This window comes from Streptomyces sp. NPDC042201, from assembly GCF_055582185.1.
The window spans coordinates 1-230,686 of the sequence record NZ_JBVJDS010000006.1 but is presented as its reverse complement, the minus strand read 5'-3'; the positions used below and the strand labels follow the sequence as shown (position 1 = coordinate 230,686).

At 70.7% G+C, this 230,686-nt stretch carries 190 protein-coding genes and 6 pseudogenes (1 of these 196 cut by a window edge); 110 read left to right on the top strand and 86 right to left on the bottom strand.

Going from position 1 to position 230,686, the window contains the following annotated elements; genetic code table 11:
• The 11 genes from ACZ6MZ_RS16905 to ACZ6MZ_RS16855 form a co-directional block, all read left to right on the top strand.
• On the top strand, window positions 1-601 hold the 3' portion of the coding sequence (locus ACZ6MZ_RS16905) for a DeoR/GlpR family DNA-binding transcription regulator (protein WP_469352620.1). The gene continues 197 nt to the left of window position 1, outside the view; only the last 601 of its 798 coding nucleotides appear in the window; the start codon falls outside the window, past its left edge; it ends in the stop codon at window positions 599-601.
• A gap of 605 nt (window positions 602-1,206) precedes the next feature.
• Window positions 1,207-2,976 carry an AfsR/SARP family transcriptional regulator gene (locus tag ACZ6MZ_RS16900; RefSeq protein ID WP_469352619.1) on the top strand — a complete coding sequence of 590 codons (1,770 nt, stop codon included), beginning with the start codon at window positions 1,207-1,209 and terminating at the stop codon, window positions 2,974-2,976.
• A 64-nt stretch (window positions 2,977-3,040) separates the two neighbouring features.
• A complete protein-coding gene (locus tag ACZ6MZ_RS16895) occupies window positions 3,041-5,275 on the top strand; it encodes a TOMM precursor leader peptide-binding protein (protein WP_389790275.1) in 2,235 nt (744 codons plus the stop codon).
• Window positions 5,276-5,315: 40 nt separating this feature from the next.
• Window positions 5,316-7,211: a TOMM precursor leader peptide-binding protein gene (locus tag ACZ6MZ_RS16890; RefSeq protein ID WP_469352926.1), complete on the top strand. Its 1,896-nt coding sequence runs from the start codon at window positions 5,316-5,318 to the stop codon at window positions 7,209-7,211.
• A 37-nt stretch (window positions 7,212-7,248) separates the two neighbouring features.
• The gene (locus ACZ6MZ_RS16885; protein ID WP_469352618.1) at window positions 7,249-8,847 is read left to right on the top strand and encodes a nitroreductase family protein; all 1,599 of its coding nucleotides are present in this window, start codon (window positions 7,249-7,251) and stop codon (window positions 8,845-8,847) included.
• Window positions 8,848-8,868: 21 nt separating this feature from the next.
• The gene (locus ACZ6MZ_RS16880) at window positions 8,869-11,679 is read left to right on the top strand and encodes a lantibiotic dehydratase (protein ID WP_469352616.1); all 2,811 of its coding nucleotides are present in this window, start codon (window positions 8,869-8,871) and stop codon (window positions 11,677-11,679) included.
• Window positions 11,667-12,770: a lantibiotic dehydratase C-terminal domain-containing protein gene (locus ACZ6MZ_RS16875; RefSeq protein ID WP_469352614.1), complete on the top strand. Its 1,104-nt coding sequence runs from the start codon at window positions 11,667-11,669 to the stop codon at window positions 12,768-12,770. Before ACZ6MZ_RS16880 ends, ACZ6MZ_RS16875 begins: the two co-directional genes overlap by 13 nt.
• Window positions 12,767-13,879 carry a peptidase M50 gene (locus tag ACZ6MZ_RS16870; RefSeq protein ID WP_469352613.1) on the top strand — a complete coding sequence of 371 codons (1,113 nt, stop codon included), beginning with the start codon at window positions 12,767-12,769 and terminating at the stop codon, window positions 13,877-13,879. The genes ACZ6MZ_RS16875 and ACZ6MZ_RS16870 overlap by 4 nt, the downstream gene beginning before the upstream one ends.
• Before the next feature lie 29 nt (window positions 13,880-13,908).
• Entirely contained in the window at window positions 13,909-14,889 is a 981-nt protein-coding gene (locus tag ACZ6MZ_RS16865; RefSeq protein WP_469352611.1) for an ABC transporter ATP-binding protein, read from the top strand.
• Window positions 14,886-15,641 (top strand): ABC transporter permease, encoded by a 756-nt coding sequence (locus ACZ6MZ_RS16860; protein WP_469352609.1) that lies wholly within the window; start codon window positions 14,886-14,888, stop codon window positions 15,639-15,641. The genes ACZ6MZ_RS16865 and ACZ6MZ_RS16860 overlap by 4 nt, the downstream gene beginning before the upstream one ends.
• A complete protein-coding gene (locus ACZ6MZ_RS16855; RefSeq protein ID WP_469352608.1) occupies window positions 15,638-17,599 on the top strand; it encodes a TOMM precursor leader peptide-binding protein in 1,962 nt (653 codons plus the stop codon). The genes ACZ6MZ_RS16860 and ACZ6MZ_RS16855 overlap by 4 nt, the downstream gene beginning before the upstream one ends.
• A gap of 78 nt (window positions 17,600-17,677) precedes the next feature.
• Here ACZ6MZ_RS16855 and ACZ6MZ_RS16850 read toward each other — a convergent pair whose 3' ends face one another.
• Entirely contained in the window at window positions 17,678-17,854 is a 177-nt protein-coding gene (locus tag ACZ6MZ_RS16850; protein ID WP_066952405.1) for a thiazolylpeptide-type bacteriocin, read from the bottom strand.
• A gap of 168 nt (window positions 17,855-18,022) precedes the next feature.
• On the opposite strand from ACZ6MZ_RS16850, the gene ACZ6MZ_RS16845 reads away from it, so the two are divergent.
• A complete protein-coding gene (locus ACZ6MZ_RS16845) occupies window positions 18,023-19,315 on the top strand; it encodes an amidohydrolase (protein WP_469352606.1) in 1,293 nt (430 codons plus the stop codon).
• Between the two features lie 21 nt (window positions 19,316-19,336).
• On the opposite strand, the gene ACZ6MZ_RS16840 is transcribed toward ACZ6MZ_RS16845, so the two are convergent.
• A complete protein-coding gene (locus ACZ6MZ_RS16840; RefSeq protein WP_469352604.1) occupies window positions 19,337-19,930 on the bottom strand; it encodes a helix-turn-helix domain-containing protein in 594 nt (197 codons plus the stop codon).
• Between the two features lie 48 nt (window positions 19,931-19,978).
• On the opposite strand from ACZ6MZ_RS16840, the gene ACZ6MZ_RS16835 reads away from it, so the two are divergent.
• The 16 genes from ACZ6MZ_RS16835 (at window position 19,979) to ACZ6MZ_RS16760 (ending at window position 30,684) form a co-directional block, all read left to right on the top strand.
• A complete protein-coding gene (locus tag ACZ6MZ_RS16835) occupies window positions 19,979-20,848 on the top strand; it encodes a class I SAM-dependent methyltransferase (RefSeq protein ID WP_469352603.1) in 870 nt (289 codons plus the stop codon).
• A gap of 136 nt (window positions 20,849-20,984) precedes the next feature.
• Window positions 20,985-21,887 (top strand): ATP-grasp domain-containing protein, encoded by a 903-nt coding sequence (locus ACZ6MZ_RS16830; RefSeq protein ID WP_469352600.1) that lies wholly within the window; start codon window positions 20,985-20,987, stop codon window positions 21,885-21,887.
• On the top strand, window positions 21,884-22,690 hold the full coding sequence (locus ACZ6MZ_RS16825) for an ATP-grasp domain-containing protein (RefSeq protein ID WP_469352599.1): 807 nt from the start codon (window positions 21,884-21,886) through the stop codon (window positions 22,688-22,690). The genes ACZ6MZ_RS16830 and ACZ6MZ_RS16825 overlap by 4 nt, the downstream gene beginning before the upstream one ends.
• Before the next feature lie 440 nt (window positions 22,691-23,130).
• Entirely contained in the window at window positions 23,131-24,105 is a 975-nt protein-coding gene (gene ligD, locus ACZ6MZ_RS16820; RefSeq protein ID WP_469352598.1) for a non-homologous end-joining DNA ligase, read from the top strand.
• Between the two features lie 209 nt (window positions 24,106-24,314).
• On the top strand, window positions 24,315-24,761 hold the full coding sequence (locus tag ACZ6MZ_RS16815; protein ID WP_469352596.1) for an Asp23/Gls24 family envelope stress response protein: 447 nt from the start codon (window positions 24,315-24,317) through the stop codon (window positions 24,759-24,761).
• 68 nt (window positions 24,762-24,829) lie between these two features.
• Window positions 24,830-25,288, top strand: a complete 459-nt coding sequence (locus ACZ6MZ_RS16810) for an SRPBCC family protein (protein WP_469352594.1) — start codon at window positions 24,830-24,832, stop codon at window positions 25,286-25,288.
• Between the two features lie 74 nt (window positions 25,289-25,362).
• Window positions 25,363-25,683: a gas vesicle protein GvpO gene (locus tag ACZ6MZ_RS16805; RefSeq protein WP_469352592.1), complete on the top strand. Its 321-nt coding sequence runs from the start codon at window positions 25,363-25,365 to the stop codon at window positions 25,681-25,683.
• Between the two features lie 34 nt (window positions 25,684-25,717).
• Window positions 25,718-26,173 carry a gas vesicle protein GvpJ gene (gvpJ, locus tag ACZ6MZ_RS16800; protein WP_389790247.1) on the top strand — a complete coding sequence of 152 codons (456 nt, stop codon included), beginning with the start codon at window positions 25,718-25,720 and terminating at the stop codon, window positions 26,171-26,173.
• A gap of 3 nt (window positions 26,174-26,176) precedes the next feature.
• Window positions 26,177-26,923, top strand: coding sequence for a GvpL/GvpF family gas vesicle protein (locus tag ACZ6MZ_RS16795; protein ID WP_469352590.1), 747 nt, complete (start codon window positions 26,177-26,179; stop codon window positions 26,921-26,923).
• 1 nt (window position 26,924) lies between these two features.
• Window positions 26,925-27,191 carry a gas vesicle protein GvpG gene (locus tag ACZ6MZ_RS16790; protein WP_389790244.1) on the top strand — a complete coding sequence of 89 codons (267 nt, stop codon included), beginning with the start codon at window positions 26,925-26,927 and terminating at the stop codon, window positions 27,189-27,191.
• Window positions 27,184-28,035, top strand: coding sequence for a histone protein (locus tag ACZ6MZ_RS16785; RefSeq protein WP_389790243.1), 852 nt, complete (start codon window positions 27,184-27,186; stop codon window positions 28,033-28,035). The genes ACZ6MZ_RS16790 and ACZ6MZ_RS16785 overlap by 8 nt, the downstream gene beginning before the upstream one ends.
• Window positions 28,036-28,041: 6 nt before the next feature.
• Window positions 28,042-29,007 (top strand): SRPBCC family protein, encoded by a 966-nt coding sequence (locus tag ACZ6MZ_RS16780; protein ID WP_389790242.1) that lies wholly within the window; start codon window positions 28,042-28,044, stop codon window positions 29,005-29,007.
• 8 nt (window positions 29,008-29,015) lie between these two features.
• A complete protein-coding gene (locus tag ACZ6MZ_RS16775; RefSeq protein ID WP_389790241.1) occupies window positions 29,016-29,375 on the top strand; it encodes a gas vesicle protein in 360 nt (119 codons plus the stop codon).
• The gene (locus ACZ6MZ_RS16770) at window positions 29,372-30,175 is read left to right on the top strand and encodes a GvpL/GvpF family gas vesicle protein (protein WP_469352587.1); all 804 of its coding nucleotides are present in this window, start codon (window positions 29,372-29,374) and stop codon (window positions 30,173-30,175) included. Before ACZ6MZ_RS16775 ends, ACZ6MZ_RS16770 begins: the two co-directional genes overlap by 4 nt.
• A gap of 3 nt (window positions 30,176-30,178) precedes the next feature.
• On the top strand, window positions 30,179-30,409 hold the full coding sequence (locus ACZ6MZ_RS16765) for a gas vesicle protein (protein ID WP_389790237.1): 231 nt from the start codon (window positions 30,179-30,181) through the stop codon (window positions 30,407-30,409).
• The gene (locus tag ACZ6MZ_RS16760; protein WP_389790235.1) at window positions 30,406-30,684 is read left to right on the top strand and encodes a gas vesicle protein K; all 279 of its coding nucleotides are present in this window, start codon (window positions 30,406-30,408) and stop codon (window positions 30,682-30,684) included. Before ACZ6MZ_RS16765 ends, ACZ6MZ_RS16760 begins: the two co-directional genes overlap by 4 nt.
• Before the next feature lie 16 nt (window positions 30,685-30,700).
• Here the strand turns inward: ACZ6MZ_RS16760 and ACZ6MZ_RS16755 are convergent, their stop codons facing one another.
• The gene (locus ACZ6MZ_RS16755; protein WP_469352585.1) at window positions 30,701-31,720 is read right to left on the bottom strand and encodes a cation diffusion facilitator family transporter; all 1,020 of its coding nucleotides are present in this window, start codon (window positions 31,718-31,720) and stop codon (window positions 30,701-30,703) included.
• Window positions 31,721-31,907: 187 nt separating this feature from the next.
• Between ACZ6MZ_RS16755 and ACZ6MZ_RS16750 the strand changes: the two genes are divergently transcribed.
• From ACZ6MZ_RS16750 to ACZ6MZ_RS16705, 10 genes are all read left to right on the top strand, one after another.
• The gene (locus tag ACZ6MZ_RS16750) at window positions 31,908-32,828 is read left to right on the top strand and encodes an AEC family transporter (RefSeq protein ID WP_389790231.1); all 921 of its coding nucleotides are present in this window, start codon (window positions 31,908-31,910) and stop codon (window positions 32,826-32,828) included.
• 107 nt (window positions 32,829-32,935) lie between these two features.
• On the top strand, window positions 32,936-34,687 hold the full coding sequence (locus ACZ6MZ_RS16745) for an MOSC domain-containing protein (protein WP_469352582.1): 1,752 nt from the start codon (window positions 32,936-32,938) through the stop codon (window positions 34,685-34,687).
• Between the two features lie 151 nt (window positions 34,688-34,838).
• Window positions 34,839-36,068 carry a PP2C family protein-serine/threonine phosphatase gene (locus ACZ6MZ_RS16740; protein ID WP_389790227.1) on the top strand — a complete coding sequence of 410 codons (1,230 nt, stop codon included), beginning with the start codon at window positions 34,839-34,841 and terminating at the stop codon, window positions 36,066-36,068.
• Window positions 36,069-36,234: 166 nt separating this feature from the next.
• The gene (locus ACZ6MZ_RS16735; RefSeq protein ID WP_469352579.1) at window positions 36,235-36,738 is read left to right on the top strand and encodes a hypothetical protein; all 504 of its coding nucleotides are present in this window, start codon (window positions 36,235-36,237) and stop codon (window positions 36,736-36,738) included.
• Between the two features lie 72 nt (window positions 36,739-36,810).
• Window positions 36,811-37,137: a nuclear transport factor 2 family protein gene (locus ACZ6MZ_RS16730; RefSeq protein WP_469352578.1), complete on the top strand. Its 327-nt coding sequence runs from the start codon at window positions 36,811-36,813 to the stop codon at window positions 37,135-37,137.
• Window positions 37,134-37,934: a TetR/AcrR family transcriptional regulator gene (locus tag ACZ6MZ_RS16725; protein ID WP_469352576.1), complete on the top strand. Its 801-nt coding sequence runs from the start codon at window positions 37,134-37,136 to the stop codon at window positions 37,932-37,934. The genes ACZ6MZ_RS16730 and ACZ6MZ_RS16725 overlap by 4 nt, the downstream gene beginning before the upstream one ends.
• Before the next feature lie 42 nt (window positions 37,935-37,976).
• Window positions 37,977-40,040, top strand: a complete 2,064-nt coding sequence (locus ACZ6MZ_RS16720) for a transglycosylase domain-containing protein (protein ID WP_469352575.1) — start codon at window positions 37,977-37,979, stop codon at window positions 40,038-40,040.
• Between the two features lie 84 nt (window positions 40,041-40,124).
• Entirely contained in the window at window positions 40,125-41,444 is a 1,320-nt protein-coding gene (locus ACZ6MZ_RS16715; protein WP_469352573.1) for a polysaccharide deacetylase family protein, read from the top strand.
• Between the two features lie 110 nt (window positions 41,445-41,554).
• A complete protein-coding gene (locus tag ACZ6MZ_RS16710; RefSeq protein WP_469352572.1) occupies window positions 41,555-42,778 on the top strand; it encodes an NAD(P)/FAD-dependent oxidoreductase in 1,224 nt (407 codons plus the stop codon).
• A 174-nt stretch (window positions 42,779-42,952) separates the two neighbouring features.
• On the top strand, window positions 42,953-44,062 hold the full coding sequence (locus ACZ6MZ_RS16705) for a PP2C family protein-serine/threonine phosphatase (protein WP_469352570.1): 1,110 nt from the start codon (window positions 42,953-42,955) through the stop codon (window positions 44,060-44,062).
• Window positions 44,063-44,116: 54 nt separating this feature from the next.
• Here the strand turns inward: ACZ6MZ_RS16705 and ACZ6MZ_RS16700 are convergent, their stop codons facing one another.
• From ACZ6MZ_RS16700 to ACZ6MZ_RS16660, 9 genes are all read right to left on the bottom strand, one after another.
• Entirely contained in the window at window positions 44,117-44,458 is a 342-nt protein-coding gene (locus ACZ6MZ_RS16700) for a hypothetical protein (RefSeq protein WP_384189587.1), read from the bottom strand.
• A gap of 35 nt (window positions 44,459-44,493) precedes the next feature.
• Window positions 44,494-46,224: an aa3-type cytochrome oxidase subunit I gene (ctaD, locus tag ACZ6MZ_RS16695; protein WP_389790213.1), complete on the bottom strand. Its 1,731-nt coding sequence runs from the start codon at window positions 46,222-46,224 to the stop codon at window positions 44,494-44,496.
• A gap of 354 nt (window positions 46,225-46,578) precedes the next feature.
• Window positions 46,579-47,511, bottom strand: a complete 933-nt coding sequence (locus tag ACZ6MZ_RS16690; protein WP_469352568.1) for a TauD/TfdA dioxygenase family protein — start codon at window positions 47,509-47,511, stop codon at window positions 46,579-46,581.
• 390 nt (window positions 47,512-47,901) lie between these two features.
• Window positions 47,902-49,788 carry a DUF2264 domain-containing protein gene (locus tag ACZ6MZ_RS16685; protein ID WP_469352566.1) on the bottom strand — a complete coding sequence of 629 codons (1,887 nt, stop codon included), beginning with the start codon at window positions 49,786-49,788 and terminating at the stop codon, window positions 47,902-47,904.
• Window positions 49,785-50,813 carry a hydroxyacid dehydrogenase gene (locus ACZ6MZ_RS16680; protein ID WP_469352564.1) on the bottom strand — a complete coding sequence of 343 codons (1,029 nt, stop codon included), beginning with the start codon at window positions 50,811-50,813 and terminating at the stop codon, window positions 49,785-49,787. Before ACZ6MZ_RS16680 ends, ACZ6MZ_RS16685 begins: the two co-directional genes overlap by 4 nt.
• Window positions 50,814-50,849: 36 nt before the next feature.
• Window positions 50,850-51,734: a carbohydrate ABC transporter permease gene (locus ACZ6MZ_RS16675; RefSeq protein WP_469352563.1), complete on the bottom strand. Its 885-nt coding sequence runs from the start codon at window positions 51,732-51,734 to the stop codon at window positions 50,850-50,852.
• Window positions 51,731-52,708 carry a carbohydrate ABC transporter permease gene (locus tag ACZ6MZ_RS16670; RefSeq protein WP_469352561.1) on the bottom strand — a complete coding sequence of 326 codons (978 nt, stop codon included), beginning with the start codon at window positions 52,706-52,708 and terminating at the stop codon, window positions 51,731-51,733. Before ACZ6MZ_RS16670 ends, ACZ6MZ_RS16675 begins: the two co-directional genes overlap by 4 nt.
• A gap of 42 nt (window positions 52,709-52,750) precedes the next feature.
• Window positions 52,751-54,100 carry an ABC transporter substrate-binding protein gene (locus ACZ6MZ_RS16665; RefSeq protein ID WP_384189600.1) on the bottom strand — a complete coding sequence of 450 codons (1,350 nt, stop codon included), beginning with the start codon at window positions 54,098-54,100 and terminating at the stop codon, window positions 52,751-52,753.
• Between the two features lie 101 nt (window positions 54,101-54,201).
• On the bottom strand, window positions 54,202-55,368 hold the full coding sequence (locus ACZ6MZ_RS16660) for a substrate-binding domain-containing protein (protein ID WP_389790206.1): 1,167 nt from the start codon (window positions 55,366-55,368) through the stop codon (window positions 54,202-54,204).
• A 289-nt stretch (window positions 55,369-55,657) separates the two neighbouring features.
• Here ACZ6MZ_RS16660 and ACZ6MZ_RS16655 point away from each other — a divergent pair, with 289 nt between their 5' ends.
• Window positions 55,658-58,855: an alpha-L-rhamnosidase gene (locus ACZ6MZ_RS16655; protein ID WP_469352559.1), complete on the top strand. Its 3,198-nt coding sequence runs from the start codon at window positions 55,658-55,660 to the stop codon at window positions 58,853-58,855.
• Between the two features lie 148 nt (window positions 58,856-59,003).
• Window positions 59,004-62,330 (top strand): S8 family serine peptidase, encoded by a 3,327-nt coding sequence (locus tag ACZ6MZ_RS16650; protein ID WP_469352557.1) that lies wholly within the window; start codon window positions 59,004-59,006, stop codon window positions 62,328-62,330.
• Window positions 62,331-62,425: 95 nt separating this feature from the next.
• Here the strand turns inward: ACZ6MZ_RS16650 and ACZ6MZ_RS16645 are convergent, their stop codons facing one another.
• Window positions 62,426-62,596, bottom strand: coding sequence for a hydrophobic protein (locus tag ACZ6MZ_RS16645; RefSeq protein ID WP_384189607.1), 171 nt, complete (start codon window positions 62,594-62,596; stop codon window positions 62,426-62,428).
• 224 nt (window positions 62,597-62,820) lie between these two features.
• Between ACZ6MZ_RS16645 and ACZ6MZ_RS16640 the strand changes: the two genes are divergently transcribed.
• Complete coding sequence (locus ACZ6MZ_RS16640; protein ID WP_389790202.1) at window positions 62,821-63,000, top strand: CsbD family protein; 180 nt, start codon at window positions 62,821-62,823, stop codon at window positions 62,998-63,000.
• A 101-nt stretch (window positions 63,001-63,101) separates the two neighbouring features.
• Here the strand turns inward: ACZ6MZ_RS16640 and ACZ6MZ_RS16635 are convergent, their stop codons facing one another.
• The 10 genes from ACZ6MZ_RS16635 to ACZ6MZ_RS16590 all read right to left on the bottom strand — a co-directional run bounded on the left by ACZ6MZ_RS16635 (window position 63,102) and on the right by ACZ6MZ_RS16590 (window position 73,748).
• Window positions 63,102-64,370: an ATP-binding protein gene (locus tag ACZ6MZ_RS16635; protein WP_384180223.1), complete on the bottom strand. Its 1,269-nt coding sequence runs from the start codon at window positions 64,368-64,370 to the stop codon at window positions 63,102-63,104.
• 105 nt (window positions 64,371-64,475) lie between these two features.
• Entirely contained in the window at window positions 64,476-65,009 is a 534-nt protein-coding gene (locus ACZ6MZ_RS16630; RefSeq protein ID WP_469352555.1) for a GNAT family N-acetyltransferase, read from the bottom strand.
• Between the two features lie 116 nt (window positions 65,010-65,125).
• Window positions 65,126-66,463, bottom strand: a complete 1,338-nt coding sequence (locus tag ACZ6MZ_RS16625; protein WP_469352553.1) for an ABC transporter substrate-binding protein — start codon at window positions 66,461-66,463, stop codon at window positions 65,126-65,128.
• 57 nt (window positions 66,464-66,520) lie between these two features.
• Window positions 66,521-67,402: a DUF6807 domain-containing protein gene (locus tag ACZ6MZ_RS16620; RefSeq protein ID WP_469352551.1), complete on the bottom strand. Its 882-nt coding sequence runs from the start codon at window positions 67,400-67,402 to the stop codon at window positions 66,521-66,523.
• Entirely contained in the window at window positions 67,399-68,550 is a 1,152-nt protein-coding gene (locus tag ACZ6MZ_RS16615) for a Gfo/Idh/MocA family protein (protein WP_469352550.1), read from the bottom strand. Before ACZ6MZ_RS16615 ends, ACZ6MZ_RS16620 begins: the two co-directional genes overlap by 4 nt.
• Complete coding sequence (locus tag ACZ6MZ_RS16610; protein WP_469352548.1) at window positions 68,547-69,452, bottom strand: carbohydrate ABC transporter permease; 906 nt, start codon at window positions 69,450-69,452, stop codon at window positions 68,547-68,549. Before ACZ6MZ_RS16610 ends, ACZ6MZ_RS16615 begins: the two co-directional genes overlap by 4 nt.
• Window positions 69,449-70,399 carry a carbohydrate ABC transporter permease gene (locus tag ACZ6MZ_RS16605; protein WP_384327453.1) on the bottom strand — a complete coding sequence of 317 codons (951 nt, stop codon included), beginning with the start codon at window positions 70,397-70,399 and terminating at the stop codon, window positions 69,449-69,451. The genes ACZ6MZ_RS16610 and ACZ6MZ_RS16605 overlap by 4 nt, the downstream gene beginning before the upstream one ends.
• Window positions 70,400-70,477: 78 nt before the next feature.
• Complete coding sequence (gene araD / locus ACZ6MZ_RS16600) at window positions 70,478-72,199, bottom strand: L-arabinonate dehydratase (RefSeq protein WP_469352546.1); 1,722 nt, start codon at window positions 72,197-72,199, stop codon at window positions 70,478-70,480.
• Complete coding sequence (locus tag ACZ6MZ_RS16595) at window positions 72,196-73,107, bottom strand: dihydrodipicolinate synthase family protein (protein ID WP_469352544.1); 912 nt, start codon at window positions 73,105-73,107, stop codon at window positions 72,196-72,198. The genes araD and ACZ6MZ_RS16595 overlap by 4 nt, the downstream gene beginning before the upstream one ends.
• Complete coding sequence (locus ACZ6MZ_RS16590; protein WP_389788772.1) at window positions 73,104-73,748, bottom strand: GntR family transcriptional regulator; 645 nt, start codon at window positions 73,746-73,748, stop codon at window positions 73,104-73,106. The genes ACZ6MZ_RS16595 and ACZ6MZ_RS16590 overlap by 4 nt, the downstream gene beginning before the upstream one ends.
• 440 nt (window positions 73,749-74,188) lie before the next feature.
• On the opposite strand from ACZ6MZ_RS16590, the gene ACZ6MZ_RS16585 reads away from it, so the two are divergent.
• Window positions 74,189-75,535 (top strand): 6-phospho-beta-glucosidase, encoded by a 1,347-nt coding sequence (locus ACZ6MZ_RS16585; RefSeq protein ID WP_469352541.1) that lies wholly within the window; start codon window positions 74,189-74,191, stop codon window positions 75,533-75,535.
• 479 nt (window positions 75,536-76,014) lie between these two features.
• Entirely contained in the window at window positions 76,015-77,205 is a 1,191-nt protein-coding gene (locus ACZ6MZ_RS16580) for a hypothetical protein (RefSeq protein ID WP_469352540.1), read from the top strand.
• A gap of 48 nt (window positions 77,206-77,253) precedes the next feature.
• Here ACZ6MZ_RS16580 and uppS read toward each other — a convergent pair whose 3' ends face one another.
• Window positions 77,254-78,042, bottom strand: coding sequence for a polyprenyl diphosphate synthase (uppS, locus tag ACZ6MZ_RS16575; protein WP_469352538.1), 789 nt, complete (start codon window positions 78,040-78,042; stop codon window positions 77,254-77,256).
• 148 nt (window positions 78,043-78,190) lie between these two features.
• Here uppS and ACZ6MZ_RS16570 point away from each other — a divergent pair, with 148 nt between their 5' ends.
• The gene (locus tag ACZ6MZ_RS16570) at window positions 78,191-79,180 is read left to right on the top strand and encodes a squalene/phytoene synthase family protein (protein WP_469352536.1); all 990 of its coding nucleotides are present in this window, start codon (window positions 78,191-78,193) and stop codon (window positions 79,178-79,180) included.
• Window positions 79,181-79,328: 148 nt separating this feature from the next.
• The gene (locus ACZ6MZ_RS16565; RefSeq protein WP_469352534.1) at window positions 79,329-80,078 is read left to right on the top strand and encodes an SDR family oxidoreductase; all 750 of its coding nucleotides are present in this window, start codon (window positions 79,329-79,331) and stop codon (window positions 80,076-80,078) included.
• 72 nt (window positions 80,079-80,150) lie between these two features.
• On the opposite strand, the gene ACZ6MZ_RS16560 is transcribed toward ACZ6MZ_RS16565, so the two are convergent.
• Window positions 80,151-80,810 carry a TetR/AcrR family transcriptional regulator gene (locus ACZ6MZ_RS16560; RefSeq protein ID WP_469352532.1) on the bottom strand — a complete coding sequence of 220 codons (660 nt, stop codon included), beginning with the start codon at window positions 80,808-80,810 and terminating at the stop codon, window positions 80,151-80,153.
• A gap of 113 nt (window positions 80,811-80,923) precedes the next feature.
• On the opposite strand from ACZ6MZ_RS16560, the gene ACZ6MZ_RS16555 reads away from it, so the two are divergent.
• Window positions 80,924-81,964, top strand: a complete 1,041-nt coding sequence (locus ACZ6MZ_RS16555) for a serine/threonine dehydratase (RefSeq protein WP_469352531.1) — start codon at window positions 80,924-80,926, stop codon at window positions 81,962-81,964.
• 74 nt (window positions 81,965-82,038) lie between these two features.
• Here the strand turns inward: ACZ6MZ_RS16555 and ACZ6MZ_RS16550 are convergent, their stop codons facing one another.
• Window positions 82,039-84,192, bottom strand: coding sequence for an alpha-galactosidase (locus tag ACZ6MZ_RS16550; protein WP_469352529.1), 2,154 nt, complete (start codon window positions 84,190-84,192; stop codon window positions 82,039-82,041).
• Window positions 84,193-84,377: 185 nt separating this feature from the next.
• Here ACZ6MZ_RS16550 and ACZ6MZ_RS16545 point away from each other — a divergent pair, with 185 nt between their 5' ends.
• From ACZ6MZ_RS16545 to ACZ6MZ_RS16515, 7 genes are all read left to right on the top strand, one after another.
• Window positions 84,378-85,601, top strand: a complete 1,224-nt coding sequence (locus tag ACZ6MZ_RS16545) for an ROK family protein (protein WP_384180258.1) — start codon at window positions 84,378-84,380, stop codon at window positions 85,599-85,601.
• Complete coding sequence (locus ACZ6MZ_RS16540; protein WP_469352527.1) at window positions 85,564-86,877, top strand: ABC transporter substrate-binding protein; 1,314 nt, start codon at window positions 85,564-85,566, stop codon at window positions 86,875-86,877. The genes ACZ6MZ_RS16545 and ACZ6MZ_RS16540 overlap by 38 nt, the downstream gene beginning before the upstream one ends.
• 21 nt (window positions 86,878-86,898) lie before the next feature.
• Complete coding sequence (locus ACZ6MZ_RS16535; protein ID WP_469352526.1) at window positions 86,899-87,840, top strand: carbohydrate ABC transporter permease; 942 nt, start codon at window positions 86,899-86,901, stop codon at window positions 87,838-87,840.
• Window positions 87,837-88,763, top strand: a complete 927-nt coding sequence (locus tag ACZ6MZ_RS16530; protein WP_469352524.1) for a carbohydrate ABC transporter permease — start codon at window positions 87,837-87,839, stop codon at window positions 88,761-88,763. Before ACZ6MZ_RS16535 ends, ACZ6MZ_RS16530 begins: the two co-directional genes overlap by 4 nt.
• 77 nt (window positions 88,764-88,840) lie before the next feature.
• Window positions 88,841-90,697, top strand: coding sequence for an alpha-galactosidase D (locus ACZ6MZ_RS16525; protein ID WP_469352522.1), 1,857 nt, complete (start codon window positions 88,841-88,843; stop codon window positions 90,695-90,697).
• 88 nt (window positions 90,698-90,785) lie between these two features.
• A complete protein-coding gene (locus ACZ6MZ_RS16520) occupies window positions 90,786-93,200 on the top strand; it encodes a glycosyl hydrolase family 95 catalytic domain-containing protein (protein ID WP_469352520.1) in 2,415 nt (804 codons plus the stop codon).
• Window positions 93,197-94,444 (top strand): SGNH/GDSL hydrolase family protein, encoded by a 1,248-nt coding sequence (locus ACZ6MZ_RS16515; RefSeq protein WP_469352519.1) that lies wholly within the window; start codon window positions 93,197-93,199, stop codon window positions 94,442-94,444. Before ACZ6MZ_RS16520 ends, ACZ6MZ_RS16515 begins: the two co-directional genes overlap by 4 nt.
• A 45-nt stretch (window positions 94,445-94,489) precedes the next feature.
• Here ACZ6MZ_RS16515 and metX read toward each other — a convergent pair whose 3' ends face one another.
• The 3 genes from metX to ACZ6MZ_RS16500 all read right to left on the bottom strand — a co-directional run bounded on the left by metX (window position 94,490) and on the right by ACZ6MZ_RS16500 (window position 98,431).
• The gene (gene metX / locus ACZ6MZ_RS16510; RefSeq protein WP_469352924.1) at window positions 94,490-95,647 is read right to left on the bottom strand and encodes a homoserine O-acetyltransferase MetX; all 1,158 of its coding nucleotides are present in this window, start codon (window positions 95,645-95,647) and stop codon (window positions 94,490-94,492) included.
• Window positions 95,644-97,005 (bottom strand): bifunctional o-acetylhomoserine/o-acetylserine sulfhydrylase, encoded by a 1,362-nt coding sequence (locus tag ACZ6MZ_RS16505; protein WP_389788740.1) that lies wholly within the window; start codon window positions 97,003-97,005, stop codon window positions 95,644-95,646. Before ACZ6MZ_RS16505 ends, metX begins: the two co-directional genes overlap by 4 nt.
• A gap of 220 nt (window positions 97,006-97,225) precedes the next feature.
• Window positions 97,226-98,431: a S8 family peptidase gene (locus tag ACZ6MZ_RS16500; RefSeq protein WP_469352516.1), complete on the bottom strand. Its 1,206-nt coding sequence runs from the start codon at window positions 98,429-98,431 to the stop codon at window positions 97,226-97,228.
• A 287-nt stretch (window positions 98,432-98,718) separates the two neighbouring features.
• Here ACZ6MZ_RS16500 and ACZ6MZ_RS16495 point away from each other — a divergent pair, with 287 nt between their 5' ends.
• Window positions 98,719-99,099: an MmcQ/YjbR family DNA-binding protein gene (locus tag ACZ6MZ_RS16495; protein ID WP_469352514.1), complete on the top strand. Its 381-nt coding sequence runs from the start codon at window positions 98,719-98,721 to the stop codon at window positions 99,097-99,099.
• A gap of 46 nt (window positions 99,100-99,145) precedes the next feature.
• Here ACZ6MZ_RS16495 and ACZ6MZ_RS16490 read toward each other — a convergent pair whose 3' ends face one another.
• A complete protein-coding gene (locus ACZ6MZ_RS16490; protein ID WP_469352512.1) occupies window positions 99,146-99,511 on the bottom strand; it encodes an STAS domain-containing protein in 366 nt (121 codons plus the stop codon).
• A 196-nt stretch (window positions 99,512-99,707) separates the two neighbouring features.
• Complete coding sequence (locus ACZ6MZ_RS16485) at window positions 99,708-100,604, bottom strand: universal stress protein (RefSeq protein ID WP_469352510.1); 897 nt, start codon at window positions 100,602-100,604, stop codon at window positions 99,708-99,710.
• Between the two features lie 236 nt (window positions 100,605-100,840).
• Here ACZ6MZ_RS16485 and ACZ6MZ_RS16480 point away from each other — a divergent pair, with 236 nt between their 5' ends.
• Window positions 100,841-101,704, top strand: a complete 864-nt coding sequence (locus ACZ6MZ_RS16480; RefSeq protein WP_389788733.1) for a universal stress protein — start codon at window positions 100,841-100,843, stop codon at window positions 101,702-101,704.
• A gap of 123 nt (window positions 101,705-101,827) precedes the next feature.
• Complete coding sequence (locus ACZ6MZ_RS16475) at window positions 101,828-103,546, top strand: sensor histidine kinase (RefSeq protein WP_389788732.1); 1,719 nt, start codon at window positions 101,828-101,830, stop codon at window positions 103,544-103,546.
• A gap of 86 nt (window positions 103,547-103,632) precedes the next feature.
• Here ACZ6MZ_RS16475 and ACZ6MZ_RS16470 read toward each other — a convergent pair whose 3' ends face one another.
• The 3 genes from ACZ6MZ_RS16470 to ACZ6MZ_RS16460 form a co-directional block, all read right to left on the bottom strand.
• Entirely contained in the window at window positions 103,633-104,337 is a 705-nt protein-coding gene (locus ACZ6MZ_RS16470; RefSeq protein WP_469352507.1) for a response regulator, read from the bottom strand.
• 196 nt (window positions 104,338-104,533) lie between these two features.
• Window positions 104,534-105,565: a zinc-binding alcohol dehydrogenase family protein gene (locus ACZ6MZ_RS16465; protein WP_469352505.1), complete on the bottom strand. Its 1,032-nt coding sequence runs from the start codon at window positions 105,563-105,565 to the stop codon at window positions 104,534-104,536.
• 75 nt (window positions 105,566-105,640) lie between these two features.
• Entirely contained in the window at window positions 105,641-107,125 is a 1,485-nt protein-coding gene (locus ACZ6MZ_RS16460) for a peptidoglycan D,D-transpeptidase FtsI family protein (RefSeq protein WP_469352503.1), read from the bottom strand.
• A 258-nt stretch (window positions 107,126-107,383) separates the two neighbouring features.
• Between ACZ6MZ_RS16460 and ACZ6MZ_RS16455 the strand changes: the two genes are divergently transcribed.
• The gene (locus tag ACZ6MZ_RS16455) at window positions 107,384-108,175 is read left to right on the top strand and encodes a hypothetical protein (RefSeq protein ID WP_469352501.1); all 792 of its coding nucleotides are present in this window, start codon (window positions 107,384-107,386) and stop codon (window positions 108,173-108,175) included.
• Here the strand turns inward: ACZ6MZ_RS16455 and ACZ6MZ_RS16450 are convergent.
• From ACZ6MZ_RS16450 to ACZ6MZ_RS16430, 5 genes are all read right to left on the bottom strand, one after another.
• The gene (locus ACZ6MZ_RS16450; protein ID WP_469352499.1) at window positions 108,135-109,583 is read right to left on the bottom strand and encodes an ATP-binding protein; all 1,449 of its coding nucleotides are present in this window, start codon (window positions 109,581-109,583) and stop codon (window positions 108,135-108,137) included. The two genes, ACZ6MZ_RS16455 and ACZ6MZ_RS16450, sit on opposite strands and share 41 nt — an antisense overlap.
• Window positions 109,580-111,238: an NAD(P)/FAD-dependent oxidoreductase gene (locus ACZ6MZ_RS16445; RefSeq protein WP_389788719.1), complete on the bottom strand. Its 1,659-nt coding sequence runs from the start codon at window positions 111,236-111,238 to the stop codon at window positions 109,580-109,582. Before ACZ6MZ_RS16445 ends, ACZ6MZ_RS16450 begins: the two co-directional genes overlap by 4 nt.
• Before the next feature lie 184 nt (window positions 111,239-111,422).
• The gene (locus tag ACZ6MZ_RS16440; protein ID WP_389788717.1) at window positions 111,423-111,704 is read right to left on the bottom strand and encodes a DUF6510 family protein; all 282 of its coding nucleotides are present in this window, start codon (window positions 111,702-111,704) and stop codon (window positions 111,423-111,425) included.
• Window positions 111,705-111,713: 9 nt separating this feature from the next.
• Complete coding sequence (locus ACZ6MZ_RS16435; protein WP_389788715.1) at window positions 111,714-112,472, bottom strand: ferredoxin reductase; 759 nt, start codon at window positions 112,470-112,472, stop codon at window positions 111,714-111,716.
• Complete coding sequence (locus ACZ6MZ_RS16430; RefSeq protein WP_389788712.1) at window positions 112,442-113,038, bottom strand: sulfite oxidase-like oxidoreductase; 597 nt, start codon at window positions 113,036-113,038, stop codon at window positions 112,442-112,444. The genes ACZ6MZ_RS16435 and ACZ6MZ_RS16430 overlap by 31 nt, the downstream gene beginning before the upstream one ends.
• Window positions 113,039-113,419: 381 nt before the next feature.
• On the opposite strand from ACZ6MZ_RS16430, the gene ACZ6MZ_RS16425 reads away from it, so the two are divergent.
• Window positions 113,420-115,765: an FUSC family protein gene (locus tag ACZ6MZ_RS16425; protein WP_469352496.1), complete on the top strand. Its 2,346-nt coding sequence runs from the start codon at window positions 113,420-113,422 to the stop codon at window positions 115,763-115,765.
• Window positions 115,766-115,789: 24 nt separating this feature from the next.
• Here the strand turns inward: ACZ6MZ_RS16425 and ACZ6MZ_RS16420 are convergent, their stop codons facing one another.
• Together ACZ6MZ_RS16420 and ACZ6MZ_RS16415 are read right to left on the bottom strand one after the other, a co-directional pair.
• Window positions 115,790-116,788, bottom strand: coding sequence for a cytochrome d ubiquinol oxidase subunit II (locus ACZ6MZ_RS16420; protein WP_389788708.1), 999 nt, complete (start codon window positions 116,786-116,788; stop codon window positions 115,790-115,792).
• Window positions 116,785-118,152 (bottom strand): cytochrome ubiquinol oxidase subunit I, encoded by a 1,368-nt coding sequence (locus tag ACZ6MZ_RS16415; RefSeq protein WP_469352494.1) that lies wholly within the window; start codon window positions 118,150-118,152, stop codon window positions 116,785-116,787. Before ACZ6MZ_RS16415 ends, ACZ6MZ_RS16420 begins: the two co-directional genes overlap by 4 nt.
• A gap of 703 nt (window positions 118,153-118,855) precedes the next feature.
• On the opposite strand from ACZ6MZ_RS16415, the gene ACZ6MZ_RS16410 reads away from it, so the two are divergent.
• The 7 genes from ACZ6MZ_RS16410 to ACZ6MZ_RS16380 all read left to right on the top strand — a co-directional run bounded on the left by ACZ6MZ_RS16410 (window position 118,856) and on the right by ACZ6MZ_RS16380 (window position 127,128).
• Window positions 118,856-119,686 carry an IPT/TIG domain-containing protein gene (locus tag ACZ6MZ_RS16410; RefSeq protein ID WP_469352491.1) on the top strand — a complete coding sequence of 277 codons (831 nt, stop codon included), beginning with the start codon at window positions 118,856-118,858 and terminating at the stop codon, window positions 119,684-119,686.
• A gap of 446 nt (window positions 119,687-120,132) precedes the next feature.
• Entirely contained in the window at window positions 120,133-122,157 is a 2,025-nt protein-coding gene (locus ACZ6MZ_RS16405) for a glycosyl hydrolase family 28-related protein (RefSeq protein WP_469352489.1), read from the top strand.
• Between the two features lie 95 nt (window positions 122,158-122,252).
• A complete protein-coding gene (locus tag ACZ6MZ_RS16400) occupies window positions 122,253-123,188 on the top strand; it encodes a bifunctional helix-turn-helix transcriptional regulator/GNAT family N-acetyltransferase (RefSeq protein WP_469352487.1) in 936 nt (311 codons plus the stop codon).
• 41 nt (window positions 123,189-123,229) lie between these two features.
• The gene (locus ACZ6MZ_RS16395) at window positions 123,230-123,832 is read left to right on the top strand and encodes a cadmium resistance transporter (protein WP_469352485.1); all 603 of its coding nucleotides are present in this window, start codon (window positions 123,230-123,232) and stop codon (window positions 123,830-123,832) included.
• A gap of 215 nt (window positions 123,833-124,047) precedes the next feature.
• Entirely contained in the window at window positions 124,048-124,956 is a 909-nt protein-coding gene (locus ACZ6MZ_RS16390) for an alpha/beta fold hydrolase (protein ID WP_469352483.1), read from the top strand.
• Window positions 124,957-125,144: 188 nt separating this feature from the next.
• The gene (locus ACZ6MZ_RS16385) at window positions 125,145-126,245 is read left to right on the top strand and encodes a M20 family metallopeptidase (protein ID WP_469352481.1); all 1,101 of its coding nucleotides are present in this window, start codon (window positions 125,145-125,147) and stop codon (window positions 126,243-126,245) included.
• Between the two features lie 307 nt (window positions 126,246-126,552).
• Complete coding sequence (locus ACZ6MZ_RS16380; protein WP_469352479.1) at window positions 126,553-127,128, top strand: restriction endonuclease; 576 nt, start codon at window positions 126,553-126,555, stop codon at window positions 127,126-127,128.
• A 53-nt stretch (window positions 127,129-127,181) separates the two neighbouring features.
• Here the strand turns inward: ACZ6MZ_RS16380 and ACZ6MZ_RS16375 are convergent, their stop codons facing one another.
• Together ACZ6MZ_RS16375 and ACZ6MZ_RS16370 are read right to left on the bottom strand one after the other, a co-directional pair.
• Window positions 127,182-127,694: a hypothetical protein gene (locus ACZ6MZ_RS16375; RefSeq protein ID WP_469352477.1), complete on the bottom strand. Its 513-nt coding sequence runs from the start codon at window positions 127,692-127,694 to the stop codon at window positions 127,182-127,184.
• Between the two features lie 136 nt (window positions 127,695-127,830).
• Entirely contained in the window at window positions 127,831-128,583 is a 753-nt protein-coding gene (locus ACZ6MZ_RS16370) for a hypothetical protein (RefSeq protein WP_469352475.1), read from the bottom strand.
• A 198-nt stretch (window positions 128,584-128,781) separates the two neighbouring features.
• Here ACZ6MZ_RS16370 and ACZ6MZ_RS16365 point away from each other — a divergent pair, with 198 nt between their 5' ends.
• The 4 genes from ACZ6MZ_RS16365 (at window position 128,782) to ACZ6MZ_RS16350 (ending at window position 131,561) form a co-directional block, all read left to right on the top strand.
• Window positions 128,782-129,192: a RidA family protein gene (locus ACZ6MZ_RS16365; protein WP_384180323.1), complete on the top strand. Its 411-nt coding sequence runs from the start codon at window positions 128,782-128,784 to the stop codon at window positions 129,190-129,192.
• Between the two features lie 217 nt (window positions 129,193-129,409).
• Window positions 129,410-130,357 (top strand): DUF5996 family protein, encoded by a 948-nt coding sequence (locus ACZ6MZ_RS16360; RefSeq protein ID WP_389788688.1) that lies wholly within the window; start codon window positions 129,410-129,412, stop codon window positions 130,355-130,357.
• A 188-nt stretch (window positions 130,358-130,545) separates the two neighbouring features.
• Window positions 130,546-131,097 carry a GNAT family N-acetyltransferase gene (locus ACZ6MZ_RS16355; RefSeq protein ID WP_469352472.1) on the top strand — a complete coding sequence of 184 codons (552 nt, stop codon included), beginning with the start codon at window positions 130,546-130,548 and terminating at the stop codon, window positions 131,095-131,097.
• Between the two features lie 86 nt (window positions 131,098-131,183).
• On the top strand, window positions 131,184-131,561 hold the full coding sequence (locus tag ACZ6MZ_RS16350; protein WP_469352471.1) for a VOC family protein: 378 nt from the start codon (window positions 131,184-131,186) through the stop codon (window positions 131,559-131,561).
• A 172-nt stretch (window positions 131,562-131,733) separates the two neighbouring features.
• On the opposite strand, the gene ACZ6MZ_RS16345 is transcribed toward ACZ6MZ_RS16350, so the two are convergent.
• On the bottom strand, window positions 131,734-132,699 hold the full coding sequence (locus ACZ6MZ_RS16345) for a YihY/virulence factor BrkB family protein (protein ID WP_469352470.1): 966 nt from the start codon (window positions 132,697-132,699) through the stop codon (window positions 131,734-131,736).
• 315 nt (window positions 132,700-133,014) lie between these two features.
• Here ACZ6MZ_RS16345 and ACZ6MZ_RS16340 point away from each other — a divergent pair, with 315 nt between their 5' ends.
• On the top strand, window positions 133,015-133,638 hold the full coding sequence (locus ACZ6MZ_RS16340; RefSeq protein WP_469352468.1) for a histidine phosphatase family protein: 624 nt from the start codon (window positions 133,015-133,017) through the stop codon (window positions 133,636-133,638).
• A 277-nt stretch (window positions 133,639-133,915) separates the two neighbouring features.
• Here the strand turns inward: ACZ6MZ_RS16340 and ACZ6MZ_RS16335 are convergent, their stop codons facing one another.
• The 12 genes and pseudogenes from ACZ6MZ_RS16335 to ACZ6MZ_RS16280 form a co-directional block, all read right to left on the bottom strand.
• A complete protein-coding gene (locus ACZ6MZ_RS16335) occupies window positions 133,916-134,440 on the bottom strand; it encodes an AAA family ATPase (RefSeq protein WP_469352466.1) in 525 nt (174 codons plus the stop codon).
• Between the two features lie 186 nt (window positions 134,441-134,626).
• Window positions 134,627-135,961, bottom strand: a complete 1,335-nt coding sequence (locus ACZ6MZ_RS16330) for a beta-ketoacyl synthase N-terminal-like domain-containing protein (RefSeq protein ID WP_389786143.1) — start codon at window positions 135,959-135,961, stop codon at window positions 134,627-134,629.
• 208 nt (window positions 135,962-136,169) lie between these two features.
• A complete protein-coding gene (locus tag ACZ6MZ_RS16325; RefSeq protein ID WP_384180339.1) occupies window positions 136,170-136,379 on the bottom strand; it encodes a DUF5988 family protein in 210 nt (69 codons plus the stop codon).
• Window positions 136,380-136,534: 155 nt separating this feature from the next.
• Window positions 136,535-136,807: a hypothetical protein gene (locus tag ACZ6MZ_RS16320; protein WP_469352463.1), complete on the bottom strand. Its 273-nt coding sequence runs from the start codon at window positions 136,805-136,807 to the stop codon at window positions 136,535-136,537.
• Window positions 136,808-137,926: 1,119 nt separating this feature from the next.
• Window positions 137,927-138,526 carry a hypothetical protein gene (locus ACZ6MZ_RS16315; RefSeq protein ID WP_469352461.1) on the bottom strand — a complete coding sequence of 200 codons (600 nt, stop codon included), beginning with the start codon at window positions 138,524-138,526 and terminating at the stop codon, window positions 137,927-137,929.
• Window positions 138,527-138,819: 293 nt separating this feature from the next.
• Window positions 138,820-139,164, bottom strand: a complete 345-nt coding sequence (locus tag ACZ6MZ_RS16310; RefSeq protein ID WP_469352460.1) for a hypothetical protein — start codon at window positions 139,162-139,164, stop codon at window positions 138,820-138,822.
• 39 nt (window positions 139,165-139,203) lie between these two features.
• Window positions 139,204-140,215, bottom strand: a pseudogene (locus ACZ6MZ_RS16305) (LacI family DNA-binding transcriptional regulator).
• 316 nt (window positions 140,216-140,531) lie between these two features.
• Window positions 140,532-141,797: an MFS transporter gene (locus ACZ6MZ_RS16300; RefSeq protein ID WP_469352458.1), complete on the bottom strand. Its 1,266-nt coding sequence runs from the start codon at window positions 141,795-141,797 to the stop codon at window positions 140,532-140,534.
• A gap of 3 nt (window positions 141,798-141,800) precedes the next feature.
• Window positions 141,801-142,805, bottom strand: a complete 1,005-nt coding sequence (locus ACZ6MZ_RS16295; RefSeq protein WP_469352456.1) for a glycosyltransferase family 2 protein — start codon at window positions 142,803-142,805, stop codon at window positions 141,801-141,803.
• Window positions 142,806-142,864: 59 nt separating this feature from the next.
• Window positions 142,865-144,007: a Gfo/Idh/MocA family protein gene (locus ACZ6MZ_RS16290; RefSeq protein WP_469352454.1), complete on the bottom strand. Its 1,143-nt coding sequence runs from the start codon at window positions 144,005-144,007 to the stop codon at window positions 142,865-142,867.
• Window positions 144,008-144,936: 929 nt separating this feature from the next.
• On the bottom strand, window positions 144,937-145,404 hold the full coding sequence (locus ACZ6MZ_RS16285) for a cytidine/deoxycytidylate deaminase family protein (RefSeq protein ID WP_469352452.1): 468 nt from the start codon (window positions 145,402-145,404) through the stop codon (window positions 144,937-144,939).
• On the bottom strand, window positions 145,404-146,084 hold the full coding sequence (locus ACZ6MZ_RS16280) for a RibD family protein (protein WP_469352450.1): 681 nt from the start codon (window positions 146,082-146,084) through the stop codon (window positions 145,404-145,406). The genes ACZ6MZ_RS16285 and ACZ6MZ_RS16280 overlap by 1 nt, the downstream gene beginning before the upstream one ends.
• A gap of 706 nt (window positions 146,085-146,790) precedes the next feature.
• On the opposite strand from ACZ6MZ_RS16280, the gene ACZ6MZ_RS16275 reads away from it, so the two are divergent.
• The 8 genes from ACZ6MZ_RS16275 (at window position 146,791) to ACZ6MZ_RS16240 (ending at window position 156,087) form a co-directional block, all read left to right on the top strand.
• Window positions 146,791-147,507, top strand: a complete 717-nt coding sequence (locus ACZ6MZ_RS16275; protein ID WP_469352449.1) for a histidine phosphatase family protein — start codon at window positions 146,791-146,793, stop codon at window positions 147,505-147,507.
• A 1,158-nt stretch (window positions 147,508-148,665) separates the two neighbouring features.
• Window positions 148,666-149,334: a GTP cyclohydrolase II gene (locus ACZ6MZ_RS16270; RefSeq protein WP_384180360.1), complete on the top strand. Its 669-nt coding sequence runs from the start codon at window positions 148,666-148,668 to the stop codon at window positions 149,332-149,334.
• On the top strand, window positions 149,331-150,734 hold the full coding sequence (locus tag ACZ6MZ_RS16265) for an FAD-binding oxidoreductase (RefSeq protein ID WP_469352447.1): 1,404 nt from the start codon (window positions 149,331-149,333) through the stop codon (window positions 150,732-150,734). The genes ACZ6MZ_RS16270 and ACZ6MZ_RS16265 overlap by 4 nt, the downstream gene beginning before the upstream one ends.
• Before the next feature lie 227 nt (window positions 150,735-150,961).
• On the top strand, window positions 150,962-152,320 hold the full coding sequence (locus tag ACZ6MZ_RS16260; RefSeq protein ID WP_469352445.1) for a glycosyltransferase: 1,359 nt from the start codon (window positions 150,962-150,964) through the stop codon (window positions 152,318-152,320).
• Window positions 152,317-153,672 (top strand): MFS transporter, encoded by a 1,356-nt coding sequence (locus ACZ6MZ_RS16255; RefSeq protein WP_469352444.1) that lies wholly within the window; start codon window positions 152,317-152,319, stop codon window positions 153,670-153,672. The genes ACZ6MZ_RS16260 and ACZ6MZ_RS16255 overlap by 4 nt, the downstream gene beginning before the upstream one ends.
• Window positions 153,669-154,982, top strand: coding sequence for a glycosyltransferase (locus ACZ6MZ_RS16250; RefSeq protein ID WP_386879306.1), 1,314 nt, complete (start codon window positions 153,669-153,671; stop codon window positions 154,980-154,982). The genes ACZ6MZ_RS16255 and ACZ6MZ_RS16250 overlap by 4 nt, the downstream gene beginning before the upstream one ends.
• Window positions 154,983-155,066: 84 nt before the next feature.
• Window positions 155,067-155,648: a DsbA family protein gene (locus ACZ6MZ_RS16245; protein WP_469352443.1), complete on the top strand. Its 582-nt coding sequence runs from the start codon at window positions 155,067-155,069 to the stop codon at window positions 155,646-155,648.
• Between the two features lie 175 nt (window positions 155,649-155,823).
• Complete coding sequence (locus ACZ6MZ_RS16240; protein ID WP_384180371.1) at window positions 155,824-156,087, top strand: hypothetical protein; 264 nt, start codon at window positions 155,824-155,826, stop codon at window positions 156,085-156,087.
• Window positions 156,088-156,120: 33 nt separating this feature from the next.
• Here ACZ6MZ_RS16240 and ACZ6MZ_RS16235 read toward each other — a convergent pair whose 3' ends face one another.
• The gene (locus ACZ6MZ_RS16235) at window positions 156,121-157,032 is read right to left on the bottom strand and encodes an HpcH/HpaI aldolase/citrate lyase family protein (protein ID WP_469352440.1); all 912 of its coding nucleotides are present in this window, start codon (window positions 157,030-157,032) and stop codon (window positions 156,121-156,123) included.
• Window positions 157,033-157,212: 180 nt separating this feature from the next.
• Between ACZ6MZ_RS16235 and ACZ6MZ_RS16230 the strand changes: the two genes are divergently transcribed.
• Both ACZ6MZ_RS16230 and ACZ6MZ_RS16225 read left to right on the top strand, forming a co-directional pair.
• Window positions 157,213-158,205, top strand: coding sequence for an MBL fold metallo-hydrolase (locus tag ACZ6MZ_RS16230; RefSeq protein ID WP_469352438.1), 993 nt, complete (start codon window positions 157,213-157,215; stop codon window positions 158,203-158,205).
• The gene (locus tag ACZ6MZ_RS16225) at window positions 158,202-159,416 is read left to right on the top strand and encodes a CaiB/BaiF CoA transferase family protein (RefSeq protein WP_469352437.1); all 1,215 of its coding nucleotides are present in this window, start codon (window positions 158,202-158,204) and stop codon (window positions 159,414-159,416) included. Before ACZ6MZ_RS16230 ends, ACZ6MZ_RS16225 begins: the two co-directional genes overlap by 4 nt.
• Window positions 159,417-159,524: 108 nt before the next feature.
• On the opposite strand, the gene ACZ6MZ_RS16220 is transcribed toward ACZ6MZ_RS16225, so the two are convergent.
• Together ACZ6MZ_RS16220 and ACZ6MZ_RS16215 are read right to left on the bottom strand one after the other, a co-directional pair.
• The gene (locus ACZ6MZ_RS16220; protein WP_384180379.1) at window positions 159,525-160,256 is read right to left on the bottom strand and encodes a GntR family transcriptional regulator; all 732 of its coding nucleotides are present in this window, start codon (window positions 160,254-160,256) and stop codon (window positions 159,525-159,527) included.
• A 150-nt stretch (window positions 160,257-160,406) separates the two neighbouring features.
• Window positions 160,407-161,345 (bottom strand): alpha/beta fold hydrolase, encoded by a 939-nt coding sequence (locus tag ACZ6MZ_RS16215; protein ID WP_469352434.1) that lies wholly within the window; start codon window positions 161,343-161,345, stop codon window positions 160,407-160,409.
• A gap of 95 nt (window positions 161,346-161,440) precedes the next feature.
• Here ACZ6MZ_RS16215 and ACZ6MZ_RS16210 point away from each other — a divergent pair, with 95 nt between their 5' ends.
• The 6 genes from ACZ6MZ_RS16210 (at window position 161,441) to ACZ6MZ_RS16185 (ending at window position 168,224) form a co-directional block, all read left to right on the top strand.
• Window positions 161,441-162,304 (top strand): ABC transporter ATP-binding protein, encoded by an 864-nt coding sequence (locus ACZ6MZ_RS16210; RefSeq protein WP_389789234.1) that lies wholly within the window; start codon window positions 161,441-161,443, stop codon window positions 162,302-162,304.
• Window positions 162,305-162,476: 172 nt separating this feature from the next.
• Window positions 162,477-163,526 (top strand): ABC transporter substrate-binding protein, encoded by a 1,050-nt coding sequence (locus ACZ6MZ_RS16205; RefSeq protein ID WP_389789232.1) that lies wholly within the window; start codon window positions 162,477-162,479, stop codon window positions 163,524-163,526.
• 62 nt (window positions 163,527-163,588) lie between these two features.
• Entirely contained in the window at window positions 163,589-164,317 is a 729-nt protein-coding gene (locus ACZ6MZ_RS16200; protein ID WP_384327289.1) for an ABC transporter permease, read from the top strand.
• A complete protein-coding gene (locus ACZ6MZ_RS16195; protein WP_469352433.1) occupies window positions 164,314-165,204 on the top strand; it encodes an ABC transporter permease in 891 nt (296 codons plus the stop codon). Before ACZ6MZ_RS16200 ends, ACZ6MZ_RS16195 begins: the two co-directional genes overlap by 4 nt.
• A gap of 88 nt (window positions 165,205-165,292) precedes the next feature.
• Entirely contained in the window at window positions 165,293-167,050 is a 1,758-nt protein-coding gene (locus tag ACZ6MZ_RS16190; RefSeq protein ID WP_469352432.1) for a CocE/NonD family hydrolase, read from the top strand.
• Window positions 167,051-167,267: 217 nt separating this feature from the next.
• Complete coding sequence (locus tag ACZ6MZ_RS16185; RefSeq protein ID WP_384180393.1) at window positions 167,268-168,224, top strand: hypothetical protein; 957 nt, start codon at window positions 167,268-167,270, stop codon at window positions 168,222-168,224.
• Window positions 168,225-168,364: 140 nt separating this feature from the next.
• Here the strand turns inward: ACZ6MZ_RS16185 and ACZ6MZ_RS16180 are convergent, their stop codons facing one another.
• The 4 genes from ACZ6MZ_RS16180 to ACZ6MZ_RS16165 all read right to left on the bottom strand — a co-directional run bounded on the left by ACZ6MZ_RS16180 (window position 168,365) and on the right by ACZ6MZ_RS16165 (window position 175,054).
• Window positions 168,365-168,805, bottom strand: a complete 441-nt coding sequence (locus ACZ6MZ_RS16180) for a hypothetical protein (protein ID WP_469352429.1) — start codon at window positions 168,803-168,805, stop codon at window positions 168,365-168,367.
• A 137-nt stretch (window positions 168,806-168,942) separates the two neighbouring features.
• Entirely contained in the window at window positions 168,943-170,250 is a 1,308-nt protein-coding gene (locus ACZ6MZ_RS16175) for a hypothetical protein (RefSeq protein WP_469352428.1), read from the bottom strand.
• A complete protein-coding gene (locus tag ACZ6MZ_RS16170; RefSeq protein WP_469352427.1) occupies window positions 170,247-171,401 on the bottom strand; it encodes a hypothetical protein in 1,155 nt (384 codons plus the stop codon). Before ACZ6MZ_RS16170 ends, ACZ6MZ_RS16175 begins: the two co-directional genes overlap by 4 nt.
• A gap of 8 nt (window positions 171,402-171,409) precedes the next feature.
• On the bottom strand, window positions 171,410-175,054 hold the full coding sequence (locus ACZ6MZ_RS16165) for a tetratricopeptide repeat protein (RefSeq protein WP_469352425.1): 3,645 nt from the start codon (window positions 175,052-175,054) through the stop codon (window positions 171,410-171,412).
• A 92-nt stretch (window positions 175,055-175,146) separates the two neighbouring features.
• On the opposite strand from ACZ6MZ_RS16165, the gene ACZ6MZ_RS16160 reads away from it, so the two are divergent.
• On the top strand, window positions 175,147-175,452 hold the full coding sequence (locus ACZ6MZ_RS16160; RefSeq protein WP_469352423.1) for a trypco2 family protein: 306 nt from the start codon (window positions 175,147-175,149) through the stop codon (window positions 175,450-175,452).
• A 50-nt stretch (window positions 175,453-175,502) separates the two neighbouring features.
• On the opposite strand, the gene ACZ6MZ_RS16155 is transcribed toward ACZ6MZ_RS16160, so the two are convergent.
• The 4 genes from ACZ6MZ_RS16155 to ACZ6MZ_RS16140 all read right to left on the bottom strand — a co-directional run bounded on the left by ACZ6MZ_RS16155 (window position 175,503) and on the right by ACZ6MZ_RS16140 (window position 183,501).
• Complete coding sequence (locus ACZ6MZ_RS16155; RefSeq protein WP_389789211.1) at window positions 175,503-175,940, bottom strand: VOC family protein; 438 nt, start codon at window positions 175,938-175,940, stop codon at window positions 175,503-175,505.
• Window positions 175,941-176,118: 178 nt separating this feature from the next.
• On the bottom strand, window positions 176,119-177,255 hold the full coding sequence (locus ACZ6MZ_RS16150; protein ID WP_469352421.1) for an ABC transporter ATP-binding protein: 1,137 nt from the start codon (window positions 177,253-177,255) through the stop codon (window positions 176,119-176,121).
• Window positions 177,252-180,128 carry an FtsX-like permease family protein gene (locus ACZ6MZ_RS16145; RefSeq protein ID WP_469352419.1) on the bottom strand — a complete coding sequence of 959 codons (2,877 nt, stop codon included), beginning with the start codon at window positions 180,126-180,128 and terminating at the stop codon, window positions 177,252-177,254. Before ACZ6MZ_RS16145 ends, ACZ6MZ_RS16150 begins: the two co-directional genes overlap by 4 nt.
• 1 nt (window position 180,129) lies before the next feature.
• Window positions 180,130-183,501 (bottom strand): FtsX-like permease family protein, encoded by a 3,372-nt coding sequence (locus ACZ6MZ_RS16140; protein WP_469352417.1) that lies wholly within the window; start codon window positions 183,499-183,501, stop codon window positions 180,130-180,132.
• Between the two features lie 134 nt (window positions 183,502-183,635).
• On the opposite strand from ACZ6MZ_RS16140, the gene ACZ6MZ_RS16135 reads away from it, so the two are divergent.
• Window positions 183,636-184,364: an ABC transporter ATP-binding protein gene (locus ACZ6MZ_RS16135; RefSeq protein ID WP_389789200.1), complete on the top strand. Its 729-nt coding sequence runs from the start codon at window positions 183,636-183,638 to the stop codon at window positions 184,362-184,364.
• Window positions 184,365-184,476: 112 nt separating this feature from the next.
• Here the strand turns inward: ACZ6MZ_RS16135 and ACZ6MZ_RS16130 are convergent, their stop codons facing one another.
• Window positions 184,477-185,184 carry a hypothetical protein gene (locus ACZ6MZ_RS16130; protein ID WP_469352415.1) on the bottom strand — a complete coding sequence of 236 codons (708 nt, stop codon included), beginning with the start codon at window positions 185,182-185,184 and terminating at the stop codon, window positions 184,477-184,479.
• Window positions 185,185-185,308: 124 nt separating this feature from the next.
• Here ACZ6MZ_RS16130 and ACZ6MZ_RS16125 point away from each other — a divergent pair, with 124 nt between their 5' ends.
• From ACZ6MZ_RS16125 to ACZ6MZ_RS16110, 4 genes are all read left to right on the top strand, one after another.
• Window positions 185,309-186,331 (top strand): hypothetical protein, encoded by a 1,023-nt coding sequence (locus ACZ6MZ_RS16125; RefSeq protein WP_469352414.1) that lies wholly within the window; start codon window positions 185,309-185,311, stop codon window positions 186,329-186,331.
• A 125-nt stretch (window positions 186,332-186,456) separates the two neighbouring features.
• The gene (locus tag ACZ6MZ_RS16120) at window positions 186,457-187,488 is read left to right on the top strand and encodes a C40 family peptidase (protein ID WP_469352412.1); all 1,032 of its coding nucleotides are present in this window, start codon (window positions 186,457-186,459) and stop codon (window positions 187,486-187,488) included.
• A 167-nt stretch (window positions 187,489-187,655) separates the two neighbouring features.
• Complete coding sequence (locus ACZ6MZ_RS16115) at window positions 187,656-188,855, top strand: RICIN domain-containing protein (RefSeq protein ID WP_469352410.1); 1,200 nt, start codon at window positions 187,656-187,658, stop codon at window positions 188,853-188,855.
• 128 nt (window positions 188,856-188,983) lie between these two features.
• Entirely contained in the window at window positions 188,984-189,142 is a 159-nt protein-coding gene (locus tag ACZ6MZ_RS16110; protein WP_389789189.1) for a hypothetical protein, read from the top strand.
• 5 nt (window positions 189,143-189,147) lie between these two features.
• On the opposite strand, the gene ACZ6MZ_RS16105 is transcribed toward ACZ6MZ_RS16110, so the two are convergent.
• Entirely contained in the window at window positions 189,148-189,327 is a 180-nt protein-coding gene (locus ACZ6MZ_RS16105; RefSeq protein ID WP_384328255.1) for a hypothetical protein, read from the bottom strand.
• 188 nt (window positions 189,328-189,515) lie between these two features.
• Here ACZ6MZ_RS16105 and ACZ6MZ_RS16100 point away from each other — a divergent pair, with 188 nt between their 5' ends.
• On the top strand, window positions 189,516-190,373 hold the full coding sequence (locus ACZ6MZ_RS16100; RefSeq protein WP_389789187.1) for a methyltransferase domain-containing protein: 858 nt from the start codon (window positions 189,516-189,518) through the stop codon (window positions 190,371-190,373).
• 110 nt (window positions 190,374-190,483) lie between these two features.
• Here ACZ6MZ_RS16100 and ACZ6MZ_RS16095 read toward each other — a convergent pair.
• Window positions 190,484-190,710, bottom strand: a pseudogene (locus ACZ6MZ_RS16095) (IS5/IS1182 family transposase); the annotation flags it as partial.
• A gap of 168 nt (window positions 190,711-190,878) precedes the next feature.
• On the opposite strand from ACZ6MZ_RS16095, the gene ACZ6MZ_RS16090 reads away from it, so the two are divergent.
• The 7 genes and pseudogenes from ACZ6MZ_RS16090 (at window position 190,879) to ACZ6MZ_RS16060 (ending at window position 200,499) form a co-directional block, all read left to right on the top strand.
• Window positions 190,879-192,618: an AIPR family protein gene (locus ACZ6MZ_RS16090; RefSeq protein ID WP_469352408.1), complete on the top strand. Its 1,740-nt coding sequence runs from the start codon at window positions 190,879-190,881 to the stop codon at window positions 192,616-192,618.
• Between the two features lie 127 nt (window positions 192,619-192,745).
• Window positions 192,746-193,713, top strand: a pseudogene (locus ACZ6MZ_RS16085) (transposase); the annotation flags it as partial.
• Between the two features lie 498 nt (window positions 193,714-194,211).
• Window positions 194,212-196,452, top strand: coding sequence for a telomere-associated protein Tap (tap, locus tag ACZ6MZ_RS16080; protein ID WP_469352922.1), 2,241 nt, complete (start codon window positions 194,212-194,214; stop codon window positions 196,450-196,452).
• Window positions 196,453-196,458: 6 nt separating this feature from the next.
• Window positions 196,459-197,016, top strand: a complete 558-nt coding sequence (gene tpg, locus ACZ6MZ_RS16075; protein ID WP_469352407.1) for a telomere-protecting terminal protein Tpg — start codon at window positions 196,459-196,461, stop codon at window positions 197,014-197,016.
• Between the two features lie 261 nt (window positions 197,017-197,277).
• A complete protein-coding gene (locus ACZ6MZ_RS16070) occupies window positions 197,278-199,371 on the top strand; it encodes a HelD family protein (RefSeq protein ID WP_469352405.1) in 2,094 nt (697 codons plus the stop codon).
• Between the two features lie 233 nt (window positions 199,372-199,604).
• Window positions 199,605-200,015, top strand: a complete 411-nt coding sequence (locus ACZ6MZ_RS16065; RefSeq protein ID WP_469352404.1) for a DDE-type integrase/transposase/recombinase — start codon at window positions 199,605-199,607, stop codon at window positions 200,013-200,015.
• A 34-nt stretch (window positions 200,016-200,049) separates the two neighbouring features.
• Window positions 200,050-200,499 carry a spore-associated protein gene (locus ACZ6MZ_RS16060; protein ID WP_384180427.1) on the top strand — a complete coding sequence of 150 codons (450 nt, stop codon included), beginning with the start codon at window positions 200,050-200,052 and terminating at the stop codon, window positions 200,497-200,499.
• 345 nt (window positions 200,500-200,844) lie between these two features.
• Here the strand turns inward: ACZ6MZ_RS16060 and ACZ6MZ_RS16055 are convergent.
• Window positions 200,845-201,803, bottom strand: a pseudogene (locus ACZ6MZ_RS16055) (Tn3 family transposase); the annotation flags it as partial.
• A gap of 41 nt (window positions 201,804-201,844) precedes the next feature.
• Here ACZ6MZ_RS16055 and ACZ6MZ_RS16050 point away from each other — a divergent pair.
• A complete protein-coding gene (locus ACZ6MZ_RS16050) occupies window positions 201,845-202,243 on the top strand; it encodes an ArsR/SmtB family transcription factor (RefSeq protein WP_384180431.1) in 399 nt (132 codons plus the stop codon).
• Window positions 202,240-202,725: an SRPBCC family protein gene (locus tag ACZ6MZ_RS16045; protein ID WP_469352402.1), complete on the top strand. Its 486-nt coding sequence runs from the start codon at window positions 202,240-202,242 to the stop codon at window positions 202,723-202,725. Before ACZ6MZ_RS16050 ends, ACZ6MZ_RS16045 begins: the two co-directional genes overlap by 4 nt.
• 670 nt (window positions 202,726-203,395) lie before the next feature.
• On the opposite strand, the gene ACZ6MZ_RS16040 is transcribed toward ACZ6MZ_RS16045, so the two are convergent.
• The gene (locus ACZ6MZ_RS16040; RefSeq protein ID WP_469352400.1) at window positions 203,396-204,016 is read right to left on the bottom strand and encodes a hypothetical protein; all 621 of its coding nucleotides are present in this window, start codon (window positions 204,014-204,016) and stop codon (window positions 203,396-203,398) included.
• A gap of 769 nt (window positions 204,017-204,785) precedes the next feature.
• On the opposite strand from ACZ6MZ_RS16040, the gene ACZ6MZ_RS16035 reads away from it, so the two are divergent.
• The 3 genes and pseudogenes from ACZ6MZ_RS16035 to ACZ6MZ_RS16025 all read left to right on the top strand — a co-directional run bounded on the left by ACZ6MZ_RS16035 (window position 204,786) and on the right by ACZ6MZ_RS16025 (window position 208,170).
• A complete protein-coding gene (locus ACZ6MZ_RS16035; RefSeq protein WP_469352399.1) occupies window positions 204,786-205,379 on the top strand; it encodes an NlpC/P60 family protein in 594 nt (197 codons plus the stop codon).
• Between the two features lie 728 nt (window positions 205,380-206,107).
• Window positions 206,108-206,794, top strand: coding sequence for an RICIN domain-containing protein (locus ACZ6MZ_RS16030; RefSeq protein ID WP_469352397.1), 687 nt, complete (start codon window positions 206,108-206,110; stop codon window positions 206,792-206,794).
• A gap of 336 nt (window positions 206,795-207,130) precedes the next feature.
• A pseudogene (locus tag ACZ6MZ_RS16025) lies at window positions 207,131-208,170 on the top strand (IS30 family transposase).
• A 69-nt stretch (window positions 208,171-208,239) separates the two neighbouring features.
• On the opposite strand, the gene ACZ6MZ_RS16020 reads toward ACZ6MZ_RS16025, so the two are convergent.
• Window positions 208,240-209,280 carry a vWA domain-containing protein gene (locus tag ACZ6MZ_RS16020; RefSeq protein WP_384180437.1) on the bottom strand — a complete coding sequence of 347 codons (1,041 nt, stop codon included), beginning with the start codon at window positions 209,278-209,280 and terminating at the stop codon, window positions 208,240-208,242.
• Between the two features lie 322 nt (window positions 209,281-209,602).
• Between ACZ6MZ_RS16020 and ACZ6MZ_RS16015 the strand changes: the two genes are divergently transcribed.
• A protein-coding gene (locus ACZ6MZ_RS16015) for an IS5 family transposase (RefSeq protein ID WP_469352920.1) occupies window positions 209,603-210,402 on the top strand; the annotation gives its coding sequence in 2 pieces (ribosomal slippage) (window positions 209,603-209,951 and window positions 209,951-210,402; 801 coding nt in all).
• Here ACZ6MZ_RS16015 and ACZ6MZ_RS16010 read toward each other — a convergent pair.
• Together ACZ6MZ_RS16010 and ACZ6MZ_RS16005 are read right to left on the bottom strand one after the other, a co-directional pair.
• The gene (locus ACZ6MZ_RS16010) at window positions 210,374-210,709 is read right to left on the bottom strand and encodes an ankyrin repeat domain-containing protein (protein ID WP_383914197.1); all 336 of its coding nucleotides are present in this window, start codon (window positions 210,707-210,709) and stop codon (window positions 210,374-210,376) included. The two genes, ACZ6MZ_RS16015 and ACZ6MZ_RS16010, sit on opposite strands and share 29 nt — an antisense overlap.
• Window positions 210,710-210,796: 87 nt before the next feature.
• Window positions 210,797-210,938 (bottom strand): annotated as a pseudogene (locus tag ACZ6MZ_RS16005) (IS5/IS1182 family transposase); the annotation flags it as partial.
• 316 nt (window positions 210,939-211,254) lie between these two features.
• Between ACZ6MZ_RS16005 and ACZ6MZ_RS16000 the strand changes: the two are divergent.
• Window positions 211,255-211,896: a hypothetical protein gene (locus ACZ6MZ_RS16000; RefSeq protein ID WP_469352395.1), complete on the top strand. Its 642-nt coding sequence runs from the start codon at window positions 211,255-211,257 to the stop codon at window positions 211,894-211,896.
• 71 nt (window positions 211,897-211,967) lie between these two features.
• Here ACZ6MZ_RS16000 and ACZ6MZ_RS15995 read toward each other — a convergent pair whose 3' ends face one another.
• Window positions 211,968-212,942, bottom strand: coding sequence for a glycoside hydrolase family 6 protein (locus ACZ6MZ_RS15995; protein WP_469352393.1), 975 nt, complete (start codon window positions 212,940-212,942; stop codon window positions 211,968-211,970).
• A gap of 420 nt (window positions 212,943-213,362) precedes the next feature.
• On the opposite strand from ACZ6MZ_RS15995, the gene ACZ6MZ_RS15990 reads away from it, so the two are divergent.
• The 3 genes from ACZ6MZ_RS15990 to ACZ6MZ_RS15980 are packed head-to-tail and all read left to right on the top strand — an operon-like array spanning window position 213,363 to window position 214,541.
• A complete protein-coding gene (locus tag ACZ6MZ_RS15990; RefSeq protein ID WP_469352392.1) occupies window positions 213,363-213,671 on the top strand; it encodes a transposase in 309 nt (102 codons plus the stop codon).
• On the top strand, window positions 213,565-214,245 hold the full coding sequence (locus ACZ6MZ_RS15985) for an IS3 family transposase (RefSeq protein WP_469352390.1): 681 nt from the start codon (window positions 213,565-213,567) through the stop codon (window positions 214,243-214,245). The genes ACZ6MZ_RS15990 and ACZ6MZ_RS15985 overlap by 107 nt, the downstream gene beginning before the upstream one ends.
• Window positions 214,242-214,541 (top strand): integrase core domain-containing protein, encoded by a 300-nt coding sequence (locus tag ACZ6MZ_RS15980; protein WP_469352389.1) that lies wholly within the window; start codon window positions 214,242-214,244, stop codon window positions 214,539-214,541. The genes ACZ6MZ_RS15985 and ACZ6MZ_RS15980 overlap by 4 nt, the downstream gene beginning before the upstream one ends.
• Window positions 214,542-214,703: 162 nt before the next feature.
• Here the strand turns inward: ACZ6MZ_RS15980 and ACZ6MZ_RS15975 are convergent, their stop codons facing one another.
• The 10 genes from ACZ6MZ_RS15975 to ACZ6MZ_RS15930 form a co-directional block, all read right to left on the bottom strand.
• A complete protein-coding gene (locus tag ACZ6MZ_RS15975; RefSeq protein ID WP_469352387.1) occupies window positions 214,704-216,389 on the bottom strand; it encodes a glycoside hydrolase family 99 protein in 1,686 nt (561 codons plus the stop codon).
• A gap of 350 nt (window positions 216,390-216,739) precedes the next feature.
• Window positions 216,740-216,946, bottom strand: coding sequence for a hypothetical protein (locus ACZ6MZ_RS15970; protein ID WP_469352386.1), 207 nt, complete (start codon window positions 216,944-216,946; stop codon window positions 216,740-216,742).
• Window positions 216,947-217,371: 425 nt separating this feature from the next.
• Entirely contained in the window at window positions 217,372-218,349 is a 978-nt protein-coding gene (locus ACZ6MZ_RS15965; RefSeq protein WP_469352919.1) for a TniB family NTP-binding protein, read from the bottom strand.
• Between the two features lie 74 nt (window positions 218,350-218,423).
• Window positions 218,424-219,512 (bottom strand): transposase, encoded by a 1,089-nt coding sequence (locus ACZ6MZ_RS15960; protein ID WP_469352384.1) that lies wholly within the window; start codon window positions 219,510-219,512, stop codon window positions 218,424-218,426.
• Window positions 219,513-220,525: 1,013 nt separating this feature from the next.
• Window positions 220,526-221,257 carry a TnsA-like heteromeric transposase endonuclease subunit gene (locus ACZ6MZ_RS15955; RefSeq protein WP_469352382.1) on the bottom strand — a complete coding sequence of 244 codons (732 nt, stop codon included), beginning with the start codon at window positions 221,255-221,257 and terminating at the stop codon, window positions 220,526-220,528.
• A 187-nt stretch (window positions 221,258-221,444) separates the two neighbouring features.
• A complete protein-coding gene (locus ACZ6MZ_RS15950) occupies window positions 221,445-222,842 on the bottom strand; it encodes a TniQ family protein (RefSeq protein ID WP_469352380.1) in 1,398 nt (465 codons plus the stop codon).
• 199 nt (window positions 222,843-223,041) lie between these two features.
• Window positions 223,042-224,784, bottom strand: a complete 1,743-nt coding sequence (locus ACZ6MZ_RS15945; protein ID WP_469352378.1) for a UvrD-helicase domain-containing protein — start codon at window positions 224,782-224,784, stop codon at window positions 223,042-223,044.
• A 2-nt stretch (window positions 224,785-224,786) separates the two neighbouring features.
• Window positions 224,787-226,664 carry an ATP-dependent nuclease gene (locus tag ACZ6MZ_RS15940; protein WP_469352376.1) on the bottom strand — a complete coding sequence of 626 codons (1,878 nt, stop codon included), beginning with the start codon at window positions 226,662-226,664 and terminating at the stop codon, window positions 224,787-224,789.
• A gap of 166 nt (window positions 226,665-226,830) precedes the next feature.
• Window positions 226,831-229,494, bottom strand: coding sequence for a helicase associated domain-containing protein (locus tag ACZ6MZ_RS15935; protein ID WP_469352374.1), 2,664 nt, complete (start codon window positions 229,492-229,494; stop codon window positions 226,831-226,833).
• A 37-nt stretch (window positions 229,495-229,531) separates the two neighbouring features.
• A complete protein-coding gene (locus tag ACZ6MZ_RS15930; RefSeq protein WP_469352373.1) occupies window positions 229,532-230,158 on the bottom strand; it encodes a hypothetical protein in 627 nt (208 codons plus the stop codon).
• Window positions 230,159-230,686 lie beyond the last annotated feature (528 nt).

Genomic DNA, 230,686 nt, shown 5'->3' with positions numbered 1-230,686 from the left:
CGAGGCGTCGCTGCGGCAGCGTACGGGCGATGCCTTCGAGGCCAAACAGGCCATCGCCCGGTGGGCGGCGGCGCAGGTCCGCCCCGGGGAGACGCTGCTGCTGGACGCGGGCTCGACCGTCGGGGCGCTCGCCCATGAGCTGCGCACGGCGAAGGACGTGACCGTGGCGACGACGGGGCTGACCGCTCTGCAGGAGCTGTCGGACGTCGAATCCGTCCATGTCGAGTGTCTCGGCGGCACCTTGCGCCCGCTCAGCCAGGGCTTTGTGGGGCCGCTGACCGAAGCGGCCCTGGAACGGCTGACGTTCGACCGGCTGTTCCTGGGCACGGACGGCGTCTCGCCCGAACACGGCATCTGCGAGGCCGATCTGCGGCAGACCCGGCTGAAGGAGCTGATGGCACGCCGTGCCGACGAGGTGTACGTCCTGGCGCACGCGGCGAAACTGGGCCGCCGGCCCTTCCACACCTGGACGCGGCTCCAGCCGGAGTGGACCCTCGTGACCGACGACGCGGCGGACCCCCGCATCGTCGACGAGCTGCGCTCGCGCGGTATCACCGTCGTCCTGACGAGCCCGGAGCCGCACACGACGACGGCGTCATAAGGCAGTACGACCGGAGGGCCCGCGGAGCACACGTCCGCGGGCCCTCCGGTCGTTCGCGCCCGCGCCGCCGGGCTCGGTGAGGACGTCCGCGAGGGGTGTGCAAGCGACGCAGTGGGTGGCAACTACGGGCAGAGCGGCGCAGCCCGTCACGGGCCGGGCTATTCCTGCTTAATCAAGCGTCTTTTCCGGCTGTCCAGTATCGGTGGAGAATACTCTCCGACCGAAGGGTCGACTTTCCCGTAGCTAGTTACTAGGATGCCCAACAAGTTCTTGGTCCGTGCATTGTTGAAGCTCGTCGACGGCGTATCCATTGCGGCGCTGACGTGCCGGTATCTCCTATTTACTCGGGTGCCCGTAAAGGGCGTTAATTCTTTGCGGCTACCTTCTGAAGTGCTGATGGGCCGTCATATCCAAAAACTGACCGGTCGGTTCGGCCGTGTGTGTACGGGGGAGTAAGAAATTAGTGAGGCCTGCAAGAAGAGGTCTATACCGCAGAAGAATGTCAGCCCTTTCCGTCCGCGGATCTCGTGACGCCATGTCGTGCCCGATATTCGGCACTTTCATGCGTCGTGGGTCCGAGTTCTGATTCGGAGGGCGGGAGCCGCGTGCGTTTCCAGCTTTTGGGTCCTTTGAGTATTGCCGAGGGCCATGACGCTGTCGTCCTCAAACCTTCCAAACCGTCCAGCCTGCTGGCAGCTCTGCTCATTCATCCTGATTCCGTCGTTTCGACCGGCTATCTTCTGCGCGCCCTGTGGGACGAGGACCAGCCGGCCACGGCCAGGGCCGCGCTGCAGAGCTGTGTGCTCAGGCTGCGCCGTCTCTTCACCAAGTACGGGGTCACCGGCAATGCCATCGAGGCGGTGCCCGGTGGCTACCGTATGAACGCCGACGCCGACACGCTCGACCTGGTGCGCTTCCGCGTCCTGGTGCGAGAGGCGCACGCGGCGGGAGACGCCGAGGGTGAGCTGTACCGGCTCAAGGAAGCCCTCACGCTGTGGCAGGGGCCCCTGCTGGCGAACGTGCCGTCCCAGATGCTGCATCGCGACGAGGTGCCCGGCCTGACCGAGGAGCGGCTGCGCACCCTCGAACGGGCCTGTGACATCGAGCTCGCGCTCGGGCGATGTCGTCAGGTACTGGTCGACCTCTGGGAAGCCGCGCGTCAGCATCCCGGCCGTGAGCGGTTCGCGGAGCAGCTCATCGAGGCGCTCTACCGCACCGGCCGGCAGGCGGAGGCGCTCTCCGAGTACCGCTCCGTGAAAGGCAGGTTGAAGGAAGAGCTGGGAATCGATCCCGGCCCGTCCCTGCAACGGCTCGAACTCTCGATCCTCCGCGGCGACGACCTCGGCCCCTCCGCGGTCGACAGGACCGCCCCGCCGGTCGGCCGAGCGGCCCCGGCCCTCACACCGCCGCCCGGGCCGCAGGGCCCCGCCGCCCCCGCTCCGGTGCCGCCCGTGCCGTCGTTCACCGGCCGCTCGGCCGAGCGGGCGGAGATCACCGCCCGTCTCACCTCAGGACCTCCCGGCCCCACCGTCGTCGTCCTCTCCGGAGCCCCGGGCATCGGCAAGACGGCGCTGGCGTTGCAGACCGCCCATGACGCCCAGGACAGCTTCCCCGGCGGTGTGTTCGTCGTCTCCCTGACCCGTCAGGACGGGTCGTCCGTCACCCCGGCCGAGGCGCTGGAGGGCCTGCCCCTGCCGGCAGCCGGCGGCCCCAGGACGCTGCTCGTCCTCGACGATGTGACCAGCGCCGACCAGGTCCGTCCGCTGCTCCCGTCCGTGGCCGGCAGCGCCGCGATCGTCACCAGCAGACGTGGTCTCGCCGGCCTGGTGGCCACCCACGGAGGCAGCGTCTACCGGCTCGGCACCCTGGAGCCGGCGGAATCCCATCAGCTGCTGACCGCCGCTCTCGGTTCCGAGCGGGTGGACGCAGAGCCGGCCGCGGCCCAGGAACTGGCCCGTATCTGCGGCCACTTCCCTCTCACACTGCGGATCGCCGCCGCCCGTCTGCTCACCCGCCCCGGGCTGCGGATCGAGGACTGCGTGGCGTGGCTGGCCGACGACCTGCCGGCCAGGCTCTCCCTCGCCGACGACCCGCGGATGTCCGTACCGCATGTGTTCGGCCGTGCCCTGCACCGCCTGGACCCGCGCTGCCAGCAGGCCTTCCGCCAACTCGGCGAGCACGAAGGACTGCTGCTCCCCTCCCACGCACTCGGCGACTCCGCCGCCGCCAAGGAGGCGCTGGAGCAGCTCGCCGACGCGGGGCTGCTCGAAGAGGGGCCTCCCGGCCCCTACCGCATGCATCACCTGCTCAAAATCTACGCGCGTCGGCAAGCACGCGAATGGAACCAGAGCCAGGCGGCGACCGCGCCCCACTGACGGGCCATGCCCGAACTCGAACGATCCGGCCACCTTGTCCAAAGCATCCAGGGGTGTCATTCACATGGGCTCAGCAACCTACGAAGCCGTTGCCGCGACCTGTCCGCGCATTCGCCGGGACGTGCTCTTCACCGAAACGCCGGAAGGAGTGCTGTTCCACAACGCGGACGGCGGGTTCCAGCTGACCGCCAAGTCCGCCTACCGTTTCGCCACGTTGATCGTGCCGCATCTCACCGGCGCGCACACGGTCTCCGACATCTGCCAGGGCCTCGGCGAGCAGCAGCGCGCCATGGTCGGCGAGCTGGTCAGGAACCTGTACGAGCGGGACTTCGCCCGCGCCGTCCCGCCGGCCGTGACCGACGCGCGGGAGACCCCGCCCGACGTGGCCCGGCGCTTCGCCCCGCAGATCGCCTACGTGGACCACTACGCCGACGACGCCGAGAGCCGCTTCCGGCGCTTCAGCACCGCACGCGTGGCCGTCCTCGGTGACGACCTCGTCGCCCGCTGGTGTGTGCTCAGCCTGATCCGCAACGGCTGCTCCACCATCGGTGTGCAGCCGGGGCTCGCCACGGAAGGCATCGAGGCCGAGGCGCGGGAAGCGGCGTCCGACGGCTGCCCGGTGGAGCTTCTGCCGCTCGGCGCCGACGACCCCCAGCGGCCCCTGGGCTGGGCGGACCTCCAGGCGTACGACATCGTCGTGGCGACCGGCGGACCGGCCGCGCCCCGGCGCCTGTTCCCGCTCCTGCGGGCCGGCGTGCCCGAGGGCCGCACCCTCCTGCCGGCCTGGTCCTACGGACACCACGCCGTCGTAGGACCGCTGATGACCGCCGGCGCCACCGGTTGCTGGGCCTGCGCGGCGCTGCGCATCGGATCCCACGACGAGGCGGCGGCGGCCGCCGACATCTGGAACAGCCTGGCGCTGCCCGGCGCCACCCCGGCGGGCGACCTCCCGAGCCGTCCCCTCGCCGCCATGATCGGCAACCTGCTCGGATACGAGATCTTCCGCATCACCACGGGCGCGCTGCCCGCCGAGACCGCGGGCCAACTGGTCATCCAGGACATGAAGTCCCTCGACGTCACCTCGGAACCCCTGCTGCCGCACCCCCGCTGCCCGTTCTGCGCGAAGGCCGACGACAGCGACGTACAGGCCGCCACCGTGGACCTCACCACGGCCGGCAGCGACACACTGCCGATGCCGACCGTGGCCACGGCCCGGGAGGCCGACGCCCTGGTGGAGGAGCTGAACCGCAAGACGGTCCTGGTCCGGCCGCGGGCCGGCGTCTTCACCCGGTTCGCCGACGAACCGCTCACCCAGATACCGCTCAAGGCCAGCATCGTCGAGTTCGGCACCGGGCACACCGCACAGCGCCGTATCGCCGCCTTCGACGTGCACCATGTCGCGGGTGCCCGGCTGCGCGCGCTGAACGCGGCCGCCAAGGTGTACGCCGAGCATGTCGTGCCCGCCACCGAGGCCCTGACGGGCGATCAGCTCAGCGCCGTACGCACGGGTGTGCGCACCCTGGAGCCCGGCGCGCTGACCATCACGGGAGCCGGCGCCACCGGCGAGCAGGTGACCGCGTGGACGCCGGCCACCTCGCTCCTCACCAAGGAACAGATCCTGGTGCCGTCCGCGGCGGTGCGGACCTTCGGACCGCACAATGCCGAGCGGCTGTTCGAGCCGTCCAGCGCCGGGACCGGCGCGGGAGCGACGATGGCGGACGCGGCCGCCGACGGCCTGCTCTCCGCTCTCGCCCATGACGCGCTGAACAGGGTGCTGCGCGGGGGCACGGCGAGCCGGATTCCGCTCGACGCGCTGACGGACGGCGCGGCGGCCGACGCCGAACTCACCTTCCTCATCCGCTCCGCCGCCGTCCTCGACGTCGACCTCGAACTGCTCGACCTGGGCGAGAGCGGCCGCTCCGGCGTCCATGTGCTGCTCGCCAGGGGCGCCGGCGGCTGGGCCATCGGCAGCCGGACAGGACGGCAGAGCGCCGCTGCCGACGCCGTACGCGATCTGCTCGGGAAGGTGCAGCTCGACCGCGAGGAGACGGCCGCGCTGTACGACACCGGAGACCCGCTCCTGCGCGACCTCGACGCGACGACGATCGACGCGTCCGCTCCGGTGGACACGGCGAGCGCCGGGGCCGACGGGACGACGCCCTGGTCCGAGGTCCTCGACCGGCTCCAGGCGGCGGGCCGCGACGCCCTCGTGGTGCCCACCGGCTCCGCGGACCTGGCGGTCGCCGGCATCAGAACCGCCCGCGTGCTCCTCACCACGGAGGCATCTCGTGGCGCCTAGCACGCTCGACGCACGCCCGGACGACGTCACGGGTCTCCCCCTGGAGGACCTGCTGGGACGCGCCCTGGGCGAGCTCGGCGGACCCGGGGTGAGCGTCACCGCACTCGGCACGCGCGACGCGTTCGCCCCCGGGGATCACACCCGTCCGCCGGAACCGGAGATCCCGGTGCACCTGTACGGACAGCACGCCGTCATCGGTCCGCTGCCCGGCGCCGACGGCGGATCGGCGGGCTGCTCCCACTGTCTGGCCCGCCGCTGGCAGGCCGTACGGTCCGTGGCGCTGCGCGACGCCCTCGAACTGGGCGGCGAGACCAGGGCGGCGGGGGAGTGGCCCTACGCCACACCGTTCGCGGTCGACGCCATCGCCGCGCTCGTCACCGCCCTGCGGCAGCGGCCCCCCGCCGCCGACGGGCCGTTCCCCGAGATCCGGCTCATGGACCTGCGCACGCTGTCGGTCCGCCACTACCCCCTCGTACCCGACCCCGAATGCCCGCGCTGCGCCGCGCCGCGGACCGACACCTCCGAGGCCGCCCGCATCACCCTGCGGCCGGCCCCCAAGCACAAGCCGGGCGCGTTCCGGCTGCGCCCCATCGAGTCGTACGACATCGACGTCGCGGCCTTCGCCAACCCGGTGTGCGGCGCGCTGGGGCCCTCCGTGGTCCACGACGTCTCCTCCACCTCCACCTCCGCGACCATCGGCTGCTTCTCGATGCGCTCCGGTGAGTATCTGCGCGAGACCTTCTGGGGCGGCCACGCCGACTCCTTCGCCACCAGCAACCGCATCGGCGTCCTTGAGGGAATGGAGCGGTACGCCGGAATGCGGGCGCGCTCCCGGATCACCAGCGTCACCGGAACGCTGGACCAGTTCGGCGCCGACGCGGTCGATCCCCGCGAAGTGGGCCTGTACTCCGCGGCCTTCTACCGCGACAACCCCCGGGTGCGCCCGTTCGCCCCCGACCGTGAGATCCCCTGGGTCTGGGGCCACTCCCTGCGCGACGACACGCCGCGTCTGGTGCCGGAAGTGCTGACGTACTATCACGCACCCGGTCTGGAGAACCGGTTCGTGCAGGAGAGCTCCAACGGCTGCGCCTCCGGCGGATGCCTGGAAGAGGCCATCTACTTCGGCCTGATGGAAGTCATCGAGCGCGACGCCTTCCTGCTCACCTGGTACGGACAGCAGCCCCTGCCCGAGATCGACCCGGCCACCAGCACCCGGGCGAGCACCCGGCACATGGTCGACCGGCTGGCGATGTACGGCTACCGGGCCCGGTTCTTCGACACCCGCGTCACCTTCCCGATCCCGGTGGTCACCGCCGTGGCGGAACGCTTCGACGGCGGCCCCGGCCGGATGTGCTTCGGCGCGGGCGCTGGTCTCGACCCCGAATCGGCACTGGACTCGGCGCTCTGCGAGATCGCGACCGACGCCGTGAACCTCCAGGGCCGCACCGAGCGCGACGAACCCCGGCTGCGCGCCATGGCCGGGGACTTCGACCAGGTGACAGCCCTGCACGATCACCCGCTGGTCTACGGCGTACCGGAGATGGGCGAGCACGCCGCCTTCCTCCTCGACGGACGCGGCCCGCTCGGGGACGGCGCCCCGCCCGCCCCGCGCGCCGTCCGTGATCTGCGCTGGCCGGATGCTTCGGGAGCCGCCGCCTCCCAGGATCTCCGCGAGGACCTGCGGCGCTGCGTCGAGGCGGTGACCGGCGCCGGCTTCGATGTCGTGGTCGTGGATCAGACCATGCCCGAGCAGCGCACGCTGGGGCTGCACACCGTCAGCGTCCTCGTCCCCGGACTGCTGCCGATCGACTTCGGCTGGTCCCGGCAACGCGCCCGCACCATGCCCCGGTTGCGCACCGCCCTGCGTACGGCGGGGCTGCGCGACCACGACCTGGGGCCGGACGACATCAACCCGGCACCCCACCCCTTCCCGTAACCCACGTCCAGCAGAGACCAGCAGAGAGGAGGGTCCAGTGGGCTACGCCCATGACTATGCGGAAGCGATCATGCATCGCGGCCGGATCCCGATGGAGCCCGCCGATTTCGTCCCCGACTGGGCGGATCGGCCGAGGAAGGCCAAGTTCTACCCCGGCGTGGAGTCCTTCCCGCTGCCGGACGCGGACGTCCCCGCCGACGCGACCGCCGCGGCCGGCTGTCTGCCCGCCGGGGAAGCCGGGGAGCCGGCCGGGGAGCGGCCGTTCACGCTGGACTCGCTGTCCGGAATGCTGCGCGACTCCTACGGGCTGACGGGCCGCCGGCTCGGCGTCCAGACCAACACCGACCTGGCGGCGCTTCCGCACTACTCCCAGGCCAACTGGTCACGCGGCACCGCCTCCGGCGGAGGGCTGTACCCGGTCAGTGTCTACTGGGTCTCAGGACCCAGCGGGCCGGCCGCCCCGGGCATCCACTACTACTCCGCGCCGCATCACTCCATGCAGCGCCTGCTCGCCGGTGATGTGACCGGCGAGGTACGCGCGGCGCTCGGCGAGGGAGCGGCCGGCACCGACAGCGACCAGTTCCTGGTCCTGGGCATCAAGTACTGGCAGAACGCGTTCAAGTACAACAGCTTCTCCTTCCACGCGGTCAGCATGGATCTCGGCGCGATCCTCCAGACCTGGCGTATCTGGGCCCGCTCGCAGGGGCTGAAGGTCGAACCCGCCCTGTGGTTCGACGAGGCGAGGCTGAGCCGTCTGCTGGGCGTGGACAACGAGGAGGAGGGCATCTTCGCCGTCGTCCCGCTGACCTGGGAGGGCGCGCGGCCCACCGCCGCCGAGCTCCCCGCGCCCCCGGCCATCGCGCACACCGACACCGAGCGCTCCCGCACCGTCCTGCGCTTCGAGACCCTCCAGCGCATCCACGCCGCGACCGCCGAAGCCGCCACCGACCGTCCCGCGCCGGGTGCGCTCGACCCGGCGGCCACCGTTTTGCCGGCCGGTATCGGCTCGCCCGTGACACTGCCCGAGCCGCAGCTGCCGCGGGTGAGCGTGCGCACCGCGCTGCGGGAGCGCCGCAGCAGCTTCGGGCGTTTCGACGCCAGTAGCGCCGTCACCCCCGCGCAGCTGTCCGCCACCCTCGGCGCCTGCGCCGCCGCCTCACTGGGCAGCGACGCCGAGCGGGCCGACGCGCCGGGCCTCGTCACGCTGTACGCCTTCGTCAACCATGTCGAGGGCGTCGAACCGGGCGCGTACGCCTACGACCCCGCCACGCACGCCCTGCGCCTGGTGGTGCCGGGAGCGCCGGGACCGTTCCTCCAGCGCAACTATTTCCTGTCGAACTACAACCTGGAGCAGGCGGGCGCGGTGATCGTCCCCACCATGCGGACCACCGCCGTCCTCGACGCCGTCGGCGACCGCGGATACCGGCTGGTCAACGGCACGATCGGCGCCATCGCCCAGACCTTCTACACCGCGGCCTCCGCCCTCGGGCTCGGCGCGGGCGTCGCCCTGGGCTTCGACAACATCTCGTACATCGAGGAACTCGCCCTCGAGGACAGCGGCGAGGCTCCCCTGCTGATCATGCTGCTGGGCAACGAGCGGCCGCAGCCCGCCGACTTCCGCTACGAGATCGCCTGACCGGGGATGGGGAAAACTGCCATGACACCGGGCACGAGTACGACCACGAGTACGACCACGAGTACGACAGAGACCAGCTGGGAACCGGGCCGCCGGTTCATGCTGCGCGTCGCGGGGCTCCCGGTCGAGTCCGTGCACGCCCTGCGCTGCGGGGACAGCCGCCGCTGGGCGGACGACGTCCTCGCCGCCGAGGAGCGGCTGCGCACCCGCGGAGCCGAACTCAGCGACATCCTGCACGAGGTGGTGAAGTCCACCGATGTCTCCCCGGACGGGGAGGGCGGGACTCAGCGCCGTGAACTGCTCGCCCTGCGCCGCCAGATCTTCAACAACCGGCTGCCCGCCGCGCCCGAGGCCGCGGCGCGGCTGGTCGCGGGGCTCGACCCCCGCGCGGCGGAGCTGACCGCCGACTGGGTACGGGACCGGCAGCACCTGGAGAAGCTGCGCGCCGAGGGAGCGCCGCTGCTCGCCGCCGACTTCGACAGGACCCGGGCCGCGTTGCGCGGCCTGCTGGCCGAGGACCGGCTGCGCTGCGGTCTCCTGCTGGCCTCCCCGACCCTGGAGGGACAGCTCGACGCCTACGTCGGCAAGGCCGCCTCCGGCGTACGGCCCGACAAGCGGATGCGGAAGATCGAACGGTCGGTGCTGTCGTACCTGTACCGGACGGCGTGCAAGACCAGCCCGTTCAGCACCTTCACCGGCGTCGCCACCGGCGTCTTCGGCGAAGGCGGCGGCGCGGGCGAGGGCGACGACGCCACGATCCGGATCGACGAGGAGTGGTCGAGCCATCCGCGGCTCAACGTCGTCGTGCTGGGCCGGCTCGCCGAGCTCGTCCTCGCCGACCCCGCGCGCCGCGGCGACCTGCCCGTGCGGCTGGCCTCGGGCTGGGAGCGCGACGACGACCGGATCCGGTACGTACGCCAGTGGACGACCGCGGGCGACGACTCGGCCGCGGTCACCTTCGACGCGGTCAAGGACCGGCTGTTCTTCCTGCGCCGCAGCGGGACGCTGGACCGGCTGCTCGGTCTCTTCGACGGGCGCGCCGAGCTGCGCTACCACGAGCTGGTGGACTGGCTCCGCACCGAGCACGACGCCGAGCCCGCCCAGTGCGAGACCTATGTGGCGGCGCTGCTCCAGCTCGGCATGGTGCGGGTGCCGTGCCTGGACACCGATGTCCACAGCCCCGAACCGCTGCGTTCCTTCCAGAGCGCCCTGAGCGCCCTCGACCGCCCCTGGGCCGACGCTCTGGCCGCCGCGCTCGACGGTCCGCTGCGCACCATCGACCGCTTCCCGTCGGCGGGCCGCGCCGACCGGGTGGCACTGCTGCGCGAACTGCGCGCCGGACTGCTGGCCGCCCAGGCGCTGCTGAGCACCGGAGAGACAACACTGCCGCAGACGCTGCTGTACGAGGACGTGAGCGCGGGCCGCGACGTGACCTGCGGTCTCGGCGCGTGGACCGAACCGGCCGGCGGCGCGCTGCGCTCCGTCGAGCGGATCCTCCCCGCCTTCGACCTGACGCTTCCCCAGCGCGTCACCTTCAAGGGCTTCTTCCTGGCGCGCTACGGCCGCGGCGGCCGGTGCGACGACCTCCTGGGACTCGTCCACGACTTCCACGAGGACTTCTTCGACCAGTACCTCTCGTTCGCCGGCAAGCGCCGGCCGTTCGACGACCAGGGCGAGTACACACCGGAGGAGAACTGGCTCGGCCTGCCGGGAATCCGCGCCATCGACGCCGCGCGGAGGACGTTCATCTCCCGGATGCGCCAGGCCTGGGCGGAGCGCGGTGACGCGACCGAGATCCATCTCGCGGAGAGCGACCTCGCGCCGGTGGCGGACGAACTCGCCCCGGTCGCGACCGACTTCGCACCGCAGTGCCACCATCTGCAGCTGACCCGCAGGGACGGCGACCCGCTGATCGTGCTCAACCGCTCGTACGGTGGTCTCTCCTTCCCCTTCAGCCGCTTCACCCATGTCTACGACACGGACCCGGACGGCTCACCGGAGACGCCGGAGACACCCGGGGCCTTCTCCCCGGCCCTGCGGGACACCGCCTCGGCCATCACCCCCGAGGGGGCGGTCCTGGCCGAGATCACCGGGGGCGCCGTCACCAGCAACCTCAACCTGCACAGCCCGCTGACCGACTACGAGATCGTCTGCCCCGGCGAATCCAGCACCGTCCCCGAGGAACGGCGCATCCACCTCGACGACCTGTACGTCGAGCACGACGCGGACACGGACCGGCTGGTCCTGCGCTCCGAGCGGCTCGGCCGCGAGGTCGTCCCCGTCTACCTGGGCTATCTCGTGCCGCTCGCCCTGCCCGAGATCCCGCGCACCCTGCTGCTGATGTCCCCGACCTCGATGGCGCCTCTGGACCTGTGGGGAGGCGTCCCGGAGGGCGAGGCGCGGGGCGGAGTGACCTCACGGCCCCGGGTGCTGCACGGCAATGTCGTCCTCAGCCGCCGCAGCTGGGCCACGACGGCCGGCGCCCTGCCCGCCCGCCGGCCCGGCACCGGCGATCAGGACTGGTTCCTCGACTGGCAGCGCTGGCGGCGCGAGCACGAACTGCCCGACCAGGTCTTCGCCACCGTGTCCAGCGGACCCAGGGGCGGCGCCGGAGCCAAGCCCCAGTACGTGGACTTCCACAGCTGTCTCTCCCTCACCGCCCTCGAAGCGCTGCTGACGAACCCGGACGACCGCGTCGTACTGCGGGAGATGCTGCCCGCCGAGGGCGGGCTGCACGTGCGGTCCGGGCGCGGCAGCCATGTCGCCGAGCTGGCCGTGGAGACCTTCACCTCGACCCGACGTACGAAGGGCGCACCGACATGCCAGAACTGACCCCCGGTCCCAGCACCGGGACCGGCGCCGGACCCGAGGCGGCGCGCGCCGCGGGCGACTGGCAGGCCATCCACATCTTCTACGCGGCCAACCCGCAGCCCCTGCTGGTGAACTGCGTCCGGCCACTGGTGGCGGAACTGACCGCCGACTCCCTCCTGGCGGGCCACTTCTTCATCAACTACTGGCTGGAGGGACCGCATGTCCGCCTCCGGCTCAGGCCCGTCGACGCGGACGCCACCGCGGAGGTGCGCCGCCGCGCCGAGGAGGCCATCAGCGGCTTCCTGCGCTCCCGGCCCGCCCTCTACGAGGTCGACTCCGGCTTCCTCAACGAGTTCTACAACACCCTCTTCGAGATCGAGTTCCCCGAGGGCGACCGCGGCGACTTCATGGACGCGGACGGCAGGATGAACCTGCGGCCCAACAACTCCTTCTCCTACGAACCGTACGAGCCCGAGTACGGCAAGTACGGCGGCCCGGCCGGCATCGAGCTCGCCGAGTGGCACTTCGCCCACTCCAGCGACCTGGTCATGGACGCCTTCCGCACCATGAACCTGCATCTGCGCACCGTGCTGCTCGGAACCTCCGCTCAGCTGATGATGGTCATGGCCGGCTGCTTCCTGCCCGACCGGGAAGAACTCGGCGGCTATCTGGACCGCTACTACGAGTTCTGGCACAACGCCTTCCCCGGGACCGGCTTCATCGGCTCGAAGGAGTACGACAAGAACTACGCCGGGATGGCCCCCGGCCTCGGCCGCCGCTTCGAGGGGATCCGGCAGGCCGTCCAGACCGGTGACCTGAGCCGGCTGCCCGCCTTCCTGCGCGGCTGGGCCGAGCACTGCCTCGAACTGCGCGCGCGGGCCGAGGACCTGATCACCCGGGGCGAGCTGGTGTTCCGCTCCTGGGACGGTACGCGCGACGAGCAGGTCACCGACCCCGCCGTGGCGCTGCCGCTGCTGCTGTCCCCGTACATGCATATGACGAACAACCGGCTGCATGTGACGATCCGCGACGAGGCCTACCTCTCGCACGTCCTCGGCAGGGTCCTGCGCGAGGACCCCGCCGGCGCACCCGCCCCGGCGGCGATCCCATGACCGCCACACCCGGGGAACTCCTCTCCCACCGTCCGGCGCTGCGCCCGGACATCCTGCTCAGCCCCGCCCTGCTGCACGGCCCGGCCACCGTGCACCTGATCAAGGAGCCGGACAGCGGAGCGGCCTTCGAGGTCGGCGTGAAGGAGTACTTCCTCATCTCCCGGCTCGACGGCGTCCGCAGCCTGGGAGAGATCGGAGGGGAGTACGCCGAGGCATTCGGGAAGCGTCTCGCCGAGGCGCACTGGCAGCAGCTCCTGAAGCTGCTCGGCACCCGCGGGCTGCTGGCCGGGGCGCCGCCCCGGCCGGCGCCGGCCGCTCCGGCGGGCACCCCGCTCAACGGCACCCTGATGCGGGGCACCCTGCGGCTGGTCGCCGACGCCGACGCCACCACCGGCCGCCTCCACCGGCGGCTGCGCCCCGTCCTGCGAGCCCCGGTACTGCTCCCGCTGACCGGGCTCATGGTGGCGATGGAGGTCCTGCTCGCCGCGAACCTGCCGGAGCTGGGCCGTGACACCTGGTGGCTGGTCCGGCAACCCGTCGCGCTGGTGGCGGTGTTCACCCTGCTGTGGCTGAGTACGGCGCTGCACGAACTGGCCCATGGCGTGAGCGCCCGGCACTACGGGGGCACCGTCAGCGAGATCGGGCTGCGCTGGCGGCTGCCGGCGGCGGTGATGTACTGCACCGTCGACAACTACCGCTATCTGCACACCCGGTGGCACCAGTTCGCCGTCGCGGGCGCCGGCGCCTTCGCCAACCTGCTGTTCCTGCTGCCCTTCCTGGCCTGGTGGGCCGCGCTGCCCGAGGGTGACCCCACCCGCCGGGTGCTGTCCGGTCTGCTGCTCCTCGGCAGCGTCCAGGCACTGGTCAACCTGCTCCCCTTGCCTCCGCTCGACGGGTACACCATGCTCGGCCACGCCCTGCGCGTCTCCCAGCTCGGGCCGGAGAGCGGGCGGTACCTGCGGCTCTGCTTCAGCGACCGGCCGGCCGCCGCCGCGTACCCCCGCCGGGCCCGCGTCCTCTATCTCTGCTACGGGCTGGGATCGACTCTTCTCGTCGTCCTCATCCTCGCGGCCCTGGCAACAGGCCTCTACTTCCACCTAGTTCACTGACCCACAACCCCCGAGGGGCGCAAAACCACATGAGCGAGGCCAGGACCATGGCGTCCGTGCCGCACGAGGCAGCCACCGGCGCAGCGATCGTCGTCGAGGAGATACGCAAACGATACGGGGACCGGCAGGCGGTCGACGGGGTATCACTCCAGGTGAACCGCGGGGAGTTCTTCGGGCTCCTCGGCCCCAACGGCGCGGGCAAGACCACCCTCGTCGAGATCATGGAGGGCCTGCGCCAGGCGGACTCAGGAACCGTGACGGTTCTCGGGCAGGCGCCCTGGCCCCGGAACGTGGCGCTGTTGCCGCGGCTGGGTGTGCAGACCCAGTCCTCCGCCTTCTTCGTACGCCAGACCGCGCGCGAACACCTCCGCACGGTCGCCGCGCTGTACGGGGCGGGCCGCGAGGACGCCGACCGCACTCTCGGCATGGTCGGGCTGGCCGAACAGCGCGACGTCATGGTCGAGAACCTCTCCGGCGGCCAGCGGCAGCGCCTCGCCATCGCCTCGGCGCTCGTCCACGACCCCGAGCTGATCTTCCTGGACGAACCCACCGCCGCCCTGGACCCGCAGGCCCGCCGCGATCTGTGGAAGGTGCTGCGCGAGCTCAAGAGCGAGGGCCGCACCATCGTCTACACCACCCACCATCTGGACGAGGCCGAGGCCCTGTGCGACCGGGTGGCGATCCTGGTCGCCGGCTCCGTCGTCGCCCTGGACTCCCCGCACCACCTGGTCAGCGCCGCCGCGGCGCCGACGCGGGTGATGATCCCCACCGAGCGGATGAGCGAGGCGGACGCGACCGCGATTCCCGGCGTGGACCGGGTCACCGTGCAGGGCGGCTCCCTCGTCCTGGAGACGGCGGTCTCCGGGAAGGTCCTCCAGGCGGTCGACGCGCTCACCGGCCTCGACGGCGTCCAGACCCGCACCGCCACCCTCGAGGACGTCTACCTCGAACTCACCGGCACCCCCATCGCAGCCACTGACGAGACCGACGACACGGAGCAGCAGGGATGAGCGCGTACGCAGCACTGACGGGGGCCGGCTACCGGGCGCAGATCCGGGACAAGGCCACTCTCTTCTTCACCTTCGCCTTCCCGCTGCTCTTCCTGGTCGTCTTCGGGCTGATCTTCCGGGGCCAAGAGGTGGAGGAGACCGGCCGCCCGTACATCTCCTACATCGCGCCGGGCGTCATGTCCTGGGGTGTCGCCAACGCCGCTGTCTTCGGGGTCGCGTTCACCCTGATGCAGTGGCGCCGCGACGACCTGCTGCGGCTGATCCGGATGACCCCCACCCGGCTGCCCTCGGTCCTGGGCTCCCGCTATGTCATCGCCATCGGGGTGGGCGTGGTCCAGGCGGTGGTGTTCGTCGCGGTGGCGATGCTGCCGCTCTTCGGCATGCGGCTGGACGGCCGGTGGCCGCTGGCGCTGCCCGTGCTGGTGCTCGGCATCACCGCGTTCCTCACCATCGGTGTCGTCATCGGCTCCTACGCCGACACCCCCGAGGCGGTCGCCGCCATCGCCAACTTCCTCATGGTGCCGATGGCGTTCCTCTCCGGATCCTTCCTGCCGCTCGACATGATGCCGTCCTGGCTGCAGTCCGTCTCGCGCGTGCTGCCACTGCGCTACCTCAACGACGCGGTGTCCGCGGCCCTCTCCGGCCGGGGCGGTCTCGACGACATCGCCCTGGGCTGCGGGGGGCTGGTCGTGTTCACCGTCATCTTCGGCGCGCTGGCGCTGAAGACCTTCCGCTGGAGCAACTCGACATGACGACGGACACGACCGCCTCGCCGGCCGCGGTACGGGACGGCACACCGCTGGAGACGGCACGGGCACAGCTGCAGCTGGCCCTCGCCGAACGGCTCGCCCCGGCCGGCGGCCCGACGGTGGTGCCGCTGGGCGCCGGCGATGTCCTCGGCCACCGCGGCGACGACCGCTTCGCGGACGTGCGCGCCACCTCCACCGTCCATCTCACCGCCCAGGCGGTGCTGGTGGGCCCCTGGGGCGGCGACGGCAGCGCCCCCGCGTGCGGCCAGTGCCTGGCCATGCGCTGGCAGCGGCTGCGCACCCGCACCGAGCGGGACGCCCTGGAGACCGGAAAGCGGACCCGCGCGGCCGGCGACTGGCCGTGGCTCACCCCGTACGCCCTCGACGCGGTGGACGCCCTCTACCGCGCGGTCGTCCTCTCCGACAGCGTGCTCCCCCCGGGGCCCGGCGCGGCCGACCGGAGCCTGCCGCAGGTGTCCCGGCTCGACCTCGCCACGCTCGAGGTGCGGACGTACCCGCTGTTCACCGATCCGCTCTGCCCGCACTGCGGGCCGCGCGGCGCCGACAGCCCCGACCAGGCACGCCTGGGACTGGTGAGCCGGCCCAAGCCCGCTCCCGACGCCTACCGGCTGCGCGCGGCGTCGTCCTACCCGATGCCGACCCTGGCCCTGGCCAACCCCGTCTCCGGGGTCCTCGGCTCCGGCACCTGGATCAATGTCACCTCGCCCACCACCGCGCCCGTCGCCGGCAGCGTCTTCATGCGCGGATACGCGGGCCTGACCGATGTCACCTGGAGCGGCCAGGCCAACGGCTTCGACGCCAGCCGTGACCTCGCCTATCTGGAAGGCCTGGAACGGTACGCCGGAACCCACCGGCGCACCGGCACCACGCTGCTCACCGCGGCCTACAGCGCCCTCGGCGACGACGCCCTCGACCCCGCCGAGTGCGGCTTCTACGCGCCCGAGACCTACCGCGACGACCCGATGGTCAGCCCCTTCGACCCCGACCGGCCCATCCCCTGGGTCTGGGGATACTCCCTGCGCGACGAACGGCCGGTCCTCGTACCGGCGCGGCTCGTCCACTACAGCGCGGGCCTGGCCTCGGACAACTTCGTCTTCGAATGCTCCAACGGCTGCGCCATCGGCAGCTGCCTGGAGGAGGCGGTCCTCGGCGGTCTGCTCGAACTCATCGAGCGGGACGCCTTCCTGGTCGCCTGGTACGGAGCCACCCCGCTCACCGAGATCGCACTCGACTCGATCGGCGACAGGACGGTCCGCACCATGATCGAGCGGGCCGGTCTGCAGGGCTATGACGTGCATGCCTTCGACAACCGGATCGACCTCGCGGTACCGGTCGTCACCGGCCTGGCCGTACGGCGCGACGGCGGCCCCGGCACCTTCTCCTTCGGCGCGGGCGCGAGCCTGGATCCCGCGGCGGCGCTGGAGGGAGCCCTGTCCGAGGTGCTCACCTACATCCCGCACCTGCCCCGCCAGGTCGAGGAGCGGCGCGGCGAACTGGAGGCCATGGCCGAGGACTTCGGGAAGGTCCTGCATCTGAAGGACCACGCCCAGCTCTACGGTCTGCCGCGCATGGCCGAACACGTCCGTACGTACCTGGAGCCGGCCGCCGTCCGGCCGATGGCGGAGGTCTACCGCAGCTGGGAGGAGCGGGACCGGCCGCGTACCGGCGACCTGCGCGACGATGTGACGCACTGCCGGGACGAGCTGGTACGGGCGGGGCACGATGTCATCGTCGTCGACCAGACCACCCCGGAACAGCACCGCATAGGGCTGCGCACGGTGTCCACGATCGTCCCCGGACTGCTGCCGATCGACTTCGGCTGGACGCGCCAGCGGGCTCCGCACCTGCCACGCCTGCGCACCGCCGCCCACCGGGCGGGGCTGCGCGGCACGGAGCTGACCGAAGCGGAGATCCGCAAGGTGCCGCATCCGTTCCCGTAACCGCCCCGGCACACACAGAACGAGCGGCCCCTGCGCGGAAGGAAGCAGGGGCCGCTCGTCGTGAGCGAAGCGCGAAAATCAGGCGCTGCAGGAGGTGGTGCTGGTGGTGGAGGAACAGGTCGACGTCGAGCTGCAGCTCGTGGAGCCCGCGAGAACGACCTCGCTCGCGTCCGAGTAGTCCGAGATCTCGAAGGTCTCCGACTCGAGCTCCATGATCTCGTCGGCGAGGGAGGCGAGGATGCTCTTGTCAGCCATGGGGACTCCTTGGGGGAAGCCAGGCCACCGGGGGGCTCCCCGGGGGTCCGTCGTCGTGCTGCGCACCATTCCAGCCGACCCCGCTGGCAGATCGGCAGGTCTTCCGCTGACCGCGCTCGTCAGTGGTCTGTTCGTCAGGTGCCTGGCCGGTGGCGCACCATGTACCGCGTGAGCCCCGTCGCGTACACCGCAGAGAACACAGCCGTCCTGGACGGGGTGCGGGAGGTCCTCCGCCCGGCGGTCGCCTTCTACCTGGATCTGCACCGCCACCCCGAACTCTCCGGCGAGGAGCGGCGCACGGCCGCCCGGCTGGGGGAGTGGCTGCGGGACGCGGGGTACGAGGTCACAAGCGACGTCGGCGGCCACGGAGTCGTCGGAGTCCTGCGCAATGGGGACGGGCCGCGCGTCATGATCCGCGCCGAACTCGACGCGCTGCCCCTGCGGGAGCGGACCGGCCTTCCGTACGCGAGTGAGGGCCCGGCCATGCACGCCTGTGGACACGACCTGCACACCGCCGCGGCGGCGGGAGCCGCGTCGCTGCTGGCCCGCGCCAGGGACAGCTGGCGCGGGACCGTGGTGATCGTCGGCCAGCCGGCCGAAGAGACGCTCGCGGGAGCGCGGGCCATGCTGGAGGACGGGCTGTACGAGCGCTTCGGGCGGCCCGACATCGTGCTCGCCCAGCACACCGCCCCGCTGCCGGGAGGCATGGTCGCCCATGCCTACGGCCCGATGCTGGCCGGAAGCGTCAGCTTCGAGGCGGTCATCCACGGCCGGGCCGGCCACGCCGGCACCCCGCAGCTGGCGGTGGACCCGGTGCTCACCGGGGCCGCCGCGGTCCTGCGGCTCCAGGGCGCGGTGTCACGCGAGTCGGCGCCCACCGAGTCCGTCGTGCTCAACGTCGGCTCCTTCCACGCGGGGACCGGCAACAACCTCGTCCCGGACCGGGCGACGCTCGGCATCACCGTCCGCGCCCTGTCGGAGCGCGCGCTCGACCGGCTGGCCGGCGCGGTGGAACGGATCGTCAGGGCCGAATGCGCCGCGTCCGGTTGCCCCCGTGACCCGGAGATCACGGTCGTGTCCCGCTCCCCGGTCACCCACCCCGACCCGGCGGCCACGGCCGCCGTGCGCGAGGCCCATCTGCGCCTCTACGGCCCCGAGCGCGTCGCCGCCTGGCCGCCGGCCATGGCGACCGAGGACTTTCCGCTCTACGGGGACGCGGGAACGTCCCTGCACGGAATGCCCGGCATCCCGCTGTCCTACTGGATGCTCGGCGCGGTGGGCCCCAAGGCGTGGTCGGAGACCCCCGGCACCGCCGAGGAGAAGCTCGCCGCCCTCCCGCCCAACCACTCACCGGAGTTCGCACCGGACGTCCGCACCACGCTTCCCACCGGCATCACGGCGCTGACGAGTGCGGCCCTGTCCTGGCTGAAGACCGGCGCCCCGGCGGCGGACACCGGCTGAAGCCGCCCGACGGCCCCCCGCCTACGGGCCGGGGTGCTTATCGCACGGGTGGAGGTGGGCGCGTTCACCGTCGTGGTCGAGGATGATGAGGATCTCGACCGGGCCGTCGTGGGCTCCGATGGCGTGCGGAACCATGGTGGAGAACTCCGCCGCGCTGCCGGGCTCGACCAGGATGGTCCGTTCCCCCAGTTGCAGGCGAGCGGTTCCCGACAGCACCGTGAACCAGTCCCGGCCGGGATGCACGCCCATCTCACCGATGCCGACCGGCCGCGAAGGCGCGGTGATACGCATCTTGGCGACGGTCACGCCGTGCGGTGCCCGCTCCCTGGTGAGCATCCAGGTGGTCACCCCGCGCACATGGTCGCGTTCCGGCCTGATCACCACGTCGTCGTCATCGACGGACTCCACCAGCTGGTCCAGGGTGGTGCCCAGGGCCCGGGCGATGGGCACCAGCTGATCGAGGGCGATCCGTCGGTGACCGGTCTCGATACGGCTCAGGGTGGAAGGGCTCAAGTAACAGCGGGCGGCGAGGGCATCCAGCGACCAGCCCCGGGCCAGGCGCAGTCCTTTGATCCGCCGGCGGATCAGGCTGTCGAGATCCGGTTCTTGCGTCATAGGCAAGAGCTTATGCCATTCACGCATTGGGCTCGTAGGGTCGCACCCATGGAACTCCGCGATCACTCTCACCACCACCCGCACGGTCCGCACCAGGGGGGCGACTCGGCGGCGATGGCCGAGCTGCTGGACCTGGACGCCGCCGTCCTGCACTCCTATCTGTCCGACGTGACCAGCTGGATTCAGCGGCAGGCCACGGAGGTACCGCTGCGCCGGATCCTGGATCTGGGCGCCGGAACCGGGACCGGGACCATCGCCCTGGCCCGGCGCTTCGGCGCGGCCGACGTGATCGCCGTGGACCGGACCGAGGAGCTGCTGACCCGCGTCCGGGCCAAGGCCGCGGACCTCGGAATCGCGGACCGGGTCCGTACGGTCCGGGCCGACCTGGACGTGGCCTGGCCCGCCGTCGAACCGGTCGACCTGGTGTGGGCGTCCAACTCACTGCACGAAATGGCTGACCCCGACCGGGTGTTCAAGGACGCCTTCGCCACGATCCGCCCCGGTGGCCTGCTGGCCGTGGCCGAGATGGACGCACCGCCCCGGTTCCTGCCCGAGGACATCGGCCTGGGACGCCCCGGCCTCGAATCACGCTGCCACGAGGCATTGGAACAGGAGCGGGCCGACACGCAACCGCACCTCGGTCCTGACTGGGGCCCGCATCTTGAGCGGAGCGGCTTCGCGATCCTCGGCAAGCGGACGTTCACGATCGACCTGAGGCCCCCGCACCCGCCCGCCACCGGCCACTACGCCCACGCGTACCTGCGCCGTATCCGGCCGGTGCTCGAAGGCCGGATGGCCGCCGACGACCTGGCCGCCCTCGACACGCTCCTCGACAGTGACGGACCCGACGGCGTCCTGCACCGCCACGACCTGGTCGTCCGTGGCACCAGAACCGAGTGGGCCGCCCGCCGCCCGTGAGCCGGTCACCGCGCGGCGGGTGACGGGGCGTCGGGGGCGGTGCGGCGGGAGGTGACGCGGGGGCGGATCATGAACCCCGAGGTGTCACAGTCTGCCGGACAGCATCCTCAGACGTCCGGGGTTACGGGGAAGGTCGATGAGACTCTGCTTTCTGGTGGAGGAGCAGTACCGCTACGACGGCATGCCCGTGGAAGTGATCCGCCAACTCGACGCCTGGGGACACCGGGTGGATGTGCTGCGGCCCGGCAGCTCGCTGATACGGGCGTCCGAGGAGATACGGGCGGGCAGCCACGACGCCTGGGTGCTCAAGACGGTGTCCGGGGGGCCGGGACTGACCCTGCTGGAGACCGCCGCGGCGGTCGGGCTGACCACGGTCAATGACGCGCGGTCGATCCGCGGGGTGCGGGACAAGGTGCTGGCGGCGGTCATCGGGCGGAGCGGCGGGCTGCCGGTACCGCTGACATACGCGGCCGCGCGGCCGGAGTCCCTGGCGGAGATCCCGGACGCGGAGTTCCCGCTCGTCGTCAAGCCCGCCGACGGGAGCTCCGGGCGCGCGGTACGGCTGGTGGCCTCGCCGGACCTGCTGGCCGGGATGCGGCACGAACTGGCCGGGGAAGGGATGCTGATAGCCCAGCCGTACGTGCCGAACTCGGGAATCGACCTCAAGATCTACTGCGTGGGCGGCGAGCTGTACGCGACCGAGCGGCGTTCCCCGCTCCACCCGGACCGGCCGGCGCCCGAGCGGCGCGTCCCGCTCTCCGCCGAGGTGGCCCGGATCGCCGCCGAGGTGGGGGCGGTCTACGGGCTGGATCTGTACGGCGTCGACGTACTGCTCGGCCCGGACGGTCCGGTGGTCGTCGATGTGAACGACTTCCCGAGCTTCCGGCAGGTGCCGGACGCGGCGGCGCGGGTGGCGCGCGCCGTCCTGGAGCTGGCCCGTACCGGCGGCGCCGTACCCGGCGCGACGGCCCTCACCCCCGTCCAGGAACCGGTGCGGGTTCCGGCGCAGCTGCCCGCGACGGCGGGTGAGGGCCGATGAGGATCTGTCTGATCACGCCCCGGCCCGACCACCCGCTGCTGGCCGCCACGACCGCCCTGCTGACGCCCCGCCACCACGTGGAGTCGCTGGATCCGGGGGCGGAGGACTGCCTGTCGCGCGAGCCGGCCGGCCCCGGCACGCTCGCCGACGTCTATCTGCTGAAGGCACGGACACCGCGCGCGCTGTCCCTGGCCCGGTCGATCGAGCAACGCGGCGCCCCCGTACTGAACTCGGCCGCGGCGACCGGGCTCTGCCAGGACCGTACGGAAATGGCCGAGCTGGCCCGGCGCGCCGGACTGCCGTTCGCGGAGACCAGGACCGTGGCGGCGCTCCGGCTGCTCGCGGCCGAGGCGGAACCCACCCGCCCGCTGGTGGTCAAGAGCCGGCACAGCCGACGGCACGACCTCGTCGCCCGGGCCGACGACGCCGCGCGCCTGCGCGCCCTGTGCGCCGACTGGCCGGACGAGCCGGTGGTGGTACAGCCCTTCACCGCCAACAGCGGCTGGGACCACAAGCTGTGGGTCGTCGCCGGCCAGGTCTTCGGCGCCCTGCGCCGGTCGGAGCTGGCGGACGGGGGCCGGGGCCCGACGCTGCCGCTCGCCCTCGGTGAACTGCCGGACGGCTGGCTGGACCTGGTGCGCGAGGTCGGCTCCGTCTTCGCGCTGGACGTGTACGGCGTGGACGTGATCGACGCGGGCGACGGCGCCCCGCTGATCGTGGACATCAACGCCTTTCCCGGCATACGGGGCCAGGCGGGCGCCCCGGAGGCACTCGCCGCCCTGGCGCTGCGGGCGGGCGCCTGAGAGCCTGTCGGGTGACCTCTGATCGGGCGGCCACGCCCTAGCACGCACGCTTCCCGCGTTGCCGAAATGTCCTAGTAGCTCCGCTACGAGGACATCCCGGCGCCTTGGAATCGCACGCACCAGACCGCGTCCGCTCCCCGATCGAAGGTCACCCGACAGGCTCTGACGCCGCGGCGGCGGGTGCCCGGAGGTCGGGTGCCACGAGGTCGGGCGCCACGACGGCGGGTGCCACGACGCACCCCCCTCCGGTGCGTCGTGGCTCGCCGGCTGCCGCGGAAACGATCCTCCCCGGCGTGTCCCGCGCGCAACGCCTTTCCGCGCTCGCCGAAGGGCCGTGACGCCGGGCTGCCGGGCCGGCGTCGGCGGGACGGCGCCGGCCGAGAGGGCGATCACCGGCGGCCGATCTGCGGGAGCGTACGGCCCGGGGGATCATCGAAGGCATGGCGCCGACCGCACCGCTTCCCGCCATCAGGCCGATGCTCGCCCTCTCCGGCGCGCTGCCCGGTGAGGGTGAAGAGGAGCACTGGGCCTTCGAGGTCAAGTTCGACGGGGCCCGGTGCGTCACCGCCGCGCCGGGCGACGGGACGGTACGGCTGAGCACACGCGGCGGCAATGACGCGAGCGCGACCTACCCGGAGCTCGCGGCGCTCGGTGAGCAGCTTCGCGGGCGGCCGGCGGTGCTCGACGGCGAGGTCGTGGTCCTGGACGACCAGGGGCGGCCCGATTTCGGGCTGCTGCAGCGGCGGATGGGCGTGGCCGACCCGCGCCGCGCGGCGCACCTGTCGGGGCAGTACCCCGTTCACCTCATGCTGTTCGACGTCATGCACCTGGACGGCCGGTCCCTGCTCGGCTCCTCGTACCGGGAGCGGCGGTCCGTCCTCGCCGGCCTCGGCCTCGGCGGTCCGCACTGGTCGGTGCCGGCGTTCGTCGAGGGGCACGGGCACCAGGCCTGGGAGACCTCGCTGCGGGCCGGCTTCGAGGGCGTCGTCGCGAAACGCCTGTCGTCCCGGTACGCCCCGGGCGTCCGGTCGACGGACTGGCGCAAGACCAAGCACGTCGTGACCCTCGACGTGATCATCGGGGGCTGGTCGGAGGGCCGCGGCGGCATCACCGGCCTTCCCGGCGCGGCCCTGATCGGGGTGGCGGAGCGGGCCGGACTGCGTTTCGTCGGAGCCGTCGGCTCGGGGCTGTCCGACCGCGAGCGGCGTGACCTCGCCCGCTACCTGGCCGTGATTCCCCGTGACACCTCCCCCTTCATCAACCCGGTCGGGGTGCCGGCTCCGCACTGGGTCGAGCCCCGCCTCGTCGCCGAGATCACCCTGTCCGGCTGGACGTCCGGGGGCCATGTCCGGCACCCCGTATGGCACCGGCTGCGCCCCGATCTGACGCGGCTCCACGATCCCCGGCCGCCCTGACGACTGCCCGTCAGGCCGGTCCGTGGCCGGGCACTGCGCTCACCATTCGCGCCGGACTCACCCGAATGGCGCCATGCGAACAAGCCGGGCAGAGTGGGAGGAAGGGGTCGCGGCCGTGAGCGGAAAGCCTTGCGGTCGGCGGCATTTCACTTGCGCCTGCCTCAGCGGAGGCACCGGCGGAAGCTCTCCTTCAGGAAGGGAATTCCCTCATGGCAGCCAACGAACCCGCGATGGCGGGCATGTCCACCGGCAAGGGCGGCGCGGTGAAGGGAAAGACGACCATCGCCGACTCGGTCGTCTCCGCCATCGCCGGTATAGCGACCCGCGAGACGTCCGGTGTGTACGCGATGGGCGGAGGCGCGTCCCGTTCGCTCGGGGCCGTGCGCGAGAAGGTATCCGGTGCGGACGATCCCGGGCGGGGCGTCTCGGTGGAAGTCGGCGAGAGGCAGGCGGCGATCGACCTCGACATCGTCGTCGAGTACGGTACGCCGATCGCCGAAGCCGCCGGGAATATCCGGTCCCATGTCTCTGACTCGGTGGAAAGCATGACGGGGCTGGAAGTCGTGGAGGCCAATGTGAACGTTCTCAACGTCCACGTGCCGGGATCCGAGGACGAGAGTGACGACAGTTCGGCGCACGCGGCACGCGTGCAGTGAGCACGGCTCTCCCCGACCGCCCGACCGCCCGGCGAGTCACGGGCACACGTATGTCCTTGGAGGCACCCATGGCCGTACGGCATCAGCTGATCAGAAGGCCCCCGGCCGCCGTGTGGGCGGTGCTGGAGGACGGCAATCGGTACGCGGACTGGGTGGTGGGCACAGCCCGGTCCCGCCCGGCCGACGGAACATGGCCCGAGCTCGGGTCGACGATCGAATACCAGGTCCGGCTCGGCCCGTGGACGGTCGGCGGGCACACGGTCGTCCGGCGGTACGAACCACCCCACCGGCTCGAACTCGAGGCGTACAGCGGCCCGCTCGGTACGGCCAGGATCGCCATCGAGGTCCAGCCGTGGGGACAGGACACGCTGGTCGTCGTGGACGAGCATCCGCTCCGCGGCCCCGGCGGGGCGGTGCACAACACCGCCGTTGACACGCTGATCCAGATCCGCCACCGCAGCATGCTCGGACGGCTCGCCGCCGTGGTCGGACAGACGACGCGGGACACCGCGGAACGCGGCGAATAAGTCGGCCCCGCGGGCGGCGTACTCGATAGGCCCGCCCAGGATGCGGTGGGCGGGATAGTGATCAGACTTGTCCTATGGCAGAAGAACGTCGAACACGGGCCCGGCCCACGTCCACGGCGACCCGTCGGCGCGCCGCCTCCGAGCAGGGGCCGGAGCACGCCGCTCATGCCGCCCGCGAGCGACTGGCGAGCTTGATCAGCCACCACACGGAGGGCGTGTCAGGGGTGCGGCGCAACGAGGACGGATGGTGCGTCGTCGTGGACGTCCTGGAGGTTCCCCGTATCCCCGACACCACGAGCCTGCTCGCTTCGTACGAGGTGCAGCTGAACCAGGACGGCGAACTCATGGAGTACCGCAGGGTCCGCCGCTACCGAAGAGGCGCCGCCGACGAGTGACCGTGGCGATCCGACCAGCTGAGAGGACGCACCCATGAGAACGACCACCTACTCCGACGAGGTCGCGTACGTACCGCGCGCCGGCACGTTGTACGACGTGCTGGAACTCATCCTGGATCGGGGCATGGTGATCGATGTGTTCATCAGGGTCTCCCTGGTCGGCATCGAGATCCTCAAGATCGACGCCCGCATCGTGGTGGCGAGTGTCGACACCTACCTCCGGTTCGCCGAGGCGTGCAACCGGCTGGACCTGGAGCGCGATTCGCGCAGCACGACGGTCCCCGAGCTGTTCGGTGGCGGCGGCGGGATGGCCAGGTCCGTCGGCAAGCGCAAGGTGAAGCAGGCGGCCGAGTCCGTGGGCAACACGGTGCGCCAGGCCGTCGGCGCCGGGGACGAGGACTCCGACGAGGAAGAGGAAGAGGAGACGCGGCCACGGCGGCGCGCTCCTGCCCGCTCCGCCACCCGCCGCCGCCGTCCCTCGGAGGACTGACCGGTGGCAGACAGCGGTGTGTACGTCTACGCCATCGTCCGGGCGAAGCAGCCGGCTCCGGCGGGAGCCTGCGGAGTGGGGAGCCCGCCCCTGCCGCTGCGCGTGCTCACGCAAGGGCCGCTCGCCGCCGTCGTCAGTGACGTTCCGCCGAAGCTGCGCGCCCGCCGCCGTGACCTCCTCGCGCATCAGGAGCTGCTGCTGCGGCTCACCGAGAGCGGGCCCGTGCTGCCGATGCGGTTCGGCATGGTCGCGCCGGACGAGGCGACGGTCCACGAGCAACTGGCCGCCGCCGAGGGCCGTCACCTGACGGCCTTGGAGCGGCTGGCCGGACGGGTCGAGGTGAACGTCAAGGCGCTCGCGCCGCCCGACGCGCTGGCCGGTCTCGTACGTGAGGACAGGAATATCCAGCAGCTCCGTGAGGCCGCGCGGCGGCATCCGGGATACGAGGCGAATCTGCGTCTGGGCGAGGCGGTGGTGACGGCGCTGTCGCGCCGGGCGGCCGAGGCCGGCCGCCGTGCCGTGCTGGAGCTGACACCCCTGGCCCACGCCGTGGCCGCCGGCCCTGAGGTCTCCGGTTGTGTGCTCAACACGTCATTTCTCGTCGACAGGGCGGCCGGCGACCGGTTCAGGGCGGTGGCGCGGGAGTTCGCCGCACTCCGTCGTGACCACGTGGAACTGCGGGTCGCGGGACCGCTGCCCTGCTACAGCTTTGTCGCGCCCGAGGGCCCTCTCGTGAGAGCGGGAGCCTGACATGGGACTGATCACCGGAATTCTCACCCTGCCGTTGGCGCCGGTCCGCGGGGTGGCCTGGGTGGCGGAGCAACTGCTGGACGCCGCGGACCGCGAGGTGCACGACCCGGCCGTGATCCGCGCCCAACTTGCCTTGCTGAATGAGGAATTCGAAGAGGGAAATCTCAGCCTCGAGGCATTCGAAAAGGAAGAGGAACGGCTACTCGACCGGCTCTACGAGGGTCGGCCGGACCCGGCGAGCGATCGAAGGTGGCACTCTCATGGATGACCAGACCAAGGTAACTCTGGCTGCCGCAGTCGTCGGTGGCTATGTGCTCGGCCGCACGAAGAAGGGCCGGCTCGCGCTGACCGCTGTGACCTATCTGGCGGGCAGGCGCTTCGGCCTCGAACCGCGGCAGCTGGTGGCCGAGGGCGTGCGCCGGCTCGGTGAGGTCCCGCAGGTCGCCGAGCTCCAGCAGCAGCTGAAGTCCGAAGGCCTCGACGCGGCCCGCAACGCGCTGACGGCGGTCGCCAACCGCGGTATGGGCTCCCTCGCCGACGCGATCAGTGACCGCACCCTCAGCCTCGGTGGGAAGAAGGCCGCGCGGGACGAAGGAGAAGAGGGGGACGAAGAGGCGGAGGACGAGTACGAGGACGAGTACGAGGAGGAAGAGCCCGAGGAGGAAGAAGAGGCGGAAGAGGCGGAGGGCGAGTACGAGGAGGAGCCGGAGGACGAGTACCAGGACGAAGAAGAGCCTGAAGAGGAAGAAGAAGAGGAAGAGGAAGAAGAAGAGGAGGAGCCGGAAGAAGAGGAGGCTCCGCCCAGGCGCCGCAGGCCCGCGCCCGGGAAGCGGCAGCCCAGCAGGACGCCGGCGAAGAAGACAGCTCCGGCCAAGAAGGCCGCTCCGGCCAAGAAGTCGGCGCCCGCGAAGAAGTCGGCGCCAGCCAAGAAGTCCGCCCCGGCCAAGAAGGCCGCTCCCGCCAAGAAGTCCGCCGCGAAGAAGACGGCCCCCGCCAGGAAGACGGCGGCGAAGAAGACCTCGCCGGCCAAGAAGACGGCCGCGAAGAAGTCGGCGTCGTCGTCGCAGCGTGCGGCCAAGAGGACATCCAAGCGCGCCGATCGCGGGAGGTAGCCGGTCATGGCCAGGACAGAACAGGACACCCCTGACGCCGGCGATTCAGGTCTCGACCGGCTGCGCGAAGAACTCTCCCGCTACCTGAGCGCCCAAGTGGACCACGTGGTCGAGAAGGCCGGCGAGAAGCTGACCGGGGTCACCGGAAAGCTCACCGACGTCGCGGAGAACGGCGGAATACTGCCCGCGATCGGTTCCAGCATCCTCAAAGGCGAATCCCCCGTGAAGGCCTTCTTCGCCCAGAAGGCGAAGGGGGTGAAGGACAGCGTCGTGGGCAAGGCCAAAGACCTGGTCGGTGGCGGCAAGGGCAAGGGCAAGGCCGGCGACACCAAGGTGACGAGCATCATCGAGGTCCTGGACCTGGGCGTGCCGCTCCGTTTCGCGTACGACCACTGGACGCAGTACGAGAAGTTCGGCAGCTTCACCAAGGGCGTGCGCAATGTGTCGCAGAGCGATGAGGTGACGACGGACTGGAAGGTCAAGGTCGGCCCGTCGACGCGCGGTTTCAAAGCGACCGTTCAGGAACAGGTGCCCGACGAGCGCATCGTATGGACCTCGGAAGGCGCCAAGGGCACGACCCGTGGAGCTGTCAGCTTCCATGAGCTGGGACCGGCCCTGACCCGCATCGTCCTCGTCGTCGAGTACTACCCGTCCGGATTCTTCGAGAAGACCGGCAACCTGTGGCGTGCTCAGGGCCGGCGCCTGCGCCTGGACTTCAAACACTTCCAGCGGTACGTCACGCTCACCGAAGAAGAGCCCGAGGACGCGTGGCGCGGTGAGATCCGGGACGGCGAAGTCGTCCGTACGCACGAAGAGGCCATGGAGGAGGAAGAGGCCGAGCAGGAGGAGGAAGAGGAGGAGGACGGCGAGGTCGCTGACGAGGACGAGGCTGAGGACGGCGAAGAGGACGAAGAGGGCGAGTGGGAGTACGAGGACGAGGATGAACCGGCCGAGGACGAGGAAGAGGAGTGAGCGGTCCAGTGACCGATATTGACTTCAGGCAGGGCGGCGGCGTCGCCCCCGGCCCGAGTACCACCAACCTCGCCGACATTCTTGAACGCGTCCTCGACAAAGGCATCGTGATCGCCGGGGACATCAAGATCGACCTGCTGGACATCGAGCTGCTGACCATCAGGCTGCGTCTGTTCGTCGCGTCCGTGGAGACCGCCAAGAAAGCCGGCATCGACTGGTGGGAGACCGACCCGGCCCTCAGCTCCCGCGCCGCCCGCAGCGCCCTGCAGGACGAGAACCATGAGCTGCGCACGCGCCTGGCGGCCCTCGAATCCGCTCTTGAACAGGCCCCGCCCCCGGCCAGGAGCAAGGAGAGACAAGGGACATGAGCACGCCACTACCCGGCCTCGACGACACCACCGCCACCTATGTCTTCGCCGTCTGCCGCCGTCTCGAACCGGCCGTCCTCACCGCTCTCCCCGGGCTCTCCGGGAACACGCCCGTCCGCACGCTGTCCTTCGGGACGCTCACGGCCGTCGTCCAGCGGGTCGAGGCGGCCCACTTCACCGAAGAAGCCTGGCAGGAACGCCTGTCGGACCAGCACGAACTGGAACGGTGTGCCCGCGCCCACCACGAGGTGGTGTCCGCCGCCGCCACCTGTGGACCCACGGTCCCCCTCGCGCTGGCCACGCTCTACCGGGGCGACGAGCGCGCCCGCCACGCCCTTGACCAGGACGCCGACCGCTTCCACACCGCCCTGCGGCGTATCGAGGGACGCGTCGAGTGGGGAGTGAAGGTGTACGCGCCGACGGCGCCCCGGCAGCCCGTCGCACCGGAGCCCGCGCCGACCGGGCGCAGCCAACCTTCCGCCGGTGCGGGCCGCGCCTATCTGGACCGTAAACGAGACGTCCACCAGCGGCGCGAACAGCGGCACGACGCGGCACTGCGCACCGCCGACACCGTGGACACCGCGCTGCGCGCCCTGGCCGCCGCCTCACGGCGACTGCGCACGCACGCCCAGGAACTGACGGACGGGCGGGGACTCCAGGTTCTCAACGCGGCCTATCTGGTCGCGGCGGACCGTACCGACGAAGTCTCCCGCGCGGTCCGGTCACTGCGCCGGCTGACCGGGGCGCACATCGAGATGTCAGGACCGTGGGTGCCCTACTCCTTCGTCGGCGAGGTGTGACGCGTGACGCAGCACGAACCGGTGCCCTGGAACACCCCGGAGCCGCTGTCAGGTCCCATCGGCGTTCCCCTCGTCGATCTTCTCGACCGTGTCCTGGCGACCGGAGTGGTGGTCAGCGGTGATCTGGTCATCGCCATCGCCGACGTGCCCCTGGTCCGGCTGTCGCTGCACGCCCTGCTGTCCTCGGTCAGTGAACGCGTTCCCGCCCCCTGGGCGGACGGAGGCCCCCTATGACCAGCGCACGGTTCGACGTGGATCGCGAGCAGATGGGGCACGACCTGGTCTCGCTGGTCCTGACGGTGGTGGAACTCCTGCGCCAGCTCATGGAACGGCAGGCGATCCGCCGCGTCGAGCAGGGCGACCTCAGCGACGATCAGGTGGACCGGATCGGTACGACGCTCATGCTGCTCGACGAGCGTATGAAGGAGCTGTGTGACCAGCACGGACTGACGGCCGAAGACCTCAACCTCGACCTCGGCCCGCTGGGAACACTGCTGCCACGCAACTGACGGACAGGTTCTTCGCTCACATCAGATGATGCGCCAGGACGACATGCGGGTCGGGGGCGCCGGGTACCGGGGCAGGATCGGCGTGCACCAGGGCCGCGGCCAGTCTCGGTACGGCGTGCAGCAGCGCGTGTTCGGCGTCCACCGCCACCTGGTGCGCGGCGCGGACGGTCAGCTCCCCGTCGACGACGATGGCGACCTCGGCACGCAGGTGGTGACCGATCCACCGCAGTCTCAGTTCGCTCACCGCCCGTACGCCCGGCACCCGTTCCAGGGCGTGTTCCGCGGTGTCGACGAGGGCGGGGTCGACGGCGTCCATGATCCGGCGGAACACCTCGCGGCAGGCGTCGCGCAGGACGAGCAGGATGGCGGCGGTGATGACCAGACCCACGATCGGGTCGGCGAGCCGCCAGCCGAGCGCGGCGCCGCCCGCGCCCAGCAGGACGGCGAGGGAGGTGAATCCGTCGGTGCGGGCGTGCAGCCCGTCGGCGACCAGCGCGGCGGAGCCGATCTCGCGTCCGACGCGGACGCGGTAGCGGGCCACCCACTCGTTGCCGAGGAAGCCGATCACCGCCGCCGCCGCGACGGCGGGCAGATAGCTGATCTCCCGCGGGTTCAGCAGCCGGTCGAAGGCGGTCCAGGCGGCGAACCCGGCCGAGGCGGTGATGGTGAGCACGATGACGAGGCCCGCCAGGTCCTCGGCCCGCCCGTAGCCATAGGTGAAGCGGCGGTTCGCCGCGCGGCGGCCCAGCACGAACGCGACGCCCAGCGGCAGGGCGGTCAGCGCGTCCGCGGCGTTGTGGACGGTGTCTCCGAGCAGGGCCACCGACCCGGACAGCACCACCACGGCCAACTGCGCCGCCGCCGTCACGCCGAGCACGGCGAGCGAGGTCCACAGCGTCCGCATGCCCTTGGCGGACGCCTCCAGCGCACGGTCGGTCCTGTCGGCAGCCGTGTGCGAGTGCGGTGTCAGCAGGTGTCCCGCGCGGCGCCGCAGCCGTGCCCACCGGTGGGGGTGTCCGTGCTGGTCATGACTCATGGGACCGGCCTTCCGACGCGGGCCAGAGGGGGACAAGTCGATGATGTCATGACGCCCACCGCCGCGTGCGGGACCGGTGCGCGAGATCACGTTGACCTCGGGGGATGTTCCTCGGGAGGGTTGGCTGCATGACACACGGATCCGTACCGCCGACCGGGATTTCCCTTCTCTGTGACCGGGGCGCGCAGTGCGGGGAGTTCTGACCGGATTCGCGGTCATCGCGGTCGTCATCGGGGTCGGTTATCTGATCGGCCGGCGCAGATATCTCGGGGACAACGGACGTGAGGTGCTCACCAAGCTCGCCTTCCACGTGGCCACGCCGGCGCTGCTGTTCACGACGCTCGCGCAGGCCGATCTGTCGGTGGTCCTCTCCAGCCGCCTGCTGATCACGGCGATCAGCACCGCGGCCGCCGCCGGGGTGTTCGTGGCGGTCGCCGTGGTCTGCCGCTGGGGCGTGGGGCGTACCACCATCGGGGCGCTGTGCTCCAGCTATGTCAACGCGGGCAATCTCGGTATCCCCATCGCGGTGTACGTGCTCGGCGACGCCTCCCTCGTCGCTCCGGTCCTGCTGTTCCAGCAGATCGTGGTCACCCCGGTCGCGTTGACGGTGCTCGACCTGTCGGGGCCTGGGGAGAAGCGCCCGGTGTGGCAGCGCCTGACCACACCGCTGCGCAACCCGGTCGCGGCCAGTTCCCTGTGCGGGGTCGCGGTCGCGGCCACGGGGTGGACGGTGCCGGGACCGGTCCTCGATCCGCTGATACTGATCGGGAACATGTCGGTCCCCGCCGTGCTGCTGGCCTTCGGCATCTCGCTGCGCGGCAGCGCTCTGCCGGGCCGTGGCCCCGACCGGCACCCGGTCCTGCTCTCCGCGGCCCTGAAGTCCGCGGGCCAGCCCGTGGTGGCCTGGATGCTGGGGGCCTGGGTCTTCGGGCTGCACGGCGCGGCCCTGCTGGATGTCGTGGTCACCTCGGCCCTGCCCGCCGCCCAGAATCTCTACACGTACGCCTCGCGCTACCGGGTCGCCGAGCGGCTCGCGCGGGAGTCGATCCTGCTGTCCACGATGCTGTCGGTGCCGGTTCTGGTCACGGTGGCGGCGCTGCTCGGGTGACCCCCGGTGCGGCGGCGACCCGCTGCGCGGGCCGGCGCCTTCCGTGCCACCCTGGATGGGAGCATCCGACCTGAGGCGGGGCGAGAACGTTGGCCAAGCTGACCGCAGTGAACGTGGGTCTGCCGCAGGATGTCCCCTGGCGCGGTCGTACGGTGTACACCGGCGTGTGGAAGCAGCCTGTCACCGGGCCCCGGATGGTGCGGCGCCTCAATATCGACGGGGACGGCCAGGGGGATCTGGCGGGGCACGGCGGCGAGTACCGCGCGGTGCTGGTCTACCAGACCGATTCGTACCGCTACTGGGAGAAGGAGCTGGGCCGGGACGATTTCGTGCCCGGGCAGTTCGGGGAGAACTTCACGGTCGACGGCCTGCCGGACGACGAGGTCTGCATCGGTGACCGGTACCGCATCGGCGGCGCCGTGTTCGAGGTGACCCAGCCGCGGGTGACGTGCTACCGGGTGGGCCTGCGGATGGGCGAGCCCCAACTGCCCGCCCTGCTGGTGTCCCACCGGCGTCCGGGTTTCTACCTCCGTGTGCTCGTCGAGGGAGAGGTGGAGGCCGGGCAGGAGATCACGAAGATCTCCTCCGATCCCGTGGGGATGACGGTCGCCGAGATCGACGCGCTGCTCTATCTGCCCGGGCATCCCCGGGACGGGGTCGACCGCGCGCTGAGCATTCCCGCGCTGAGCCCCGGCTGGCGGACCTCCCTGCGGGCCATTCTCGAACAGGCGGATCACGAGCCGTCAGGGACGGCCGGCAACACGGGCCTGACCCCGGCCGCGAGCGGGCCGCCGCCGGCCTGGGCCGGCTTCCGGCCCTTGCGAGTCGCCGGGATCCATGCGGAGAGCCGCAGTGTGTTCTCCCTGTCGCTGGCCGCCGCCGACGGCTCGGCCCTTCCCCCGTGGGAGCCCGGGCAGGCCGTTACATTGCGGCTCCAACCGGAAGGCGGCGCGGCGCCGCTGATCCGCAGCTACTCGCTGTCCGGCCCGCCCGGCGCCGACCGGTACCGGATCAGCGTGAAGCAGGAGCCGCACGGCGCCGCCAGCAGCCACCTCCGTACCCGGGTCGGCGTCGGCGACACCCTTGATGTCGCCGCGCCGCGCGGTTCGTTCTTCCTCCGGGACGGCGAGGAGCCGGTGCTGCTGCTGTCCGCCGGAGTCGGCGCCACGCCCGTCCTGGCCATGCTGTACGCGCTGGCCGACGCGGGGTCCAGGCGGCAGGTGTGGTGGCTGCACGGGGCGCGCGACGGGACGGAGCACCCGTTCGCCGACGAAAGCCGCGCCCTGCTGGACCGGCTGACGGACAGTCACTCCTTCGTCTGTTACAGCCGTCCCGCCGACGACGACCGCGAGGGCGTCGACTACACCGCGAGGGGACGGCTCTCCGCCGGCCTGGTCGGCGGTCTCGGCCTGCCCCGGGACGCCGACGCGTATCTCTGCGGCCCCCCGGACTTCATGAGCGATCTCGCCTCGGTCCTCGATTCGTCCGGGCTGGAGCCTGCCCGGATCCACACGGAGGCCTTCGGCGCGGGCGCCGCTCTGACACCCGGTGTGGTCTCCGGGCCGGCCCGACCGCCCCACCCGCCCGACGGTTCCACCGGTACGGGGCCCGCCGTCTCGTTCGCCCGCAGCGGCCTCACGGTGCGCTGGGATCCGGACCGGGCGAGCCTGCTCGAACTGGCCGAGGCCTGCGACGTACCCACCCGGTGGTCGTGCCGCACAGGGATCTGCCACACCTGCGAGACCGCTCTGCTGTCGGGCGCCGTCGGCTATTCCCCGGACCCGATCGACCAGCCGGCCGACGGCAACGCGCTGATCTGCTGCTCCCGTCCCACGGACAGTGTGGTGCTCGATCTGTGATCCCCGCGCGATCGGGCGCGCGCGGGTTTGAGGTGATTTTCGACTTTTGTCAGCATAATGACTCTATGCAATTGGCTCATGCTGTGCGCGGAAGCAAGGCAGGGGAACCGGCGGGGGACGACAGCAGGCGGCGTCCCGGGCTGAGGTGCCGATGACGGGGCGCCTCGTGGGTGTGGACCGGTCGGAGGGGTTCGGCGAGCGGCTGCTGGGACAACTCCTGGACCGTGCGCACGAGATGCCGCCTCAGCTCATCGCTCCCCTGGTGGCGGAAGAAGTGCGCCTGGTCGGGGGGCGGGATGTATCGATCCTCCTGCAGGACTACGGCCAGCTGCTGCTGGTTCCGCTCGCGGGGGAAGGGCTCGTGGTCGGAAGCCCCGTTTCCATCGACGATTCCCCGGCCGGCGAGTGTTTCCTCCACGCGACCCCGGTCGAGCGTCCGCGGGGCGACGGCGTGCGCTTGTACCTGCCTCTGCTGGACGGCAGTGACGAGGTCGGGGTCATGGCGCTGACGCTGGACACGGTCGATGACGACGACCGCCGGCTGCTGCGACGCCTCGCCGGGCTGGTCGCCGACATGGTGGTCACCAAGAACGGCTACACGGACCAGTTCTTCCAGGCGCGGCGACGGCAGCCGATGAGCGTGGCCGCGGAGATCCAGTGGTCGTTGCTGCCCCCGCTGACGATGGTCACGCCTCAGGTCTCCGTCGCCGGGATCATGGAGCCTGCCTACAACGTCGCCGGCGACAGTCTGGACTACGCCCTCAACGACGAGGTCCTGCATCTCGCCATCATCGACGCCATGGGGCACGGGTTGAACGCCGCCATGCTGGCGACGGCCGCCGTGGGGGCCTACCGGCACGCCCGACGGGCCAACGTGGGGCTCGCCGAGCTGTACGCGTTCATGGACCAGGTCGTCGAGGAGCAATTCACCCCGGAAAGCTTTGTCACGGCGCAGATGATGCGTCTCAATATCGTCAGTGGCCGGCTGGACTGGGTCAACGCCGGCCACCCGGCGCCGCTGCTCATCCGTGATCACCGCGTCATTCAGGCGTTGCAGGGGCCGGGAACGCTGCCGGTCGGTTTCGGTGGTGACACGCCGCAGATCAGCACGCAGCAGCTCCAGCGCGGCGACCGGGTGCTGTTCTACACGGACGGGCTCGTCGAAGAACACGTCTCCGGCGGGGAGCCGTTCGGCGAGGCGCGGCTGACCGACACCATCGAGCGCGTCGGCCCGTCCAGTACGAGCGTGCAGCAGATGGTGCGGGCCCTCTCCCACACGCTGACGCGGGCGAGGAACGGGTCCACGAGCGACGACGCGACGCTCTTCCTGGTCGAGTGGCGCGGAGGCAGTGCCAGCCACCTCGCCAAGCCGGACATCTGACGGGTCCGGGTCCGGGGCCGGAGTCGAGGCCGGGGCCGGGGCTGGGACGCGGGTGGGCGTAGCGGTGCTACGCATGGGGGTAGCGTCGTTAACGTATTGGTGTTAGCGTTGCTCTCGTCGGGTTGCGGAGAACGCCACCCACCGCGTCTGGCGAAGTGAGGTTCCCGTGTCTCATCATTCTCTTCCGGCCCGCGTCCACCGGCTCGCGGCGCCCCGGCCGGCCCCCTCTCCCGATCTGGGCGCCTATCTGGCCTCGGGCGTCGTCACCGGAGCGCTGATGGGCGGCGTGTGGGGCCTGGTCTGGTCCCTGTACCGCGCCGTCACGGCCGACGCGGCCACCACGCCGTGGCTCATATCCGCCGCCCAGGTGTTCACGCACGAAGCCGCCGTGATCGTCGCCTCCGGCCTGCTGGGCGCCGTCGTGACGCTGGGCAGCGCGAGTACGGACCGAGTGCTGCGCCCACTGCGACGCCACTTCCCGAAGGCGATCACGGCCGCGGCCCTCCTTCCCGCCCTGGTGGTGGCCGTGGCCGCGATGGAGACGGCGGCGCGCGTCGTCCCGGTGCGCTCCGCCGGCGAGGAGGCCCTGCGGCTGCTCGTGCCGCTCCTCGCGGTGGCCGGCCTGTTCTCCATACGCGCGAAGGCTTCGCACCGGGGGACGGCGTTGTGACAAGCCACCCCGTCCGCCCGCCTCGTCCGCCCGCCTCGCACCAGTTCACCTCGTACCGAACGGGAGACCACCATGAACAGCTCCGACCTGCCCCCCGCCGTCCGGCGCGCCGTGGACGCCGCCAACTCCGGTGACATCGACGGCTATCTCGACAGTTTCACCGAGGACGGCGCGGTCGACGACTGGGGCCGCACGTTCAAGGGGCGTGCGGCGATCCGCGGATGGAGCGACAAGGAGTTCATCGGCGTGGACGTCAGCCTGGCCCTCACCGGGGTACGCCGGTCGGGCGACACCGTGACGGTGAGCGCGACGGTGGGCGGGAACGGGTTCAACGGGCCGTCCGACTTCGCGTTCACGGTGGACGGCGACCGTATCTCGCTGATGCGGATCACCGGATGACGAGTGGACGGGCACGCATCCTGGAAGTCGCGGCCGATCTGGTCGCACGGTCCCCGAACGGGGACGTCTCCACCCGGGCCGTGTGCGAGGCCGCACAGGTGGGGGCGCCGGCCCTCTACCGGCACTTCGGCGATAAGGAGGGCCTGCTGTCCGCCGTGGTCGACCATGGCTTCGACGCGTACCTGGCGACGAAGCGACAGCGCAGCCCCGGCGCGGACCCCGTCGACGACCTGCGAAACGGCTGGGACAGCCATGTGGACTTCGCCCTGAAGAACCCGAACCTGTACCGGCTGATGCATTCCCCCGCGATGCGCACTCCGCCGGCCGCGGCGCTGGAGTCCCACCGCATACTCACCCGGGACCTGGAACGGGCGGCGGCGCAAGGGCGGTTGCGCCTCGCCCCCGAGCTGGCGGCCCAGATCATCATGTCGGCCAACACCGGCGTGGCACTGATGCTCGTCGCCCGCCCTTCGGCCTTCCCCGACACGAGCACATCGCGGCGCGTGCGGGACGCCGTGCACGCCGTCGCCCTCGTCACCCCGGCCGTGCCCGGCCCGGCCACGGCCCCCGACCTCTCGTGGAGCGACGTGGAAGAGACGCACATGCCGTCCACCGCGGCCCGGCTGCGCGCTCTGCTGAGCCGGTCGCCGGACTCGGTGCTCAGCCCCGCCGAGGCGGAACTGATGAGCGAATGGCTGGACCGGCTCTCCAACGCTCCAAGCCGCACCATAGGCTCCCAAACCTTCCCGCCGGGCGTTGAAACATTCCGCTGGGCCCAACGCGTCAGTGAGGTGTAGGCCAAAGCTCGGAACACCTTCTTGTCAGGAGATCTCGCAGGTATGCAGCACGCACCCCGCCGCGACCGCCGCACGGAGCGGACGACGAGCGGACGCGGAGCCGCCACCCCTTCCCCTCGGCGTGGACGGACCGCTCGTACGAGATTCCTGCGGATCCCGCGGCTACGCCGCCCGGACTACCCACGCGCGAACCGTTCCGGCCCTCGGCGATGGCTGCCGTCCTGGCGCCAGCTGTCCGGCCTGTTACTGATCGGCGCGGCCGGCCTCACCGGGCTGGTGATGTACGCCTACGCGCAGACAGAGATACCGGAACGTCTCAACAGCTTCGCGACCCAGCAGGACAACGTGTACTACTGGGCGGACGGCTCGCAGATGGCGCGTAGCGGCTGGGTCAGCCGGCAGGAGATGCCCCTGTCCAAGGTCCCCGATGACGTCAAGGGCGCGGTACTGGCCGCGGAGAACGCGGGGTTCTACTCCGATCCCGGTGTCTCCGCCTCCGGAATGACCCGTGCGCTGCTGCGGATGGTCGGCGGTGGTGACACCCAGGGCGGCTCCACCATCACCCAGCAGTACGTCAAGAACGCCTATCTCAACCAGGATCAGACCTTCTCCCGGAAGTTCGACGAGCTCCTCCTCGCGGTCAAGGTCGACAACCAGCTCAGCAAGGACCGGATACTGGAGGGCTATCTCAACACCAGCTGGTTCGGCCGGGGGACGTACGGCATCCAACGCGCTGCCCAGGCCTACTACGGGAAGGAAGTCACCGACCTCGACGCCAGTGAGGCCGCGTTTCTGGCGTCGCTCCTCAAGGGAGCCTCGCTGTACGACCCGGCGATCAGCGCGAAAACCCACCAACGGGCGGTGGAGCGGTGGAGCTGGATTCTCGACCGGATGGTCACGACCGGCGTCCTGTCCCCTTCGGAGCGGGCCGCCTATTCGGTCTTCCCCGAGCCGAAGGCCCCACCCCAGGACTCCACGGCGGGCGGACAGCCGGGCTATCTGGTCGCCCTCGCCACGACCTATCTCAAGCAGTCGGGCCGTATCTCCGACGCCGCGTTCGACCTGGGCGGCTATCAGATCTACACCACCTTCGAGAAGCCGCGGACGGCGGCTCTGACCGAGTCGGTGCGCGCAGCCCGCGAGACCTTGGACCCGAAGAACCGGAAGGCCGACCGGCACGCGCGCACCGGCGCCGCGTCCATCGCCCCCGACGGGCGCATACTCGCCGTGTACGGCGGCCCCGACTCTCTCGTGCAGGGCTTCAACGAGTCCAACGCGGTCACGGTCCCCGCGGGGTCGGCGTTCACGCCCTTCGTGTACGCGGCCGCGCTGCGCGACGGCGTCGAACGCAAGCGGGGTGAGCCCCGCACCCCCGTGTCTCCCACCACCGCCTACGACGGTGCCGACGATCTCGCCGTGCGCACCCCCGAAGGCCCCTACTGGGACCGGAACGGCAAGGTGGTCAAGGGGCAGAACGACGGCGACCGCTCCTGGGGGTGGCTCAGCCTGAACGACGCGATGGTCCACTCGGCCAACACCCCCCTGCTGCAGCTCGGGATGGACGTCGGCCTCGACCGCGTGGGCCGCGCCGCCCAGGACGCCGGGATCCTCGCCTCCAGCCTCGGGCCGCGGGTGCCCGCCTTCGCCCTGGGCAACTCCACGCCGAGCGCCATCCGGATGGCCGCCGCGTACGGGACGTTCGCGGCGGGGGGCCTGCACACGGAGCCGTACTCGGTGGCGCGGGTGTCCCGCAACGGAGAGCCGGTGCGGCTGCCACGTCCACGGAGCGACCGGGCCTTCAGCGCCAAGGTGAGCGGGCAGGTCACGGACGCACTCCGAGGCGCCCTTCAGGACGACAGCTCCGGACCCGCGAACGGCCTGGACGCCTGGGCCGCCGGCAAGATCGGCACCACGCAGGACCACACCGCGGGCTGGTTCGCCGGCTACACCGCGCAGGAGGCGACGGCCGTCGTCGTCTACCGCATGGACCTGAAGAACCTCGAACCGCTGCCGCTCACCGGCCTCGGCGGAGCCGACGACGCCGATCTGACGTACCCGGCCCGCATCTGGGCCGACTACCTGAAGACCGTGACGGGTCAGGAGTGAACCGACCGCCGTGCCCGCACCTCTTCTCATCGACGGTGTCTCACCACCGCCGTGTCATCGACTCTTTCAGGAAAGCGATTCCGTATGACCCGCACCACTCGTGCCAGATGGCGAGCGTTCCCGCGCTCCGCCACCCGTGCCCATGTCGCCTTAGGGGCGGTGCTGGCCGTCGTGGCGGCCGCGGCCGCCGTCCCGCTCGTCGACGGCGACGCGGACGCGTCCTCGCCGGCAGCGCGGCCGTCCACGGCCGCCACCGCTCACGGGAGCGCCGGGCCGCGCGCCCGCTCCGGCGCGTCGGCCGGGGCAGGAGCGGACCGTGACGACGAGGACTGGGACGGGAAGGTCAAGGTGCTGGGGGACGGCTCCACCTCCTACACCGGCCCCAAGCCAGGACAGCTGAAGCCCGAGCGTCTCAAACCGGGGCAGAAACCACCCCAGTTCGTGGTGTTCTCCTGGGACGGCGCCCTGGAGGACGAGCAGGGACTGTTCTCCCGCTTCCGCGAGGCGGCGAAGGAGAGCGGCGCGCACATGACCTTCTTCCTCACCGGCATCTATCTGCTGCCCGAGTCCAAGAAGCGGCTCTACAAGCCGCCGCAGCACGGCGCCGGGGCCGCGGCCATCTCGTACCCGACGCCCGAGCACATCCGGATGACCCTGGACCAGCTCCGGAAGGCCTGGACGGAGGGCCACGAGATCGGCTCGCACTTCAACGGCCACTTCTGCGGCGACAAGGGCGGCGGGGACTGGAGCGAGGGGGAGTGGAAGAGCGAGATCGACCAGACGTACTCCTTCATCAAGAAGTGGAAGACGAACACCGGGTTCACCGATCTCGCCCCGCTGCCCTTCGACCCGGAGCGGGAGATCGCGGGCGGCCGCGCGCCCTGCCTGGAGGGACAGAAGACGCTGATACCCGCCGGCAAGCCCTTCGGCTGGCGCTACGACGCGAGTTCGTCCGGGGACTTCCAGATCTGGCCCGCCGAGAAGGACGGCGTCTGGGACTTCCCCCTCCAGCTGCTGCCCTATCCGGGGCGTGATTTCCAGGTGCTCTCCATGGACTTCAACCTCCTCTACAACCAGTCCGGCGACAGCACCCAGGGTGATCCGTCCATGTGGCCCACCTGGCGCGGCGAGACCCGGGACGCCTACATGAACGGCTTCGAGCGGGTCTTCAACGGCAGCCGCGCGCCGCTGTTCATCGGCAACCACTTCGAGGACTGGAACGGCGGCATCTACATGGACGCCGTCGAGGACATGATGCGGGAGGTGTGCCCGCGCGAGGGGGTGCGCTGTGTGTCCTTCCGTGAACTGGCCGACTGGCTCGACGCCCAGGACCCCGGCGTGCTCAGCCAGTTGCGCTCCCTCGACCCCGCCCAGGCCCCGAACTGGCAGTCACTGATCCGCTGAGGCGCGGCCCAGGACACGCCCTGGGCCCGGCGACGGGGACGGCATAGCCTTCGTCCTTGACGCGAGGCCGTGACCCGCTGCCCCGCGACGGCGATCCAACTGGAGCTGGAGTGAGTGAAATCCGTCAAGTGACCGTCGTCGGCGCCTCGGCCGCGGGCGTGAGCACCGCCGAGGGGCTGCGCCGGGCCGGCTACGAGGGGCGGATCACCCTCATCGGCGAGGAAGCCCATCTGCCGTACGACAAGCCGCCGTTGTCCAAGCAGCTGCTGTCGGGCGACTGGGAGCCCGAGCGGCTGCGGCTGCGCGGCGAGGAGGCCCTCGCCGGCCTGCGGCTGGACCTGCGGCTCGGCGTCCCGGCACAGTCCCTGGACGTGGCGGCCCACGAGGTCGTCCTGGCCGACGGCGAGCGGGTCGGCTACGACGCGCTGGTGGTGGCGACGGGCGCCGCCGCCCGTCGGCTGCCCGGTACAGAAGGCGTCTCCGGAGTGCATGTGCTGCGCACCCTGGAGGACGCTCTCGGGCTGCGGGAGGCGTTGCGGGGCGGACCGCGGCTCGTCGTGGTCGGGTCCGGTTTCGTCGGCTGCGAGGCCGCCGCCGTCGCTCGCCGGATGGGCGCCGAGGTGACCATGGTCAGTGATGTCCCCGCGCCCCTGGCCGACGTACTCGGTCCGGAGCTGGGGACGATGCTCGCCGAGGTGCACCGCGAGCAGGGGGTACGCCTGGAGCCGGGCGTGCTCGTCGAGGGGATCCGGTCCGAGGGGGTCCGCGCCACCGGGGTGCGCCTCGCCGACGGTCGGACACTGGAGGCGGACGCGGTGCTGGTCGGAATCGGTGCCCGGCCCAACACCGGCTGGCTGGCGGGCAGCGGTGTCCCGGTGGGGAACGGTGTCGAGTGCGACGCCACGCTGTACGCCGGATCGGATGTGTGGGCGGCCGGCGATGTCGCCGGCTGGCTGCACCCGCGCACCGGCATCCCGACCAGGATCGAGCACCGTACGAACGCCGCCGAGCAGGGGCTTGCGGTCGCCCGCAATATCCTGGCGGGGCCCGGAGCCGCGGTTCCGTTCGACCCTGTCCCGTACGTCTGGTCCGATCAGTACGACCTGAAGGTGCAGATCTTCGGCCGCACGCGGGGCGCCGACCGGATGCGCGTCGTCGAGGGCGGCCTCGCCGAACGCAAGCTGATCGCCCTGTACGGGCTCGGCGGCCAGGTGTGCGGGGCGGTCGCCGTCAACATGGCGCGGGCGGCTCGGGCCCATCGCGCCCTGGTGGCCGAGGGCGCCGACTGGGAGACCGTGGCCGGCGCGGGCCGGGACAGGGAGATGGCGCGGTAACCGGACGCCGACGCGCGGAATTCTTCTCATATGCGCATAATCGGTCACATATGATGTGAATACAGTGATCGCCCTTCGGGGAGGCCGGCTGCGGCCACACGTCGGGGCGCGCGGCCGTGGTCGGCCCTGCCCGGCACCGGCGGGATTTCTGGTGAGGTCCCTAGGAACAGCGACATGGCACGTACACAGTCAAGGCACCACGCGCCGGACGAGCTGGTGACGGGGCCGGGGTCGCAGCTCTCACGAAGGGTCGCCCTGATCGCGGCCATTACTCCCTTCGTGGTCATCGCGACCGACCTGTTGGTCGCGGTCCTGGCCGGACCGGGGCTGCGCTGGCTGTCGATGCTCGCCGCGGCCCCCGCCCTGGCCGCCGCACGCTACGGCCCCCGCAGCGTGATCGCGTTCGGGGCCGTCTCGCTCGCCATCGGAGTGACCCTGGGTATGCGCCCGGGGTCACCGAGCGTCGACGACCAGGCCTTCGTGCTGGCGGCACTAGCTGTGATCACCGTGGCCAGCGCGCTGCTGAGCGCGCTGCGGCAGCGCCGTGAACGGGAGCTGATCGCGGTACGGTCCGTGGCCGAGGCGGCGCAGCAGGCCATTCTCGCGCCCGTGCCCGAACGGGTGGGGTCGTTGCGCATCGCCGTGCGGTACAGCGCGGCGGCCGCCGAGGCCAGCATCGGAGGTGACCTGTACGGCGTCGTCCTGACCCCCTTCGGTCCCCGGGCCATCATGGCCGACGTGCGGGGCAAGGGGCTGCCCGCGGTCAGCACCGCCGCCCTCGTCCTGGGTGTCTTCCGTGAGGCCGCGCACGACGAGCCGGACCTGCTCCGCGTCGTGGACCGGGTGGAGAACAGCCTCCGCCGTAATCTCGGCGGCGACGACTTCGTGACCGCGGTCCTCGTCGGTTTCCCCTCCCCGGACCTGCTCCACATCGCCAACTGCGGTCATGTGCCGCCCCTCCTCGTCCACCGCCAGGTGGTCACCGTCGTGGAGCCCGAGTCGACGGTTCCTCCGCTCGGACTCCTCGAACTCAGTGAGGCCAGGCCCGCGCTGGTGAGCGTCGCTTTCGAGGAGGGCGACCAGCTCCTCCTGTATACGGACGGGGTGACGGAGGCCCGGAACCACCAAGGGGTCTTCTTTCCTCTCCCCGAGCGCCTGCAGCAGCACCTCACGGCGGATTTCACCGGCACGCTCGACGCCCTGCACGCGAGGCTGCTCGATCACAACGGCGGACGCCTCAACGACGACGCCGCGCTGCTGCTGATCCAGCGCGCCGCTCCGTGAGCCCGCGGTCCGGGAGCCCTCTCCGGACGCGGGACCGCGTCGCCGCGCCCGGTGTCATCGGGCGAGCAGCGTGACCGCGGCGCAGGTGCCGCTCGCCGCGCCGACCGCGACGACGGTCGCCGCCACGCAGCGCGTTCTGAGCTGCAGGTAGCGCTCCGTGTACTCCTCGCGCAGCTCGGCGGCCCGGTTGGCGATCCGGACGAGCATCTCCCGGGAGGCGGCCACCCCGTCGGCGGTGTAGACGCGCTCCACCTCCTCACGCTGGGCGGTCGTGAGCCACGGCAACTGCTCGGTGAAGCGGACCGTCCGCCGCCGGACGTCCTCGACTTCGGCGCTCCACAGGAGGTAGCCCTCAAGCCGGACGAGTCCGCGGGCACTGTCCTTGTCGGGCTCCACGCGTTTCTCCTTGCTCTGGGATCCGGAAAGGGGTCTCACTCCTGCTTGTCGCCCGGCGCGACGATCGTGGCGGTGCCGGGACGGTTGAGGGCCTCGTCCAGGGACCGGATGGCCGGGTAGTGCAGGTCGAACGCCGGGGACTCGGAGCGGATCCGCGGCAGGGTGAGGAAGTTGTGCCGCGGCGGCGGGCACGAGGTCGCCCACTCCAGGGAGCGGCCGTAGCCCCACGGGTCGTCGACTTCGATCTTCTTGCCGTATTTGGCGGTCTTCCAGACGTTGTAGAAGAACGGCAGCATCGACAGTCCGAGCAGGAACGAGGCGATGCTGGAGATGGTGTTCAGCGCGGTGAATCCGTCGGTGGCGAGATAGTCCGCATAACGGCGCGGCATGCCCTCCGCGCCCAGCCAGTGCTGCACCAGGAAGGTGCCGTGGAATCCGATGAACAGCGTCCAGAACGTGATTTTTCCGAGCCGCTCGTCCAGCATCTTCCCGGTGAACTTCGGCCACCAGAAATGGAATCCGGCGAACATCGCGAACACCACGGTGCCGAAGACCACGTAGTGGAAGTGCGCGACGACGAAGTACGAGTCGGAGACATGGAAGTCCATCGGCGGGGAGGCCAGAAGGACGCCGGTCAGACCACCGAAGAGGAAGGTGACCAGGAATCCGATCGACCAGAGCATCGGTGTCTCGAAGGACAGCGAACCCTTCCACATGGTGCCGATCCAGTTGAAGAACTTCACCCCGGTCGGTACCGCGATCAGAAACGACATGAAGGAGAAGAACGGCAGGAGCACACCGCCGGTCACAAACATATGGTGCGCCCACACCGTGATCGAAAGACCCGCGATGGCGATGGTCGCCGCCACCAGGCCGATATAGCCGAAGACCGGTTTGCGGCTGAAGACCGGAAAGATCTCGGTGACGATGCCGAAGAAGGGCAACGCGATGATGTACACCTCCGGATGGCCGAAGAACCAGAAGAGGTGCTGCCACAGCAAGGAGCCGCCGTTGGCGGCTTCGAAGACATGCGCACCGAATTTCCGGTCCGCCTCCAGCGCGAGCAGCGCGGCGGCCAGCACGGGGAAGGCGAACAGGACCAGCAAGGCGGTCAGCAGCACGTTCCAGGTGAAGATGGGCATCCGGAACATCGTCATGCCGGGGGCGCGCATACAGACGATCGTGGTGATGAAGTTGACCGAGCCGAGGATCGTACCGAAGCCGGAAAAGGCCAGACCCATGATCCACAGGTCGCCGCCGACCCCCGGTGAGTGGACGCCGTCCGTCAGCGGGGAGTAGGCGAACCAGCCGAAGTCCGCCGCACCCTGCGGGGTGAGAAAGCCGGCGACGACAATGAGAGAGCCGAAGAGATAGAGCCAGTACGCGAAGATATTCAGCCGTGGGAACGCCACATCGGGCGCCCCGATCTGCAGCGGCATGATCCAGTTAGTGAATCCGGCGAACAGCGGCGTCGCGAACATCAGCAGCATGATGGTGCCGTGAATCGTGAACGCCTGGTTGTACTGCTCGTTGGACATGATCTGCGTGCCGGGGCGGGCCAGCTCCGCGCGCATGAAGAGCGCCAGCAGACCGCCCACGATGAAGAACGCGAACGAAGTAGTGAGATAAAGTGTCCCGATCGTCTTATGATCGGTGGTGGTCAGCCACCCCACGACGACTTTGCCCGGCTCCTTGCGCCGTACCGGCAACTCGTTCTCGTACGTGTCGTCGGCCTCGGCCGACTCTTCCGTGCCCGTCGTCGTCACTGCGACGTTCCTCCGGTCAATGGTCGCGTGTGGATTCGGCAAGCAGCATGGCGTTGCTTTCACCGGTGCGGTGCGACCTCTTGCTTTCCGGCGCGTCGCTACGGGACGGTCCTGCTCACCTTCCTCGGCCGTGGTGGGAGGCAGGAATAGCCGGGTGATAGCGAAAAGGGCCGGTCACGGCTGTGGTGTCGCCCGTTCGCCGGCCACCTCCGGCGCCCGGCCGGAACGCCCGCCCACGCGACGGCCGGGGCCTCGCTTTCACCCGATAGAGCGGCTCGCGTGCCCCCGGGCCGTTGACCGTTCCGGCAGGTCGCGGGGGACGGACGCCCATCCCGGGCTGGCCCTTCTCCGCGGTCAGAACGGCCGGTCGCCGACGATGGCGACGCGCTCGGCCACCCGGCGGTGCGTACCGTAGTCGCTGACCGCGTAGTGCTGGGTGGCGCGGTTGTCCCAGAAGGCGATGTCGCCCGCCTCCCAGCGGAACCGCACCTGGAACTCGGGCACATGGGCCTGCTGGAACAGCAGCCGCAGCAGCCGGTCGCTCTCCGCCGGCTCGAACCCCACGATCCGGGTGGTGAAGGAGGCGTTGACGAACAGCATCCGCCGGCCCGTCTCCGGATGACGTCGCACCACCGGGTGCTCGACCGGCGGGAACAGCTCCTGGAACGGGGCCAGCCGGGCGGCGGGGGAGAAGCGGGCGAAGCCCGGGACGAAGTCGTGGACGGCGCGGGCGCCGTCGATACGGTCCTTCACTTCCCGCGGCAGGTTGTCGTACGCCGCCGCCATGTCGGCCCACAGCGTGTCGCCGCCCGCCGGCGGCACCTCGCGCAGTTGCAGCACCGCCCCCAGCGCGGGCCGCTCCCGGAACGTCACGTCCGTGTGCCAGACGTTCTCGTACGTGGGGACCGCGGTGCGGTCGAGGCGGACCACGTCCCGGGCGGCGCCGGTGGCCAGCAGCGGATTGGTCTCCAACTCGCCCCAGTTGCGGGCGAACGCCCGCTGCGCGTCGGAGGACAGGTGCTGCCCCCGGAAGAAGAGCACCTTCCACTCCAGCAGGGCGCGGTTGAGCTCCTCCCGTACGGCGGGCGACAGCGGACCCGACAGGTCCAGGCCACGGATCTCGGCGCCGATGGTGCGGCCCTGCGGGACGACGTCGAAGAGCTCGTACGGACGGTCGGTCCACTCCTCCGGGAGACGGCGCAGCTCGCGGTGGCCCTCGTACAGGCCGTCGGCGGGGATGCGGTGTTCGCGCAGTGCGGAGGGGGTGGGTCCGGCGGTGGTGGTCACGGGTCTCCTCTGGAGTTCGAGCCGACGGGAGGGTACGGGCCGACCTGGGGGAACGGGAACGGGGCGCGGACCGGCCCGGAGAACGCGGAGGGCGCTGATGAGGCGGACCGGCCCGATGCCGGGCCCGGCGTTCCGGGGGTACCGGTGGTCAGCGACAGGAGCGGGCCGGGGGAGAACCCACCCGGCCGCGGCGACGCAGGAAGCTGTGGCCGCGAGGCGCGCACTCACCGTGGGGGCCGCTGTGGCGCGGCTCCGCTGCACGGCAGTTCGAGTACGTTCCCATGCCAGGCACCGTACCGCAGTCGAGGATTGCGGTCCGCCCCGCCCCGGGGCGACAGGGCGCGCCGGAGCGGGGCGGGCGTGACGCGTGGTGCGTGCGATCCGAGGAAATCAGCCGTGGTCGACCGTCAGCGGCTCGAAGGCGATACGGGTGGCCGACCCGTCGTCCGCCCACCTCACCTCGACCGTGTCCCCGTCCACGCGCACCTCGTTCACCGCCCCGGACAGTGGCGTGGCACCGGGCTCGGCGGTGAGCGTGGCGAGGGCGGCGAAGACCGCCGTGCCCTCCACGTGCGCGGTCAGCCGGGGGACGACCGCCCAGCGGGTGAACGCCGTGCCCTGCGGCGCGCGTAGCTCGTCCTGGGTCTGCCAGCCGTGGAGCCCGTGCAGGGCGGACCGTACGGCCTCGTCCGGCCCGGTCGCCCAGCCCGTCTGCCGCACCCGCGCCCCGGGCGGGGCGCCGAGCACGCGGTGCACCCGCAGTTCGTACCGGCCCCGGACCACCGTGACACTCTCCACGCGCAGTCCCGGCACCATGGGAGCGCCCGACGTGAAGACCGGCCGGTGCCAGGAGGCGGCCCAGCCCCAGCCGTCACCGTGTCCGGCGCCCAGCGGGCGGATACGGCGACGGCCGCTGAGGTCCCCCGCGATCTCCACGGCCAGATGATTGTCCGCGACGTTCGCCGGCGCGGTGGGGCCGGTCCGGGTGGAGTAGGCCTCCCGGCCGTAGTGCGGGTCGTCCTGCGCGGCCGACTCGCCCTCGTGCGGGCGGACATGGTCACTGCCGTGATTGTGCAGCCGGACGATCCCGTCCGCCCGGGTGGACTGTACGAGCAGCCCCGGCGCGGGCAGGGCGAGCACCTGGTCGGGCCCCTCGCTGGGCGCGGGCTCCTCGGTGGCCGTCCACAGCGGATGTCCCTCGGGCGCGAGCAGCGCGACGAAGGCCTTGGACGCCCAGTAGGGCGAGGCGGGGCCCGAATAGTGCTGGAGCGTGGCGTCGTGCGGGCCGTGCCAGCCCAGGCTGAGCAGCCCGTCCGTGCCGGTCGCGCCACGGTCGAGGAAGTAGCGCAGCGAGCCGTTCACCAGCCGCCGTGAGGCGCCGGGTGTGAGCGGGGTGTGTCCGGTCATGGCGCCCAGCGCGACCGCCGCGCTCGCCGCGAAGCGGTAGGTCAGCGAGCGGCCGAAGTGGATCGGTGCGCCGTCGGCGCCGAACAGCAGGGAGAAACTCTCCAGATGCTCGCGCAGCCGGGCGCCGTAGTGCGCGGACAGCTCCGGGTCGTCCGCCAGATGGGCGTGCAGGACGGGATAGAGGTGCAGGGCCCAGCCGTTGTAGTGGTCGAAGGCGCGGCCGTCGCCGTCGGCGTACCAGCCCTGCCCGCGGTACCAGCCCTCCAGCAGGTCGAGCCCTCGCTCCTGGGCGCGTGCCGTCTCCGCGTCGCCGCGGCCGACCGACTCCAGGAACCCGGCCACGGAGTAGGGGAACAGATACCAGTTGTTGGGCGCCGGGGTGTGCCGCAGCGAGCCGCGCAGCCACTCCTCGGCGCGGTCCTGAACCCCGGAGTCCAGCCGGTCCCACAGCCACTCCCTGGTCAGCCGCAGTCCGATGGCGACGGACGCGGACTCGACCATGGGCTGGCCCTGCACGTGGTGGTCAAGGATCAGCGGCCAGGACTCGGCGTCGTCCCGTCCCGGTGTCCTGGTGCCGGCCGCGAGGCCGTCCGCGTACCGGTCGAGCCAGCCGTGCGGATCCTCGCCGTCCGCGCCCGCCACCCGGAAGGCGGCGGCGAGGAACGTACGGGCGTAGCCCTCCAGGCCGTCCGAGCGCACCCCCGAGCGGGAGGGCCGTCCCGGCAGGTCGAGCAGGGCGCGGCCCGGGGTGGCCCACTGCCAGGCGGCGTGCAGCAGGCCGTCGGCGGCGGCCTCCCAGTGTGCCCGGGTGTAACCGGTGCGCGGGCTCAGCGCGCGGTCCTCGGCGGGGAGTTCGAGCGGTGATGTCATGCGAGGAATGCCAGCCTTTCGCGTCGTACGGGGTGAGCGAAGCCGTCGCCCGCGGCCCAGCGGGCGACTTCGCCGACCGCCAGGTCGGCCAGCCGTCGCAGCTCATTGCCCTGCGAGCCGGCGAGATGCGGGGTGATCGTTACGTTCTCGCACTCCCACAGCGGATGTCCCGGCGGCAGCGCGTCGGGATCCGTGACATCGAGGACCGCCCGGATCCGGTCCTCGCCGAGTACGGCGGTGAGGGCGTCCTGGTCGACGACGGCGCCGCGCGCGGTGTTGATGAGCACGCTGTCCCGGCGCATCGAGCAGAGCAGTTCGCGGCTGACGAGCCCACGGGTGGCGGGCAGCAGCGGGGTGTGGACGCTCACCACGTCGCTGCGCGCGAACAGTTCGCCGAGCGCGGCCGGGCGGACGCCGAGCGCGGCCGCCTCCTCGTCGGAGACGTACGGATCGTGCAGCAGCACCCGCAGGTCGTACGGGCGCAGCAGTTCGATGACGCGCCGGCCGATCAGCGAGGCGGACAGAATGCCCACGGTGCGGCCGTAGTTGCCCAGCTCGGTGGGGGCGCGCAGCCACTCCTCGCGGCGGCGCGTGGCGCGGTAGTCGCGAGCCCGTTCCAGGACCCGCTTTCCGGAGAGCAGGATCATCGCGACGGTGTACTCCGCCACCGGCAGGGCGTTGGCGGCGGCGGCCGAGGACACCTCGATGCCGCGTTCCCAGCAGGCGTCGGTGATATGGCCGCGGACCGATCCCGCGGTGTGGACGACGGCGCGCAGCCGGGGCGCCGAGTCCAGGACGGCCGTGTCGAGGGGCGGGCAGCCCCAGCCGGTCACGAGGAGTTCCACGTCCGCCAGCGCGGCGCGGGCCCGGTCGGTGGTGAGGTCGTCGAGGACGGGCGGCGGCACGAGGTCGCACACCGCGCCGAGGGCGGTCAGGGCCTCGGGGCCGAGGACGGCGGCGGCCGCATCCGGTTTCATGGCGAGGGCGGCGCGCGGACGGAAGCGTTCGGTCGGTGCGGTGGGCATCCTTCTCCTGGTACGTGGGGACGGGCCGGCGGCCCGCTACTTGACGGCGCCCGCGGTGAGGCCGGACCGCCAGAAGCGCTGGAGCAGCGCGAAGGCGAGGATCAGCGGCAGGATCGCGAGCAGCGAACCCATGATCACCACGGGGTAGTACTCGGGAGAGACGGTGGCGGAGCTGTTCCAGGTGTAGAGACCGAGGCTCACCGGATACAGGTCCTGGTCGGAGAGCATCACCATGGGCAGGAAGAAGTTGTTCCAGATCGTGGTGAGCTGGAAGAGGAAGACCGTGACCAGCCCGGGACCGAGCATCCGCAGGGAGACCCGCACATAGGTGGTCAGTTCACCGGCGCCGTCCACGCGCGCCGCTTCGAGCACCTCGTCGGGCACATATCCCTGGCTGAAGATCCGCCCCAGATAGACGCCGAAGGGGTTGAAGAGCACGGGGATGAAGACCGACCAGAAGGTGTTCACCAGACCCGTGCCCGACGCCATCAGATAGAGGGGCAGTGCGAGGACGGTCTGCGGCACCATCACGGCCGCGAGGACCAGACCGAACAGCTTCTCCTTGTGGCGGAAGCGGTACTTGTCGAAGGCGTAGCCGCAGGCGATGGAGACCAGGGAACCGATCGCGGCGCCGACGACCGCGTACAGCAGACTGTTGCCGTACCACCGTCCGTACAGTCCGCCGTCCATCGCGAACAGGTCCTTGAGATTCTGCACGAAGGACATGTTGCCCAGCGACAGCAGATCGCTGCTGAACAGCGCGTCCCGGTCCTTGGTGGCGGCCAGCACCAGCCAGAGCACCGGCAGCAGGGTGTAGAGCACGGAGATGCACACGACGAGGTTGACGACGGGGCGGCCGAGCAGGCGCGGGCGCGTCGGGGCGCCGGCGCGTTGGGCGCCGGTGGTGCTGATCGCGCTCATCGGGCGGCCTCCTCGGGGGCGTTGGCGCGGTTGGTCCAGCGGGTGACGCCGTAGGAGAGGGCGATCGTGCAGACCAGCAGCACGACCGAGGCGGCCGCGGCCAGACCGTAGTTGTTACGGGTGAAGGCCGCGTCGTAGATGTACATGCTGGGCGAGAAACGTGAGCTGATCATCGGTGTGGACTGGCCGATCAGCATGGGTTCGGTGAAGAGCTGGAGCGAGAAGATGAGGGTGAACATCGCGACCATGACGATCGACGGGCGCACCAGCGGCGTCTTGACCTGCAGGGCGGTACGGACCGGACCGGCGCCGTCGACGACCGACGCCTCGATGACCTCGCGCGGCACGGCCTGCAGCGCCGCGTAGAACACGACCATGTTGTAGCCGAGGTTGCTCCACAGCGCGATGTTCACGAGGGACGGCAGCACGGTGTGCACGCCGAGGAAGTCGATGGTGATGTCGGCCTTGCCGAACAGATCGATCACCGGACTGATGCCGGGCGTGTACAGATACAGCCAGATGAGTGCGGCGATGATGCCGGGCACGGCGTGCGGCAGGAACAGGGCGAGCTGGGCCCACGACCGCAGGCGCACCACTCCGGAGTCGAGCAGCAGCGCCAGCGCGAGGGCGCCGATCACCATCAGCGGTATGTAGACCACGCAGTACAGGACGACGGTGCCGAGCCCGGCGAGGAAGGTCGGGTCGGTCAGGACGGCGGTGTAGCTGCGCAGTCCGGCGAAGACCGTGCGCTCCGGGCCGAAGCCGAGGCCCGGCTGGTCGTCGCTGAAGAAGCTCAGCCACACGGTGGTCGCGACGGGGATCAGGAAGACCGTCACCAGGAGTACGAAGAAGGGGGTCATCAGGACGCCGCACGCGCCGAGTTCACGGCGCCGGGCTGACCTGCGGCCGCCGTGCGCGGGCGCGGCGGTGGCGTCGGCCTTCGGGCGCACGGGGGTGGCGAGGGAATTGCTCATGGGGTGTCACCTGCCTCTCTGCTGCGGGGGTGGGGGCGCGGATCAGCTGCTGCGTTCGGTGGTGGTGAGGCCCAGCGCCCTGAGGTCCGGCATGGTGCCGTTCTGGGCCGCGCGCACCGCCTCGATCAGCGAGCCCTGGCCCCCGCTCGCCCGCGCGAAACCGTCCTGCATGACCTCCCCGGTGGCCGTCATCCGCGGTCCCCAGAGCCAGCCGTCCCGTACCTTGTGCGCCTCCTCCTCGAAGAGGCGGTAGATGTCCTGGCCGCCGTAGTAGGTGCGGTCGAAGGCTTGGCGGCCGACGGCGACCAGGCCGGGCGCGGCCGGATACTGGCTGCTGGTGCCGCTCGCCAGCCGGGCGCGCAGCGCGTCGGGGTGCGAGACCTGCCACTCGATGAACTCCATGGCGGCCTCCGGCCGTGTGCTGTCCTTGGTGACCGCGAAGGTGGAGCCGCCGTGGGTGCCGACGACCGGCCTGTCCGGATCCCACTGGGGCAGTGGCGCGATGGCCCAGGCGCCCTTCTGCCCGGGCCGCGCGTTCATCTGCGCCCCGGCGTCCCAGGCGCCGCTGAGCCGGGTGAGGACCTGGCCGTTGCCGATCTGCGCGTCGCCCTGCCGGCTGTCCACCGGGTTCAAGAAGACCAGGTCCTGGTCGATCAGCCGCTGCCAGTACGCCGCGACGCGCCGGCTCGGCGCGTCGGCGAGCGAGACGTTCCAGGCGCCGCCGGCGGTGTCGAACCACTGGGCGCCGGCCTGCCAGGCGAACGCGGCGAATTGCGGGGCGCCGTCCGTGGGGAAGAGCGCGATGCGCCGCTCGGGGGCCTTGCGGCGCACCGTCCTGGCCACGTCCTCGAACTCTTCCCAGGTGCGGGGTACGCCGAGGCCGTACTGCTCGAAAAGGTCGGTGCGGTAGTGCATCACCATCGGTTCGATGTCCAGCGGCACGCTGAAGGCGCGTTTCTCGAAGGTGGTCAGGCCGAGCGCCTGCGGCAGCAGCTTGGCGCGCAGTCCGTCACTGATCAGCCCGGTGATGTCACGGGCCACGCCGTCGATGGCGAAGCCGGGGAGCTGGGGATATTCGATGGTGGCGACGTCCGGGGCGTTGCCCGCACGGGCGGCGTTGCTGAGCTTCGCGTAACCGCCCTGGCCGCCGGCGGGGATCTGCTGGAATTCGACCTGGACCCGGTCGTGGGTGCGATTGAACGCGTCCACCACCTCCTGGCTGCCCCGCAGGGCTGACCAGAAGGTGATGTGCGTGGTGGTCCTGCTGGTGGTGGTGTTCGTGCTGCGCGATCGTGAGTCCCCGCCGCCACCGGTGCAGGCGCTCAGCGCACCTGTCAGGGGCAGCGCGGCGATCGTGGCGAGCACGGATCGACGGCTTTGTCGACCAGGCATGGGCGCCTCCCGCGGCTCCGGTTCGAGACACGGGGAATCCTGATCGGCTGATCGGAACTGGTCAATAGATCGCTCAGAAGAAAATGAAAGCGGTCAAACGCTCAGTCTTCTGCGGGGGTTGGCCGGGGGATGGACCGGGCGGCCGGCTTCTGCGCGGAGCCGCGTACCTTCAGCGTCGGCAGCAACTCGATCCTGCGCACCGGACCGGCGGCGCCGAGCGGCCGGGCCAGCCGGTACAGGAGCAGTTCGGCCGCCGCCCGCCCGATCTCCGCCTTCGGCGGGGCCACCGCGGTCAGCGGGGTGCCGCCCAGGGCCGCGACCACATCGTCGTACGCCACCACCGAACAGTCCCTGGGCACCCGCACCCCTTGCTCCGCGAGCCGCTGTACCAGCATCAGCGCGTCCACGTCGCCGTGCAGCACGGCGGCCGTGGCCCCGCGTTCCCGCAGGAGCGCGGCGAGATCGAGGGGCGTACGGTCGTGCGGGACACCGGCCAGGTCGGGTCCTGGCGGCCCGGGCACCGCGTCCGGCGAGCTGAGGACCACCGACCAGTCCTCCACCTCGGGCCGGGCGGCGGCGATCTCGGCGAAGGCCGCGCGGATACGGCGCGCCGTGGGGCTGTCGTCGCGAGCGGCCAGCACGATCCGCCGGTGGCCGAGCGCCACCAGATGGTCGACGGCGAGATACGTCCCGTACCAGTGATCGGAACACACCGAGTCCAGGGCGTGCAGCGCGCTGCCGGGCCGGGGCCGCCGCTCCATCAGGACCGTCGGCACGTCCACCTCCGCCAGCCAGCCGTAGTCCGCCTCCTCCGAGACCGCGCTGCGCCACCTCGGGGCGATCAGCAGCCCCCGCGCTCCGGCCGCCAACGCCCCCTCCACCAGGGGTCGTTCCGCGCCGGCCGCCTGTGAGGCGATATGCAGGGCGATCCGCATCCCGGACTCCTCCAGCGCCGTCCGTGCGCCGTGCAGCGTCTCGTAGAGGTACGAGTGCCGCTCCGGCACCACCAGAGCGACCGCGCCGCCGTCCGCGGCCGGCTCCCCGGACCGCGCCGCCGGGACGGCCGCCACCTCCTCGACCGGCCCCACCGGACGGGCCACGCCGTGTCCGCGCCGCAGCCTCCCGGCCCTGGCCAGCTCCTCGACGTCCCGCCGGACCGTGACCACCGAGACCTCCAGCTCGGCGGCGAGCACGCTCACCTTGACCGCACCGCGCGACCGCACGACCGCCAGGATCCGCTGACGCCTGAGTTCGACCGGCTCCCGCATGGTGTCTGATCCCCTCGCTGTACCACTGCGCATTGTTCGTTTGACTGCTTCGTGTGACCGCTCGGTCGCAGCATAGCGATCGGCCGTCGACCGTGGGGGCAATCGGTGATGAAAGGTTTCAATCGACCCTCTGGAAATCGGAAACGGCGTCAACTGCACCGTCGGTGAACCGCACTTGGCGATGTTCTGGCCAACGGAAGACCGCTGCAGAACTCTTGACGCGGCACACGGGCCTCCCTAGTTTCACGTGAGTGAAACGATTCACTGTCGAGTCGCATCGGAGCCGAGTGTGATCAGCAGAAGACGACTGCTCAGCACCACCGCCACCGCCCTGGGGACGGCCGTCGCCGCCGGAGCCGCTCCGGCCGCGCTGGCGGCGCAGGGGCGGCCGGCCGCCCCGAAGGCCGTGCGTATCGGCCGGCCCGCCGTCGAGTACGTCGAGCATCCGCTCGGTCTCGACGTGCCGCGTCCCCGGCTGAGCTGGCCCCTCGTATCCGAGAAGACCGGCCAGGCGCAGAGCGCCTACCAGGTGCGCGTCGCCACGGCCCCCGAGCGCCTCGCCGAGCCCGATGTCTGGGACAGCGGAAAGATCACGTCAGCGGAGTCGGTCCTCGTCCCGTACGCGGGCCCGGCGCTCCTGCCCCGTACCCGCTACCACTGGTCGGTGCGCGTCTGGGACACCGAAGGCGCGGCCTCGGAGTGGAGCGCGCCGTCCTGGTGGGAGACCGGACTCGGCGGCGGCTCGGAGTGGTCGGCGCGCTGGATCGGAGCGCCCGCCGCACTCGTCGGCGCCCCCGCGCTGGACGGCGCCTCGTGGATATGGTTCCCCGAGGGCGACCCTGCCTCGAGCGCCCCGGCGGCGACCCGCTGGTTCCGCGGCCGCGTCGACGTCCCGGCGGGCGTCACCCGCGCGCGCCTGGTCATGACGGCCGACGACGGCTACACCGCGTATCTGAACGGCGATCAGGTCGCGCACGCCGACGCGGACGGCCCCGCCGAGAACTGGAAGCGCCCCGCCCTGGCCGACGTGACCAGTCGGCTGCGACCAGGCGCCAACGTGATCGCCGTCTCCGCCACCAACGCCACGGCCGGGCCCGCGGGGCTGCTCGGCGTGCTGGAGCTCACGACCGCCGACGGCGTGCGGACCGTCGCAACCGACGGCACCTGGAAGGCCGCCGACCAGGAGCCCTCCGGGGACTGGCGGTCCGCCGGCTACGACGACGGCTCATGGCCCGCGGCCACGTCCCTGGCCCGGTGGGGCTCGGGGCCCTGGGGCGAGGTACGGCCCTCGTACGCACCCGCCGCGCAGCTGCGGCACGAATTCCGGCTCGGGAACAAGCCCGTCGCGAGGGCGCGGCTGTACTCCACGGCGCTCGGCCTGTACGAGGCGTACCTCAACGGCGAGCGCGTCGGCGAGGACCGGCTCGCGCCCGGCTGGACCGACTACCACAAGCGGGTTCAGTACCAGACGTACGACGTGACCGGCCTGGTCGGCTCCGGTGCCAACGCGCTCGGGGTCACGCTGGCGGCCGGCTGGTACGCCGGGAACATCGCCTGGTTCGGCCCGCACCAGTACGGCGAACGGCCCGCGCTGCTCGCTCAGTTGGAGGTCACGTACGCCGACGGCTCCACCGAGCGGGTGCTCTCGGGCACCGACTGGCGCGCCGCCACAGGACCGCTCACCAGCGCCGATCTGGTGATGGGGGAGGACTACGACGCCCGGCTGGAGACCGACGGCTGGACCCGCGCCGGGTTCGACGCGAGCGGATGGAGCGCCGCCGAACCCGTCGACGGAGTCACCGCCGCGCTGGTGTCCGAGGTCGACGGCCCCTCGCGGGTGGAGCGTGACCTCCCCGCCCTGACGGTGGCCGAGCCCACGCCCGGCGTCTTCGTCTTCGACCTCGGCCAGAACATGGTCGGCTCCGTCCGCCTGACCGTCTCCGGCGCCGCGGGAACCACGGTGCGGCTGCGCCACGCCGAGGTCCTCAACCCCGACGGCACGATCTACACCACCAATCTGCGCACCGCCCGCGCCACCGACACGTACACCCTCAAGGGCCGCGGCACGGAGACGTACGAACCGCGCTTCACCTTCCACGGCTTCCGCTATGTCGAGGTGACGGGCTACCCCGGCCGGCCGCCGCTCAGCGCCGTCGTGGGACGCGTCATCCACACCTCTGCGCCGTTCACCATGGACTTCCGGACGAATGTCCCGATGCTCAACCAGCTGCACAGCAACATCGTCTGGGGCCAGCGAGGCAACTTCCTGACCGTTCCCACCGACACCCCCGCGCGCGACGAGCGGCTCGGCTGGACCGGCGACATCAATGTCTTCGCGCCCACCGCCGCCTACACCATGGAGTCGGCCCGCTTCCTCACCAAGTGGCTGTGGGACCTGCGCGACGACCAGGCGGACGACGGCGCCTTCACCGATGTGGCGCCGCTCGTCGGCGGGGTCGGCAAGGGCGTGGCGGGCTGGGGGGACGCCGGAGTCACCGTGCCCTGGGCGCTGTACCAGGCGTACGGAGATGTGCGGGTGCTGGAACAGTCCTGGTCCGCGATGCTGAAGTGGCTCGCCTACCTGGAGGGGCACAGCAGCGGCTTCCTGCGCCCCGCCGAGGGCTACGGTGACTGGCTCAACATCCAGGACGAGACCCCCAAGGACGTCATCGGCACCGCCTACTTCGCGCACAGCGCCGACCTGGTCGCGCGGGCCGCCGAGGCGCTGGGCAAGGACCCCGAGCCGTACAGGACGCTGTTCCGCGCGGTCCGCGACGCCTTCCGCGCGGCCTACGTCTCCGCCGGGGGCCGGGTGAAGGGCGACACCCAGACCGCGTACGTACTGGCCCTCTCCATGGACCTGCTGGCCGAGAGCGACCGCAAGCCCGCCGCGGACCGTCTGGTCGAGCTCGTCAGGACCAAGGACTGGCATCTGTCGACGGGCTTCCTCGGCACCCCGCGGCTGCTTCCCGTGCTCACCGCCGCCGGCCACACCGATGTCGCCTACCGGCTGCTGCTTCAGCGGACCTTCCCCAGCTGGGGCTACCAGATCGACCGGGGCGCCACCACGATGTGGGAGCGCTGGGACTCCATCAAACCGGACGGCAGCTTCCAGGACGCCGGTATGAACTCCTTCAACCACTACGCGTACGGCTCGGTGGGGGAGTGGATGTACGCGAACATCGCCGGGATCGCGCCCGGTGGCCCGGGCTTCCGGAAGATCATCGTCCGGCCGCGCCCCGGCGGCGGCGTGACGGAGGCCGAGGGGCGCTTCGACTCGGTCTACGGACCGGTCACCACGCGCTGGAAGGCGGGCTCCGACGGCTTCCAGCTGGACGTTTCCCTGCCCGCCAACACCACTGCGGAGGTGTGGATCCCCGCCGGTGACGCGGTGGACGTCGGCCACGGCAGGGCGCGGTTCCTGCGGAGGGAGGACGGCTGCGCCGTCTTCGCAGCCGGCTCCGGGAGGCACCACTTCTCCAGCTGATCGACCGGAACTCTTCAGCTACGGAATCAAGTTGACGGTGTGTCGGCTCGGCCCCCGACAAGCGCACGGGGCATACTGAGTATGTGCATACTCGGTATGCAATGCCTCGGGGGTTCGACCGACCATGACTTCATCCGTTGGGGGAGAGTTGCTCAGAAACAGACACAAGGCGGGCGCGGCCATGGTGGCCGCGCTGCTCACCGCGGGACTCGTGACAGGAGCCGCCTCCGGGACGGGCGGGGGAGAGATGCCCGCCCCGGAGGCGCGGCAGGCGCAGGGCGGCTCGTCCGTGGTCACCCTGATCACCGGAGACCGCGCCTTCGTGGACGCCCAGGGACGGATCACGCGGGTGCAGCCCGCGAAAGGCCGTGAGGGCATCCGAATAACCGTCAACCGGGTGGCGGGCGACACGTACGCACTGCCGTCCGACGCGTCCCGGCTGGTGGCCCAGGGCCGGGTGGACCGGCGGCTGTTCAATGTCACGGGCCTGATCGAGGCCCGGTACGACGACGCGCACCGGGAGACCCTTCCGCTGATCGTGTCGTACACGAAGGAGAAGGCGCGGGCGAAGCCGGCCATCTCGGCGGCGGACGTCTCGGTACGCCGGAGCCTGCCCGCGGTCGGCGGCGAAGCCGTGACCGCGCCGAAGACGGGTTCGCCCGAGGTGTGGGAGGCGCTCACCGCTCCCGGCGGGCAGCAGCGTGCTGCGCGTACGGTGGCGCCCGGCATCGAGCGTGTCTGGCTGGACGGCAAGCGCCGGGCCAGTCTGGACAAGAGCGTTCCGCAGATCGGCGCGCCGGCGGCCTGGAAGGCCGGGTACGACGGCAAGGACGTGAAGATCGCCGTCCTCGACACCGGGGTGGACGAGACCCACCCCGACCTCAAGGACGCGGAGGTGGCGCAGCAGGACTTCTCAGGCGCGGGCAATGTCGTCGACCACTTCGGCCACGGCACCCATGTCGCGTCGATCGCGGCGGGATCCGGTGCCAAGTCCGGCGGAGCGTACAAGGGCGTCGCGCCCGGTGCGAAGATCCTCGACGGCAAGGTGCTCGACGACTCCGGTTCCGGTGCGGAGTCGGGCATCATCGCGGGGATGCAGTGGGCCGCCGATCAGGGCGCGAAGGTGGCCAACCTCAGCCTCGGCGGTACGGACTCCGTGGAGGTGGATCCGCTGGAGGCCGCTGTCGACCAGCTGTCCGCCGACCGGGGCATCCTGTTCGTCATCGCGGCGGGCAACGACGGCCCCGGAGCCGGCACCGTGGGCTCGCCGGGCAGCGCGGCGGCCGCCCTCACCGTCGGCGCGGTCGACCGCGAGGACAGGATCGCCGACTTCTCCAGCGCGGGTCCGACGGCCGACGGCGCGCTGAAGCCGGACATCACCGCGCCCGGCGTGGACATCGTCGCGGCGAAGGCGGCCCAGGGGCAGATCGGCGACCCCGCGGCCGACGGATATGTGGCGATGTCGGGCACCTCGATGGCGACCCCGCATGTGGCGGGCGCCGCGGCGATCCTCGCCCAGGAACACCCGGACTGGACCGGCGAGCGGATCAAGCAGACGCTGACCGCCTCCGCCGCGCCGGGACCGGGGCTGACCGCCTATCAGCAGGGCACCGGCCGTACCGATCTGGCCAGGGCGATCACCCAGACGGTGGTGAGCGAGCAGACCTCGGTGGGCTTCGGCCGGCAGGAGTGGCCGCACACCGACGACCAGCCGGTGACCAAGAAGATCACCTACCGCAACAGCGGCAAGGAGCCGGTCACCCTCGACCTGGCGCTGGAGACCCTCGGTCCCGACGGGCAGCCCGCCCCGGCCGGCTTCTTCACAGCCGGCGCCGAGCAGGTCACCGTGGCCGCGGGCGGCACCGCGAGCGTCGATCTCACCGCGGACACCCGGATCGGCGGCCTGGACGGCGTGTACTCCGGTGCGATCACCGCCAAGGCGGCCGGCGGCGAGAACGTCCGTACGTCGTTCGGCGCCGTCCGCGAGGTGGAGTCGTACGACCTCACGCTGAAGTTCCTCGACACCCGGGGCAAGCCCGCCCAGGCCGAGACCACCGTCTACGGCCACTCCGGCGACTTCTGGGAGAACCCGTACGACACCGACGGCGACGGTGTCGCCACGATCCGGGTGCCCAAGGGTTCGTATCTGATCGACGCTCCGGTACAGACCCCCAAGGGCGGCGACGCCTTCCCGGACATCGCCCTGATGGTGCAGCCGAAGATCTCGGTCACCAAGGACGCCACGATCACCTTCGACGCCCGGAAGGCGAAGCCGGTCAGCATCACCCCACCCGAATCGGCGAAGCCGGCCGGGACGTACCTGAACTACTCGCTCGAGTCGGCGGACGGCGGCTTCGGCAGCACCTGGTTCCTGGACTCGTTCAAGGGCTTCAGGACCGCACAGGTCGGCGCGGCGCTGCCCGCCAAGCGGTTCAGCACCCAGACGGGCGGCAACTGGCAGAAGGGCAGTACCAACTACAACCTGCTCTACAACCACACCGGGTCGCTCCACACCGGCTTCAGCCATACGGCCACCAGGAGTGAACTGGCACTGGTGAACCTGAAGATCGGCGCCTCGGCCAAGGACCGCGAGGGCATCGTCAACGCGTTCTGGAGCGCGCCGATGTTCGGGGTCGGCACGATCACCGAGCCGTTCGCCCTGCCCGCCACGGCGAAGACGTACGTCACCGCTCCCAAGGGCTTCCTGTGGGAGTTCCACGTCGGTCAGGAGAGCTCGTCGGACGACGGTGGAGGTGTCTTCCTCCAGTCCGATCCGCCCGCGGTGTACGCGGCGAAGAAGACCTACGAGAAGACGTACAACGTCGGGGTCTTCTCTCCGAAGGTGGACAAGAACTACACCGCCCGGCGGTACGGCAACGAGCTGGAGGTCTGTATCCCCGAGTTCACCGACGGGGCCGGACACTTCGGCAGCTCCGACGTGACCGGGCAGCGGACGGTGATCTCCGTCGGCGGCACGAAGGTCCTCGACGAGGAGAGCGGGCTCTGCCAGTTCGTCACCGGGCTGCCGGCCACCTCGGCCGCCTTCCGGATCAGCACGGACGCGTCCCGCTCCACCACGGTGGCGGGCGTCAGCACCCGGATCGCCGCGGCCTGGGCGTTCACCTCGAAGAAGCCCGCCGACGACACGGTCGGGACGCTCCCGCTGTCCACCGTCCGCTTCGCCCCGAAGCTCGACCTGACCAGCACCGCGGCGGCCGGCAAGAAATTCAGGGTTCCGCTGTCCCTCCAGGGCCCGGCCGCGGGCAAGGGGTTCGCGTCGCTCTCCGTCCGGGTCTCCTACGACGGCGGTGTCACCTGGACCAAGGTTCCGGTCGCCACCGCCAAGGACGGCAGGAAGAGCCTGTCCCTGAGCCACCCGAAGAAGGCCACGTCGGTCTCGTTCAAGGCGAAGCTCACGGACAAGGACGGTAATACGTACGACACGACCATCGTGAAGGCGTACCGGCTGAAGTAATTCCCGGCAGCACGACGGGGAATACGCCGTGAAAAGGCGGGTGGGACCGGACTGGCTCCGGTCCCACCCGCCTCAATACCGGTCGAGCGCGGCGCTTACCAGCGGTACCAGCGGCCACGCTTGCCACCACTTGCCGCAGGGCGGACGACGAAGCCCAGCAGCCACACGACCAGAATGATGATCGCGATCCACCACAGCGCCTTGAGTGCGAAGCCCGCACCGAAAAGGATCAGGGCGAGCAGAAGAACGAGAAGCAGGGGAACCATAGTTATCAACCTCCGAACCGTCGTCTGCCCGCAGGTTGTCCGGCTATGCGGGCACTTTTATGTGTTTCTTGTCCTGTTCCCGGGGCATACGGGCTCGCTCATCCGCCGAACGGGTGCGAAACTTCAATAGGAGTGAGACCGCCGACGGTGAATGTTTGGCCGTCGCGTTCCGGGTGAGACGCATAATCGCCCACTGATTTTCCAGCTGTCAGGACGTGATCCATATGACTGACCAGAAGAACGAAAAGGCCAAGGCGAAGGTCGAGCAGGCCAAGGGCAAGGTCGAAGAGACCGCCGGCCGCGCCGTGGGCAATGAGCGGATGACGGCCGAGGGCCGCGCCGAACAGAGCAAGGGCGATGTGCGTCAGGCGAAGGAGAAGGCCAAGGACGCCTTCAAGCACTGACCGTACGATCCCCGTCGGGCCCGGCAGACCTCGGCCTGCCGGGCCCGACGCGGTGTGCCCGCCCCGTCCCAGAAAAAGGTCGGTCGCATTCTTCCCGGGCCTCAGGTGCGGCCGTAGCGGATGGTGTGGTCGGCGAATTCCAGCGCCATGTCGTCGCTGACCGTGGGGCGGGTACGCCGGATGGTTCTGAGGTAGTCCTCGGTGGTGGGGTGGGCCCGCTTCCCGCTGTCGAGGCTGCGCTCGAAGATGGCCTGGGCGACCGTGCGGGCGGCCTGCTTGATGTCGGCGGGGGTGAATCCGTCGCTGACGTCGGCGAGGACCCCGGTGTCGGCCTCGGCCTGGGCCTTGGCGATGTAGCTGGCCCACAGGGCCTTACGGGCCTCGTGGTCGGGCGGCCCGACGGGCAGGACATAGTCGAAGCGGCCGTGGCGCAGGAACGCCGGGTCGAGGGCGGCGACGGTGTTGGTGGCACAGATGAGGAGCCTGCCGTCGCGGTCGCGGAACCGCACGATGGATTTGAGGAGCTCGTTGACCACGCTGACAGAGGCGGGATCGGCCAGATTGCGGGTGCCGGCGACCTCTTCGACCTCATCGATGAAGACCAGTGCGTGGTCGAGCTGGGCGATCTCCTCGAAGCGGCGGCTGAGTCCGTTCGCCAGCCCGTCCTCCAGGGTGAGCCGGGACGGGAAGAGCTCCACGAACGGCCAGCCGAGCCGGCTGGCCACCGCCTTGGCGAAGGTGCTCTTACCGGTCCCCGGCGGACCGAAGAGCACCACGGCCTGGGGCGGCTCGACACCGTGCTGGTCCGCGAGCTCGGGATTGGCCAGCGGCAGCACCAGGCGCCGTTCGATGAGCTGCTTCTCGTCGGCCATCCCGGTCAGCTTCTCCCAGAGCCCGGCCGCCGGCACCATCGCACCCAGCGAGGACAGCACCGCGGAGTCCTGGGCGGTCACGGACTGTGCCTTCTCGTAGTACGTGAGTCCCCGGTGCGGGCGGAACCCCGAGTTGCCGAGCGCGGAGGCGCCCGTCTCCTCCTCCGGCAGCACCGCCGCCACGGCCTTGGCCCCGGCGCCTCGCAGGCGGTGCTCCAGGGCGGAGAGCAGTGTGGTGCCCAGGCCCAGGTTCCGCCAGGCCGGGTGCAGGGCTATCCGCAGTACCCAGGCACGGTCGCCGTCCACCCGGCCCACCGCCGCGCCCACCAGATGACCGTCGGCCACCGCGACGACGCTGGGATGCTGCGCCTGCAGCGCGGCGACGACCTCCGAGAGCCGGAAGACGGCAGGCTCGTCGGTGGTGGCGCTCTCACCGTCGAGCCGCACCACCGCTTCGAGATCGTCCGGGATGAAGTCCCGCACGTGCCACACGGCCATGACCCCGCCCTCACACATCGCGTTCCGGGGCTTCCATCATCGGCCAGGTCCCGCCGGGCCGCCTCTTCTGACCAGGTCCGGCGAGTGTGGGGGCAGCGGCGTGGGCTATGCGTCGAACTCGGTGAGGTCGATCGTGTACACCTGGAGCGGGTAGCCGTGGACCGGATGCGTCGTGGCGTGTCCGGGGACCATGCCGAGCTTGTGCGCGATGTTCTCGGAGGCCTCGTCGCCGGGCCGGATGATGCTGACGACGCGGTCGAGACCACGGTCCTGGAGGGCGAACTCCAATGCGGCGTGAGCGGCTTCCGACGCGTAACCCTGGCCCCAGAAGGACTGGCCGAGCCGCCAGCTGATCTCCACGGCGGGCAGTGTCTCCGGCAGGTACTCGGGCACCGACAGGCCCGTGAAGCCCGCCAGCTCGCCCGAGGCCAGAAGTTCGACGGCGAAGAGGCCGAAGCCTTCCTCGTCCCACTCCTCCTCCCACCCCTCAAGGGCCTCCTCGGTGCGGTGCAGGTCGAGGACCGAGCCGTCGCCGATCCAGTGCATGACCCGGGGGTCGGCGTTGATCTCCGCCATGGGGGCGAGGTCGTCGTCGTGCCAGCGACGAAGGGTGAGGCGGGGAGTGTGGATCTCGGTCATGGCGCCCATCCTGTCGAAGCGAGGGCCACATGGGTAATCGGCGCCCGTCAGAGGGCCGGCGGCGGGGCGCGACCAGGAAGGAAGTCCGCCGCCGGCCCGGTCGGGCGACCGGTGGGTCAGCTCTTGTTCTGCTCCTTCCACTCCGCCTGGGCCGCGTTGAGCTCCTTGGCGACCTTGTCCGCGAACTCCTTCGCCGTCATGTCGCCGAGGAGCACCTTCTGGAAGTTCGGCTCGTTGCCGCTCTTGCTGATGGTGTTCCAGTCGGGCAGGTAGTACGGCAGATTGACGATCTTCGTCGAGCCGTCGCTGAGCGCCTTCATCGCGGCGCCGGTCGGCTCGGCCTGCTGGATCCAGGTGTCGGCGGCGGCGTCGGTGTTGGCGGGTATGGAGCCCGCGGACGCGTTCCACGCGCTGTTCGACTTGTGCGAGGCGGCGAACTCGATGAGCTTCCAGGCGGCCGCCTTGTTCTTGCTGTTCTTGAACAGACCGAGACCGTCGACCGGGTTGGAGACCTGGACGCGCGAGCCGTCCTCCTGTGTCGGGAAGGGAAGACCCTTGAACTTCTCCGGTCCCAGCGCCTTCACATGGTCCTGGTACGAGGCGAGATTGTGGGTCAGCATGCCGATCGAGCCGTTGTCCCACTGGGCGACCATCTTGATGAAGTCGTTGTTGACGTCGGCGGACGGCGTCACCTTCTTGTACAGGGCGGCGTACTTCTCCAGGGCCGCCACGTTCTTCGGGTCGTTGACCGTGGTCTTGTCACCGTTCCAGAAGGACGTGATGCCGGACTGCCCGTACATCGCGTCCATCGCCGGGGCGATGGAGCCCGAGCCGCCGCGAATGGTGTAGCCGAACTCGTTCTTCCCCGCCGCGGTGAGCTTCTCGGCGGCCGCGTAGAACGTCGCCCAGGTGGTGGGCGCCTCCAGACCGGCCCGGGAGAACAGGTCCGTGCGATACCACAGCGTGCCGTTGTTGGTGGAGGTCGGCACCGAGTACATCTCGTCCCCGCGGCCGCCCGCCGCCTTGACGCTCGCCACCAGGGTGGGGACGAGCTTGCCCTTGAGGCTGCTCTCCTCCACACGGTCGCCGACCGGCTCCAGGACGTTCCGGACCACGAGGTTGGAGAGATAGGCGGTGCCGACGCCGCCGACGTCCGGCAGCCCCCCGCCGTCGATCGCCGTGTCGTACTTCGCCTGGACCTGGTCGATCGGAACACCGACGTACTTGACGTCGATGTCCGGGTACGTCTTCTCGAAGTCCTTGATGATCTGCGCCCAGATGTCCCGGCGCTCACCCGTGTTGTTGTCCCAGAGGGTGATCTGTCCCTTGCCGGAGCCCTCGCTGCCGCTCCCGCCGCTTCCGTCGTCACCGCACGCCGTCGCCGTCAGGGCGAGCGCCGCGGTCAGGGAGACGGCTGCGGCCGTCCGCCCTCTGTATGCCTTCGAGATCCTCATGGCCGGCTCTTCTCTCTCGGGGTGGTTCATTGCTGGGGGTTACGTCAGGAGGGATGGTCAGGCGGTGATACGGGACGCGGCCGCGGCCTCGCGGGCGAGCGCGGCCGCCGCCGGGCGGTCGAGCCTGCCGTCCGCGACGACGGTGACCACGCGCCGGGCGAGACGCGCGCCGGCGGGCAGTGGCAGCCGGCGCCGCCAGGCGGGCGACGATCCGACTCCGGGATATCCGGCGGTGCGTACGAACCAGGGATCGTCGCGGGTGTCCTCGTCCGCCCCCGCGAAGATCAGGGTCCAGTCCGGTCCGGTGAGCGCCAGCCAGTCCGCGGTGCGCCCGTGCACCGCGTCCTCGCCCGTCGCGTCCTCGGTGAAGGCGTCCGGCGCCGCGTCCGCCGGGCCCGCCCTGGGCGCACGCCAGAAGAATCCGCCGTACCCCGCGCCAGGACGGCCGTTGGTGGCCGGGCTGCCGAAGGACAGGTCCTCGCCCGATACATTGCTCAGCGCCGACGTGAAGTCGAGGGCCCACGCGTCCCCGGACAGTGCGAGGGCGCGGATCGTGCGCCGCTCGTTGAGCAGTTGGCGTCCTTCCCGCGTCCAGGAGAGTTCCTGCACGCAGCCGTCGTGGTCGCACGGCAGCCAGCCCGTGTGCTCCTGCGTGCCGTGGTTGTCGAGCTCGACGGAGCCCCGGTCGTGCACATAGGTACGTCCGCCCCAGAAGTTGCCGCCCGAGACGTCCGGCACGGCCATGGACACCCCGAGGTGATGCGGATGGTCGGCGGGCCGAAGCTCGGTCACGGTGACACCGCCGAGAGTGCGCACGGGATGCAGATACGGTCGCGGCGAGAGCGTCGCCGGCAGTCGCGGCCGGTACACGTAGTCGGCCACGGGGCGGCCGCCGCGGCACAGCACCCTGATACCGGGGGAATCCGGCGGCCCGCTCATGGCGCGAGCGCCGCGGCCGGGGGTACGGCCCAGCCCGCGCCCAGTTCGGAGAAGGTGGAGAGACTCTCGGCGCTTGCCGCGACCAGGGCGTCGATGCCCCTGACGATCCGGCGCGGCGAGCGCTCGCCCTGCGCGCTGTACCAGGCGTCGGCCGGCAGCGGCTCGGGCAGGGGCCCGGTCCTGACGGCCTCGACGATTCGCATGAAGGCACCCGTGCGCGCGGGCGGTACGAGCAGGCGGGCGCCCTCGCGCCGGTGCGCGACCAGGTTCTCCAGCAGATCGGTACGCGGGTGGACGCTCTGGACCGGACCCCGGTTCGCGCGCTGCACCAGCACCCGGTCCTCCTTGTACCAGAAGGTGATCCGGCCGCTGGCCCCGTGGATCATGACGTACGGCTCCCCGGCCCGCTCCGCGCACAGGGTGACCGCGACCGTGATCCGGGTGCCCCTGGCCGTCTCCAGACGCAGACAACTGGTGTCGTCGGCCTCGATGTCGTTGGCCCTGAACTGCTCCAGCTCCACCCCGGCGAGGTCCTCGGCCAGATCGCTGCCGTCGATGCGCAGCGCGGTGGCCACCGCGTGCGCGAGCGGATTGGTGAGCACCCCGTCCACGACGTCCCGCCCGTTCAGGGTGCGGCGCCCGGCCCAGGGCACACGCTTGTAGTACGCGTCGTCGCGCACCCAGGCCCCGGCGGCGCCGATCCCGCGCAGCGGGCCGATAGCACCCTCCGCGATCAGCTCTCTTATCGCGTCGACGGCATGGGAGCCGAGCGACTGGAAGCCGACCTGACAGGCCGTGCCGAACTCGTCCAGCCCCGAGAGCAGCCGCTCGTACTCCGCGTACGACGCCGTGGTCGGTTTCTCCAGCAGGGTGTGCACGCCATGGGCGGCGGCGGTCAGCGCCAGAGCGGTGTGGGTGTGGATGGGCGTGCAGATGACCGCGATCTGCGCGCCCGTGCGCTCCAGCAGCCCGGCGAAGTCGGCGGACTGCTCGGGGCTGCCGAAGCCGGTCAGCTCCTCGGCGGTCAGCGGCTCCAGCTCGCAGATGCCCACGAGCCGTACCAGCCCGGCCTGTTCGAGACGGTGGATGTTGCGCAGATGCGAGCGGCCATGACCACGCGCACCGGCGAGTACGACGCGCAGGCTCATCCCTTCACCGCCCCCGCGCTGAAGCCGGTGATCAGCCCTTTCTGGATATAGGCGAAGACGATGACGACGGGCACCGCGGAGATCACACCGCCCGCGGCCAGTGCGCCGAAGTCGACACTGTCCGCCCCGATGAGGGTGCTCAGCCCGACCGGGATCGTCTGCTTGTCCTGGTCCATGAGGAACATCAGGGCGAAGAGGAAATGGTTCCAGCTGGCGACGAAGGCGAAGGAGCCGACGGCGATCAGGCCGGGCCGCAGCATGGGCAGCACGATGATGCGGAAGGCCTGTAGCCGCGAGCAGCCGTCCACCCAGGCCGCCTCCTCCAGGGAGTACGGCACATTCTTGATGAAACCGCTGATCAGGATGATCGACAGCGGCAACTGGAAGACCGTCTCGGCGATGACCACGCTCGCCAGGGAGTTGATCATCTGGAGGTTCTTGAAGATCTGGAAGAGCGGCACCAGCATCAGCGCGCCCGGGATGAACTGCGAGCACAGCAGCGCCAGCATGAACCCCTGCTTGATCCGGAAGTTGAAGCGCGCCAGGGCGTAACCGCCGGCGAGCGCGACCCCCGTCGTACAGATCAGGGTGCAGAGACCGACCAGCGCGCTGTTCTGGAAGAAGACGGAGAAACTCCGGTCGTTCCAGACCTTCGCGAAGTGCTCGAGGGTGACCGGCCAGGGCACCAGCGAGTCGGAGCCCGCCGGCCGCACGGCGAACAGCAGCATCCAGTAGAAGGGGACGAGGGTGAAGAGCAGATAGAGGCCGAGGGGCAGATAGATCTGCCAGCGTGGCACCTCGTCGAAGGCGCGCTCGCGTTTCCTCCGCCGTACGGGCGGGAGCTGCGGGGGACCGGTCACGGGCTCGGTGTACGTGCCCTGTTCGGTGAGTGCCGCGGTCACTTGTCGTCGCCTCCGAACTTGCTCAGGCGCAGATAGAGAATCGAGAAGAAGAGGAGGATCGCGAAGGCGACGGTGGTCAGCGCGGTGGCGTAGCCGAAGTCGTGCGCCTCGAACCCGGTGACCGCGACATAGAGCGGCAGTGTGGTGGTGACGCCGGCCGGTCCGCCCTCGGTGAGGGTGAGCAGCAGGTCGACGTTGTTGAACTCCCACACGGCCCGGAGCAGTGTGGAGAGGATGATCGCGTCCTTGAGGTGGGGCAGTGTGATGTGGACGAACTGCCGGAACCTGCTCGCCCCGTCGACCGAGGCCGCCTCGTACAGGTCCCCGGGAATGGACTGGAGATCGGCGAGGATGAGGATCGCGAAGAACGGCACACCGCGCCAGAGTTCGGCCAGTACGGCAGCCCAGAAGACGGTGCCGGTGTCGGAGAGCACCGACGAGCCGTACGTGCCGACGCCCGCGTCGGCGAGATAGCGGCCGATGCCCGTCGACGGGTTGTAGAGCAGCAGCCAGATGGTGGTGGTCAGTACGCCGGAGACGGCCCAGGGCGAGAAGACCAGGGCGCGGGCGACGGCACGGCCCACGAAGGTCTGGTTGACGAGGAGCGCGAGCACCAAACCGAAGGCGAGCTGGAGCGAGACCTCGGTGACGACCCACTTGCCGCTGAAGACGAGGCTGTCCCAGAACAGCGGGTCATCGGTGAAGATCCGTTTGAAGTTGTCGAGGCCCGCGAAGCCGTTGCGCCAGGGCTTGGTGGCGTTGTAGTTCCGCAGGCTGTAGTAGAAGACGCTGAGCATCGGATAGGCGATGAAGCCCAGCATCAGCAGTCCGGCGGGGGCGATCAGCAGATAGGGGAGGCGCCGCGGCGTCGCTCCCGTACGGCGCTTGGGCGCCCTGGGTGCCCGGGGCGGAGCCCCTGATGAGTCCTGCGCCACAGCTGAGGCCATGACTGCTTCTCCGTTCCTTGGGTGAAGCGCTGCACAGTCGGAGTTCGGGGGGAGGGGACAGGAGGGGAGACGCGAATCTCAACCCACGTACGGGTCGGGCACCGTGCCCTGCCTGGCCAGGAAGGCGAAGTCGCAGCCGGTGTCGGCCTGGGTGATCTGCTCGTTGTAGAGGGCGCCGTAACCGCGCTCGTACCGCTCGGGCGGCGGCGTCCACGCGGCCCGCCGCCGCTCCAGTTCCTCGTCCGGCACGTGCAGATGAAGGCTGCGTGCCTCGACGTCCAGGGTGATCGTGTCGCCGGTGCGTACGAGCGCGAGCGGCCCGCCGATGTACGACTCGGGCGCGATGTGCAGGACACACGCGCCGTAACTCGTGCCGCTCATCCGGGCGTCGGAGATCCGGACCATGTCCCGCACCCCCTGCTTGAGCAGGTAGTCCGGGATCGGCAGCATCCCGTACTCGGGCATCCCGGGGCCGCCCTTGGGGCCCGCGTTGCGCAGCACCAGCACATGCTCGGGGGTGATCCCGAGCTCCGGGTCGTTGATGGTCCGCTGCATCGTCCGGTAGTCGTCGAAGACCATGGCGGGACCGGTGTGCTTGAGGAGGCGCGGTTCGGCGGCGACATGCTTGATGACCGCGCCGTCGGGACAGAGATTGCCGCGCAGCACCGCCACCCCGCCCTCCGGCGCGAGGGGATTCCCGCGCGGCCGGATCACCTCCGGATCGTGGACGAGCGCGCCGTCGAGCTGTTCCCGCAGGGTGGCGTGCGCGACGGTCGGCCGGTCCAGATGCAGCACGTCCGTCAACCGCGACAGGAATCCCGGCAGTCCGCCAGCGAAATGGAAGTCCTCCATGAGGTACTGCCCGCCGGGACGGAGGTTCGCCAGGACCGGCACGGTGCGGGCGATCCGGTCGAAGTCGTCGAGGGTGAGCCGTACGCCCGAGCGTCCCGCCATCGCGATCAGATGGATCACCGCGTTCGTGGAGCCGCCCAGCGCGAGAACCGTGGCGACCGCGTCCTCGTACGCCTCCCGCGTCAGGAGCTTCGACAGCCTCAGGTCCTGTTCCACCAGGGCGACGGCGCGTCTGCCCGAAGCGGCGGCCATCCGGTCGTGCCCGGCGTCGACGGCCGGGATCGACGAGGCTCCCGGCATGGTGACCCCCAGCGCCTCCGCGGCGGCGGTGAGCGTGGAGGCGGTGCCCATGGTCATGCAGTGACCGGGCGACCTGGCCAGGCCGTTCTCCAGCTCGGCCAGCTCGGCGTCGCCGATCAGCCCGGCCCGCTTGTCGTCCCAGTACTTCCACATGTCCGTCCCCGAGCCGAGGACCTCGCTCCGCCAGTGCCCCGGCAGCATGGGCCCGGCCGGCACGAAGAGGGCCGGCAGGTCCACGCTCGCCGCGCCCATCAACAGCGCCGGCGTCGTCTTGTCGCAGCCGCCCATCAGCACCGCGCCGTCGACCGGATAGGAGCGCAGCAGCTCCTCCGTCTCCATCGCCAGCATGTTGCGGTAGAGCATCGGGGTCGGCTTCTGGAACGTCTCCGAGAGGGTGGAGACGGGGAACTCCAGCGGGAAACCACCGGCCTGCCACACCCCCCGCTTCACCGCCTGCGCACGTTCCCGCAGATGGACATGGCAGGGATTGATGTCCGACCACGTGTTGAGGATCGCGATGACCGGCTTGCCGAGGTGCTCCTCGGGGAGATAGCCGAGCTGGCGGGTACGGGCGCGGTGGCTGAAGGAGCGCAGCCCGTCGGTCCCGTACCACTGGTGGCTGCGCAGGTCCTCGGGCCGTACGGTCATATCGCCCACTCCGCCACGAGTGCGGCGACGGCCGCGCGCTGTTCCTCGGGCAGTGCGCTGCTCGGCGGGCGGATGTCGCGCAGGCACAGCCCGAGGGCGGCGAGCGCCTCCTTGACCATCGTCACGTTGTCGGCGGACTGCCGGACGGCGCGCAGTTCCTCGAAGGGCCTGATCTGCTCCCAGAGCTTCATGGCGGCCGCGTAGTCCCCGGCGCGCAGCGCGTCCAGCATCCCCAGTGAGACGGCCGGTGCGACATTGACGAGCCCCGAGGTGAACCCGGTGGCTCCGCCGGCGAAGTACGAGGGCGCGTACAGCTCGGCGAGTCCCGCGACCCAGACGAAGCGCTCCAGACCCGCGTCCCGTGCGAAGGCCGCGAAGCGCGCGGCGTCCGGCACGGCGTACTTCGCCCCGATGACATTGGGGCAGAGCTCTCCGAGCCGTGCCAGGCTCTCGCCGCTGAGCTGCGCGTTGCGGATGTACGGGACCACGCCGAGCTCCGGGACCGCGTCGGCGATGGAGCGGTGGTAGTCGATCCAGCCGTCCTGCGACACATAGGGATGGACGGGCTGATGCACCATCACCATCCCGGCGCCGGCCGCGCCGGCGTGCTCGGCCGCGGCCACGGCGGTCGGCACGTCCAGGCCGATCCCGACGAGGATCGCGGCCCGGCCGGCCGCCTCCTCGACGGTCAGCTCCGTGACCGTGCGGCGCTCCTCGGGGGTCAGCGCGTAGTACTCCCCGGTGTTGCCGTTCGGCGTGAGCGTGCGGACGCCGCCGTCGAGCAGCCGGCGCAGCAGGGCGCGGTGAGCGACGGTGTCGAGGGTGTCGTCGGCGGTGAACGGGGTCACGGGGATTGCCACGACATCGGCGAGCGCGTCCCGCAGCGAGGTGAAATCGGGGCTGTTCATATGGGGTCTCCCTCGGGGAACGCCCGCCGCACGAAGTCGGCGATGTGATCGTGCAGGGCCTGGGAGGCGCCGTCGGCGTCACCGGCGAGGGCGAGCCGCAGGATCTCCCGGTGTTCCCCGGCCTCCCGCTTCCACGACGGGACGGCGGACCAGGCGACGGTCGAGACGAGGGCGGCCTGATCGCGCACCTCGTCGAGCATCCGGGCCAGCAGCGGGTTGCCGCAGGGGAGATACAGCGCCCGGTGGAAGTCACGGTTGGCGAGCGAGCGCTCGGCCTGGTCCGCCGCTTCGTCGGCTCTGACCAGGGCTTCCCGTGCGGCGTCCAGCGAGGCGTGGCGGGCGAGGGAGCGCCGCAGTGCCTCCGGTTCCAGCAGCAGCCGTACGTCATAGACCTCGTGGGCCATGGCGGCGTCGACCGTGCGCACGGTGGCGCCCTTGTACTGGCTCATGACGACGAGGCCGGTGCCGGCCAGGGTCTTGAGCGCTTCGCGTACCGGAGTCTTCGACACCCCGAACTGCGCGGCCAGTTCGGTCTCGACCAGGGCCTGTCCCGGGCTGAGACCGCCGGTGAGGATGCCGTGTTTGATCGCCTCCAGTACGTATTGGGTGCGGGAGGGGATCGGACTCGGGGCGAAGGCCATGGGCGCACTCACATCTCGCGTATCGCGTCTCATATATGACGTACGAAGTACGACGCGATGAAGCTAGGACCGCGTTCATGTTTCGTCAATGCTTCGCGCAGAAGTGATGTGGCGTCACGGCTGACCGACATGAAGCGCTTCCATCGATCTCCGCAGGTACGTTGACGTATGGCCCGCGTGGCCTCTAACTTCTATCGGAAAGCGCTTACTGTCGAGCCCTCCTGGAGGTGCCGTCGGGAGCCGATTCCGCCGGCGAGGGCGACCGGCCACGAGCTGCTCCTCCGCGCGGAATGATCGCGGTTGACGAGTAGTGTTCGCGACGTGCCGGCTGGGCGCCGGCGGCGTCCGCGTGTGCCGCGAACGGCGATGGTGACCAACGCCCCTCCGGGCACCGCGACCCGTGCCGCACCGGAGGAGACAGGCGTAAAGGTGGTTCAGGCGTGAAGCTGACAATTCTCGGCGGCGGCGGATTCCGGGTGCCGCTGGTGTACGGAGCGCTGCTCGCCGATCACGCCGAGGGCCGCGTCACCCATGTCACCCTCCACGATCTGGACCCCGCCAGGCTTACGGCCGTCGCGCGCGTACTGGCCGAGCAGTCCGTGGGCATTGCCGACGCGCCGGCCGTGACGCACACCACCGATCTCGACGAGGCGCTGCGCGGCGCCGACTTCGTCTTCTCCGCGATCCGCGTCGGCGGCCTGGCGGGCCGCGCGGCCGACGAGCGCATCGCGCTGGACCAGGGGGTCCTGGGCCAGGAGACGGTCGGCGCCGGCGGCATCGCGTACGGACTGCGCACGGTCCCCGTCGCCGTCGACATCGCGCGACGCGTCGCCCGGCTCGCCCCCGACGCCTGGGTCATCAACTTCACCAATCCGGCGGGCCTGGTCACCGAGGCCATGTCCCGCCACCTCGGCGACCGTGTCATCGGGATCTGCGACTCGCCCGTGGGCCTGGGCAGGCGCGTCGCCCGCGTCCTCGGCGCCGACCCGGACGAGGCGTGGATCGACTACGTCGGCCTCAACCACCTCGGCTGGCTGCGCGGCCTGCGCGTCGCGGGACGCGACGAACTCCCGCGCCTGCTCGCCGACACCGAGGCCCTCGGCTCCTTCGAGGAGGGCAGGCTCTTCGGTCCCGAGTGGCTCCAGTCCCTCGGCGCGATCCCCAACGAGTACCTGCACTACTACTACTTCAACCGGGAAGCGGTACGCGCCTATCGGGACGCCGAGCAGACGCGCGGCGCGTTCCTCCGCGACCAGCAGGCGCGGTTCTACGAGGAGATGGAGCGGACCGGCGCCCCGGCCCTCGCGGCCTGGGACCGTACCCGCGCCGAGCGCGAGGCCACGTACATGGCGGCGAACCGCGAGGCGGCGGGCGTCGGCGAGCGGGACGAATCCGACCTGGAGTCCGGCGGCTACGAGAAGGTGGCCCTCGCCCTGATGCGCGCCATCGCCCGCGACGAACGCGCGACGCTCATCCTCAACGTCCGCAACCGCACCACCTTGCGTGTGCTGGACGAGGAGGCGGTGATCGAGGTCCCCTGCCTCGTGGACGCGAACGGCGCCCACCCCCTGTCCGTCGCCCCCCTGCCGGACCATGCCACCGGCCTGGTGTGCGCGGTCAAGGCCGTCGAGCGCGAGGTCCTGGCCGCCGCCGCGAGCGGCTCGCGCACCACTGCGGCCAAGGCGTTCGCCCTGCACCCTCTTGTCGATTCCGTGACCGTCGCCCGCCGTCTCGTCGACGACTACACGAGCGCGCACCCCGGCCTGGCGTACCTGAACCGGCGGTAGGAGATCAGAAGACGGTCCCGGTGGCGGACAGCAGGGCGATGAGGATCACCACCGCGAGAAACGCCCGGGCGGCGGGGTGGCCGAGGTTCATGGTCCAGTTGGAGCCGCCCGCCCGCTGGTGAGCCTCTCCGCGGGAGCCCCTGCGCGGCGGCCTCGGCGAGCAACGTGCGCATCCTGCCCTGCCATTCCTCGGAGAAGGGCGCCTCGGGCGGGCCGGAGTGCGGATCGCGGCGTACGACGGCGCCGCGGGGCGCCCGGTCGGCTGAGAGCCTGTCGGACGGCCTCTGATCGGGCGGCCCGGGGCGTGCGGGCGGCCCCCGGCTCACTGTTTCGGGTGGTGTTCGCCGGCCCGCCGGAACCCCCGGCCCGTCACGGGGCCAGGACCGTTTCCCCCGCGCACCGCCGCGGCGGGATGTCCGGCCGCATGTGCGGAGGTTCTCCCCGGCCGGTGGACCTGGTCAGCGGGATACGCTGCTGACGTGGTGATCACCAGGGAGGACACGCGAGCGGGTACCGCGCTGCTGCTCGCGGCCGCGCCGGCGGGCAAGGGCTGTCTCATCGACGCGGCATCCGTACTGCCCGCGCTCGCGGCCGTCCCCCCGAGCACCCTCACCGGCACGGCCGCGGCGACCGTGATCGAACTCGCCGACCCGCTCGACCCGCAGACCGTCCTCACCCGTATCCGCGCCGCGGCCGCCACGGCCGGCCCGCTGTCCCTCTACATCACGGGGCAACTGCACCTGGACCACAAGCAGCGCCTGGTCCACCTCGCGCTGGCCCGCACGGCCCCGGCGACGCTGCGTTACACCGGTCTGCCCTGGCACTGGCTGGCCGCCGAGCTCAAACTGCGCCGGCCGGGCACCACCACGGTGGTCGTGGATCTGGTGGCCGACGCGGAAGCCTGGCAGCGACTGGGCGCCGAGGGGATCGGCCTCGGCTACGGCACCCGCCTGTACGGGCGCGTCGCCCCGCCTCCGCCGCGCCGGACGGTCGCCGCCCCCGCGTACTTGGCGGCGTGCGCGGCGATCTGGCGCAGCGGGGCGCGGCCGCCGCTCACCCAGCTCCACGAGCAGGCCGCCGCACGCGCCGGGGTCCAGGACGCGCTGCTGCTGGCCTTCGACGCTCCGCCCGTACACCACCTGCCGTTGGACAACGGTGCCGAGCCGGTACGCCATGACCGGCCGCCGGTCCCACCGCCCGGCCCGCCCGCCGGGGCGGAGGCCGAAGGGCCAGGAGCCGATCCGCATCCGGCGATCCTGGCCGCCGCCCGGGCCGGGCGTCACACGGAGGCGGCGTCGATCGCGGCCCTGTGGGAGAGCACGGCGCTGCGCGCCCACGGCCCGGGCTCGATGGAGGCGATCCACTGGCTGGAAGTACGGGCCGATCTCGCCCGCCTCGCCCAGGACGCGGGCCGCAGCTGTGCATTATGGATGGCGGCAGCCGAGGCCCGCCTCGCCTCGCAGCAGGCCCCGGATCACGAGGACGTCGAGGCCGCGGTCGACCGCGCCCACCACCAGTGGGAGCAGCTCCATGACCCGGCCCTGGCCCGCTCCCTGGCTCCGGCGCTGACCGCGCTGCGCCGCCGGGTGCCGGGCCGCAGGCGCGGCGCGATCGAGGCGATCCAGCGACAGATCGAGAACGTGCACTCGACTTCCGCCCGGCCCGAGTAAGGCGGCTGACCGCACGTCAGGCCCGCCGCCGGAGCGGAGGCGCCCCGGTCAGTGGCCGCCGAAGCGCCGGTCGCGTCTGCTGTACGCGACCGCCGCCGCCCACAGATCGTGTCGGCCGAAATCGGGCCAGAGGGTCTCGGTGAACAGCAGTTCGGCGTAAGCGCTCTGCCAGAGAAGGAAGTTGCTGAGCCGCTGCTCGCCGGACGTCCGGATGAAGAGGTCGACATCGGGCAGATCCGGCCGGTACAGATAGCGGCTGAAGGTCTCCGCGTCGATCAGCGCGGGATCGACGCGGCCCGCCGCGCTGTCCAGCGCCAGATGCCGGGCCGCCCGCCACAGTTCGTCGCGGGCCCCGTAGTTGATCCATACGGTCAGGTCCAGCCGGGAGTTGCCCGCGGTCCGTGCCTGGAACGCGTCGAAGCCGCGGAGCATGTCCGCGCCCAGGCGTCCGCGCTCGCCCGACCAGGTGACGCGCACACCTTGCTGATCCAGCCAGTCGCCGTGGTCCGTCACGAACGCGTTGATCAGCCGCATCACCTCGCCGACCTCCGTCCGCTCCCGGCGCCAGTTCTCGGTGGAGAAGGCGAAGAGCGAGAGATGCCGCAGTCCGAGCTGCAAGGCGCCGTCGACCGTGTCCAGCACGGCCGCCACCCCCGCCCGGTGCCCGTCGGTGCGCGGTAGCCCGCGCCCGGTCGCCCAGCGGCCGTTGCCGTCGAGCACCACGGCGACATGGCCGGGCAGCCGCCCCTCGGGGATCCGCGGCGGCCCGTCGCCCGGGCGCGGTGACGGAGCACTGGACCGCGCCCGGGGGGCAGCGGGAACAGAAGGGATGACCACGAGCTCACCTTTGCCGGCCGGCGCGTCCACGATCGGACACTTCGGATACTCTCCGTGTCTCGATGGTAACAGCAGGTGCTGATGGGGGTCTTGCGGTGCGCGGTTCGCGGACCGGTGACCAACTCCCCCTCCGAGCAAGGGAGATCGAATGAACGGCTGGCAGCGCGGACTGACGGAGGCCGGGGTGGGTGACCCCCGGCTGCGCGCGGAGTACACCCGGCAGGCGCGCGGACTGGCCCGGTACGTTCCCGCCCACTACGCCGCTCTGCGGCTGCTGCTGACCCCGGCGACGGCGGTACACGTGGTGGCCGCCATGTCGTTCATGCACACCTGCGACGAACTGCTGGACCGGGACGACCGGGCCCCGGCCGAGCTGCGGGCCGCCCGCTTCGCGGAGTACGAGACGCGGGTGCGGCGGGCGTTGGAGTCCCCCCGGGCTCCCTCGGGCGGCCTCGCGCCGCTGTGGCACACCGCCCGTACCCACCCGCGGCTGGCCGGCTGCGTGGAGGACTTCCTGCGGGCGGCGCCGACCGACCTGTACTTCGCCGGTTTCGAGCAGGAGTCGGACTTCGCGGCGTACGTGGACGGGTACACGCTGCCCGGCCTGCTGCTGATCGCCGCCGTGCTCGCCGCCCCGGAGGAGTCCCCGGAGCGGCTGCGGGAGAGCGTCCGGCTGCTGGCCGTACCCGTCCAGCGGATCGATTTCCTGACCGACCTGGCCGAGGACCTGCGAGCCGGCCGGGTCTGCCTGCCGCGCGCGGACCTGCGGGCCACGGAGGTACGGCCCGACGATCTGCGGCAAGGACGCGGCACGGCCCAGGTACGGGCACTGCTGGCGCGCACCGCCGCCAAGTGCTGGGCGGATCTCGCGGCGGCGAAGCGGGCCGTGGCCGGCTTCCCGCCGCTGTACGTGCCCATGGTCGCGGCGCAGCTGGACGTCTACGCCCACCTGCTCCAGCTGGCCGAGGTCCGCGGCCCGCGGCTGCTCCGCGCCGGCGTCCGGCCGCGCATTCCGGCGGCGGCCGCCATCCTCCTGCGGCACCGAGGACGGACCCGCACGGAAGCTCCCCCGGCCACCAGCCGTCCGTCCCGCCCGGTCACTCCGGCATCAGCGGGGCGGGACCGCCGTCGAGGGTGACACGCAGCCGTCACCGGCGTGAACGAGGCCGCCGACCTGATGCGCCGCAGCCTGGCCTGCTCGACAACGCGCCGCGCCCGGCCTCCGAAGCGAAGCGGACATATCGCCTTATCGTTCGAGGCAACCGCCCGCCAGCCTGAGGAGAACCATGGGACAGCTCGACGGGAAGACCGCGGTCGTGACCGGTGGCACCACCGGGATCGGCCTGGCCGCGGCCCGGCGGTTCGCCGAGGAAGGGGCGCGGGTGTTCGTGACCGGCCGGCGTCAGGCCAGTATCGACGCCGCGGTGGAGGCGATCGGCGCGAACGCCACCGGCGTCCGGAGCGACGCGTCCGATCCGGCGGATCTCGACCGGCTCTACCGGACGGTGGGGAGCGGCGGGAACGGCATCGATGTCCTGTTCGCCAATGCGGGCGGCGGCGAGCTCGCGCGACTTGAAGACGTCACCGAGAAGCACTTCGACGACACCTTCGGCCTCAACGTGAGAGGCACCCTGTTCACCGTCCAGAAGGCGCTGCCGCTGCTGAACGAGGGGGCCTCCGTCATCCTCAACGCGTCCACCGCCGGGAGCGTGGGCAGTGAGGCATTCGGGGTCTACGGCGCCTCCAAGGCCGCGGTGCGGTCCTTCGCCCGTACCTGGGCCAACGAGCTCAAGGGCCGGGCCATCCGGGTCAACGCCCTCAGCCCCGGTGCCACCGACACCCCAGGAATCACCGGCCTCGCCGCCGACGAGGAGCAGGCCGCCGAGCTCAGGAAAGCGCTGGTCGGCCAGACACCCATGGGCCGCATGGGACGGCCGGAGGAGATCGCCGACGCCGTCCTGTTCCTCGCCTCCGACCAGAGCACCTACGTCACCGGCATCGAACTGTTCGTCGACGGCGGCAGCAACCAGATCTGACGGCGGGCCGCGTGCCCCGGATCTGGCCGGCTTCCCCTTTCGGCGGTACTGCCCGCGCCGTCGGAAAGCCGCTCAGCTGTCGCGTGCGATCGTGCTCGTGGGGACCGCCGCGCGGATCAGCTGGCGCAGCGCGCCGTAGTAGACCTCATGGTCGGACATGCCCGCCAGGACGGCGTCCAGGTGCTCGGTCAGTACGGGAAACCTTGCGGGGTCCAGCGGGGCGAGGGCGGTTCGGGTCGCCGCCGTGGCGGCGCCGGGGTGACGGTGGTCGACGAAGCCCGCGCTGCCGAGCGTGAGCAGATACATCCGCCGGTATGTGGCGACCGCGTCCCGGGGGCTCATCCCCGCCGCGATATTGGCGGCGATCTGCGGCTCGGTGAGCCGCGCCAGCAACTCGCGGCCCAGCCACGGACGGGTGCCGCGCAACGTGGCCAGCCCCGGATGGGCCGTCAGCAGCCGGTACAGCGCGCCGAAGCGTGTCTCGGTGGCCTGGGCCCAGTCCGCGTCCGGCGCGATATCGGGCAGCTGCGCGGCCAGGTGGTCGGCGCACAGATCGAGAAGCCCCGCCAGGTCGCTGCAACGCCGGAAGATCGTGGCGTGCGAGACCCCGAGACGCTCGGCCACCCCCCGGAAACTCAGTGCGGAGGGACCGTCCTCGTCGATGATCGACAAGGCGGTCCCGGCGATACGGCTGGGGGTCGCTCCCTGAAGAGCGTGTGATTGCCGCGGCATGTGATACAGCGTAACGTACGCTGTATCACAAAACCCGCAAACGCTGCGCCCGCCCGGCCGGGCCACCCCGGCAGTCCGCTGCCCCCGCCGGGCGCGCGGCAGAGGAGACCCCTGTGTTCGAGCCGCTCACCTACGACGCCGTCCAGGAAGCCGCCGCCCGCATCGCCGGACGGGTACGGCCGGTGACCGTGGTGCCCGTCGAGCCCGGCGGTGTCGCCACCGACGGGCCGGACGGGCAGCCGGACCCCTGCCAGGTCTGGCTGGTGACGGAGTACATGCAGCACACCGGGTCCTTCAAGGCGCGCGGCGCTATGAACTTCCTCGCTGCCCACCACGAGGCCGGCAGCCTCCCTGAAGCAGGCGTCACCATCGCCTCCGGCGGCAACGCCGGCCTCGCCTGCGCGTGGGCCGCGCGGCAGCACGGTGTGCCGGCCACCGTCTTCCTTCCGGAGCGCGCCCCGGGCGTCAAGGTCGCCAAGCTCCGTGGCTACGGAGCCGACGTACGCCTCATCGGTACCGAGTACGCCGAGGCGCTGGCCGCCTGCCAGGACTTCGCCACCGAGACCGGGGCGCTGGCCAGCCACGCCTACGACCACCCGCTGATCGCCGCCGGTGCGGGCACGCTCATGGACGAGATCCTTCAGCGGATCCCGGACCTGGACACGGTGGTCGTCGCGGTCGGCGGGGGCGGCCTGTTCGCCGGCGTGGCCACGGCCGCCCGCCACCACGGGGTGCACACTGTCGCCGTCGAGCCCGAGGACTGCCGTGCGCTCAACGCCGCCCTGCGGGCCGGGCGGATCGTCGACGTCCCGGTGGACTCGGTCGCCGCCGACTCGCTCGGCGCCCGGCGCACCTCCGCCGTCTCCCTGCACGCCGCCCAGCAGCCCGGAGTCAGCTCCGTGCTGGTGCCCGACTCCCGGATCGTGCACGCCCGCCAGGCCTTGTGGGACGACCGCCGCATAGCGGTCGAGCACGCCGCGGCGACGGCGCTGGCCGCCCTCGCCCCGCAGGAGGACGCTCCCGCGCCCGTCGAGCCCGGCACCCGGGACGACGCGCCGCTACGGAGCTACCGCCCGCGCGGCGGCGAGCGGATCGCCGTGGTGCTGTGCGGTGCCAACACCGACCCGAGCGATCTCGTCGTCCGTACGGGCTGAGGCCGACGGGGCAGGGGTGAACACGAGCGAGGCGTTGCGGCCGCCGAGGCCGAAGGAATCCGCCAGTGCTGCCGTCAGTCTGCCGCGCCGCGGCTGACCAGTGACGAGGGCGCCGATAGCCGGACCAGGTGCACCGCCGTGCTCGCCCAGTCGCCGGGTGGCAGATCCGGCAGGAGTCCGTACGCGGTCAGCACCGTCGCGTGATGGACGGCGCCGGTGCTGGCGTCGCGGTAGCGGGCCGCGGGGTCGAGGCCGGCGAGCCGGACCGGCAGTCGCGGGGCGCCGTGGCGTGGGGTCCTCTGCCAGATCAGCAACAGGGCCTCGCTCCGGTCCGCGGCGGTGTACTGCACCGCGGTCGGCCCGTCCTCGGCGGGGGTACGGAGCCGGTGCAGCGTCCCGTGCTGTACGAGATGACGCACCGTCTTGTACTGGTCCACCAGGGCGCCGCCTTCCGCCAGTTCGCCGTCGGACCAGCGGGTGAGGTCGCCCCCGACGCCCAGCACCCCGGCCATCGCGACATGGAAACGGAAGCGCAGCGGCACGGACCGTCCGGTGTGCTGGTTCGGTACGTCGGTCACCCAGGCCGCCATGGTCCGCGCCGGGTAGATCTGGCTGTAGCCGTGCTGGATGGAGACGCGGTCCGCGGCGTCGGTGTTGTCCGAGGGCCAGGCCTGGTCGGTGCGGGACAGGATGCCCAGGTCGACCCGGCCGCCACCGCCGCTGCACGACTCGATCCGCAGGGCGGGATGGTCGGCGCGCAGCCGGTCGATGACCTCGTAGAGGTGGTGGACGTACGCCGTCCACAGCCGGTCGGCGCCCTCCGCCCGGTCCGGCCAGCCGGCTTCGCTCAGCGCGCGGTTCATGTCCCACTTGAGGAAGTCGATGGCATGCTCGGCCACCAGCCGCGTCAGCCAGCCGTAGGCCCAGTCCGCGACGTCACGGCGGGCGAAGTTGAGGACAAGCTGATGGCGCAGCTCGGTGCGGGCGCGGTGCGGGATGTGGAGCACCCAGTCGGGATGCCGGCGGTACAGATCGCTGTCCGGGTTGACCATCTCGGGTTCCACCCACAGCCCGAAGCGCATACCGAGCCGGTGCACCTCGCGGACCAGCGGTCCGAGCCCGTCCGGGAAGCCCTCCGGGGACACGGTCCAGTCACCGAGGCCCGCCCGCTCGCTGCGGCGCGCGCCGAACCAGCCGTCGTCAACGACATAGAGCTCCACGCCCAGCGCCGCCGCCCGCGCCGCCAGCGCCTTCTGGCCGCTCTCGTCGACCTCGAAACCGGTCGCCTCCCACGAGTTGTACAGCACCGGCCGCACCTCTCCGGGATGCGGCAGAACGTGGGCGAGGGTGTACGCGTGCCAGGCACGGCTCGTCGCGCCGAAACCGCCGTCGGCGTAGAGCCCTGCGTACGTCGGGGTGGTGAAGTCCTCGCCCGGCGCGAGGGGCAGGGCCGTACCGTCATGCCCGGCGCCGCCGGTGAAGCCCGCCCGGCCGTCGGGGCCACGGTGCACCGTGACGCGCCAGCTTCCGCTCCAGGCCAGGGCCGCGCTCCACACCTGGCCGTGGTCCTCGGTCGCCGCGCCCGCGTCCAGCATCACCCACGGATTCGCGTGGTGGCTGGTGACGCCCCGTCGGCTGGTGAGCACCGTTTCCCCGAACGCCGGCCGGTGCCGGTGCAGTTGGGTCTCACTGGCCCACTGTCCCGTGACATGGCTGAGCCGGTAGTCGTCCCGGGGCGGCAGCGTCCACGCGGCGGAGTCGGCCCGCAGGAGGTGTACGGATTCATCGCCGGTGTTGCGCAGGACGGTCCAGCGTTCGATGACGTCGCTGTCGTCGTGGACGCGGTAGTGCAGGGTCGTCAGCAGGGGGTAGTGGCGGTCCCTGAACTCCAGGGCCAGTTCGGTCTGTCCCGGGACCGGCTCGTGGACGCGATGGCCCAGAGGCTGCCACTCGAAGGCGCGGGTGCCATCGGCGAACCGCACCTGCAACGACGGGGGACCGTAGCGTGTGCCGCCGTCGACGGGAAGCTCTTCCCCGGCCGCCGGTCTTCCTTCGAAACTGCTGGCGGCCGGCGCCGGGGGAACGATGAGTTCCTCGGCCTCCTCAAGGGTCAGCCGTGGACCCCACGCGAGGTGACAGGGCGCACCTGTCTCGTCGACGCGGAGCGCGTACGACGTGCGCGGAGTGGAGAGCAGCCAGACCCCGGTGTCCGGGGCGAAGGAGATCACAGGCGTTGATCCTCACGGTCGGTTGGCTCCAGGAGAGCAGTCGGCAGCCAACCGCTCCTTCGATCACCTGTCAACACCGCCCACCCACCTCGCATTTGCACGACGCCTTCGACCCATGACGGGATTTCAGAAGGACCTTGTTTCTTTCATTGACAGAGGAAAAGAACCCCCCTACGTTTCCGGCCATGCGCTCGACACCTCGTCACGAGGCGGTTCCGGCCCCCACCCCGGCTGCTTCCCTCGTCTTCACCACCGTGCTGTCCCACGGCCCGCTGACGCGGGTGGAGATAGCCCGGCGGACCATGCTCTCCTCAGCGGCGGTGACCAAGGCCGTACGTCCGCTCATGGAGGCCGGATATCTGGTCGAAGGCGTGGACGAGGACGCGCGCCCCTCCCTCGGCCGGCCCGCCAACGCCGTACGGGTCGACGGTGGACGGGCGCTGTTCATCGGGGTGAAGGTGACCGGGGACGAGATCATCGCGGTCCTGGCCGATCTGTGCTGCCGTATCCGGGTGGCCCGCCACACGCCGCTGACCGGCCGCGATCCCGGCGCGGTGCTCGCTTCGATCGCGACGCTCGTACAGGAACTGCTCACGGAGGCCGACGGGTTCGGGGTACGGGTCAGCGGGATGGGCCTCGCCGTCTCCGGCGATGTGGACCGCGCCGCCGGCGTGGTGCGCTACTCACCCTTCCTCGACTGGCGGGACGTCCCGCTCGCCGAACTGGCCGGGACCGTCACCGGACTGCCGGTCACGGTCGACAACGACGTACGGGCCCTGACCGTCGCCGAGCAGTGGTTCGGGGCCGGCGTGGGGCTCTCCGACTTCGCTCTGGTGACCGTGGGCGCGGGCATCGGCTGCGGCCTGGTGGTACACGGACGGGTCGTCTCCGGTGCGCACGGCGTGGCCGGTGAGATCGGGCACCTGTCCATCGATCCGCTGGGCCCCGAGTGCTACTGCGGCAACACCGGATGCGTGGAGTCGATCGCCGGTGACGCGGCCATCGTCCGCCGCGTCCGGGAGACCACCGGTCTGCCCGTCGCGGGCGTCGCGCAGGCCCTGGAGCTGGCACACCAGGGTGAGCCCGGCGCCAGGGAGGCGTACACCCGGGCCGGTGAGGCGATCGGCCGCGCCATCGGAGCGGTGGTCAATGTCCTGGGGCCGCAACGGGTGATCATCTCCGGCGAGGGCCTGGCCGCCTACGACCTGTTCGCCGAGCAGATCCGTGACGCGTTCGCCGCGTCCGCCTTCGGCACCGCCGCCCAGTGCGACGTGATGACACGCCCCCTGCCCTTCGAGGAGTGGGCGCGCGGAGCCGCGGCCACCGCGATCCAGTCCTTCATCGGATCAAGCACGAGTTCTAGGAGTAGCGATGACGCTGCAGAGCCGCACCCCCTCGCTCGCCAGTGACCCCGGCCGCCGCAGAGTGGTCAACGGGCTGTTCGGACTCGGCGCCGCCGCGCTGGCCGCACCGCTCCTGACCGCGTGCGGTGGCGGACCGTCGGCCGATCCGAAGACGGTCACGTTCGGATCGAACGGGGCGGACGCCACACCCAAGACCGCCTACGCCGCGCTGACCAAGGCCTTCACCAAGGACAGCGGCCTCACGGTCAAGACGAACACCGTCGACCACGACACCTTCCAGAAGACCATCTCCACCTACCTCCAGGGCACCCCCGACGACGTCTTCACCTGGTTCGCGGGCTACCGCATGCAGTACTTCGCCAAGAAGGGCCTGTGCCATCCCCTCGACGACGTGTGGGAGACCATAGGCTCCGGCTTCAGCGACGCCGCCAAGCAGCTGTCCAGGGGTGAGGACGGGAAGTACTACTTCGTTCCGCTGTACAACTACCCGTGGGCCGTCTTCTACCGCAAGAGCCTGTTCAAGGAGCGCGGGTACGAAATCCCGCGTACCTGGAGCGAGTTCACCGCCCTGGCCAAGCAGATGAAGAAGGACGGGCTCTCCCCGATCGCGTCCGGCTACGGCGGAGGCGACAGCTGGACCGTCCTCGGCGCCTTCGACTACCTGAACCTGCGCTCCAACGGGTACGACTTCCACATGTCGCTCATGCGGGGCGAGGTCTCCTGGACCGACCGTCGTGCCGCCGCCGTCTTCGACCACTGGCGCGAGCTGGCCCCGTACCACCAGCAGGGCGCCGGCGGCCGCTCATGGCAGGACGCCGCGCAGTCGCTGCTCGACAAGAAGTCGGGCATGGCCGTGATCGGCCTCTTCCTCGGCCAGCAGATCACCGACGAGGCGCTGCGCGAGGACATCGACTTCTTCCCCTTCCCCGAGATCGACCCCGCCCACGGCCAGGACACCGTCGAGGCGCCCACCGACGGCTTCATGCTCAGCCGCAAGCCCAGGAACCCGGACGGCGCCAAGCGGTTCCTGGAGTTCCTCGGCAGCGCGGAGGCGGAGCAGCTCTACATGGGCGTCGACCCGAGCAATGTGGCCGCCCACGCACAGGCGGACACCGGCTCCTACAACGCCCTGCAGAAGAAGTCCGCGGCGCTCATCTCCTCGGCGAAGCACCTCACCCAGTTCGGTGACCGTGACAGCGACCCGGGCTTCATCTCCACCGTCGTGCTCCCCGGGCTGACCGAGTGGCTGGGCGACCCCGACAACGGCTCGGCCCTGCTGAAAAAGATCGAGTCCCAGCGCTCGCGCTTCTTCACGGCCTGATCAGGACCGGGAAGGTTCAGCATGTCCTCCGTACGCTCCGCGCCGCCGTCCGCCCGTCGGCCCCGCCCGCCCCGCCGGCTCGGCGCCGGCGACCGGCTCTTCCTCGCGGTCATCGTCGGTATCCCGCTGCTCGCCCTGCTGGCCTTCGTCTGGTTCCCCGCGCTGGCCTCGCTCGGCCTGTCCTTCACCAGCTGGGACGGCATCGACCTGTCCGACATCCACTGGATCGGACTGGACAACTACCACCAGATCTTCACCAACTACCCGCCGTTCTGGCCGGCCGTGCGGCACAACGTGGTCTGGCTGCTGTTCACCGCGCTGCTGCCCACCCCGTTCGGAATCTTCCTCGCCTACCAGCTCGACCGGAAGCTCCGCTTCACCAGGATCTACCAGACCGCGATCTTCCTGCCCATGGTGCTGTCACTCGCGGTGGTCGGCTTCATCTGGGAGATCATCTACAACCCCGACAGCGGTCTCCTCAACGGCGTCCTGAACGCGGCGGCCCCCGGTCAGCACATCGACTGGCTGGGCGACCCGGACCTCAACCTCTGGGCCGTCCTCGTCGCCTCGGCCTGGCGGCACACCGGCTACATCATGATCCTCTACCTGGCCGGACTGAAGGGGTTCGACCCGGCGCTCAAGGAAGCGGCCGCCCTCGACGGAGCCAACGGACGCCAGACCTTCCTGCGGGTCGTCTTCCCCGCCCTCAAGCCGGTCAACATCATCATCCTGGTCGTCACCGTCATGGAATCGCTGCGGGCCTTCGACATCGTGTACGTACTCGGCGGCGGGATCGGCAGCAAACCGGGCATGGAGCTTCTCTCGCTCCTGATCACCGACAACATCATCGGCGAGTCCAGCCACATCGGGTACGGCTCCGCCCTCGCGGTCGTCCTGCTCGTCCTCTCGCTGGCCGCCATCGGGGCCTTCCTCTTCCAGAACTTCCGCAAGGAGGACCAGTGACCGCGACCGCCACACCGCCGGCCGCCGGCTCACGAACCCGCCGCACGGCGCCTGCCGGCGGCAGTCCCCGGGGCCCCGGCCGCCAGACCGGCCGCCACCTGCTCCTCGGAGGAATCGCCCTGCTGTGGCTCGTGCCGCTGCTGTGGGCCGTCTACACCTCGCTGCGGCCCTACGCCGACACCAGCGAACACGGCTACCTCTCCTGGCCCGGCGCCATCAGCCTGGACAACTACGCCGACGCCTGGAACCAGTCCGGGATGCCGCACTTCTTCTGGAACTCCGTCCTCATCACGATCCCCTCGGTCCTGGGGACACTGCTGTTCTCCGCGGCGGTGGCGTTCTTCGTCTCCCGCTTCGACTTCCGCTGGAACATCGTCCTGCTGATGCTCTTCACCGCGGGCAACCTGCTGCCGGCGCAGGTGCTCATCACCCCCCTGTACCGGCTGTACCTGCTGATCCCGCTGCCGGGGTGGATGAGCGACTCGTTCCTGCTCTACAACTCCGTCTGGGGCATCATCGCGATCCACATCGCGTACCAGTGCGGCTTCTGCACCTTCGTACTCAGCAACTACATGCGGACGATCCCCAAGGAGATCACGGAAGCGGCGCTGGTCGACGGCGCCCCCGCGTGGCGCCAGTTCTTCCAGATCGTGCTGCCGCTCTGCCGTCCCGCGTTCGCGGCGCTGGCCACCCTCGAATCCATCTGGATCTACAACGACTTCTTCTGGTCCCTCGCACTGATCGAGACCGGGGACAAGCGCCCGATCACCTCGGCCCTGGCCAATCTCCAGGGCCAGTACTTCACCAACCCCAACCTCATCGCGGCCGGTGCGCTGATGACCGCGATCCCGACGCTGCTCGTGTATTTCGCGCTCCAGCGCCAGTTCATCAGCGGGCTGACCATCGGCTCCGGCAAGGGCTGAGCCGCCGTACGTACGTCCCCGGCCCGTGGTCCACCGCGATACCCCCCCCGTGACCCGACAAACAGGAGGTCCGACCCATGCGGTCATCCTCGTACCCCGCCATGCCCGGAGCTCCCGCCGCCTCCGCCCGCCGCACCATGAGAGCCGTGCTCGTCCTGGCCCTCACCGCCGGTCTGGCGACGGCCGTCCCCGCCGCGGAGGCGGTCGCGCCCGCGCAGTCCACTGCCCCCGCGCAGCCCTCGGCCCAAGTGAAGCCCGCGGACGTCGCCGCGAAGCCGTTCATGGGCTGGACCAGCTGGAGCATGCAGTCCTCGAAGTACCCCGGGCTCAACCCCGACGGCGACTACAGCTACCTCACCGAGGCGAACGTCCTCAAGCAGGCGGACGCCATGGCGTCCAAGCTGAAGCCGTACGGCTACGAGTACGTCAATATCGACGCCGGCTGGTGGCGTACCAACGACTGGACGCCCGAGTTCGACGCGTACGGCCGCCAGACCCCGGACCCGGACCGCTTCCCGCGCGGGATGAAGGCGGTCGCCGACCACATCCATGACAAGGGACTCAAGGCAGGCATCTACCTCCCCGTCGGCCTGGAGAAGGAGGCGTACGGCGAGGGCAAGGTGCCCATCTGGAACACCGAGTCCTGCACCACCGCCGACATCGTCCATCCGGACCTGCGCACCACCAACGGCTGGGACAGCGCCTACAAGATCGACTTCTCTCGCCCGTGCGCCCAGAAGTACATCGACTCGCAGGCCCAGCTGTTCGCCGACTGGGGCTACGACTTCCTCAAGCTCGACGGAGTCGGCCCCGGCTCGTTCAAGAGCGGTGAGAACTACGACAACGTCGCCGACGTCGCCGCCTGGCAGAAGGCCATCAGCACAGCGGGACGTCCGATCCACCTCGAACTCTCCTGGTCGCTCGACATCGGCCACGCGGCCGACTGGAAGCGGTACTCGAACGGCTGGCGGATCGACACCGACGTCGAGTGCTACTGCAACACCCTCGTCAGCTGGGAGAACTCCGTCGACGACCGGTTCGACGACGCCCCGGGGTGGAGCCGCAAGGCGGGCCCCGGCGGCTGGAACGACCTCGATTCCATCAATGTCGGCAACGGACAGATGGACGGCCTCACCAAGGCCGAACGGCAGAGTTACGTGACCCTGTGGGCCATCTCCAAGTCGCCGCTCTTCTCCGGCGACGACCTCACCCGGCTCGACGACTACGGGCTCTCCCTGCTGACCAACCGTGAGGTCATCGCCGTCGACCAGGGCGACACCCCCGTCGCCCGGCCGGTCACCCCCGCCGGCGACCAGCAGGTCTGGGGCGCGAAGAACCCCGACGGCAGCTACACCGTCGCCCTGTTCAACCTCGCGGACTCGCCCGCCGCCGTGACCGCCGACTGGGCATCCTTCGGCTTCACGGGCCGCGCCGGCGTCCGCGACCTGTGGAACCACGAGAACCTCGGCACATACCAGAACAAGGTGACGCAGGCCCTGCCCGCCCACGGCTCACGCCTGTTCACCGTCACGCCCGCCGGGCCTCCGCTCAAGACCACCGGCTACGAGGCCGAGTCGGCGGCCAACACCCTCAGTGGCAACGCCTCGGTGGGCGGCTGCGACGCGTGCTCGGGCGGCCAGAAGGTCGGCAACCTCTACGGCGGCGGCACGCTCCGGTTCAACGGCATCACGGTGAAGAAGGCCGGTATCTACACCGTCAACGTCGCCTACGTCAGCGGTGACGCGCGCTCGGTGGCGGTCTCCGCCAACGGCAACGGCGCCACCAGCCTGACATTTCCCTCGACCGGGGACTGGGGAACCGCGGAGACCGTCAGCGTGCCCGTGACCCTCAAGGCGGGCGCCAACACCGTCACCTTCGACAGCGGTTCCGGGTACGCCCCCGACATCGACAAGATCGCCGTACCGCAGTCCTGACCCCTCCGGTCTTCCCCCCGGCAGTCCTGCCCCCCGCAGCCCTGCCATCCCCGCATTCTGACCACCTGCCCCGGACATGGAGTGCACCGTGGACATCCAGCACACCGACTCACCAGAACGCCGCCCCAGCCGCAGAGGCTTCCTCACCCTCGCCGCCGCGGCGGGAACCGTCACCGCCCTCGGCGCCCTGCCCCCCTTCACCGCCACCGCGGCCCCACGCCGCCCCACCGAATCGCCCATGCTGTCCGCGGCGGCGAAGAACGAACTGTGGTGGCAGGCGCCCGGCTCCGAGAGCTCGATGATCGAGCAGGGACTGCCGATCGGCAACGGACGCCTCGGCGCGCTCGCCAGCAACGACCCCGGCCGCGAACTACTGATGATCACCGACGCGACCCTCTGGACCGGCGGGCTCAACGACACGCTCGACTCCGACGGCCAGTTCCCCTACGCCCGGGACGACTTCGGCTCCTTCACCCTGCTGGCGAAGCTGACCGTGGACATCCCCGGCCATGACCTGTCGGCCGTCTCCGGCTACCGCCGCGCCCTCGACCTCAGCCAGGGCCTGGTCACCACCTCGTACCTCCGCTCGGGCGTCACGTACCAGCGCCAGATCTTCGCCAGCCGGCCCGACGACGCCATCGTCCTGTACTTCTCCCAGAAGGGCGGCGGTCACTACACCGGCACCGTCTCACTCGACGGAACCCACGGCGAGACCACCACCGCGAACCGACCCGGTGGGTACGCGTCCTTCGGCGCCGCGTTCCCCAACGGCCTGCGATACGGAGCAGCCGTCACCGCGTACAGCCGGTCCGGCCGCGTCACCGTCGACGGAACGCGGATCTCCTTCGCCGGCTGCCAGGACCTGACCGTGGTCGTGAGCGGCGGCACCAACTACGCGCCCGACGCCGCCGCCGGCTACCGCGACCCGTCCCTCGACCCGCAGCGGCTGGCCAGGACCAAGGTCCTCGACGCGGCCGGACACCCGGCCGGCACCCTGCTGCGCACCCATGTCGCCGACTACCGCGACGTGTTCGAGCGGATGGACATCTCGCTCGGTACGTCCTCCCCGGCGCAGCGCGGCCTGGACACCTGGGAGCGGTTGCGGGCGCGCGCCAGGGACGGCGAGCCCGACCCCGAAATCGAGGCGGCCTATCTCCAGTACGGCCGCTACCTGATGATCTCCGGATCCCGGGGCAGCCTGCCGCTCAACCTCCAGGGCCTCTGGCTGGACGGCAACGACCCGGACTGGATGGGCGATTACCACACCGACATCAACATCCAGATGAACTACTGGATGGCCGACCGGGCGGGCCTGTCCAGCTGCTTCGACGCCTACGCCGACTACTGCCTGGCGCAGCTGCCGTCCTGGACCGATCTCACCCACCGGCTCTTCAACGACGAGCGCAACCGGTACCGCAACTCCACGGGCAGGATCGCGGGCTGGACCGTGGCCATCTCCACCAACATCCATGGCGGAGGCGGCTGGTGGTGGCACCCCGCGGGCAACGCGTGGCTGTGCCAGTCCCTCTGGGAGCACTACGAGTACACCCAGGAGCGGGAGTACCTGGCCAAGATCTACCCGCTGCTCAAGGGCGCCTGCGAGTTCTGGGAGGCCCGGCTCATCACCACGACCGTCACCGACCCGGCGACCGGGGCCCCGCGCGAGGTACTCGTCGCGGACAGCGACTGGTCGCCCGAGCACGGGCCGCTCGACGCCAAGGGCATCACGTACGCCCAGGAACTGGTGTGGACCCTGTTCGGCTCCTACCGCACCGCGTGCGCCGTGCTGGGCAAGGACCCCGGATACAGCGAGACGATCGACGCCCTCCGGGAGCGCCTCTATCTCCCCGTGGTGAGCCCGAAGACGGGCTGGCTGGAGGAGTGGATGTCTCCCGACAACCTCGGCGAGACCACCCACCGGCATCTCTCGCCCCTCGTCGGGCTCTTCCCCGGGGACCGGATCCGGCCGGACGACTCCACCCCGAAGGACCTGCTCGACGGCGCGACCGCCCTGCTCGCCGCGCGCGGCATGAACAGCTTCGGCTGGGCGAACGCCTGGCGCAGTCTGTGCTGGGCCCGGCTGAAGGACGCCGAGAAGGCATACGAACTCGTCGTCAATAACCTGAAGCCGTCGGCCAACGGCAGCAACGGCACCGCGATGAACCTGTTCGACATCTACGAGGTCGAACAGGGCCGGGGCATCTTTCAGATCGACGCCAACTTCGGCACCCCGGCCGCCATGATCGAGATGCTGGTCTACTCGCGGCCGGGACACATCGAGCTGCTGCCGGCCCTGCCGACGGCCTGGGCGCGGTCCGGCTCGGTGACGGGCGTGGGCGTACGCGGCGGCTTCGTCATTGACCTCGCCTGGCGGGACGGCGCGGTCACCGAGGCGCGGCTGCGCAGCGTCGGGGGCCGCTCCACCACCGTGGTGTTCGCGGGGAAGGCCCGGAAGGTGGACCTCGAGCCGGGCGGCTCCGTCACCCTGCGGGATCTCGGGTGACGGGCGCCCCGGCCCGCTCCCTGCCGGCGTACGCCGTGGCTGTCGTCGCCGCGCTGCTTCTCGCGCTCTGCGCACCCCTGACCACCGCCGCGGCGCACGCGCCGGCGCGGACCGGTACGGCGGAGCCGGCCCGGCACACCGTGGTCACCTGGGGCGCCGCCGCCGACCGCCAGAGCGAGGGGCCGGCCGATCGCAGTTACCGGCTCATCGTGCGGACCAGCGTCGGCGGCAGCGATCTGCGCATACGTCTGTCCAACGCGTTCGGCGACCATCCGGTCACCTTCGCGAGCGCCTACGCGGGGCTGCGCAAGCAGGGCGCGGAGCTCGTCCGCGGCAGCAACCGGCGGCTCGGCTTCGGTGGCGCGGGGTCCGTCACGGTCCCGGCCGGGGAAACCGTCCTGAGCGACCCGTTGCCCGGGAAGCTCGCGGCGCTGAGCGATCTGGTCGTCAGCCTCTATGTGACGGGCGCCCAGGGACCGACGACCGGACACGGCATGGCCATGCAGACGTCGTACGCGGCCGCCGGAGACCACGCGCGTGAGGAGGGAGCGGCCCACTGGACCGACCCGATGGGGTCCTGGTACTGGCTGGACGCGGTCAGCGTGGAGACCGCTTCGGACATCGGCGCCGTGGTCGCGCTCGGCGACTCCATCACCGACGGCTGGCAGTCGGCCACCGACGAGAACCGCCGGTGGCCCGACTACCTCTCCCGCCGCCTCCGGGACGCGAGCGGCAGCACCGTGAAGGGCGTCGCCAATGAGGGCATCTCCGGCAACAAGGTCCTGGCGGACGGCGCGGGGCAGAGCGCGGCATCCCGGCTGCGGCGCGATGTGCTCTCCCAGCCGGGCGTCCGTACGGTGTTCCTCTTCGAGGGCATCAACGACATCAAGGCGCACACCGGGGTCACGGTGGACGACATGATCGCCGGCTACCGGGAGATCATCGACCGGGTGCACGCGGCGGGCGCGTGCGTCGTCGGCGCGACCGTGATGCCGTACAAGGGCTGGTCCGAATACGACGCCGAGGGCGAAGCCGTACGCCAGGGCGTCAACGACTTCATCAGGAACAGCGGCGAGTTCGACGCCGTGACGGACTTCGACAAGACCGTCCGGAGCCCGTACGACCCGGAGCGGATGCTGCCCGTCTTCGACGGCGGCGATCATCTGCATCCGAACGACAAGGGTATGCAGGCGATGGCCGACGCGGTCGATCTGGCAGAGCTGAACTGCGACCGCCAGAGCTGAACTGCGACCGCTCCGACGGATGAGCCGTACCGCGCGGCCGGGCGGTCACGTCAGGGACAGCAGTTCCTCGACCAGGCCGCCCACCTGGCCGGTCTCGATGAGGAAGCCGTCGTGCCCGTACGGCGACTCGATGATTCTGAGCCGGTCGGCGCCGGGGACGGCGGCGGCGAGTTCCGCCTGCTGGGCGAGGGGATAGAGCCGGTCGGAGTCGACGCCCGCGATCAGGGCCGGCATCCGGACGCGCCGCAGGGCCGCGGCCACGCCGCCGCGGTCCCTGCCGACGTCGTGGCCGTTCATCGCCTCGGTGAGCACCACATAGCTGCCCGCGTCGAACCGGCGCACCAGTTTGGCGGCGTGGTGGTCGAGATAGGACTCGACCTGGTAGCGGCCGCCCCGCCAGGGGTGGCCGCCCGGCTGCGGGTGTCCGCCGAACCGGGCGCCGAGTTCCGGCTCGCTGCGGTACGTCACATGGGCGATGCGGCGCGCGATACCCAGCCCCCGGTGCGGTCCGTCGCCGGCCGGCGCGTCGTGGTAGCGGCCCTCCCGCCATGCCGGGTCCGACCGGATCGCCGCTATCTGGACGGCGCCCCAGGCGATCTGTTCCGCGGAGGCGGCCGCGGGACACGCGAGCACCAGCAGCGATCCCGTACGGTCCGGCCGGCTGACGGCCCATTCGAGGGCCCGCATGCCGCCCATGGAACCGCCGATGACCGCTGCCCAGCGCGCGATGCCCAGGGCGTCGGCGAGGGCCGCCTCGGCGGCCACCTGGTCGCGCTGGGTCAGATACGGGAACGAAGAACCCCAGCGGCCCCCGCCCGGCCGCGGCGACGAGGGACCTGTGCTGCCCTGGCAGCCGCCCAGCACGTTCGGGGCGACCACGAACCACCGTGTGGTGTCGAGCGCCCTGCCCGGCCCGACCAGGGCGTCCCACCAGCCCGGAGTGGGATGCCCCGGCCCGGCCGGCCCCGCGACATGGCTGTCTCCCGTCAGCGCGTGCAGGACCAGCACCGCGTTCGAACCGTCGGGGGCGAGCCGCCCCCACGTCTCGTACGCGAGCCGGACGCCGGGCAGCAGCCCGCCGGCCTCCAGGGGAAGCGGAGCGTCGAGCGTCACCCAGGCGCGGCGGCCCGGCGCGTCCCCCTCCTGCCAGCCGCCGGTGGCCGGAGGGAGGGGGAGCGTGTCAGGTTCGGCCGACGTGTTCAGGACGCCGCCTTGGCGGCGCGGAACCCTGCCTCCAGATCGGCCTTGAGGTCGTCGACGCTCTCCAGCCCCACCGAGAGCCGCACCAGGCCGGGCGGGGTGCCCGTCGCGGTCAGCTCTTCTTCGCCGAGCTGGCTGTGGGTGGTCGACGCCGGATGGATGATGAGGCTCCGTACGTCGCCGATGTTGGCGAGGTGGCTGAAGAGTTCGACCCCGTCCACGAACCTCTTGCCCGCCTCGACGCCGTCGCGCAGTTCGAACGCGAGCACGGCTCCGGTACCGCGCGGAAGGTAGCGGCGACCCGCCTCGTACCAGCGGTTGGAGGGCAGCCCCGGGTAGTGGACCGCGGAGACCTCGTCGCGCTGCTCCAGCCACTGGGCGAGGGCCAGGGCGTTGGACGTGTGCCGCTCGATACGCAGGCTGAGCGTCTCCACACCCTGCAGCAGCAGGAACGCCGAGTGCGGCGAGAGCGCGGGGCCGATGTCGCGCAGCAGCTGGACCCGGAGCTTCGCGGCGAAGGCGCCCGGTCCCAGGTCCGGCCAGTAACGCAGCCCGTGATAGCTGGGGTCGGGGGTGTGGAAGTCGGCGAACCGCTCGCTGTGCGCGCCGAAGTCGAAGGTGCCACCGTCGACCACCACGCCGCCGATGGTGGTGCCGTGCCCGCCGAGGAACTTCGTCGCCGAGTGGACCACGATGTCCGCGCCGTGCTCGATGGGGCGGAGCAGATAGGGGGTCGGGACGGTGTTGTCGACGATCAGCGGCAGCCCGGCGTCGTGCGCCGCGTCGGCCACCGCCCGTACATCGAGGACATTGCCGCGCGGATTGCCCAGGGTCTCCGCGAACAGGGCCTTGGTGTTGGGGCGCACGGCGGCGCGCCAGGCGTCGATGTCGTCCGGATCGTCGACGAAGGACACCTCGATGCCGAAGCGGGGGAGGGTGTGACGGAAGAGGTTGTAGGTCCCGCCGTAGAGCGAGGTGCTGGAGACGATGTGGTCCCCGGCGCGGGCCAGCGTGAGGATCGCGAGCGTCTCGGCGGCCTGCCCGGACGCGACCGCGACGGCCGCCGCCCCGCCCTCCAGAGCGGCGATCCGCTGCTCCAGGACGTCCTGCGTGGGGTTGTGGATCCGGGTGTAGATGTTGCCGGGCTCGGCGAGGGAGAACAGGTCCGCCGCGTGCTGGGTGTCCCTGAAGACGAACGACGTCGTCTGGTAGATCGGTACCGCGCGGGCACCGGTCGTGGGATCGGGTGCGGCGCCCGCGTGGATCTGCTTGGTCTCGAAGGACCAGGAGGCGCCGGGTTCCTGCCGGGAGATGTCCTCGGGAGTGTGTCCCGCGGTGATGGAGTCGACGGGCTGGCTCATGCTCTGGCCTCGCACGGGTTCTGTGGCGGAATCGGGGGTACGTGAATGCTTGATTACGGACCGTAGAGGCCATCGCGCGGCCGCCGGAAGCGCGACAGGGGAATGGCCACGAACCTGAAATACCTCGGCAACACAAGGTCCGCCCGGGGGTAAACGCGCGGGCACACAGATGACGCCCGCCGCCTGGCCGGCGGCGGGCGTCATCAAGAGTGACGGCGTGTTACGGGACGATCTTCAGAAGCTTGTTGGGCGAGCCGGAGCCGGGGTTGATCACGACCCCCGACGTGGCACCGTTCACCAGCGCCGTGGCGACCTGGGCCGGGGTCGCGGTGGGGTGGCCGGAGAGATAGACCGCCGCCGCGCCGGCCACGTGCGGTGTGGCCATCGAGGTTCCCGAGATGGTGCTGCTGGCCGTGTCCGAGGTGTTCCAGGCGCTGGTGATGGAGCTGCCGGGAGCGAAGAGGTCCACCCGCGTACCGTAGTTGGAGTAGCTGGCGCGCGCGTCGGTGCTGGTCGTCGCCCCGACGGTGATGGCTTCCGGTACCCGGGCCGGCGAGTAGTTCTGCGCGTTGGCCCCGGAGTTGCCCGCGGCTATCGCGTAGGTCACGCCGCTCCTGATGGAGTTCTGCACGGCCGCGTCCAGCGCGGGGTCGGCGCCGCCGCCCAGGGACACGTTGGCGACGGAGGGCCCGCTGTGGTTCTGCGTCACCCAGTCGATGCCCGCCACCACCTGGGCCGTGGTGCCCGAGCCCGCGTTGTTGAGCACGCGTACGGCCACCACCCTGGCCTTCTTCGCCACGCCGTACGCGGTGCCCGCCGTGTTGGCCGCCACGTGGGTGCCGTGACCGTTGCCGTCCTGCGCGGTGTTGTCGTTGTCGACCGCGTCGTATCCGTAGGAGGCGCGTCCGCCGAAGTCCTGATGGGTGATGCGGACCCCGGTGTCGATGACGTACACGGTGGTTCCGCCACCGGCGCTGTCGGGATAGGTGTACTTCTGGTCCAGCGGCAGCGAGGCCTGGTCAATACGGTCCAGGCCCCACGACGGCGGGTTCGTCTGGGTGGCGAGAGCATGCACCGTACGGTCCTGGAACACCTGCTCGACGGACGGGTCGGCGGCGAGCCTGCGCGCCTGGGCGGGCGAGAGACGGGCGGCGTAACCGTTGAGAGCGGCCGTGTAGGTCCGCTCGATCGTGCCACCGTATTCGGACACCACGCTCCGGCCGGGAGCCGAGGCGGCCTTGAGGCCGGCGGTCTTCTTCAGGGTGACGATGTAGCTGCCCTGCACGGCGTTCTCGGCGCCGGCGCCGATGACCGTGCCGACGGCGGGCGCCGCCTGGGCCGGAAAGGAGACCGCGCCGAGGGCCGCGGCGGCCGCGGCCGCGGTGATCGCCGCGGCGATCCGGGTGGTGGTGAGCGTCGATGCCATGGTGAGGGGTTCTCCTCATCGTGGTGCGCCGGGGTGCATGCGCGGGTGGGGGGCGCGTACGGGAGGTACGCGCAGGCGGCGCGGACGGGTCCGGTGACCGCCTGAGAGAACCCTCGCGGAGGTCTGAGGCCCGGAACAAGGAGTTCTGACGGGCTGTCATGTGTTTGACATGGCCATGCAATGACCTTGTAGTGAAGATCGTGCGTTCACAGGCCCCCGGGCGGGCACAGGCGTGCGGTATTCAGGCCGCCCGACCTCTGAGACGGCCTTTCGGACGGCCGTCTACCATGGCGACCGTGACCGTGATTGATGCCGAGGACGTCCGCCGTATCGCGCTGTCCCTTCCCCAGACGGTGGAGAAGGAGGCGTGGAGCATGCCCACGTTCCGCGTCGCGGGGAAGATGTTCATCACGGTTCCCGACGATCAGTCGTCGTTCGCCGTGCGGTGCCCCAGGCACGAGCGGACCGAGCTGATCGCGGCGGAGCCGGAGAAGTTCTGGGTGCCGCCGCACGAGGCGAGTTCCGCGTGGGTCCGCGTGCGGCTGGGCGCTCTGGAGGACCTGGACGAGCTGCGGGACATCCTCGTGGACTCCTGGAAGCAGGCCGCGCCGGAGCGCCTCGTGGACGCGCTCCCCACCTCGGAGCCGGGTACGGGAGCGGGCGCGTAGAAGCCGGCTGAGCCTCGACGGTCACGCCCCGTGGGGCGCCCGGAAGTCAGCCGGCCGTGTCTCCGGAGTCACGGACCGCGCGCGGCCCGCTGTCGAGCACGTCGAAGAAGCGCAGCAGTCCGGCGAGCCGGAGTGTTCTGTGAACCTGCGGATTGTTGAGGACCAGCGCCAGCCTGCCCCCGCGCTCGCGCACCCGGCTGCGCGCCCGGCACAGGACCGAGAGCCCGCTGCAGTCGATGAAGCTCAGATACTGGAGATCGATCACCACGTCGGGCTCCGGAGCGGCGGTCAGGGAATCGAGGTACGCGGAAATGACCGGCGCGGTCAACAGGTCCATCTCTCCGCGCAGTTCCACGACGGTGGTCCGGCCCACGATTCGCTCGCGCAGGCAGCTGGGCCCCTCGTACGACATGACAATCACCTATGAATTCGGCTGATCCGTTCTGCGGCAAGGACGTTGATCCATCCCTCGGCACGGCCGAGGACAAGGACCATCCAAACCGCTGCCGCGCGTCAGGGGGAGTGCCGACCGGCCCTGTGCGGCGGGGTCGGCCGGCCCGGGCGGGCCGGCCACATGTACTCGGCCCTGATCACTCGGCCCTGATCACTCAGCCCTGTTCCGGGACGATCGCGACCGGGCAGGAGGCACGACGCAGTACCGCGTGATTGACGCGGCCGAGCTGAAGTCCCACCGCTCCCCGCCGCCGTGCGCCGACCACGAGCAGATCAGCGGTGGCCGCCTCGTCGAGGAGCGTCCGGTGCGCCGTGCCCCGTACGACTTTCCGCCGGAGGGCCACCTCGGGATACTCCTCCCGGACGGCGCCCAGGACCCGGTCCACCCACGCGTCCGCCCGCTGCCGGCCGTCCCCCGCCGGGTCTGCGCCGGCCGACGCGGACGGCTTGCTCAGGTGAGCCGTGCGGTGCCAAGCGCGTACGGCGACCAGCTCGCAGCCGCGTGACCGCGCCTCGCGGAAGGCGAAGCGCGCGGCGGCGGCGCTCGCGGCGGAGTCCCCGACGCCGACGACTACGCGCCGGTAGGTGGCCCGCCGGTTCGGCTCCGCGCCGCGCGCCACGACCACCGGGCAGTGGGCCCGGGCGGCGACGGCCAGACTCGCGGATCCCAGGAGCAGGCCCACGATCGAGCCGTGTCCGCGCGGCCCCAGCACGAGGAGGGAGGCCTCGTGCCCTTCTCTCAGGAGCGCCGTCACCGGATCCTCGGGCCACACCTCGGTGGACACTCGCATATCTGCGGCGAGCCGGTGCGCACGGTCCTCGGCGGTGGAGACGAGGTTCTCGGCGCACACCTGCTCAAGGGGGCGGTCCCCGCCGAGTCTCGGCCGTACGCCTTCGTAGTGCTCCCACAGCGAGGCGTGGACGAGCCTCAGTGGCAGGCCGGCGCGTTCCGCCGCCGCCACCGCCCAGTCGACGGCCTGCGGGTTGCCTTCCGATCCGTCCACTCCCACGACCACGGGAAGCTCCATCGCTCCCACTGCCTCTCCGCTCATGGCGATTGTTTGTGTGCGTTCGTATGAGCGCCGGACCTGCGAGTGTGTCCCGCGCTCCCTCCAGTGTGATGGCGGGGCGCGGCCCCGGCAGGGCCAGCAGGTCGGTGCCCGGATACCCGCCCGGTCCGGCCCGTCACCCGAAGGGGCCGAGTGGCTCATGTCGCGCGGCCACCTCGGCGCACACCCTTGAGGTGTGGCTGCGGTTCGGCGGTCACGGCCATGAAGGGAGTACGGACATGAATCCCCTCGTCACCGTGGGCCTGGACGGTACCCCCGAGTCACTGTCCGCCGCCCACTGGGCCGCGCAGGAAGCGCGAGTACGTCACGCGACCCTGCGCCTGCTGCACGCGTGGGTGCTGCTGGCGGCGGAGCCGGCGACGCACCCCTCGGAGGCCGATCAGAACTACTGGGCCGAACGGATCGTGGAAGAGGCACGCTCCGCCGTCGAGAAGCGCTACCCGGACCTGCCCATCTACGAGGACCTGGTGGCCGAGGACCCGGTGACCGCACTGCTGGCAGCCGCCCGGGAGTCGGACATGCTGGTCCTCGGTTCCCGGGACATGGCCCCCATGGCCAGCTACTTCCTCGGCGACGTCGGCCTGCACGTGGTGGCACGGGCCGAGGCCCCCTCGGTCCTCGTACGGGCCAGGGAAGACTCCGCGCCGCTCGCGGACGACGGCGATGTGGTGGTGGCCCTGGGCTTGCGCCGGCCCAGCGACGCTCTGTTCGAGTTCGCCTTCGACAGCGCGGCCCGGCGCGGTGTCACCCTGCGGGCTGTCCACGGCAGAAGCCTCCCGGCCCCCGTGTACACCCGTGGCGGCGTCGATCCCTCCCTGTCCGAGGCGGCGGCCAAGGACGCGCGGCGGGAACTCACCGACGCGCTGCGCCCGTGGCGCGAGAAGTACCCGGACGTGCGCACGGTCGACAGCGTGTGGCTGGAGAGTCCGGCGCGAGCGGTCGTCCGGGGCGCGTCGGGCGCCGGGCTGCTCGTCGTCGGCCGCCGGAAGAACCGGCCCGCGCTGTCGCCCCGGGTCGGCCACGTCTTGTCGGCGGCCGTGCACCACGCACCGTGCCCCGTGGCGGTCGTCCCGCACGAGTGATCCGTACGGGGACAGGCGACCCGTACGGGGGCGCGCTGCCAGGATGCCCCGACACCGTCAGCCGCTACCGTGGAAGTGCGGCCCGGTGGTGGTCTGATGCGCGCGGGCCCCGACGGAGGCACCGTGAGCGACGACGGCGACAAGCGGACCGACGGCACTCCGAGGCGGCAGGATGTCCTGCCCGAGGAGTTGCAGGCCCACCTGGACGCGGTCCAGCACGGCACCCCCGAATCGGTGCAGAGCCTCCTCGAAGCCGTCCTCTCGGTCGGCCGGGAGCTGGACCTGCCCCAGGTGCTGCGCCACATCGTGGAGGCAGCGGTGGTCCTCGTGGACGCGGAGTACGGCGCGCTGGGCGTCATCGGCGAAGGAATGACGCTCTCCCAGTTCCTGACCAGCGGCGTCAGCGAGGAGCGGGCCACCGCCATCGGACACCTGCCCGAGGGCCATGGAATCCTCGGCGAGCTCATCCGCCATCCCGAGCCGCTGCGTCTCCCGGAGCTGGCCGAGCATCCGGCGTCGTACGGGTTTCCCTCGCACCACCCGCCCATGCACTCCTTTCTCGGGGTGCCGATCAGGGTGCGCGACGAGGTGTTCGGCAACCTCTATCTCACCGAGAAACGGGGCGGCGAGGACTTCGACGACGAGGACGAGACCGTCCTGTCCACCCTCGCCGTGGCCGCCGGCGTGGCCATCGAGAACGCACGGCTGTACGAGCAGGCGCGCGACCGGCAGCGCTGGCTGGAGGCCAATGCGGAGATCGTCGCCAGCCTGCTGTCCGGGGCGGGCGAGACCCAGGTGCTACGGCTGGTCGTCGACCACGCACGCCGTATCCTCGGCGCGGACCTGGGGGCTCTGGCGCTTCCCGACGAGGACGGAGCCGTCCTGCGGGTCGCGCTCGCCGCCGGGGTCGACGCCGAGGCGCACCATGGTCTGGTGCTCCCACGGGAGGGCACGTTCGTCGGCGCGGCCCTGTGCGCTCGAAAGCCACTCATCAGTCTCGATGTCCAGCACGACCCGAGAATCACCGCAGGACCCCCGAGGTGGAGCGGTCTGGGGCCCGCCGTCGCGGTACCGATGGTCGCCAGCGACGAGGTGCGCGGCGTGCTGCTGCTGGCCCGGGTCGACCGGAGAGCGCCGTTCACCCAGGCCGAGACGGCTCCGCTGCTGGCGTTCGCCGGGCAGGCGGCGCTCGCCATGGAACTCGCCGAGCGCCGGAGCTCCGCAGAACAGCTCACCCTGCTGGAGGACCGTGACCGGATCGCGCGTGACCTGCACGATCTGGCCATCCAGCGACTGTTCGCGACGGGCATGACCCTACAGAGCACCGTGCGGTTCGTGGAGCATCCGGCGGCGCACGAGCGGCTGCTGCGCGCCGTGGACGACCTCGACGAGACCATCAAAATCATCCGGTCGACGATCTTCGGGCTGCGCGCCCGCGACGCGGGGCGTTCGGGCCACGGGCTGCGGATGCGCACGACCGGGGCGGTGGAGCAGGCCGTACGCCCCCTCGGCTTCACCCCGTCGCTGCGCATGGAGGGACTCATCGACACCGATGTGCCGTCGGTGATCGCCGAACATGTCGTCGCCGCCCTGGGAGAGGCGCTGAGCAATGTCGTACGGCACGCGCGGGCCACCTCGGCGGATGTGTCCCTCGTGGTCCGTGGCGGCAGACTGACGCTGACCGTCTCGGACAACGGGGTCGGTATCGCACCGGGCGGCCGCAGAAGCGGTCTGGACAATCTCGCCGGGCGAGCGGAGAGCCTGGGCGGCGGGATGACGGTCGAAGCGCCCGACCGGGGCGGCACCCGCCTCGAATGGACGGTTCCGGTCAGCCCCGGCTGAACCGGGCCGACCGCGGGCACGGGCCGACCGCGAACACGGGCCGACCGCGGACACCGTTCGGGCACGGTGTCGGCGTCCCGTGGCGCTCAGCGGGATCCGTGGCCGGGGTCACCGAGATGCGGGGCGGCCTGCGTGGCGAGGACAGCGGCCTGGATGCGCCGCTCCACGCCGAGCTTGGCCAGCAGGCGCGAGATGTGGTTCTTGACCGTCTTCTCGGAGAGGTAGAGCCGCTTGCCGATCTGACGGTTGGTCAGTCCCTCCCCGACCAGGGCGAGGACCTCCCGCTCACGGGGAGACAGTCCGGACAGCGTGTCCGGCTCCGGCTCCTCCTCTGCGTCCTCGCCGCGCAGACTGCTCATCAGCCGGGTCGTGGTCGCCGGATCGAGCATGGACTGACCGGACGCGACCGTGCGCACGGCGGCCACCAGATCCGACCCCTTGATCTCCTTCAGTACGTACCCGGCCGCGCCGGCCATGATCGCGTCGAGCAGTGCGTCGTCGTCGTCGAACGAGGTGAGCATCAGGCAGGCCAGAGCGGGCATCCGCGAGCGCAGTTCCCGGCAGACCGTGATCCCGTCGCCGTCCGGCAGTCGTACGTCGAGAATGGCGACGTCCGGCCGCAGAGCCGGGCCACGGGCCAGTGCATGGTCGATCGTGCCCGCGTCACCCACCACCTCGATGTCCGCCTCCGCGTCGAGCAGATCCTGCACCCCACGCCGGACGACCTCATGATCGTCGAGCAGGAACACCCGGATCGGCTTCTGCGGCGAGAAGCCCCGTACCACGTCCATGTCGATCCTCCGCGCTGTCGTGGATCCGCCACCCACCCATCGTGGCCCGGCCCCCGGGGGCACACCAGGGGCCGAATGGACCATGCCCCCGTCCGACCGACGCCTTCCCCGCGGCGGGCCGCAGCCCTGTTCCGGCGCGCCGCTGCCCTGCGCCGCGCGCCGCGGAGACGGGCAGGGGCGCGGTGGGAAGCCGGCATCATCCGGGTACGAGCACCGCGGCGCCGTTCACCCGGTCCGCCGCCAGGTCGGCGAGCGCCCGGTCGGCCCGGCTCAGCGGGTACGGGCTGACCGTGACCCGGATACCGATGCGCGCGGCCAGGGCCAGGAACTCGCGGCCGTCCTCACGGGTGTTGGAGGTGACGCTGCGCAGATTCCGTTCCTGGAAGAGATGGCGCTGGTAGTTCAGCGCGGGAATGTCGGAGAGATGGATACCGGCGATCGACAGCGTGCCCGACCGGTCCAGGGCCTCCAGCGCCACCGGCACCAGATCGCCCACCGGAGCGAACAGGATCGCCGAGTCCAGGGGCTCCGGGGGAGGGTCGTAGGCGTCGCCCGCCGAGGCGGCGCCGAGTTCCATGGCGAGCTCACGCGCCCGCTCCGACCGCGTCAGCACATGGACGGTGGCGCCCTCGGCCAGCGCCACCTGGGCGGCCAGATGGGCCGAGGCGCCGAAGCCGTAGAGTCCCAGCCGCCCGCCCGCCGGCAGCGCGCTGCGGCGCAGCGACCGGTAACCGATGATCCCGGCGCACAGGAGCGGCGCCAGCAGGGCGGCGTCCCGGTCCTCAGGCAGCCGGTACGCGAAAGCCTCCGGAACCACGGCCAGCTCCGCGAAGCCGCCGTCCGCGTCCCACCCCGTGTACGTGGACCGGGGGCAGAGATTCTCCCGCCCCGTCGTGCAGTACCGGCAGGTGCCGCAGGTGCCGCGCAGCCAGGCCCCACCGGCCCGGTCGCCGGTACGGAACAGGGTGACCCCGTCGCCCACGGCGGCCACCCGGCCGACGATCTCGTGCCCGGGAAAGGCCGACGGGCGGTGAGGCGCGAGATCCCCCTCGGCCAGATGCAGATCCGTGCGGCACACACCACAGGCTTCCACCCGCACCAGCAGTTCCCCAGGACCGAGAGCCGGCACCCGCCGGCGGGTGACCACCAAGGGCCCGGTACCCATCGGCCCGGGCGTCTCGACGGCCCAGCCGCTCTGTGTCTCCGTGACCTGGGTGGAGTGCGCCATACGTCCACCCTGCGGCCGGCCGGCAGCCCCGGCAACCCGCCCCGGCCGGACCCCACGGCCGGTCGCGGCCGGCGCTCACACGCCGAGTGCCGCCTTCATGACATTCCGCGCGATCGGGGCGCCGAGCCTGCCGCCGGAGATGTCCGCGCGGGAGATGTCCATGTCGGTCGGGTCGATGAACACCGCGACCGCGACCGAGGCGCCGTCGGCCTTCTCTCCGTAGGAGACGAACCAGCCGTACGGCACTTCCTTGTCGACATCCACGCCACGCTGCGCGGTACCGGTCTTGCCGCCGACCGTGATGCCGTCGATCAGCGCCCGCTGCGCGCTGCCTTTCTCGGCGGTGAACTCCATCATCTCCCGCACCTTCCTGGCGGTGTCTTCGGAGACGGCCCGGCTCTTGAGCCGGGGCTCGTGCTCTTCGATCGAGGAGAGGTCAGGGCCGACCAGCTCGTCGACGATGTAGGGCTGCATCAGCTTGCCGTCGTTGGCGAGGGCGGCGGTCACCATGGCCATCTGCATCGGTGTGCTGGTGAGGCTGCCCTGTCCCATGCCGGTCAGCGCTGTCCCCGGCCTGTCGAGCTTGTCGGGATAGAGGCTCTTGGTCGCGAGCATGTCCCCGAAGTCCTCGGAGTAGACATCGGCGTTGAACCCGAACTTCTCCGCCGTTTCGCGCATCTTGTCCGCGCCCACCTTGGACGCGGCGTCGAGGAAGACGTTGTTGCAGGAGTACTGCATGGCCGTCTTGAGTGAGGCCTTGTCACACACCGCGTCGCCGGCCTCGCTGCTGATCGTGTTCCTGGAGAGCGGCAGGGGGTACGGGGAAGGGGCGCCGGACGAGGCGTTGATGTCGCTGACCACGCCGTGCTCCAGGGCCGCGGCCGCCGTGAGGATCTTGAAGGTGGAGCCGGGCGGATAGGTCTCCCGCAGCGCCCGGTTCGCCAGCGGCTTGCCCTTGTCGGAGTCGAGCGCCTTGAACCTGTCACCCTCCTTGAACGTCATTCCGGCGAAGACGGAAGGGTCGTAGGAGGGGGCGGACGCGAGAGCGAGCACCTTGCCGCTGCGCGGGTCGAGGGCGACGACCGCGCCTCTGGCGCCGAGGTCGGTCAGCCCCTTGTACGCGGCCTCCTGCGCCTTCGGGTCGATCGTGGTGATCACATCGCCGCCGCGCGGCGTCTCGCCGGTGAGGATGTCCCCGGCGCGCTGGAAGGCGAACCGGTCGTCCCGGCCGCTGAGCACGTCGTCGTAGGTCTTCTCCAGCAGTGACATGCCTTGGGCCTGGGAGGCGTACCCGGTGACTGGCGCGTACATCGCGCCCTGCCTGAAGGTCCGCTTGTACGCGAAGTCAGCGCCGGCCACCTCCCGCGAGCCGGTGACCGGCCGGCCCCCCACGATGATGTCGCCGCGCGGCTGGGCGAATTGGGCGATCCGCACCCGCAGATTGTTCTCGTCGTTGGCGAGAGTCTCACTCTGGACGAACTGAACCCAGTTCGCCCGCAGCAAGAGGGCCAGCATCAGCACCCCGCAGAAGACGGCCACATGTCTCAACGGCCTGTTCATCGCTTCCCCGCTCCCCATGCCCGCGCACATGTCCCCATAACGATCTTCGAGTGTGTAAGACGAGGCTCAGCGGGCTTCGGTTGCGGTACGCGTCACCCGCTGGTCTCAACCCCCTTCGGCGGCAGGACCATTGGGCACACCGAAGCCGTTCGCGCGCCCGCGCGCGGTGCTTGTATATTCCGAGCTCGCCCACGTCCGCACCTAGGCCGTGTCCTCGTCAGTGGGCCCCAGTGCCAAGAAGCCACGGAGGAACGAGACATGAGCACCCGTACGGGGGAGTGGGATGACGGGAGATCGTCGCGCAACGGGTGCACCGGGTGTCTCGCGCTGCCCTTCGTCCTGGCTCATCGGGTGTTCCGGCCCGGCCGGCCCGACCGGATCAGAGACAGCGGGATCGAGCGGGCACAGATCGCCCGCACCGCCATCGGCCTCGTGGCCACGCTCTGGATGATCTTCGCTTATCCGCTGCGGGAGTCGGCTGTGGATGTCGTCGGGGGCAAGTTCACCGAGGTCTTCCTCAGCACCGGGATCCTGCTGATCGCGGGCCCCCTCGCCCTGGCCGCGTTCGTGCTGTCCGCCCGCCCGCCGGTCCGGGCGCTCTACCGGCGACGGCTGACCGGGCCGCTGCGCGGTTTCGCCGCACTCTTCGGCTGCGCGGGGCTTCTGTTCCTGGTGACGAGCGGCGCCTTCTCGCAGATCGGCGCCGCCGCGCCGGTGGCCCTGCTCGGCACCCTGCTCGGGCTGTTCGCGGCGCTGTTCGCGCTGCCGTTCGGCATCACGGCGGCGGTGCTCTCGGTGCACTACGTCTTCCGCACGGCCGATGTGCACGAGGTGCTGCCCCCGTTGATATCGCCCCTCCTCGTCTGGTCGATGTTCGCCTTCCAGATCTTCGACAGCCCGCCGGTCGCCGCACCGGCCGCGGTCCGTGCGCTGTTTCTCATCGGCCCCCCGCTGTCCGTCACCCTGCTCTCGGTCTGGGAACTCCGGCGGCTGCGGATGCGCTTCGGTATCACCCTGCGCCGGGCTCTGCTCCGGCATCTGCCGGGGTGATCGGCAGACGTACCTGGAACCGCGTGTGGCCCGGCTGTGTCTCCACCCGGATGTCGCCCCGGTGCTTCCTGACGACGATGCGGTACGAGATGTCCAGGCCGAGGCCGGTGCCGTCGCCCACCGACTTGGTCGTGAAGAAGGGTTCGAAGATCCGCGGCCTGACCTCCGCCGGGATGCCGGTCCCGGTGTCGGCCACCTCCACCAGCAGCCAGTCGCCCTCCCTGCTGGTGCTCAGGGTGAGCGTGCCCTTGCCCGACATGGCGTCCACCGCGTTGTCGATCAGGTTGGTCCACACCTGGTTGAGCTCGGCGCCGAACGCCGGGATCGACGGCAGACCGCGGTCGTACTCCTTGACCACCTTGACCTCCGGGGGGATCTTCGCCCGCAGCATGGTCAGAGTGGCGTCGAGCAGCGCGTGTATATCGACGGTCTGATGCGGTGCCCGGTCCAGCTGGGAGTACTGCTTCGCCGCCCCGACCAGATTGGAGACCCGGGTCGCGGCATCGTCGATCTCGCCCATCAGGAGTTCGGTGTCAATGGCGTACGCGAGCCAGCGCACCGCCGAGTCCAGATGCTCCTCGCCGACCGCCTCGGCGACCGTGGCCAGCCACGGCACACCCACCCCTCCCGACACCAGGACCGGTGTGAGATCCCAGGCGTTCACCACCCCATGGTCATCGAGCCAGTCGCTGAGTTCGTCCTCCGCGTCGGAGGCGGTCAGCGCGGGCAGGGGGGACGCCGCGGCGGCCTGCTTGACCGCCGCGTCCTGCAGCTCCACCAGACCGCGCAGCCGGGTGCCGTCCAGCCGGCCGTCGGCGATCAGGGCGAGCTTGTGGCGCATACCGGCCACCCGCTCGCGCAGCGCCTCGGTGGCTCTCACCGCCGCCGCGGCGGGGTTGTTGAGCTCATGGGTGAGACCGGCGGACAGCGCCCCGAGCGCGACCAGCCGCTCCCGTTCACCCATGATCGTGTCCGCCGCCCGTGTGCCGAAGAACAGACCTTCCAGCAGATGCAGCGCCATCGGGAACCAGGTGCGCACCGCCGTGGCGAACTCGTCGGCCGGCACCACGAAGAACTCCGCGTCGCTGACGGCCCCCATGGTGTTCGGATACACCTGGTCCACGCGGTCGCCCAGATATGCCTGCGTCGACCCGCCGTAGGCGCCGCGCTGATCGGTCCTGGTGACCTCGATGTCGTCGCCGTGCAACCGTCGGCTGAGCGTCACCGCACCACTCAGCAGCACGAAGAAGCAGGTGGCCGGCTCACCCTCGCGGTAGACGGCGCTTCCACCGGCCCGCTGCTCGACCCTGCCCCGCTCCGCCAGCCATGCCAGCTGGCTGTCATCGAGCGCCTCGAACAGGAACAACGTACGTATCTGCGTCGGCGTCAAACGATTCGAAGCGGTCACTGTGACTCCAAGTAGCGGTGGACCAGCGCGATGGCCATGGCGCCGTCGCCGACGGCCGAGGCCACACGTTTGAGAGACGTGGCGCGGACATCGCCGGCCGCGAAGACCCCCGGCACGCTGGACTCCAGGTGGTACGGATCGCGTGGCAGCGGCCAGTTGACCGGCCGCTTTCCGTCGGTGATCAGGTCGGGGCCGGTGAGTACGAACCCGAGCGCGTCGCGCGCGACCACCCCGTCCAGCCATTCCGTACGCGGCTCGGCGCCGATGAAAATGAACAGCCAGGAGGTGGTGACCGTGTCCAGCGCCCCCGACCTGGCGTCCCGCAGCGTCAGCTGCTGCAGGTGACCGTCGCCCTTCCCCTCGACCACTTCGGTCCAGGGATGGACAATGATGTTGTCGATTCCGTTGATCTGCTCGACCAGATAGCTGGACATCGACCGGCCCAGGTCGGCGCCCCTGATCAGCATGTGCACGCGCCCGGCGTAGCGGGAGAAGTACACGGCCGCCTGGCCGGCCGAGTTGGCGCCGCCCACCATGTACACCTCGTCGCCCGAGCAGGTGGGCGCCTCGGTGACGGCGGAGCCGTAGAACACACCGGCGCCCGTGAACTCGACCAGGCTGGCCGCCGCCAGCCTGCGGTACGAGACCCCGGTGGCCAGGACCACCGTATGGGCCGTGATCGCGGCGCCCTCACCGAAGCGCAGCACCCTGCCGGAGCCGACCGCCTCCAGGGCGACGACCTCCCGGGTGCTGAGGATCTCGGCGCCGAACTTCAGCGCCTGGCGGCGGGCCCGGTCGGTCAGCTGTGAGCCGGAGACACCGTCGGGGAACCCGAGATAGTTTTCGATCCGGCTGCTCTGCCCCGCCTGCCCGCCGGTCGCCTCGCGCTCCACCAGGACCGTACGCAGGCCCTCGGACGCGCCGTACACGGCCGCGCCGAGCCCGGCGGGCCCGCCCCCGACCACCGCGAGGTCGTAGAAGTCCGAGGTGGGTACGGTACTCAGCCCGACCCGCGCGGCGAGCTCCCCGTCACCGGGCGCCACCAGAGAGGTGCCGTCGGCGGTGACGACCAGGGGCACGTCGGCCGCGGTGACACCGGCGGCGGTCAGCAGGCGGGCGCCCTCCGGCTCGTCGGCCTGCAGCCACCGGTAGGGCACCAGGTTGCGGGCGAGGAAGTCGCGCACGGCGAAGGACGGAGCCGACCAGCGGTGGCCCACCACCCGGGTCTCCGTGGAGACCGGGTCCGGGGTGGCGACCCAGACGTCCAGCAGCGAGTCGATCACCGGGTAGAGGTGCTCCTCCGGAGGGTTCCACGGCTTGAGGAGATAGTGGTCGAGATCGACGACGTTGATCGCCTCGATGGCGGCGCCGGTATCCGCGTACGCCGTCAGCAGCACCCGCCGGGCGAGCGGGAAGAGGTCCATCGCCTCCTCGAGGAATTCGAGGCCGTTCATCTGCGGCATCCGGTAGTCGGCGAGCATGACCGCGAGCCGTTCACCGCGCAGCTTGATCTCGCGCAGCGCCTCCAGCGCCTCGGCTCCGGAGACGGCGCGGACGACCCGGTACCGGTCGCCGTACCGGCGCCGGATGTCGCGGGCGACCGCCCGGGAAACCGCCGGATCGTCGTCGACAGTCAAGATCGTCGGATTCGCCATGACACCACCATCGCCTGAGGACGAAACAACCCTCCGGGAAGATTCACCCGCTCGGCGGAGGGGAGCGGCGGCCTTTGCCGGCGGGCCGTTCAGCGCTCCCGCCCGGGAGGCCGGCTCCTGCTCCGGAGACCGGCGGATCATGTGGAAGGGGCCTCAGCCCCCCAGTGTACGAGCGCACCGGGAATCACCCGGCGGCCAGCGGGATCTTGAGGGCGGTGGTGCCGCTCAGGTCCAGCCAGACCTCGGAGGGTCCGCGTACCAGGCGGAGTATCACGTGGTCGCAGCGCGGGCAGCGCGCCACCAGCCCGGGCGCGTGCGTGTACACACGCAGCTCCGCCACCGGTCCGGTGAGCCCGCAGGCCGAGCAGGTCCCGGTCGCCGCCGTGATGTCGGTCGCGAAGATCTCACGGAACGAGCCCGCCAGCACGTTGCCGTCCTGGAACTCCGCCGTCTGGATGGGGTCCATGTCAGCCTCCTACGCGGGACCGAAGCGTTCGGTCCTTATCCGGGCGGGATCGTGGCCCTGCGCCACGAGGAGTTCCGCGGCCCGTTCGACGAATCCGGTCGGGCCGCAGACGAAGGACGCCGGCTCGAACTCGGCGGGCCAGCCGAGGGCGGCCAGCTCCCCGGCGGCCAGCCGGCCCGGCCGCCGGTCCGAGGTCTCGGGCGCCGACCGGGTGTACAGGTAGGTCACTTCCAGCCCCGCGTCCCCGGGGCCGGCGCAGTCCAGTTCCGGTACGTAATACCGGCCGCCGGGAGCGCGAACCGAGTACAGCAGGCGGAACGGGACGCGGCTGCCCAGGCTGCGGCGTGTGCGGATCATGGACATCAGCGGGACGACGCCCGAACCGCCTCCCAGCAGCAGTACCGGAGAAGGGTCGGCCGGCTCCCAGACGAAATAGCCGCCCACCGGGCCGCGTAGTTCGAGGGGCTCGCCGACTTCCAGTACGTCGGTGAGATACGGGGACACCTCCCCGTCCGCCAGCCGCTGCACCGTCAGCTCGATGCGGTTGCCGTCCTCTGCGGAGGCCAGCGAGTAGCTCCGCTGGGTGCTGTAGCCGTCCTCCGCCGTCAGGCGTACGTCCACATGCTGGCCCGCGGAATGGCCGGGCCAGGAGGGCACATCGAGGACGAGTGTCCAGGCACTCCCGGTCTCCTCACGCCGCTCCACGAGCGTCGACGCCTGCCAGAGCAGGCGGCCGGTCAGTCGCCTTGATATCGCTGTTCGCGCCACGGGTCACCGTATTCGTGATAGCCGATGGTCTCCCAGAAGCCCAGCTCATCGGTGGACATGAGCTGGATGCCCGCCACCCACTTCGCCGACTTCCACAAGTACAGGTGCGGGACCAGCAGGCGGGCGGGCCCTCCGTGCTCGGCCGGCAGATCCTCACCGTCGTAGCGGTAGGCGATCCACGCCTGGCCGTCGAGCAGATCCTCCAGCGGCAGGTTGGTGGTGTAGCCGCCGAAGCTGTGGACCATGGCGTAGTCGCCGTCGCGGTCGATGCCGGCGAACAGGGTGTCCAGCGACACCCCTTCCCATTCGGTGCCGAGCTTCGACCACTTGGTCACACAGTGGAGGTCGACCGTCGGCCGTTCGCTGGGCAGGTCGAGCAGCTCCTGCCACGACCAGCGGTGCCGGGCCCCCGCAGCCGTGGTGATCGTGAAGCTCCAGGTCTCCGGCAGAACCCGCGGGGTGGGACCGGCGGATAGCACGGGAAAGTCATGTACGAGGTACTGGCCCGGCGGCAGCGTCACCTCCGTCGAGCGACGGCCGTGGAAGCCACGCGACACGATTCCCATGGAATCCCTCCTCGCCGGTCCGCCCTCCGCTTCACAGCGGCCAGGGGTCCTCGGCCGTCCATGTCCGGGCAGCCGCCCGGAGGGGCCGCTCACCTGGGCGAGCCGCTGTGCTCCTGTGTCCCATTGTGGCGGCGCCGGCCGCAAAGCACCTGTCGGCAGCTCTTCTGAGCTGGCGTTCCGGGCGCCCGCTGATCCGCCAGCGGCTTCGGCCCGGCTGGGGAATACTCGACAAGGACCGCACTCATCAACCGTCACCCGCGAGGCCGTTTACCGGCCCGTCACTCCGCGAGGCCGTCCCCCGGCGTCGACAGGGACCTCCCTCCGCAGAACCACCGGTCACAGCTCGGGCGATCCTCTCGTCCGGACAGGAGGACCACGCTCATGACCACTGCACTACGCGCGCTCCGGCCGGCGTGGGCGAGCCGGCTGAATCTGGTGGAGTGGTTCAGGGCGCACGATCGCGGGCTGGCCGCGACCCGCCGCGGCGCACGCACAGCGATCGTCATGCCGGCGGTGTTCGCCTTTTCCAGCGAGGTGATCGGTAACCCGGTGGTGGCGACATTCGCCGCCTTCGGCGCGTTCTCCATGCTGCTCCTGTTCGGCCTCAGCGGGCCGATGAGCTACCGGCTGCGTGCCCAGGCCGCCCTCGCCGCGGTGGGAGCCGTGTTCATCTGCCTCGGCACCGTGGTCTCGCAGGTGACCTGGCTGGCCGCCCTGACCATGGCCGTCGTCGCCTTCGCCGTGCTCTTCTCGGGAGTCGTCAGCTCAGTCCTGGCCGGCGCGACGACCTCGCTGCTGCTGGCGTTCATCCTGCCCGTCGCCACGCCGGCGCCCCTGTCGGCGCTGCCGGAACGCCTGGCCGGCTGGGGCATAGCCGCGGCCGCGTCCCTCGCGGCGGTCGCGCTGCTGTGGCCGCCGCCTGTCCGCGACCCCCTCAGCGAAGCCGCCTCGACCGCGAGCCGGGCGCTCGCCGCACAACTGCGCTCGGACGTGGCCTGGGTTCTCGGCGGCCGGGGCGCGCCGACGTACGACGAGAACCGCGCGACGGCCGAGCAGGGCGCGGCGGCGGTCGCCGAGCTGCGTCGCGGCTTCCTCGCCACCCCCTACCGGCCGACCGGACTGACCACCAGCGCACGCGCCATCGTCCGCCTCGTGGACGAGCTGACCTGGCTCAACGCCATCGTCGTGCAGAGCATGGCGCACCCCGACGGGGGCCCGGTCAGCCGCAGCGCCTGCGCGGTGCGGGCAGCGGTGGCCACCGTACTGGAGCAAGGAGCGGACCTGCTCGATACACGGCGGGGCGATCCCACCACCCTGCGCGCCGGGGTCGCCCATCTGCGTGCGGCACTGAAAGTCATGGTGCGAGAGGCCACCACCAGCCTGCCGGTGTACCGCTCCGCCGTGACACGGGGCCGTGTCGTGCCCGTGGGAGGACAGGACAGCGAGTTCCTCACCTCGCTCGACCCGTCCTTCCGTGCCCAGGAGATGAGCTTCGCGGTCTCACAGATCGCGGCGAACGTGGACCTCGCCGCGGCCGCCGAACGGCGCAGCTGGCCGGACCGGCTGCTCGGCCGCGATCCACGGGGGCTTCCCCCCGGGCTCTCGGCCGCCCACGAGCGCGCCACCGCGCACGTGGAGGCGCACTCGGTCTGGCTGCACAACAGCATACGAGGAGCGATCGGACTCGCACTGGCCGTCACCACGGCCCATCTGACGGGCGTCGACCACTCGTTCTGGGTGGTGCTCGGCACCCTCTCCGTACTGCGCTCCAACGCACTGAACACCGGCCAGAACGCGCTGCGGGGACTGCTCGGCACCGTCGTCGGCTCCGTCATCGGCGGCGCCCTGGTGGTACTCATCGGCACGAACACCGACGTCCTGTGGTTCCTGCTGCCCGTGGCGATCCTGATCGCCGGCATCGCCCCCGCCATCGTGTCCTTCGCCGCCGGGCAGGCCGCGTTCACCCTGACCCTCGTGATCCTCTACAACGTCGTCCAGCCGGCCGGCTGGCACCTGGGCCTGGTGCGGGTGGAGGACATCGCCCTCGGTTGTGCGGTGAGCCTGGTGGTGGGGCTCTTCGTCTGGCCGCGCGGAGCGGCCGCGGCGATGGGCAAGGCGCTTGCCGAGGCGTACCACGACAGCGCCCAATACCTGGCGGGCGCTGTGGAGTTCGCCCTCGGTGGCCGCAACACGGCGTCGGCGGACCCCTCGATGCCGCTCGGCGAAGCCACGCGCGCGGCGGCAGCGGCGAGCCGGCTGGATGACACCTTCCGCAGCTACCTCGCGGAACGCGGCGCGAAACCCCTGCCGCTGGCAGAGATGACCGCCCTGGTGACCGGAGTCGCCGGGCTGCGCCTGGCGGCCGACGCCGTTCTCGATCTGTGGCAGCGCGTCGAGGGCCGCCCGCAGGGAGACCGCGCCGGCGCCCGCAGGGAGCTGCTGGACAGCGTGGACAGCGTCTCCGGCTGGTACGTCGAGCTCGCCTCCAGCCTCGAAGGCCTGCGCGGCGTCCCCGAGCCCCTCCAGCACGACAAGGCAGCCGACGGGCGCCTGGTCGAGACGGTGCGCCAGGACCTGCGTGACGACCGCGGCCGGACCAGCGCCACCGCCGTACGCATCATCTGGACGGGCGACCACTTGGACGCCGTCCGCAGGCTCCAGGCCGGCGTGGCGACAGCGGCCCGAGCGGCCGCGCGCCCGGTACCCCTCATGACGCCGAAGACCTGAACTCCGGCGCGAGGCCCACGTACTTCAGGCCCGCGTCTCCAGCCTTCCGCGGTTCTGCAGGATGTAGAGGGCGGCCAGGGACGGCGCGATGAGGACCGCGGCCGCGCCCGCGACACTCGCCAGCACCCACAACGTGGGCGTCGGCGCGGCCGCTTCGGCGATACGGAGATGAGTGCCCAGCAGGAACGGGTACTGGGCCACGCCCCAGCCGCACACCACCGTCGCCACCGCCAGGGCGGCCAGCATGCGCAGGGCGACGGGTCTCTTGCTCCTCAGCAGCAGAAGGCTGATCGCTCCGCTCAGCGCGGAAATGATGAGCAGCGGGAGGCCACGCTGACTCAACTGGCTGAACAAACGCGGGGAGTCCGCGTGCAGGACGAAGATCCCGGCCAGGCTGACCACGCCGGTGACGGCGCCCGCGAGCAGCGCGCGGTGACGGAACCACGCCTCGAGCGGCGGGCTCTGGTTCTGTCGGGCGGAGACGGTCAGATACACCGCGGCGAGGTACGCGCACACCGATACCGCCAGCACTCCGCCGAGGACGGATGTCGGGTTGTTCCAGCTGCTCACCGGGTCGCCGTTGCCGCCGGCGGGAACCCGCCCGGACGCGATGGCCCCGGCCACGCTGCCGAAGCAGTAGGGGGTGAGGACGGAGGACACCGCGAACGTCGCGCCGTAGATGCGCTGTTCGGGGGTGCGCATGGATGCCTTGCGGAAGGCGAAGCCGGCGCCCCGCAGGACGATTCCCAGCGCGGCGAGGCCCAACGGAATGTAGAGCGTGGTGGTGATGGCCACGAACGCGGTGGGGAAAGCGCTCCACAGCATGACGAGGCAGTAGATCAGCCAGGTGTGGTTGGCCTCCCAGACGGGGCCGATCGACACATCGATCAGATGACGCGGCTTGCTGCCGCGCGCCGCGCCGCCGGCGGTCAGGTCCCAGAAACCGGCGCCGAAGTCGGCCCCGCCGAAGAGCGCGTAGGCGATGACTCCGATGAACAGCAGGACCGCGATGGCATCGCTCATGTCCGCCGGCCCTCTCCCGTGTGAGCGTCGGTCAGCGGCCGGTTGGGACCGTACGGGACGTCAACTTCCTCGTCGCCCCCGTCGCTTCCCTCTCCTCCGGTTCTCCATCGCCGTGTCATGGACCGCAGGGTCAGCACGGCGGCGGTTCCCACCGCGAGGTAGATGGCCAGCGCCGCGGCGAAGAACGGCCAGAGATTTCCCTGGGTCGTCACGGCGTCCTTGGTCAGCAGCAGGCCGACGACGGTCCACGGCTGCCGCCCGACCTCGGTGACCACCCAGCCGCTTTCCAGGCACACCACGGCGACGATTCCGCTCAGGGCGGCGCAGCCCAGGAACCACCGGTTGGTGGGCACTTCCCGTCGGCGCCACCACAGCCACGCGAACCACACGACGAGGAGAAGCAGGAGCGTGGCCGTTCCCACCATGACGTCGAACGCGAGGTGGACGACACTCACCGTCGCGTCCTCGGGGCGTACCGCGGGGGCGATTGCGTCGAGTCCGCGGATCTCCGTGGAGGGACTGAACGCGGCGAGCAGCGAGGCCAGGTCCGGGATCTGGAGGCCGTAGCGCACTTCGCCGTCGATCAGTACTCCGCCGAGCGTCTCGGGAACATGGCTCTCGGTGGTGGGAAGCAGTTCGAGGGCGGCGAACTTCGCCGGTTCGTTCTGGAAGACCTGGCGGGCGACGACGTCACCGACGTAGATCTGGACGGGCAGGGTGACGGCGGCCACGGTGAAGCCGATGAGGAAGCCGAGCCGGTGATAGTGGTCGCGGCGACCCTTCAGCATTCCGACGGCGTAGACACCGGCCACCGTGAAGCCGGCGACGATATAGGCGGCGAGCAGCATGTGGACGCTCTCGAACCAGAAGGCGCCGTTGAAGAACACCTCGGCCGGACGGACCTCCACGACCTGGCCGTCACGCATGGTGATGCCGCCCGGCTGGTTCATCCAGCTGTTCGCCGCGACCACAGCGGCCGTGCCGCCCATGCTCGCCACGACCACGGGTACGCCTGTCCAGAAGTGCACCCAGGGAGGGAGCCGCTTCCAGCCGTAGATATAGATCGAGACGAAGATCGCTTCCAGAAAGAAGAAGATGCCTTCGATCGCGAAGGGGAAGCCGAAGGCGGCGCCGTAGGTACCCATCAACCCCGGCCACAGGATGCCGAGTTCGAAGCTCAGTACGGTGCCGGTCACCGCTCCCACGGCCACCAGGACGGCGGCGACCTTCGACCAGCGCTGCGCGAGCAGCAGGGCCTGCTCGTCGCCGTGCCGCAGACCGCGGTAGTTGGCGATGAGCATGAGAGCGGTGAGTGCCACCCCGAACGGCACGAGAATGATGTGAAAGCCCAGAGTGAAGGCCATTTGCTCCCGGGCGGGCAGCAACTGCGGCGGGTCGCCGGCCGAGGCCACAGCCCGAAGCAGAATCCCGGCAGCGTGAGCGGAGGATGGCATTCCCGCATCCTTCATGTGCCGGTGGGCACGGTGCCCCGGCGACACGGAGCGGCGACGAGCGACACCCGTTCAGGCGATCAGGAACGAGACCCCGTCGTAGTTGAGCTGTTCGGGTGACTTTCCGTCAGCATCGTTGTGGTGGTGTCACTCCCATGGGTTACTGAATGCATCCGAACCGGTGGGTCGCCCATCCCTTTCCCGGGAGCTCGGCAGTCGATCCATCCGTTTGTGCCTTCCCGGTAGGAAGGGCTTCAACGGCTGGGCCGCTGCACCGCGGCGAGCGATCCTGGGAAGTTGGGCGTACCGGCCGACGTGCACTGTGGACGTCGGCCGGTATACGGCCCGCCCTCACCGAGGACGCGATCCCCTCGCGCCCCACCGCGCTTGTGGCGGCAAGTCACTCGACGTATCCGCCGGCGCCCGGCACATCTCAGCCACCCACCCCCGCGTGACGCGGGTGGGCACCGTCTGCCCGGCAGGCGGCGGTCCGGGAGCCGAGCCGGTCAGCTCAAGCTGCCCGCACGGTTGGTGGGTTGAGGGTCGCGATCGGTCGGTTCAGAGGACGGTACCGGTGCTGGTTCGGCGTCCATGTCTCTTCGCAGGAGGTTTCCTCATGTCTGTGCCCGTAGCTTCCACTATCGCGTCCGCGGGTCTGCCGCTGGCGTTCCCCGTGGTGCCGCCGGTGCTCGTTGCCGGCGTGCCTGCCTTCGGTCCCACCTCCGGAGGCAACAAGGTTCTGCTTCTCGGTCTCGGTCTCAGTCCCGCCACCGGTGTTTCCTTCGGTGGCACACCGGCCACGATCGTCTCCCAGGACCTGTTCGGGTTCATCACGGTGGTCACCGCCCCGGCGCACGCGGCGGGAACGGTATCGGTGACGCTCACCACCGCGACCGGTACGAGTAACGCGGTGAGCTACACCTACATCGCCGCCCCGTTGCCCCCGACGGCCGCCAGTATCACCCCGGTGAGCGGCCCGGTCGCGGGCGGCACGCCGTTCACCATCACAGGGACGGGCCTGAGCAACGCCGCCGTGCTCTTCGGCGCGCTGCCTGCCACCGGTGTCGTGGTCAACGTCGCGGGTACGTCGCTGACAGGCGTCACCCCTCCCGGTGTCGCGGGCAACACCACGGTCACCATCATCACGCCGCTCGGCACCGCCAGTGTGCCCGGCGGGTACACATACGTCGCCGCGGCGCCCACCGCGACCGCGATCATCCCCGCCACCGGCCTGGCCGCCGGCGGCACCCCGTTCGTGATCACGGGGTCCGGCCTGAGCGGCGCCACCGTCACGGTCGGCGGCGTCCCGGCCACGGGCGTGGTGGTCGACCCCACCGGGACGGTGCTGTTCGGCATCACCCCGGCCGGAGCCGCCGGGAACGTCCCGGTCGTCGTCACCACCCCGGCCGGCAACGCCGCCGTTCCGGGTGGATACACCTTCGTGTAACCCTCAATGTCACCGCCGCCCGCCCCCGGGCCACCAACCTCCCGGGCTACCCCCACGGTGACATGGTGCCGGCCTCCCGGAATCCCCCGAGAGGCCGGCACCGCTGTGCGAGATTCCGGAAGCCATGAACCCGGCATGATCGGCTCATGGCATGGACACAACCCCAACTCGCCATGGGCGGACACTGACGGACCGACAAACAGCCACCGGGCAGCCCCCGGCGCCGGTGGCGTGCGCGGCCGCTCCGGTGGGGCCGGTCGTAAAGGATCACGACGATGGTCGCAAGAAACTGACGAATGGCTGTAGTTGAGTCGCAGAGATACGAAAACAGCTCGCAGGCATCTTGTGGAACGGGGCGCGCCGGTCCTACTGTCACCTCACCCCCACGGCGTCCGCTCCGCCGAGCGTCCCACGCGTTCCTCCTCCCCAAGAGAATCGAGCTTTAGATGTCGTGGAGCTTCAAAGGTGCCGCGGTGATCGTCGCCACGGCGGTTGGTCTCGGCGTGCTGAGCACCGGAACGGCCCTCGCCCGGCCGGACTCCGGCCGCGCTGCCGCGGGCCCCGTGGTGACGCGCGCCGCGCTCGACCCCTCCCTCGTCGCCGGGCGCGGCGCCGATGTCGGCTTCGCCGAGCAGGAGGCGGAGAACGCCACGACGAACGGCGCCGTCATCGGGCCGGACCGGGCCGCGTACACGCTGCCCTCGGAGGCCTCGGGCCGTACGGCGGTCAAGCTCACGCCCACGGAGTACGTCGAGTTCACGCTGCCCGCCGCGGCCAACGCGATCACCGTGCGCTACAGCATCCCGGACGCGCCCGAGGGCGGCGGCATCACCGCGCCCCTCGATGTCACGGTCAACGGCAAGAGCCGTAAGACCATGACGCTGACCTCGCAGTACGCCTGGCTGTACAACCAGTATCCGTTCTCCAACGACCCGAACGCGGACCTGCTGCACTCCGACTGGTGGATCACCGAGTGCTCCTGTGTCCCGGACGCCACCACGCCGGCCCCGGTGATTGCCAAGCCGTTCCGCCCGAGCCACTTCTACGACGAGCAGCGCCTGCTGCTCGGCAAGACGTACCGCGCGGGTGACACGGTACGGCTGACGGTGCCCGCCGGGAGCAAGGCGGCGTGGACCGTGGTCGACCTGCTCGACTCGCAGCTCGTGGGCGCGCCGCACGTGCGGCTGGTCGCGGCGAACGCGGTGCTGTTCGGCGCGGACCCGACCGGGCGGCATGACTCGGCGGACGCGCTGGACCGGGCCATCGCCTACGCGAAGCGCAAGCACCTCAAGGTCTATATTCCGCCGGGCACTTACCAGGTGAACCGCCACATCATCGTGGACGACGTCACGATCGAGGGCGCGGGCAACTGGTACACGATCATCAAGGGCCGCGAGGTCGCCCTCGCCGAGCCGGCCCCCGACGGCTCCGTACACACCGGTGTCGGCTTCTACGGCAAGGACGCGGCGGACGGCGGCAGTAAGAACGTGCACCTGTCCGGCTTCGCGATCGAGGGCGACGTACGCGAGCGTGTCGACACCGACCAGGTGAACGGCATCGGCGGCGCGATGAGCGACTCGACCATCGACGGGCTGCACATCCGGCACACCAAGGTCGGCCTGTGGTTCGACGGCCCGATGTCGAATGTCCGGGTCGCCAACAGCATCATCGTCGACCAGATCGCGGACGCGCTCAACTTCCATACGGGCGTGACGAATTCGGTCGTGTCGAACAACTTCGTCCGCAACACGGGCGACGACGGACTCGCCATGTGGTCCGAGAAGACCGCCAACGCCAACAACACGTTCGACCACAACACGGTGCAGTCGCCGGTCCTCGCGAACGGCATCGCCCTCTACGGTGGCACGGACAACACCGTCTCGGGCAACCTGGTCGCCGACCCGGTCCGCGAGGGCAGCGCCATCCACGTCGGCGCGCGTTTCGGTGCCGAGGCGTTCGCGGGGAAGCTGCGGATCACCGACAACACCACAGTCCGCGCCGGAACGCTCGAGCTGAACTGGAACATCGGCCTCGGGGCCATCTGGTTCTACGCCCTCGACAAGGACATCGACGCGGACGTCCGGGTGACCGGCGACCACTACCTCGACAGCACGTACAACGCGATCATGCTGGTCAGCGAGTACGCGGTGAAGGATCTGTACGCGATCAACGGCGTCCGTTTCAAGGACGTCAAGGTCGACGGCACGGGTACGTCGGTGGTCAGCGCCCGCGTCGCGGGGTCGGCGTCCTTCGAGAACGTGGACGCGCGCAACGTCGGCGCAGTCGGCGTCAACAACTGCGGCTCCTTCAACTTCACGCCCTCGGGCTCGGAGTTCGCGCTCACCGACCTCGGCTCCAACGACGGGGGCAGGGGCACGGAATCCTGGCTCGCGCCGTGGCTCCTGCCGAACACCATCACCTGTGACGACCGCCCGCCGGTCGTCACGCCCCCGGCGCCGTCCGCCTGGTGACGTAACGTCAGACAGCTGGCCGGAGGACGACCGGCGCCATGACGTCCCGCTCGGGGTCTCTGGTCCCTCATCCATTCTCTGACTAGAGTCAGAGAATGGATGAGGCGCAGATCGACCAGGTGCGGCGGTTCAACCGCACCGTCACCGAACGCGTGGGCGTGCTCCATGACCACTACCTGGGCCTCGACCGGCCCATCGGCGAGGCCCGGCTGCTCTGGGAGATCGGCGAGCAGGGCGAGGACGTGCGGCGGGTGCGCGAGCGCCTCGGGCTCGACTCCGGGTACGTCAGCCGGCTGTTGCGCTCCCTGGAAGCCGACGGCCTGGTGACGGTGGAGCCGCTGCCCGGGGACAGACGGGTGCGCACCGTCCGGCTCACCGACGCGGGCCGCGCGGAGCGCGCCGTGCTCGATGGCCGCAGCGACGAGCTGGCCGGCTCCCTGCTGGAGCCGCTCAATACCGCCCAGCGGGCCCGGCTGGTCGCCGCCATGGCCGAGGTCGACCGGCTGCTGACCGCTGCGACGGTCACGCTGACCGTCATCGACCCGGACCACCCCGACGCCCAGCACTGTCTGCGGTCCTACTCCACCGAGGTGCGGGAGCGCTTCGAGACCGGCTTCGACCCGGCGCGGAGCCTCCTGCCCGACGCGGGCGAACTCCGGCCGCCGCACGGCCTGTTCCTGGTCGCCCGGCTGCACGGCGAGCCCATCGGCTGCGCCGGTCTGAAGCTACCGCCCGGCGCCCCGGCCGAGATCAAGCGCATGTGGGTGGCGCCCCACGCTCGCGGCGTCGGCCTCGGCCGCCGGTTCCTGGCCGAGCTGGAGAAGCGGGCCGTCCGGCGCGGCTGCGACGTACTCCGCCTGGACACCAACAAGGTCCTCAGCGCCGCGATCGGCCTGTACCACTCCTACGGCTTCCAGGAGGTCGCCGCCTTCAACGACGAACCGTACGCGCACCACTGGTTCGAGAAGCGGATCACCCCGGCGTCGCCGGGTGGCGAGCGCGGCCACCGCTCCTCGTACGGCCCCGAGTAGGGTCACCCCGTCGTTGGCGTACGAGCAGAGCGGGCCGGTCAGTGAATCTGGGCATCATCGGGCAGGCGGCCGGGCTGTTCGCCGTCACGAACATCGACGACATCCTGATTCTGGCGCTGTTCTTCGCCCAGGGTGCCGAGCACCGCGGCTCCGCACGCAAGATCGTGCTCGGTCAGTACCTCGGCTTCGCCGCGATCCTGGCCGTCGCCGCGGCCGCCGCGTTCGGCGCCACCTTCCTGCCCGAGTCGGCCGTCCCGTACCTCGGTCTGCTGCCGCTCGCCCTGGGCCTCAAGGCCGCCTGGCAGGCGTGGAGGAACCACCGGGGCAGCGAGGACGACAACGGCGCCGAGGCCAGAGAGGGTGGGCCGAGCCCGCTGGAGGTCGCCGCGGTCACCTTCGCCAACGGCGGCGACAACATCGGCGTCTACGTCCCGGTGTTCGCCACCGCCGGCGTCGGCGGGATGGCCGTGTACGCCGTGGTGTTCCTCGTCCTCGTCGCCGTGTGGTGCTTCGCGGGCCACTTCTTCGCCACCCGCCCGGTCATCGCCAAGGCGCTCAGCCGCTGGGGCCACATCCTGCTCCCGGCCGTCCTGATCGCCATCGGCCTGCTCATCCTCATCGAAGGCGGAGCCTTCGGCCTCTGAGCCGACTTCACCAGCGGTTCATATCATGCTATAGGCAAATAGTGGTGATATCGTCATAAGCTGCGGCGCACGGCCCGGAGGGGCCCACGGGCTCTCGAAGGCGTGGGTGGGACCGAACCGCCCCGAATCCGGCTGACCACGCTCCGTGCGAGCATTGCGCCTCTCAACGCCGATTTCAGCCGATTTCATCTCAGCCGATTTCAATGGAGTGGGCCATGGCGACACAAACGCGTTCTCACCCGCGTGCGGCGGACACCGCCACGCACTTCAGGACCGCGATGATCCAAGGGGTGGAAGTCTTCTATCGTGAGGCCGGCCCTGAGGACGCGCCAGTAGTGGTCCTTCTTCACGGCTTCCCCACCTCGTCGCGGATGTACCGCAATCTGATTCCGTATCTTTCCGACGCTTACCGCGTCATCGCGCCGGACTATCCCGGATTCGGGCACAGCGGAAAGCCGGACCGGTCGGACTTCACCTACAACTTCGACCACATCGCCGACGTGATCGACGGCTTGCTCGACTATCTCGGTGTCAAGCGGTTCGCTGTCTACATGATGGATTTCGGGGGATCGATCGGATGGCGCCTGGCCGTCAAGCACCCGGAACGCATCAGTGCCATCGTCCTCCAGAACGCACCCCTCTACCGCGAGGGAAGCAACCCCGACGGGTTCTGGCACGACCTCATTCCGTACTGGAAGGACGGCACGGCGCAGCACCGCGACGCCGCCCGTTCCTATGTGACACCGGAGTGCACGAAGGATCAGTACCTCGACGGGGTAGCCGATCCTTCACTGATCGACCCGGATTGCTGGCTGACCGACCAGGCACTTCTGGATCGTCCCGGGGTGGACGAGATCATGCTCGACCTCCTGTACGACATCTCCAAGCAGGAAGTCGCCTTCGAGGCGGCCAAGGAATTCCTCCGCACGAATCAGCCCCCCGCGCTGATCGCCACGGGTGCCAATGACGGTGTGTTCCCCGAATCCAACCAGCGTCTTTTCCTGGACGACCTTCCCCATGCGGAATTCCACGCGCTGAACACGGGACACTTCGCGCTGGAGGACAAGAGCGCCGAGATCGGCGATCTGATGCGGGAATTCCTGGACAGGAAGCTCGCTGAGTAACGACTAAGAAACGGACAGCGCCGAGGCGGCCAAGGCTATGCGCCCCCTGCGAGGGAACAGCGCAAGCCGATTACGCGGTCCAGACGTACGGCGGCCAGCAGGTCGTGTTCAGCTCCGTGCTCCAGTCGTCCTCGCCCAGTACGCCGGGGCAGTCCCTTCCGGCACGGCGCGCTGGCTACCCTTGCGAAATGACGATGTACGAGACCGTCCATGTGAGTGTTGACGCGATGATCGAGGACCTCAGGAGGCTCGTCGAAATCGAGTCTCCATCGCGCGATCTCGACGCCTTGAGGGTATCGGCCAATGCTGTCTCCGCTGTCATCGAGAGCCGCCTGGGCGGGCAGGCCATCCTCGTTGAGAGCGAAGCCGGGCCGCACGTCCACTGGTCAGCCGGTGGCGATCCCACCGTGCTGATCCTCGGTCACCATGACACGGTGTTTCCGCTCGGTACCTTTGAACGCCGCCCGTTCATGGTCGAAGACGGGCAGGCAACCGGCCCCGGGGTCTTCGACATGCTGGGCGGTCTAGTACAGGGCGTTCATGGCCTGGCGACGCTCGATGACCGGTCAGGCGTCGAGATCCTGGTGACCGCCGACGAAGAGGTTGGCTCCCGCTCCTCTCGAGCTCTCATCGAAGAACGAGCCCTTGCTTGCGGCGCGGTGCTCGTACTCGAGGGCGCGGCGGATGGCGGAGCCCTGAAGACCGGCCGTAAAGGCTGCGGCACGTTCCAAGTCTCCATCGCGGGCCGGGCGTCGCACGCGGGCCTTGAGCCCGCGGCCGGGGTCAACGCCCTGATCGAAGCAGCACACCAGGTACTGGATATCGCAGCGCTCGGCCGACCCGATATGGGCACGACTGTTACCCCGACCGTGGCGTCCGCAGGAACCCTGGACAACGTCGTTCCCGCACAGGCCACCGTCATCGTCGACGTACGGGTCGAGTCGGCCGACGAGAAGGAACGAATCGAGTCCGCGTTCGCAGCACTGGCCCCGCATCTCGATGGGGCGGAGATCGCGGTTCAGGGAGCTGTCAGCCGGCCCCCAATGCCTGAGTCGGCGTCGGCCGAGCTCTTTGCGGTGGCAAAGCGGCTGCTTCCTGACCTCGAAGGCAAGGCGGTTGGCGGCGGAAGCGACGGCAACTTCACGGCTGCACTCGGGGTGCCCACACTTGATGGCCTGGGAGCAGTCGGGGGCGGCGCCCACGCCGACCACGAGTACCTGGTGATCGAAGCCATGGCCGAGCGGGCGAACCTTGTCGCCGGACTGGTGAAGGCGATTCAAAACGCATAGGCGAACGAGGTCGACCGTCGTACTCACCGCGACGCTCTGCGCAGTCGTGGACGGCAGGAACTGCGGGGATCCCGCACCGCCGACACCCCGGCAAGGCACGTGCGCGCGGCCGCAGCCGCCGTGATGCCGGCACGGACACACGCACAGGCCGCAGGCGAAGTACGCCGGCGATGCCCGCGCACTTCGCCTGCGGCCTCCCCCCTGGCTCAGGCGCAACGAAGCCCCGGGGACTGCACCGGCCGGATGGACCGCCTCCGAGGTGGGGAGCGTAAATCCGCGGACAGTCGAGTCAGGGGAGGGGCAGAACATGGGAACGGTGCTGTTAGCGGTGTCAGCCGCCGTGGCCGGGATGGTCGTCGTCGGGGGATTGGTGCGTGCCGGTCGTCGTGAGGCGGGGGCGGAGCGGGCGCGGCTGGTGGAGCAGGGCCGGGTCCAGGCCCTCCGGTCCATGGAGGCGGTCTGGATGCTGGGACACCGCGAGTTCGAGGAGTACGTCGCGGAGTTGTGCCGCAGGGACGGTTGCACCGAGGTGAAGCGCGTGGGCGGTGCCAACGACCTGGGCGCCGATGTGACGGGACGGCTGCCGGACGGCCGGAAGATCGTGGTGCAGTGCAAGCGGTACGCGAAGCACCGTACGGTGGGCAGCCCGGATCTCCAGAGGTTCAACGGCACCGCCCGCGATGAGCACGGAGCGGACGTTCCCCTCTTCGTGGCCTCGTGCACGTTCACCAAGCAGGCCCGCGCCTTCGCGGCCCGGCACCGCCTGGTGCTCATCGATGTCGACCTGCTCGGGTTCTGGAACAGCGGTACGGCCCTGACGGCGCTTCTCGATCTGGACATCGGCCGGTCCGGAACCAACCGCAGGCTGACCCCGGACACGTGAGCGCCGGCCACGACCGTGTCCTCTCACCGGCCGGCGTCCGGACACGACCCGGATCAGGGCGCCTGCGCCTCCAGGTGGTACGTCGTGTCGACCCAGAAGCCGCTCGTGGACCTGGCCTTGATCTCCAGTACGTACTGGCCCGGAGTGAGCGGCGCGATCCCGCCCCAGATCCCCCAGGCGAAGCGGCGGGTCAGCCCCGTCCGGAACGGCGCGGAAAACTCCTGCAGCGCCAACGGAATGCCGTTGAGCAAGGCCGTGGCCTCCGCCACCGCCAAGGACTGGGGGACCTTCGAGTACGACCTGGTGTGCTGCATGTTGAGAACGGGGAAGAAGACCGGCTGGTCAGAGGGGACCGCACAGCGCCGCACCACGCGGCCGCCGTAGGTGCCGGCGAGGAACCAGAGGTCGTTCGGCTGGTTCCAGGCGGCGTGTTCGCCTGTTACGTCCCTGACCGGGCTGCGGCCCTCAGGGGCGGACAGAGCCCACTTCCACCACCGGCCCGCGAGTACCCCTCCCTCCTTGTCGCTCAGCTTCCACGTGCTGTCGATCGATTCCGTACCGCTCATGACACCCCTCCCGCACACTGCCCCCTGACCTGGGGCCAGTCTTGAACAAGCGGACAGACACTACTCCGCGCGGGTCAAGGACGTGACGCCGGTCGCACCCGTCGGACGGATACCCCAGTGGGGCTGGCGGGAGGGCTCAGTAGGTGCAGTCGTTCCAGTGGGGATCGTCCCAGCGGTCGGCCTCGGCGAGCCCGAGCAGCCGTACGTGATGGAGCAGCTCCTCCGAGGCACCGTGTGCGCGAAGGCGGGCGGGGGCGTGGCGGGCCAGCCAGACCGTCAACTCGGTGCGCATGGCGGCCTCCTCGTCCTCGTCGCGCCAGCTCGTCCAGGGGAGCTGGTCCTCGCCCCGCAGGTCGTACTCCCACTGGGTCACCGCTTCCATCAGGTGCCGGTCGGCCACCGTGTGCGCAGTGGTTTCCCAGGTGTCGAGCCAGGGAGCGAGCGTGGCGGTGGCTTCGGCGCACAGTGCGAGGACCAGGTGCACGGGTACGGCGGGGCCGGGATCGGCCAGGGTGTGGGCCCACCATGCGTGCAGAAATTCCTGGACCGCGGCGGCTTCTTCGGCCGGCCCCTGCTCCCACCGCCCGCGAGCGATTGCCCGCCCGGCTTCCTCGATGTCGAAGTCGTCGACCAGGCCACGGACGAGGGCGGCAGCGAACTGAGGCAGGATCCGGCGTATCACGGAGGGGCTGTCCGCCCAGTCCGACGCCTGCCAGGTCCGGCGCAGAAGGTCGGGATCCAGCTCCACGTCCGGCACCTTCAACAGCGCGAGTTCCTCGGCGCTGCCCCAATGGCACTCGCAGTTGCGTTCGTCGGGGCGGGCGGTCATCCCTCGGAAGGTGGCATCCAGGCGTTCCAGGGCCGCGTCGAGCCGACGCTGTACGGGCATCCGGCCGAAATCCTTCATCAGCGGTGTCCTCGGGGGACTCCGGGCGGTGATGCCACCCGAAGATCACAACCTTACCGGCTCCGCGACGAATGCGGGGGCGCGGCGTGGAGGAGTACGGACACTTCGGATCGGACTGAGTACTGCTCGGTCAGAGAAAATGCGATGCGTGCCGACAGAAAGCCCGTCAAACTCACGGGCATGACTGCGAAGATCACGCGCCTCAACCCGGAGCAGTTGCATGAGACGCCCGGCTATCACCACATCACCGTGGTGGAGGCCGGCCGGACGGCCTACTTGGCCGGGCAGTGCCCGCTCGATCGGAGCGGTTCCCTCATCGGATCCGGATCCCTTGAGGTGCAAATCGACCAGGTCGCGGCGAACGCGCTCACCGCCCTGACAGCGGTGGGTGCCCAGCCGGAACACGTGGTGCGCTCGGTGATCTACGTGCGGAGCGACGACACCGATGTCCTGGGTATCGCATGGCGTCGGCTCACCGACTCAGTCATCGGACCGGCGTTCACCACCGCCAGCACGCTTCTGGGCGTTGCGCAGCTGGGCTTCACAGGACAGCTCGTTGAGGTGGACCTCACCGTGGCGCTACCCGACTGAGCCAAGCCATCAGACGGCGACAGCGGATCGGCGTCCAGAACGACGCCCCGCGCGCTGGGGAGCGGGATCCTCCAGGTGGACGGCGCCGTGGGACAGGACGACCATGGGGGGGACGGCCAGCGGCAACGAAGGCGGCACGTCGCCGTGCGCGCAGGGCGACGTGGCACGGCTGGGGCTAAGGACTCCAACGGGCATCCGAAGCTGTGGAGGAAGAACCATGGTGACGACGAAAACCGGCCGGGGAGCCGAGGCGTGGCCGCGGTTGCGGGTCGCTGACTGGACCGAGACGCGCGACACACTGCACATGTGGACGCAGATCGTCGGGAAGGTCCGGCTGGCACATGCTCCGCTGCTCAATCATTGGTGGCAGGTGACGTTCTACGTCAGCCCACGGGGATTGACCACCTCCACCATCCCCTACGGCGCCGGCGCCTTCGACATGGAGTTCGACTTCATCGACCACACACTGCGCCTGCGCACCAGTGAAGGCGGCGCCCGCAGCATCGGGTTGGAGTCCATGCCGGTGGCCGACTTCCACGCCCGTGTCCTACGGGCCCTGGACGAACTGGATGTCCCCACCACGATCCAGGGACATCCGAATGAGGTCGAGCCGGCGATCCCGTTCGCAGAGGACTTCCAGCACCACACGTACGATCCGCATGCCGCGCACCTGTTCTGGCGCCAGCTTCTCCATGCGAACCGGGCGCTGGGCGAGTTCCGCAGCTACTTCGTCGGCAAGGTCAGTCCGGTCCATTTTTTCTGGGGCTCCATGGACCTGGCCTGCACCCGCTTCTCCGGACGCGGTTCCCCCCGCCACCCCGGAGGCGCGCCGAACTGCGGTGACTGGGTCATGGAGGAGGGCTACTCACGCGAGCTGAGCAGTTGCGGCTTCTGGCCCGGCGGCGGTGACGAGGGGGCCTTCTACGCCTACGCCTACCCTGAACCTGACGGATTCGCCGACAGCCCTGTCACCCCCTCCGAGGCGTTCTACAGCCAGGCGAACGGCCAGTTTCTCCTGCCGTACGAGGCGGTACGCACCGCCGCCGACCCCGATCGAACGCTCTCCGGCTTCCTGCACACCACCTACGAGGCCGCCGCCGTGCGAGGCGGATGGGACCGTACGTCGCTGGAGGAGGATCCGGCCCGCTGGAGCGGGCACCGGTAGAAGCCACCGAAGCCCCCACGGCAGCGTCCGCCACTGTACGACTCACCGCGTCATCCGGCTTCGCGCCCGCAGGAGCAGAGCAACCGTGACGGACCCGCACACCACGTGGGCCCGACGTGTCGTTCGCTCATGGCCCGGCCGGTGGTGGGAAGAAAACCATTCACCACCTCGACCGTAGGATTGATGGAATGGATATTCATCCCGTCTCCTTCGGGCACCCCGACGTCGTCAAGCTCAACGCTCGCGTGCAGCTTGAATACGCTGAGCGATACGGGGACGAGGGCGACGTCACGCCCCTCGACCCGGCTATGTTCGAGCCGCCGCAGGGTCTGTACCTGGTCGTCTACGACGATCAGGGTAGCCCGGTCGCCACCGGCGGCTGGCGCAGCCAGGACGAGAACAACCATGGGTACACGGACGGTGACGCGGAGATCAAGCGCATGTACGTGATCCCGGAGGCGCGCGGCCGCGGCCTGTCCCGGCTGGTGCTGGCCGCCCTGGAGGACGACGCCCGTGCCGCGGGCCGCACCCGTATGGTCCTGGAGACCGGCACCGAACAGCCGGAGGCCATCTCTCTCTACTCATCCAGCGGCTACGAGCCCTGCGTCAAGTTCGGCCATTACCGCTTCCACGAGCTCAGCCGCTGCTACGCCAAGCCGCTGGCCGCCGGGCAGCAGAGCGCGGCTCCCACCGCGATCAGCGAGCGAAAGACAGCGACGGTGGAGAGCTCGCACCGGTAGTACGCATGCCGCAGCAGCCAGGGCGTGTGCCTGCGATCTTGGGTTCGACGGTCGGGTCCGTCCTGGCGGCCATTTAGGATCCGTCCATGATCGCTGACCTGCAGTGTGTGGTGCTGGACTGTTCTGATCCGGCGGAGCTCGCCCGGTTCTACCAGTCGCTACTCGGTGGGACCGTCAATCAGCAGGATCGGCGGTGGGCGCTGAGCGATGGCTGGTCGACACTGCACACGCCGTCCGGTCTCGTCCTCGCCTTTCAGCGGGTGGCGGACTATCGGCCGCCGTTGTGGCCCGACCCTACCCGCCCCCAACAGTTCCATCTGGACTTCGGTGTCGCGGATTTGGACCGAGCCCAAGAGCAGGTGCTGACCCAAGGGGCGACGGTATTGGACGACGGGTCCGACGGACGGAGCTGGCGTATCTACGCCGACCCGGCAGGACACCCGTTCTGCCTGGTCCGGCACTGAGACAAGATCACGGTCGGAGCCAGATGAGGAGGGCTATGGCGGTGACGGTGCCGTCAGCCGTCGGACGGTGAACACCTCCTGCGGCGCCACCGGTACGACCATGCCACGGCGTCCGTGCCCGCCTGCCGCAGCAGCTCGAAGCCGCCCACGCCGGAATCCCCAGGCGCGAGTTTCACGGCCCCGGCCCGGGATCCGGCTTCACGGCCTTGGCGATTCCGGCGCGGGCGGCTTCGAGCTGGGCGGCGAAGGCTATGCCGAGGAACAGCGCGACGCCGGTCAGGTTGGCCCACAGCAGCAACGCGACAAAAGCCGTCAGGGGTCCGTACACGGCGCCGAAGGAGCCGCTCTTGGCGACGTAGAGAGCGAGCAGCCACGTGGCCGCGACCCACAGCACCAGATGGACCGCCGAGCCGAACGCGAGCCAGGTGTAGCCCGGTTGGTCCCGGCGAGGAGCCCAGCGGAAGATCACCGCCGAGGCGATCCAGGCGAGAGCCATACCCACCGGTAGTTGAAGCACGTCCCACCAGCCGTTGGTGTCACGGGACCAGTCGAAGGCCTCCACCACCGACTCTCCCACGGCTTCTCCCGCGACGAGCACCAGAAATCCCAGGACCATGGGCATACCGGCCGCCACGGCGAGCAGCAGGGACCGGCCGTACTTCCTGAGGAACGGCCGGTCGCGTTCGATGCCGTAGATGCGGTTGGCGCCTCGTTCGACCTGCGCCATTGCCGAGGCCAGATTGAGAAGGGCGAAAGCCAGACCCAGCCACATGGCGACGGCGCTCCATGCGCCGGAACCGGCACTGTGCCGTGTCCTGGCCAGAGCGTCCTGGACCAGGTCCGCGCTGGCGCCCGGCACGATCCGGCCGAGGGTCAGCTCGGTGATCCGCCCCAGGCTCTCCGTATGCACGGTGGTGGCCACGCCGACCAAGGCAATGGTGAACGGCACCATACCCAGGACCACTTGGAACCCGAGAGAGCGTGCGCTGGTGAAGCCGTCGGCGTAGCGGAAGCGGGAGAACGCGTCCATGAGCAGGCGGCGACCTCCGTACCGTCGCAGCGCGGCCAGCGCCTCGTCCCCGGAGAGCTCGTCCCCGATCATGTCCCGGGTCTGCGGGACGTGCACAGCGGTTCCCATGACGTGCGTCTCCTCGCGTCGTTCGCCCGGCGGCAGCGCGGCCGCCCGCCGGGAACACGGCCCGCCCTACCTTCTCCCCTGACGCGAGGGATTCAGCCGCCCAGAACCCAAGAGATGGCCTCGCGCTGAGCGGGTCGTGCGTCATGGCCGGCTTTATCAAGCAGTAGTGAAATCCCTTGCCGACGGGTTTGGGGGGCGCCCCGTTCCACAGACCGGGGACGTGGATGAGTTCGGGAGGCACCGGAACCGTACGGCGAACATCAGCGTCCATCCGGGCGTCCGCAAGATCATGAACGCTGATGGAGGACCTCGCGCATGACTGGAACAGCCCCCCGCTACCTCTACCTCGCGCGGCATGGCGAGGCTTCGCCGGACGAGAGCAGCTTGACGGACAACGGCCGCCGTCAGGCGGTACTGCTTGGTGAACGGCTTCAGCGCAGCCCTCTCTCAGCGCTCTATCACGGCCCACTCCCGCGAGCGGAGGAGACCGCACGGCTGATCTGCGACCAACTCGACGACGTTCCCTTGCAGCCTTCGGAACTGACCGGCGACTACATCCCCTACGTGCCGCAAAGAGAAGAGCTGCCTTCGGAGCCGGCCGACGCCATGCTCGGCCGCCTGGCCCAGTTCCCGACCGAGGAGCGCGAAAATGGTCCGGAGCTGGCTCGGAAAGCTCTCGCACGGTTCACTGGACCAGTTGACGGTGACGAACCGCGCCACGAGCTGATCGTCACCCACAACTTCCTCATCGGCTGGCTCGTCCGAGACGCCCTCGACGCACCGAAGTGGCGCTGGATGGGCCTCAACCACGCCAACGCCGCGCTGACCGTCATCCGATACGCGCCCGGCCGACCCGCTTCCGTCCTCTTCTACAACGACATGCGGCACCTTCCCGCAGGGCTTCGCTGGACTGGATTCCCGCCCGAGCTGCACGTCTGAGAGCGGCGATCCACCGACTGCTTCAGCGGACGACACATCGCCGGCTGCTGCTCAAACTCACCGCCAAACGCTGCCCTTGGAAGGGTTCTGGCTCACCTTCTACTCGTCATCTGCCCAGCGCTGGACCACATTGGAAATGGGAATGGGGGTACCGAGTTGCTCCGATCCCGGTTCGCTGACGCCGGGAATGTTCACGTCTTCAGCCTTCAACGCGGTCCGCATCATCCCGGGAGATGGACGACGTGATCTCTCAGCGCTGGGTCGTCGCCCCCCACATCTACCAGGCGGCAGCCTGAAGCACGTGTACGGCGATGTCCTGAACCGACCGGTCATCCGTCGGGATGCGGATGGTGCCCGGTGGGGCCTCCTCGTCCAAATGCCGTGCCATCCGCAGACTCCGCTCGATGTGAGCGGACAGTTGGGATCCGATTTCCCGTTGAGCGAGCCGCTGTCTCACAGTGGTTTCCTCAGCCGTGAGGAGGACGCAGGTAACACTGATCTCGCCGCCGCCCATGGCCCGGCTGATCATCGGCTCTTCCAGGACGCTCACCGTATTGGTGTAGATCAGGCGATGCTGGCCAAGAGCGGTGTAGTTGGACCAGACCGCGGCGATGTTCTGTTCCGTGATCGCTGTACGACGGGGGTCATCGTCGGGGGCCGGATGAATCTGGTCCATGTAGTCCCCCTCGATCAGGCAGTGCGCCGTTCCTTTCCCCTGCAACGCGGCGGATACCTCCCATGCGACAGTCGTCTTCCCGACACCCGCACCACCACCGATGAGCAACAGTTCGTAAGTAGTCATGGCCTGTCAGCCTGGCAGAGCCCGGACTACCACGGCATGTGGTTTGGCCTGGGACGCGGCGCATCCGGCAGGTTTTCGCTGACTGCCTCGCCGGCCCGCGACGCCTCCGAACGCGGCTGGGACCACGAGGTTGAACGTCACCGCTGCACCGTCTCGCTCATGCCGGGGGCCGGTGTTCCGGGTGGTTTATGTGGGGTGGTTGTTGGTGAGGTGGGTGGCGCTTTTGAGTCCTCCGATTTGGTAGTTGAGGGTGAGGGCGTGGTGGAAGGTGAGGGGGCGGGTGTGGGTGCCGGGGATGGGGTCGAAGGGGAGGTTGGTGGCGGGTTGTTGGCAGTTGGTGGTGGGGCAGATTTGTTGTTGTTGCATCATGAGGAGGGTGAGGGCGGTGCTGATGCATCCGGCGGGGGCGCCGTTGTGGCCGAAGGTGCCTTCGTGGGAGGTCATGAGGAGGTTGTGGGGGGTGGGTCCGTAGAGGGTGGTGATGGCGTTGGCTTCGAATTGGGTGACGGTGGGGTTGCCGTCGCTGGCGCCGTGGATGTAGGGGATGTGGGTGATGTCGTGGTTGCGGAGGCAGCGGCGGATGGCGTTGACGAGTTCTTTTCCGGTGTGGTCGCTGGCGAGGGGGTTGGCGAGGCCGTCGCGGGTGGTGGTTTGGTTGAGTACTTGGCCGTAGGGGTGGGCGCCGCGTTGGGTGGCGTGTTGGCGGCTTTCGAGGATGAGGGTGGCTGATCCTTCGCCGTGGTTGATGCAGGTGGCGTGTTGGTCGTAGGGGCGCATGAGGGTGTTGAAGGAGGGGAGGAGGGTGGGCATGTCGGTGGTGCGGATGGTGTTGTAGGTGTGTTGTGCGCCGTGGAGGAGGTTTTGGATGTTTTGGATGAGGTTGATGTTGAAGACGTCGACGCCGGTGACGGCGACGATGTCGGCTTCGCCGTCGCGGATCATGGTGCGGGCGTGGCCGATTTGGAGGGCGGAGGAGGCGCAGCCGCAGGAGAGGGTGTAGCAGGGTCCGTTGGTTTGGGTGAGTGCTCCTTGGACGAGGGCGACGTCGGAGGGGGTGATGGCTTGTTCGGCGGCGACGAAGAGTTCCATGGCTTGGGCGGCGGTGGTGGTGTGGGGGTCGGCGTTGAGTACGGAGAGGTAGCTGTTGATGTTGGCGTCGATTCCGCCGCGTCCGACGAGGATGGCTGCGTGGTTGAGGTCTCCGTTGTGGATGTCGAGTTGGGCGTCGGTGCAGGCTTCGGTGAGGGATACGAGGCCGTAGCGGTGGGCGTTGGTGTAGTGGGCGGAGAAGAAGGGGGGGATGTGGGGGAGGCGTTCGTTGAACATGTCGTCGGTGAGGTTGACGGAGCCGTAGTAGATGCCGTCGTGGTCGAGGCAGGTGGCTCCGCGGGAGGTGATGTCCCATAGGTCGCCGGCGGTGAAGACGGGGTGTTCTTCGCCGGGGAGGCAGAATCCCATGCCGGTGACGATGGCGTCCCGGGGGTGGCTGGTGTTGCCGGGGTCGGTGGCGGGTGTGTTCATGAGGTGCCTGCGAAGGGTGTCGGTGTCGTCACGGTGATCCTCCCGGACCAGTCGGTCACGCCTGTGCGGGGCGCCCGCAAGAGGATGAACGCGGGCTTGTAGCGGGGTCGTTGGGGCGGCCCGCCTGGAGGTGAACGCGGGCTTGCAGCGGGGGCGTTGCGGGCTTGTGCCGGGGTGGGTGGCTGGGCTGGGCTGGGGGGGGGGGGGGCTATTCGGCGATGTAGGTGCGGTAGCTCCACCGGTAGACGGGGCAGAGTTCGCCGTTGAATTCGGCGTATTGGCGGGTGAATTCGAAGTGTTCGTAGCCGTTGCCCCGCAGGATTTTGAGCCGTGTGTCGCAGGGGCCGGGTTGCAGTTTCCAGGTTGCGGGGGTGCCGTCGGGGCCTCCGCGGAGGATTGCGTGTGTCGGTTGGGGCATGGCACTCACCCATCAGTGAACCGAGGGGGAAAGAGGGGGTGCTGCGGGGGCCGGCCTGAACGGGCGCTTCCGTACGGCCCGCTGAGGGGCTGCCGGGCAGCGGGAAGAAAGGGGTCAGCCGGTACGGCCGGTCATACGGCCAGTCATGGGGCCGGTCATACGCCGGGGATATGGCCAGTCATGGGGATGTGGCCACTCATGGGGCCGGGGGTGCGGCCGGGCGTATAGCCGGGGATGCGGCCATGGCCGTGCAGGTGGCCGGGGACGCGGCCAGTCATGGGGCCGGCCATGGGGCTGGTCATACGGCCGGTCATGTAGCCGGTCATACGGCCATGGCCGTGCAGGTGGCCGGGGACGCCGCCAGTCATGGGGCTGGTCATATGGCCGGTCATGCAGCCGGTCATGCGGCCGGGGATGCGGCCGGTCATGGGTCCGGGCGCGTGGCCGGGGCCACGGCCGGGCAGGTGGCCGGGGATGCGGCCGAGTGTGTGGCTGGGGGGCGTCCGGTGGCTGTGGGTGCCGGTGTCGGGGACGCGGGCGGGGCCAGGGGAGACGCGGGCGGGGCCAGGGCGGGTGAGCCGGGGGGCGCGGGTGAGGGGGCGGGTGCGCGGCGGCGTGTGTGCCGTGGTGTTCGTGGTGCTGGTGGCATCGGCCGGTGTGTTCTCGCCGTGGGGTGGGGATGTTCGGGCGGCGGGCGCGGCTACGGACGCGGTGGTGGTGGTGGCCGGCGGTGGGGGTGGGGTGGGGTCGCCGGTTGGGGTTGGGGAGGTGCGGGAAACTCGCATGAGGCCCCCTGGGGTGAGGTTCAGCGGGTCGCATCAGCCGGCGCCGGCAAGCGGCGCCGGCTGATGGATCCAATGCCTCTACGGGGGGCCCATTGCGGCAGATGGCCTGACCGCCGCCCGGGCGCTTCGGCGGTAGGTCGGCTGCCACTCCCCCGGAGAGGATGGGCGACCCACCGGTTTGGATGTATCCAGTTATCCATGAGAGTGAATATGACAGCAACAATCCCGTGACGAATCCACTCGAATGGCTCAACACGTCACGGGCGGCGAAAATGCCGGGCCGGCGGGGTGTCCGGGCGGCGCCGGGTGCTGTCACCTGCCGGGATGCCCGCCGGCGCGGCGGCCCGCCCGGACAGAACCACGACGCGTGCCCCTGGAGGTCCTCGGGGCGCGGTCAGGCCCACCGTACTTGCGAAATACCCCGTTCTGTGCCCATACGTTCCTGGCAGGGGTGAGCAGTCGTCCGTGACGGCGCCCCGCTCCCGCCGCCAACTCCGGTCCCGTAACACCCGTCCCGCGCGGGCCGGGTGGCAGCACCCGGCCCGCAGCACCTGGCCTGTGTCACCCGGTCGCCAGCGCCTGGGCGGCAGCACCCGGCGGGTGTCATCCGGCCGGCAATACCGGGTCCGTGTCAGCCGGATGGTGGCCTTCGGCCTGCCACTCCGAGACGTTCATCACCTGGGCTGCGGTCGCCCGCACGGCCTGGCGGCTTATCCGGCGAAATTCCGCGGCAGCCCGCGTGTGGCCTGCGGAGTGTGCTGGTCAGCCGGACTGAATACGCTGGACAGGTAGCGCTGTTCGCCTTTCGGCCCAGAAACGGTGGACGGCCCAGCCGGCCCCGAGCGCAGCGGTTGTCCAGACGATGACCTCGGCGAGAATGATTGCCGGGGTCACGGTGAGGTGCGGCCGGGGCGGCAGCACGACCATCTGCATGGCAGCGCCTACCGGAACTGTCAGCGCCGCAAGCAAGCCGACCGGTCCGGGCCGTCTGATGGCTGCACCCACTACACCAAGGACCAGTCCGAAGGGGAGGCCTGCCAGCAGCCAGCTGACGATATCGGTGCCGGCTCCCGAGACGAAGGCGTCCGTCGCGTAGTACGCCACCGTGGCAGCGACCAGGGCCAGGGCTCCGGCGAGCGCACCTCGGACCCATGTCCCGGCCGGCCAGCCCATCGCCACCGCCAGTGCGGCCCAGGACCAGCCTGCGTCCATCAGGAGGCTGAGCACCTTGGCGGCCTTGGCCCAGACGGTGCCCGTGAGCGACATTCCGAGCTCCGCATATGGCGACGAAAGCGCGTTGACGAGTGAGGTAGCCGCCCCGAAGCCGGTCCCGGCGGCGAGGCCTCCCGCCATGGTTTTCATACCGTGTGGGTATCCAGTGCGCTGTGATGCCCCTCCGAGCTGTCGCTGACCGCTCGTGGTGGGTGCGGTCCGTTCACGTGACTCCGACCCAATCCGGGTGCTGCCCATGGAGCTGGACCCCTTTTGCCCGTTCGGGTGGACGAAGCCCGAGTGGTCCACGGGGCACGTCCACCGAGCAGGGATCAGAAACAGGTACTTGCGACAAACGGGCCTGCGTCTTTCATGGCACCGTTACCGTCGCGGCGATCGGGCTGTGGCTCAGGCCCCTGACATTGGTTCCCTGTTCACCCTGTTCATCCTGCTTGCAGGGCTTGGGCCCTGCGCTGCAGGTCCGCGGCGATGTCGTCCCACTCCGGGCCGTGCAGCCAGAGGTTCTCGGCCGCTTCCCGTAGCAATGCCGGCTCGTCCGGTCGCTGAAGGAGCACCAGCCGGTAGGCAAGGTTGCGGACCCAGACCGGGAGGAGTCCGTCCACCACGTGTGGGCACAGCTCGTGCACCATGGTGAGGATCTCGTCCGGGTCAGCGAAGGTCAGCTCTTCGGCGAAGTAGTGCTTCCGGTGTTCAAGCGCGCACTCCGGCACAGCTCGGTACTCGTCTCCGAACAGACACCGGGCGTGCTCGGTCAGAGTGCTATGCATGCCCGGGAGCCTACGTCGTCTTGATCCGCCGGACAGCCCTTAGGTGGAGTGGCGTATGACGAGGTGGGGTTGGAGGGTGATGTGGGGTTGGGTGATGGGTTCCTGGCGGAGTTGCGCGATCATGAGGTGTGCCATGTGGTGGCCCATGTTTTCGAGGGGCTGGTGGATGGAGGTGAGTGGGGGGTCGGTGTCGGTGGCGAGGGGGGGAGTCGTCGAAGCCGACTACGGCGACGTCGTGGGGGATACGGCGTCCGGATTCTTTGAGTACGCGTAGGGCGCCGACGGCCATGCTGTCGGAGGCGGTGAAGACGGCGTCGAGTTCGGGTGCGCGGGTGAGGAGTTCGCGCATGGCGTGGGCTCCGGAGGCGGCGGTGAAGTCGCCGTGGGCGGCGAGGTCGGTACGCAGTCCGGTGTCGGTGAGTGCGGTGCGCCAGCCTTCGAGGCGGTCGGTGCCGGCGCGGGTGTCCAGTGGTCCGGTGATGGTGGCTATGCGGCGGCGGCCGCGGCTGGTGAGGTGGTGGACGGCGAGGCGGGCGCCTTGGTGGTTGTCGAGGTCGACGCCGTATTCGGGGTGGAATCCGGTGGGGGCGCCGACCATGACGGTGGGCAGGCCGGCTTCGTGGAGGTGCCGGGGCATGGGGTCGTCTCCGCGCAGGGAGCTGAGGAGTACGCCGTCGACGTGGCGTGCTGTGAGGTAGCTGGTGAGTTGTGCGTGTTCCTGGGGGGAGTGGGCGATGGCGAGGAGGAGTTGCAGGCCGGTGCCGCTGATGCCGGTGTGGACGCCGCGCACGATGGCGGAGAAGTAGGGCTCTTCCCAGAAGACGCGTTCTTGTGAGACGGCTACGACGAAGGCGAGTGTGTCGGTGCGGCGGCGTACGAGGGCGCGGGCGGCGGGGTTGGGTACGTAGCCGAGTTCGGCGACGGCGCGCAGTACCGCCCGGCGGGATTTCTGGCTGACGTTGCCGGTGGCGTTGACGACGCGGGAGGCGGTGCCCCGGCCGACACCCGCGCGGGCTGCCACGGCTTCGAGTGTCGGCCGCCGAACCTGCATGGTCCAAAACCTCCCTCTCCGGACGGTCTCCCGGCCGGATCACGCACAACGTCGTTTCCGCCCACGCACGCGCGACCGTACGCACAGCCGTACACGCACAGCCGTACACGCACAGCCGTACACGCACAGCCGTACACGCACAGCCGTACACGCCCATCCCTACATGCACGGACGGACACGCGCGTCCGTCCGCACGCGTCCGGCCGTGCGTGCGTCGCGCGGGGTGGTCGTGTCCGCGTTTCCGGTCGTGCCCGTGCGGTCGGGTCCGTGCGTGCGGTCGGGTGTGCGTGGCCTGACTAGGTGTCAGTTATTCAGGTTAGCGCCCGGGTTGGGACCGTGCGGGCGGTACAGGCGATGCGGGCTGTGCGGGCGGTACCGGCGGTGTGGGTGTGGGGGGTGGGGGTGGTTGCCAGGTGTTGATGGTTTTGGCGGCGAGGGTCATGGCGAGCATGAGGAGGGCGAGCAGGCCGAGTGCGCGGGGGAGGCCGAGGGTGTGGGAGAGGAGGCCGATGAGGGCGGGGCCGGCGAGTAGTCCGATGTATCCGAAGGCGGCGACGGTGGCGATGGCTTTTCCGGTGTCGGTGGGGACTTGCTCGCCGGCTGCTTTGAACATTTGGGGCATGATGCAGGACAGTCCGAGGCCGAAGACGGTGAGGCCGGTCAGGGCGCCGAGGGGGTGGGCGGTGAGGAGGCCGAGGGTGAGTCCGGTGCCTGATGTGAGGGCGGAGAGGGTGACCAGTTTCATGGGGCCGAGGCGGACGGCTGCCCGGTCGGCGAGGAGGCGGCCGGTGGCCATGGCGGCGGAGAAGAGGAGGTAGCCGGCGGGGGCGAGTGCGGGGGTGAGCAGTACGTGCTCGCGTAGGTAGACGCCGCTCCAGTCGGCGATGGCGCCTTCGGCGAGGAGGCAGGCGAAGCAGCAGGCGCCGAGGAACAGGACGCGGCTGTTGGCCAGGGCCCGCCTGCCCTGTCGTGGTGTGGGTGTGCGGGTGGGCCGGGGGCCGGGTGGGGTGAAGTGGCCGCAGGCCAGGGCGGCGAGTACGAGGAGGGCGCCCAGGGCGGTCAGTCCGGTGTGCGGGGGGATGTCCAGTTCTACGGTGAGGATGCCGAGGCCGGATCCGGCGAGTGCGCCGGCGCTGAAGACGGCGTGGATGGAGGCGATGACGGGGCGTCCGTATGCGCGGTCGACCTGGACGGCCTGGGCGTTCATCGAGACGTTGTAGGCGCCGCCGGCGAGTCCGAAGAAGAGCAGGGCTGCCATGAGGAGGGGCAGGTCGGGGGCGGTGCCGGTGGCGGTCAGGCCGAGGGCGACGGCTATGGAGGCGGCGCGGCTGACGCGGGCGCTGCCCAGGCGGTCCACCAGGGGGCCGATCGCGGTCAGTCCGGCTACGGTGCCGGCCGAGGCGACCAGCAGGGCCAGGCTGAGCTGGACGTCGCTGAGTGCCATCTTGTGCTTGATGTCGGGGATGCGCGCGACCCAGGAGGAGAAGGCGATGCCGTTGATGAAGAAGTATCCCGATACGGCGCGCCGGGCGGTGCGGAGGTGGCGGGTGGGTGGTGCCGGTGAGGGGGGTGTGACGGTCACGGGCTATCGGGCTCCGACAGGTTCGGGGGCTGTCATGTCCAGGATTTCCCTGGCGAGTTCGGGCTGGCCCTCGCGTTCCATGGTGAGGGAGAGCCGCCTGAGGAAGCCGCCTTTGAGGTCGGGTACGTCGGAGAGCTGGATGGTCTGTCGTTGCAGCGAGATGCTCATCGCGTGGAAGAAGCCCGCGGTGTCCACTTCGGCCTTGCGCCGGTAGTAGTCGGCGCCGATGCGGCTGCGGTCGGAGGAGCCGGTGACGTTCTGGGGGATGCGGTAGAGGCTGGGGATGGATCCGATGTAGCCGAGGGCGCCGCCGCCCGCGGCCATCCGGAACCAGGTGTGTCCGTCCTCGGAGCCCCGTACGTCGGGGAAGGGGTGGGCGAGTGCGAGTTCGGTGCGGACGGCGACGGTGGAGGTCAGGGTGGTGTAGCCGGTTTCCACTCCCATGCGTATCCAGGCGTCGCGGCCTTCGACGGGTGCGTCGTGGTGGGATTCGATGATCTCTCTGACCGAGGGGGTCAGCCGGTTCTCCGGCACCGGGGCGCCGGCTTCGTCGATGACGGTGAAGGTCGAGTAGATGAAGTCGACCTCGGGGCGTTCGGTGAGGACGCGGCGGGTCAGTTCGAGGCGGCGGGGGTGTGAGAGGTCGTCGGCGTCCTGGAACAGGACGATCCCGGAGCCCTGTTCGTGGGCCCAGCGGACGCCGATGTTGCGGCAGATGCCCTGCCCGCGGTTCACGTCCTGCTGGAGCAGGACGATCCGCCCGTCCGAGGCGGCGGCCATCTCCCGCAGCCGTTCACGGTCCCGCGGCTGCGGTGAGGCGTCGTCGACGATGACCAGCCGCCAGTCCCGGTCGCTCTGGCCGCGCAGGCTCGCGAGGGTCTCTTCCAGGTACTGGAAGGCTCTGGGGTCGTCACTGTAGTGCGGCATCACGAACGTGGCGGTGGCGGTGGCGGCGGTGGCGGTGGCGGCGGCGGTGGTGGCGGGCGGTGCGGGCGGTGCGGGCGTCACGGTGCTCTTTTCTTCTTCTCTTTCGGAACCGGTGGATCCGCAGGCGGGAGGTCCTGCTGTCACCGGCCGGCCCACGGCATGGGCTCGACGGCGTCGAACGTCGACCGGATGACGGTGCGTGCCGTTGCGTCGGCGGTCCCGGAAACAGCCAGGACGATTTCCAGGACGTGCAGGGCATGCCGCGCGGACAGTCTCGGACTGACCCCCCGGCTGATAGCTGCCGCCATGTCCGCGATGCCGCGGGAGAAGTCCATGTCGTGGGTGTCCTGGTAGCGGAACGGATAGTCGGCGGGGCGGACCAGTGGAATATTTTCCGCCTCGGCCAGGTAGTGGTGCACCGACTCCGATACGTCCGCCCTGCGGCGTACCTTCACTTCCGCGCCGTAGTCCCAGCATTCCGATACCGACAGCACGCCCGCGTCGCCGACGATCTGCAGTGAATGGTTCTCCGGGGCCAGCGTTCCGCATGTGAGGCGGGCGACGACACCAGAATCGAATTCGATGCAGGCACAGGTGAAGTCGGCGGCGAACCCCGTGTCGGGCGTGCCGAGCTTTTCCGGCTGTATCAGCCGGCCGAACGACACCACTTCCGAGACGGGGCCGAAGAACGCGGTCAGCCAGGTCACGTAGTAGCCGGCGTGCTCCAGCGTGGGGCCGACCCGGAATTCGTCCTCGTAGGGCCACGGCGCACCCGAAGGGCTGATCCACGTGCGGTAGGGCATCTGGTGGACCGCGCCGTCGTCGAGTTCCGCGTAGACCAGCCGCGGCCGGCCGATGACCTCGTCCCGCAGCGCCCGCCACACCGTCTGCGCGGTCTCACCGAGCGCGGAGCAGGGCGCGGAGGAGAGGGTGAGGCCCCGTTCCTCGGCGAATTCCACCAGGTCCGTCGCCTGCCGCAGGTCCTCCGCGAAGGGTTTCTCCGAGTAGACGTGCTTTCCCGCCTCCAGGCAGCGGCGGGACACCTCGTAGTGGCTGCCCGGGTTGGTGAGATTGACGACTATCGCCACGGTCCCGTCGGCGAGGAGTTCCTCGACCGAGGAGTACGGATGGACACCGTGAAACCCGGAGAACTTTTTCGACCGTTCACTGTCGCAGTCGTATACGCCACGCAGGGCGAGTTCCGGATGATTCGGAAGAGTCGCCATATAGAAATCGGCAACATATCCGCATCCGATAAAAGCGATACCTGTCGTGCCGGTCATTAATCCGCTCATGTGGAGTTCCCCCCGAGAATTCTTTCGAGCGTCAGACAGTGCAGGTGAAGAAAGGCCTCCCGGACCCTGGAGCGGGCCGGGAAGACGCACCCCGAGATGCGATGAGATCCGATGAGGTGCGGTACGGCGCGGTGCGGGCGGTGCGCTGCCTCCCGGCAGGGAGGGAAGGCTCCGGCCTGCAGGCCCCCACAATTCGAACATGATGTGAAGGTGGATGTGATCACGGCAGGGAGTGCCGGGTCAAGCGTCTGCCGATGGCACGCTTCTCACCCCCGTGTACTGCGTGCTTCTTCGCCCCGTGGCAGCCGGCACCGGTAGATGGAACGGTCTGTGCCGGCCGCTTCTTTATCGAACACGGATGATCGCGCGGGCGTCAAGGCGTATTCGGTCCCGTGGCCGATTGAGCGTGGGGGCTGGGATCGCACGATCATTGCGGTCTGGTGTGTTTTGGTCGGACGGGCCGGACGGCCGGCCCGCTCCGGCCCGCTTCGGTCCGGCCCGGTCTCCGTGTCCGGAGGGTCACCGCTCTGACGTGCGAGGCCTCCGCCGTCCCCGGACCCGGTCACCGGGCACACCGTGCCCCTCCGGTGGCCGGCCGGGCCTGCCCTCCGGGCCCGGCGGAGAGGCCAGGTTGGCGGAAACTCGTCCCCTCACACCGCCCGGAACGACAACCCGGCATCACTCCCGCCCCCGTAAGACCCGCACACGACACAACACCGCACGGGACGGTGCACCAGCCGGCCCCAGCAACGACGCAACGACGCAACGACGCCGCGACGCAGCAGCGTGACGGCGCAGCGACGCAACGGCGCCGTGACGCAGCAGCGTGACGGCGCGATGGGGCCGTGACACGACAGCGTGGCAGTGCGGCAGTTGTGACGGTGCGGTGTTGGTATCCGTCGGGCGGGGGTGCCGGGTCAGCCCATGCCGGGCAGGTGGGCGTTGACGGCCTTCGCGGTCGTGGCGAGTTCGGGCAGTTCGACCACGGTCACGCCGGCTGCCAGGAGCTGTTCGTAGCCGGTGCAGTCGGCGACGAACAGTGAGGGCTCGCGCCAGGCGATGACGACGCGTGGCAGGCCCGCGGTGAGGATGAGCTGTGCGCAGGGGTGCGGGCGTGAGCGGCGCTGGGAGCAGGGCTCCAGTGTGCTGTAGATCGTCGCCGTTCTCAGGCGGGGGTCGCCGGGGGGAAGCTTTCCGAGCGCGGATTCCTCCGCGTGGACGTGCGCGTCGGTCTCGCGGCTGTACCCGTGGGCCAGCTCGGTGCCGTCGGCGTCGACGATCACCGAGCCGACGGAGTACGCGCTCGTGGACGGCGGGCACAGGGCTGCCAGGTCGATCGCCCTGCGCATCCAGTGCAGGTCGCGGCCGTGGGTGGCGTCGCTCATCAGGCACGTTCCTTCGGTGCGTAGCGGAGCAGTACGGTATCGCCGACGGTCCGGGCCTCCAGCAGGCGCATCCGCGCGGCCGGTCCGCCGGGATAGTCGGCGGCGCCGAGGAATTTGCGGGCGTCCGGCTGCCCCACGAGCAGGGGAGCCACGGCGAGTTGGACCTCGTCGGCCAGGTCCTGTGCCATCAGCTGGGTGTGGAGGGTGCCGCCGCCCTCCACCATGAGCCGGCGGACACCGCGCCGGCCGAGTTCGTCGAGGACCTGACCCCAGTCGAGCCCGGGGCCGGTGCTGACCACGTCGGCCAGTCCGCCCAGGGCCGCCCGCACTTTTCCGAGCGCGGCATCGACGGTGAAGACGAGTTTCTCGCCGCCGTGGTGCCAGAACCTGAGGCCGGCGCTCACGTCACCGGAGGCGGTGACGGTGACTTTCAGCGGATGCGCGGGCAGGCCCCGCGCCACCCGGGCCGCCCGGCGTTCCTCGCTGTTCACCAGGAGCCGGGGGTTGTCGCCGCGCAGGGTGGCCGCGCCGATCAGGATCGCGTCGGCCTCCGCACGGACTTCGTCGACGCGGTCGAAGTCCGCGGCGCTGGACAGCAGCAGCCGCTGGTCGCTGGCGTCGTCCAGGTAGCCGTCGACGCTCATCGCGGCGGAAAGCAAAACGTAGGGGCGGGTGGTCATCAGGTCATCCGTTCTGTCAGGACTCATGCGCGAGCACGGCGTTGGAGTGTTCACCCAGGCGCCTTCACACCGCCAAGGAAAACCACCCACCGGAACCCCCTCGGAACCCCCGGAGACCGGAACCCCCGGAGACCGGAACCCCCGGAGACCGGAACTCCCGGGCGGCCGGAACCCACCGGAACCGCCCGGAGACCGGAACTGCCCGGACAGCCAGGCCACCAAGCGGTCAGGCGGCTGGACAACCAGGTGGCCTGGCAGCCTGGTTGCCGGACTGCCGGGGGAGTGGGGGCGGGTGTGCGGGAGCCGGGTTGTCCGGAGCCGGTGATCACGGACCCAGCCCCCGGGGTGTGCCGGTGCGCCGGTGCCGCGTTGGCGGGCAGGCAGGAGGCAGCTCCCGCTGGGGACAACTCCCGCTGTGCGGAAGCCGGTCCATGGCGGCTGGCGCCACTGTATGCGCGTACCGCGGCCCCTGCGCAACCGCGCCCGCATCGCCGACGGTCCACGTTCCCGGCCCCCGCCCGCCGGAACATAACGTTCCCCACCGCAAATAACCACGGTATTCCGGAACCCCGCACCACCGGAAGAGGAAGACCAAATTCCTTTCACCACAGGGCTTCTGTTATTCCGTGCCGCGCTCTTCGCCGCCTTTTGCAGCAAAGTCTGATGTGTTCCGTACAGGCATACAGGAACGTTCTAGTGTGTGCGGATGATCTCGGAAACGAACCCAGAGCGAAGCGCCGCGGACACCGCCGCGCACAGTCTGTCGTCCGGCAGCGGATGGGCGCCGACGGCCCCCCGGTCGGCCTCCACCACGCTGCTGGCACTCCGTCATGGCGAGACCGCGCTGACCCCTGAGAAGCGGTTCTCCGGAAGCGGCGGCACCGACCCCGAGCTCTCCGAGCGGGGCCGCTGGCAAGCGGACCGCGCCGCCGCCTCCACCCTCCTGGCCGGCGCCGGCATTGACGCGGTCGTCTGCTCCCCGCTGCGGCGCTGCCGGCAGACCGCGGCGGCCGTCGCCCGCCGCTTCGGCCTGGACCCCGTGGTCGAGGACGGGCTGCGGGAAGCCGACTTCGGCGACTGGGAAGAGCTGACCTACGAGGAGGTACGCGCCCGCTTCCCCCAGGATCTTCAGGCCTGGCATACCTCACCCCGGACCGCGCCCACCGGGAGCACGGAGAGCTTCGCCGACGTGGCCCGGCGCATAGCCGAAACCAGGGACCGGCTGCTCTCCCGCTACCAGGGACGCACGGTCCTCGCGGTCACCCATGTCACACCGGTCAAGGCACTGATCCAGCTGGCGCTCAACGCCCCGGGGGAGGCGCTGTTCGCGATGGAACTGTCCCCGGCGTCCTTCTCGGGTGTGACATACACCGGCGAGAAGGCGTCCATGCGCCTGTACAACGACACCTCTCATCTGCGCTGATCCACGAAAACCCGTGGATCCGGGCGTAGTTGGGCCCATCGGCCGGCCGGCCCGCCGCACACCACCGGGGGCCGGCGGGCCGGCCGTGACAAGCGCCTGGTCAGGGCGGCCGGACGGCCCGGGCGGACACGCACACGCCGCCCGCGGCCGCCACCACACCGGACGGTGGCCGCCCGGAACGGTGTGATCACCATGTGTTGACGCAGCCATAGGTGCGTGCCAAGGTCTTGGGAGCGCTCCCGAACTGACCGGGGGAGCGCGGGGTACGGCTTGGTGTTTCTTCTGTCCGGGGCGGAAGAACCGTCGTACCGGACCATGAACGGGGGACAACGCACTGCCATGCACTTACGTGACCATGACGATCCATGCCGTCGCCGCAGGCTGCCCGGCCGCGCCGGGCGCAGGCACTCCATTCCCGAACCGCCTTCCCGCCGGGCCCAGTTGTGGCCGTCGCCGGGAAGATGCCGCGCGGACCGTACGGTGAATCAGCCCGCCGCCCCTCCTGACCGCTGACCCCGGCACGTACACGCCGGTCCGCCGGCCCGTACGGGGATCACCCGCGGTTCGCGGTGACACAGGCACACACCCCACCGCACCCCACCGCAAACCCACCGAACCCACCGGGCGCCTGCCGGGCCTGCCGGGACTCACCCGGGCAGGATCTGGTGTGATCCAGGGGGACTTGGCGGGGTCCGGCGGATCCGTTCGCAACCCACTGAGCACACCACGGGGCCCGCGCACCTGCCTGCGCGCCGTACGGGGCTGACGGCGTGCCCGCGAGGCATCACCACGCCTCGTCGTACGCCTCACCACCCGCCTCGCCATGCGCGTCACCCAACCGCCTCGTCGTCTGCCTCACCACCCGCCCCGCCATACGCATCACCCGCACGCCTTGCCGTACGCGTTGTCACCTGACCTGCTTCGTCGTACGCCTGAGCACGCTTTTCCGTCTGCCCCGCCGTCTTTCTCACCCATGCCCTTTTCGCCCTTCACCTTTCACCTTTCGCCTTCACCGCCGGGGCCGGGCCGGAGGCGGAGGGGGTCGCCGGTACGCGTCTGACGCCGGGCGGCCGTCAAAACGGGCCTGGCGTGGGCGGGCGGGGGCGGGCCTGTTCTGTCACGCACCAGACCACACTGCCGTGAGACAAGGAATGACAGATGACTCAGAACACACTGACACCGGACGTGGGCCAGGAGCGGCCGCCGCTGAGTGTCCGTACCACGGTGAACATACCGATCAGGCTCCAGGACGGACGGGAGACGACTCCCCGCGTCAGTTCCTTTGGGGGGCTGCCGTCCAACTGGCCTGTCGACAAGGAGCCGTTGGCCCTGGTGTTCGGTGACCCCGGCGCCGTGCCCCTGGTGCGCCTGCACTCGGAATGCCTCACCGGTGATGTCTTCGGATCGCTGCGCTGCGACTGCGGACCGCAACTCGCCGAGACGCTGAGCCTGTTCGCCGACGAGGGCGGCATCCTCATCTATCTGCGCCAGGAGGGCCGGGGCATCGGGCTGTACAACAAGCTGGACGCCTATGTCCTGCAGGACAGTGGCGTGGACACCTTCGAGGCCAACCGGATGCTGAACCTGCCTGACGACGCGCGGGATTACTGGGTGGCGGCCGCGGCCTTGTCCGCTCTCGGCCACCGCGAGATCCGGCTGGTGTCGAACAACCCCGACAAGCAGCGCCAGTTGTCCGACCTGGGGATCCGGGTCGCCGAGTCGGTGCCGACGGGCTGTCACATCAACCCGTTCAACGACCACTACCTGCGTACGAAGGTGGACTACGCCGGGCATCAGATCGCCGTCGAGCCGAGGACTCTTGCGTGAACCCTTCCCTGTACGAGTCCCTCCGCAAGCGCCTTGAGGCACTGTGCCCGCACCGGGTTCTCACCGCGGGCCATCCCCGCTACGACGAGGTCCGGGGCATGTTCAACGGCATGCACGACCGGCGTCCCGCGGTGATCTGCCTGCCGGCCGACGGCGCCGAGATCCAGGCTGTGGTCACGGCCGGACGGGAGGCGGGCATCCCCGTCACCGTCCGGGGCGGCGGACACAACGTCGCGGGATCGGGCTCGAACGACAACGGCCTCGTCATCGACCTCCGTCTGATGCGGCAGGTGACGGTCGACCCCGAACACGCTCTGGCCCGTGTGCAGGGCGGAGCCACCTGGGACGACGTCGACGCGGCCGCCGCCGAGCACGGCCTCGCCACCACCGGGGGGACCGTGGGCTCCACCGGGGTCGCCGGGCTCACCCTCGGCGGCGGCCTCGGCTACCTCTCCCGCAGCCTGGGCCTGACCTGCGACCGGGTCCAGTCCTACCGGACCGTCACCGGCGACGGACAGCGCCGGCAGGTCGACGCCGACCACGACCCGCAGCTCAACCGGCTGCTGCGCGGCGCCGGGCACGGGCTGGGCGTCGTCGAGGAGTTCACCTTCCGTCTCGCCCCCGTCTCGCGGGTGTACGGCGGCCGGTTCGCCTACTCCCTGCGGCACGCGGCGCCCGTCCTGGCCGCCTTCGGTGACCTGATGGCGGACGCGCCACCGGAACTGACCTGCCTGCTGATGCTCGAACCGTGGGGAGATCCGCCCGCCCGGTCCGTCGTCGCCAACGTCTTCTACTTGGGCGGCGACCAGAGGGTCGTCGACCGGATCAGAAGCACCATGGGCGGCTGCGCCCCGCTGACCGGCCTCGACTTCGCCCCCCGCTCCTACCTGTCCATGCAGGCCTCGCTGGGGGAAACCGATTTCGGGCTGCGCCACTACTGGACCACGTGTTCCCTGAGCGCGCTGCCCGGTGATCTGGCCGAGGGTCTGGTCGAGCAGTACGCGCGTGGCGGCTGCGGTGACGGTGTCGATGACACGATCATCATCACACCGCTCGGCGGGGCGGTGAGTACCCCGGCCGAACCGGGAGCCATCTCCTTCCGCGACGCGGCGTATACCGTGCTGTCGATGGCCATCTGGCGTGACCCCGCACAGGACGACGCGCGAAGAGAGTGGGCACGCGGCGTCACCCGGCTGGCGCGTCCCTGGTCGCTCGGCGGTGACGGGCATGTCGACTACGTCAACTACGCCAGCGATCCCGTGGACCGGCACCGTCCTGACGGGCTGTCCGACGAGACGAGCCGGGCCCTGCGCGAGGTCAGAGCGCGCGTGGATCCCGACGGCGTCTTCACCCCCGTACTGCCCGCCGCCCCCGCCCTGCCCGCCCCGGCAACGGCCTGACCCCACCACCCCTGCCCACCACCCGACTGCCACCCTGCTCCCGGCCGGGCCCCCGCCCCGGCCGCTCCGGCCCGGCCTTTCCCGGCCCCCGCTCAGCCTCCCGCCCCGCCTCCATCTCGATCTCGCCCTCGCCCCCCATCTCGCCCCCACTTCGCCCCCGCCTCGCTTTCCATCTCGCCCTCCACCGAAGGACTTTGATGACACACCCGCCCGACCCGCAGGTTTGCGTGGTGATACCGACCTACAACCGGGCCGAGCTCCTGCGCCGGCAGCTCGAGGGGCTCACCCGGCAGCGTCTCGCGCCGGAACGGTTCGAAGTCGTCGTCGCCGACGACGGGTCCTGTGACCACACCGCCGAGGTGGTCGCGTCGTTCTCCGGCAAGCTGAGGATCGGCTATCACACCCAGGAAGACCTGGGCTTCCGGGCCGCTGCCGCCCGCAACGCCGGCGCCCGGCTGGCCACCGCCCCGCTCCTGGTCTTCCTGGACACCGGCGCCCTGATCGGCCCCGACTTCCTCACCGCGCACCTTGCGGCACACCAGGACCCGGACCAGCAGGACCAGGGCCAGGACCCGGACCAGGGCCAGGACCCGGACCAGCAGGACCAGGACCCGGACCAGGCCCAGGGACCGGACGAGGCCCAGGACCGGGCCCCGGACCCGGAGGGCCCCACGGGCGGCCGGCTCGTACTGGGCTACACCTACGGCTACAACCCCTACCAGCCCTTCCCGGGACTCGCCGACGCGCTGGCCGGCAGCGACCCGGAGGACGTGGTGCGCAGGTACTCCCACCAGAGCGAGTTCCGGGACCTGCGCCATGCCGATCTGGAGAAGGCGGGCTTCGACCTCGGCCGGCTCGCCGCTCCGTGGATGAACGTATGGGCGCTGAACATGTCCCTGCCGGCCGCCGACTTCCATGCCGTCGGCGGCTTCCACGAGGACTTCCGCTCCTGGGGCGGGGAAGACCTCGAGTTCGGCTTCCGGGTCCATGAGCGGGGCCTGCCCATCGTCCTCTCACGCCAGGCGTGGGCCCTGGAGAGCCCCCACGACCGTGATCTGGACGGTAACCGCAGCAGCAACTGCGCCAACTCCTGGCTGCTGTGGGAGAAGCACCCCGAACCGGTCATGGAGCTGTACGGGGCGATGTATTCCCGCAATCACTACGACCCGCCGCTGGAGTACGAATACCAGCGGCTGCTGGAGTGGAGGGACCGCTGCCACGACAGTGACGTGAGCGGGGAGGTGGCCCGGCTGGCGGCCGGCCCGCTGCCGGACGGCGGGCGGGCCTCCCGCGTGGTGGTCATGGGCGCCGGCGGCCACCGGCCGCCTCCCGCCGACGGCGTGACGTACACGCTGCTCGACTTCGACGAACGGCTGCTGGCCGGTATCCCGGCCGGGAACGGTACGGCCGTCCTGCACGCCATCGGCCTGCGCACCGTCCTGGAAGCGGGCTGCGCCGACCTCGTCGTGATCACCTCCCGGCTGCGCGGACTGTGGGAGCGCTGGTCGGCCGACGTGCTGACCGAGGCCTGCCGGATCGGCGGCTCGGTACGGGTCGCCTTCACCGACAGCACCGGGCCGCTGTGAGCGCGACCGCCACCCGGACACCGCTGGCCGCCACCCCCCAGCGGAAGATCATGCTCGGTGTCCTGCTCGTCGACACGATCGCCGCCGGAGCGTTCTACCCGCTCACCTTCCTCTATCTCCGGCTCAGCACCGACCTGCCGGTCGCGCAGATCGGTCTCATCCTGACCGGCGGCGGTCTCATCGCCCTGGTGCTCAACCCGGTCGCGGGCAGCGTGGCCGACCGCTGGGGCCCGCAGCGCACCATCGTGTGGGCGAACTTCTGCTGCGGCCTGGGCTACCTCGGGCTGATCGACATCCACGGCTGGCCCCAGCTGGTCGCCGCGGTGGCGTTCATCTCCCTTTCCCAGCGCCTGTACTGGGTCGGCTGGCCGGTGTTCGTGGCCGAACAGGTCGCCGAGGGCGAGACGCTGGACCGCTGGTTCGCCGTCGTCAACGCCTTCAAGAGCGGCGCGCTCGGCCTCGGCGCGGCCGCCGCCGCCCTCGCCCTGGCGGTCGGTGACGTCGGCACGCTGCGCGCCATCCTCGTCGCGGCCGTACTGGCCTCCTTCCTGTCGGCCGCGGTGTTCTTCCGGCTGCGCATGAACCCCCAGGCCCCACCCCCGACCGACCCCACCAGCACCAGCACCAGCACCAGCACCGGCGACGCCACCACCCCCGCCCCCACCACCACCACCGAAGCCACCAGCACCGGCGGAGGCGATGGCGGGAGCGGTGCTGGTGGGCCGGTGGGGTGGCGGGCGGTGCTCAGCGACCGTCCGTACGTCGCGATGACCGCCGCCCACACCGCTCTGACGTTCGCCTGGCTGCTGCCCAGCGTTGTCCTGCCCGTCTACCTCGTCGACACCCTGGACCTGCCGCCCTGGGTGCCTTCCATCGCGTTCGCGGTGAACACCGCCATGACCGTGCTGCTCCAGACCACCGTGGCCCGCGCCCTGGTCCCGCTGCGGCGCACCCGCGCGGTACTGGTGGGGGCCTGTGCATTCCTGCTGGCCTTCACCGTGTTCGCCGGCGCCCACAGTGCTCCCCGGACGGTCGCGCTGGTGCTCACCGCAGCGGGCATCATGCTGTTCTCCCTCGGTGAGATGTCGGCCGGGCCGCCCGCCCAGGCCCTGTCGATGGAAGCGGCGCCGGTGGCCCTGCGCGGCAGATACTCATCGGTCTTCCAGATGTCGTGGACCATCTCCAACATCGCGGGGCCGGCCGTCGTCGGCGCGCTCCTGCAGTGGAACAGCCTGGTCCTGTGGCTGGTCCTGGGCGCGCTCATCGGCATCGGCGGGCTGGGCTTCGTCGCCTGCGAGAAGGCCTTCCCGGCACGTGTCCTGTACTCCGAGGCGAAGAGAAGTGACCTATGAACCAGGGCGGACCCCGCATCCTCCATGTCAGCACCACCAGCAAACTGGGCGGTGTCAGCGAAGTCGTCCGCAGTGAACTGCCCTACCTCACCGAGCTGGGATGGCAGACCCGCTGGGTCGCGGCGAGCGACCTGGACGAGGCACACGACGCCGCGTTCGTCCTGCACAACGCCCTCTACGGGGTGCCGGCCGGTGATTTCCCCGCGGACCAGGTGCGCTCGGGTGTCAGCCGGTTCCTCGCCGCCAACACCGAAGCGGTCGTGGCGGCGGCACGCGAGGCGGACGTCGTCGTCCTGCACGATCCGATGGTCCTCACCCTGGCCACCGCGATCCGGCCGGTGACACCGAAGATCGCCTGGCGCTGCCACGTCGGCTCCGAAGACCTGGAGACGATCGACCAGGACGCGATCACCTTCCTGCGCCCCCAACTCGACGTCGTGGACCATCTGCTGTTCTCCCACCACAGCCTGATCTGGCCGGGATGGCAGGACGACAGCCGCATCATCGTCGTCCCCCCGGGTATCGATCCACGGTCATGGAAGAACCGGGATCTGCCGGAGGAGACGTACGAGGCCCTGTGGTCCGACCTCCATGCCGCCCGCGGCACCTGCCTGGCACAGGACACCGGCGAGCAGGACGCCCGTATCACCCTCGACGACTTCGGCACCGGCGGCCTGCGCGCCCCCGGCTCCCCCTTCGTCCTGCAGGTGTCGCGCTGGGATCCCCTCAAGGGACAGCTCGGAGTCGTCCGGGCCTTCGCCCGCCTCGCCGAGGACGATCCGGACACCGAACTCGTCCTGGTCGGCCCGCACATCGACGACCGGCAGAACTACCCCGTCAACCGCCGGGTGTGGCAGGACCTCATGCGCGCCCGCCAGGAACTGGACAGCCCGGTACGCGAACGGGTGCACATCTGGCGGTTCGGCCCGGTACAGCGCACCGGTGAGGACCTCGCCCTCAACGTGCTGCGCAGGCAGGCCCGCACGGTGGTGCAGAACAGCAGCCGGGAAAGCTTCGGCCTGACCGTCGCCGAGGCCATGTGGAAACGCGCCGTCGTCGTCGGCGCCGATGTCGACGGCATCAGCGCGCAGATCCACGACGGCGTCAACGGCCTCCTCGCCCCCTACACCGAGGGCGAAGGACCCTGGGCCGACACGGTGCGCCGCTCACTGACGGACGAGGCGGGACGCTCCCGCTGGAGCACGGCCGCGCGCGCCACGGTCGAAGAGCGCTACCTGTCCCGTCCCGGCGTACAACGCCAGACGGCCGCCTTCACCGGCACCCCGGACACCGGCAAAAACACCCCCTGACCCCCGCCCCCGCCCCCCTTCCCCCTGACACCCCCTGATGCACCGGCTGTTGACCGGCCGGTGAGAAGAGACGAGGCACCCCCCATGAGTGTGACGATGTGGTTCGACCCCACCTGCCCCTTCACCTGGCGCACCTCGCGCTGGCTGCGCACCGAGGCGCGGGCCCGGGGCGAGAAGGTGACCTGGCGGCTGATGAGCCTGGCCGTACTGAACGAGGCCCGCGACGTCCCGGACCAGCACCGGGAGGGCCAGCACGCCGGAGTACGCGTGCTGCGCGTCCTGGCGGCGGCGGCCGAACGCCACGGCAACGACGCGGTCGAGGCGCTCTACACCGAACTGGGCATACGCGTCCACGACCGGGGCGGCCGCTACGACACCGGGACCATCGCCGACGCGGTGACCGCCGCCGCACTGCCCGCCGGGCTGGCCGGGGCCGCCGACGACCCGGCCCGGGACGCGGCCGTACGGGCCAGCCACGAGGAAGGGCAGGCCCGCGCCGGCCAGGAGTCGGGCTCTCCGCTGACCGCCTTCGGCGACAGCGCCGGCTTCTTCGGACCGATCCTCACCGCCGTCCCCGCGGGCGAGGACGCGGCCCGCCTCTACGACAGCATGGCCGCGCTCTCCACCATCACCGCCTTCAGCGAACTGAAGCGGGCCAGGACCTGAACCACCACCCCGCCCAGCCCAGCCCAGCCGAGCCCGGCCCGCCCCGAGCCCGGCCCGCCCCGAGCCCGGCCCGCCCCGAGCCCGGCCCGCCCCGAGCCCGGCCCGCCCCGAGCCCGGCCCGCCCCGGGTCCGGTCCGGTCCGGTGCGAAGCCCCCGGCCGGGGTAGACGGCGTCCATGGCATCGCACAAGAAGCTCTACCCCCTGCTCCCGCGGGCCGTGCGGCAGCTGCGCCGTGTCCGTTCGCTGTACGCGGGGGGCGTCGCGCTGTGGGCTCTGGGTCTGCTCCTGGAGGCGGGGAAGAGCCCGGGGAGCCGGCAGATGTGGATCGCCCTGCTCATCATGGGCGTCTTCACCGTTCTGCTGTCGGTGACGTTCTTCCGGCTGTGGCGTCACGGCGCGGCCCTGCGTGTGAGGTCCGGCAGCGGCCGCACGGGATGAACCGGGCGGCTGAGCACACCCGGCCGGGTGTGCTCAGGCTGTGGTGCGTCCGGTGAGGTCCCGGGCCCTGCGTACGGTCGCCGCGTCGACCATGGCGCCGTGTCCGTCGCGGAACGCGCCGCTGCCGCGCCGCTGGTGATGTTCGAAGAGGTCGAGCAGGGCGTGTGCGTCGGCGAGTTCGGCGGGGTCGGTGCCGAACACCTCGTTGGCGATGGTGACCTGGTCGGGGTGGATGCAGGCGCGGCCCTGGAAGCCGAGGGCGCGCAGGTGCAGGCTCGACGCGCGGAATGCGGCGTGGTCGGCGGTGTGGACGCAGACGGGTGCGACGGCGCTGTCGAGCCGGTGGGCGACGGCGTGCGTGACGGTCAGGCCGCGGGCCCAGTCGAGCAGGTGGTCGCCGGGGTCGGGCGGCATGCGCAGGTCCGCGCGCAGGTCGACCTCGCCGAGCTGGACGCGGCGCACCGCGGGGTGGGGGGCGGTGGCGCCGAGGGTGAGCAGCCCGGCGGCGCTTTCGACGAGCAGCCCCAGCGCGACGGCCGGGACCGCGCCCGAAGCGACGGCCGGGGCGGCACCCGAGACGGCGGCGGACACAGCGGCGGCGGAAGCGGCCGCGGCGGAAACAGCGGCGGTGAGCGCGTCGAGATCCGCGCCGGCGGCCGCCTTGGGAATCCAGAGGCCGTCGATCCGGCCGGTGGCGAGCAGGGCGCGGGCGTCGTCGAGCCCGCGCGGGCCGGTGTTGATCCGTACCCAGAGTTCGGGGCCGCCGGTGCGGCGGGCGAGGGCGAAGGCGACAGCGGCGGCGCGGGCCTCGTCCTTGTGCCCCGGCGCGACGGCGTCCTCGAGATCGAGGATGAGCGCGTCGGCGTCGCTGCGCGTGGCGCCGCGCAGAAAGCGGGGCTGGTCGGCGGGAACGTAGAGGTGCGAACGGGGCGGCAGCGGGGGCACCGACCACTCCTCACATATAAAGAATCGGATGATGCATTTTCTAATGTGGTGATGTAGCTTACCAGTCGAGATACTTCGGGTTGGGGTGCCGTACGGGACCGGCCCCGCCACGCTCCCGGCCTGTGACAGGGGCGCGGAGGCGCGGCCGTCCCGCCCGTGCGACGAGGAGAGGACCGCAGCGTGTTCGACGCCGACAGCGTCACGATTACCGTGCTGGTCGAAAACCAGGTGGACATGCTGCTGCCCGACCAGGCCAGCCCCGCCGGCGCGGACGACCACTGCGTCAGCCGGTACGGGCTGATCGAGCACTTCGACCCCAAACGCGTCCCGCCCCAGGCGGAGAACGGCATCAGCTTCCTCGTCGAAGCGGTCCGCGGCCGCCACACCCTGCGTGTCCTGTTCGACGTCGGCCTGACCGGCACGGTCCTCGAACACAACATGCGGGCCCTCGGCGTCGACCCCGCCACCATCGACCACGTCGTGATCAGCCACGGCCACCCCGACCACTTCGGCGGCATCCACCGCTTCCTCAGCCTGGCCGGGCGCCGTATCCCGGTCGCCACACACGCGGACGCCGAACTGCCGCGCTACGCCGTCATGGCCGACGGCCGCACCTCACCGGTCTACAACGCCGCCTTCGGTTTCGGCGAGGTCGAGCGGTCCGGCGGCGTACCCGTACTGACCCGCGACTCCCTCGACCTCGGCTGGGGCGTCCACACCACCGGGGAGATCCCCCGCACGGTCGCCTTCGAAGCAGGCGCCGCACCCGGCTTCACACCCGGCGACCCCGGCCTCTACCAGGTCTCCGCCCAGGGCAGGCTGCGCCGGGACGACGTCATGGACGAGATGGGCCTCGTGGTGGACGTACGCGACGTCGGGCTGGTGATCCTGACCGGCTGCGCGCACGCCGGCGTCATCAACACGATCGCCCAGGCCCGCGCGGTGTGCGGACCCAAGCCGGTCCGGGCGGTGATGGGCGGCTTCCACCTCGGCTTCCCCACCACCCCCGCCGAGAACGTCGGCCTGACCTCGGCCGCGCTCGCCGAACTCGAGGTCGCCACGGTCATGCCGATGCACTGCAGCGGACTGCGTACCCACGCGCGACTGGCCCACGACCTGTCCGCGCACTACGTGCAGCCCTCGGTGGGCACCGTGCTGCACTTCGGCCGGTGACCGCGGACCTGCGGGGCATCAGGGTCATCGCGGTCGAACAGGCCGTCGCCGCCCCCCTGTGCACCCGCCACCTCGCCGACCTCGGCGCCGAAGTGATCAAGATCGAGCGGCCCGGAGGCGGGGACTTCGCCCGCGGCTACGACGAGAGCGTCCACGGCCAGGCCAGCCACTTCGTCTGGCTCAACCGCGGCAAGCGCAGCGTCGTACTCGACCTGAAGAGCGAACCGGGACGCCACGTGCTGCGCCGGCTGCTGCGCGAGGCGGACGTGCTGGTGTGCAACCTCGCCCCGGGCGCCCTGCACCGGATCGTCACCGACGAGGAACTGGCCGCGCTCAACCCGCGCCTGGTGCGCTGCTACCTGTCCGGGTACGGGACCTCCGGCCCCTACGCCGCGCGCAAGGCGTACGACGCGCTGGTGCAGGGCGAGGCCGGCACGATCACCGCGACCGGTACGCCCGAGACGCCGGCCAAGCCCGGGGTGTCGCTGGCCGATCTGGCCGGCGGGACGTACGCGCTGACCGCCGTCACCGCCGCCCTGTACGCGCGGGAGCGGACCGGCCTGGGCCGGCGCATCGACGTGGCCCTGTTCGACGTGCTGCTGGAGTGGATGAGCCCGCTCCTGCTGGCCGAGATGCACTCGGGCTCGGCGCCCAGGCCGGCCGGACTGCGGCACGCCAGCATCGCCCCCTACGGGCCGTACACGACGGCCGACGGCAAGGACGTCCTGATCGCGGTGCAGAACGAGGGCCAGTGGAGCCGGCTGTGCCGTACCGTGCTCCGGGCCCCGGCGCTGCTGGAGGATCCCGCGTTCGCGTCGAACAGTGCCCGGGTGCGGCACCGCGAGCGCACCGAACGGGCCGTGCAGGCACGGCTGATCACCCTGTCCACCGCCGAGGTCACCGACCGCCTGGAACGGGCGGACGTCCCCTACGCGCGGCTGAACCAGATCACCGATGTACTGGCCCACCCGCAGGCCGAGGCGACCGGACGCTGGTCGCAGGCGACGCTGCCGGACGGGCGTACGGTACGGGTGGTCACCTCCGCGCTGCACCGTGACCCGGAGCCGCCCGGCGGCCGACGGGTGCCGGGGCTGGGCGAGCACACCGCGCAGGTGCTGCGTGAACTGGGCCTGTCCGAGGGCGAGATGGCCGGCGTACTGGAGCCGCCCGCGGAATCCGGCACCCCGCCCTCCACCGCACCGGCCCGCTGACCCCCCGCCCCCCAACCGCCCACTGTCAACCGCCCACTGCCCCGCCGCCGTCCGCCGGGCGGTGGGGCAGGCATCAGGCCGGTCCGGGCCGGGCCCGGACCTGGGGGGTCAGTCGTTGTCGACGTCGAAGGGGTCGGTGATCGGCTGCCCGGTCAGGTGCCTGCCCAGTGCCAGGAAGCTGCGGGCGAGGTGCCACTCCGTCGCCTTGGCCAGTGCGTCGCCGTCGCCGAGCCGGGCCGCGGCCAGCATCGCCCGGTGTTCGTTGGAGGTCTCGTCGGCCCGGTCGTGGAGCACCTGCAGCACGTCCCAGGGGAACTTCTGCCACAGCTGGTCGATCTCGTCGGTCAGCCCGTCGTTGCCGCACTTGGCGTAGAAGAGGAAGTGGAACTGCCGGTTCGTGGCGTTCAGCCGGGCCCGGTCCCCCTCGGCCGCGGCCTGTTCCATCTGGGTGACCAGCCGTTCCGCGAGGTCGATGTCGAGCGGTGAGAGCCGCCGGGCGGCCCGCTGCATCGCGTACGGCTCCACCAGGCGGCGCAGCAGGTAGACGGTCTTGACCTGCTCGTAGTCGGCGTCGGCGACCCGCACGCCCTTGTGCGGCTCGCCGACCAGCACGCCCTCGGCCTCCAGCAGGCGCAGCGCCTCGCGGACCGGGGTGATGCTGGTGTCGAACATCGCGGCGAGCACGTCCTGTTGGATGCGGCTGCCCCGGGGCAGTTCCCCCTCGCTGATCATCCGCCGCAGCTCGATGGCGATGCGGTCGCGCTTGGTCAGCGGTTTCGCCCCCTTCGCTGCGACGCCGTCAGTCGCGGCGGAGGAGAGTCGGCGGGCCGGCGGCGGCATGGGCATGTCCTTAACGGGTCAGCGCTCGGGGAGCGTCGGGTCGGCGGGCCTGATGAGTGTCGCACCGGCGGAACGGATCGCGGTCATACGGGCAGTTGGCGCGGGCGGCCGGGCGGGACGGGCGGCGGGGGACCGCTCCGGTGACGGCCATCACGCACCGCTCCCGGACAGGCCCGGCACACGGCGGGAGCCCCACCCGGGACCGCCGTCCCGTCCGGACGGCGGCGGCACCGGAAGCGGCGGCCCCGGAAGCGGCCCCGGAGGCAGCGGCGGTTCTGGAGGGGGCGCCGGTTCGAGGGTGCGGTGGAAGGCCGCGAGTACGGCGGCGAAGGCACCGGGCTCGTCCAGGTAGGCGAGGTGGCCCGCGCCGGGCACCTCGGCCGCCGCGCCGCCGAGCTGCCCGGCCAGGGCGGCCGCCGCGCCGGCGCTGATCCGGTCGTCGTGCGCGCCGCGCAGCACCCGGCAGGGCAGGCCGAGGGGCCGGGGCGGCGCGTGGCCGGCCCAGCCGAGCGTCACGCGCAGGGAGTTGAGCAGGGTGTCCGGGCGGGTCGCCGCCATCGACCGGTACAGCAGGTCACGGCGGGCGGGATCGGTGCTCAGGAGAGTGCTGTCGGTGTAGCCCCGGGCGAACAGGGCGGTGCCGTCGCGGCGGAGCGCGGCTTCGGTGTGTGCGAGCCGGCCGGCCGCGGCGGGCCCGGTGGCCGGGGGGAACCCGGCGAGGGTCAGCGAGCGCACCCGGGACGGCCGGTCGAGGGTGAGGGCGAGCGCGACGAGGGCGCCCAGGCCGGAGCCGACGACGTCCACCCCGCCGCCCGGCCGGCCGGCAACGGCGCCGCCCTCCTCCACGCCCTCCACGCCCTCGTCCCCTTCTACGTCCTCTTGCGTGGTGCGGGACAGCAGCCGGTCGCGGGCCGCCGCGGCCGCCGACACGGCGCCGGCCAGGGTGAACGGCTCGGCGGCGCGGACGCCGTGGCCCGGCAGGTCCGGCGCCGATACGGGCCTGCCGCCGGCCCGCAGATACGGCAGGGCCGGCGCCCAGGTCCCGGCGTCGCCGCCCCAGGTGTGCAGAAGCAGGAGGGGCGTCGTCATCGCAGTCATAGGCACCTCACACCAGGATCATGCATTTTTCTGTTTCTGAAGTATGGCTATTGCATGTCAGGCATCCTAGCCCCAGAATCCCCGGTATGACCACGATCAAATCCGTGCGGCACAGTGCGGGCGACGCGCGGCGCGACCCCGCGGGCAATGCGCAGGGGGCGGCGGCCACGGCCGCACCGGCCGGCGCCCACAACGGCGCGACGGTCACGCTCGACGGGCTGACCATGCGCTTCGGTGACCGCACGGTATCCCAGGACATCAGCCTGGCCATCGGTGCGGGAGAGGTCCTGTCCATCGTCGGGCCGTCCGGCTGCGGCAAGACCACACTGCTGCGGGCGGTGGCCGGGCTGATCCGGCCGGCCGAGGGTGTGGTCCGTATCGACGGGCAGGCGGTGACCGGCACCCCGGACGGCGTGGCGATGGTCTTCCAGCACTTCGGTCTCTTCCCGTGGAAGACCGTCGAGGCGAATGTCGCCTACGCCCTGCGTGTGCGCGGCATCGCGAAGAAAGCCGCGCTGGAGCGGGCCCGGGAGCTGATCACCCTCGTCGGCCTGTCCGGCTTCGAGAAGTCCTACCCCCATCAGCTGTCCGGCGGCATGCAGCAGCGCACCGGCCTGGCCCGGGCCCTGGCCGTACGGCCCCGGCTGCTGCTCATGGACGAGCCGTTCGGCGCGCTGGACGCCCAGACCCGGGAGGTCCTGCAGTTCGAACTGCTGCGGATCTGGCAGGACCACCCCGTGACGATGCTGTTCGTCACCCACTCGATCGACGAGGCCGTTCTGTTCGGGGACCGGGTCGCCGTGCTCAACGGCCGGCCCAGCGGTGTCGCCGAGCTGATCGACGTGCCGCTCCCGCAGCCCCGCGACCGGTCCGTGCCGGCCACCCCGGAGTTCCTCGCCATCCGCGAGCGGGTCTGGTCCCTGATCATGAACGCCGGCCCGACGGACTGACCGCCCCACCACACCGCCCCACCACACCGCCCCGCCGGCACAACGGCCCCACCATCACACCGCCCGCCCCACCGGCACACCGCCACCGTCACACCGTCACACCGCCCCCCGCCCCGCTCACCCACCGCCACCCTGCCGTGCCCTCCGCGCGGCAGCAGAAGGAGCAGTTCGCATGACGATTTCGCGGCGCAGACCCGCCCTGGTCGGGGTGGCCACACTCCTCGCGCTCATCACCGCCCTCGCCGGCTGCGGCGACAACGGCTCGCAGTCCGCCGGCAGCGCCACGTCCGGCGGACCCGAGAAGATCACCATCGGCGTGCCCGGCATCCCGCCGATCTTCCTCAACACCGTGATGTACGTCGCCAAGGAAGAGGGATTCTTCGCCGACCGCGGCCTCGACGTCACCCTGCGCCCGCTGACCACCGGCGCCGACGTCGGCCGCGCGGTACAGAGCGGCGAGATCCAGGGCGGCATCATCGGCACGCCCGGCGCGGTCGCCCTGCGCGCCAGCGGCGGCTCCGTCGTCTCACTCATGGGCTTTCCCAAGCCCACCTACCTGCTGGCCAGCACCGACCCGGGCGTCACCAGCTGCGCCGATGTGAAGGGCAAGACCGTCGCGGTCGACGCGGTCGGCGCGCCGAAGGCCCTCGGCCTGGCCGCCATGCTCGCCAGCTGCGGCCTCGGCAAGAACGACGTCAGCACGATCAACGTGGGCGGCCCGCCCACGGTCGACGCGCTGGTGGCCGGCCAGGTCGAGCTGGCCGTCCTGCACCCCGACGAACTCGCCACCGTGCAGGAGAAGATCGCCCCCACCACCCCCGTCAGCGAAGTCATGACCCTGGCCGGCGTCGACCCGCTGCAGCACTACACGGTCCTCGTCGCCCCCAAGGACCAGCTCAGCGGCCCCGCCCGGGACACCTGGGTCAAGGTGATCGCTGCCGTACGCGAAACCATCGCCTACATGTACGACCCGGCCCACACCAAGCAGGTCGCCGCCCAGGCCGCCGCCGTCACCAAGGAACCCGCGAGCGTGACCGAGGCGGCGCTGCCGAAGTTCCTCTCGCTCGGCGTCTGGGCGAAGCAGGGCGACGGCCTGGACCGGGCCGCCATCCAGCACACGATCGACGGCGCGGTCGCCGCGGGCAACGTACCCAAGGCCAAGGCGCCCACCTACGAGCAGATGGTGGACCCCTCGGTGTTCGCCGACGCGACGGGCAAGTGATGCGAGTACCCCGGCCGCGGGCGCCCCGGCAAGGAACCGGCGCCCGACTGCGGCCGCCGGCCGTGTCGGCGGCCGGCCTGCTGGCCGGGCTCGGCCTGTGGCAGCTGGCCGGCCGGCACGACCCCGTCCTGTTCGCCACGCCCGGCCGGTCGGCCGAGGCCCTGCTCACCCTGACCCGGGACGGTTCCCTGCCGGCCGCCCTGCTCTCCTCGGGCAGACTGCTCGTCGTCGGACTCGCCCTGGCGATCGTCGCCGGCGTCGGATCCGGCCTGCTGCTCTCCCGGGCCCGGCTGCTGCGCGCCAGTACCGACTGGCTGCTGTTCGCGCTCCAGTCCGTCCCGATCGTCGCGCTGGCCCCCCTGATCCTGTCGGCGTTCGGCTTCGGCCTGCCGGCCAAGACCCTGGTGGTGTTCCTGACCGCGGTCTTCCCGATCGTGGTCAACACCGCGGAAGGAGCGCACCGTGTACCGGCCACCTTGCTGGAGGTCACCCGTACCTTCCGCAGCAGCGAATGGCGGATCTGGAAGGACCTGCTGCTGCCCCACACCGTGCCGTACGCGATGACCGGCGTGCGCCAGGGCATCGCGATGGCCTTCGTCGGCACCCTCGCCGCCGAGTTCTTCCTCAACGCCAGCGGCATCGGCGGACTGCTGCTGGCCGCCGGCACCCAGTTCGACACGGCCACCGTGCTCGGCCTGACCGTGCTCGTGTCGGTGCTGGCCGTGGCCCTGATGGGCTGCGGCCGGGCGGTCGAACGCCACTTCGCGCGGTGGCGGGCGGTGCAGGCATGACGGCCCACCCGGCCCCCCAGCCCCCCGCGTCCCCCGTACCCGGCCCGTCCGCGGGGGCCGCCCAGGACCCCGCCCGCACCACACCCCCGCCCACACCCCCGACCGCGTCCGCGTCCGGTGTACGGCGGACCGGCCGGGTGGCCGGTGTCCTCGGCAAGCTGGCCGTCGCGGCCTTCGTCATCGTCGTCTGGGAGAGCGCGGTGCGGCTGTGGCTGCCCGCCTACCTGCCCACCCCCTCCGGTGTGGCCGGCGCGGCGTGGCCGACGCTGACCTCCCCGGAGTTCCGCACCGCCGTGGGCGAGACACTCGGCGGGGTGGCACTCGGCCTGCTCCTCGGCTGTACCGCCGGTACGGCGCTCGGCCTCGGTATCGGGCGGGTGCCGTGGCTGCGGCATCTGACCTCCCCGTATCTCAGCGGCCTGTACGCGATGCCGATGCTCGCGATCGTCCCGATGGCGACGATCTGGCTCGGTTACTCCAGCCAGACCCGGCTGGCGGTGATCGCCCTGTCGGCGTTCCTGCCGTGCGCGGTGAGCACCGGCGACGGAGCCCGCAATGTGCCGGTCCAATTGGGTGAACTCGCCCAGATACTGCGGCTGTCCCGCCCCCGGGTGGTAGTGGACGTGCTGCTGCCCTCGACGCTGCCGTTCGTCATCGCCGGCGTGCAGGTGGCGGTGGGCCGGGCCCTGGTCGGCGCGGTGGCGGTGGAATTCCTCGCCAGCCTGCCGGGACTGGGCACGTTCATCCTCACCAACGCCCACTCCTTCGAGCAGAACACCGCGTTCGTCGCAGTCCTCGCCCTGGCCGCGCTCGGCATTGCCGCGCGCAGCGGCACCCAGAGCGCCCTGCACCGGCTGGCCCCCTGGCACCTGCACGTCAACCGCTGACCCTGACCCACCAACCGCCCAACCGGCCCCGCCCCCGCCCCAGAAGAGCCCAGAACCCCAGAGTCCAGAGCCAAGGAGCCCAGGAAAAATGCCCGACGACGGCGGCCCGCGGCCGTTCCGCACCGAGATCACCGACGGCATGCGCATCGAGTGGGACGTACCGATCGAGATGGACGACGGGACCGTGCTGCGCGCGGACGTGTTCCGTCCGGTCACCGCCGGGCCGGCGCCGGTGATCATGACCTACGGTCCGTACGCCAAGGGCCTGCCCTTCTCCCGCGGTTACCCCAGCGCGTGGGAGGCGATGGCCCGGGACCACCCCGACACGGTCGCGGGCACCTCGAACCGGTACCAGAACTGGGAAGTCGTCGACCCGGAGAAGTGGGTGCCGCACGGCTACGCCTGCGTACGGGTCGACTCGCGGGGCACCGGACGCTCACCCGGCCGCGTCGACCCGTTCTCGCCACGCGAGACCCGCGACTTCCACGACTGCATCGAGTGGGCCGGCACCCGCGACTGGAGCAACGGGCGGGTCGGCCTCAACGGCATCTCCTACTACGCGATGAACCAGTGGCAGGTCGCCTCCCTGCGCCCGCCGCACCTTTATGCGATCTGCCCCTGGGAGGGGGCCGCCGACTTCTACCGGGACGGCTCCCACCAGGGCGGTATCCGCTCCACCTTCTGGGACAACTGGTACGACATGCAGGTCAAGACCGTCCAGTACGGCATCGGTGAAGCCGGCGGCCGCAACCCGAGCACCGGACAGCTGATCTGCGGCGATGATCTCCTCACCCCGGCGGAACTGGCCGCCAACCGCACCGACCTGGGCGCGGACATCGCCGCGCACACCTTCGACGACCGCTACCACCGGGACCGCTCGGCGCACTGGGACGCCATCGACATCCCGGTCCTCAGCTGCGGCAACTGGGGCGGACAAGGACTCCACCTGCGCGGCAACGTCGAGGGCTACCTGCGCGCGGCCTCCCCCCACAAGTGGCTGGAGATGCACGGTCACGCCCACTGGCCGCTGTTCTACACCGACTACGGCGTCGCCCTGCAGCGGCGCTTCTTCGACCGGTATCTCAAGGACGAACCCAACGGCTGGGAGGACCGGCCCCCGGTGCAGCTGCAGATCCGGCACGTCGACGCCACCTTCACCCCGCGCGGCGAGAGCGCCTGGCCCCTGCCGGCCACCCGCTGGACCCGGCTGCACCTGCACACCGGCGGTACGCTCGCCGCCCCGGAGCCCGCCACCGCGGGCACCGCCCAATTCGCCGCGCTCGGCGACGGCCTGGAGTTCACCACGGGGCCGCTGCCCGAACAGACCGAGATCACCGGCCCCCTGGCGGCGAAACTGTTCATCTCCTCCTCCACCACCGACGCCGACCTCTTCCTCGTCGTGCGCGTCTACGCACCGGACGGCGAAGAAGTCGTCTTCCAGGGCGCACTGGACCCCCACACCCCGGTCGCCCAGGGCTGGCTGCGCGCCTCGCACCGCCGCCTCGACCCGGACCTGTCGACCCCCTACCGCCCCTACCACCCGCACGACGGCGCCGAACCCCTCCAGCCCGGCACCGTCTACGCACTCGACATCGAGATCCTGCCGACCTGCCTGGTCATCCCGGCCGGCTACCGGATCGCACTGCAGGTACGCGGCCGCGACTACGTCCACCCCGGCCCCGCAGCCCGCCTGTCCAACCTGAAGAACGACCTCACCGGCTGTGGCCCGTTCCTGCACAACGACGACCTCGACCGCCCCGCCGGCACCTACGACGGGCACACCACCGTGCACACCGGCGCCCCCCACGCCTCGTACCTGCTGCTCCCGGTCATCCCGGCACCCTGACCACCCGGCCCGGCCCGGCCCGGCCCGCTCCCGGGGCAGCCCGGTCCGCCCTCGGCCGGCCGGTTCCCGCCGTGGTTCTCCGGCGGGTGTCTGACGTGCGCAACAGTCCAGAAATCTTCATGTCCACGTCATCATGGGGCGGGGTGTGCGCCACTCGCCGGACGCAGAGTGGCGGCCGCCCGCACGCCGACACCCGCCCCAGCACACGGGAGACCCCATGAAGCTCCGGCGATCCGCCCGAGCCGCCTTCCTCACCGTCCTGCTCTCCGCCGGACTGCTCACCGCACCCACCCAGGTGCACGCGGCCGGGCCCAGCGACGCCGACCTCGCCTACCGCTGGGCCCCCGTCCACCACCAGGACACCTCGGCGGCCTATCCCACCGCCGACTACCTCGCACGGGTCGACTACGACGAGGACTGGAACACCCTCAACAACTGGGAGAACCTCGACGCCAACGCCGGCCGGCTGACCGGCACCGCCTACTACTCCGTGGTCGAGACCGCCACCCACTGGTACCTGACCTACGCGTTCTACCACCCGCGTGACTGGAAGGACTATCCGCTCAACCTGTTCTCGCACGAGAACGACATGGAGGGTGTCCTCGAGATCGTCAGCAAGGACGGCAGTACTTACGGCACACTCCAGGCGGCTGTCACCCTGTCACACGACAACTACTACGCCTACGTGCCCGCGGGCAGTGCCTTCACGGGCAACCGCGAGTCCGTCGACGGCACCCTGCTCACCCAGACTCATGACGGCGCCGAGCACCCCACCGTGTTCCAGGAGGCCCGCGGCCATGGCGTGAACAACTGGAGCGGCGGCGGTTTCCCCGGCGGCGACGGCATCGTCTACCGCCCCAGCCGCACCACGGGAACGGTGCCGGCGGGCGGGAACGACCGTGCCGCGTCCTACCAGCTCATCGACATCTTCGCCCCCGGCGGCCTGTGGGAGCGCCGTGACGCGAAGCCCCCGTACGCCTCCTGGGGGACCTTCGCCGGGGACAACGGCAAGGACAACGCCGCCCACACCCCCTGGGCCTGGGACGACACGAACGACGGCGGCGACCTCCAGGCCGGCTCCATCGCCGGCGACCCGGCCTACCTGACCGCCCAGTACTTCACGAACACCGGGCCCCTCAGCCTGAGTTACACCCGTAACCCCTACCAGCCCTGACCCCCTGCCACACCCGCCCCCCGCCACACCCCGCCACGCCACACCCCGCCACACCCCGGACCGGAGCGCCGGGCCGGCCCCCCGCCCCGTCCCCGGCGGGAGGCCGACCCCGACCCCGGCCCCGGCCGGGCGCCGGAGCGTCAATTGGCCTTGCCGAGGGCCTTGTCCCGCATGATCCCGATCAGCGGCAGCACCCGTTCCTGCGCGGCCTCGCCGCCGGTACGGGTCAGGTAGCCGATGACGCTGCGGGCGATGGTGGCGGTCTGCTCCGCGTCGGCGGACCAGGACAGCTCCGTGAGGGTGTCGGCCAGCAGCAGGGACACCTGGACCGCCGGATCGGTGACCAGCTTCTCCTGCGCCGCCTGCCGCTCCGCGCCGGACATCCCGTCATGGAATCCGGCCGCCTCGAACACCAGGGCGTGAATGATCCCGCTGCCGAACTCGGCGACCAGCCGCGGCATCGGCTGCTCACCGTCCCCGCGCCGCATGAGCACGCCGAGAGCCTCGGCGTCCTCCTCCCAGACCGCCTCGAAATAGGCGCAGGCGGCCAGAATCTCCTGCCGCGTCAGCGAATCCGGCATCAGCGCCACTCCCCGCATCGTCACTCACCCCGCCCGGCGGACTCGCCCCGGACCAGCTCTCCGGGGCGGGCACCCCCGGCCGCCCGGGCTGCTCCGGCGGGCAGTTGATGTCCCCGCCGATCATGCCCTACGCCCCCTCAGCCCCCGGCGCCGCCCGCGTGGGGACGGTCACACAGGTCATCCAGCTGGAACGCGCCGTCCTCGCGCTGGAATTCACTCTCCTTGTCCAGCTGCTTCAGCAGCCGCGTCAGGTTCGCGCTGTCGTGCGGCGCCGCCAGGAACTCCAGTACGGCGCGGCTGAAGGCGTCCCGCAGCGTCGGCGGCATCGCGTCCGACGCGTCGAAACAGATCCGGTCCGCGCCGTCCAGCAGCGCCTGGACGGTCCGGGTACCGGGAGTCGGCGGCCTCGTTCCAGCAATGGACCCGCCCGGGAACAACGGCTGCTCCTGCGGCCGCGCCGCGGCCACCCAGTCCCTGCGCGCCTCCTCGGACGTCAGTTCCCGCACCAGCCGCCAGGCGTCGTCACTCTCCTTGAAGACCGCGGCCATGTCCCCGGACACCTCGAACGCCGTCTGCCGCGCGGCGCTCCCGTGCACGAAACGCGCCGTCGGATACGGCAGCACCTCATTGCCGTAGTGGCGGCGGATGAACGAACCCTGGTGCTCCTGGCCGCAGACCGTCCCCCGGTTGAGGAGCCCGTACCGGCCGCCCCCGATGTCCTCGAAAGACGTGGAGAGCGCGTCCGCCGCCGACCCGGGGGTCAGCAGATCCGCCCACTCCTGCCACGCCCCCCTCACCTCCGGGCCGCTCCACGCCAGCCGCCCCGTCGCCCAGTCCTGGTACACCTGCGCGCCCCGCCGCTGCAGCAGCAGGTCCTCGATCCAGTCGGTGCCGGGCCAGCCGGACGTGGCCTCCGACGCCATCCCCAGACACCACGACGGCGACGTCACCGGCGGCGGCGAGCGGCTCCACACCAGACTCTTCAGATCGATCCGTACCGGCACCCAGTACGCGTTCTCCCGGGTCGCTCCCGACCCGTCCGTGACCTGCACCCGCGGCGCCCACGGCTTGACCGCCGAGCCGGCCACCCCTTCCGGCAGCGGCCGGGCCGCCCCGTCCCGCGCGTACTCGACGAGATCACCCAGATTGTTCAGCACGGCCACGTCCGGGGGCGCGCCCGCCTGGAGCTGGGCCACCAGCGTCTCCCGCAGGGAACGGGTGCCCTGGTACACGTAGCGGTGGCCGGTCCGCTCGCCCACCGCGTCCAGCACCTTCAAGAAGGGCTTCTCCTCGCCGCCCGTCCAGGGGCCGAGAACGACCAGGGTCCGCCCGCCGCCGCCCCCGCAGCCCGAGACGACGGCGCTCACGGCGAGCAGACACCCCGCCAGCACCACCCGCAGCACGACCCCCACCACGGTCCTCACCACGTTTCCCGAGCCGCTCACAGCTCCGCGTACCTCCCCCGGACCAGATATTCACGGCCGTACAGGAACAGCGTGATCCCGCACGCCAGCGCGCCGGCCGTGCCGACGGAGAGCGCCACACCCGCCGTCGCGGACCAGCCCGCCGGGCGTGCGCGGCGTATCCGCTCGGCCATCTCTGCCGCACGGTTCCTGATCTCGCCGCGCGCCGCCGGTGTCACCCCCTCGGCGCCCTCGCCCGCCCGGGCGATCAGGCCCGCCACCTCGCCCACCTGCCGCTGTGCCCCCTGCTCGATGACGGCGCCGGCCGCCAGCGGGACCAGCGCCAGCAGCACCGGCGCCACGGCGAGTGCCAGCAGCACACTGAACAGGCGCAGCTGGAAGCGGAGATAGACCAGGGTGCCCGCGGCCACCACGGCGAACAGGGCGGCCGCCAGAGCTGTCGCCACCGCCGCCCCCACCGCCACCGCGCTCCACGCGGCCGTTTCCCTCGCGTCCTGGCCCAGCCGCCGCTCCAGACCCCTGATGCGCTGGAGTACGGCGGTCGTCTCGCCCGGTGCGCCGTTCAGCATCGAAGCGGCGTACCGCAGGCCGGCCCGGCGCAGTATCTCCGGGTTCTGGCGCCGGTCGGCCCAGGCGATCCAGTCGCCGTACGCGACGACCAGCCCGGACACGACCCGCAGTTCCTGCTCCTGGCCCCGGTCCAGGGCGCCCGTCTGCGCGGCCCGGTTCAGGCTCTGCGAAGCCTCCGTGTACAGCGAGCGGTATTCCTCACCGAGCCCCACCTCGACGGGCTGGCCGAGCCGCCGCTCCGCCTGGTCCTGGGCCAGCCGCAGGGCGGTCCGCGCGTCGGCCAGGTACACCAGGGCCGGCGTGTAGCGGTCGCGCAGGCTCTCCGTACGGTCGTGGACGTCGAAGTACGCCGTCCTGGCCGGCAGGAGGACCATCAGCCCGAGTACGGGCAGCAGCAGCATGCGCCCGCGCAGGAACCGTGAGGTGGGCTTGCGGGCGATGGTCCGCGAACCCTCCGGGCCGCCGCCCTCCCCGGCCGGGGCCGGTCCGGCGTGGCCCGCCGCCCACCGCCACAGTGCCGAGAGCGCCCCGGACACCGGACGCCCGGCCCCGCGCACGAACGCCCCGCGCACGAATCTCCCGCGCAGGAGTGTGCCGCGCATGATGTTCCTCATCCGTCCTCCCGGGAGGGTCGCGGCCGCGCACCCGGCAGCGGCCACGGCCGCCGCTCACCGCGCCAGTGACGCAGCCCGATGGACCGGGTGCGGTTGGCGTTGTCCAGCAGCGCGTCGAACAGGTCGTCGTCCCCGCCCGTCCGCGGCACCTGCCCGGCGAGCCGGCGGTAGCCCTCGGAGAGCTGCTCGCGCAGCTCGTCCTCGGTGCCCGGTGCCCGGATACCGGGCGGCAGCGCCTGGTGCAGCTCGGCCAGCAGGCCGTCTCCCGCGCCCCGCTGCGGCGCGGCCTCCACCATCAACAGCAGCAGCTCCCGCAGGTCCGTGGCGAGCCGCTCACGGGCATGCCGGTCGGTCAGCCCCTCGCTGCGCGTGAGCCGGTGCAGCGTCGTGTACGCGCGGGCCGCGGCGGCGACCGACGGCACCGAACCGTCGGCGGGCACATCGGCGTGGATACGGACCATCGCGGTGCGGGCCGCGGTGCGGTGCCGGGAGTCGGCGGGCACACCGGCCAGCGAGGCGAGGGCCAGATCGGGCCGGCCCTGCGCCAGATGGATACGGGCCAGCCCGAACGCGGCACTGCCCAGGGCGTGATTACGCCGCCAGACCGCCCGGTAGAACTCCACCGCCCGGTTCTCGTTGCCGAGTCTCTCGTGGCAGTAGCCGAGCGCGAGCTTCGGCGCGTACTCGCCGGGGATGGCCGCGTACACGCTGCTGAACTCCTCCAGGGCCGCCGAGGGCCGCTCGTGCGCGAGATGGAGGAGCCCCTCGTGCCAGTGCAGGCGCCAGTCGAAGTCGGCGAGGTCCCGCAGATGACGGCGGGCTCTTTCCAGTTCGAGCCCGGCGGTGACCAGCGCGTCACCGCGGGAGGAGGCCGGATCCCGGGCGCGCTCCAGATGGAGGCGGCAGCGCAGCAGATGCAACTCGGGTGACGCCAGCCACTCGTCGCTGAGCTGGAGCAGGCCGGCCGGGTCGTCGTACGAGGTGCGCTGCAGCTCCTTCCAGTTGAGGTCGTCCCGGTCGGGCTTGGGCACCGGAAGCCCCGCCGCGGCCTCGGCCGCCCCCGGCACCTGCACGGTCAGCGGCCGCTTGCGGCTGCCGCCGCCGCGCCACTGGTGCAGCGGCGGGGCGGTGCCCAGTCCGCCGTCGAGCGCCGCCGCCGAGGGGCCGAAGAGCGGTGACGGTTCGAAGGTCTCCTCGTCCAGGCGCAGCGAGCGCAGTTCCCGCAGTACGCCGCGCAGTTGCACGGCCATTTCCCGGGCGCTGGCGTAGCGGTCCTTGGGGGCGTGCGCCGTGGCCCGTGACAGGGCCAGCTCCAGGGACTCGGACCCCAGGTCGGAGGGGCGCGGCGGCGCCGTGCGCAGCAGCTGCCGCAGTACGACCCCGACCCCGTAGAGGTCACCGGCGACACTCATCTCGCCCGCTTCGCCGATCTCCGGCGGGCGGTGGGTGACCGGGCCGGGGGAGCCGATCTGCCGCACGCCGGCCAGGTCGATGAGCTTGATGCCGTTGCCGCAGTGGAGCACATTGGTGAGGGAGATGTCGCCGTAGACGAACTCCTCCCGCTCGTGCAGATAGCTCAGCGCGTCGAGTATCCGCAGCCCGTAGGAGACGACGAACTCGTGCACCCGGAACCCGTCGAAGGGCGGTTCGTTGCCCGCTATCTGTGCGGCGACCCACTCCAGCGAGGCGCCGTCGGCGAACTCCATCACGATGAACTCGGCCGCACTGCGCGGATGCTGGGCGTAGTTGATGACCCGGATGATCGAGGGATGGTTGAGGCTGACCAGCCGCAGCCGCTCCCGCCTCGCCTGGCTGACGGCCCCCGGATCCCGCGGATCGAGCACACCCTTGAGCGCCACGGGACGGCTGAGCAGCGGCAGGTCGCGGGCCAGATAGACCTTGCCGTAACTGCCCTGGCCCAGCGGGCCGACGACCCGGTACTGCTGGTGCAGCAGATCACCGCGGACCAGCGCGTGGCCGTCCTCGTCGGGGGCACCGCCGGGACCGGCCAGCGCGTCCGGATCGTGCACGGCCACCAGCGGCAGATCGGTCAGCCCGTCGCCGGGCGGCTCCACGACGAAATCGCGGGGCCCGTGCGGCCGGGCCAGCCGCCGCTGCGCGGCCTCGGCCTCACCCAGCGCCTCCTCGGCCTCGATGCCGATCCGGAACAGCCGGTAGGCCAGGGCCGGCGCCCCGGCCCGCGGATCGGAGCCCCGCAGCGAGCCCAGCGCGGCGAGCAGTTCGGCGGCCCGGGGCTGCGGGGCCCGTGGGCCCGGCCTGCCGGAGCCGCTCGCCGGGACCTGCCGTAACCGGTGTTCGAGTTCGTCGAGCCGGGCCAGCCGCGCCCCGATGTGCTCCGCGCGCTCCTGCGCCCAGTCCGCCGCCAGCAGGTCCCTGCGCACCAGGGACAGCAGCGGGGACTCCGGGTCGCGGAAGACCAGCAGAAGCCGGCTGAGGTCCCGCCGGCGCAGGGCCCGTAACAGGTCCATGACCTCCTCGTCGGAGGAGGCCGAGCGGTCCACCGACAGGAACGCCGCGGCCAGCCGGGGGCTGTCGGCGGCGATCAGCTCCAGCAGCCCGGCGGGGTCCGAGGGGGCCAGGCCGCCGCGTTCCGCCACGCGCCGGGCCAGCTGGGCGGCGCTGTGGTTGGTGGCGTCCATGGCGAGGTCGATGCTGCCCGCCCGCGGTTCGTCGGCGGTGGCGTCGGAGGAGGGCCGCGGATTCTGCTCACGGTCGGCGAGCGTGAGGACGGAGTGGATCGCCGGCATGGTCCGCTGATCGCCCTCCCGTGCGAAGGCGATCTCCACCGCACCGGTACCGGGCGCCTCGTCCAGCCAGCGGGCCAGCCACCGGCGCAGCCCCGGAGCACCCCGGTTGCCGGTCTGGCGGGGCGAGACGGCGATCTCACGGGAGACGGCGCGGGCGCCGCTCACCGTCAGGCCGAGCCGTTCCAGCGGCAGGTGTTTCAGCACCGTCTCGGTCGGGATCATGTACGCGTGCTGGGGTCCGGTGGGCGGCGCGTCCGCCCTGCCGTACTGGTGCACCACGATGCCGACCACCCCCTGCGAACGGTTGTGCACCACGCCGCTGCCGCTGTAGCCGCGCCGCACGATGTACGGCGGACCCGGGGTCGTATCGAGCTGTACCCACTCGGGGATGATGCCGGGCCCGCCGGTGCCGCCGAGCCGTGCCGCGATGTTCTCGCCGCCCCACAGGTCGTCGGGGTAGCCGGTGGTGTGGACGTGTTCGCTGTCGGCCGGGCTCTGCCGGTGCAGGGTCGCGGGAGGGACCGGGGGAACACGGTCGAGTTTCAGCAGCGCGAGGTCCCCGCCGCCGAAGCTCGGGGTGGGCGCGACCAGGTACTCCTGCATCACCCGGGCCCGCAGCGGGGTGGGAACGGCCTCCGGAGCACCGGGGAAGTCGATGTACACCGACTCGAAGGGCTTGCCGGCGCTCTGCCCGCCGCCGTCCCTGACGGCGCGGTGGAGCACCACATGGGCACAGGTCAGCACGAGCCCGCCCGGCAGCAGCACTCCCGCTCCCAGCGGCGGACGGGGCCCGCGGACCTGGGTACGGAACAGCCGCGAACGCCAACTCTCCCTGCTATGAGCAGAGTTGGAAGCGCCGCTCGGCTCGGTCATACTGCACAACCATAGCCACAGACGGTGACAATGGGATCCCGTCGCGCGACGGGGGACCAGGTCTGCCCTTCGGGGCACGGGGGAGGAACGCGGTGGGCGAGCAGCGCGACGACACGGCGGTGGCCGGACTGGCCGAGGTGATCGGCCAGGTACGCCGCGAACTGGAACAGGCGCAGCACAGCGGCGCCGAGAGCGACCTGCGCTTCTCGGTGGAGAGCGTGAACCTGGAGTTCGCGGTCCAGGTACGCAAAGAGGGCTCGGGCCGGGCCGGCGTGCAGATCGGTGTCATCGCCGTGGGAGCGGGCGGCTCCGCGTCCCGGGATACGACCCACCGCATCACGATCGAACTGAAGCCGCACGGCCGGGACACCTCGCACTACAGCGTCGGCGGAGAATAACCGGAGCCCGGGCCCCGTGTAGCCGCCGGCGAGGCCCCGCCCGCCGACGGCTACGCGGGAAGGGTCTGCGAGGTCACCATCCAGACATGGCCGTCCGGGTCGCAGAAGGCGCCCGCGTATCCCCACGGCTGCGGCCCGGGCGGTGTGACGACGGAGCCCCCCGCGCGGTGGGCACGCTCGATCAGCTCGGCGACCGCGGCCTCGTCGTCCGCGTGCAGGCTGAACACGCACTCGCTCTGGTCGCGGCCCGCCACCTCGCGGCCGCCGATGACCCAGCCGAAGCCGCCGCTGGGAACCAGCATGAGGCGCAGGCCGTCGTTGAGGGCGAACTGCAGCGGTTCGGGCACACCGTCCTGCGCTGCCTCGCCGATGGCGTCCAGGCCGAGACCGTCACGGTAGAACGCGAAGGAGGCCCGCCGGTCGGCGACCGGGAGGCTGACAATGACACGGGAGAGCTGCATGGACGGGCCCTTCTGAAGGTCGTTCACCTTGCGCGATTCCAGGAACTCCGACCCGGCGGCGGCACGAAACTCATCGGCCGGCCGGGAACACGTCAGAAGGCAGCACGGTGTCAGCACCTGCCGTACCTGCCCCGCACGAGCCCCGTACGGGCCCGCGAAGCGTTGTCCGGCGCGTGAACCCGCCGGCCGGCAGGACGGCCGGGACCTACTTCCCCGCCACGCCCTTCCCGCCCGCGCCCTTCCCTTCTTCCGTGCCCTCTCCGCCGGCGCTCTTCCCGCCCGCGTTCTTTCCGCCGGTGCCGTCGGGCCAGACCCCGATATGGTCCTGCTCCAGCTCCAGCATCACTCGCTGCTCCATGCCCAGGGACGCCGTGTACTCCGCGGGCAGCTGAAGCCGTCCGGCCCGGTCCAGCATCGCGTACTCCCGGGCCACCACCGACTCCCGTCCCTCCGCGTCGATCTCCGTGCGGCGCAGCACCTCCGACGACGTCCGGCCGTCACGGATCGCCACCGTACGGCGCACCTCGTCCGCGACCGCCTGGTCGTGTGTGACGATCACGATCGTCGTGCCCAGCTCCTCGTTGGCCCGGCGGAACGCCGCGAAGACCTGTTCACCCGTTGCCGAGTCCAGCTCGCCGGTCGGTTCGTCGGCGAGCAGTACGGAGGGGGAGTTGGCCAGCGCGACGGCGATTGCGACGCGCTGCTGCTGGCCGCCGGACAGCTGGTGCGGGCGCCGGTCGCCGCAGTCGGCGACGCCGAGCATCGCCAGGAGCTCCTTCGCCCGCTCGGCTTTTGCCCGGGCACCCTTCCGGCCGCCGCCGCGTCCCCGCAACTGCATCGGCAGTGCCACGTTCTGGGAGGCCGTCAGGTAGGGGAGGAGGTTGCGGGATGTCTGCTGCCAGACGAAGCCCACCACCTCGCGGCGGTAGTTCAGCCGGGCCTTCGCGTCCATCGTGAGCAGATCGCGGCCCGCGGTCCTGGCGGCGCCCGCCGTGGGGACGTCCAGGCCCGCGAGGATGTTCATCAGTGTCGACTTGCCGCTGCCGGACGCCCCGACCAGCGCCATCAACTCGCCCTCCTGGACCGTGAGATCCAGCCCCTGGAGGGCCTGCACCTCCACCCCGTCGGTGGTGAAGACCCGTACCAGCCGGTCGCAGGTGATCAGCGCGTCATGCCCGTACGAGGGGCGGTCCCGGCTCGCCGCCGCCCGCCGCTCCAGCTCCGCGAGGGTCGGCCGCGCACCCGCCGCCCCGCCCGCCGTATCGCCCGTCGCTCCGCCCGCAGTCCCAGCCACAGGATCGCCTGCCGGGTTGCCTGCCGGGCCGGTCGTCGTATCGGTCATCGCGTGTCTCCTGCTCTGAGTTCGGTGATCGATCCGCGCCGCCCCGCCCACCAGGCCTGCCCGGCGGCCACCGCGCCGGCCAGCACCACCACACCCGCCGCGGGCAGCGCCAGCGACCACATGTCGGTCCGCAGCGACACGTCCTGCACCGGCGCGAGAGCGGGAGCGGCGGCCACGGCGAGCCGGGCCAGGTCGATGCCGGGAGCGAGCAGCCGGATGGTGGCCCAGCCGACGAGAACGCCGCCCCCGGCGGCGAGCAGCGCCTGGGGCAGCGCCTCCAGGCCGAGCAGCTGACGGCCCTGGCGCCTCGTGAGACCCATGGTGCGCAGCCGGGCCAGCAGCGTGGAGCGCTCCGGCGCGGACTGCAGCAGGGACAGCACCAGGGCGATGACCGCGTAGGCCGCGCCGGCCGCGACGGCGGCGGCATAGATCCGCTCGGCGCCCGACTGGAGCGGGGAGCCGGTCAACGCCGCCCGTTCCTCGCTCCGCAGCCGCACGTCGAGCTCCGGCCCGGCGCCGAGGGCGGCCGCCCGCAGCGCCCGCGCGTCCAGTGCCTCACCCGTGGCCAGCAGCGTCGTCGGCCCGGCGTGCTCCAGGCCCGCACGGTCGACCAGCAGGAATTCGGAGCGGGGAGCGGCCGGCGTGCGGGGCCGTACGGCGGCGATCCGTACGGTGATCTCGCCGGCCGGCGAGGCGATCCGGCGCGGGGCGGTGCCCAGCCGCGCGGCGACACCGGGGGAGGCGACCGCGTTCAGCACCCCGCCCGTGTCCTTCAATGCGCCGGCGGGGAACGCCCCGAGGTCCAGCTGCCGGGCCAGCCGGCTGTACGACCCGGGCTCCACACCGATCAGCGTGAGCGGCTTCCGCTCGTCGGCACCGGCACCGGCGTCCGTGCCGGCGTCCGTGTCCGTGCCGGCGTTGGTGCGGTTCGCGTCGGGTGCGAGTTCCGCCGTCCACTCGATACGGACGGCCGTCACCTCCTCCACCCCTGCCGTGTTCCGCACCGCCCGTTCCGCGTCCGCCGGCAGCGCTGTGGCCTCTCCCGCGGTGGAGACCCGCGCGTCCGCGCCGACCGCCAGCAGCGCGGCCCGGTCCCGCGCGTCCGCGACCCCCGCCAGCACGGACCCGCCGAACGCCGCCGTCGTCAGCGCGATGAGCAGCGCCAGCAGCGGCAGCGCCCCCGTCGCCGAGGACCGGCCCGCACGGGCCAGCGACAGGAAACCGATCGCTCCGCGCAGCCGCGCGGCCGGCCGGGCCGCCCATCGCAGCGGCAGCGGATACAGCCGTACGAGCACCAGCGCGGCGATCAGGGAGACGAGGACCGGGGCGGCGCTCACCAGCAGGTCACCCGAGCCGGAGGCGCCGCGACGGCGCAGGGCCACGACCGAGGCGACGGCCAGGGCCAGCAGGGTCAGTTCGGCGACGGTGCGGCGTCTGCCCGGCCTGGCCCGGACGAGGTCGTCGCGGTCGTCGTGCGCCCGCGGCCGGCGGTGCAGCAGGACCGCCTGTACCGGCAGCGCGGCGCAGGCGAGCAGCGCCACGCCGCTCGCACCCCACACGGCCGGCAGTAGACGTGCCTCGCCGACGGCGAGCAGGGCCAGCAGCAGGCCGGCCCCGGCGGCGGGCAGCGCGATCACGGCGGTCTCGGCCAGGAGCCGTCCGCCGATGCCGCGCAGGGAGCCGCCGCGCGAGCGCAGCAGGGCGAGTTCACCGGCGCGGCGCGCGGCGACCAGAGCGCCGGCCATCGCGAGGACGACGGCGGCGACGGCGCCGATCCCGAAGGCCGCGACGGTGACGATACGGGTGATCGCCGCACGCGCCGCGAGGTGCGAGCCGAGGACCGTCTCCAGCCCGGTGCTCAGGACCGCGGTGCCACCGGCGATCTCACGCATCCTCAGCAGGCCGGGCCCGCTTTCGAGGGAGGTGACCTCCCGCAGGAGCGCCGGCGTGTCCTGGGCGCTCAGCCCCGTGGTGTCGGGCGCGAGGCGCCAGTACCTCTCCGGCATCGCCTGGGTGCCGAGGAGCGCCGGCGCGGCGCCGGGCGCCAGCAGGAGGCCCGCCTCCCACCGGTACTGCGGCGGAGCGGACGGCAGGACGGCCAGCCCGGGGGTGCGCAGGACCGGTTCGGCGGACCAGTAACCGCCCTGCGGACGGCGTGGTTCGACGATCCCGGTGATCCGTACGGACAGCGCCGTGGACCCGGTGGGGCCGCTCAGGCGGATCACCGAGCCGACCCGCAGGCGCATCACGCGGGCGGTCGCGGTGGTCGCGGCGGCCTCCACCTCCTTCGTCTCGGCCGTCACCCGCCCCCCGGCGGCGGGCAGCCGCCCGCCGCGCACGGCGGCGTGGGCGGCGAGCTCCGACTGCGCGGCCAGCGTGAAGCGGGGCCCGATCCCGTCGGGACGCGGCAGCCAGGTGTCCGTGCCGGTGAGCGCCTCGGAGGTCCGTACCCCGTACGCCGACTCCGCGGCGTCCGCCCGCACCGGTGCCGGCAGGCTCGCCAGCACCTTGCGGTGGACGGCCGACAGCGCGGCGGGCCGCATCGCCTCCTCGCGCGCGGACCGCGGAATCTCCAGCCCCGGCTGGGGCGCGCTCAGCCCCAGCACGGTGGCGCCCGGGGGCGCGCCGCCGATGTCCCGCCGCAGTCCCTCGCTCTCGTAGGCGTCGACGGCCCGCGGCAGCACGGCCATGAGGAACGCCGTGATCAGCACGAGCACACCGAAGGCGACGGCCGCCCCGGGGGCGGTCCGCAACCGTGTCCGCACCCACGGCGCGACCGCGTGCCCGGGACGCTCCGCGCGCCCGGGACGACGCTCCGGGCCGCCGGGGCGCTCCGTGCGCCCGGTCCGTACGTCAACTGGCCGGCGGGTCATCTCAGTTCTCCCCCTGGTGGCGAAGCGAGAGCGCGGGATCGGCGCGCCGGACGGCGACGGCCGCGGTGATCAGCAGGGGCACGGCGGCCACACCGGCGAGGAACAGGGCCACCTGGGACACCGGGAGTTCCACCAGGACCCGGGGGACGGGCTGGGCGGCCTGCGAGGTCAGCACGACCAGCGGGACGACCGCCCGGGTCAGCAGCGCCCCGAGCCCCACACCGGCGAGCAGACCGATCCCGATCAGCAGGCCCTGTTTCGCCGCGACCAGCCGGGCCAGAGTCCGGCGGGAGGCCCCCAGGGCACGCAGGACGGCGAGTTCGGCGGACTGCTCCCGCAGGGAACCGGCGGCGCTCACCGCGAAACCCACCGCGGCGAGCGCGGCCGCGGCCACCGCGACGGCGATCAGCGCCGAGCGGGGCCCGCCGCCGAGCGGGTCACCCAGCAGGCCGGCCGTGGCCTCCGCACGCACCAGCACCTGGCCCGGCTCACTGTCCGGGCGGGCCCGCAGCGCCGACGCGACCTCCGCGGCCGCGCCGGGCGCGGTGCTCAGCCACCACTCGGTGGGCGCGAGTCCACCGCTCCCGCGGTCGGCCAGCACCGCGTTGACGGCCCGCAGATCGATGAGCAGCGCACCACCGTCCGCCACCACACCCGCACCTGACGTGGTGTCCGCAGTGCCCCCGCCCTCGGCCCCCGCCGGGCTCCCCGACGTCGGCAGCTCCCGTACCGCCTTCACGAGAGTCACCCGCAGCTGCTCTCCCGCCAGCGTCAGATCGACGCTCTGCCCGGGCTCGGCCCCGGCCGCGCGCAGAAAACTGTCGGTGGCGACGGCCGCGATCCGCGGCCGGACGGCGGCGGACGCGACATCCAGCTGGACGGCGAGATAGTCGCCGCTCTCGTATCCGGCCCCCGTCGTGTACGAGACCGTCAGCGGCGCCGTCTTCGACGCGGCCGGCCGCAGGGCCACCGGGGCGCGCTCCTGCCCGTTCTCCGTCATGGTCCCGCTGCCCTCCCAGCGCTCCGGGCCGGGGAGGGACACCGGCCGTCCGGCGCCGTCCGGCCCCGTCGCCAAAAGCCGTTCGACGCTCAGCCGGTGCCGCTCGGGCCCCTTGACGGGGGCGGTCCCGCCGAGCCGCAGCCCGCTCACCCCGAGCGGCCCGGCAGGGGCACTGCGCGTGCCCGAGCCGGTCACATCGAGGTCGAGGACGACGCGGTGGACCCGCCCGTCGACGGGCACCTCCCCGGCGCTGAGCCGGTAGGAAAGGCCGTAGCGGTCCACGACCACGACCTGGAGCAGCGGCGCGAGCCCGGACGCGGACCGGCCCGAAGCCGTCCTCTCCTCGGTGATCCGCACATCGAGAGCGAGCCGGCGGGTGCCCTCGGGCAGCGCCACCACCGCCCCGGACGGGGCCTTCGGCGGTGCGAGCGCCCGCAGCAGCCCCTCCACCGGCTCATCGGCGAGATCACCGCGCATCAGCATCCGCTCCCCGGCCCCCGCCGTGTCCAGCGCGAGGACCGTAGCCGTCCGGCCGCCGGACAGATCCACGGCCGTACGGTGGGCGGGAGCCGCCTGCCGCACCCCCGGCAACGACGTGTACAGACCGGCCTGACCGGGGCCGGCGGGCCTGCCGTCCACCACCCGTACCGACGCCCCCGTAGCGAAGTCCGCCTGGTCGCGCTGGGACCGGTCCCACGACGCGCTCTGGCCGATGGCGAGCATGCCCATCGCCACGGCGAGAACCAGCAGCAGCACGGGCCCGGCGCCGCGCAGCGACCGGCGGCTCAGATGCCAGCCCGCCAGCGCGGCCGGCAGCCCCCGGCCGCGCGAAGCGAGCCGCTCCGCGAGCCGCGCCGCGGGGGGCAGCAGCCGCAGCGTGAGCACCGTGCCGGCGAGCAGCGCCAGCGCGGGCGCCGTGACCAGCAGCGGGTCGATACCCAGATCACCCTCACGGTCACCGCTGAGCGCCCCACCGCCCGACGTCCCGGTCTGCCGGTCCAGTTGCCAGTAGGCCACCGCCGCGATCAGCAGCAGCCCGACATCCGCCCCGGCCCGCGCGGACACCGGCAGCGCGGCGCCGCGGCCACCCCGCATCCCGCTCCCGGCCGTCGCGGCCAGCGCGGGCGAGACGACCGCCGCCGCACAGCAGACCGCGACCGCCGCCGAGACCAGCCACACCGGCCCGGACGGTACGTCACCCAGCCGCGGCCCGGCCCCGTCACCGAGCGCGGAGCGCCGCGCGAACATCCCGGTCAGCGGACCCGACAGCAGCGGCGCGCACAGGGCCGCGGGAACCGCCAGCAGCAGCGCCTCCACCGCGGCGAGCGCGGCGAGCCGGCGCCGCGAGGCACCGCGCGCCCGCAGCAGACCCGTCTCACCCGCCCGCTCCGCACCGAGAACCCGCGCCACCAGCAGCAGCGCGTACCCGGCCAGCAGAAGCAGCTGCAGGGCCACGATCAGCAGGGTGGACCGGGACACCAGCAGCGCCCGCTCGGTCCGCTCCAGCAGGGACGGCAGCGAGGTGCCCACCACCGCACCGCCCCCCAGCGCCGGGTCCGCGCGCAGCAGCGCCGGCACCCGCGTGGACGCGGCACGCAGCGCACCGATCCGCCCGGTGGTGACCGTGCGGTAGTCGGCGGCGGCCACCCAGGCGGTGGCACCCCGGGAGACCCGGCCCGAGGCGAGGACGGACGGATCCGTGAGCAGCGGACCATAGGTGGTGAAGTCGACGTCACGGACCCCACGGCCGCCGAGCGTGTCCAGCCGCCAGTACGGATCCGTGGTGTCGGTGGCCCGGTACACACCGGTGATCCGCACCGTCAGCCCCGCCCCGGCCAGCCGGTCGGTGAGCGCGACACGCGCTCCCGGCCCCAGATCCAGCTGCCGGGCGGCGGCCTCGGGCAGGGCGACAGGCACAGCACCATCAGCGGCGGGCGGGCCGGAGCCGGGCAGCTCACCCGACACGAGAGTGATCCGGGAGGGGTCCAGAGCGGCGAAGTGCGTCAGATCCGGCTTGTCCTCGGCCCCAGCGGACACCCGAGCGGACGCCCGCAGGGACGCCGGCAGCGCGTACGGCCCCGAACGCTCCAGCTTCCGCACAGTCACCGGCAGCCCGTCGAAGGCCTGCCGCGCCCCCCGCGCCACGGCCTCCTGGGCCGCGCCCCGCCGCTCCGGCGCGATGTCCGCGCTGACGACGAGCGCCGCGGAAGCCGCACCCCGGCCGCCCAGCGTCTCCCGCAGCGCCGTATCCGAGAGAGAACCCGAGAACGCGGTGAGCGAGGCGAGCACACACGTGGTCAGCACCACCGCGAGCAGCGCGGCCGCCAGCAGAAGCCGGTGCCCCGCCGCCCGCAGAAATATGAAACCCGCCACCCGTCCCCCCACCCCCGACACCACGGATCTCTCACAAGAATCCGCACTCCGGCACAGAGAATACGGCCGTTGCCCACACCCGAGGCGCCCGCCCATACTGGGCCCGGACCGAATCACGCACGGGGGGCCCACCAATGACACAACACCACACCACCCAGGCCGCCCCCGCGACAGGCGGCCCGCCCACCACCCCCATGGTCAGGGCGGAAAACCTGCACCGTTCCTACGGCAGCGGCCCCGCGGCCGTCCACGCACTGCGCGGCGCCTCCCTCACCCTCACACGCGGTGAACTCGTCGCCCTCAAAGGACGCTCAGGCGCCGGGAAAACCACCCTGCTCAACCTGATCGGCGGGCTCGATTCCCCCGACCGCGGACAGGTCGTCATCGACGGCACCGACCTCAGCGGCCTCAGCGAGAACGGACTCCTCGAACTGCGCCGCGACCGCATCGGATTCATCTTCCAGTCCTTCGGCCTGATCCCCATCCTCACCGCGGCGGAGAACGTGGGCGTACCGCTGCGCCTGCGCGCGACCGCACCGCGCGACCGTGAGGAGCGGGTGGCACTGCTGCTCGCCCTGGTGGGCCTCACCGACCACGCGGCACAGCGCCCCGGCGAACTCTCCGGCGGCCAGCAGCAGCGCGTCGCCATCGCCCGCGCCCTCGCCAACCGCCCGGCCCTGCTGATCGCGGACGAACCGACCGGCCAGCTGGACACCCAGACCGGCCTCGCCGTCATGGAACTGCTGCGCACCGTGGTCCACGGCGAGGGCGTCACCGCCCTCGTCGCCACGCACGACCCCCAGCTCCTCGACTTGGCCGACCGGGTGCTGGAACTGAGCGACGGCGAGGTCGTCGAACACTGAACGCCCCGGCCGGCCCGACGGCGCGACCCCACCCCCCTTGCCGCCTTGCCGTCTTGCCGCGCGCCCGGTCCGCCGGCTTTCCGTCCGGCGGACCGGCCGCTCCCTATATGGGTCAGGGCTTCCAGGTCCTGCTCTCGCCCCGGTAGCAGGCGACGATGACGTTCACCTTGCTGTTCTTGCCGCAGTACTCCGTGTTCGGGGACCAGGAGCCGGCCCGGGGCACATAGGTCTCGGGGCCCTTGCCGAGGGTCTGGTACTCGCTGACGTCGGCCTTCCAGGCCTCGACACGCTTGCACTGGCTGTTGAGCCGCCAGTAGTACTCGCCTCCGTTCGAGCGGAAACGCACCCTGACCGCGTCGTTGACGTAGAACCAGCCGGAGGTCTTCTGCCAGAGGAAGGTCTTACGGGGCTGGTACCTCTGCCAGGAGGTCATGCAGTCCGGCACCCCGTTCTTCGCCTCGGCGGCTGCCACCGAAACGGTGTCGGCGGCGGGGGAGGCACCGCTGTGGGTGAACGCCCCGTTGACCCCGGCCAGGCCGGCGCCCGCCGCCAGCAGCCCCGTCAGGGCTGCGGTGATCGCGAGGGGCCGGGGCGGGCTCTGCGGCCTTCGGCGGTTCCCTGCGGACGCCCGGCCCCGGTCGTCGACACCGGTGTGCGGCAGGGGCCCCGGCGACCGGTGCGATGACGTCTTCGACGGGGCGTCACCGGCCGGTGCGGGGCGATGGGAGAAGCGTTGCGGTTCCTCACGGCGCGGGGCAACGGATCGCGGCGGCTCGGACAGTCCGGAGACGTCCGGCCTGGTCAGAGGCGGTGTCCGCACCTGTCCAGCGGCACAGTCGCAGGTGTCCGCGCACCGCCGGCCAGGTGCGCCGGCGTACGGGCCCGCCCAGGCGGTGAGCGGGTTCGGGTCACCACTGCCACCGCGCTTGCCTAAGCTGCCGGGGATGACTGATCGCCGACAAGCAATCCGGGAGCCCGGAGTGGAGAGCGGGCCACCACAGCCGCGGGACGCGGATACTCCCGCGCAGTTCGTCGCGGTGATGCGGCAGTTACGCCAGTGGGCGCATCTGAGCTATCGCGAGCTGGAGAAACGGGCCGAGGCCGTGGGGGAGGTGCTGCCGCGTGCCACGCTCGCCGGCGTACTGAACCGTCAGGAGCTGCCCAGGGAAGAACTCCTCGCGGCGTTCGTCCGGGCCTGCGGCGGTGACGAGCCCGCCGTCCAGGCATGGATCCGGGCCCGCAAGAACCTGGCCGTCGAGCGCGAGCGCCCCACCCCCGATCCGGCCCCTGCCCCGGGCCCGGACCTCGTCCCCGAGGCCGAGGCCGATCCCGATCCCGGCCCCGAACCCGAGGCCGAGTCCGCCCCCGAGACCGGTTCCCACGGCGTCCCGGCCGAGGCCCACGCCGGCGCGGGCTCCACGGACACCGCACCCGACACCGCACCCGACACCGCACCCGACACCGCACCGGACACCACACCGGACACCACACCGGAGGCGGAGAAGCCGGCCCCGCGCCGCCTCCGACGACCAAACCTCGTCCTCACCGCCGGCGCCGTGCTCCTGCTCCTCGCGGCCGCCGTCACAGGAGTCACACTGCTGCCCGACGACGGGACGGGTGAGCCGCACCTGACCCCCACCGGCGAACCGGCGGTCACGACCACGCCGTCGGGAACATCGGGCCCCGCCCCGGACCGTGCCCCGCCCGCCGAGGCCGTTCCCGACGACAAGCCCGCGCGGAGCAAGGCACCACACACCACGCCCTCCACGTCCACATCCACGGCCCCGGCCAAGGCCACGCCCTCTCCCGCGCCCGAGCGCACTACCGCCGAGCCGAGTTGGCCCGAACAGGGGCAGGGACCGACCGCGTACGAACCGCCGCCGCAGCCCTCCACGTCATCTCCCGCGCAGAGCCAGGACCCCTTCCCGGAGGAAACCTGCTGGGACGTCACCGACGGATGCGTGTGATCCCCCACGGCCCGCGCCCTGACGGCCAACCCCTCCCGTCCGGCCGGCGGACAGGGCTCTGAGCTGCCCGGACGTACCCGGACTGTCCGAGACGCCGCAAGCTCTGGCCGGACACCACACTGCCGATGAAACCTCCTTACCGGGCCGCCACCGAGGCCCCCGAGGAGGACGTGATGACGCACCTGACGGACCGGACCCGCCGGACCCGCCAGCCCGCCACGAAGGCGGGCGCAGTCCGCGAGCAGCCGCTCGCCACACGGGCACGCCACGCTGTGCGGGCCCCGTGGACGCAGGCGCTGAAGCCGGTGAGCTGGGCACGGACCGCGACCGTTCTGGGCCTGCTCTTCCTCGTCTCGCTGCTCGTCGGCTCGGTCGTCGGCGTGTACGGGCCGGCGACCTCGGCGTCCCCGCCCGCGCGTCCGCCGGTCACACTGACGCCCCCCGAGGCGCCCGGCGGAGAGACCCCTCAGATATCTGACGGCGAAGCACCCGAAGCACCCACGGCCGTGCCCGGGCCCAAGCCCACGAAGAACCCGGCCGCGGCGGCCGAGAAGCCCACGAGCACAACAAAGCCCACCAAGGCGGCCAGGGCCGGCAAGAAGATCGTGCTCCGCCCCGGCGACACGCTCTTCGCCCTGGCCCAGCGGCACGGCACCAGCGTCCGGACCCTGCAGCAGCTCAACGGACTGGGCACCTCCACCCTCATCTACGCCGGCGACACCCTGCGCGTCCCCGCCCCCGCCACCGCCGCCGGGGCGGCCGCTCCGCCGCGCGGCACACCGCCCCCCGCCGCGGACCGGGCCACCTCCGCGCCCCGGGCGGTCACCGACTACGCCAGGGCGCAGCTGGGCAAGCCCTACATCTGGGGCGGTGTGGGCCCGCGGGGCTTCGACTGCTCGGGGCTCGTGATGCGGGCCTGGCAGGCCGGGGGAGTCTCGCTGCCGCGCACCACCTTCAGCCAGATACACGCGGGCACGGCCACCACCCGGGCCGGGCTGGTGCCCGGGGACCTCGTACTGTCCAACGGCGGCGGCCACGTCGGGCTCTACATCGGCGACGGCCGGGTCATCCACGCCCCCCGCCCCGGTGCCACCGTCACCAGCGCACCGCTGCCGCCGCCCTCGCAGGTCGTCGGGTACCGCCATATCCGGCGCTGAACCGGCGCGATCAGCCACCCTTCCACCCCTGGCGTGCCGACCGCATGCCGTACCGCGTGACGGCGAGGCAGCACCGTATGACCGGACAGCATCTGTACTGCCTCCTCTCCCGCCCACTGGCTAGGCTGCCGCGATGGCAGTTCGAGGTCGAGGGAGAGGGAGCGGTCATGGGAGAAAGACCCGACCCGGAAGCGGCGCACAGCTCCGCGGAGTTCGTGGCCCTGATGCGGCAGTTACGCCGCTGGGCGGATCTGAGCTACCGGCAGCTGGAGCGCAACGCCGTCCGTGCCGGACAGGTCCTGCCCCGCGCGACCGTCTCCGGGGCACTCAACCGCGACGAACTGCCCCGTGAGAACCTCCTGTCCGCGTACGTACGGGCCTGCGGCTGCGACGAGGAGACCGTGTCCGCGTGGCTGACCGTACGCCGCCGGCTGTCCATATCCGGCGAGAGAGCGGAACCGCCCGCCGCCTCGGCGCCCGCCGCCCCGGACGCGGCGTTGTCCGAAAGCGGCGCCACGGACCGGAGACCGCCGGGAGCGGAACCTGCCGGCGACGACGAACGCGGCGAACACGGCGAACACACCGGCCCGGCCCCTTCCGGCCCCGGGACCGGAACGCCGCCGCGGCGCCGGTACAAGCCGCTGATCGCGACCGGACTGTGCGCCGCCGCGGGAGTCCTGGCCCTGGCCTTCTGGCCGTTCGGCGGTTCCTCCACCGACGCCCTGGACGGAGGGCGCCCGGCCGCCCCGTCCACCGGCGCCCCGGCCCCCACCACGACCCCGCCCGGCACCTCCAGCACCCCGCCCGCCACCGGCGACGCCGAAAGCCCCACGTCCTCCACACCCGCCGGGCCCGCCGCGGACGTCCCTGCCCCGGCCGGCCCCACCGCGGCCACCCGGCCCCGTACCGCCGACGCACCCCGCACCCCGGCCGCGGGCTGGACGCGTATCCATCCCGCCACGGACCCCGCCCTGTGCCTGACGGAGGGCCGGGAGCGCAACGGACGCACGGACCGTCCCATCGCGGTCCAGCACGCGTGCGCCGACGCCGCCGTGCCCCGTGTCTACCTGGAGGCACTCGGCGAGGACATCTACCGCATCCAGTGGCACCACCCGGAGTACGACAGGGGCTGCCTGGACGTCGACGAGGCCCTGACCGGCCCGGGCGCCCTGGTGTCCCCGAGGGACTGCGCGGACGCCGACAACCAGAAGTTCCGCCTGCAGCCCTCCCACGGAGGCTTCCGGCTGCGCCCCGTGCACAGCGGCCTGTGCATCGGTTTCCTGTCACCCGCCACCGACGGCGCCGAAGCCGTCCAGTCGTCCTGCACCGGCTCCGCCGGCCAGGCCTTCCGCTTCACCGCGGCCTGACCCGGGCGGATCTGGCCGGGTCAGGGAACCCCGGCCAGGCCCTGTCCGGCGCAATCCCGGCCGCCGCCGGACGGCGGCCCCCGGCGAACAGCCGTCCGCAGGACGGGGGACTCTACCGCCCGGACTGGATGCACATCATCCGCTCCCAGGCCTTCGCCAACCTGTGGACGAAGGCACTGAAGGCCCACCACGAGGGCCTGGCCGTCGTCCGCGCGATGGGCACCGAACACTGGCTGCGGCGCGAGGGTTTCGCGCCGCGCCAGTTCTGGACCGGCCCGGGCCGGTAAGTCGGTCACCTCCCGTGCCAGACGGCAGGATGGCCATCCGGCTTTGGCGGGTTCTTCCGCTCGTGCTCGGGGGCGAGGCGGTCGACGATGGCCGCGCAGGGCCGGGGGTCGGTGAAGGTCTTGGTCCAGCCAAGCAGGATCTGCGTCACCCCGATCGGCCACTTCCAGCAGATCACCGATGCCACCGACCTCGCCCGACACAGGCGATTCAGTGACAGGACCGATCTGTGCTTCCGTGCGCCCCGATGTGGGGCCATGCCCTGCACCCGCCCCGGGGAAATAGTGGAGGTGGCGGGCCGCTCTATCGGGTCGGCACGGCCCGCTGTGATGTCACCGCACCTGGGTAGCCCCACCTGACAGCAAGGAGTTGGATATGACCGATCCATCGGCGCAGGAAGTCGGTGACTGGTACGACCGCTTCGGGGATCTGTACGGCCTGACTATGGGCGACAGCATGCACATGGGCATGTGGACCGACGGCGTGCGAAGGGAGACAGAGGAGCTGACAGCCGACGAGACATGGCAGGAGCTGACCCGTGCCCAGGACTCCTGGACCGGCACCCTCATCGACGAGGTCGGGCTGCTCCCGGGACAGCGGATGCTGGACGTCGGCTGCGGCACCGGCCGGCCCACCGTGCGGATTGGCGCCACGTCGGGCGGGAACGTGCTTGGCGTGACGGTCAGCGCCGCGCAGACGCAGGCTGGCCACGACCGCGCGATGCAGGCGGGGCTGTCCGACCGCGTGACCTTCGAGCAGGCGGACGCTATGGCCCTGCCTCAGCCGTCCGAGACGTTCGACGCCGCGTGGGCGATCGAGTCGTTCGCCCACTTCTCTGACCGGCCCGCCGCGATCCGCGAGGTGTGGCGCGTGCTGCGGCCCGGGGGGCGGTTCGTCCTCGCGGACTGCTACGAAGCCGTGCCCTTCACACCAGAAGAAATCCAGCTGTTCCAGGCTGCGTTCGCCCTCTCCCGCCTCCCCGCCGGAGCCGAGGACTACTCCCGCATGCTCAGTGAGGCCGGCTTCGACATTCGAGATTCCCGCGACATGTCCCGCGAGTTCAAACCCACCTACGACCTGATCCCGCGCCTGTTCGCCGCCAGGCGCACCCAGATCGCGGAGCTGGTGGGCATGGACGCGATGGCCCAGCTCGACGTCGTCTACCCGCGCATTCTCACTCTGTGCCGGGACAAGATGGGCTACATCATGGTCAGCGCGGTGAAATCCCCGTAGGAAAAGCGGCTCCAGACGCGCACCAGGTCGTGAAAGCGGTAGCCGGGCTCCGAGGCATCGCTCCTGTGCGCCTCCATCGGCCCCACCATGACGAGTTCGTCGGAGACGCCTCCCGCCATCGCCGCGGTCGGCGGTCCACGGGCCTGTGAGTTCGCCCCCTTTTTTTGGCCCTTACATGGGCCGAGTCGAGAACCACGCGTGACAGGTCGAGCAGGCCGCACTCGTCGATCCTGTCGACGGCCTCATGCAGCCGCCCCCAGACGCCGGCCCTCGACCAGATCACGAAGCGCCGGTGAGCGGTCGACTCCGAGATACCGAATCAGGGCGGCAGAGCCCGCTAGGCAAAGCCGTCCGGAACAATCCAACTCCACGTACCCCGCCCCACGCACAGCCCAACGAACCGTCTCCACACGAGAACACGGTCTAAGCCCTATCGGGGGGTTTCCTCTCCAGCGTGGGCCTGCGAGCATCTTGTCCCGTTCGCATGTCTATTGGGGGGCGTTGCATGAAGTCCATGCAGAACAATGACCAGCGGCTGCTCGACCGCATCCTGGATGATCAGCATCGGCGGCTGGCGCCGGACCAGGGGCGGGACGACTTCTTCACCTTCTTCGCCGCCGACAAGGCGCTCCAGGACTGGGATCTCGACAACGACGAGATTCAGGACGGCATCGTGGACGGGGCCCACGACTGCGGCATCGACGGCATCTGGTCGTTCGTCGACGGCCGCTACGTCACCGCCGACGCTCACCAGTACCTGTCATCGAGGGCCAGCACGATCGAATTGGTCGTCCTCCAGGCGAAGACCTCTCCCAGCTACCAGGAGACGGTCTTTGAGAAGCTGCACTTTCATCTGCCGACGCTGCTCGACATGAGCCGTGTCGAGGACGATCTGGTCGCGCACACCAATGCGAAACTGCTGGAGCGCACACGGCGATTCCTGCGCATCCTGGAGGAGCTGGCGTCGTCGTTCCCCCAGGTCAGGGTAAAGGTGATCTACGCCAGCAAGGCTGCTGAGGGCCCCCATCCCAACGTGAAGTCCAAGGGCGACCGTCTTCGGCGGGAACTGGCAAAGATCACCTCGGACACCGAGGCAACCGTCGAGTACCTGAACGCTGCGGACCTGCGCGAGCGGACGGCCCGGGGCGCGAAGGCGGTGGCGCAACTCGTCTTCTCCGAGACCCCGATGAGCACCTCTCTCGGCGAGGGCTACGTCTGCCTCGCCCGGCTGGACGAGTACTACCGCTTCATCACGTCCGACAACGAGGCCTTACGGCTGGAGCTCTTCGAGTCGAATGTGAGGGACTATGCAGGATCCACTGCGGTGAACAACGCCATCGGCGAGACGCTGAAATCAGGCACGGGCGAGGATTTCTGGTGGTTCAACAACGGCGTCACCGTCGTCGCCGATGCGGCACAGATCGCGGGCAAGAAGATCGTTATCAAGGACCCGCAGATCGTAAACGGGCTGCAGACCAGTCACGAGGTCTATAGCTACTTCCAGGCCGGTGGACAGCACCGGGACAGGTCATTGCTGGTCAAGATCGTGGTCGCCCCGGAGTCCGGCACCACACGCGACAGGATCATCCGGGCCACCAACAGTCAGACGCAGCTTCCTGCCGGAGCCCTACGAGCGACCGAGTCCATTCAGAAGGACATCGAGGAAAGTCTCACGCACTCCGGTGGCTACCACTACGAGCGCCGCGCCAGCTACTACCGCAACCTCGGCTTCCCCCTCGACCAAGTCGTCAGCATGGCCCGTCTGGCACGCGAGTTCACCGCCTTCGCCTTGCGGGAGCCGCACACGGCGTTACGGCACTCAGAAGCCTTGTTGCTCGACGACAAGCACTACAGCCAGATTTTCTCCCCCAGACACAACCTGGACATCTACCGCCTCTGCCTGGATGTACACGCTCGCCTCCGCCGCTTCCTGACCCAGTACGCCGAAGACCGGCCCCTACTGGGTGAGACGGTCGAGAACTGGCTCTACCCCCTGGCCTGTGTGTCCGCCTACACCCTGACGCGACTCCGCCAGCCGACCACGCGGGACCTGCTCAACATCGACCTGGACCACCTCACCAGCGACCTGATGGAACGCATGACCGGAACCCTCGACCAGAACTTCAAGTCCGCCCTGCGGCAGAACAAGGCCGGCGGCGTGGACCAGATCGCCCGCAGCGCAGACTTCACCACCAAGCTCCGCCAGTCCGTCATCTCCCAAAGCCGCTTCCACATCGAGCACTAATGCCTAGCCTCGCGCTTTCACGTGTTAGGGCGTCCGATGGGTGATCAGAAACGCAAAGAACGCTCCTGAACTGCAACGATGAGACTTATCCAGGTCCAGGTCGTCGCATGAAAGAAGCACTCCTCAGGTGAGGAAGCGTGGGGGCGTGCTGCTGGTCGAGACCGTCCGCAAGACCGGCCTGGACGGGGCGATATCGGCGGCGCTCGCGCCGTGGCGGTGTCCTCGGGCGGTGCATGATCCGGGGAAGATCCTGCTGATGTGGCGTTCGCGGTCGCGCTGGGCGGGGACTGCCTGGCGGATGTGGGCATGCTGCGGGCCGCCTCGGACCCGACCGTCTCCCGGCTCATCGCCCTCCTTGCCACGGCCGGGCCGATGGCTCTGACGGCGATCCGGCACCGCCCGTTCCGAAGTCCGCCAACGCGTCTGGAAGTTGGCCGCGGATTCCCCTCCGGACGCGGAGGGTCAGGTGACCGTGGACCTGGACGCAGTACTCGTGATCGCACACTCCGACAAGCAGGACGCGGCTGCGACCTGGAAGAAGAGCTTCGGCCATCACCCGCTGATGGGCTTCGTCGACCATGGCCGCGGCGGGTCCGGGGAGCCGGTGGCCGGGCTGCTGCGGCCGGGCAACGCCGGGTCCAACACTGCTGCCGATCACATCGAAGCCGCGAAACTCGCCGTGGCCCAGCTGCCGAAAAGGTACCGGCGTGGGCGGCAGACGCTGATCCGCACGGATTCCGGCGGAGGCACCCACGCATTCGTCGAATGGCGCGCGAAGCAGGGCTGGTGGCTGTCCTACTCGCTCGGTCGGCATGACCATCACCGAGCAGATTCACCAGGCCGTGCTGTCGGTCCCGCCCTCCGCCTGGACGCCCGCCGTCGAACCCGGCGGCGAGATCCGCGACGGCGCCTGGGTCGCCGAGCTCGACGGGGACTGCCTGACCAACTGGCCGAAGGGGATGCGGCTGCTTGTCCGCAAGGAACGGCCGTACCCGGGTGCCCAGTTGGGTTGCGCAGGCCGATGGCGCGCGCATTGCGGATGCGGTCCTCGGCGCGGGCACGCTGTCGGTGCCGCAGCTCCAGCTGCGCGATCGGGGTGTCCTCGGTGTTGGTGGCGAAGCAGGTGAGCCGCAGGCCGTCGGCCTGTCGCCCGGTGCCGTGCCCGCGCCCGGCCCGGCCGACGTCACGTCACTCCGGCAGCCCCGTCCCCGGGCGCGCCCACCGGCTCGGCGAGGACCAGGGAATGGCGTGCGAGGGCTACCGCCGCGCGCTCGCCGTGCACCAGGAAGCCGCGCCGCCGCGCGTTCCCCGGAGGCCGACGTCGTCCCGGACGATGCGCCGGCCCCGATCGAGGCGGCTTGTACGGAGCGCCGCCGCCCGGCCGCGGCGACCGAGGCGGCCGCCCTGCGCCGGGCGCGGGCGGAACGGGCGGCACGGGAGGCCGGGATGACGGCCGCGCTGCCGCAGTCGGCCCCGCTCCAGGCGTCCGTAATATATCGCTACACCCCTCGAACGCGCTTCGTACGCTATCCGTACGGCAAACGTACGTGGTTCGTACGTTCCATGAGTAGAGTGTTCGTCAGGAGGTGTTCCATGTCCGAGTTGTTCGACGCGGTCGACGCGCTGGTCGCATCCCGCTCTCCGCTCCCGCCACCGGCAGAGCGCAAGCGGCTGCGCGCCGCGCACGGCCTGACGAGTGACGAGGTGGCCACCGCGCTGAAGGTGCGCCGGGCCACGGTCAGCGGCTGGGAGTCCGGCAAGACCGAGCCGCGCGGCCCGGAGCGTGAGGCGTACGCGCGGCTGCTGGAGAAGCTCGCGGAGCTCTACCCCGCCCCGGCCGACGCGGCCGCACCCGCCCAGGACGTTGCGGTGCCGGCTACGTTCACCGGCACGCCTGCCCTGACGGAGCAGTCTCTGTCCACAGGGCCGGCGCCCGAGGCTGCGGCCATGACGGCATCCGAGAACACCCAGATCAGCCCTGCCCCCGTCGCCGCCGCTCCGGCGGCCGCGCCGCGTCCGACGCGCACCACCAGGCCGTCGTCGACGTCGCGCCGTCCGGGCGCGCGGAAGGCTGCCCCGGCGGGCACCCCGGCGGCCGCCGCCGACCCGCGGTTCGAGAACGGCCCGCTCGCGGTCGTCGATGTCGACTCCGACGGTCAGGTCCTGGCGTACTGCGTCGGGGGCCTGGTCCTGGACGTGCCCGCCAAGTCCATCCCGGCCCTCGTCGACTGGACGCTCAAGGAGGCGAAGCTCGGGCAGCCGAAGCTGTCCGGGCCGGGCAAGGACGCCGATCCGCTGCTCGTGCTCACCGAGGCCGCGTTGGAGCGTTACGGACTCCCGGGCACCCTCACCGAGGAAGAGCGGCTCGCCGGACGGCTCCCGGAGGGCCACAAGGTCATCAAGCAGGTGACGCGCGCCGACTGGAAGCTGACGAAGCGCGGGTTCGGGCCGTGGGCGAGGATCTACCGCCCCACACAAAGCTCGGAGCGTGCCTGCGTCCAGCTGTGCATCCCGTCCTGGAACGCGCTCGATACCCGGCACTGGGGCGAAGCCGGGCAGCTTCCGCCGGCCGAACTCGCCCGGATCCTGGGCGTGTTCGCGTCCCGGGTGATGACGCCGCGCGGCTCCACCGCCGTCACAGGCCTGGAGCTGATGACCGCCCTGCACCCGCCGACCCGCGCCTCCGAGCCCGACGCCAACGGCAAGCGGCACTCCGAGCACAACCCCGGCAGCCTGGGAAAGGACCCGGTCGACCCGGCGCCGTGCGAGGCCCCCGACGGGCACCCCCTCCTCAAGGACCTGCCGCGCTTCCACGTCCGCGGCTCCGAGGAGAAGCTCTTCGAGGAGGCGTACGACTGGGCGCGCCCGCTCACCGACGCCGAATGCCTGCGCCGCAACCTGGTGGGCATCGACGTGAACATGGCTTTCGCCGCCGGAGCCAACGGCCTGATCGTCGGCCTCGGCAAGCCGACGCACGTCAAGAACCCGGTGTTCGACCCGAAGCTCCCGGGGAGCTGGCTGGTCGACCTGTCCCACGTCGACCTGTCCCGCGTGAAGTCGGGCAAGGAGTGGGTGGAACTGGACAGCGCGCTGCTGCCCAGCCCATTCACGCCGAAGGGCGAGCGCCCGGAGGGCCCGGGCTGGTACGCGACGCCCACCGTCGCCTACGCGGTGGAGCTCGGCTACGAGGTGCGCCCGATGGAGGCACACGTCCGGTACGAGAACGGCCGCTACCTGGACGCCTGGTACAACCGGCTGCGCGACGCGTACATCGCCACGATGGCCGACCTCGGGGTGCCCGCCGACGTTCCGCCGGAGGAGTTCCTGGCGGCGATGGACGGCTACCGGCAGCGCGACCCCGGACTGGCGATCGTGGTGTCCGCGATCAAGGCGACCGTGAAGGGCGGCCTGGGCAAGCTGCGCGAGCGCCCCCGGGGCGAGGGCTGGCGACCGGGCGAGCCGTGGCGGGCGCTGTCCCGGCCGACGTGGAACCCGCACCTGCGCGCGTCGGTCATCTCCCGGACACGGATCAACGAGCACCGCAAGATCATCAGGCACGCCGCCTTCACCGGGCAGTACCCGATCGCGATCCTCTCGGACTGCGCCGTGTACGCGGTCGACGGCGAGAGCCCGCTGGACTTCCTGCCGTACCGGGAGGGCAAGCCGCTGCCGGGCGGCTTCAAGCTCGGAGTGAACCCGGGCCTGGTGAAACACGAGGGCACACAGAGCGTGCTGTGGGGCGAGGGCGTGAGGGAGCAGTTCAAGGCCCCGGAGCTCAACCTCGCCCGGTACATCAAGGACGGCACCATCACCGACCAGGACAACGGGGAGTAGCAGGCGATGACCATGTTCGGGGACGGCCTGGACCAGGCGGTGCAGCGGGCTTTCACCCGCCCCATCCCGAAGTCGGCCGGCGTGCAGATGCGGTACCTGGTCAAACAGCTCAAGGGCACGAAGGCGGTCGCCCAGATGCTGCGGGTCTCCCAGCGCACCGTCGAGCGGTACGTGAAGGACCAGATCAAAAAGCCCCGCCCCGACCTCGCCTCGCGCATAGAGCGCGAGGTGAAGGCCAGGTGGCAACCGCAGATCCGGGCGAAGGCCCGCGAGAAAGCGGCGACGACCGGCGGCATCGTCATCGACACCCGGGCCCGCCTCGGCTACGTCGCGCCGATCGGGTCGACGGACCAGGACCGGATCCGGCACTTGACCGTCGCCCTGCCCCCGCACCACGCCGCCCGCCTCTTCGACGCCCAGGACCAGGGCGCCAACGACCAGCAGTTGCGGGAGATCGCCGCCGAAGCCCTCAAGGAGGTGTACTTCCAGGACGGCGGCCGCCGCGCCGGAAGCCTCGAAGAGGTCCGCTTCACCGATGTCGAGCACCTGGAGTTCGACCTGTAAAGGCCGCGCCCCGAACAGCAGTGAGGCCCCCGATTGTGATCCGGCTACCCGACCACACCGATGTGGCGGCCGAGCCCGCGCTGCCCACGAGCCGTCCGAAGCCGAGCCCGTTTGCGTGCTCCTGGGTGGTGACAACAGGAGATTGGCAGGCAGTTTTCCGCATGCTTCCGGCACCGACTGACCCGACCAGGTAAGTCAAGCCTTACTTTCGATCTCTTTGCTTCGCATACTGGATGACCTGCGGAGAGGAGACATCTACGTATGCGGGTGGACAGCGGCGTGGCGCAGCAGGTCGAGCAGCAGGTCGAGGTTGAGCGGCGGCTGGTTGATGCGATGTATGACCGGCTCGACTCCGAGATTGCTGACGCTCTCGCCGCGCGCGGCCGGGTGCTGGCCGGCCCGGCCGAGGGTCCGCAGGAGCTGTATGCCCGCGATGTCGAAGTCGCCCGCCTCACGCGCACCGTACGCGAACTGCGGGCAGCGGAACGCTCACTGTGCTTCGGGCGCATCGACAGTACGTCGGGCGAATCGGTGCACATCGGCCGTACCGGCCTTCGCTCTGCGGACGGCGCCTTGCTGCTGGTGGACTGGCGTGCAGATGCCACGCGGCCGTTCTACGCGGCGACGCCGGCATCCCCGCTGGGGCTGCGTCGCCGCCGACACTTGCGGCTGAACGGTCGCAGAATCGTGGATGTCAGCGACGAGATCCTCGACGGCTCGTCACCCACACCCCAGGATGTCGTCGGCGACGGTCCCCTCGTCGCCGCACTGAGCAGGGCACGAACCGGTCGGATGCGCGAGGCGGCGGCCACGCTCCAGGCCGAGCAGGATGCGATTGTCAGGTCACCTCATCGCGGCGTCACCGTCGTGGACGGCGGCCCCGGAACCGGCAAGACGATCGTGGCACTGCATCGGGCCGCGTACGTGCTCTATGCCTTCCCGGCCCTCACCGGACAAGGCGTGCTCGTGTTCGGCCCGAATCGGCGGTTCCTCGACTACATCTTCGAGGTGCTGCCCTCCCTCGGCGAGAACGACGTGCAGATGGCGACCTCGGCCGATCTGACGGGCGTCGAGCCGACCACGATCGAGTCCGACTCCGCCGCGCGCGTCAAGGGACGAGCCCAGCTCGCCACAGCCCTTACGCGCTGGGTGCGCGACCACCAGCCGCGCGGAGTGCCCCTCGACATCAGGATCGGGCAAGAGACGCTCGTTCTGGACCCGGAATCGGTGGATGACGCTCACCGCCACGCCACCCAGGGCGGACTCGCCCACAACCCCGCTCGCGAGGCCTTCAAGGAATACGTGGTCAGTGACCTCGTGAACCTGCTGGAGAAACGGACCACCGAGGCGCTCACCGAGATGGACGATGAGGTGGCTGCCCTGCTGGGCATCGACCTCGACCAGGCCGTCGCCGAGGATCTGCGCGCACTCGGCCTCGATGACACCATCGCGGCCACGGGCGATCCCGAGATCGACTGGGACGGCATCCGCGACGGGCTCCTCGAAGACCCCGGCGTCGACCTCGCCATCGAGGCGGTGTGGCCGCGGCTACACGCCACCGACGCGCTGCGGCGGCTCCTCGCCGACAGCACCGCGCTCACCACCTCGCTGCCTGATCTCTCCGACGACGAGATCGCGATCCTCACCCTTCCCCGCAGAACGGGATACACGAACGCCGACCTCGCACTGCTGGATGAGGCGCGAGCGCTGGTCGACGGCCCCCCTGAGCAGGTGTACGGCCATATCGTGATCGATGAGGCGCAGGAGCTCTCCGAGATGCAATGGCGGATGCTCATGCGCCGCTGCCCGGCACGTTCCCTGACCGTCGTTGGCGACTTCGCCCAGGCGGGATCGGCGACGGCAGTCCGATCCTGGACCGAGGCCCTTGGGCCGTTCGTCGGAGAACGATTCGCGCACCACACCTTGACGGTCAACTACCGCACCACCGCCGAGATACTGCACGCGGCTGCGCCCCTGCTCGCGCGGATCGCCCCAGAACAGCAACTCTCCCGCTCGATCCGGCACGGTGAACGCCCCAGCACTGTCCTCGTGACCGACCCCGGCATGGATGAGTTCATCCGTGAACTGGTCGAGCAGGCAGCCGACGCCCACCCGGACGAGCTGATCGGCGTCATCGGTCCATCCGATCGCATTGCCCGGCTCACGACAGTGCTCGACGGGACCGGCGCCGTGGTCGTCGCAGCCACGGATACACGAGGGTTGGAGTTCGACAGCGTGTTCCTCATCGACCCGGCCGCCATCGAAACCGCCCGTCAAGGCGGCGCCCGCGACCTTTACGTGGCCCTGACGCGCGCCACCAAGCGCGTCTTGACACTTCAACTCCGAGCCACCTGACCAGCCCTCGGCGGCAACCGCCAGGTGAAGCCTCCCCGATGCCGAAGGAATCTCGCGAGGCCAAGCGGGCACGGAAGGCTCCGGCAAAAACAGCGGCGCGCCCGTGCCGCTCGCATCGTCGCTGGTGAGATGCCCGACTACCTACGGCAGCCGATCACGGCTGACCAGGAGCCTCGCCCAGTCGTGGCATCCGGGAATGACCACAACCTCGGCGTAAGCGCGTCGCCCGCCTGATGCCCGAGGCCGGGCTGACCGATGTGTACCGCCGCACCGGCCGGGCCTCGCTCACTCGCCGGGACCGGCAGGCCACGGCCGCCCCCGACCTGATTGGCCGCGACTTCACCGCGAACGCGCCGAACCTGCGCTGGACCGCTGACATCACTTACGTCCCCACCGGCGAGGGCCGGCCCTACCTCGCAGTCGTTCTGGACCTGTCCTCCCGCCGCATCGTCAGCTGGGGGATCGCCGGCCACATGAGAACCGAGCTGGTCACCGAGGCCCTCGCCCTGGCGGTCACGTCCCGCAGACCCCGCCCCGAACGTGATCTTCCGCTGCTCCTGGTCCTCGCATCCGCTCACCGCGGCGCCACCATCAACGTGAACCCGGCACAACCATCCATGCCGCTCGCGGGTCACATCAAGTGAGAGCAAACAGCTCTCAGGGGTACAAGGGGGAAATATGAGAATCGCACGCAATATCGCGGCCGCCGGGGCGTTAACCGCACTGGCGGTGGGCGCCACGACCGCGTTCAGCACGACCGCCTCCGCCGCGCCCAACGTCACACCGCAGGGCGTCTGCGGCAGCGCCTACAAGACCGTGAACTCGGCGCCCATCGGCTCGCTGGGCACCGTCTACCTGACGTACAACTCCTCAAACGGCAAGAACTGCGTCGCGACCATCCGCGCCAACCCGGGCGCGGCCAAGTACATGTCCGCGTACATCTACGTCCCCGACACCGGTGAGTGGTCCGGGGACTCCGGGAATTACACCTCATACGCGGGGCCGTCCTACGTCTACGGCAAGGGCTACTGCGTGAGCTGGGGCGGCAGCATCGACAACGTGTACGTGTCGGTGGAAAACTCCAACTGCGCCGCCCTGAAGGAGCACCGGGTCACCGAAATCCGCTGATCCGGCTCATCACCCGGCCCGCGAGTTCCCGCGCCGCCGCCTCCCGCAGTTCGACCTTGCGGACCTTGCCGCTGACGGTCATCGGGAAGGCGTCCATGAGCCGCAGGCGGCGCGGGATCTGGGGAACTACGCGGGATGATCGACGGGATGCGGGAGGTGACCGCCCCCCACCTGGCCAACGAGCCATCACCCGACCGCACGCAATACCTGATCAGCCCGATCCACTTCCCCGTCGAAGCACCGCCGACCGAGACCGGCGCCGATAACACCGCTGCGGGCAGCCCGAGCCCCAGCCCAAGCCGCACGACCAATTCCGCCACCGAGAATGCTGATGCACCTTCCTACTTACGCATCATCGGCGGTCTCGGGGGCCCGCAGCGGGCGCAGGCCGCCAGGCAGGTCGGGCAGCTGGAACGAGTACCGGCCGAGCATGTTGACGTGGTGCCGTACGAACGGGGAGAGGCGGCCCACGTCCTCGTCGCGGACGTCGAAACCGTCCGCCCGCAGCTGGGTTACCGCCGCGTCCATGTACCGGGTGGTGAACAGCACAAGGGCGTTGAGGACCAGTCCGAGCGCTCCGATCTGGTCCTCCATGCCGTCCTGGTAGAGCTGTCCGGCCCGGCCGTGGAAGATCTGCCGGGCGAGCGCGTGGCGGCCCTCCTGGAGGTTGGCCTGCACTTTGATCTGCCTGCTGCAGCCGGGCTCGTCGGCCAGGAGCAGGATGTGCAGAGTCTTGGCGATCCGCCCGTACCAGTGCCGCTCGATCCGGGCGAGGTCGACGCGCCACATCTTCAGATCCGGTAGGTCCGCGAGCTGCGGCGCGTACGCGAACCCGGCCAAGGTGAGCAGACCGAACACGATGTCGGAGTACGAGGCGGTATCCGTGACGACCATCTCCGGGCGCTTGCCGCCGTCGCGGTCGTAGAGCACGTCCAGCACGTACAGCGAGTCGCGCGGGGTGCCGGCTACGGCCTTCCCGCCGAGCCCGGCCGCCTGATCGTTGATCATGTTGAGCCAGGTGGCACCGCCCCGACGCCCGAAGTACTTCGGGTTCGGCCGCGCGTACACGCTGGGTACGGGGACGACGAACCGCATCCGTCGACTGAGGCGACCAGCCCGCCACCCCACGCCTGGGCGAGCGGGATGGCCGCCTGGTGCTCGATCAGCGTGGCGTTCGCGGCCCGGTACGTGGCGAGCCGCAGATACGTCTGGTCGACGTGGGAGAGCCGCCCGTACTTCAGCGCGTCGATACCGCCGATGACCGGGGTGCAGCCGACGTTGCAGCCGTGTGCGACCAGGGCAGCGCGCCGCTTGACGTATGCCTATATCGGCATACGATGGAGTCATGGCGAGAGCGGCGACCACCACCGACGCGTTCAATGCCGTCGCCGAACCCCGGCGGCGGGAGATCCTCGACGCCCTGGCGCGGGGCGAGCGGTCCGTCACCGACTTGGTCGAGCAGCTCGGCGTGGCACAGCCGGTGGTGTCCAAACACCTGCGGGTGCTGCGCGAGGTCGGGCTCGTGCAGGTCCGCGACGAGGGCCGGCAGCGGATATACCGGCTCGAACCGGCGCCGCTGCGCGAGGTCTACGAGTGGGTCAAGGACTACGAGCGGCTCTGGACCGAGCGCTTCGAACTCCTGGACGCGGTACTCGAGGACCTCAAGGCGCAGCAGGCGGAATCCGGCCGCCACGGCTCGCAGCCGGCTCAATCGGAAACTACGGACAAGGAGCGGGAATCATGACTGCGACGAACGGCCGGCGGGCGACCGTCACCACCCCCACCGACACCCAGATCCTGATCACGCGCGAGTTCGACGCGCCCCGGGACCTGGTGTACCGGGCCTTCACCACCCCGGAACTGCTGCGCCGATGGTGGCACGCGAACCGCTCCGAGGTGACCGGCGTCGAGATGGACGTACGCGTCGGCGGCAGGTGGCGCTGGGCGGCGAAGGCTTTCAACGGCTACGAGTTCGCCTTCTACGGCGAGTACCGGGAGGTTGTCCCGGACGAGCGCCTGGTCACCACGGAGACCTTCTCCGGCGTCCCGGACGCTCAGGCGGTCAACACCACGACGTTCGTCGAGAAGGACGGCCGGACCTACCTGGAGATGCTGGTCGAGCACCAGACCAAGGCGAACCGGGACGGGCACCTGCAGTCCGGCATGGAGGACGGCATGCAGGATGCGCTGGCCCTGCTGGAGGAGCTGGTGCGCGAGCAGGTATGAGTCCGCGTGCGGCCTACCTCGCCGCTTCGGTTGGCCGGGACCTCGCCGGGTTCCTCGCCCAGCGGACCGAGGACCAGGACGACAAGCACGGCGACGGCGAGGACACCCTGCGGTGACCGCCGGCCACCCGCGCGACGACGCCCCCATCAGCGAGGCCCGCCATGCACACCAGCACGCACGCGGTCCTGTACGACCCCGACGGACTGATCGAAGCGGAACTCCCGGGGCGTTGGCAAGCTACTGCACCAGGTGAAAGCTGCTGGAGGAGAAATACGCTCGGCGCTCACGCGCCTACGGAGGTTTGCGGCATCGTGCCCGTGATCGCCCGCCGCGGTACCCGGCGCGGAGTCGGGCCGGGCGCCTTCGCTGGATGATCGCTTCGATCCAATTCAGCCAGGAGCCGTAGGTCGGCAGGAAGACCAACTGGATTTGCCGATCGGGCGCCCAGGCGCGGGCCTTGGCGTGTTTGTGCGGGAGGAGTTGTCAAGCACTACGAACAGCTTCTGTCGGGCCAGTAGGTGCGTAGGACCTGGGCCGGACGGAGGGCGCGGTCGGTGGCCCGTGACGATCTGTCGACCGAGGGCCCGCAGCCGTTACCGGCCGCGGGCCCTGGTCATGTCATCAGGAGCTCTTATGAGCCCACAGCCGCTGAGCGCCGGGGGCGAAGGGGTTAGGGCTTGGTGACCTTGGTGATCCTGTACGTGCTCGTCCACGGCCTGAGGGCGGTACCGCTGCCTATCTTCACCCAGGTGTAGGGCTTGCAGCGGGCGTCCGTCGAGGTCATCCAGGCAAAATCGGCCTGCTGCTCGTAGACGTCGAACTGGTACTGCTTGTAGACCTCCGCCGCGCGGACCAGGTAGTGAGTCCTGTCCTTCAGGTTGAGTTCGACCTTCTTCTTGAAGCTCTCGGTTTTTCCGGTCTCGAACCCGAGACCGGCGTTGATCACCCCGTAGGTCATGCCGAAGGTGGAGCTGACCTTGCTGGTGAGGTCGACCTGGTACTCCCACGTGGTCTTCGCCGGCCCCGGCATGCTCTGTACGTGGGCGGGGTCGTCCGGCCACTCGTAGACCGTCGTGACGAACGTCTTGTTCGCGATCCTCTTCTCACCGATGCACGGCGGCTTCTTCGCCGTCCCGGACTGGATCTGCGACCCTTCCGCGGCCGCGTTGGCGATCGTGTCGGTGGGCCTGTCGCCGGTGAAGGCCCCGGTGGTGCCGGCGGTGATGCCGCCCGCCAGCAGACCTGCGGCGACGGTGGCCACCGCCAGTGAACGGGCTCGTGTGCTGCGCATGCTGATGCTCCCTGAGTAAGGACCGAGTGGTCGGAACCGGGCTGCTTCTCTCGAAGTGCCTCGGCTGCGGTCTGGCCCGCCTGCGGTCGTCGACACCGGTGGCTGGGCCGGCCGGGCAGCGGTGTGGCGACGCCTTCGACCGGGGCGCCGCCCGTCGGTGCGCGGCGGTGAGAGAAGCGTGGCCGCAGGGTCCGGGGCAGGGCAATGGATTGCGGTGGCTGGGACAGTCCGGGTCCGTCCGTGCTGGTCAGAGCTGGTGTCCAGGGGTGTTTCGCCGCCTGCGGCGAGGGGCGTTCGTGGGTGCGGACGGATACGGACTGTCCGGGACACCTGGAGCTCTGGCGGGACACCACATGGCCGGAACAGCCTTCTTTCGGGCCGCGAACTCCCCGGTCCTCACAAGGAGGTTGTGATGGCGCAGCAGACGTTGCTCAGGCCCTCGAAGCAGGCGCAGGCGCAGGCTCCGGCCCCGATGTCGCACCGCAAGCCGCGGACCCCGAGCGCGGGGAACGCGCTATGGGCGGCGTCATGCCTGGTTGTGCTGTTCCTGCTCTCGCTTGTGGCGGGGATGATCCTGGCCGTGCACGGCCCGTCGGGATCGTCGTCTTCAGCGCCGGCCGGACCGTCGTTGTCGCTCGCGCCGGAAAAACCGACTGCCCCCAGTCCTGCCGGGACGAGGACCCCCGGTACGGAGACAGGGCGGGTACACGGCCCGGTGAAGATCGCCGAACCTCCCGCGCCAGGTCGGGGCACGGCAAAGAAGTCGCCGGTGGCCACCAAGAAGGTCACTCTGCGACCGGGCGACACCCTCTACGCGCTGGCCGGCTCGCACGGCACGACCGTAAAGACGCTGCAGCGGCTGAACGAGCTGGGTACGTCGACGCTGATCTACGCCGGAGACACCCTGCGTCTACCCCTCTCCACCGGGCCGGCTGACCGGGCGAAGCCCGCACCGCCGGAGGATCCAGCCCCCTCCTCCGGAGCGAAGACGCGCAAGCAGGCAGTTGGGAAATCGGCAGCCCAGGCCGCCGTCACTTTCGCCCGGTCCCAGGTGGGAAAGCCCTACGTCTGGGGCGGTACCGGCTCCCGCGGCTACGACTGCTCCGGACTGGTGATGCGAGCCTGGGAGGCGGCCGGGGTGAAACTCCCGCGTACCACCTGGAGCCAGGTCCACGCCGGTAAGGCCACCACCCGCGCCCAACTTGTCCCCGGCGACCTGGTGATCACCAATAGAGGCGGTCACGTTCAGCTCTACATCGGGGACGGCGAGGTCATACATGCCCCCGGCTCCGGCCGATCGGTCACCGTCGCGCCGCTCACCGATACGTCACAGGTCGTCAGCTACCGCCACGTAACGCCGTGATGGAAGCCGAATCGGCTTTGAGAGCTTGGATCCTTCTCCGCCGGCGCCGCCGCTTGCACTCTCTTCCGACCCGTCTTCGCACTAGGCTCCTTCGAGCATGCGAGCGAGCAGGGGGAGACATGGGGACGGGGCCCGATCCGGAGGCCGCGCGTACACCGGCGGAATTCGTCCACACGATGCGGCAGTTACGCAGCTGGGCCGACCTCAGCTACCGGCAACTGGAACGCAGAGCGGACGACGCAGGTGACGCACTGCCACGCGCCACGATTTCCGGCGTGCTGGCACGGGGGGACCTGCCCCGCGAAGAGCTCCTGGGCGCCTTCGTACGGGCGTGCGGCGGCAACGCCGCCACCGTCGAAGCCTGGCTGGAGGTCCGCCGCCGGCTTGCGATGAACGCGCAGCCAGCACCAGGCGGGAACGGTGAGCCACCTCCGGCAAGCGCAGAGGCGATAACCGCAATATCAGACCGGACGAGTCCGCCGGAGGAGCCCTCGCCGGCCCCACCCTCCGCCACCGTCGACGAGACGGCTACCGAGCCGCCTTCCGACGACGGCACGGCAGTCGACGTAAAGACCGACCCGCAACCGGGCACCGACACGAGCGCCGGATCAGAAACCAGCCTCGCCCAAGACGACGGGGACCAGCACACAGCCAACGCGCCATCTCCGCAGGTCCCGGCGACAGCCCCCGGACACGGCGGCCACCCGACCCGCACCCGCCACCTTCCGATGGCACTCACCGGAGCCTGCGCCGCCGTCGGCGTCCTCGTGCTCGCCCTCTGGCCCAACGGCGGCCAGATCGGCAACGCACAGCCCGAAGACAGTCCCCGAATCACCGCCGGCCCCACGAAATCCACGCCGGCTCCCACACCTTCCACCACCCCGGACAAAATCCAGCCGAGCAAGACGGCAGCCAAACCCCCCGTCGCCGTCCGCACCTCGTCTGGGATGCCCGAGGCCGGCTGGGTAGAAATGCATCCGGACGACGCCCCGAGCCGGTGCATCACGGAGGGCAGCAGCGAGCTGACTGAACGCATCGTCGCTGTACGAGGCCGCTGCTCACACCTCGACTACCCGCAGATCTACCTGGAATCCCTCGGCGACCTGGTGTACCGACTCAAGCCGGCATTCCAGTCGGGCTGCCTGGGTGGCGACGGATATCTCAGCGGGGACACCGACTTAGCTCCCTCCGAGAAGGTCGAACTGGTGTCCACCTGGGACTGCACCGACCCGGAGGCGACGCACTACCGGCTGGAGCCTTCCGGCAACGGCTACCGCCTGCGTCTCACCGACAGCAGCAAGTGCCTCGGCATGCAGGAGGTCCTCATCGACGGCAGCGAACTGATCCAGGCCGAGTGCACCGGAGCCAGCGACCAACTCTTCACCTTCACCCCGGCCCAGGCCCCGGTCTCCTGATCTGGGGTGCAAAGTGCCGCTGCCGGCCCCGCGGTCCTCATGTGAGGAGGAGCTGGAGCAGTTACTGGGCAAGGCACTTGACAATCAGCCGGAGTGCTTCGGCCGTGATCGCGTTGCACGCGGGTATCGGTGGCCCGCTCGGCGTACTGAGGATCCGCTACGGCGAGCGCTACCGATCCCAGATGACCACGACCACCGCCTCAAACCACACAAACCGGCCGCTACGAAACCCGGGACAGCTCTGACGTTGGGTGGGTTCGCGGGCGTGCGCTGAAAAGCCCCGCCGGTTGGCTTCCGTTCTAGTGGTCGTCGCAACACCCCAGCTCAAGGGTTGCGATGGACTTCGGGATTCGCAAGGTACGCAAGGTTCAGGGGCCCCGGAAGCTCCGGGCTGAGCGGGAGGGATACTTCCGGCGCGTGCGGATGGGGCTGACAAGCAAAGAGGCAAGCCGACGCGTCGGCGTCCATGACCGGACCGGCCGTGAATGGCGACATGGCCGGACCGACCCGAAGCGGCGGCGGGCTCCTGCTCCGGCAGAGCGGGAGCCCGCGCCCTCGGCAACGAGGTACCTGCGTGAGGACGAGCGCATCCACATAGCCGACCGGCTGCGCGAGAAGGCGTCCGTCCGAACGATCGCCGCCGAGCTGGGCCGCAGCCCGTCCACAGTCAGCCGGGAGATACGCCGCAACGGCATGCCCTGGCCCAAGCCCGGCAAGATCGGCCAGAACGCTGAGCTGCGTGACTTCATCCAGGCCCACCTGGCAATGCGGTGGAGCCCGGAACAGATCTGCAACGCTCTTCGCAGAAGGTTCCCCGACCGGCCGGAGATGCACGTGGTCCACGAGACGATCTACCGGGCCCTCTATGTCCAAGGCCGCGGTGAACTCCGGCACGAGCTGGCCAGAGCCCTGCGGACCGGACGGTCCCGGCGCAAGCCGCACCGCCAGAAGGACAGTGCCTCCGCCATCGGCACCCTGGTCGAGCGGGCCACCCGCTACGTCATGCTCGTCCACCTGCCCAAGGGCCGCGGCGCCGAAGATGTCAGCACGGCCTTGCAGACCACCGTCAGGCTCTGCCACGGCACCTGGCCAAGTCACTGACCTGGGACCAGGGCTCCGAGATGGCCGCACACCGCGCCTTCACCGTCGCCACCGATGCCCCGGTCTACTTCTGCGATCCGGCCGGCCCCTGGCAACGAGGCTCGAACGAGAACACGAACGGCCTGCTGCGGCAGTACTTCCCCGAGGGCACCGACCTCTCCTCCCACGGCCCCGACCAACTGGCTGCAGTTGCCGCCGAGCTCAACAGCCGCCCACGCAAAACGCTCGACTGGGAAACCCCAGCCGAGCGCCTGCACAAACTGCTCGCGGCCTGACCAACCGACCACGTGTTGCAACGACCCCTGGAATCCGCCTGCCGGCGGGGCTTTCCTGAAAAACGGGCGTCAGATCATGAGCAGTAGCCGGGTGTGGGGGACGAGCTTGCGGTTGACGCTGGTGCTTTGGACGAAGATGGTGAAGTCGTCGTTGTGGTCCGGCTTGACGCGGACCTCGGTGTCGGGCAGGCCGAGCAGGGTTCGGGCTTGCGGTCCGGTGTAGACGCGGTCTGTCTTCTTCTCGAGCACCGCGATCTGCTTTCGTGCCTGGACCTTCTCCGGCTTGCTGAGCTGGTAGAACGCGCAGCCGGTGCGGTAGGTGTGTCCGCATTCGGTGACCCAGTCCCGGATTCCCGCTTCGCGAGCGACCGGAATCAGCTGGTACTCGGATGGTTTCACCGGGGTGAGGCCGGCTGCTTTTATGGTGTCCTTGTTGACAGCGTCGGCACCGGTGGAGAACACCGCTCGCGACCCGCGGATGCCCTTTGCGCGGCCCACCATAAAGTTTTCGGTTGCCTGCTGAATGACCTGCCCAGCCTCCTCCAGACCCTGTGTGCTCGTGGCGTCCCAGATGGCGATGTTGTCCTTGGGGAAGCCGCACTGCATGGCCTCGCGCTTGCCCATCTGGTCCGGCACCAGGACGGCCAGCGTCCAGTTGTCCGCTTGCGTCTGGGTCAGCTTGGCCACGGCCTGGACCAGTTCCCGCGGATCCGTGGCGGGGGCGTCGGGGCAGCGGTGGCTTGCGTTTTCCTGTCCGTCGGTCAGGACGAACGTCAGGAAGCTGTGGTCGCCGTAGAGTTGAGCCGTCTGCGCCAGCTCGTTCTGCGACTTCAGCGTGGCTGCGAGCAGAGCCGTCATGCCGCCGACCCGGTAGAGCTGTTTGAGGGACGGCATCCGCAGCACGTCTTTGTCGTAGACGACGCACTCCACCTTGTTCGCGAAGACGTACACCGTGACGCGGGTTTCCTGGTCCAGTTCCTTCGACCGGCGGGCCAGATAAGCGATCTGCTGGTCGGCGACTTCAACGACCTTGCCGCTCAGGTGTGACATGGACGAACTGGCATCCAGCACAAGAGCAACGTGATTGATGTAGTTCTGAGTTCCGGACATGAAAAGCTCCCCCTTTTTCCGGCTCGATGCACTGATCGTCTCACCCACCACTGACAATCGATCTTGGTCCGCAGGGGGGAGCAGACGGTAGGCGCCCGGGGCCGGGGTGTGCACCGGATGGATCCGGGCCCGGGGCCGTCGCACGGGCCGCCTGCCTTTCCGGGGCGGGGCGGGGCGGGGCGTTGATGGGGGTGCGCCGGTGTCGAGCACTGTGGGAGAGGCTGATGAGTGGGCTCGGCCGGGTTCAACGGCTTCCCGCTGGTGCAGTGCCTTAGAAGCCATCTCAATTGGTTGTCTCGGTAGGCTGTCGGCTGTGGTGGGAATCGTTGAGCGGCTGGTGCCGGACGAGTTGTGGGAGCTGTTCCAGCGGGTGGCGCCGGAGGCGCCCACGCGGCCTCAGGGCGGTGGTCGGCGAAGGCACGGTGACCGTGAAGTGCTGGCCGCGATCGTGTTCGTGGCGACGTCGGGCTGCACATGGCAGCAACTGCCCGCGGCCTCCTTCGGGCCGTCCGGGGCAACTGCTCACCGCCGGTTCACCGAGTGGACGAAGGCGCGGGTGTGGGCCAAGCTGCTCCGCCTCGTACTCGACGAGCTGGGCTCCCGCGGCGACCTTGACTGGTCCCGTTGCGCGATCGATTCGGTGAACATGCGGGCCCAAAAAGGGGGGAGTTGACGGGTCCGAATCCTGTCGATCGGGGCAAGTACGGCTCAAAGATCCTCCTGGTCACTGAGCGGAGCGGTCTGCCCCTGTCTGTAGGGATTTCCGGTGCCAACGTCCATGACAGCCAGGCTCTGATTCCGCTTGTGAAGGGCATACCTCCAATCCGCTCGCGCCGAGGCCCCCGTCGCCGCAAGCCCGGCAAGCTCCATGCCGACAAGGGCTACGACTACGCTCACCTGCGGCGATGGTTATCCAAGCGGGGAATTGGGCACCGCATCGCCCGCAGGGGAGTCGAGACCTCGCAGCGGTTGGGGCGTCACCGTTGGACCATCGAACGGACCATGTCCTGGCTCGCCGGCTGCCGCCGTCTCCACCGCCGCTACGAGCGCAAAGCCGAGCACTTCCTCGCCTTCACGAGCATCGCCTGCACCCTCATCTGTTACCGGCGGCTCGCCTGCTGATGTGGGCCCGCAGCAGATTCACCGCCAGGTCGTGACCGTAGTGGGCGGCCATGTCCAGGGGGGTGCGACCATCTGGATCCGCGAGCTCCGGGTCAGCGCCGAAGGCGAGCAGCACAGCCGTGATGTGAACGGTCAGTGGCTCACCGCTCTGCAGGGATCCGTCGCCCTCGGCATCGATGGCGTGGGTCAGCAACGTCATGTTGCTGAAGACCTCGTCGGGATCAGCGCCGTCGGCCAGCAACCGGGCCAGGGCCTCCGCATCGTCGTGCTCGACCGCGTGATGGGCGGGTGTCCAGTAGTTACTCACCAAGGCATTCAACCGCCATCGCAACCCGTCTGCCAGCGACTATCTCCGTTGGTAATAACCAATTGAGATGACTTCTTAGACGGTGCCCTATGTGGTGAGGCGGACAAGTCGTCTGTAGCAGCAGAGTGTGGCGGCGAGGCCGAGGAAGGCCAGGTAGTTGCGGGGGTTGGCGTTCGTAGCGGTGGTTGAGCCTGTGGTAGCCGGTCAGCCACGACATGGTCCGCACCGCCCCCAGCAGCCGGACCCGAACCGCGGGCCAGAAGCCGGCCGCTGAGCGCCGGGTGCGATGCCGTGCACCCACCGGGCGCTCAGCGGTAGAGGAAGCCCGTTGGTGCCGTCACGGACGAATGAATGAGCTGCTGCGGCGGCCGGTCAGCTGTACCGGTGGGCCATCCTGACGGCACACATCCTCACGCAGAAGGCCCGCTACCGCTCCCGCTGCACCGGCATCGGGCACCAGGCCAGCCTCCAGTACCTCCAAGCCTTCCAGGGGCAAGACCCGGTGCCGGCCGTCAGCCGGGACCAAGGCCCGCCTGGAGGCCGCCGTGTTCGAGCGACTGGGCGGCACGATCGACTACTGCGCCCACCCCGCCGGCATCGCGCACGTCCGTCCCAGTGCCGACCACCTGGCCGTGGAGGTCGATCCCAAGCTCGGCCCCGAGCACTCGCTGTCGGAGCACTGCCTTCAAGCTCTCCTGCCCACCCAGCACACCGGGCCTGACGAGGACGAAGGTCGGGAGCCGGGAGGCATTGCCGGGGTCAGGCTCCTTGGGATCGACCCGGCCGGTCTCCACCTCGGCCTGGCAGGCACCGACGCCCGCGTCACCCTCACCGGACCGGTTTCCAAGCAGTGGCGGACCATCGTCACCGAACACCGGGCCTCATGCCATGACGACGACCTCGTCCCGCTGTGGGACGCGCCCGCGTTGACCCCGCTCGAATCTGCCTACCTGGCCGCAGACCCCACCTGGTGGGAGGAGCAAGCAGACCACGCGTGGGTCGCCAGCGGCCTGCTCCGCCGCATTGCCCTCTTCCACACGGTGACCAAGCCGTACTCCGTCAAGTACTGGCCGCAGGATCGCCGGCAACCCGGCCAGCGAAGTGATCACCACGTTCGGCCCGAACTGGTTCAGCCGCCGCGAGAACCTCCACCCAGCGTCCCCGCGGTACCGGGCCGCATCGCCTGAGCCCGGGACGGGACCGATGACTGCGGGCTGCGACCGGGAGGAAGCAGCCCACAGTGACGAATCGGGCGGTCTCAGTATCCGTAGATCATCTTGTACGCGACTTCCGGGAGGAACTGACCGGCCACGGAGCCGGCGCCGACTCCGCAGTTGCCGTCGGACTCGCCGGGGGTCTTCAGCCACAGCAGCATCTCGGCTCCGCCGCCTGTCTGGCTGACGGCCCCGGTCCTCCGCCCGGCGGGGTTGCACCACTCGCCGTTGGAATCGTTGCCGTTGCGGCTGGTGTCGATGACGAACGGCTTCGTGTAACCGTAGGACGCCGACAGCGCCGAGTTGATGGCGTTGCCGTAGCTGATGTTCCGGCCGTTGCCGTAGTAGTTCGAGATGTTCGACGAGAAGCCGTGCGCCTGTCGGGCCCCGGCGCCGTCGAGATGCCGGGCCATGGTGCCCGCGTCGATCCAGGCGGGGTTTCCGGCATCCAGGTACGTCCACGTGTTGGGCGCGTGCGCGGAGAACTGCGCCAGGGCGTCTCTGAGCATGGCGTTGCGCTCATCGATCTGCTGCTGGGACAGACAGCTGTAATCACCGAGGGAGTCGGGCTCGATCACCACCAGCGCCGGTCGCCCGCCGATGGCCGAGGCGAAGGCGGAGATCCAGGTGCGGTACGCCGCCGGAGAACCCGCCCCGCCGCCGGAGTGGCCGCCACAGGCGTCGCGGCCGGGGATGTTGTAGGCGATCAGGACGGGAAGCTTGTCGGCGGCGTCCGCGGCTCCCACGTAGGAGCCCACCGCGGCCCCGATGTCACCGCTCCAGGAACCGAACCACCGGGCCATGGGGCGCGAGGCGATGTTGTCCCGGATCGCCGGCGCCCGTCCGTCGCCGGGGTTCGCCGCGACCCATGCGGCCGGAGTCGAGTTCGGGTCCGCGTAGAACCCGCTGGTCATGCCGATCGGATCGGCCAGGACGCCGGCGTCGGCCTGCCCGGTGCCGAGGGGCAGGAGCAGGCACGCGAATGCCGACGTGACGAGCGTGCGCATCATCTTTCGCATGAGTGCAGCCCTCTCTGGGAGCGCTCCCACATCGGCGGTGACTCAGCTGCGAGGGAGACGCGGGGGTGGGGGGAGGATCGAGCGGCGGTCCCCTCGGGGCTTCCTCCGAGAACTGCCGCTGTCAGACGAGACAGTGACAGGGGGGCAGTTCGCTGTCAATGAGTTCGGTGAGGGCCGCGGGATGAGGGGCGGGGCGGTGGCGGGCGTTAATCGGGACGCGTCCCGAGCAGCCGCTGCGTAGGGTCTGCCGGATGACGCTCTGTCATGAGGTGGCCGGAGACGGTCCTGTGCTGGTGCTGTTGCATTCCGGTGTGTGGCCGGCGGATGTGGGATGCCCAGTGGCCGGCCTTGATCGACTGGGCTTGATTCGCTTTGGCGGACATCCGAGATCAGGGGTTCTGCCCCGGGAGGATGTCCATCATGGAGAGCATGGGGAAGAAGAAGCCTCGGCCTCGCCGTTCGTTCACGCCGGAGTTCAAGGCCGAGATCGTTGAGCTGTGCCGACGAGGTGACCGCTCGGTTGGTCAGATCGTGAAGGACTTCGATCTGACGGAGACCGCGGTACGTGACTGGGTCAAGCAGGCCGAGGTCGACGCGGGCGAGCGGGACGGTCTGACCAGCAGTGAACGTGAGGAACTGGCCGCGCTGCGGCGGGAGAACCGCCGGCTGCGCGAGGACGTCGACATCCTCAAGCGGGCCACGGCTTTCTTCGCGAAGGAGACCCGGTGACGGTGCATCCGTTCATCGGGGCGGAGAAACGGCAGGCCACAGCGTCAAACGGACGTGTGAGCTACTGAAGGTCTCCCGAGCCGCCTACTATGCCCGCCGCACCGGCGCCCCCGGTCGCCGCGCGGTCCGCGACAGCGAGCTGACTGAGCAGATCACCGCCGTCCACACGAGGTCGCGTGGAACCTATGGCGCCCCACGCGTCCATGCCGCTCTCAAGCGCGACGGCGCCGGATGCGGCCGCCGCCGTGTCGCACGGTTGATGCGTGCAGCCGGTCTCCAGGGACGGCACCCCAGACGACGGCACCTGACCACCGTCCCCGATCCCCGGGCCGCCACCCGCCCCGATCTCATCGTGCGGGACTTCCAGCCCGACCCCGCCGGGCTGGATGCCCGCTGGTGCGGCGACATCACCTACATCCCGACCGATGAGGGCTGGCTCTACTTGGCCACCGTTATCGACATCGCCTCACGACGCGTGGTCGGCTGGGCGACCGCCGGCCACATGCGCACCGATCTGGTCGCCGATGCCCTCACCCCGCCGCCTGCCGCCACCGCCGCCCGATGCGTCCCGTGATCTTCCACTCGGACCGCGGAAGCCAGTACACGAGCCAGCAATTCGCAGCTCTGGCGGACCAGTTCGGAGTTCGCCTGTCGGTCGGCCGCACCGGGCAGTGCTGGGACAACGCACTCGCCGAATCGTTCTTCGCCACCATCAAACGCGAACTGCTCGACATGACCGCCTGGCCCACCCGGACCGCCGCACGCACCGCGATTTTCGACTTCATCGAGAGCTGGTACAACGTGCACCGCCTGCACAGCAGCCGCGGCTACCTCAGCCCCGCCGACTATGAGACCGCACTCGCAGCCTGACCACCACACCAATGGTGTCCGCCAAAGCGGAACAAGCTCAGCGCCCAGGACACCGGCCTCCGCCGCGATCCGCGTGGCGTACGGTCCGGCGACCGGGTAGATGTGCTCCCATCAGCCGACGGCGACCGCCCCGCCCAGCATCATGGCGATCAGCACGCCCCGTCAGTCCGCGTACACGCTCAGTCCCGCGAGCTGCCCCGCCGGCCAGCCGCTGTTCCCGGTGAATTGGATCCGTACGAACCGCGCCGACGAGCCCACGGCGACCGGGACCGTCACGGTGTTGCCGCTCGCCGGGTTGAAGACGTACGCGGCCGAGGCGCTCAATGGGGACATGATGCCCCCGTCGGCCACCGTCGAGCCGAGGACCGACAGCGTCTGGGTACGGGTCGCCCAGGCGGGGTTCGGGGGCAGCGACAGGACGACGCGCTTCACCGGGCTGACCGAGCCGAGGTCGACCTGGATCCACTGCGGGAAGGCGGCGTTGTTGGCGCTCTCCCAGTAGCTGTTGCTGTCACCGTCGACGGCGTTGCCCGGGGCGTAGTTCTGCGTCTGGCTGCTCGCGCTCGCGGGCCTGCGCAGTGCCAGGTCCCCGGTCGGCGGCGGAGTCGTGCCGCCCGGCGGGGTGGGGCGGACCGGGGTCAGTGCCAGTTCGCCCTTCAGCATCCGCCCACCGTCCCCGGTGAGCCGCAGATAGTAGTCCGACGAGCAGGCCGTACCGTCCTCGTCCAGGGCCCGGATACCCGAACCCACCGGGATCTGCGAGGAGTTCTCGGCGGTCTTCGCGATCTGGTTGCCCTCGTTGAACTCGTCGAACATGGAGATATAGATCCCCGCGACCCTGAGCCGGCACATGTTGTAGAGCTGCCGCCACATGAAATCGCCGTGCGCACGGTGCCCCGACTGGAGATCACCGGGAAGGACACAGGGCTGGTAGTCGATGCCATGGGCGTCGCAATGTGCCTGGTCGGGCGAGTTGACGTTGGTATAGAAGTTGTCGGCGTCCGCGATGGTCCCGATCCGGCCGACCATCCAGGGCGAGAGCATGTCGAAGGCGTGGTACACGTCCAGGTACCCGGCCCGTGAGTCCTCGTTGCCGCTCCGCCAGTGGGTGGGCACCCCGCCCATCACATAACAGCCCTGCGCCTTGAACCAGTTGACGACATCCAGACAGACCGGCGCCGACCAAGCCTTGTTGGGCTCGTTGAAGCCGAAGCCCCAAATACCCACCACCGGCTTGCCGTTCTGCCGGGCATAGGCGGGCGACGCCGTGTACGCCTTCATCTTCTCGAGCCAGTCCGCCTTCATCTCCGGCTGCATATTCGTCCAGCTGGTGGCGTCGTACATGATGTAGAACTTCCGCCCGTGCTTCTCCGCGGCGCTGCGCACCTTCGCCGCCATGGCGTCCCTCGTCGCGCCCTCGCCACCGTTGGGGTTGAAGCGCTGGAGGGCGGCGGTGTCTATGCCGTACTGCTGCATCCACGAGAAGTGGGTGTCGACGGTCTGCTGGTCGTACGAGGAGAACAGCGTGGCCGGCTGACCGCTGCCGAGCGCCGGATAGGCGGTCCGGTAGGTGTGGGTGTAGTCGCGTACGTCGGGCCAGCTCACGATCGCGGTATTGGTCGGGGAGGGCGACTGGCCCCAGTTCTGCGACCAGTGCCACCAGCCGTTGATGGGCGCGCCGTCACCGGAGCAGGCAAACCAGCCCTGGTAGCCGACGGTGATCTTGCCGACGACATCTCCCGGCGGGGAGGCCGCCGCCTGTGCGCTCTGGGCCTGGGCCCCCAGGCCCGCAGCCGCTCCGGCACCTGCCAGTGCGGACGCGATGACGGTCCGTCGGGAAACAGCCATGGGATTCCTCGCAATCGGCTCGGTCCGGTCCGTGTCCCTACGTCCCGGCGCGTGGTGCGAACGCCACTCAACGTAGGGACACGGAAGGTCATGAGCAAGACGAGGAACCGAAATTTTTCGACCAACCGACGTCAGGAGCTGACAGATTGAGCGAAATTTCTCTTCAAGACGGGTACGTAAACCTGCGGGAGTACGGGAGTCGGAGACACAGGAGTCCGTGCAACGGCAGTCGTGGATCAGGCATTTCACCGAGACGGCGGGCACGCTGTATCGATCGAGCGACAGCCGCGGCCGGCCCGAAGCAAGCGCCTCGGCGGGCCAGGCACCGTGATCGTCCGGGCCTCGTCCGGCTACAGCCTCAGATAGTTGTCGCCCTGCAGGGCCGGCAGGCCGATCCTGGGCACGACCTGCTTCGCCTGCACCGGCCCCGGCGCGTCGTCTACCACGTCCACGATGTCCCGGTAGACCGGCGGGAGATCCGCGCTGGTCATACCCTGCCGCCACACGTGCACGGTCTGCACCCCCACGACCTGGCCCCCGCCCACCGGCTCCGCCACCGAGGCCGACGCTCCGTATGGGAGGAGATCATCGGATTCCCTCCAAGGCCGGGCCGGCCCGGCGTCCGGCCGGTGGCCGGCCGCGAGTGACGAAGGAGCAGAGCTGATGGCGGGGAAGCGCAAGACCAACCCGGCGGGGTCGACGAACAATTTCCGCGGCGATGTGCTGCGCTCGGAGCGTTGAAGGTGGCCACGTGACGCTGGGAGGGGGGTTTGTTGGTGTACGGCGAGGCGGCTGGCCTGGTGTGTTGCTGGTTCGCCGAGAGGTGGAATTGGCGGCTCGGGCAGCTGGGTCGGGGTATCTGAGCTGGCGTTATGTGTTCCGTACTGAGAGTGGCTGGGTGTGTTGTAGGTAGTTCTGGCGTGTAAAGGCCCGATTGGTGTTTGTGCTGGTCAGGGTTGTTCTGTCTGTCTGATGGGTGGGGTTAGCGGCTTCGGGTGCGGGTGTGGGGGCGGTGTTGGGTTTCGGCGAGGTGGTCGAGTCGTACCGCGTCGAGGGTGGTTTTGGTGATGCGTTCGGTGCCGTCGCAGATGGCGGTGATGGCGGCTTGGCGGATGAGTCGGGTGAGGGATCCGATGCGGCCCGCGGTGCGCTGGTGGAGGTAGGCGGCGTGGCGGGGGAGGGTGCCGGCTTTGTGGTGGGTGAGGTCGAGGTTGTTCTCGATGTCGGTGATGACGTCGGTGAAGGGGTGGGTCTGACCATGGCGGGCGGGTAGGGGGCCGCAGTCGACGAGGGTGGCCCGTCCAGCGAGTTGGGCGCCGCGGGTGCCGGTGAAGAGGGGTGTGTCGGTGACGTTGATGCCGGCGTAGACGAATGTCGCGGCCAGGCGTTCGGTGAGGTCTTTGATGAGGTCGGCGGTTTGGGCGCCGGTGGTGGTGCGGGGGTTGAGGCGGTGGATCTCGTCGATCATCACCAACTGGACACCAGCCTGGGTGTAGGTGTGGCAGACGGCGTCGGTGATCTGGGTCTGGGTCATGCGCGCGGTTATGGGGATGCCGAGGTAGCGGGCGAACTCGGTGATGAGGGTTTTCGCGGTCGCGCCGGGCGGGACCAGGACATACGCGACGGGTACCGCGGCGTGCGCTGATCCCGGTGGCGGCGGGTTTTTTCGGGTGTGGGCGAGGTGGCAGGTGCGGCCGACGTTCAGGAGGGCGGTGGTTTTCCCTGCGGCGGCGGGTCCGGTGACGATCAGGGAGGGCCGTGCGGTGGTCTGCTGGTGGCGGCCGAGGATCATCAGGGTGCGGACCTGGGTGGCCAGGGCGTGGATGGCGGGGGTGCGGATGGTGACGAACGCGGAGTGGTAGGCCAGGCGTTCCTCCGTACTGCGGGGCGCGTCGCCGGGCCGGGGAGGGACGACGGGGTCGGTGGTCGCGAAACGGTGCCAGCCCTGCCAGGTGGTCAGCGGCCAGGACAGCTCGGCTCCGCCGCTGTCGTCGGCGCCGTCTTGTGTGCTGCCCGCGCTTCTCTGGCTTCGGTTCACCATGTGGCGGCTTCTTCGTGTGCGTTGTAGAGCCCGAATCCGGCAGCCGGGGCGGGGCGGCTGTCGTCGTCGGGCAGGTCATCGAGGTCGTCGATGCTGTCGTCGTCCTGCTGCGCCGGGCTGTCGGCGGGTGCTTCGGTGTCGTGGTCCGAATCGCGGGCTGCGGGGAGCGGGACGTGAGCGGTGCGGGCCAGGAGAGCCTGCTCCGTTTTGGTGGCGTGGCCGCTGTGGACGCGGCGCATGAGCTGGTCGAGGGTGTCGGCGAGGTCGGCTTCGTACTGTTCGGCGTCGCCGTGGTTGCCGTGCAGGGCGAGGGTTCTGATGTGCTGCCAGGTGCGTTCGTCGAACGGCTGGTGGACGTGGCCGCGGTGGATCCACGGAATCTCGGTGAGTTCGCCGTCGGGGAGGCGGACCCAGATCTGGCGCACATCGTGGGGGTTGTAGTGGATCTCCCATTTCCCGCCGCGGCCGGCGATGGGGGAGGGCTGGCCGCGGTGCGGGGCGAGGAGGTCCGCGTCGTAGGTGCGGTGGTGGATACGGATGCCGGAGGCGGTGATGGCCTGCCGGCGCACGGGCAGCAGCTCGAGGTAGTCGCGCCCGGTCAACGGGACGGGCACGTATCCGGCGACGGCGACGAGGACGGCCCACATCTGGTTCGGGGTGAGGGCCTTCTTGGGCATCATCGGGTGGCGCAGGCCTTCGTGGGGCCGGTGGTGGTAGTGCACCAGCCATTCGTCGAGCAGGTCCTGCAGCTGGGCGACGCTGTAGCAGGCGTCCTTCTCGGTGTCGGGGCCGCGGCGGGTGACATCGGATCCGGTGTAGCCGGGCAGGTGCTGGCAGAACAGGTGGTTGATGGTGCCGAAGGTGCGCTCGACGATGCCCTTCGCGGTGGGGGCGTGCGGTGGGGCGGGCTGGACGCTGATGCCGAGGCTCTCGCAGGCGGCGGTGAACGCCCGGGAGACGAAGATTTTGCCCCGGTCGACGACGATCGTCTCGGGCAGGACGACCGGCCGGGCCGCCGCACCGGCCAGGCGCTCGTCCAGGGCTGCCAGCCGCTGGTGAGGCAGTACGCGGGCGCGGTCCATGCGCAGGATGTCCGGCCAGGTCGGGCGAGCGGGGTGCGGACGGCCATCTCCGCGAGCAGCAGGGCCGCGTCGACGGCTTTGGTCGCGCTGGGGCACAGCACGGCGGCGAGGATGGCGCGGGTGGCGACATCGACGGCGATGGTGAGCTCGGGGCGGGCGAGGGTGCCGTCGTCGAAGAGGGCCAGGACATCCAGGCGGGTGGCGTCGATCTGGACCTGCTCGCCCGGCCGCAGCGCGGTGGCGGGGGTGAAAGCCCGCCCCTCGAAGCTCGCGGGCACCTGCCGCACCGGACCACTGGGCAGTTCGCCGGGGCGGGCGAGCGTGGTGACGAGCCGGTACAGCGTGGCCTGGGACGGGGCAGGCACCGCACCGGGGCCGTGCCACTCCTGAAGGATCTGGTTGATCAGCGGGAACAGTCCGTTGATGGTGCCCTTGGAACGCCCGCGCCGGCGGTGCAGCGCCTCACGGACGGCGGCGACGACCCGTTCGTCGGAACGCCCGGTAGGGCTGGAGGCGCGGGTGGTGCGGTGATCGAGGAGCCCCCACAGGCCCTGCTTGCGGTAGGCCAGGCGCATGCGCTGCACCGTGGTACGCGACACCCGTCCGAACCCCAGGGCGGTCAGCTCCTCGGCCTTGGCCTGTTCCCGCTTGGCCAGCGTGTGCCGTGCGGGGTCGTACTGTTCCCGCACCGCCCCTTCGCATCCGGGCCCGCCGCCAAGGCCGCATTCGACTTCTCTCACGTGCCGCTGCCAGGCCAGGGCCTTCTCCCGCGCCGCGGCGGGGGCGGTCTCGAAAAGCCCCCACTGCGGGGCCGCCTGGGGCATCTCGGCCCCGATGATGCTGAAGCCGGGATCGGCGAACAGGTAACCGGCGAGCACGGCCTCGCCACCGCCGTCCGGGCCGACGAGGTGAACGGTCTGCCCGGACAGGGCGACCACCTGCCATTTCGCACCGCGGAAGCGGACCTGCGCGCCGACCTTCACGGCCGGCCGGCCGGGCGTTGCGCCGCGCGGTCACCGGGCACCTCCCGCCGTGCCCGGACTGCTCCAGCCCGGAGAGCCGACCAAGACGCGTTCATGCAATGGTGCATCCAGGTCTGCCGTCACCCGCCCGTGCCACAGGGCGTGGAAGACGGCGGGGAGAATCTCGAGCAGGTCGCCGGCCGCTTCGGCGCCCTCGATCAGCGGCTGCGGCCGCGCGAACGCCTCCACAACCGCGGGCGTCAGGCCGGGGCGGCCGGCGTTGCGGGGGTGGCGGTAGCCGGCCAGCCATTTCAGATTGGCGGCCAGAACGTCGTCGAGCGGGGCAAGGCGCCGGTAGGCCCAGCCGATCTCCTCACACGCCACGCCCACCGCTTCGGCCGCCTTCACCGCGCGTTCGCCGCCGGCCTCCGGGTGACTGGGGCAGTCGGCCAGCAGACCCGTGCCATCGCGGTACCGGGCGAACAGCTGCGGCACCCAGGAACGCACCCGTCCCTGTCCGTCGCGCCACACCAGCCGTACCGGACGCCCCGCGAACCCGGTCACGTCAGGGTCGCGGTCCAGGACCATCAGCTGCGTACGCATCGAGTTCGACCCCGCGGCCACGTGCCGCCCGGTGGTCGCCGACCACCACAGACCCGGCCCCCACCGCCGCCCCGGGATCACCGGGAACACCGACACCGGCGGCAACTCCTCGAACGCCACGGTCATGGCGGCATCCCCCCACCGCTGCTGAACCGACTGCCCCACCGGATCGAGGAACACCGCCTCGAACCCGCTCCCACGATCCACGGCAACTCGTCCTGCCCGGCCCCCGGACCGGGCCGCTCCTGTGCTGATCACCCGCGTCAGCCAAGCCGCTCCCACCCCGGTGCGCCGCCGTTTTCAGGATTCCTGCCACAAACGAGTGCCGTATCAGCTAACAGCCGACGCACCCGTCGGCCTGTGGCTCTCAGCCGTTGTCTTCTTGCTGGCCCGCGGTCAGCATGCTCCTGAGCGTTTCGATGGGCGTGTCCGCCCATTGGGCGACCTCCTCCAAAGGCACCCCGGCGTTCGCGGCGGCCAGAGCGGTCCGCTTCCAGGCGTTCTCGATCAGGACCGCGCTGTGGCGGAGGTTGCCCAGAAGCTGCCGAGTAACGTCGGCGGTGGGCCCGGTCTGCACCCCGCACAGTTGGTGGAGTTGCTCCTCGGCACTCTCGATCGCACGGGCGATCAGCATTCGCTGTTCTGCGGGCACCGACGCCCGCCACATCGTCCCCGAGCCCGGCGCCCGTTTCTCCTTGCCGAGCACCCGCAACTGCCCGGCCATCGTCACCGGCTGATGTTCCCGGCGCATCCACCACGGATCATCCGCGTACCCGGCCGGGCCGCCGACTGTGCGGCGCCTACGGATGACGCTGCCCATCCACGCGATCAGCGGACCGCCGTGATCCGTCGCCGCCAATGGCCCCAGCCACGTGCGCCCCACCCGCTCCCCGAGCCGGCGGCAGAACAGCCCGTCGGCGGGCAGCGCCCGCGGCCGCCCCGCACCACTGTCCACCCACACCAGCTCACCCATGCCCGGATCCAACAACGCATCGGCCACCGCTACCACCTCGGGAAAGACGACCGCGTCCCGCCCCACGACCCGCCACCACTCCAGATCACCCCCGGCATCACCGCCCGCCACCTGATGCAGCCGCCGCGGCCAGGCCGTCTCCCGCTCCCAGTGCAGGGCCTGGTCCCACCACCGGGCCACCACCGCATACGCCAGCGCGAAGACCCGCTCCGGCTCGGCCCCGGCCCGCACCGCCCGCCGCGCCACCCCGACCCACCGCCGCTGCGCCGCGGCCATCTCCGGCAGATGCCGCACGTCCAGGTACTCGTGGGGCTGGTCGGCGTCCGCGTCCAGGAGCCACCGCCCGTGCCGGACACATACCCGGGACCAGAGCGGTACGTACCGCACCACCCGCACGACCGTCCCCGTACGCCGCGCCGTGCACAGACGACAGACGAACGCCACCGGCCCGGAGACCGCGCCGCTGATCCGCCACGCCGCCGTCGGCACTTCGCTCTCTTCGGCGGGCAGCTTGGCGTCCTCCTCCGCCCAGGACGGCAACGCCCGCGCCAGCACGTCCTCCTCCACGCCGCACAGGCCTGCCAGGAGCTGCCGCCCGGCCGCGTTAATCAGCACCTCGGCGTCAGCCCGCGCGCCTCCGCCTTCGTGCCCAGGCGGGTCGTTGCGCCACTTCCAGCACGCCCGCAACACCTTCACTTCCATGCCGTAGCGGCTGGCGATGCGGCAGATCAGCGACGAGGTCGTCTCCCCCAGCAGGGGAGCGGTCCGCAGGAGGCCGGGGATACGGATCACCCCACCATGGTCTCGTGTTCACCGATCCGGGCGGGGGTTGTGGCAACGGATGCTTAATGAAGCGCGCCTGCACACCGGATTCTCGCCTCGCAGACCGACTACAGATGGGTGCCCTCACTGACGACGGTGCCGGACGCCGTCCGCCGCGGGCCTGTTTTCCCGGGCCCCAGACCTTTGGCTCAGATGGAAGGGGGTCAGATCAGACGGTGCGGATTGGCACCCGGAACCCTGCCAGCAGGTGCGCCAGCGCGTCGACCTCTGCTTGAGGCAGGGCGATGGCGGCCAGGCGGCGGGTGCGGGTGACGGCGACGTACCAGACACGCAGGACCTCGTCGGTGGCCGGGTCTGCGGTGGCCCAGCGCTGGACGCTTCCGGCATCGGGCAGCAACAGCAGGACGCCGTCTGCTTCATCGCCCTTGAGCTGGTGGACGATGTTGGTCCGGATACCGGTGGCCACCTGGAGGCGCGACACGGTGGGTTTTCCGGCGGGGCGGCCCTTGCCACCTTGCGGAGCAGCCCCAGGCAGAGCGGGCCAGGCCTTCATGGCCTGCCAGACCTTCGGCCCCCATTCCGGGTGGGGCGCAGGCAGGCTGTGCAGGAAGGCGAACGCTGTGCGGTTGACCTGTCCGGCCGAGAGACGGTGGCTGGCCATGATGCGGTCGGGGCCGCCGGTCTCGCCCGGGTACCAGTAGCCGAACAGGACGCGCACGGCGACCGCGCAGGCCCGGGCGAGGTCATCGCCGCTGGCGCTCGGGGTGTGGGTGACGGTGCGGGCCCAGGCCAGGCTGGTGATTGCTTTGGTGTTGGGTTTCTCCCGGGTGATGCCCGGCAAGGTGGCGTACTTGTAGGCGGTCACCAGGCAGTCCTTGGCCGGGACGGCGCACTCCTCGGCCAGCGTGCGGAAGACGTCGGCGATGCCAGCACCGGTCGGGGCGTGCAGGTGCCGGCCGCCGGAGTCGGCGAACCGGGTGGGCAGCAGGAGGACGGGGATGTCGTTGTCGCGCACCACGGAGGTGTCCGGCGGGCGCTGCCCCGTGCGCAGGGTGGAGGCGAGCCGGCAGATGACCGGGGAGCTGCGCCAGTTGCCGGTCAGGCGGTGCGGGGCGGGGGAGAGCTGAGCGGCGAAGGACTGGAGAGCCTGGGGTTCGGCGCCGCGCCAGGCGTAGATGGCCTGGTCCGGGTCGCCGACGAGAACCAGCGGCAGGCCGGCGTCGTGCAGCAGCTGAAGGATCGCCAGGTCGGCGGCGGAGCAGTCCTGTGCCTCATCGACGACGACTTCCGCGAACCGGGAGAGCAGCGGGGGCAACAGAGCGGCGGCGGTCTTGGCGTGGCGCAGGTTCCACAGGGCCAGGACCCGCGCCTCGTGGCCGGTCAAATAGCCTTCGTCACACCACGCCTTGCGGGTTTCGAAGATCTTCTTCTCCCACTGCGCGCGGCTGTAGGAGCTGTCCTTGATGAGCTGGCGGGTGTCGTAGTCGAGCTTGTCCCAGGCAACAGCCTCGCGCGCCTCGCTGTAGGAGGGATCTACCGTCATGGGGAAGCGGTGCAGGTTGATCTCCCGGTCCGTGCCCTCCACCGGGGCCTTAATGCTCGCCCAGGATTCCAGCAGGCAGGGCGCCGGCTGGGCCGCCCGCCGCGGCTTGACCAGGAACTCCCACAGGAACGAGTCGAGCGTGCCGATGAAGTGCGGCGCCTGGACCAGATCGGCGCGGCCCGCCGAGCGGCAGCGCAGGGCCATCTGATTCCGCGCCACCCGCGTGAACGAGATCAGTGCCCGCCCCTTCCGCAGCCGCCGCCGGGGCGACTGCAGATGCCGGTTGGTGATCACATGCGTCTTGCCCGCACCCGGGCAGGCGGCCACGTAGGCAGGCGCGGCCACGGCCATGGCGGCCTGCTGCTGCTTCTCGGCGTCGGCCCGCACCGTGTCTGTCTGCTGAGGCATTGTCATGGCGCGCCCACTGCAGGCGTGCTCGTGTCCTGGACGGTGATGAAACGGATGGCACCCGCCAGGTAGTCAGGCACCGTGAACGGCACCACCCGGTCGGCCAGCACGTCGGCGAGTTCCTGCGCGAACCGGCCCTTGGAGAGCTCGGTGCCCTTCAGGATTTCTCCGTCCGTGCCGGTGACGGTCCGGCTGGTCTTCGGGACGAACAGCTCCCCGAACGCCAGGGCGGGATCCGTCGCCTCTACGACCTGCTCCCAACGTTCCTGCGAGTGCGGCGCGCAGCGCAGGAACGCCGCCCGCAAGGCGGTGATGTTGTTCTCCGACCACAAGGCCGGCTCCAGCGTCCTCGGCGCCGCGGCCAAGTGCAGCTCGCCAGGAGAATGCCAGCCGCGCGGCAGCTTCCGCAGCGACTGCAGCCGTGGTGGTTCCGGCTGATCGGGCGCCACGTCCGTGTCGGTGATCAAGGCAACCCGCCGGCCCAGACAGATGCCGTCCACGGGCGCCAGCAGCACCCGCAGATAGACCTCGAACCCGACTCCGTCCACGATCACCCGGGTGGTGCCGAAGAACCGTTCCACCGCCTCGAACGCCTCCCGCTTCGCTGGCACATCGGCGCCCTCGTCTGAGGCGAGGACCCGCTCGGCCAGAGCCGGCAGCAGCAGAAGCTCGGAAATACCCTCCACGAGGATCGCCCGCGACGCGAACAGCAGAGCACTCTTCGTGGCATCGAGATAGCGGTCCAGATGCCGCACCCGGTCCGGGCTCAACTGCAGCCGGGGAATGGGCAAAGGCCGCGCCTGCCAGCCGTCCGACAACTCACCCGGGCAGCGCGCCATGACCACCAGGTCCCGAACGCTCGCCGCGGCCGACAGGATGGGGGAGTGGGTGGTGACCACCACCTGCAGATGCCCGGCCGGCTCAGCCGGATCCCCCGACGGTTGCCGGCGCGAGGCGCGCGCCCGCCGCTGCAGGTAACGCAGCAGCAGGGTCTGCAGTTGCGGATGCAGGTGCGCCTCGGGCTCTTCGACCAGCAGCACGGTCAGATCCGCCTCCGCCGCCGCGTCCAGCTCGGCCATCACCGTGGCGATGAACAGGGTGTTGGCGTAACCCAGCCCCGAGGCCGACAACGGGAACGGCTCGGCGGAGACATCACCCAGCAACATGCGCAGCGACCGGGCGATCGACGCGAATGTCGGCTCGGCCAGGGACATTTCACTCGCCTGGGGATGCGCACCGACCGTCAGATCCCGCAGCAACTCGTTGATCTTCTCGCTGACCTTGACCACGTCCGGGTCCGCAGCCACCTTCTTCAGCTCCGTGCCGATCCGCTCCACGAAGGCATCGACCTGCTCGTCATCGCCCAGCAGCCCGCGAAGGATCATCCGCACCCGATCCCCGCCCGCCGAGGCCAGCTCCCGCTCGGCATCGCGCAGCGCTGGCAGATAGACATGCCGCACACCGCCCCGCGCCGGAGGATCCCCCGTGACCGGAAGGCCCGCGCCCTGCGCCCAGACCGTGCTTCCACGCCGCCCGCCCGTTTGCGGCGGCGTCCAGCACACCTGCCACCGGGCGGTACGGCTGTCAGGAGCCCCCTGGGGCAGCAGCGCCTCCAGATACGCGCCGCTTTCCCGCGGGCCGATGCCGGCCACGTCCAGCTGCAGGCTGGGGCCGCCCTGCGCGGTCGCGGTGGTGAGGACATCGGACTCCTCGAAATACCGTACGCGCCGCCCGTCCAGGGGGTCCGTGAGCAGCCTGAGCGCATCGATCACGGACGACTTGCCCGCGTTGTTCTCCCCGACCAACACCGTCACTTCCGGCCGCAGCGGAATCTGTACCCGCTCGCACGACCGGAACCGCTCCACCAGCACCTCGGCCACGTACACCGCTCGCCCCCACCATGACTTGTCACCTAGTGCAACAGAGATCAGATAATCGTAGGCCGGTACGACGTGGTCTATCCGCTTTTTCAACAGCTCTCGTGGAGACGGCGGAGGTGGTCAGAGGGCGGGCCGCGTTGCGGCCGCCTGGCTGGCCAGGCGGTGGTCACGTCCAGTCCATGCCCAGTTTCGCGAGTGCGGCGAGCTGGTCGGTGTCCAGCCGGCCCTTTCTCGATTTTGTGTTGGAGATCCATACGCCCAGCTTCACGACCACCGGCTCTGCCTCGCCGTCGACCGCGATCTCCTCCCCATGGGACCGTGGGACCGGCCGGTGGGCGCCTTCCCGTTCCACCCATTGCGCGAGGGCCGCCAGACCTCGCTGGAACGCCTGCTGCGCCTTGCTCGGGCCCTTCGTCGCGGACGTCGCCGCCGGGGCGGGAGGCGGGGCCGCAGCGGCCTTGATGCCCAGCGCGGTCAGCCGCTCCCGCTGTTCGGCGGAGAGTTGCGTCCAAGCGCTCGCTTCTCTTTGACGCGTGAGCCATCGTCCGAGGTCGTCGCCCTCGAAGAGCACGCCGGGCTGGATGTCTGGCAGCACGCCGTCGGCGTCGACGAGGTCGGAGAGAACGCGGTAGTGCCGCTGCCAGTCGAGCGGCCACCCGCAGTTCCAGTCCGGATCGATCGCGGCCAGCTGCTGCGCGCGTTCCGCCGCTCGCTCGGGGTCCTTGCCGAGACCGCCTTTGCGGCGGAGGTTGGCCAGGTGCTGCCCGATGGGCACCATCGCCTCACCTTCGCCCCACACGGCGTCCTGCCGGGGTGCGAGGTGTCCGGTAGCCCGCCGGTAGGAGCGCAGGGCGGCGAGTTTGTTCTCCCAGGCTTCGTCGCCGGGCTCCCAGACCATGCCGGCGTCGTCGAGGAGTTCCTTGCGGTGGGGGTCAAGTTCGCCGGCGCGCTGCGCGCGTCGCTGCTGGTGGACCCACCGGCCGACGGGGTAGTTCTTCGTGTCCCCGAAGGCGACTTCGGCGTCATAGGGGACGGCGTGCAGACCGGTGATCTCGTTCTCGGCCCGCCAGCGGATCATCGCCTGGTGGCCTTCCAGCCAGACCAGGGACTCGGGCCGGATGACACGGCAGCGGGTCAGGGCGGCGACGTCGGCCGCGTCCCGGGGCCCGGCGAAGTTGACCACGATCGAGGTGACCCGGTCGACCTCCTGCTGCGCCTCGTCGGGTTCCTCGGCGTCGTCACCGTCCTGTACTCCCTGCGCTGTCCGGTTTGGGGGGCTGACATGGAGGCGCCGGCGTTCCTCACCGCGGGTCAGAGCGAGGGAGGCCAGCTGTTCGACCATGTGCTCGGAGTGCGAGCGCAGGGCCTGGAGGATGTCGACCAGGGGCTGGTAGCTGGCGGAGGCGACCATGTCCCTGGGGTCTTCGCCGGGGTGGAGAAAGACGGGGATGATGATCCTCGCGGTCTTTGTACTGCCGTCCGGGTTGGGGCGCAGGGCTCGTCCGATGTTCTGGACGACGTCGACCTGGGAACTGCGTGAGCCGACGATACAGACGGCTTCGACCCCGCGCAGCCCTCTGATGTCGACTCCGACTCCGAGGGCGCGTACGGAGGCGAGGAATGCCCGGTGGACCCGCCGGTTGGCGACGTCGATGCCGTTCGCGAACCGGTGGATCACGCCGCGCCGGTGGGCGAGGGGATGGTCCCCGCAGAGCCAGTCCGCCCACACCCGGTCCGGCGGGACATGGCGGCCGGCTTCCAGTTCATACAGCTCGGCGTCGATGGAGGAGACGGGCAGGTTCTCGGCTTTGGTCAGAGCCGCGGCGGAGGCTTCGGCCCTGTAGAGCTCGGCGGCGGCACGCGGCATCTGCTCGGCGAACGCCTCCGCTTCTTCGACCCGCTGGTGGAACGTCATGACGGTGTGGAGGTTCATCTGTGCCGCGTGTTCCAGCAGGGCGGCCTGGAGCAGGGCGAGGCGGCGGCCGCGCATGGCGTCCTCGGACAGCCCGAGGATCGGGTCGGGGTCGCGGATCTCCAGGACGTCGATCTCGAAGCCGGCGAGGATCGTCCGCTCGATCGCCTCGGCGAGCCCGAGGCCAAAAATCCTGCGGCCGTAGGTGGCTGAGTCGGCCTCCATGGAGGCGATCACCAGTTCCTGGCCGTCCCGGCCGCGCTGCGGTTTCAGGGAGGCGAGGATCCTCGGGGTGGCGGTGATGTAGAGGCGGAAGTCGACGGGGATCCGCTGGTTGTCGTGGATCGCGGCCCAGGGCCGGCCCATGTCCCCGGCGGTCATGTGCGCCTCGTCCAGGATGGCGAGGTCGAAGCCGCTCATCTTCTGCCCGAACAGGTTCCTCCCGCCCGCCAGAGCCGCTTCCAGGGGCCCACGGACCTTCCCCAGCCCGGTGACATCGGTCGGGTCTTCACGGTCCACCAGGGAGGCGTAGGTGGCCAGGACGACGACCGGCCCTTCCCCGGCCCACAGGGCGAGCTGGATCGGGTTGGTGGTGGCACGTACCCCGAGTTCGTTCAGCACCGGATCGTTGTCCACCCTGCACACCGCGACCATCGGCGCACGATGCCCGACCAGCCGCCACGCCTGCGCGGTCTGCACGATCAGGTCCAGCGTGGGCACCAGGACCAGGCACCGGCCGTCCGGGAAGTACTCCAGGGCGCACGCTGCGGTGGTGATCGTCTTCCCGGACCCGGTCGCCGACACCCCCGTGGCACGCGCCCCCTCCGGCGGCACAAAAGATCTTGTAGGGAATCCAACCCAGTCACGGAATGCATACTTCTGGTCGACCTGGTGTTCTTTGAGCGGAATCGCTGACATTTACCTGCCTCCCTGAGCGCTGAATTCGTGTGGTGTTTCAGAGGGCCGCGTGCGGAATGCAGGCCGCGCCCGTGTCGTTCCAGATCGACGCATCCGCCTTGTGCCAGCCGCCGGGCTTTCCGTCCTTGAAGGGCAGCTTGTTGTCCGGGTCGTAGTGACCGGCATCGAGCGTGCAGACGACGTAATCCCCGTCGCTATTCACCGTTCGAGCGGTGCACAGACCGCCGGCCTCGCCCAGCGCCTCCAGCGCCCGGCGGCGTTGCGTGGTGTGCGGGTGCGTACGCGGCAGGACGGTCTCCCTGACGAACTTCTCCAGCCGCACCAGGTCCGTCCGCTCACGCTGCCTCACGTCCGCGAGGTGTACGGCCAGTTCAGCGGCCCCGGCTGACCGGCCGCCACGCCGGGACCAGTCCCGGTCCGCGATGCCCACCAGGGCCTCGCTCACGGCCGTCACGCCCTCGTCCCAGCCGTCCGCGAACAGCTCACCCCGAGAGGCCGGCGCCATGCCGTCCAGCTCGACTACCTCGCTCTGCGCCCCGGCGACCGCTCCGGCCTCCAGCGCGGCCACTAGGTCGTCCGCCTCGCTCGCGGGCACGCCCTGCGCCTCCAGGAGCGTGAACAGCCTCAACCGGGCGTTGGTGCCCGCCGCCTGATACTGGCTCACCCGGTACACAGAATCGCTGCTCAGCGCGCGATCGGGTCCGGTAGATTCGTGGTGACCGGTCATCTGCGGTCGTTCCTCTCGGAATTCCGGGGAGTTCCCGGGTGGTTGAGGGGTGTCCCGTGTTTCCGCCAACGGTACATGCTGCATCAATCTGATGCACGCGGTACACTGGAACCCACACGAACGAGCGACCCCCACCCCTCACAACCAGCCCGGCCCGCGCCAGCGAGCCCCAAGGTTCTGGAGGCGCAGCCGGAAGGACCGTCAGGCGGGGGAGCGCAGCGGACCCGCCCAGGAGTGCGAAGCACTCCCCAACTCCCGCACCGAAAACCCGGCTAGCCTCAACTGGCGCACCGTCAACCACAACCACAACCGCGCATCGCGCGGCCTGCCAGGCCGCGCAGCGGCCGGCCCCACCAGTCACCGGAGCGCAGCGCAGGGGACCGCCCTCGCATCGCGAGGGCCAGCGGGAGCGCAGCGACCGCCCCGCTTGCACATCGCGCAGCGATGTGGTACCCGCTCCGCGGG

Bases quoted from the DNA above. Each gene is read 5' to 3' on its own strand.
- ACZ6MZ_RS16290 (WP_469352454.1), bottom strand. From the start codon at position 144,007: ATGACCGGCACGACAGGTATCGCTTTTATCGGATGCGGATATGTTGCC.
- ACZ6MZ_RS16470 (WP_469352507.1), bottom strand. From the start codon at position 104,337: ATGGACGTGGTACGGGGCTTCTCGCCGCAGAAGCCGATCCGGGTGTTC.
- ACZ6MZ_RS16490 (WP_469352512.1), bottom strand. From the start codon at position 99,511: ATGTCGTACGAGGGGCCCAGCTGCCTGCGCGAGCGAATCGTGGGCCGG.
- ACZ6MZ_RS16345 (WP_469352470.1), bottom strand. From the start codon at position 132,699: ATGGGAACCGCTGTGCACGTCCCGCAGACCCGGGACATGATCGGGGAC.
- ACZ6MZ_RS16350 (WP_469352471.1), top strand. From the start codon at position 131,184: ATGATCGCTGACCTGCAGTGTGTGGTGCTGGACTGTTCTGATCCGGCG.
- ACZ6MZ_RS16465 (WP_469352505.1), bottom strand. From the start codon at position 105,565: ATGGCGCACTCCACCCAGGTCACGGAGACACAGAGCGGCTGGGCCGTC.
- ACZ6MZ_RS16385 (WP_469352481.1), top strand. From the start codon at position 125,145: ATGACGATGTACGAGACCGTCCATGTGAGTGTTGACGCGATGATCGAG.
- ACZ6MZ_RS16185 (WP_384180393.1), top strand. From the start codon at position 167,268: ATGAAGCTCCGGCGATCCGCCCGAGCCGCCTTCCTCACCGTCCTGCTC.
- ACZ6MZ_RS16850 (WP_066952405.1), bottom strand. From the start codon at position 17,854: ATGGCTGACAAGAGCATCCTCGCCTCCCTCGCCGACGAGATCATGGAG.
- ACZ6MZ_RS16415 (WP_469352494.1), bottom strand. From the start codon at position 118,152: ATGGCCTTCACTCTGGGCTTTCACATCATTCTCGTGCCGTTCGGGGTG.
- ACZ6MZ_RS16715 (WP_469352573.1), top strand. From the start codon at position 40,125: ATGACCCGCACCACTCGTGCCAGATGGCGAGCGTTCCCGCGCTCCGCC.
- ACZ6MZ_RS16030 (WP_469352397.1), top strand. From the start codon at position 206,108: ATGGCACTCACCGGAGCCTGCGCCGCCGTCGGCGTCCTCGTGCTCGCC.
- ACZ6MZ_RS16670 (WP_469352561.1), bottom strand. From the start codon at position 52,708: ATGAGCAATTCCCTCGCCACCCCCGTGCGCCCGAAGGCCGACGCCACC.
- ACZ6MZ_RS16495 (WP_469352514.1), top strand. From the start codon at position 98,719: ATGGCGACCGTGACCGTGATTGATGCCGAGGACGTCCGCCGTATCGCG.
- ACZ6MZ_RS16620 (WP_469352551.1), bottom strand. From the start codon at position 67,402: ATGAGCGGGCCGCCGGATTCCCCCGGTATCAGGGTGCTGTGCCGCGGC.
- ACZ6MZ_RS16540 (WP_469352527.1), top strand. From the start codon at position 85,564: ATGACGCTGCAGAGCCGCACCCCCTCGCTCGCCAGTGACCCCGGCCGC.
- ACZ6MZ_RS16420 (WP_389788708.1), bottom strand. From the start codon at position 116,788: ATGAGCGATGCCATCGCGGTCCTGCTGTTCATCGGAGTCATCGCCTAC.
- ACZ6MZ_RS16545 (WP_384180258.1), top strand. From the start codon at position 84,378: ATGCGCTCGACACCTCGTCACGAGGCGGTTCCGGCCCCCACCCCGGCT.
- ligD (WP_469352598.1), top strand. From the start codon at position 23,131: ATGGCGCCGACCGCACCGCTTCCCGCCATCAGGCCGATGCTCGCCCTC.
- ACZ6MZ_RS16865 (WP_469352611.1), top strand. From the start codon at position 13,909: ATGAGCGAGGCCAGGACCATGGCGTCCGTGCCGCACGAGGCAGCCACC.
- tap (WP_469352922.1), top strand. From the start codon at position 194,212: ATGTCCGAGTTGTTCGACGCGGTCGACGCGCTGGTCGCATCCCGCTCT.
- ACZ6MZ_RS16405 (WP_469352489.1), top strand. From the start codon at position 120,133: ATGTCGTGGAGCTTCAAAGGTGCCGCGGTGATCGTCGCCACGGCGGTT.
- ACZ6MZ_RS16880 (WP_469352616.1), top strand. From the start codon at position 8,869: ATGACACCGGGCACGAGTACGACCACGAGTACGACCACGAGTACGACA.
- ACZ6MZ_RS16810 (WP_469352594.1), top strand. From the start codon at position 24,830: ATGGCCGTACGGCATCAGCTGATCAGAAGGCCCCCGGCCGCCGTGTGG.
- ACZ6MZ_RS16770 (WP_469352587.1), top strand. From the start codon at position 29,372: ATGAGCACGCCACTACCCGGCCTCGACGACACCACCGCCACCTATGTC.
- ACZ6MZ_RS16060 (WP_384180427.1), top strand. From the start codon at position 200,050: ATGAGAATCGCACGCAATATCGCGGCCGCCGGGGCGTTAACCGCACTG.
- ACZ6MZ_RS16355 (WP_469352472.1), top strand. From the start codon at position 130,546: ATGGATATTCATCCCGTCTCCTTCGGGCACCCCGACGTCGTCAAGCTC.
- ACZ6MZ_RS16460 (WP_469352503.1), bottom strand. From the start codon at position 107,125: ATGAACAGGCCGTTGAGACATGTGGCCGTCTTCTGCGGGGTGCTGATG.
- ACZ6MZ_RS16440 (WP_389788717.1), bottom strand. From the start codon at position 111,704: ATGGACCCCATCCAGACGGCGGAGTTCCAGGACGGCAACGTGCTGGCG.
- ACZ6MZ_RS16785 (WP_389790243.1), top strand. From the start codon at position 27,184: ATGGATGACCAGACCAAGGTAACTCTGGCTGCCGCAGTCGTCGGTGGC.
- ACZ6MZ_RS16500 (WP_469352516.1), bottom strand. From the start codon at position 98,431: ATGGCATCGACGCTCACCACCACCCGGATCGCCGCGGCGATCACCGCG.
- ACZ6MZ_RS16070 (WP_469352405.1), top strand. From the start codon at position 197,278: ATGCGGGTGGACAGCGGCGTGGCGCAGCAGGTCGAGCAGCAGGTCGAG.
- ACZ6MZ_RS16595 (WP_469352544.1), bottom strand. From the start codon at position 73,107: ATGAACAGCCCCGATTTCACCTCGCTGCGGGACGCGCTCGCCGATGTC.
- ACZ6MZ_RS16720 (WP_469352575.1), top strand. From the start codon at position 37,977: ATGCAGCACGCACCCCGCCGCGACCGCCGCACGGAGCGGACGACGAGC.
- ACZ6MZ_RS16425 (WP_469352496.1), top strand. From the start codon at position 113,420: ATGACCACTGCACTACGCGCGCTCCGGCCGGCGTGGGCGAGCCGGCTG.
- ACZ6MZ_RS16375 (WP_469352477.1), bottom strand. From the start codon at position 127,694: ATGAGCGGTACGGAATCGATCGACAGCACGTGGAAGCTGAGCGACAAG.
- ACZ6MZ_RS16330 (WP_389786143.1), bottom strand. From the start codon at position 135,961: ATGAACACACCCGCCACCGACCCCGGCAACACCAGCCACCCCCGGGAC.
- ACZ6MZ_RS16220 (WP_384180379.1), bottom strand. From the start codon at position 160,256: ATGCCGCCGCCGGCCCGCCGACTCTCCTCCGCCGCGACTGACGGCGTC.
- ACZ6MZ_RS16640 (WP_389790202.1), top strand. From the start codon at position 62,821: ATGACTGACCAGAAGAACGAAAAGGCCAAGGCGAAGGTCGAGCAGGCC.
- ACZ6MZ_RS16725 (WP_469352576.1), top strand. From the start codon at position 37,134: ATGACGAGTGGACGGGCACGCATCCTGGAAGTCGCGGCCGATCTGGTC.
- ACZ6MZ_RS16245 (WP_469352443.1), top strand. From the start codon at position 155,067: ATGAGTGTGACGATGTGGTTCGACCCCACCTGCCCCTTCACCTGGCGC.
- ACZ6MZ_RS16335 (WP_469352466.1), bottom strand. From the start codon at position 134,440: ATGACTACTTACGAACTGTTGCTCATCGGTGGTGGTGCGGGTGTCGGG.
- ACZ6MZ_RS16310 (WP_469352460.1), bottom strand. From the start codon at position 139,164: ATGCATAGCACTCTGACCGAGCACGCCCGGTGTCTGTTCGGAGACGAG.
- ACZ6MZ_RS16780 (WP_389790242.1), top strand. From the start codon at position 28,042: ATGGCCAGGACAGAACAGGACACCCCTGACGCCGGCGATTCAGGTCTC.
- ACZ6MZ_RS16040 (WP_469352400.1), bottom strand. From the start codon at position 204,016: ATGCGCAGCACACGAGCCCGTTCACTGGCGGTGGCCACCGTCGCCGCA.
- ACZ6MZ_RS16135 (WP_389789200.1), top strand. From the start codon at position 183,636: ATGACACAACACCACACCACCCAGGCCGCCCCCGCGACAGGCGGCCCG.
- araD (WP_469352546.1), bottom strand. From the start codon at position 72,199: ATGACCGTACGGCCCGAGGACCTGCGCAGCCACCAGTGGTACGGGACC.
- ACZ6MZ_RS16505 (WP_389788740.1), bottom strand. From the start codon at position 97,005: ATGAGCCAGCCCGTCGACTCCATCACCGCGGGACACACTCCCGAGGAC.
- ACZ6MZ_RS16485 (WP_469352510.1), bottom strand. From the start codon at position 100,604: ATGAGCGGAGAGGCAGTGGGAGCGATGGAGCTTCCCGTGGTCGTGGGA.
- ACZ6MZ_RS16615 (WP_469352550.1), bottom strand. From the start codon at position 68,550: ATGAGCCTGCGCGTCGTACTCGCCGGTGCGCGTGGTCATGGCCGCTCG.
- ACZ6MZ_RS16165 (WP_469352425.1), bottom strand. From the start codon at position 175,054: ATGACCGAGCCGAGCGGCGCTTCCAACTCTGCTCATAGCAGGGAGAGT.
- ACZ6MZ_RS16590 (WP_389788772.1), bottom strand. From the start codon at position 73,748: ATGGCCTTCGCCCCGAGTCCGATCCCCTCCCGCACCCAATACGTACTG.
- tpg (WP_469352407.1), top strand. From the start codon at position 196,459: ATGACCATGTTCGGGGACGGCCTGGACCAGGCGGTGCAGCGGGCTTTC.
- ACZ6MZ_RS16050 (WP_384180431.1), top strand. From the start codon at position 201,845: ATGGCGAGAGCGGCGACCACCACCGACGCGTTCAATGCCGTCGCCGAA.
- ACZ6MZ_RS16370 (WP_469352475.1), bottom strand. From the start codon at position 128,583: ATGCCCGTACAGCGTCGGCTCGACGCGGCCCTGGAACGCCTGGATGCC.
- ACZ6MZ_RS16315 (WP_469352461.1), bottom strand. From the start codon at position 138,526: ATGAAAACCATGGCGGGAGGCCTCGCCGCCGGGACCGGCTTCGGGGCG.
- ACZ6MZ_RS16410 (WP_469352491.1), top strand. From the start codon at position 118,856: ATGTCTGTGCCCGTAGCTTCCACTATCGCGTCCGCGGGTCTGCCGCTG.
- ACZ6MZ_RS16895 (WP_389790275.1), top strand. From the start codon at position 3,041: ATGGGCTCAGCAACCTACGAAGCCGTTGCCGCGACCTGTCCGCGCATT.
- ACZ6MZ_RS15975 (WP_469352387.1), bottom strand. From the start codon at position 216,389: ATGGCTGTTTCCCGACGGACCGTCATCGCGTCCGCACTGGCAGGTGCC.
- ACZ6MZ_RS16115 (WP_469352410.1), top strand. From the start codon at position 187,656: ATGGGAGAAAGACCCGACCCGGAAGCGGCGCACAGCTCCGCGGAGTTC.
- ACZ6MZ_RS15990 (WP_469352392.1), top strand. From the start codon at position 213,363: ATGGAGAGCATGGGGAAGAAGAAGCCTCGGCCTCGCCGTTCGTTCACG.
- ACZ6MZ_RS16275 (WP_469352449.1), top strand. From the start codon at position 146,791: ATGATCTCGGAAACGAACCCAGAGCGAAGCGCCGCGGACACCGCCGCG.
- ACZ6MZ_RS16270 (WP_384180360.1), top strand. From the start codon at position 148,666: ATGACTCAGAACACACTGACACCGGACGTGGGCCAGGAGCGGCCGCCG.
- ACZ6MZ_RS16285 (WP_469352452.1), bottom strand. From the start codon at position 145,404: ATGAGCGACGCCACCCACGGCCGCGACCTGCACTGGATGCGCAGGGCG.
- ACZ6MZ_RS16365 (WP_384180323.1), top strand. From the start codon at position 128,782: ATGACTGCGAAGATCACGCGCCTCAACCCGGAGCAGTTGCATGAGACG.
- ACZ6MZ_RS16560 (WP_469352532.1), bottom strand. From the start codon at position 80,810: ATGCCGCGGCAATCACACGCTCTTCAGGGAGCGACCCCCAGCCGTATC.
- ACZ6MZ_RS16205 (WP_389789232.1), top strand. From the start codon at position 162,477: ATGACGATTTCGCGGCGCAGACCCGCCCTGGTCGGGGTGGCCACACTC.
- ACZ6MZ_RS16215 (WP_469352434.1), bottom strand. From the start codon at position 161,345: ATGACGACGCCCCTCCTGCTTCTGCACACCTGGGGCGGCGACGCCGGG.
- gvpJ (WP_389790247.1), top strand. From the start codon at position 25,718: ATGAGAACGACCACCTACTCCGACGAGGTCGCGTACGTACCGCGCGCC.
- ACZ6MZ_RS16210 (WP_389789234.1), top strand. From the start codon at position 161,441: ATGACCACGATCAAATCCGTGCGGCACAGTGCGGGCGACGCGCGGCGC.
- ACZ6MZ_RS16360 (WP_389788688.1), top strand. From the start codon at position 129,410: ATGGTGACGACGAAAACCGGCCGGGGAGCCGAGGCGTGGCCGCGGTTG.
- ACZ6MZ_RS16815 (WP_469352596.1), top strand. From the start codon at position 24,315: ATGGCAGCCAACGAACCCGCGATGGCGGGCATGTCCACCGGCAAGGGC.
- ACZ6MZ_RS16625 (WP_469352553.1), bottom strand. From the start codon at position 66,463: ATGAGGATCTCGAAGGCATACAGAGGGCGGACGGCCGCAGCCGTCTCC.
- ACZ6MZ_RS16340 (WP_469352468.1), top strand. From the start codon at position 133,015: ATGACTGGAACAGCCCCCCGCTACCTCTACCTCGCGCGGCATGGCGAG.
- ACZ6MZ_RS16250 (WP_386879306.1), top strand. From the start codon at position 153,669: ATGAACCAGGGCGGACCCCGCATCCTCCATGTCAGCACCACCAGCAAA.
- ACZ6MZ_RS16445 (WP_389788719.1), bottom strand. From the start codon at position 111,238: ATGGCGAATCCGACGATCTTGACTGTCGACGACGATCCGGCGGTTTCC.
- ACZ6MZ_RS16605 (WP_384327453.1), bottom strand. From the start codon at position 70,399: ATGGCCTCAGCTGTGGCGCAGGACTCATCAGGGGCTCCGCCCCGGGCA.
- ACZ6MZ_RS16860 (WP_469352609.1), top strand. From the start codon at position 14,886: ATGAGCGCGTACGCAGCACTGACGGGGGCCGGCTACCGGGCGCAGATC.
- ACZ6MZ_RS16400 (WP_469352487.1), top strand. From the start codon at position 122,253: ATGGATGAGGCGCAGATCGACCAGGTGCGGCGGTTCAACCGCACCGTC.
- ACZ6MZ_RS15995 (WP_469352393.1), bottom strand. From the start codon at position 212,942: ATGCGAAAGATGATGCGCACGCTCGTCACGTCGGCATTCGCGTGCCTG.
- ACZ6MZ_RS16430 (WP_389788712.1), bottom strand. From the start codon at position 113,038: ATGGGAATCGTGTCGCGTGGCTTCCACGGCCGTCGCTCGACGGAGGTG.
- ACZ6MZ_RS16110 (WP_389789189.1), top strand. From the start codon at position 188,984: ATGCACATCATCCGCTCCCAGGCCTTCGCCAACCTGTGGACGAAGGCA.
- ACZ6MZ_RS16525 (WP_469352522.1), top strand. From the start codon at position 88,841: ATGCGGTCATCCTCGTACCCCGCCATGCCCGGAGCTCCCGCCGCCTCC.
- ACZ6MZ_RS16320 (WP_469352463.1), bottom strand. From the start codon at position 136,807: ATGACCGGCCGCATCCCCGGCCGCATGACCGGCTGCATGACCGGCCAT.
- ACZ6MZ_RS16190 (WP_469352432.1), top strand. From the start codon at position 165,293: ATGCCCGACGACGGCGGCCCGCGGCCGTTCCGCACCGAGATCACCGAC.
- ACZ6MZ_RS16045 (WP_469352402.1), top strand. From the start codon at position 202,240: ATGACTGCGACGAACGGCCGGCGGGCGACCGTCACCACCCCCACCGAC.
- ACZ6MZ_RS16835 (WP_469352603.1), top strand. From the start codon at position 19,979: ATGGAACTCCGCGATCACTCTCACCACCACCCGCACGGTCCGCACCAG.
- ACZ6MZ_RS16390 (WP_469352483.1), top strand. From the start codon at position 124,048: ATGGCGACACAAACGCGTTCTCACCCGCGTGCGGCGGACACCGCCACG.
- ACZ6MZ_RS16170 (WP_469352427.1), bottom strand. From the start codon at position 171,401: ATGCGCGGCACACTCCTGCGCGGGAGATTCGTGCGCGGGGCGTTCGTG.
- ACZ6MZ_RS16855 (WP_469352608.1), top strand. From the start codon at position 15,638: ATGACGACGGACACGACCGCCTCGCCGGCCGCGGTACGGGACGGCACA.
- ACZ6MZ_RS16100 (WP_389789187.1), top strand. From the start codon at position 189,516: ATGACCGATCCATCGGCGCAGGAAGTCGGTGACTGGTACGACCGCTTC.
- ACZ6MZ_RS16665 (WP_384189600.1), bottom strand. From the start codon at position 54,100: ATGCCTGGTCGACAAAGCCGTCGATCCGTGCTCGCCACGATCGCCGCG.
- ACZ6MZ_RS16680 (WP_469352564.1), bottom strand. From the start codon at position 50,813: ATGCCCACCGCACCGACCGAACGCTTCCGTCCGCGCGCCGCCCTCGCC.
- ACZ6MZ_RS16790 (WP_389790244.1), top strand. From the start codon at position 26,925: ATGGGACTGATCACCGGAATTCTCACCCTGCCGTTGGCGCCGGTCCGC.
- ACZ6MZ_RS16635 (WP_384180223.1), bottom strand. From the start codon at position 64,370: ATGGCCGTGTGGCACGTGCGGGACTTCATCCCGGACGATCTCGAAGCG.
- ACZ6MZ_RS16730 (WP_469352578.1), top strand. From the start codon at position 36,811: ATGAACAGCTCCGACCTGCCCCCCGCCGTCCGGCGCGCCGTGGACGCC.
- ACZ6MZ_RS16280 (WP_469352450.1), bottom strand. From the start codon at position 146,084: ATGACCACCCGCCCCTACGTTTTGCTTTCCGCCGCGATGAGCGTCGAC.
- ACZ6MZ_RS16870 (WP_469352613.1), top strand. From the start codon at position 12,767: ATGACCGCCACACCCGGGGAACTCCTCTCCCACCGTCCGGCGCTGCGC.
- ACZ6MZ_RS16240 (WP_384180371.1), top strand. From the start codon at position 155,824: ATGGCATCGCACAAGAAGCTCTACCCCCTGCTCCCGCGGGCCGTGCGG.
- ACZ6MZ_RS16455 (WP_469352501.1), top strand. From the start codon at position 107,384: ATGAGCACCCGTACGGGGGAGTGGGATGACGGGAGATCGTCGCGCAAC.
- ACZ6MZ_RS16840 (WP_469352604.1), bottom strand. From the start codon at position 19,930: ATGACGCAAGAACCGGATCTCGACAGCCTGATCCGCCGGCGGATCAAA.
- ACZ6MZ_RS16565 (WP_469352534.1), top strand. From the start codon at position 79,329: ATGGGACAGCTCGACGGGAAGACCGCGGTCGTGACCGGTGGCACCACC.
- ACZ6MZ_RS16760 (WP_389790235.1), top strand. From the start codon at position 30,406: ATGACCAGCGCACGGTTCGACGTGGATCGCGAGCAGATGGGGCACGAC.
- ACZ6MZ_RS16125 (WP_469352414.1), top strand. From the start codon at position 185,309: ATGACTGATCGCCGACAAGCAATCCGGGAGCCCGGAGTGGAGAGCGGG.
- ACZ6MZ_RS16325 (WP_384180339.1), bottom strand. From the start codon at position 136,379: ATGCCCCAACCGACACACGCAATCCTCCGCGGAGGCCCCGACGGCACC.
- ACZ6MZ_RS16705 (WP_469352570.1), top strand. From the start codon at position 42,953: ATGGCACGTACACAGTCAAGGCACCACGCGCCGGACGAGCTGGTGACG.
- ACZ6MZ_RS16570 (WP_469352536.1), top strand. From the start codon at position 78,191: ATGAACGGCTGGCAGCGCGGACTGACGGAGGCCGGGGTGGGTGACCCC.
- ACZ6MZ_RS16755 (WP_469352585.1), bottom strand. From the start codon at position 31,720: ATGAGTCATGACCAGCACGGACACCCCCACCGGTGGGCACGGCTGCGG.
- ACZ6MZ_RS16065 (WP_469352404.1), top strand. From the start codon at position 199,605: ATGCCCGAGGCCGGGCTGACCGATGTGTACCGCCGCACCGGCCGGGCC.
- ACZ6MZ_RS16825 (WP_469352599.1), top strand. From the start codon at position 21,884: ATGAGGATCTGTCTGATCACGCCCCGGCCCGACCACCCGCTGCTGGCC.
- ACZ6MZ_RS16120 (WP_469352412.1), top strand. From the start codon at position 186,457: ATGAAACCTCCTTACCGGGCCGCCACCGAGGCCCCCGAGGAGGACGTG.
- ACZ6MZ_RS16875 (WP_469352614.1), top strand. From the start codon at position 11,667: ATGCCAGAACTGACCCCCGGTCCCAGCACCGGGACCGGCGCCGGACCC.
- ACZ6MZ_RS16020 (WP_384180437.1), bottom strand. From the start codon at position 209,280: ATGTCCGGAACTCAGAACTACATCAATCACGTTGCTCTTGTGCTGGAT.
- ACZ6MZ_RS16380 (WP_469352479.1), top strand. From the start codon at position 126,553: ATGGGAACGGTGCTGTTAGCGGTGTCAGCCGCCGTGGCCGGGATGGTC.
- ACZ6MZ_RS16660 (WP_389790206.1), bottom strand. From the start codon at position 55,368: ATGCGGGAGCCGGTCGAACTCAGGCGTCAGCGGATCCTGGCGGTCGTG.
- ACZ6MZ_RS16480 (WP_389788733.1), top strand. From the start codon at position 100,841: ATGAATCCCCTCGTCACCGTGGGCCTGGACGGTACCCCCGAGTCACTG.
- ACZ6MZ_RS16535 (WP_469352526.1), top strand. From the start codon at position 86,899: ATGTCCTCCGTACGCTCCGCGCCGCCGTCCGCCCGTCGGCCCCGCCCG.
- ACZ6MZ_RS16090 (WP_469352408.1), top strand. From the start codon at position 190,879: ATGAAGTCCATGCAGAACAATGACCAGCGGCTGCTCGACCGCATCCTG.
- ACZ6MZ_RS16180 (WP_469352429.1), bottom strand. From the start codon at position 168,805: ATGCCGGATTCGCTGACGCGGCAGGAGATTCTGGCCGCCTGCGCCTAT.
- ACZ6MZ_RS16740 (WP_389790227.1), top strand. From the start codon at position 34,839: ATGACGGGGCGCCTCGTGGGTGTGGACCGGTCGGAGGGGTTCGGCGAG.
- ACZ6MZ_RS15935 (WP_469352374.1), bottom strand. From the start codon at position 229,494: ATGTCAGCGATTCCGCTCAAAGAACACCAGGTCGACCAGAAGTATGCA.
- ACZ6MZ_RS16630 (WP_469352555.1), bottom strand. From the start codon at position 65,009: ATGACCGAGATCCACACTCCCCGCCTCACCCTTCGTCGCTGGCACGAC.
- ACZ6MZ_RS16145 (WP_469352419.1), bottom strand. From the start codon at position 180,128: ATGACCCGCCGGCCAGTTGACGTACGGACCGGGCGCACGGAGCGCCCC.
- ACZ6MZ_RS15945 (WP_469352378.1), bottom strand. From the start codon at position 224,784: ATGCCTCAGCAGACAGACACGGTGCGGGCCGACGCCGAGAAGCAGCAG.
- ACZ6MZ_RS15960 (WP_469352384.1), bottom strand. From the start codon at position 219,512: ATGGACCGCGCCCGCGTACTGCCTCACCAGCGGCTGGCAGCCCTGGAC.
- ACZ6MZ_RS16830 (WP_469352600.1), top strand. From the start codon at position 20,985: ATGAGACTCTGCTTTCTGGTGGAGGAGCAGTACCGCTACGACGGCATG.
- ACZ6MZ_RS16150 (WP_469352421.1), bottom strand. From the start codon at position 177,255: ATGACCGATACGACGACCGGCCCGGCAGGCAACCCGGCAGGCGATCCT.
- ACZ6MZ_RS16195 (WP_469352433.1), top strand. From the start codon at position 164,314: ATGACGGCCCACCCGGCCCCCCAGCCCCCCGCGTCCCCCGTACCCGGC.
- ACZ6MZ_RS16675 (WP_469352563.1), bottom strand. From the start codon at position 51,734: ATGAGCGCGATCAGCACCACCGGCGCCCAACGCGCCGGCGCCCCGACG.
- ACZ6MZ_RS16805 (WP_469352592.1), top strand. From the start codon at position 25,363: ATGGCAGAAGAACGTCGAACACGGGCCCGGCCCACGTCCACGGCGACC.
- ACZ6MZ_RS16685 (WP_469352566.1), bottom strand. From the start codon at position 49,788: ATGACATCACCGCTCGAACTCCCCGCCGAGGACCGCGCGCTGAGCCCG.
- ACZ6MZ_RS16645 (WP_384189607.1), bottom strand. From the start codon at position 62,596: ATGGTTCCCCTGCTTCTCGTTCTTCTGCTCGCCCTGATCCTTTTCGGT.